The sequence below is a fragment of the Streptomyces sp. NRRL B-1347 genome, assembly GCF_000720325.1.
GTDB lineage: Bacteria > Actinomycetota > Actinomycetes > Streptomycetales > Streptomycetaceae > Streptomyces.
This window is the reverse complement of sequence record NZ_JOJM01000003.1, coordinates 1-230,686: the sequence shown is the minus strand read 5'-3', so window position 1 is coordinate 230,686 and position 230,686 is coordinate 1. Positions and strand designations below refer to the sequence as shown.

At 73.9% G+C, this 230,686-nt stretch carries 173 protein-coding genes and 5 pseudogenes (1 of these 178 cut by a window edge); 102 read left to right on the top strand and 76 right to left on the bottom strand.

The annotated features are described in order from the left end of the window. From IG74_RS0103585 to IG74_RS0103570, 4 genes are all read left to right on the top strand, one after another. Positions 1 to 1,062, top strand: partial view of a glycoside hydrolase family 38 C-terminal domain-containing protein gene (locus IG74_RS0103585; RefSeq protein WP_030669426.1) — the final stretch only. 2,103 nt of this gene lie to the left of the window's left edge; 1,062 of the gene's 3,165 nt are visible here — the last part of the coding sequence; the start codon falls outside the window, past its left edge; the stop codon is at positions 1,060 to 1,062. A gap of 38 nt (positions 1,063 to 1,100) precedes the next feature. Beyond that, complete coding sequence (locus IG74_RS0103580) at positions 1,101 to 2,795, top strand: class I mannose-6-phosphate isomerase (protein WP_030669422.1); 1,695 nt, start codon at positions 1,101 to 1,103, stop codon at positions 2,793 to 2,795. Then, positions 2,792 to 3,652, top strand: a complete 861-nt coding sequence (locus IG74_RS0103575; protein WP_030669419.1) for an ROK family protein — start codon at positions 2,792 to 2,794, stop codon at positions 3,650 to 3,652. Before IG74_RS0103580 ends, IG74_RS0103575 begins: the two co-directional genes overlap by 4 nt. A gap of 154 nt (positions 3,653 to 3,806) precedes the next feature. Then, positions 3,807 to 4,757, top strand: a complete 951-nt coding sequence (locus tag IG74_RS0103570) for a LacI family DNA-binding transcriptional regulator (RefSeq protein ID WP_234334218.1) — start codon at positions 3,807 to 3,809, stop codon at positions 4,755 to 4,757. A 462-nt stretch (positions 4,758 to 5,219) separates the two neighbouring features. Here IG74_RS0103570 and IG74_RS0103565 read toward each other — a convergent pair whose 3' ends face one another. Both IG74_RS0103565 and IG74_RS0103560 read right to left on the bottom strand, forming a co-directional pair. Beyond that, positions 5,220 to 5,912: a B3/4 domain-containing protein gene (locus tag IG74_RS0103565; protein ID WP_030669413.1), complete on the bottom strand. Its 693-nt coding sequence runs from the start codon at positions 5,910 to 5,912 to the stop codon at positions 5,220 to 5,222. Between the two features lie 67 nt (positions 5,913 to 5,979). Further along, positions 5,980 to 6,582: a LysE family translocator gene (locus tag IG74_RS0103560; protein WP_030669409.1), complete on the bottom strand. Its 603-nt coding sequence runs from the start codon at positions 6,580 to 6,582 to the stop codon at positions 5,980 to 5,982. A gap of 67 nt (positions 6,583 to 6,649) precedes the next feature. On the opposite strand from IG74_RS0103560, the gene IG74_RS0103555 reads away from it, so the two are divergent. Further along, complete coding sequence (locus tag IG74_RS0103555; protein ID WP_420709851.1) at positions 6,650 to 8,155, top strand: PLP-dependent aminotransferase family protein; 1,506 nt, start codon at positions 6,650 to 6,652, stop codon at positions 8,153 to 8,155. Here the strand turns inward: IG74_RS0103555 and IG74_RS0103550 are convergent. Then, entirely contained in the window at positions 8,115 to 9,077 is a 963-nt protein-coding gene (locus IG74_RS0103550) for an NAD(P)-dependent oxidoreductase (protein ID WP_051854500.1), read from the bottom strand. The two genes, IG74_RS0103555 and IG74_RS0103550, sit on opposite strands and share 41 nt — an antisense overlap. Before the next feature lie 71 nt (positions 9,078 to 9,148). Here IG74_RS0103550 and IG74_RS0103545 point away from each other — a divergent pair, with 71 nt between their 5' ends. Then, positions 9,149 to 9,742: a TetR/AcrR family transcriptional regulator gene (locus IG74_RS0103545; RefSeq protein ID WP_234334193.1), complete on the top strand. Its 594-nt coding sequence runs from the start codon at positions 9,149 to 9,151 to the stop codon at positions 9,740 to 9,742. Positions 9,743 to 9,751: 9 nt separating this feature from the next. On the opposite strand, the gene IG74_RS0103540 is transcribed toward IG74_RS0103545, so the two are convergent. Both IG74_RS0103540 and IG74_RS47625 read right to left on the bottom strand, forming a co-directional pair. After that, the gene (locus tag IG74_RS0103540) at positions 9,752 to 10,981 is read right to left on the bottom strand and encodes an MAB_1171c family putative transporter (protein WP_030669397.1); all 1,230 of its coding nucleotides are present in this window, start codon (positions 10,979 to 10,981) and stop codon (positions 9,752 to 9,754) included. Continuing rightward, entirely contained in the window at positions 10,981 to 11,670 is a 690-nt protein-coding gene (locus IG74_RS47625; protein WP_030669393.1) for a hypothetical protein, read from the bottom strand. The genes IG74_RS0103540 and IG74_RS47625 overlap by 1 nt, the downstream gene beginning before the upstream one ends. A gap of 520 nt (positions 11,671 to 12,190) precedes the next feature. Between IG74_RS47625 and IG74_RS47620 the strand changes: the two genes are divergently transcribed. Next, positions 12,191 to 12,874 carry a helix-turn-helix transcriptional regulator gene (locus IG74_RS47620; protein ID WP_051854499.1) on the top strand — a complete coding sequence of 228 codons (684 nt, stop codon included), beginning with the start codon at positions 12,191 to 12,193 and terminating at the stop codon, positions 12,872 to 12,874. 736 nt (positions 12,875 to 13,610) lie between these two features. Beyond that, on the top strand, positions 13,611 to 14,063 hold the full coding sequence (locus IG74_RS0103525) for an NUDIX domain-containing protein (RefSeq protein WP_030669386.1): 453 nt from the start codon (positions 13,611 to 13,613) through the stop codon (positions 14,061 to 14,063). 565 nt (positions 14,064 to 14,628) lie between these two features. Here the strand turns inward: IG74_RS0103525 and IG74_RS0103520 are convergent. Next, a complete protein-coding gene (locus IG74_RS0103520) occupies positions 14,629 to 15,618 on the bottom strand; it encodes an MBL fold metallo-hydrolase (RefSeq protein ID WP_037824343.1) in 990 nt (329 codons plus the stop codon). A gap of 2 nt (positions 15,619 to 15,620) precedes the next feature. Beyond that, positions 15,621 to 16,508 carry a helix-turn-helix domain-containing protein gene (locus IG74_RS0103515; protein ID WP_030669380.1) on the bottom strand — a complete coding sequence of 296 codons (888 nt, stop codon included), beginning with the start codon at positions 16,506 to 16,508 and terminating at the stop codon, positions 15,621 to 15,623. 167 nt (positions 16,509 to 16,675) lie between these two features. Between IG74_RS0103515 and IG74_RS0103510 the strand changes: the two genes are divergently transcribed. The 5 genes and pseudogenes from IG74_RS0103510 (at position 16,676) to IG74_RS0103490 (ending at position 20,740) form a co-directional block, all read left to right on the top strand. Then, complete coding sequence (locus IG74_RS0103510) at positions 16,676 to 17,494, top strand: helix-turn-helix domain-containing protein (RefSeq protein ID WP_037824340.1); 819 nt, start codon at positions 16,676 to 16,678, stop codon at positions 17,492 to 17,494. A 75-nt stretch (positions 17,495 to 17,569) separates the two neighbouring features. Then, positions 17,570 to 18,274 (top strand): 3-oxoacyl-ACP reductase FabG, encoded by a 705-nt coding sequence (gene fabG, locus IG74_RS0103505; RefSeq protein WP_030669375.1) that lies wholly within the window; start codon positions 17,570 to 17,572, stop codon positions 18,272 to 18,274. Positions 18,275 to 18,526: 252 nt separating this feature from the next. Further along, positions 18,527 to 19,483, top strand: a complete 957-nt coding sequence (locus IG74_RS0103500) for a helix-turn-helix transcriptional regulator (RefSeq protein ID WP_030669372.1) — start codon at positions 18,527 to 18,529, stop codon at positions 19,481 to 19,483. Positions 19,484 to 19,523: 40 nt separating this feature from the next. After that, positions 19,524 to 20,216 (top strand): annotated as a pseudogene (locus IG74_RS0103495) (dioxygenase); the annotation flags it as partial. Positions 20,217 to 20,344: 128 nt separating this feature from the next. Beyond that, positions 20,345 to 20,740, top strand: a complete 396-nt coding sequence (locus IG74_RS0103490; RefSeq protein ID WP_158857410.1) for a hypothetical protein — start codon at positions 20,345 to 20,347, stop codon at positions 20,738 to 20,740. 72 nt (positions 20,741 to 20,812) lie between these two features. On the opposite strand, the gene IG74_RS0103485 is transcribed toward IG74_RS0103490, so the two are convergent. Further along, positions 20,813 to 21,790, bottom strand: coding sequence for an MsnO8 family LLM class oxidoreductase (locus IG74_RS0103485; RefSeq protein ID WP_030669363.1), 978 nt, complete (start codon positions 21,788 to 21,790; stop codon positions 20,813 to 20,815). A gap of 267 nt (positions 21,791 to 22,057) precedes the next feature. On the opposite strand from IG74_RS0103485, the gene IG74_RS0103480 reads away from it, so the two are divergent. The 3 genes from IG74_RS0103480 (at position 22,058) to IG74_RS0103475 (ending at position 23,796) form a co-directional block, all read left to right on the top strand. After that, entirely contained in the window at positions 22,058 to 22,327 is a 270-nt protein-coding gene (locus tag IG74_RS0103480) for a hypothetical protein (RefSeq protein ID WP_030669360.1), read from the top strand. After that, the gene (locus tag IG74_RS54610; RefSeq protein ID WP_078868545.1) at positions 22,300 to 22,584 is read left to right on the top strand and encodes a PQQ-binding-like beta-propeller repeat protein; all 285 of its coding nucleotides are present in this window, start codon (positions 22,300 to 22,302) and stop codon (positions 22,582 to 22,584) included. The genes IG74_RS0103480 and IG74_RS54610 overlap by 28 nt, the downstream gene beginning before the upstream one ends. 288 nt (positions 22,585 to 22,872) lie before the next feature. Beyond that, positions 22,873 to 23,796 carry a glycoside hydrolase family 16 protein gene (locus IG74_RS0103475; RefSeq protein WP_030669357.1) on the top strand — a complete coding sequence of 308 codons (924 nt, stop codon included), beginning with the start codon at positions 22,873 to 22,875 and terminating at the stop codon, positions 23,794 to 23,796. A 39-nt stretch (positions 23,797 to 23,835) separates the two neighbouring features. Here IG74_RS0103475 and IG74_RS47615 read toward each other — a convergent pair whose 3' ends face one another. Beyond that, on the bottom strand, positions 23,836 to 25,989 hold the full coding sequence (locus IG74_RS47615; protein WP_051854498.1) for an FG-GAP repeat domain-containing protein: 2,154 nt from the start codon (positions 25,987 to 25,989) through the stop codon (positions 23,836 to 23,838). Positions 25,990 to 26,058: 69 nt separating this feature from the next. After that, positions 26,059 to 27,021 carry a LysR family transcriptional regulator gene (locus tag IG74_RS0103465; RefSeq protein ID WP_030669354.1) on the bottom strand — a complete coding sequence of 321 codons (963 nt, stop codon included), beginning with the start codon at positions 27,019 to 27,021 and terminating at the stop codon, positions 26,059 to 26,061. Positions 27,022 to 27,114: 93 nt separating this feature from the next. Here IG74_RS0103465 and IG74_RS0103460 point away from each other — a divergent pair, with 93 nt between their 5' ends. After that, positions 27,115 to 28,185: a DMT family transporter gene (locus tag IG74_RS0103460; protein WP_078868585.1), complete on the top strand. Its 1,071-nt coding sequence runs from the start codon at positions 27,115 to 27,117 to the stop codon at positions 28,183 to 28,185. On the opposite strand, the gene IG74_RS0103455 is transcribed toward IG74_RS0103460, so the two are convergent. Beyond that, on the bottom strand, positions 28,170 to 28,394 hold the full coding sequence (locus tag IG74_RS0103455; protein ID WP_051854497.1) for a hypothetical protein: 225 nt from the start codon (positions 28,392 to 28,394) through the stop codon (positions 28,170 to 28,172). The two genes, IG74_RS0103460 and IG74_RS0103455, sit on opposite strands and share 16 nt — an antisense overlap. Positions 28,395 to 28,604: 210 nt before the next feature. Between IG74_RS0103455 and IG74_RS0103450 the strand changes: the two genes are divergently transcribed. Both IG74_RS0103450 and IG74_RS0103445 read left to right on the top strand, forming a co-directional pair. After that, a complete protein-coding gene (locus IG74_RS0103450) occupies positions 28,605 to 29,873 on the top strand; it encodes an SGNH/GDSL hydrolase family protein (RefSeq protein WP_078868543.1) in 1,269 nt (422 codons plus the stop codon). Between the two features lie 97 nt (positions 29,874 to 29,970). Beyond that, the gene (locus IG74_RS0103445; protein WP_030669342.1) at positions 29,971 to 30,531 is read left to right on the top strand and encodes a GNAT family N-acetyltransferase; all 561 of its coding nucleotides are present in this window, start codon (positions 29,971 to 29,973) and stop codon (positions 30,529 to 30,531) included. A gap of 42 nt (positions 30,532 to 30,573) precedes the next feature. Here IG74_RS0103445 and IG74_RS51870 read toward each other — a convergent pair whose 3' ends face one another. Then, a complete protein-coding gene (locus IG74_RS51870) occupies positions 30,574 to 31,101 on the bottom strand; it encodes a luciferase family protein (protein ID WP_158857406.1) in 528 nt (175 codons plus the stop codon). A gap of 315 nt (positions 31,102 to 31,416) precedes the next feature. Between IG74_RS51870 and IG74_RS0103435 the strand changes: the two genes are divergently transcribed. Then, positions 31,417 to 32,850, top strand: a complete 1,434-nt coding sequence (locus IG74_RS0103435) for a PepSY-associated TM helix domain-containing protein (RefSeq protein ID WP_030669337.1) — start codon at positions 31,417 to 31,419, stop codon at positions 32,848 to 32,850. 33 nt (positions 32,851 to 32,883) lie between these two features. Here the strand turns inward: IG74_RS0103435 and IG74_RS0103430 are convergent, their stop codons facing one another. Next, a complete protein-coding gene (locus IG74_RS0103430; protein WP_030669335.1) occupies positions 32,884 to 33,669 on the bottom strand; it encodes an SDR family NAD(P)-dependent oxidoreductase in 786 nt (261 codons plus the stop codon). A gap of 87 nt (positions 33,670 to 33,756) precedes the next feature. Here IG74_RS0103430 and IG74_RS0103425 point away from each other — a divergent pair, with 87 nt between their 5' ends. Further along, the gene (locus IG74_RS0103425; RefSeq protein WP_030669333.1) at positions 33,757 to 34,617 is read left to right on the top strand and encodes a helix-turn-helix transcriptional regulator; all 861 of its coding nucleotides are present in this window, start codon (positions 33,757 to 33,759) and stop codon (positions 34,615 to 34,617) included. 33 nt (positions 34,618 to 34,650) lie between these two features. Here IG74_RS0103425 and IG74_RS45475 read toward each other — a convergent pair. Further along, positions 34,651 to 35,228, bottom strand: a pseudogene (locus IG74_RS45475) (chitinase). A gap of 113 nt (positions 35,229 to 35,341) precedes the next feature. On the opposite strand from IG74_RS45475, the gene IG74_RS0103415 reads away from it, so the two are divergent. Next, positions 35,342 to 36,850, top strand: a complete 1,509-nt coding sequence (locus IG74_RS0103415; RefSeq protein WP_234334192.1) for an amidase — start codon at positions 35,342 to 35,344, stop codon at positions 36,848 to 36,850. Between the two features lie 87 nt (positions 36,851 to 36,937). On the opposite strand, the gene IG74_RS0103410 is transcribed toward IG74_RS0103415, so the two are convergent. The 4 genes from IG74_RS0103410 to IG74_RS0103395 form a co-directional block, all read right to left on the bottom strand. Further along, positions 36,938 to 37,693, bottom strand: coding sequence for a hypothetical protein (locus tag IG74_RS0103410; RefSeq protein WP_030669328.1), 756 nt, complete (start codon positions 37,691 to 37,693; stop codon positions 36,938 to 36,940). 164 nt (positions 37,694 to 37,857) lie between these two features. Next, a complete protein-coding gene (locus tag IG74_RS0103405; protein WP_030669325.1) occupies positions 37,858 to 39,405 on the bottom strand; it encodes an FAD-dependent oxidoreductase in 1,548 nt (515 codons plus the stop codon). 80 nt (positions 39,406 to 39,485) lie between these two features. Then, positions 39,486 to 39,641 carry a DUF6131 family protein gene (locus IG74_RS52665; RefSeq protein WP_199818770.1) on the bottom strand — a complete coding sequence of 52 codons (156 nt, stop codon included), beginning with the start codon at positions 39,639 to 39,641 and terminating at the stop codon, positions 39,486 to 39,488. Positions 39,642 to 39,861: 220 nt separating this feature from the next. Continuing rightward, positions 39,862 to 41,028 (bottom strand): lactate 2-monooxygenase, encoded by a 1,167-nt coding sequence (locus IG74_RS0103395; RefSeq protein ID WP_030669322.1) that lies wholly within the window; start codon positions 41,026 to 41,028, stop codon positions 39,862 to 39,864. Positions 41,029 to 41,355: 327 nt separating this feature from the next. On the opposite strand from IG74_RS0103395, the gene IG74_RS0103390 reads away from it, so the two are divergent. Continuing rightward, a complete protein-coding gene (locus IG74_RS0103390; protein ID WP_037824335.1) occupies positions 41,356 to 43,026 on the top strand; it encodes an ABC-F family ATP-binding cassette domain-containing protein in 1,671 nt (556 codons plus the stop codon). 69 nt (positions 43,027 to 43,095) lie between these two features. On the opposite strand, the gene IG74_RS0103385 is transcribed toward IG74_RS0103390, so the two are convergent. Continuing rightward, the gene (locus IG74_RS0103385) at positions 43,096 to 44,415 is read right to left on the bottom strand and encodes a YhgE/Pip domain-containing protein (RefSeq protein ID WP_030669315.1); all 1,320 of its coding nucleotides are present in this window, start codon (positions 44,413 to 44,415) and stop codon (positions 43,096 to 43,098) included. A 136-nt stretch (positions 44,416 to 44,551) separates the two neighbouring features. Between IG74_RS0103385 and IG74_RS0103380 the strand changes: the two genes are divergently transcribed. Together IG74_RS0103380 and IG74_RS0103375 are read left to right on the top strand one after the other, a co-directional pair. Continuing rightward, on the top strand, positions 44,552 to 45,214 hold the full coding sequence (locus tag IG74_RS0103380) for a MerR family transcriptional regulator (RefSeq protein WP_030669312.1): 663 nt from the start codon (positions 44,552 to 44,554) through the stop codon (positions 45,212 to 45,214). Between the two features lie 95 nt (positions 45,215 to 45,309). Beyond that, positions 45,310 to 45,669 (top strand): DUF6204 family protein, encoded by a 360-nt coding sequence (locus IG74_RS0103375; RefSeq protein ID WP_030669309.1) that lies wholly within the window; start codon positions 45,310 to 45,312, stop codon positions 45,667 to 45,669. A gap of 37 nt (positions 45,670 to 45,706) precedes the next feature. Here IG74_RS0103375 and IG74_RS0103370 read toward each other — a convergent pair whose 3' ends face one another. Beyond that, the gene (locus tag IG74_RS0103370; RefSeq protein ID WP_078868542.1) at positions 45,707 to 46,678 is read right to left on the bottom strand and encodes a DMT family transporter; all 972 of its coding nucleotides are present in this window, start codon (positions 46,676 to 46,678) and stop codon (positions 45,707 to 45,709) included. Positions 46,679 to 46,747: 69 nt separating this feature from the next. Between IG74_RS0103370 and IG74_RS0103365 the strand changes: the two genes are divergently transcribed. Next, a complete protein-coding gene (locus tag IG74_RS0103365) occupies positions 46,748 to 47,287 on the top strand; it encodes a MarR family winged helix-turn-helix transcriptional regulator (protein WP_030669304.1) in 540 nt (179 codons plus the stop codon). Between the two features lie 33 nt (positions 47,288 to 47,320). On the opposite strand, the gene IG74_RS0103360 is transcribed toward IG74_RS0103365, so the two are convergent. Together IG74_RS0103360 and IG74_RS0103355 are read right to left on the bottom strand one after the other, a co-directional pair. Continuing rightward, positions 47,321 to 47,974 carry a helix-turn-helix transcriptional regulator gene (locus IG74_RS0103360; protein ID WP_030669301.1) on the bottom strand — a complete coding sequence of 218 codons (654 nt, stop codon included), beginning with the start codon at positions 47,972 to 47,974 and terminating at the stop codon, positions 47,321 to 47,323. A 243-nt stretch (positions 47,975 to 48,217) separates the two neighbouring features. Further along, entirely contained in the window at positions 48,218 to 49,132 is a 915-nt protein-coding gene (locus tag IG74_RS0103355) for a 4-hydroxy-tetrahydrodipicolinate synthase family protein (RefSeq protein WP_030669297.1), read from the bottom strand. Between the two features lie 71 nt (positions 49,133 to 49,203). On the opposite strand from IG74_RS0103355, the gene IG74_RS0103350 reads away from it, so the two are divergent. From IG74_RS0103350 to IG74_RS0103340, 3 genes are all read left to right on the top strand, one after another. After that, on the top strand, positions 49,204 to 50,157 hold the full coding sequence (locus IG74_RS0103350; RefSeq protein WP_030669293.1) for a LysR family transcriptional regulator: 954 nt from the start codon (positions 49,204 to 49,206) through the stop codon (positions 50,155 to 50,157). Between the two features lie 114 nt (positions 50,158 to 50,271). Then, the gene (locus IG74_RS0103345) at positions 50,272 to 52,245 is read left to right on the top strand and encodes a hypothetical protein (protein WP_030669290.1); all 1,974 of its coding nucleotides are present in this window, start codon (positions 50,272 to 50,274) and stop codon (positions 52,243 to 52,245) included. A gap of 76 nt (positions 52,246 to 52,321) precedes the next feature. After that, a complete protein-coding gene (locus IG74_RS0103340) occupies positions 52,322 to 53,422 on the top strand; it encodes a YncE family protein (RefSeq protein ID WP_158857405.1) in 1,101 nt (366 codons plus the stop codon). A 34-nt stretch (positions 53,423 to 53,456) separates the two neighbouring features. On the opposite strand, the gene IG74_RS0103335 is transcribed toward IG74_RS0103340, so the two are convergent. The 3 genes from IG74_RS0103335 to IG74_RS51865 form a co-directional block, all read right to left on the bottom strand. Beyond that, positions 53,457 to 53,906: a MarR family winged helix-turn-helix transcriptional regulator gene (locus IG74_RS0103335; protein ID WP_051854495.1), complete on the bottom strand. Its 450-nt coding sequence runs from the start codon at positions 53,904 to 53,906 to the stop codon at positions 53,457 to 53,459. Next, positions 53,906 to 55,348, bottom strand: a complete 1,443-nt coding sequence (locus IG74_RS0103330) for an MFS transporter (protein WP_030669281.1) — start codon at positions 55,346 to 55,348, stop codon at positions 53,906 to 53,908. Before IG74_RS0103330 ends, IG74_RS0103335 begins: the two co-directional genes overlap by 1 nt. Before the next feature lie 93 nt (positions 55,349 to 55,441). Next, complete coding sequence (locus IG74_RS51865; protein ID WP_158857403.1) at positions 55,442 to 55,687, bottom strand: hypothetical protein; 246 nt, start codon at positions 55,685 to 55,687, stop codon at positions 55,442 to 55,444. 41 nt (positions 55,688 to 55,728) lie between these two features. On the opposite strand from IG74_RS51865, the gene IG74_RS51860 reads away from it, so the two are divergent. Next, positions 55,729 to 55,896, top strand: coding sequence for a hypothetical protein (locus IG74_RS51860; RefSeq protein ID WP_158857401.1), 168 nt, complete (start codon positions 55,729 to 55,731; stop codon positions 55,894 to 55,896). Positions 55,897 to 55,912: 16 nt separating this feature from the next. Here the strand turns inward: IG74_RS51860 and IG74_RS0103320 are convergent, their stop codons facing one another. Further along, positions 55,913 to 56,608 carry a TetR/AcrR family transcriptional regulator C-terminal domain-containing protein gene (locus IG74_RS0103320; protein ID WP_030669277.1) on the bottom strand — a complete coding sequence of 232 codons (696 nt, stop codon included), beginning with the start codon at positions 56,606 to 56,608 and terminating at the stop codon, positions 55,913 to 55,915. Positions 56,609 to 56,712: 104 nt separating this feature from the next. Between IG74_RS0103320 and IG74_RS0103315 the strand changes: the two genes are divergently transcribed. Beyond that, positions 56,713 to 58,089, top strand: a complete 1,377-nt coding sequence (locus tag IG74_RS0103315; protein WP_030669274.1) for a serine hydrolase domain-containing protein — start codon at positions 56,713 to 56,715, stop codon at positions 58,087 to 58,089. Between the two features lie 66 nt (positions 58,090 to 58,155). Continuing rightward, positions 58,156 to 59,013: a class I SAM-dependent methyltransferase gene (locus IG74_RS0103310; protein ID WP_030669270.1), complete on the top strand. Its 858-nt coding sequence runs from the start codon at positions 58,156 to 58,158 to the stop codon at positions 59,011 to 59,013. A gap of 16 nt (positions 59,014 to 59,029) precedes the next feature. On the opposite strand, the gene IG74_RS0103305 is transcribed toward IG74_RS0103310, so the two are convergent. Beyond that, positions 59,030 to 59,374 (bottom strand): MerR family transcriptional regulator, encoded by a 345-nt coding sequence (locus IG74_RS0103305; protein ID WP_030669257.1) that lies wholly within the window; start codon positions 59,372 to 59,374, stop codon positions 59,030 to 59,032. Between the two features lie 105 nt (positions 59,375 to 59,479). On the opposite strand from IG74_RS0103305, the gene IG74_RS0103300 reads away from it, so the two are divergent. Further along, complete coding sequence (locus IG74_RS0103300) at positions 59,480 to 60,283, top strand: aminotransferase class IV family protein (protein WP_030669254.1); 804 nt, start codon at positions 59,480 to 59,482, stop codon at positions 60,281 to 60,283. Here the strand turns inward: IG74_RS0103300 and IG74_RS45470 are convergent. Beyond that, positions 60,280 to 61,377, bottom strand: coding sequence for a DUF2332 domain-containing protein (locus IG74_RS45470; RefSeq protein ID WP_030669242.1), 1,098 nt, complete (start codon positions 61,375 to 61,377; stop codon positions 60,280 to 60,282). The two genes, IG74_RS0103300 and IG74_RS45470, sit on opposite strands and share 4 nt — an antisense overlap. A 107-nt stretch (positions 61,378 to 61,484) precedes the next feature. Here IG74_RS45470 and IG74_RS0103290 point away from each other — a divergent pair, with 107 nt between their 5' ends. Beyond that, positions 61,485 to 61,856: a hypothetical protein gene (locus IG74_RS0103290; RefSeq protein ID WP_030669241.1), complete on the top strand. Its 372-nt coding sequence runs from the start codon at positions 61,485 to 61,487 to the stop codon at positions 61,854 to 61,856. A gap of 62 nt (positions 61,857 to 61,918) precedes the next feature. Here the strand turns inward: IG74_RS0103290 and IG74_RS0103285 are convergent, their stop codons facing one another. From IG74_RS0103285 to aceA, 3 genes are all read right to left on the bottom strand, one after another. Beyond that, on the bottom strand, positions 61,919 to 62,788 hold the full coding sequence (locus IG74_RS0103285; RefSeq protein ID WP_030669240.1) for a 3-hydroxybutyryl-CoA dehydrogenase: 870 nt from the start codon (positions 62,786 to 62,788) through the stop codon (positions 61,919 to 61,921). Next, positions 62,785 to 64,380 carry a malate synthase A gene (aceB, locus tag IG74_RS0103280; RefSeq protein ID WP_030669238.1) on the bottom strand — a complete coding sequence of 532 codons (1,596 nt, stop codon included), beginning with the start codon at positions 64,378 to 64,380 and terminating at the stop codon, positions 62,785 to 62,787. The genes IG74_RS0103285 and aceB overlap by 4 nt, the downstream gene beginning before the upstream one ends. A gap of 81 nt (positions 64,381 to 64,461) precedes the next feature. Continuing rightward, positions 64,462 to 65,742, bottom strand: coding sequence for an isocitrate lyase (aceA, locus tag IG74_RS0103275; RefSeq protein ID WP_030669236.1), 1,281 nt, complete (start codon positions 65,740 to 65,742; stop codon positions 64,462 to 64,464). Positions 65,743 to 66,205: 463 nt separating this feature from the next. Here aceA and IG74_RS0103270 point away from each other — a divergent pair, with 463 nt between their 5' ends. Continuing rightward, positions 66,206 to 67,609 carry a short-chain fatty acyl-CoA regulator family protein gene (locus tag IG74_RS0103270; RefSeq protein ID WP_030669234.1) on the top strand — a complete coding sequence of 468 codons (1,404 nt, stop codon included), beginning with the start codon at positions 66,206 to 66,208 and terminating at the stop codon, positions 67,607 to 67,609. Positions 67,610 to 67,642: 33 nt separating this feature from the next. Here IG74_RS0103270 and IG74_RS0103265 read toward each other — a convergent pair whose 3' ends face one another. Then, a complete protein-coding gene (locus tag IG74_RS0103265; protein WP_030669232.1) occupies positions 67,643 to 68,014 on the bottom strand; it encodes a MerR family transcriptional regulator in 372 nt (123 codons plus the stop codon). 116 nt (positions 68,015 to 68,130) lie between these two features. Here IG74_RS0103265 and IG74_RS0103260 point away from each other — a divergent pair, with 116 nt between their 5' ends. Then, positions 68,131 to 69,186: an alkene reductase gene (locus IG74_RS0103260; RefSeq protein WP_030669230.1), complete on the top strand. Its 1,056-nt coding sequence runs from the start codon at positions 68,131 to 68,133 to the stop codon at positions 69,184 to 69,186. 201 nt (positions 69,187 to 69,387) lie between these two features. Further along, positions 69,388 to 70,257 carry an MBL fold metallo-hydrolase gene (locus IG74_RS0103255; RefSeq protein ID WP_030669228.1) on the top strand — a complete coding sequence of 290 codons (870 nt, stop codon included), beginning with the start codon at positions 69,388 to 69,390 and terminating at the stop codon, positions 70,255 to 70,257. A 28-nt stretch (positions 70,258 to 70,285) separates the two neighbouring features. Here the strand turns inward: IG74_RS0103255 and IG74_RS0103250 are convergent, their stop codons facing one another. Further along, complete coding sequence (locus IG74_RS0103250; protein ID WP_030669226.1) at positions 70,286 to 71,734, bottom strand: amidase; 1,449 nt, start codon at positions 71,732 to 71,734, stop codon at positions 70,286 to 70,288. Between the two features lie 128 nt (positions 71,735 to 71,862). On the opposite strand from IG74_RS0103250, the gene IG74_RS0103245 reads away from it, so the two are divergent. Beyond that, positions 71,863 to 72,450 carry a TetR/AcrR family transcriptional regulator gene (locus IG74_RS0103245; protein WP_030669224.1) on the top strand — a complete coding sequence of 196 codons (588 nt, stop codon included), beginning with the start codon at positions 71,863 to 71,865 and terminating at the stop codon, positions 72,448 to 72,450. A 30-nt stretch (positions 72,451 to 72,480) separates the two neighbouring features. Here the strand turns inward: IG74_RS0103245 and IG74_RS0103240 are convergent, their stop codons facing one another. Further along, positions 72,481 to 73,353 (bottom strand): LysR family transcriptional regulator, encoded by an 873-nt coding sequence (locus IG74_RS0103240; RefSeq protein WP_030669221.1) that lies wholly within the window; start codon positions 73,351 to 73,353, stop codon positions 72,481 to 72,483. Between the two features lie 155 nt (positions 73,354 to 73,508). On the opposite strand from IG74_RS0103240, the gene IG74_RS0103235 reads away from it, so the two are divergent. After that, the gene (locus IG74_RS0103235; protein WP_030669218.1) at positions 73,509 to 73,898 is read left to right on the top strand and encodes a VOC family protein; all 390 of its coding nucleotides are present in this window, start codon (positions 73,509 to 73,511) and stop codon (positions 73,896 to 73,898) included. Positions 73,899 to 74,073: 175 nt separating this feature from the next. Next, entirely contained in the window at positions 74,074 to 74,688 is a 615-nt protein-coding gene (locus IG74_RS0103230; RefSeq protein ID WP_030669215.1) for a hypothetical protein, read from the top strand. A 60-nt stretch (positions 74,689 to 74,748) separates the two neighbouring features. Here IG74_RS0103230 and IG74_RS0103225 read toward each other — a convergent pair whose 3' ends face one another. Further along, the gene (locus tag IG74_RS0103225) at positions 74,749 to 75,705 is read right to left on the bottom strand and encodes an AraC family transcriptional regulator (protein ID WP_030669212.1); all 957 of its coding nucleotides are present in this window, start codon (positions 75,703 to 75,705) and stop codon (positions 74,749 to 74,751) included. Between the two features lie 284 nt (positions 75,706 to 75,989). Between IG74_RS0103225 and IG74_RS0103220 the strand changes: the two genes are divergently transcribed. Then, on the top strand, positions 75,990 to 76,367 hold the full coding sequence (locus IG74_RS0103220) for an ANTAR domain-containing protein (RefSeq protein WP_051854494.1): 378 nt from the start codon (positions 75,990 to 75,992) through the stop codon (positions 76,365 to 76,367). Between the two features lie 58 nt (positions 76,368 to 76,425). Here the strand turns inward: IG74_RS0103220 and IG74_RS0103215 are convergent, their stop codons facing one another. Continuing rightward, positions 76,426 to 76,947, bottom strand: coding sequence for an SRPBCC family protein (locus IG74_RS0103215; RefSeq protein WP_051854493.1), 522 nt, complete (start codon positions 76,945 to 76,947; stop codon positions 76,426 to 76,428). A 23-nt stretch (positions 76,948 to 76,970) separates the two neighbouring features. Further along, positions 76,971 to 77,282 (bottom strand): DUF5133 domain-containing protein, encoded by a 312-nt coding sequence (locus tag IG74_RS47610; protein ID WP_234334191.1) that lies wholly within the window; start codon positions 77,280 to 77,282, stop codon positions 76,971 to 76,973. Positions 77,283 to 77,488: 206 nt separating this feature from the next. On the opposite strand from IG74_RS47610, the gene IG74_RS0103205 reads away from it, so the two are divergent. Further along, positions 77,489 to 78,049, top strand: a complete 561-nt coding sequence (locus IG74_RS0103205; protein WP_030669200.1) for a Dps family protein — start codon at positions 77,489 to 77,491, stop codon at positions 78,047 to 78,049. 79 nt (positions 78,050 to 78,128) lie between these two features. Further along, complete coding sequence (locus tag IG74_RS0103200; protein WP_030669196.1) at positions 78,129 to 78,680, top strand: type 1 glutamine amidotransferase domain-containing protein; 552 nt, start codon at positions 78,129 to 78,131, stop codon at positions 78,678 to 78,680. Positions 78,681 to 78,710: 30 nt separating this feature from the next. Here IG74_RS0103200 and IG74_RS0103195 read toward each other — a convergent pair whose 3' ends face one another. Further along, positions 78,711 to 79,757: a hypothetical protein gene (locus tag IG74_RS0103195; protein WP_030669193.1), complete on the bottom strand. Its 1,047-nt coding sequence runs from the start codon at positions 79,755 to 79,757 to the stop codon at positions 78,711 to 78,713. 230 nt (positions 79,758 to 79,987) lie between these two features. Beyond that, positions 79,988 to 80,914 (bottom strand): PIG-L deacetylase family protein, encoded by a 927-nt coding sequence (locus IG74_RS0103190; RefSeq protein ID WP_030669189.1) that lies wholly within the window; start codon positions 80,912 to 80,914, stop codon positions 79,988 to 79,990. Between the two features lie 200 nt (positions 80,915 to 81,114). Here IG74_RS0103190 and IG74_RS0103185 point away from each other — a divergent pair, with 200 nt between their 5' ends. Genes IG74_RS0103185 through IG74_RS0103175 form a run of 3 tightly spaced genes read left to right on the top strand, consistent with a single transcriptional unit; the run spans position 81,115 to position 83,162 of the window. Continuing rightward, positions 81,115 to 81,774: a HEAT repeat domain-containing protein gene (locus tag IG74_RS0103185; RefSeq protein WP_030669186.1), complete on the top strand. Its 660-nt coding sequence runs from the start codon at positions 81,115 to 81,117 to the stop codon at positions 81,772 to 81,774. Positions 81,775 to 81,789: 15 nt separating this feature from the next. Then, positions 81,790 to 82,875, top strand: coding sequence for a MerR family transcriptional regulator (locus tag IG74_RS0103180; protein ID WP_051854492.1), 1,086 nt, complete (start codon positions 81,790 to 81,792; stop codon positions 82,873 to 82,875). 56 nt (positions 82,876 to 82,931) lie between these two features. Beyond that, positions 82,932 to 83,162, top strand: a complete 231-nt coding sequence (locus IG74_RS0103175) for a hypothetical protein (protein ID WP_158857399.1) — start codon at positions 82,932 to 82,934, stop codon at positions 83,160 to 83,162. A 10-nt stretch (positions 83,163 to 83,172) separates the two neighbouring features. Here IG74_RS0103175 and IG74_RS0103170 read toward each other — a convergent pair whose 3' ends face one another. Continuing rightward, complete coding sequence (locus IG74_RS0103170) at positions 83,173 to 83,952, bottom strand: class I SAM-dependent methyltransferase (protein ID WP_030669178.1); 780 nt, start codon at positions 83,950 to 83,952, stop codon at positions 83,173 to 83,175. A 512-nt stretch (positions 83,953 to 84,464) separates the two neighbouring features. Between IG74_RS0103170 and IG74_RS0103165 the strand changes: the two genes are divergently transcribed. After that, on the top strand, positions 84,465 to 85,043 hold the full coding sequence (locus tag IG74_RS0103165; RefSeq protein WP_030669175.1) for a hypothetical protein: 579 nt from the start codon (positions 84,465 to 84,467) through the stop codon (positions 85,041 to 85,043). A 23-nt stretch (positions 85,044 to 85,066) separates the two neighbouring features. Here the strand turns inward: IG74_RS0103165 and IG74_RS0103160 are convergent, their stop codons facing one another. Further along, positions 85,067 to 86,227 carry a serine hydrolase domain-containing protein gene (locus IG74_RS0103160; RefSeq protein WP_051854491.1) on the bottom strand — a complete coding sequence of 387 codons (1,161 nt, stop codon included), beginning with the start codon at positions 86,225 to 86,227 and terminating at the stop codon, positions 85,067 to 85,069. A 172-nt stretch (positions 86,228 to 86,399) separates the two neighbouring features. Continuing rightward, positions 86,400 to 87,200, bottom strand: coding sequence for an NAD(P)H-dependent oxidoreductase (locus IG74_RS0103155; RefSeq protein WP_030669170.1), 801 nt, complete (start codon positions 87,198 to 87,200; stop codon positions 86,400 to 86,402). A 98-nt stretch (positions 87,201 to 87,298) separates the two neighbouring features. Here IG74_RS0103155 and IG74_RS0103150 point away from each other — a divergent pair, with 98 nt between their 5' ends. Next, on the top strand, positions 87,299 to 88,219 hold the full coding sequence (locus IG74_RS0103150; RefSeq protein WP_030669167.1) for a helix-turn-helix domain-containing protein: 921 nt from the start codon (positions 87,299 to 87,301) through the stop codon (positions 88,217 to 88,219). Here the strand turns inward: IG74_RS0103150 and IG74_RS0103145 are convergent. Then, positions 88,195 to 89,439: a styrene monooxygenase/indole monooxygenase family protein gene (locus IG74_RS0103145; protein WP_030669165.1), complete on the bottom strand. Its 1,245-nt coding sequence runs from the start codon at positions 89,437 to 89,439 to the stop codon at positions 88,195 to 88,197. The genes IG74_RS0103150 and IG74_RS0103145 overlap by 25 nt on opposite strands. A 112-nt stretch (positions 89,440 to 89,551) precedes the next feature. On the opposite strand from IG74_RS0103145, the gene IG74_RS0103140 reads away from it, so the two are divergent. Further along, positions 89,552 to 90,100: a YciI family protein gene (locus IG74_RS0103140; RefSeq protein WP_030669162.1), complete on the top strand. Its 549-nt coding sequence runs from the start codon at positions 89,552 to 89,554 to the stop codon at positions 90,098 to 90,100. A 27-nt stretch (positions 90,101 to 90,127) separates the two neighbouring features. Here IG74_RS0103140 and IG74_RS0103135 read toward each other — a convergent pair whose 3' ends face one another. The 6 genes from IG74_RS0103135 to IG74_RS0103110 all read right to left on the bottom strand — a co-directional run bounded on the left by IG74_RS0103135 (position 90,128) and on the right by IG74_RS0103110 (position 94,859). Beyond that, positions 90,128 to 90,697, bottom strand: a complete 570-nt coding sequence (locus IG74_RS0103135) for a DUF4291 domain-containing protein (RefSeq protein WP_030669160.1) — start codon at positions 90,695 to 90,697, stop codon at positions 90,128 to 90,130. A 79-nt stretch (positions 90,698 to 90,776) separates the two neighbouring features. Beyond that, complete coding sequence (locus tag IG74_RS0103130) at positions 90,777 to 91,385, bottom strand: nitroreductase family protein (RefSeq protein WP_051854490.1); 609 nt, start codon at positions 91,383 to 91,385, stop codon at positions 90,777 to 90,779. Positions 91,386 to 91,490: 105 nt separating this feature from the next. Then, positions 91,491 to 92,567, bottom strand: a complete 1,077-nt coding sequence (locus tag IG74_RS0103125) for a Leu/Phe/Val dehydrogenase (RefSeq protein ID WP_030669155.1) — start codon at positions 92,565 to 92,567, stop codon at positions 91,491 to 91,493. A gap of 84 nt (positions 92,568 to 92,651) precedes the next feature. Beyond that, the gene (locus IG74_RS0103120; protein ID WP_030669153.1) at positions 92,652 to 93,446 is read right to left on the bottom strand and encodes a hypothetical protein; all 795 of its coding nucleotides are present in this window, start codon (positions 93,444 to 93,446) and stop codon (positions 92,652 to 92,654) included. 78 nt (positions 93,447 to 93,524) lie between these two features. Beyond that, positions 93,525 to 94,262 (bottom strand): Phenylacetic acid catabolic protein, encoded by a 738-nt coding sequence (locus IG74_RS0103115; protein WP_030669151.1) that lies wholly within the window; start codon positions 94,260 to 94,262, stop codon positions 93,525 to 93,527. Between the two features lie 183 nt (positions 94,263 to 94,445). Beyond that, positions 94,446 to 94,859, bottom strand: a complete 414-nt coding sequence (locus IG74_RS0103110) for a PaaI family thioesterase (protein ID WP_030669149.1) — start codon at positions 94,857 to 94,859, stop codon at positions 94,446 to 94,448. Positions 94,860 to 94,883: 24 nt separating this feature from the next. On the opposite strand from IG74_RS0103110, the gene IG74_RS47605 reads away from it, so the two are divergent. After that, complete coding sequence (locus IG74_RS47605; protein WP_051854489.1) at positions 94,884 to 95,504, top strand: TetR/AcrR family transcriptional regulator; 621 nt, start codon at positions 94,884 to 94,886, stop codon at positions 95,502 to 95,504. Here IG74_RS47605 and IG74_RS0103100 read toward each other — a convergent pair. Then, positions 95,471 to 96,175: a response regulator transcription factor gene (locus IG74_RS0103100; protein WP_030669144.1), complete on the bottom strand. Its 705-nt coding sequence runs from the start codon at positions 96,173 to 96,175 to the stop codon at positions 95,471 to 95,473. The genes IG74_RS47605 and IG74_RS0103100 overlap by 34 nt on opposite strands. A 765-nt stretch (positions 96,176 to 96,940) precedes the next feature. Between IG74_RS0103100 and IG74_RS50765 the strand changes: the two genes are divergently transcribed. Next, a complete protein-coding gene (locus IG74_RS50765; protein WP_158857397.1) occupies positions 96,941 to 97,795 on the top strand; it encodes a hypothetical protein in 855 nt (284 codons plus the stop codon). On the opposite strand, the gene IG74_RS0103090 is transcribed toward IG74_RS50765, so the two are convergent. Beyond that, positions 97,792 to 98,445, bottom strand: a complete 654-nt coding sequence (locus tag IG74_RS0103090) for a DNA alkylation repair protein (protein ID WP_051854564.1) — start codon at positions 98,443 to 98,445, stop codon at positions 97,792 to 97,794. The genes IG74_RS50765 and IG74_RS0103090 overlap by 4 nt on opposite strands. 287 nt (positions 98,446 to 98,732) lie before the next feature. Between IG74_RS0103090 and IG74_RS0103085 the strand changes: the two genes are divergently transcribed. Next, entirely contained in the window at positions 98,733 to 99,380 is a 648-nt protein-coding gene (locus IG74_RS0103085; protein ID WP_030669134.1) for a hypothetical protein, read from the top strand. A 205-nt stretch (positions 99,381 to 99,585) separates the two neighbouring features. Further along, positions 99,586 to 100,008, top strand: coding sequence for a DUF6299 family protein (locus IG74_RS0103080; protein ID WP_030669131.1), 423 nt, complete (start codon positions 99,586 to 99,588; stop codon positions 100,006 to 100,008). Positions 100,009 to 100,066: 58 nt separating this feature from the next. Here IG74_RS0103080 and IG74_RS0103075 read toward each other — a convergent pair whose 3' ends face one another. From IG74_RS0103075 to IG74_RS0103060, 4 genes are all read right to left on the bottom strand, one after another. Continuing rightward, entirely contained in the window at positions 100,067 to 101,260 is a 1,194-nt protein-coding gene (locus IG74_RS0103075; RefSeq protein ID WP_051854488.1) for an aromatic ring-hydroxylating oxygenase subunit alpha, read from the bottom strand. A 600-nt stretch (positions 101,261 to 101,860) separates the two neighbouring features. Further along, positions 101,861 to 102,547: a GAF and ANTAR domain-containing protein gene (locus tag IG74_RS0103070; protein WP_030669127.1), complete on the bottom strand. Its 687-nt coding sequence runs from the start codon at positions 102,545 to 102,547 to the stop codon at positions 101,861 to 101,863. Positions 102,548 to 102,692: 145 nt separating this feature from the next. Continuing rightward, entirely contained in the window at positions 102,693 to 103,163 is a 471-nt protein-coding gene (locus IG74_RS0103065) for a GNAT family N-acetyltransferase (protein ID WP_030669124.1), read from the bottom strand. A 68-nt stretch (positions 103,164 to 103,231) separates the two neighbouring features. Beyond that, positions 103,232 to 104,068, bottom strand: coding sequence for an alpha/beta fold hydrolase (locus tag IG74_RS0103060; protein ID WP_030669121.1), 837 nt, complete (start codon positions 104,066 to 104,068; stop codon positions 103,232 to 103,234). Between the two features lie 116 nt (positions 104,069 to 104,184). On the opposite strand from IG74_RS0103060, the gene IG74_RS0103055 reads away from it, so the two are divergent. From IG74_RS0103055 to IG74_RS0103030, 5 genes are all read left to right on the top strand, one after another. Further along, positions 104,185 to 104,730: a DUF1707 SHOCT-like domain-containing protein gene (locus IG74_RS0103055; RefSeq protein ID WP_030669118.1), complete on the top strand. Its 546-nt coding sequence runs from the start codon at positions 104,185 to 104,187 to the stop codon at positions 104,728 to 104,730. Positions 104,731 to 104,892: 162 nt separating this feature from the next. After that, positions 104,893 to 110,364: a sacsin N-terminal ATP-binding-like domain-containing protein gene (locus IG74_RS45450; RefSeq protein ID WP_037824325.1), complete on the top strand. Its 5,472-nt coding sequence runs from the start codon at positions 104,893 to 104,895 to the stop codon at positions 110,362 to 110,364. Between the two features lie 172 nt (positions 110,365 to 110,536). Next, positions 110,537 to 111,256 carry an NADPH-dependent F420 reductase gene (locus IG74_RS0103040; RefSeq protein WP_030669115.1) on the top strand — a complete coding sequence of 240 codons (720 nt, stop codon included), beginning with the start codon at positions 110,537 to 110,539 and terminating at the stop codon, positions 111,254 to 111,256. Positions 111,257 to 111,291: 35 nt separating this feature from the next. Beyond that, the gene (locus tag IG74_RS0103035) at positions 111,292 to 111,708 is read left to right on the top strand and encodes a VOC family protein (RefSeq protein ID WP_051854487.1); all 417 of its coding nucleotides are present in this window, start codon (positions 111,292 to 111,294) and stop codon (positions 111,706 to 111,708) included. A 44-nt stretch (positions 111,709 to 111,752) separates the two neighbouring features. Next, positions 111,753 to 112,949, top strand: coding sequence for a winged helix DNA-binding domain-containing protein (locus tag IG74_RS0103030; RefSeq protein ID WP_030669109.1), 1,197 nt, complete (start codon positions 111,753 to 111,755; stop codon positions 112,947 to 112,949). A gap of 19 nt (positions 112,950 to 112,968) precedes the next feature. On the opposite strand, the gene IG74_RS47600 is transcribed toward IG74_RS0103030, so the two are convergent. After that, on the bottom strand, positions 112,969 to 113,379 hold the full coding sequence (locus IG74_RS47600) for a hypothetical protein (RefSeq protein ID WP_158857395.1): 411 nt from the start codon (positions 113,377 to 113,379) through the stop codon (positions 112,969 to 112,971). 288 nt (positions 113,380 to 113,667) lie between these two features. On the opposite strand from IG74_RS47600, the gene IG74_RS47595 reads away from it, so the two are divergent. The 5 genes from IG74_RS47595 (at position 113,668) to IG74_RS0103000 (ending at position 116,084) form a co-directional block, all read left to right on the top strand. After that, a complete protein-coding gene (locus IG74_RS47595; RefSeq protein WP_051854485.1) occupies positions 113,668 to 114,024 on the top strand; it encodes a DUF6191 domain-containing protein in 357 nt (118 codons plus the stop codon). Beyond that, positions 114,021 to 114,626: a DUF3995 domain-containing protein gene (locus IG74_RS0103015; protein WP_063761203.1), complete on the top strand. Its 606-nt coding sequence runs from the start codon at positions 114,021 to 114,023 to the stop codon at positions 114,624 to 114,626. The genes IG74_RS47595 and IG74_RS0103015 overlap by 4 nt, the downstream gene beginning before the upstream one ends. Next, on the top strand, positions 114,553 to 115,197 hold the full coding sequence (locus IG74_RS0103010) for a GNAT family N-acetyltransferase (RefSeq protein WP_030669089.1): 645 nt from the start codon (positions 114,553 to 114,555) through the stop codon (positions 115,195 to 115,197). Before IG74_RS0103015 ends, IG74_RS0103010 begins: the two co-directional genes overlap by 74 nt. Positions 115,198 to 115,552: 355 nt before the next feature. Next, on the top strand, positions 115,553 to 115,735 hold the full coding sequence (locus IG74_RS0103005; RefSeq protein WP_030669087.1) for a hypothetical protein: 183 nt from the start codon (positions 115,553 to 115,555) through the stop codon (positions 115,733 to 115,735). A gap of 85 nt (positions 115,736 to 115,820) precedes the next feature. After that, positions 115,821 to 116,084 (top strand): hypothetical protein, encoded by a 264-nt coding sequence (locus IG74_RS0103000; protein ID WP_150509205.1) that lies wholly within the window; start codon positions 115,821 to 115,823, stop codon positions 116,082 to 116,084. 48 nt (positions 116,085 to 116,132) lie between these two features. Here IG74_RS0103000 and IG74_RS0102995 read toward each other — a convergent pair whose 3' ends face one another. Next, positions 116,133 to 116,540 carry a RidA family protein gene (locus IG74_RS0102995; protein WP_030669082.1) on the bottom strand — a complete coding sequence of 136 codons (408 nt, stop codon included), beginning with the start codon at positions 116,538 to 116,540 and terminating at the stop codon, positions 116,133 to 116,135. Between the two features lie 212 nt (positions 116,541 to 116,752). Then, positions 116,753 to 117,175 (bottom strand): enoyl-CoA hydratase-related protein, encoded by a 423-nt coding sequence (locus tag IG74_RS0102990; protein ID WP_051854484.1) that lies wholly within the window; start codon positions 117,173 to 117,175, stop codon positions 116,753 to 116,755. A 20-nt stretch (positions 117,176 to 117,195) separates the two neighbouring features. Between IG74_RS0102990 and IG74_RS54135 the strand changes: the two are divergent. Beyond that, positions 117,196 to 117,609: pseudogene (locus IG74_RS54135) on the top strand (winged helix-turn-helix transcriptional regulator); the annotation flags it as partial. Positions 117,610 to 117,625: 16 nt separating this feature from the next. On the opposite strand, the gene IG74_RS0102980 reads toward IG74_RS54135, so the two are convergent. Continuing rightward, complete coding sequence (locus tag IG74_RS0102980; protein WP_030669073.1) at positions 117,626 to 118,099, bottom strand: carboxymuconolactone decarboxylase family protein; 474 nt, start codon at positions 118,097 to 118,099, stop codon at positions 117,626 to 117,628. Positions 118,100 to 118,364: 265 nt separating this feature from the next. On the opposite strand from IG74_RS0102980, the gene IG74_RS0102975 reads away from it, so the two are divergent. Next, a complete protein-coding gene (locus IG74_RS0102975; protein ID WP_030669070.1) occupies positions 118,365 to 119,105 on the top strand; it encodes an SDR family oxidoreductase in 741 nt (246 codons plus the stop codon). Positions 119,106 to 119,130: 25 nt separating this feature from the next. Here IG74_RS0102975 and IG74_RS0102970 read toward each other — a convergent pair whose 3' ends face one another. Then, on the bottom strand, positions 119,131 to 120,045 hold the full coding sequence (locus IG74_RS0102970; protein WP_030669067.1) for a sigma factor: 915 nt from the start codon (positions 120,043 to 120,045) through the stop codon (positions 119,131 to 119,133). A gap of 448 nt (positions 120,046 to 120,493) precedes the next feature. Between IG74_RS0102970 and cseB the strand changes: the two genes are divergently transcribed. The 4 genes from cseB to IG74_RS0102950 all read left to right on the top strand — a co-directional run bounded on the left by cseB (position 120,494) and on the right by IG74_RS0102950 (position 126,045). Next, positions 120,494 to 121,159, top strand: coding sequence for a two-component system response regulator CseB (gene cseB, locus IG74_RS0102965; protein WP_234334216.1), 666 nt, complete (start codon positions 120,494 to 120,496; stop codon positions 121,157 to 121,159). Between the two features lie 2 nt (positions 121,160 to 121,161). Next, the gene (locus IG74_RS0102960; RefSeq protein WP_051854483.1) at positions 121,162 to 122,433 is read left to right on the top strand and encodes a sensor histidine kinase; all 1,272 of its coding nucleotides are present in this window, start codon (positions 121,162 to 121,164) and stop codon (positions 122,431 to 122,433) included. Between the two features lie 129 nt (positions 122,434 to 122,562). Further along, on the top strand, positions 122,563 to 123,351 hold the full coding sequence (locus tag IG74_RS0102955) for an ABC transporter ATP-binding protein (protein ID WP_030669059.1): 789 nt from the start codon (positions 122,563 to 122,565) through the stop codon (positions 123,349 to 123,351). 129 nt (positions 123,352 to 123,480) lie between these two features. After that, positions 123,481 to 126,045, top strand: a complete 2,565-nt coding sequence (locus tag IG74_RS0102950) for an ABC transporter permease (protein ID WP_030669056.1) — start codon at positions 123,481 to 123,483, stop codon at positions 126,043 to 126,045. A gap of 73 nt (positions 126,046 to 126,118) precedes the next feature. Here the strand turns inward: IG74_RS0102950 and IG74_RS0102945 are convergent, their stop codons facing one another. After that, the gene (locus tag IG74_RS0102945; protein WP_078868537.1) at positions 126,119 to 127,405 is read right to left on the bottom strand and encodes a serine hydrolase domain-containing protein; all 1,287 of its coding nucleotides are present in this window, start codon (positions 127,403 to 127,405) and stop codon (positions 126,119 to 126,121) included. A gap of 208 nt (positions 127,406 to 127,613) precedes the next feature. After that, positions 127,614 to 127,850, bottom strand: coding sequence for a hypothetical protein (locus tag IG74_RS0102940; protein ID WP_030669052.1), 237 nt, complete (start codon positions 127,848 to 127,850; stop codon positions 127,614 to 127,616). 191 nt (positions 127,851 to 128,041) lie between these two features. Between IG74_RS0102940 and IG74_RS0102935 the strand changes: the two genes are divergently transcribed. From IG74_RS0102935 to IG74_RS52660, 6 genes and pseudogenes are all read left to right on the top strand, one after another. Next, entirely contained in the window at positions 128,042 to 128,260 is a 219-nt protein-coding gene (locus IG74_RS0102935; RefSeq protein WP_158857393.1) for a hypothetical protein, read from the top strand. Further along, positions 128,261 to 128,824 (top strand): RNA polymerase sigma factor, encoded by a 564-nt coding sequence (locus IG74_RS47590; RefSeq protein ID WP_051854481.1) that lies wholly within the window; start codon positions 128,261 to 128,263, stop codon positions 128,822 to 128,824. Next, a pseudogene (locus IG74_RS0102925) lies at positions 128,821 to 129,414 on the top strand (sigma-70 family RNA polymerase sigma factor); the annotation flags it as partial. The gene IG74_RS47590 and the pseudogene IG74_RS0102925, both read left to right, overlap by 4 nt. Positions 129,415 to 129,869: 455 nt before the next feature. Beyond that, the gene (locus IG74_RS50760; protein WP_030669041.1) at positions 129,870 to 130,085 is read left to right on the top strand and encodes a hypothetical protein; all 216 of its coding nucleotides are present in this window, start codon (positions 129,870 to 129,872) and stop codon (positions 130,083 to 130,085) included. Positions 130,086 to 130,117: 32 nt separating this feature from the next. Then, entirely contained in the window at positions 130,118 to 130,873 is a 756-nt protein-coding gene (locus IG74_RS47585; protein ID WP_030669038.1) for a helix-turn-helix domain-containing protein, read from the top strand. 93 nt (positions 130,874 to 130,966) lie between these two features. Next, entirely contained in the window at positions 130,967 to 131,140 is a 174-nt protein-coding gene (locus tag IG74_RS52660; RefSeq protein WP_199818769.1) for a hypothetical protein, read from the top strand. Between the two features lie 212 nt (positions 131,141 to 131,352). On the opposite strand, the gene IG74_RS0102905 is transcribed toward IG74_RS52660, so the two are convergent. Next, on the bottom strand, positions 131,353 to 132,582 hold the full coding sequence (locus IG74_RS0102905; RefSeq protein ID WP_078868535.1) for a sodium/calcium exchanger protein: 1,230 nt from the start codon (positions 132,580 to 132,582) through the stop codon (positions 131,353 to 131,355). A 94-nt stretch (positions 132,583 to 132,676) separates the two neighbouring features. Between IG74_RS0102905 and IG74_RS0102900 the strand changes: the two genes are divergently transcribed. Continuing rightward, positions 132,677 to 133,579 carry a helix-turn-helix domain-containing protein gene (locus tag IG74_RS0102900; RefSeq protein WP_030669033.1) on the top strand — a complete coding sequence of 301 codons (903 nt, stop codon included), beginning with the start codon at positions 132,677 to 132,679 and terminating at the stop codon, positions 133,577 to 133,579. A gap of 18 nt (positions 133,580 to 133,597) precedes the next feature. On the opposite strand, the gene IG74_RS0102895 is transcribed toward IG74_RS0102900, so the two are convergent. After that, positions 133,598 to 134,638 carry a zinc-dependent alcohol dehydrogenase family protein gene (locus IG74_RS0102895; protein WP_051854479.1) on the bottom strand — a complete coding sequence of 347 codons (1,041 nt, stop codon included), beginning with the start codon at positions 134,636 to 134,638 and terminating at the stop codon, positions 133,598 to 133,600. A 252-nt stretch (positions 134,639 to 134,890) separates the two neighbouring features. On the opposite strand from IG74_RS0102895, the gene IG74_RS0102890 reads away from it, so the two are divergent. Together IG74_RS0102890 and IG74_RS0102885 are read left to right on the top strand one after the other, a co-directional pair. Further along, positions 134,891 to 135,721 (top strand): hypothetical protein, encoded by an 831-nt coding sequence (locus tag IG74_RS0102890; protein WP_030669028.1) that lies wholly within the window; start codon positions 134,891 to 134,893, stop codon positions 135,719 to 135,721. A 22-nt stretch (positions 135,722 to 135,743) separates the two neighbouring features. Beyond that, a complete protein-coding gene (locus IG74_RS0102885; protein WP_199818768.1) occupies positions 135,744 to 136,571 on the top strand; it encodes a hypothetical protein in 828 nt (275 codons plus the stop codon). Here IG74_RS0102885 and IG74_RS0102880 read toward each other — a convergent pair. After that, positions 136,529 to 138,577, bottom strand: a complete 2,049-nt coding sequence (locus tag IG74_RS0102880; RefSeq protein WP_063761202.1) for an alkyl/aryl-sulfatase — start codon at positions 138,575 to 138,577, stop codon at positions 136,529 to 136,531. The two genes, IG74_RS0102885 and IG74_RS0102880, sit on opposite strands and share 43 nt — an antisense overlap. Before the next feature lie 354 nt (positions 138,578 to 138,931). On the opposite strand from IG74_RS0102880, the gene IG74_RS0102875 reads away from it, so the two are divergent. Continuing rightward, the gene (locus tag IG74_RS0102875; RefSeq protein ID WP_030669010.1) at positions 138,932 to 139,534 is read left to right on the top strand and encodes a TetR/AcrR family transcriptional regulator; all 603 of its coding nucleotides are present in this window, start codon (positions 138,932 to 138,934) and stop codon (positions 139,532 to 139,534) included. Continuing rightward, positions 139,531 to 140,367 carry an alpha/beta fold hydrolase gene (locus tag IG74_RS0102870; protein WP_030669006.1) on the top strand — a complete coding sequence of 279 codons (837 nt, stop codon included), beginning with the start codon at positions 139,531 to 139,533 and terminating at the stop codon, positions 140,365 to 140,367. The genes IG74_RS0102875 and IG74_RS0102870 overlap by 4 nt, the downstream gene beginning before the upstream one ends. A 34-nt stretch (positions 140,368 to 140,401) precedes the next feature. On the opposite strand, the gene IG74_RS0102865 is transcribed toward IG74_RS0102870, so the two are convergent. Further along, the gene (locus IG74_RS0102865) at positions 140,402 to 141,886 is read right to left on the bottom strand and encodes an aminotransferase class I/II-fold pyridoxal phosphate-dependent enzyme (RefSeq protein WP_051854478.1); all 1,485 of its coding nucleotides are present in this window, start codon (positions 141,884 to 141,886) and stop codon (positions 140,402 to 140,404) included. Between the two features lie 382 nt (positions 141,887 to 142,268). Here IG74_RS0102865 and IG74_RS0102860 point away from each other — a divergent pair, with 382 nt between their 5' ends. After that, positions 142,269 to 143,162 carry an aminoglycoside phosphotransferase family protein gene (locus IG74_RS0102860; RefSeq protein ID WP_030669000.1) on the top strand — a complete coding sequence of 298 codons (894 nt, stop codon included), beginning with the start codon at positions 142,269 to 142,271 and terminating at the stop codon, positions 143,160 to 143,162. Positions 143,163 to 143,174: 12 nt separating this feature from the next. Here IG74_RS0102860 and IG74_RS0102855 read toward each other — a convergent pair whose 3' ends face one another. Beyond that, positions 143,175 to 143,828: a TetR/AcrR family transcriptional regulator gene (locus tag IG74_RS0102855; RefSeq protein ID WP_030668997.1), complete on the bottom strand. Its 654-nt coding sequence runs from the start codon at positions 143,826 to 143,828 to the stop codon at positions 143,175 to 143,177. Between the two features lie 239 nt (positions 143,829 to 144,067). Between IG74_RS0102855 and IG74_RS0102850 the strand changes: the two genes are divergently transcribed. The 3 genes from IG74_RS0102850 to IG74_RS0102840 all read left to right on the top strand — a co-directional run bounded on the left by IG74_RS0102850 (position 144,068) and on the right by IG74_RS0102840 (position 146,504). Further along, positions 144,068 to 144,439: a hypothetical protein gene (locus IG74_RS0102850; protein ID WP_030668994.1), complete on the top strand. Its 372-nt coding sequence runs from the start codon at positions 144,068 to 144,070 to the stop codon at positions 144,437 to 144,439. Positions 144,440 to 144,963: 524 nt separating this feature from the next. After that, complete coding sequence (locus IG74_RS0102845; protein ID WP_030668989.1) at positions 144,964 to 145,740, top strand: oxidoreductase; 777 nt, start codon at positions 144,964 to 144,966, stop codon at positions 145,738 to 145,740. Positions 145,741 to 145,772: 32 nt separating this feature from the next. Next, entirely contained in the window at positions 145,773 to 146,504 is a 732-nt protein-coding gene (locus IG74_RS0102840) for an SDR family NAD(P)-dependent oxidoreductase (protein ID WP_030668986.1), read from the top strand. Between the two features lie 339 nt (positions 146,505 to 146,843). On the opposite strand, the gene IG74_RS0102835 is transcribed toward IG74_RS0102840, so the two are convergent. Both IG74_RS0102835 and IG74_RS0102830 read right to left on the bottom strand, forming a co-directional pair. Next, positions 146,844 to 149,138, bottom strand: coding sequence for an ATP-binding protein (locus tag IG74_RS0102835; RefSeq protein ID WP_030668983.1), 2,295 nt, complete (start codon positions 149,136 to 149,138; stop codon positions 146,844 to 146,846). 171 nt (positions 149,139 to 149,309) lie between these two features. After that, positions 149,310 to 150,068 carry an NIPSNAP family protein gene (locus tag IG74_RS0102830; RefSeq protein ID WP_030668979.1) on the bottom strand — a complete coding sequence of 253 codons (759 nt, stop codon included), beginning with the start codon at positions 150,066 to 150,068 and terminating at the stop codon, positions 149,310 to 149,312. Between the two features lie 145 nt (positions 150,069 to 150,213). On the opposite strand from IG74_RS0102830, the gene IG74_RS0102825 reads away from it, so the two are divergent. Continuing rightward, positions 150,214 to 151,197: a helix-turn-helix transcriptional regulator gene (locus IG74_RS0102825; protein WP_030668976.1), complete on the top strand. Its 984-nt coding sequence runs from the start codon at positions 150,214 to 150,216 to the stop codon at positions 151,195 to 151,197. A gap of 5 nt (positions 151,198 to 151,202) precedes the next feature. On the opposite strand, the gene IG74_RS0102820 is transcribed toward IG74_RS0102825, so the two are convergent. Both IG74_RS0102820 and IG74_RS0102815 read right to left on the bottom strand, forming a co-directional pair. Next, positions 151,203 to 152,105, bottom strand: a complete 903-nt coding sequence (locus IG74_RS0102820; protein ID WP_030668973.1) for a serine hydrolase — start codon at positions 152,103 to 152,105, stop codon at positions 151,203 to 151,205. Next, a complete protein-coding gene (locus tag IG74_RS0102815) occupies positions 152,102 to 153,130 on the bottom strand; it encodes a LysR family transcriptional regulator (RefSeq protein WP_234334189.1) in 1,029 nt (342 codons plus the stop codon). Before IG74_RS0102815 ends, IG74_RS0102820 begins: the two co-directional genes overlap by 4 nt. A 163-nt stretch (positions 153,131 to 153,293) precedes the next feature. Between IG74_RS0102815 and bla the strand changes: the two genes are divergently transcribed. The 4 genes from bla (at position 153,294) to IG74_RS0102795 (ending at position 157,739) form a co-directional block, all read left to right on the top strand. After that, complete coding sequence (gene bla / locus IG74_RS0102810; RefSeq protein WP_030668968.1) at positions 153,294 to 154,235, top strand: class A beta-lactamase; 942 nt, start codon at positions 153,294 to 153,296, stop codon at positions 154,233 to 154,235. 20 nt (positions 154,236 to 154,255) lie between these two features. After that, entirely contained in the window at positions 154,256 to 155,896 is a 1,641-nt protein-coding gene (locus IG74_RS0102805; protein WP_030668965.1) for a penicillin-binding transpeptidase domain-containing protein, read from the top strand. A gap of 146 nt (positions 155,897 to 156,042) precedes the next feature. Continuing rightward, a complete protein-coding gene (locus IG74_RS0102800; protein WP_030668963.1) occupies positions 156,043 to 156,981 on the top strand; it encodes a daunorubicin resistance protein DrrA family ABC transporter ATP-binding protein in 939 nt (312 codons plus the stop codon). Then, positions 156,978 to 157,739, top strand: coding sequence for an ABC transporter permease (locus tag IG74_RS0102795; RefSeq protein ID WP_030668960.1), 762 nt, complete (start codon positions 156,978 to 156,980; stop codon positions 157,737 to 157,739). The genes IG74_RS0102800 and IG74_RS0102795 overlap by 4 nt, the downstream gene beginning before the upstream one ends. On the opposite strand, the gene IG74_RS0102790 is transcribed toward IG74_RS0102795, so the two are convergent. The 3 genes and pseudogenes from IG74_RS0102790 to IG74_RS45435 all read right to left on the bottom strand — a co-directional run. Then, the gene (locus tag IG74_RS0102790) at positions 157,723 to 160,956 is read right to left on the bottom strand and encodes a BTAD domain-containing putative transcriptional regulator (RefSeq protein WP_030668958.1); all 3,234 of its coding nucleotides are present in this window, start codon (positions 160,954 to 160,956) and stop codon (positions 157,723 to 157,725) included. The two genes, IG74_RS0102795 and IG74_RS0102790, sit on opposite strands and share 17 nt — an antisense overlap. Before the next feature lie 79 nt (positions 160,957 to 161,035). Further along, the gene (locus IG74_RS52655; protein WP_051854477.1) at positions 161,036 to 161,623 is read right to left on the bottom strand and encodes a hypothetical protein; all 588 of its coding nucleotides are present in this window, start codon (positions 161,621 to 161,623) and stop codon (positions 161,036 to 161,038) included. A 118-nt stretch (positions 161,624 to 161,741) separates the two neighbouring features. Then, positions 161,742 to 162,029: pseudogene (locus IG74_RS45435) on the bottom strand (fructosamine kinase family protein); the annotation flags it as partial. Positions 162,030 to 162,385: 356 nt separating this feature from the next. Between IG74_RS45435 and IG74_RS45430 the strand changes: the two are divergent. The 9 genes from IG74_RS45430 (at position 162,386) to IG74_RS0102730 (ending at position 172,113) form a co-directional block, all read left to right on the top strand. Then, positions 162,386 to 163,636: a hypothetical protein gene (locus tag IG74_RS45430; protein ID WP_037824322.1), complete on the top strand. Its 1,251-nt coding sequence runs from the start codon at positions 162,386 to 162,388 to the stop codon at positions 163,634 to 163,636. Positions 163,637 to 163,841: 205 nt separating this feature from the next. Further along, positions 163,842 to 164,663 carry a 2,3-dihydro-2,3-dihydroxybenzoate dehydrogenase gene (locus tag IG74_RS0102770; RefSeq protein ID WP_030668949.1) on the top strand — a complete coding sequence of 274 codons (822 nt, stop codon included), beginning with the start codon at positions 163,842 to 163,844 and terminating at the stop codon, positions 164,661 to 164,663. A gap of 132 nt (positions 164,664 to 164,795) precedes the next feature. Next, entirely contained in the window at positions 164,796 to 166,058 is a 1,263-nt protein-coding gene (dhbC, locus tag IG74_RS0102760; protein WP_078868531.1) for an isochorismate synthase DhbC, read from the top strand. Further along, complete coding sequence (locus IG74_RS0102755; protein ID WP_051854476.1) at positions 166,055 to 167,713, top strand: (2,3-dihydroxybenzoyl)adenylate synthase; 1,659 nt, start codon at positions 166,055 to 166,057, stop codon at positions 167,711 to 167,713. The genes dhbC and IG74_RS0102755 overlap by 4 nt, the downstream gene beginning before the upstream one ends. Positions 167,714 to 167,772: 59 nt before the next feature. Beyond that, positions 167,773 to 168,405 carry an isochorismatase family protein gene (locus tag IG74_RS0102750; RefSeq protein ID WP_030668942.1) on the top strand — a complete coding sequence of 211 codons (633 nt, stop codon included), beginning with the start codon at positions 167,773 to 167,775 and terminating at the stop codon, positions 168,403 to 168,405. A 62-nt stretch (positions 168,406 to 168,467) separates the two neighbouring features. Then, a complete protein-coding gene (locus IG74_RS0102745; protein WP_030668938.1) occupies positions 168,468 to 169,031 on the top strand; it encodes a 3'-5' exonuclease in 564 nt (187 codons plus the stop codon). Positions 169,032 to 169,230: 199 nt separating this feature from the next. Continuing rightward, positions 169,231 to 170,133: a glycoside hydrolase family 19 protein gene (locus tag IG74_RS0102740; RefSeq protein WP_030668934.1), complete on the top strand. Its 903-nt coding sequence runs from the start codon at positions 169,231 to 169,233 to the stop codon at positions 170,131 to 170,133. A 131-nt stretch (positions 170,134 to 170,264) separates the two neighbouring features. Then, complete coding sequence (locus IG74_RS45425; protein ID WP_324607484.1) at positions 170,265 to 171,575, top strand: glycosyltransferase; 1,311 nt, start codon at positions 170,265 to 170,267, stop codon at positions 171,573 to 171,575. Positions 171,576 to 171,645: 70 nt separating this feature from the next. Next, positions 171,646 to 172,113 (top strand): MarR family winged helix-turn-helix transcriptional regulator, encoded by a 468-nt coding sequence (locus IG74_RS0102730; RefSeq protein WP_030668931.1) that lies wholly within the window; start codon positions 171,646 to 171,648, stop codon positions 172,111 to 172,113. Between the two features lie 60 nt (positions 172,114 to 172,173). Here the strand turns inward: IG74_RS0102730 and IG74_RS0102725 are convergent, their stop codons facing one another. Then, a complete protein-coding gene (locus IG74_RS0102725) occupies positions 172,174 to 173,556 on the bottom strand; it encodes an amidase (protein WP_078868529.1) in 1,383 nt (460 codons plus the stop codon). A gap of 110 nt (positions 173,557 to 173,666) precedes the next feature. Beyond that, complete coding sequence (locus IG74_RS0102720) at positions 173,667 to 174,422, bottom strand: thioesterase II family protein (protein WP_037824320.1); 756 nt, start codon at positions 174,420 to 174,422, stop codon at positions 173,667 to 173,669. Between the two features lie 455 nt (positions 174,423 to 174,877). Between IG74_RS0102720 and IG74_RS45420 the strand changes: the two genes are divergently transcribed. The 4 genes from IG74_RS45420 to IG74_RS0102700 form a co-directional block, all read left to right on the top strand. Further along, positions 174,878 to 189,184 carry an SDR family NAD(P)-dependent oxidoreductase gene (locus tag IG74_RS45420; RefSeq protein WP_158857389.1) on the top strand — a complete coding sequence of 4,769 codons (14,307 nt, stop codon included), beginning with the start codon at positions 174,878 to 174,880 and terminating at the stop codon, positions 189,182 to 189,184. Continuing rightward, a complete protein-coding gene (locus IG74_RS50745; protein WP_030668919.1) occupies positions 189,181 to 211,314 on the top strand; it encodes a non-ribosomal peptide synthetase in 22,134 nt (7,377 codons plus the stop codon). Before IG74_RS45420 ends, IG74_RS50745 begins: the two co-directional genes overlap by 4 nt. An 86-nt stretch (positions 211,315 to 211,400) precedes the next feature. Then, complete coding sequence (locus tag IG74_RS52650) at positions 211,401 to 225,476, top strand: SDR family NAD(P)-dependent oxidoreductase (RefSeq protein ID WP_037824318.1); 14,076 nt, start codon at positions 211,401 to 211,403, stop codon at positions 225,474 to 225,476. Beyond that, a partial coding sequence (locus IG74_RS0102700; RefSeq protein ID WP_158857387.1) for a non-ribosomal peptide synthetase occupies positions 225,473 to 230,686 on the top strand: 5,214 nt, incomplete at its 3' end. The genes IG74_RS52650 and IG74_RS0102700, both read left to right, overlap by 4 nt.

Below are 230,686 nucleotides of genomic sequence, written 5' to 3'. Positions count from 1 at the left end.
TGCGTGGCCTCCGTCGTCGACAAGGCGACCGGCCGCGAACTCGTCCGCGCGGACGCGATCGTCGGCTTCAACGGGTACGTCCACGACAGCTACACCACCGCCGGAGCCTTCAACCACAACTCCAGCCGCACCACCGCCTCCGAGCGCCTGGAACACCTGGGGCGGCGCGCCGTCGCCCCGCCCGCCGCGCTCATCGACCGCCGCTCCACCGCGACCGCGGAGTCGATCACGTACGAGACCCGCCCCGCGGGCGCCAACCGCCTCCGGGTCACGCTCACGCTGCCGCGCGGCGTCCCCCGGCTCGACGTCGAGAACCGCCTGGACAAGGACCGGACCCTCGGCAAGGAGAGCGCCTACTTCGCCTTCCCCTTCGCCTTCGACCGGCCCGTCGTCCGCATGGAGGCCTCCGGCGGCACCACCGGCACGGGCCTGCCGGTGGTGCCGGGCTCGGCGCGGCACATGCGGGCCGTGCGCCGCTGGATCACGCTCGCCGACGACGGGCTCGCGGTCGCCTGGTCCACGCAGGACGCGCCGCTGGTGCAGTTCGGCAACATCGCGCTGCCGTACGCGCCGTTCCCCAAGACGCTCGGGCACGACGAGCCCGCCACCGTCTTCTCCTGGATCCACAACAACCTGTGGGACACCAACTTCCCCAGCGAGCAGGGCTTCGAGACCACCTTCCGCTACAGCGTCGCCTGCGGTCCGACGGCGACCGGGCTCGGGACCCGGACGGCGGCGGCGTGGAGCAGGCCGCTGCGGGCGGTGCGGGCCCGGGGCGCCACGGGGGTCGCCCCGGCCTCGCACTGCTTCATCACCCTGGACGACCCGCGCGTGCGCCTGGTCGGCGCCACCACGCCCCGGGCGGGCGAGGCGCTGCTGCGGCTCCAGTCCTTCGCCGAGGAACGGGTGGCGTGCCGGGTGCGGATCGGCTTCCCGGCGCGCGCCGCCCACCGAGCGGGCTACCTGGGCGGCAGGGGACCCGAACTGCCCCTGGAGGACGGGGAGGTGAGCGTCGACGTGCCCGCCCTCGGTACGGCGGCGGTGCTGTTCGTGCGCCAGTGAGAGCTGGCACGTCGCTGTCACAGCGGTAAGGAGACTGTGTGTACCGGCTCGACCCGCGTTACGGCCCCGCGCCCGGGGCCGTGATGGCCACCGGCTGGCCCGCCGTGGCCGCACGACTGCCGAGGCGTCCGCGGACGGTGGCCGTGGAGGGGCCCCCGTCCGTGGACTTCGACCACCTCGCCGCCCGCATCGCCGAGCAACTCGCCGCACCCGTACGGACCGTGGACGTGCGCGCGCACTACGCGCCGCCGCACGCCGTCCGCGAGCGCACCGAGGACGGCACCGGCGACCCCTACTACTGCAGACTCGCCGACAACCCCCTCAGCGACCTCTTCGACGAACTGCCCGGCACGGACGGGCCGCCCGGGGACCTCCTCCTCGTGTACGGCCCCGGCGCGGCGCTCGTCCCCCACGACGTCCTGTGGTACGCCGACGTGCCCAAACGGCACGCGGAGGCCGCCGTCGCCGCGGGCACGGGCCACAACCTGGGCCTTCCGTACGAACCCGGCGACCTCAGACGGCTCTTCTACATCGACTGGCCCGTGCTCGACCGGCACCGCGACGCCCTCGCCCCGCGCCTCGACGCCTGGCTCGACGTCCAGGACCCCGACCGGCCCGTCTACCTCGACGGCGAAGGCCTGCGCGCCACCCTCGCCGACCTCGCCCGCAGACCGGTGCGCACCCGCCCGTACTTCAACTCCACGCCCTGGGGCGGCCATTGGGCGCAGCGGCGGCTCGGCTTCGACGCGGGTGCCCGCAACACGGCACTCGGCTACGAACTCATCGCCCCCGAGTCCGGCGTCCTCATCGGGACCGGCCCCGGCCTCCAGGCCGAAGTGCCCTTCCAGCTCCTGTGCGCCCTGCACCCGCAGGAGCTGCTCGGCGCCGACGCGCACGCCCGCTTCGGCACCTCCTTCCCGATCCGCTTCGACTACCTGGACACCGTCGACGGCGGCAATCTGTCCGTGCACTGCCACCCCCGCGAGCAGTACATGCGGGAGCGGTTCGGCTGGCCGTACACCCAGCACGAGTCGTACTACATGACGGTCGGCGGACCCGGCGCGCGCGTCTTCCTCGGCCTGCGCGAGGACGCCGACGCCGACCTGTTCCGCAAGGAGGTCGAGGAGGCCGCCCAGGACGGCGTGCCCATGGACCCCGAGGACCACGTCCTCACCTTCCCCGCCGAGCAGGGCCGCCTCTTCCTCATCCCCGCGGGCACCCCGCACGCCAGCGGCGCGGGCAACCTCGTCCTGGAGATCAGCGCCACGCCGTACCTGTACAGCCTGCGCTTCTACGACTGGCTGCGCCCCGACGCCGACGGCAGACCGCGCGCGCTGCCCTACGAACACGGCCTCGCGAACCTGGACACCGCGCGGCGCGGCGAGGCCGTCGCCCGCGACCTGGTGCAGGAGCCGCGCGTCCTGCGCTCGGGCCCGGGCTGGCGCGAGGAGGTCATCGGCGCCCTGGACGAGATGTTCTACGAAGTGCGGCGTCTCACCCTGGACGCCGACGCCGAGGCCACCGACGACACCGCCGGACGCTTCCACGTCCTGAACGTCGTGGACGGCGCGGGCGTGGAACTCCGCACGGCCGCGGGCGACCGGCATCCGCTGTCGTACGCGGAGACCCTGACGGTCCCCGCGGCCGTCGGCCCGTACCGCATCACCGCGCGCGGCGGCCCCGCGCGGGTCGTCAAGGCACTGGTCCGCGCGGCCGCCGCGGGCCGCTCATGAGAGCCGTCCTGGAGCTGGGCGGCACCCATGTGACGGCCGCCCTCGTCGGCACCGCCCGCATCGTCCGCCGGGTGCGCCGCGCCCTGAACGCGCGCGGCAGCGCCGAACACGTCCTCGGCGCCGTGGTGCGCTGCGCCACCGACCTCGACGCGCCGGCGGGCGAGCTGTGGGGCATCGCCGTGCCGGGCCCCTTCGACTACGACAAGGGCGTCGCCCGCTACGAAGGCGTCGGCAAGTTCGACGACCTGTACGGCATCGACGTGGCGTCGGTCCTGCTCGACGGCGTCTGGCCGCGGCCCTCCGGCGTGGCGTTCCTCAACGACGCGCACGCCTTCGCGCTCGGCGAGTGGCACGCGGGCGCCGCGCGCGGCCACCGCAGATGCGTCGGCATCACCCTCGGCACGGGCGTCGGCTCGGCCTTCCTCGCCGACGGCGCCGTACGCCACGACGGCCCCGGCGTGCCGCCGCTCGGCCGCATCGACCTCACCCGGGCCGAGGGCCGCCCGCTGGAGGACACCGTCTCGCGCCGCGCCGTCATCGCCCGCTACGGCGATCGCGACGCGGACGTGCGGGACATCGCCGCCCGCGCCCGCGCGGGCGAACGCCGCGCCGCCCGCGTCCTGTACGAGTCCCTGTGCCCCCTCGGCGCCGTACTCGCACCGTACGTAAGGGAGTTCGGGGCCACGGCGCTTATCGTGGGCGGCGGCATGGCCGCGTCCTGGGACCTCGTCGGCCCGGCGCTTCGCGACGGTTTGGGGGACACCCCGGTCGAGCTGGGCGCGGCCGCGCTCGGCGGGGACGCGGCGCTGGTGGGGGCGGCGCTCCACGCGGAGGGCCGGGACACCGTGCCGCGGTAGGGCGCGGCAGGGAACGCCGTGCAGTGGGAAAGGGAGGGACATCGTGCCCGGAACTCCGCATGAGCCCGAGAGCGGGGCGGGCGCGCCCAGGAGCGGCAGGCCGAGCGGCAAGGCCACCCTGCGGGACGTCGCCGAGCGGGCCGGGGTCAGCGCGATGACCGCCTCGCGGGTGCTGCGCGACGACCCCCGGGTCCACCCGGCCACCCGCGACCGGGTCCGCGCGGCCGCCGCCGCGCTCGGCTACCGGCCCAACGAACTGGCCCGCCGGCTGCGCCTGGGCCGCGGCACCGGCCTGGTCGGCCTGGTGGTCACCAACCTCGCCAACCCCTTCTACTCCCGGCTCGCCCTCGGCGTCGACTCCGTGCTCGCCCCCGACGGCCTCAAGACCGTCATAGGCAACACCGGGCAGGACCTGGACGCCGAACGGGACCTGGTCGCCGACCTGGTGGCCCGCCGCGTGGACGGCATCATCGCCGTGCCCGTGGGCAACGACCAGCGCCACCTCGCCGCCGCGGCCGCCGAGGGCGTCCCCGTGGTGCTCGCCAGCCGCCCGCCCGAGGGCTTCGCCGCGGACTGCGTCCTCGTCGACGACTTCGGCGGCGCCCGCGACGCCACCGCGCGCCTGATCGCGCGCGGCCACCGCCGCATCGGCTTCCTCGGCTCGCCCCCGACCGTCTACACCGGCACCGAGCGCCTGCGCGGCTACCGCTCCGCCCTCGCCGAAGCGGGCCTGCCCGCCGACGAGCGGTACGTCCGCCAGGGCCAGACCCAGCCCCACCAGGCCGAGCGCGCGGCCACCGAACTCCTCGGCCTGCCCGACCCGCCCACGGCCCTGTTCTGCTCCAACAACCGCAACACCATAGGGGCGTTCCGGGCCCTCCGCGCGACCCGCTCCGCCACCGCCCTCGCGGGCTTCGACGACTTCGAACTCGCCGACGCCCTCGGCCTGCCCCTCACCCTGGTCACCTACGACAGCGACGAACTCGGCCGCGCAGCAGGCCGCCTCCTCCGCAACCACACCCGCGACCACCCCCCCGAGCCCACCCCACCCCCGAGCCCCCAACGCCTGGTACTCACCACCGAACTGGTCGAGTACGGCGCCTGACCGGAAGACCAGCACCCACTTCCCCCTACGGACCGCGTGCCCACACATCTGAGGGCACCATGGGCCGCATGCCTCAATGGACCATCAACCGACGTGGTCGGGCGTCACAGCACTCGCCGCCCCATCTCGGTGAAGTACTCCCGCATCACGTCGGGGTTGGGCCGAGGCCTCCTTCTCGCTGTGGAGGACGCCACGGCAAGGCGGACCACTGGTACGCCAAGGCTCTTTCCTGGACCGCGTGGTGCGCCTGGCTCCGGTGGCGGATGTCGTGCGCGAGCCGTGTATGATTTGATTACAACGTCGGTGCGCAGCACCGGAGTCGCGCGTCTGTGGTCCAAGGAAAGACGCCCATCATCCGATGGGAAATGTAGGTGCAAGGCCTGCCGGGCGCTCCATGAAACATAGGCCCCTCACCACCAAGGTGAGGGGCCTATGTCGTGTGCGGCGGCCGTTCAAGGGTGCTCAGCAGGCGAACACCGGCGCCTCCGCGCTCAGCACCGCCGTCCTCGGCTCGGCCGACCACGTCGTGCGGAGCTCGTCGGCGAGGGTGGACACCAGCTTCGGCACGTCCTGTGCCGCGGTGTCGTGGAGGGCCTCCGTGATGATCAGGACGTCGGACGTGGTGGCCCGGACGGCCGAGTGGCCGCTCTGCCGGTTGGTCCAGCGGCGGGCGTGGGCCCGGCGTGCGCCGTCGGCGAAGACGACCTCGCCCGCGTCGGGCCGCTCGAGGCCGCCGGAGAACGTCTCGTAGGCCTCGTCCCCGTCGGCGTACCGGACTTCGAGGTCCCCGCTGATGCGGGACAGGTCGAAGACGCCGACCGGGATGCCGTACGCGAGGGACACGGCGTTGCAGAGGTCGATGAGGGGGTGGATGCGCGGCAGCGAGCCCTCCTTGCGGAAGCGCCGCAGCAGGGACTCGGAGGCGCAGCGGTACTGGGTGGGCTTGAGCCCGAGCGTGGCGAACGCCCGCCGCCAGGCCTGGACTTCGGGGAACTGGCTCTCCGGGGCGGCGGCGAGGCGCTCGGCCGCCGCCGCGCCGTACCGGGCGACCGGCGCGTCGACCGGGACGTCCGGGGTGAGGCCGCGGGCGAGGAGCACGCCGGGAACCAGGGCCGGGAAGTCCCGCCACAGGGCGGGCGCATGCTGGAAGTGCACGGTGTTTCCGATCGGTGAGGGCCGTTGGGGAATGAGTTGGGGAACCAGCGGGGGTGACAAGCAGCTGTCAGGAGAGCGCGAGCTTCGCGCCCAGCGCGGCGAACGCGCCCGCGAAGACGCGCCGCAGCCACGTCACCACCGCGGGCCGCGCGATGACGTGATCGCGCATCGCCGCCGCGAACCGCCCGTAGGCGGCGAACACGACGAACGTCAGGAGCATGAAGTACCCGCTGAGTTCGACCATCCGAAGCGCCGCGTGCGGATGGCCCGCGGGCACGAACTGCGGCAGGAACGCGAAGAAGAACAGGGTGAGCTTGGGGTTCAGGAGGTTGAGCAGCACGGCGTCGACGATCACCCGGGCCGAGGAGCGCGGCGCGCCGTCGTCCTGGTCCGCGGTGAGCGCGCTCTGGTCGCGGAGCGTCTTCCACGCCATGTAGAGGAGGTACGCGACGCCGAGGTACTTGAGGGTCTGGAACGCGAGGGCGCTGGTGTGGAACAGCGCGGCCAGCCCCGTGATCGCCGCCAGCATGTGCGGAACGATGCCCAAGGTGCAGCCGACGGCCGCGACGACACTGGCGCGCGGGCCCCGCGAGAGCCCCGCGGAGACGGTGTAGAGAACCCCGGTGCCCGGCGTCACGGTCATCACGAGCGTGGTGAGCAGAAATTCCATGGCTTGACTCTGCCGTCACAATGGATCGGTGAACAGGTCCAATGGATCTCCCTCCGACAGGTCCAAAATGCGCGACTCCACCATGGTCGGCGGGCCCGCGGCGCCCGGCGGGCCAGCGGCGCCCTCCGCCTCCGACTTCCTCCAGCTGAACACCGCCGAGGCCCCGCGCGGCGGCATGGCGGACTGGCTGGCCCGGCAGGTCCGGCGCGCGGTCGCCGACGGCCTGCTGCCGGTCGGCAGCAGGCTGCCCGCGACCCGGGTGCTCGCCGCCGAACTCGGCGTCTCCCGCGGTGTGATCACGGAGGCGTACCGCAGGCTGACGGAGGACGGGCACGTCGCCGGGCGGGGGAGGGGCGGCACCGTGGTCGTGGCCGCGCCCCTGGCCCCGCGGACCGGGCCCCGCGAGGCGGAGCGTGCCGTACCGGCAGCCGGAGACCCGCTGTTCAGGACTCCTCCCGGCACCGACGTCTTCGACGCGCTGCGCGCCGCGCCCGCCCGGATCGACCTGTCGCCGGGCCTGCCCGACCTCGCCGCGTTCCCGCGCGCCGCCTGGCTGCGCGCCGAGCGGTCCGTGCTCGCCGGACTCGTCCCCGCGGACTTCGGCTACGGCGACCCGCGCGGCGCCCCGCCCCTGCGCCGCGCCGTCGCCCGCTGGCTGGCCCGCAACCGCGGCATCGCGGCGGACCCGGACGAGGTCCTCGTCGTCGCGGGCACCGCCCAGGCGCTCGGGCTGCTGGCCACCGTGCTCCAGGCGGCAGGGATCTCCCGCGTCGCGGTGGAGGACCCCTGCTCGCTCGGGCTCCGCCAGCACCTGCGCGTGTCCGGCATGGAGGCGCCGCCCGTGCCCGTGGACGCCGACGGCATCCGCGTGGACGCGCTGCGGGCCACCGGCGCCCCGGCCGTCCTGCTGACCCCGGCCCACCAGTTCCCCACCGGCGTGGTCCTCGACGGCGTACGGCGGCGCGAACTCGCGGAGTGGACCCGCGACGGCGGACTGATCATCGAGGACGACTACGACGCCGAGCACCGCTACGACCGCCCGCCCGTCCCTGCCCTGCGGTCCACCCTCCCCGACCGCGTCGCGTACGCGGGCAGCGTCTCCAAGCTCCTCGCGCCCGCCCTGCGCGTGGGCTGGCTGCTCGCGCCCCGCGCGCACCACGCCGCGCTCGTGGACGCCAAGCGCTTCGCGGACCTGGGCAACGCGGCGCTCCCGCAGCTGGTCCTCGCCCGGCTGATGGAGTCCGGGGACCTGGAGCGCCATCTGCGGCTCCTGCGCAGGCGGCACCGCGCACGGCGCGACGCCATGATCGCGGCCATCGCGGCACATCTGCCGGGCGCCGTCGTGCACGGCGCCGCCGCGGGCCTGCACCTGATGGTGACCTTCCCGGACGGGGCCGGTGACCGCGCCGACACGGACCTCGCCGCGGCGGCCCTGGAGCGCGGCGTGAAGGTGCAGCCCCTGTCCTGGCACGCCCAGCGCCCGCAGCGCCCCGGCCTCGTCCTCGGCTACGCGGCGAGCACGCCGACGGACATCAGCGAGGGCGTGGCGCTGATCGGGAGCCTGCTCCGCTGACCTGCTCGGTCCGTGCCTCGACGGCACGCAGGACGGCCACCATGTCGGCCTCCCCGTGGCCGAGCGCCACCGTGTCCGCGAACAGCGCGTGGCAGACGTCGAGGAGCGGCGAAGCCACTCCGGCCGCGCGGGCGGCGGCCGCGACGAGCTGGTTGTTCATCAGGACGTCCCGGGCCGCCGCCTGGACGCCGAAGTCGCGGGCCAGCAGCTTGGGCGCCTTCATCCGAGAGACGCCGCTGGCCATCGGCCCGGCGTCCAGGACCTCCAGGAACTGCCGGGCGTCCAGACCGTGCCGCTCGGCGAAGTGGAAGGACTCGGCGAGCCCGGTGACCGTGGTGATCAGGAAGAGGTTCACCGCGAGCTTCGTCACCAGCGCGTTCGGGACGGGACCGCACGTGAACTCCTCGTGGCACAGGGGCTGAAGGAGCGGGCGCACCTCCGCCACGGCCGCCGGCTCCCCGGCGAGCATCGCCACGAGGCGCCCGGCCTCGGCGGGCTCGCGGGAGCCGGACACCGGGGCTTCCACATACCGCCCGCCCGCCGCCTGGATGTCGGCCTCCAGACCCTGGGAGTACTCGGGCGACGTCGTGCCCATGTGTACGACCGTCCGGTCGGCGACGCGCGCGGCGAAGTCCGGTGTGCCCCGGCCGAGGGTGGCGTCGATCGCGTCGCCGTTCGCGAGCATCAGGATCACGACGGGCGCCTTCCGGAAGACCTCGGCGGCGTCCGCCGCGACGTGCGCCCCGGCGGCGCGCAGCGGCTCGCACTTCGCCGCGGTGCGGCTCCACACGATCAACTCGGCGCCGGAGCCGGCGAGGCGGAGCGCCATGGGCTGCCCCATGACGCCGAGTCCGATGAATCCCACGTCCACGCGCGCACCCCCGTACTCCGGCCCCGCGGCCCCGGTTATGACAGCTGTCATAGGTATGACGGCTGTCATAGTAGTACGCGCGGGGGGAGGTCGGCAGACGGTGCGTGAGGTGGAGGACGGCGATGGGGTCCGAGCGAGGACCGCGTGAGCGGATGGTGTTCAGCGCGGCGCAGCTGATGCGCGGCGGTGGCGTCGCCGCCGCCGGGATGCGGGACGTGGTCGCGCGCGCGGAGGCGCCGCGGGGCTCGCTCCAGCACTACTTCCCCGGCGGCAAGGAGCAGTTGGTCAACGAGGCCGTGGCATGGAGCGGCGACTACGCGGCTAAGCGGGTGGGGCGGTTCGTCGCCGGACTCCCCGAGCCCTCGCCCAGCGGCCTGTTCGCCGCGATGGTCCGCCAGTGGACCGACGAGCTGGAGTCCGCCCCGGCCGCCACCGGCTGCCCGGTCGCCGCGGCCGTGGTCGACCGCGGGGGCTCCACGGAGTCCACCCGGACCGCCGCCGCGGCCGCGTTCGGCCGCTGGACCCGGTCGGTGGCCGGGGCGCTCACGGACATGGGCGTGCCCGCGGGGCGCGCCGAGCCGCTCGCGACCCTCATGATCAGCACCCTGGAGGGCGCCCTGCTCATCGCCCGTGCCGAACGCGACGCGCGGGCCCTGACGTCGGCGGTCGCCGAGCTCGGGCCGCTCCTCGACGCGGCGGTCACCGAACGGACGTAGCGCCGCGCCCTACGGATGCCCGGTGCCGCACATCGCCCGGGCGTCCGGGCACAGCAGCGCCAGGGCCTCCAGGACGACCGGATGGTCGAGGTGCCGGGCGACCAGGACGAGATGGGCGCGTTCCCCGGCCGCGGGCACGTCCTCGCCCGGCAGTCCGGCGAAGTCGGAGTCGGCGGGGGCGGGCGGCCGTCCCGCGCCGCGCCGCCTGGCGGCGTACAGGATCGTGGCGGCCGCCTGCGCCGCGACGACGTCGACGCCGGGGTACGCGCCCCGGCGGGCCAGCCGGCTCACGGCGTGGGCGGGCGCGGCGGTCATCCACGGCCTGAGGGCGCGGGCCCCGTCGCGGATCTCGACCAGCCTGCGGGACAGGGCGATGCGCGTGTCCAAGGCGCCCCACGCGAGGCCGGGCGTGAGTACGAGCCGGGGGTCGGCGCGCACCACGGTCTGCCACAGCGGCCGCAGCGCGGAGTGGTCGCGGCGCTCCTGGCGGCGGGCGTGCACCGAGAGGCGCACGAGGCTGTGGTGGGCGACGAGCGCGCTGGCCGCGGTGGTCAGCCACGCGCCCTCGGCGAGCGCGTCCAGACCGCGGCCGCGCGCGGCGCCCGCCATGGCCACGAGGAGGCAGACGGCGTGCACCAGGTCCAGGGCCACGGCCACCGCGAAGCCCCGTACGGACCGGTCGAGTTCGGGTGTGAGCCCGGGGGCGCCGAGGGCCAGGAGCGAACGGCACTTGAGCACGGTCGCGGTCACGGCCGCGGACAGGGCGATGAAGTACAGCACGTGCAGCGCCACGACCTGCGGCACCCGCGCGTGGTCGGTGGCCAGGAGCAAGGGGTGGGCGGGGCCGTCGAAGTCCGTCAGGGCGAACAGGGCGGCCAGGACGACGAGCGTGCCCCCGTACAGCGGCACCCAGGCCGCCACCGTGCGCCGCAGCGGAGGCCCCGCGCGGTCCGGCGGATGCCACAGATGGGCCAGGAGATGGGCGTGGCCGACGCGCAGCAGGGCCGCGAAGTCGATGAGCAGGGCGGCCAGATGAGGAACTCCGGTGAGGTCCCCGACGGCCTGGTACACGGCGGGCGTGACGAGCAGGAAGAGCGCCGCCGAGTGGAACAGGGACGACGCGGTGAGCTTGAGGACCAGGGCCGGCTCGCGCCGGGCCGCGACCGCCTTGACGGTGCCGAGGGCCAGGCTGGCGGCGGCGACGGTGAGGCTGACCGAGGTCAGCAGGGCGTGCCACATCAGACGTCGGCGCGCCGATGGGCGAAGGACGAGGTCAGGGAGCCGGTGTAGCTGACCGCCGGATCGAGGCAGAGCATTAACAGGCCCACGGTGGCGAACACTTCGGCGGCCCACTCTTCGTCTTCTTCGTGTTCCTCGTGTTCCTCGCACTCGGCGGGGGCCGTGGAGTCCGCGCGCCCGCGCGTCCCGGCGCGCAGCCGGGCGGGCCGGAAGAGGACCTCCTCGACCACGTCGGGAGGCAGGGAGGGCATCTGCTCGCTCAGCGTGCCGAGATCGAGCAGGCCGCCGGCCGCGACGGCCTCCGGGCCGGGGGCGGGGGACCTGCCGCACAGCAGGTGGTAGAGCTCGTGCAGCAGGACGTGCAGCCCCTGCCGCTCACTGGTGTGGGAGGTGACGACGATGGTGTCCTCGCTGTCGCCGCGCACGCAGAAGCCGCTGACGTGCGGGGGCAGGGGCACCCGCAGCACGGTGAGGGATCTGCGGCGCAGCCGGACGACGGCCTGCAGGAGCTCCTGGAGCCCCTGGCCGGGCCGCAGTCCGAGGTCGACGTGGATGATGCGGACGGCTCGCCGCCGCGCGCGGACCCAGGCGCGGCGCCTGCGCACGGCGCCGAGGATGAGGGCCGGGGCGTCGGTGACACGGGCCCGGCCGGTGTGGCGCCAGGATGCGGGGGCGCCCGCGAACAGCACGGTTCAGCACTCCCGGATCGGCCGTGCGGGCGGCGGCACCTGCCCGGCTCCGGGCCCCGGCGCGGTTCTTCGCGCTCGCGTCGCGAGACACGGACGCGGCGCCCGTGCGCTGGCGGTTCTCATAGGCCCTTCACACTCCCCGTTCCGCCCCAGTGACAGACGTGTGCCCCTGACCTGCGCTGGGACATTATCAGGCTGATTTCGCACGGCGTCGTCGGCGTGCGCGGCGACAGCGCGTGTGTGTCGATTTCCTTAGGAGTGGGGGTGAGTTGAGTAGGAAGTGCGGTGGTGGGTATTCGCGGCGCGGTGGCGCGCGCCGGGCGTCCTTTTGTACGGCTGGCAGGACACGGAGACAGCACGAAACGGCAGTTACTGCCGCTCGACTGCCACTTTTGACCGAAAGTCGAACGCTTTACGGCCGGTTATGGTGTCAACAATTGAAGACGGTGCTGGCCGGGGATGGTTCGGGCGGATACTCTCAGGGCGCCCAACGAGTTCCGTGGCCCATGGAGACCTTCAGGTGAACGCAGCCGACCGCCAAGCGGCGCCCGGACACGTGATCGCCCGTCTCCTCGACGACGTCGACGCCTACGCCGCGCGCCTGGGGACCACCCGCGGCCGCCTGCTGGATCTCGCGCTCGTCTCCCGCGCGACGGGGATCGAACCCGACCGCGTACGTGCCCTGTTGAACGGCGAACCTCCCGAGGAGGAGCCGCGCGAGAAGTACGCGCGGGAGACGTTCCGGAAGGCGCTCTTCCAGCAGCGGCTGCGGTTCCTGCAGCGGACCCGGCTCAAGGAGACGCCGGCGGGCAGGGAGCCGTACGGCCTCAGGGAGATCTCGCGCGCGACCGGCATCTCCGCTCAGCACGTGTCGAACCTCCTGAACGGCGAGCGGGGCGCGAACCACGACCACGCCGCCCGCCTCGAACTGTTCTTCCGGGTACCGGAGGGCTTCTGCTCCCGCACCGAAGGCGCCGCGCTGGTCGCCTACTTACACCGCATGGTGCACGAGGACCTGCCCAAGCTGGCGACGCACGCCGTGCTCCAGGAGCTCGGCGCCCGCTCGGTGGCCCTGCGCAGCACGGCGGACGGGGCCAAGATCGACACGCTGCGGGACCTGCTGCCCGCCCTGGACGAGCTGGTCAGGGCGATCCAGGCGCGCAAGCCCGGCGACGGTCCCGGCGCGGGCGAAGGGTCCGCGTAGGCCCCGGTGACGGGCCTCGCGGACCCGGGCGGGGCCGTGTGGGCCGCGGGCGCTACGCGCGTTGTCGTGCGGCGGCGGCCGTCGGGCGGCTCTCCGTGGTGACTTGCCTCAGTCGCCGACGCCATGACATGCGTCGTTCTCAATCGTTGACACCGCCTGTGATAGTGCATCAGGATCTGTCTACGCCAGAGCCGGGGGCAGGTTGGCTCTGACGGGGAAGGAAACCTGCCCGGATGTTCCATTCGTCCGTATGGCCGTTGTCGGGCTTCTCCCGTGGGGGCGGGAGCGACCGGTAGGCGGCCGGCGGTCCTGCTCATGCCCCGATCGGCGGCGACGCCGCTCCGCGGTGGGTGCGGGTGCCCACCCGACATCGCGGAGTCAACCACCCGGGGACTGGTTGGCCCCTGCGAATGGAACGAGCGTTCTATCAGGTGATGCCAGGGGCCGCCGCGGCCCGAACCGGACCGCGGTGGTACAGGGGAGGAGCGATGGTCTGGTGGCGGTACCGCGTACCACCTGCGCGCTCCTTGGCAGTGTGGTCTTGGAGACGGCCGCGGTTATGGTTCCCTCCGGGGCGCGGGGGCGCCTTGGCCCGGAGAGCCACACCGCTGCCGGGTGGTGCGTGCGACGTCCGTGCGCGTACCCGCTGGGTGGAGTTGGGGACTCCGCTCGCCGAGCTGCCCGTTCCTGATGAGCCGGTGCTCAGATCATGACGGGGCTAATTCAGGAAGATGCCATGGATGCTACTGCTACGACCCTGGCCGCATCGGCCGGGGCGATCATCGCCGATGAGCACGGTGATGTGCTGATGGTGAAGCCGTTGTACACGGCGTACTGGAATCTGCCCGGGGGGCATCTCGAGGGAGGGGAGGACCCGAGCGCCGCGTGCGCTCGTGAGATCCGCGCGGAGCTGGGCCTGGACGTGACGGTGGGTGACCTGCTCGTGGTCGCCTGGGTCGACTCCGGTGGGCCCATGCCCCGCGTTTGCTACATCTTCGACGCGGGTGCGGTGGACGCCGAACAGCGGCGAGCCCTCACCCTGAGCGACGACGGGGACGTGTGCTACCGCTTCGCCTCGCCCGAGCGCATCGACGCGTCGATGGTCTCGCCGTTCGTCAAGCCGATGTGGGAGGCCGCACTGACCGCCCGCAAGGAGAAGCGACTGGTCTGCCTCGAAGTCGAGGTGTGAGCCACCGCTGCTGCACGGCAGCCGGTTGAACGACGCCCGTACGGGGTGCGCCACCCCGGTGCCAGGGAGAGGCCCGAGCCGACCGGATCCTGTCCCGGCACCGACGCCGGCACACCACGCGCCCCGTACCCGGTCCCGCGACCCGTGGGCCGGGGCGGCATCTTCGTCCAGTCAGTGGTGCGGCCCGTCGAGGGGCCGGTGAACCAGCGCTCGGCCTGACAGACCCCGTCCCCTTCCGATTCCGACCGGGAGGGGACGGGGCACGTACGCACGAATGCCGCCGCCGGGGGATCGGCGGCGGCATTCTCACGCAGGGCCGAAGGTGCACCTCCGCTCCTGCTCGCACCGAGCGTGGGGGAGAACCGTTGCCCGGTGCGTGCCGGTCGGCGTCCGCTGGAACCTGTAGCGGCGTGCCGACAGGTGCACCCCATCCCGCATCGCGCCGCCGCGCAACACCAAGGCCCCGTCGGACGGCCGCACGTTTCACTTGGCGAAAGGGAAGGCCCCCGAATTCCGGGAGCCGGAATCCAGAGGCCTTCCCGCGGTACGTCCGCGCCGTGCGGCGTCAGCCCACCGAGGCGGGGGACAGGGCCTGGTCGCCGCTGTCCCGCTGCCAGGCGATCCGCGAGCAGTCGGTCATCAGCGCCAGGATGTCGGGCTCCCCGTCGGCCGCGTTCAGGTGCCGGAACTCCGACGCCAGGGTGATCACCATGCGCTCGGGCAGATGTAGATCCGGATAGCGGTCCTCCGCGATGAGGTGGCGCGCGGCCTCGGTCGGCGTGAGGCCGCGCGCGTGCAGGGAGCGCGCCTGGTCGGCCAGGTCCCGCAGATAGGCGATGTGCTCCCGCAGGCCGTCCTGGTCGAGCACCGGACCGTGGCCCGGGACGACGAGGTCGGGGTTCCAGCCGAGCACGCGCTCGCAGGCGAGCACCACCCGCTCCAGCGGACCCGCCCAGTGGCACACGTGGTCACCCGCGAACACCACGTCACCGGCGAAGACGACGCGCTCCTTCGGCAGGTGCACGACCATGTCGCCGACGGTGTGCGCCGGGCCCACGTCGTGCAGCTCCACCGCCATGTCACCGATGTGGAGGTCGAGGCGGCCCTCGAAGGTCCGCGTCGGCTCCTGCACGGTGATGCCGCGGAAGTCGAACCGGCCGAAGTGGCGCCGGAAGTACCAGCCGAGCGGCTCGCCCGGATCCGTGTCCTCCACCAGGAAGCGCAACTGCTCGGGCGACGGCTCGAAGCACTGGTGCTCCAGGGTGCGCCGGGTGGAGACGATCTCCGCGCCGGTCACCCGCTGGTTGCCCCAGCCGTGGTCGCCGTTGCCGTGCGTGGTGAACACGGTGCTGATCCCGGTGCCGGGACCGGCCGCCTCCCGCGCCGCGGCGAGGAAGTCGTCGGTGCGGTCCAGGGTGTACGGCGTGTCCACCAGGGCGGCTTCCCCGGCGGCCGTGAGCAGGCCGCAGTTGGCGAGACCCCAGGCGCCTGCGGCGTCGGGGGACCACACGTGGACGCCGGTGGCCAGGGGGACGAGACGCGGATCAGATTCCATGGTCATGCATTCTCACCCGGCGAGCCGGGGGCGAAGACCAGGAAGAAGAAGCGGGACCCGGGGGACTTGAGCGGCTGGGCGGTGCACATCGTCACCGAGCCGAGCACCGACGGCTCGTGCCGGGGGCAGCAGCGGCTGGCGTCCTCCCGGTCGACGCCGAGTGAGGCTATTCCGGCGTGCCGCATGGGGCGCGCGTCCCCGTCGGGGTGGACGTAGGCCACGTCGTGCCGACGGTAGATCGGGCCCGCGACGGGGTCGTCGTTGACCTCCTCGTCGATCTGCTGGAGGTCCTTGTTGTGCGGGTGCGCGGCGATCGCGGTGCGCAGCTGGGCCGTCACCTTGATCGCCCAGTTCTCCTCCCAGTCGACGAGGTGGCACTCCCGCGCGGTCTCGCACAACAGCATCCACCGCATCAGGTTCCGCTCGGGCAGCTGCGGAGTCGTCCCCTGCACCTGCGGGAACATCCGGATGAAATCGTCGTTGCACGCCAGTACGTTCCAGGCCACGTCGTTGATGTAACACGGCTGGCCCTTGACCCGATTCACGGCGGTCAGCCACGCGGGACCGACGTGCGTGCCCGCCATCGGGTCCATCGGGAAGGGCGGTTCATATCCGAGCGCGTAGACGTACAGCGCGGTGCGTTCGGGCTCTTCCATCCGCAGCACCGTGGCCACGTTGTCGAGGAAATCGGCCGACGGCTGCGCCATCTCGCCGCGCTCCAGGAGCGCGTAGGTCCGCTCGGAGACGAACAGCTCCTGCGCCACCCTGGCCTGCGAGAGTCCGTGCAGGCGCCGGCCGCGCCCGGTGCGGCGCGGCGAGCCCAGCTCGGTGGGGCTGATCTGGCTGCGCTTGAACTGCAGCAATTGCTGCAGCGCCTCCTTGTTGTTCAATTTCCAACCTTTCTCCGCGCTGTGCGGGGTGGTCGCTCGCACCGTTCCGTAGGAAACATTTTCATCGGAAGTTGAACTTCCTGAAAAACGCGGACCGGAAGAATCAAGGCCTGGTGATCCTCCCGGTCCGGCCGCGAGAATGGCGTCAGGACCTGAACAGGCGGGGCATGGCGACGAGCCGTGCCGGTGAGGAGGGGTGCGCGGTGCTGCGACCGGTGGCCGCCACAGCGGTGCGAGAGCGCGCCGGCAGTGCGGTGGCCCGCACGCTCGCCGTGCTCCGCGCCCTGCGGGAACTGGGCCCGGGAGCGCATCCGTTGGCGGTCGTCGCGGCCCGCGCGGAGCTGCCCGCACCCACCGCCCACCGCTATGTGCGGGCCCTCGCCAGGGAAGGGGCCGTCGAGCAGCGCGGTCCTCGGGGCCACTACGCGCTGACGGAGACACCGCACCGATCCACCCACCTCGTCGATGAGGTCACGGATACTAAAGTCGGTCAGACCTCGCCTGCGTTGCGTGCTGAACTCGTCACTCTACAGTCACGTACCGGGCAAGTGTCGCTCCTGTACGCTCCGTTGCTGGTGGGTGCCGCACTGCGGTTCTGCATCGACCGGGCGGTCGGTGCGCACGCCGCGGCGCTCGAGGCGGCGCCGCGGTCGGCGCTGCGGCGGCTGTGGAGCGCGCCCCTGGACGCCGACGCCGCGGGCCTGGCCATCCTGGCCTGTCTCGACGGGGCGCCGCCGCCGGGCGTGCCGCTCGACCGCATCCGTGAGCAAGGTCACGCGGTGGGGCCCTCGCCGCTGCCGGAGTGGGAGTCGATAGCCGCTCCCGTGTGGCGCGGCTCCGTGCCGGCGGGCGCCGTGGCGCTCGTCGCCCCGCGGCGGCAGCTGCGCGGCGCGGTCGCCCGCACCCGCTGTGTCCATGCGGTGATGGACACGGCAGCCTCCATGAGCGGCCTGCTCACCCGGACCCGGGTCCGGCACGCGGGCTGACCGGCGGACGGCCAGCGCCCCGCGCGACGCCGACGCCCACCGCAGATCCCCCCACCCCGACCAGAGAGGCTCTCAGTGTCCCGCTCCGTACTGATCACCGGCGGCAGCCGCGGCATCGGCCTGGCCATCGCCCGCGCGATGCAGGCCGCCGGTGACCGCGTCGCCGTCACCCACCGCACCGGCGAGCCCCCCGAGGGCCTGCTCGGGGTGCGCTGCGACGTCACGGACGCCGACCACGTCGACCTCGCCTTCCAGCGGGTCGAGGAGGAGCAGGGTCCTGTCGAGGTCCTGGTGGCCTGCGCGGGCGTGGCCAACGACAAGCTCCTCATGCGGATGACGGAGGAGGACTTCACCTCCGTCCTCGACACGAACCTCACCGGCGTCTTCCGCGTCGCGAAGCGGGCCACCCGCGGCATGCTCCGCGCCCGCAGCGGCCGGATCGTGGTGATCTCCTCGGCCGTGGGCCTGCGCGGCGAGGCGGGCCAGGCCAACTACGCCGCGTCCAAGGCGGGCCTCGTGGGCTTCGCCCGCTCCCTGGCCCGCGAGCTGGGCTCGCGCTCCATCACCGTGAACGTGGTGGCGCCGGGCCTGACCGAGACCGCCATGAGCGAGGCCCTCACCGAGGAGCAGCGCGCGGCCCTGGTCCAGCAGATCCCGCTGGGCCGCCTCGCCCGCCCCGAGGAGGTGGCCGCCGCGGTGGCGTTCGTCGCCTCGCCCGAAGCCGCGTACATCACCGGGGCCGTGATCCCGGTCGACGGCGGCGCGGGCATGGGGCACTGAGACCCCGCGCGGTCCGCGCGACGGCTACTGATTCCGTCGCGCCGACCGCGCGGACACGGGCGGCTGCTTGCGGCCACGACCGGTACGGGGGTACGGCCGTGGCCGCGGCAGTCAAGCTCGTTCAGGCACAACTTGGCCTGAGATGCGTGGGAGCCGCTCCGCCTCACGTGTCATCGTGGACCCATCGATTGGTCTGGACCTGACAAGGCCCGTGTGACCGCGGCGGGACGCGTCAGGGTGAGGAGCGTACGCATGCGCGGGACCACCATCTTGCCCGGGGGCAGAGCGAACGGCAGCGAACCGGAGAGGGGAGGACTGCCGGTCCACCGGCTCGAGGTGCCACAGCCGAACGCGCTGCCTTTCGCCATCGGGACCTTCGACACCATCGGCCCCATGTCGCGCGCCTCCTTCCCGCACCGGCACACCTTCCACGAGATCGTGTACGTCACCGGCGGCACCGGCAGCCACGTCGTCGACCTGGCCCGGTTCACGCTGCGCCCGCCCCACCTGTGCTTCATCGCACCGGGTCAGGTGCACTACTGGGACGGCGTCCGGGACCTCGAAGGCCGCCTGATCCTGTTCACCGACGACTTCCTCCTGGAGAACCCGCGGGACCAGGAGACCCTGCGCAGACTCGGCCGCCGCTCCTGGCTCGGACTCTCCGAAGCGGACGCCGCCTGGGCGCACCGCCTGGTGGCCGACCTGGATCACGAGTACCGCACCGGGGCCGAGGACTTCCCCAGCGTGCTGCAGGCGCTGCTGCACGTCCTCGTGGTGCGCGCCGCGCGCCTCCTCGCCCCGGAACGGGCCGCGGGCCGGGCGACGCCCGCCGGTCCCGCCTCGGTCGCCGCCGACTTCGTCACGCTCATGGACACGGCCGAAACCCCGCTGTGGTCGGTGCGCGAATGCGCCACCCGGCTCGGCGTCTCCGTGAGCTACCTCAACGAGTCGGTGAAGACCGCCATGGGGCGCACCCCCGGCGAGCTCCTGCGCCAGGCCCGTGCCCACGAGGCCAAGCGGCTCCTCGTCCGCACCGAGCTGACGGTGCGCCAGGTCGCGGACCGGGTCGGATTCACCGATCCCGCCTACTTCTGCCGGTTCTTCCGCCGCGAGACCGGGACGAGTCCCGGCGACTTCCGTCGCGGCGGTGGTGATATTCACCACGACCACCGCATTCCGTCCATCGCCCGGGCCCGGCCCTCCGCATAGCTTCATAGCCGATCCGATCCCCCCACCCCCAGGAGGAGCGATGGACGGCGAGACCCACGTGAACGGGCACGACGCGGACGGCACCCCCGTGGACGGCGACGGTGCGGGCACCCCGCGCCCGGGCCCCAGCCGCAAGACGGTGCTGCGGGCGGCCCTGGCCGCGGGCATCGCGGTGCCGGTGGCGATGGCGGCGGCCCCCGCCCTGGCCCGCGACAAGGCGGGCAGCAGCGCGCCCCTGGAACTGACCCCGTCCTGCGACGACGGCGACGACCCGACCCCGCCGCAGACCGAGGGACCGTACTTCAAGCCCAACTCCCCGCGGCGGTCGTCCCTCATCGAGGCCGGCACCCAGGGCATACGCCTGACCGTCACCGGCTACGTCTTCGGCCTCAAGTGCAAGCCGCTGGCCAACGTGCTCCTCGACTTCTGGCAGGCCGACCGCAGGGGCGCGTACGACAACGTCGGCTACCGGATGCGCGGGCACCAGTTCACCAACGCGCAGGGGGCCTTCGCCCTCACCACGGTCTTCCCCGGCCTGTACCCGGGCCGCACCCGCCACATCCACGTGAAGCTCCAGGCCCCGGGGCGCCCGGTCCTCACGACCCAGCTCTACTTCCCCAACGAGCCCCGCAACAACACCGACCCCATCTTCGACTCCCGGCTGCTCATGAACGTACGGGACGTCGGCAACACCAAGGAGGCCGAGTTCGACTTCGTCCTGAACGTGCCGCAGTAGTCACCGTGGAGGGCCCCTGATCCCCCGTCAGGGTGGACCGGCGCGCGGGAGCGCCGGTCCCGCCCGCCGTCACTGCCAAGATCGTCACGCCTTTTCGGCAGCTGACGACTTCAGAGAGGTGGCACGTGAACGGTATGGGTGCGAAGGTGCGGTGGCTGGCACGGACGGTGACGACGTTCGTCTGCCTGGGGGCGGCCGTGACAGCCGCCGCGCCGTCGGCGTTCGCCGGGGCGTCGGGGTGCAACCAGCGGACCTGCATCCGCGTGGACGGCAGCGGTCTGCGCGTGGAGACGGTGCAGGCCGCGACCACGTGGAACGGTGACTTCACCGGCCACTTCCACATCTGGGGCGGTGGCATCGACCAGAACAGCGCCACGGGCTTCTGGGGCTACCACCAGAAGTTCACGGTGCCCGTCCACCGGGACCTGCCCAACGGCGCCGTACTGTGCGCCGAGGGCTGGGAGCACGTGGGCGGCCGCATGGAGTCCCGTGGCCGCGCCTGTGCGGAGGTCCACTTCTGATGAACTCCGGCGGCGGGACCCGGGCGCCCCGGGTCCCGCCGCCGGTCCGCGCGGGCCTCCACGGCGGCAGACCTACTCCGCCTTCGCGCGCAGCTCCCCTATCAGTTCGAAGGAGCGCAGGCGGGCGGCCGGGTCGAAGACCGGGGTGACCAGCATCAGCTCGTCGGCGCCCGTGGCCTCGGCGATGCGGTTGAGCTGCGGGGCGATGGACTCCTTGGTGCCGCGGGCCTGCTGGGCGACGAACGCCGCCACGGCCGCGCCGTCCCGCTCGCCGAGCTCGTGCGCGGCCGCGGCGGCGGGGGTGGGGAAGGCCGTCTCGGAGAGGCCGTTGAGCAGCCCCGCCTTGATGACGTCCATGGGCCGCGCGAGCTCGGCGGCCTCCTCCTCCGTGTCGGCGCACACGGCCTCGACGCACACGAGGACCCGCGGTGCCGCGCTCCAGCGGGACGGGCGGAAGGCGGCCCGGTAGCGCTCCAGGGCGCGCAGGGTGTTGTCGGGGCGGATGTGGTGGGCGAAGGCGATCGGAAGGCCCAGCGCCGCGGCGAGTTCGGCCCCGGCGTCGCTCGAGGCCAGCAGCCACGGCTCGGGCAGCTCACCGAAGTGCACCTCGCCCAGGAAGCCGAGGATCGCCTCGACGTCCGCGCGGTACTCCCCGTCGGTGGCGGGCCCGGCGCCCCGGCGCAGCGCGCGGGCCGTGGGCTCGTGGAAGGTGCCGGGGCCCCGGCCGATGCCGAGGTCGACCCGGCCGGGGTGCAGGGCCGCCAGGGTGGCGAACTGCTCGGCGACGGTGAGCGGGGCGTGGTTGGGGGCGAGCACGCCGCCCGAGCCGACCCGCATCGCGGCGGTGGTCGCGGCGGTGTCCGCGGCGAGCAGCACGGGCGGGAAGGCGCCGATGGCGGGGGAGTGGTGGTGCTCGGCGAACCAGAGCCGGTGATAGCCGAGGCGCGCCAACTCCCCGGCGACGGACTGGCAGTTGCGCAGCGCGTCGGCGGGCGTGGCGCCTTCCTCGACGATGGAGACCTCGAGGGCGGAGAGGGGCAGATCGATCATGACGTCACGATAGGCCAGGGCGCGCGCGGCCGGAGGGGGAGCCCGCGCCCGGGGCCTTCGGGCACGTCGGCCGCGCACCGGGGCCACGGCGATCGGCGGGAGGGGCCGCGGGCAGGAGGTGGCCCCCGGCTCGCCGGTGCGGACGAAGCGCGCGGCGACACCGGTGACGCAACCGCTCCGCTCCTGTTCGGGCACGTGGCCCGTGTTGCGGACCGAGTGGAAGGCCCCTGGCGCTGCGATGTCAGTGCCGGATGCGAGGCTCGGGGCATGGACGAGGTGATACGGCGTCGCCGTGTGTACGGCGCGGACCACGACGCACCGGACCCCGGCCCGCAGCCGGGCCACGACTACCGGGAGCTCGTGGGCGGCCCGCTCGACGGCCTGCTCCTCGACGTCACCGGATGGACCGAGGGGCAGCTCGCCGAGGGCGCGCTGCTCGACACCGAGATCGGCCGGTACGGCCCTGGCGGGCGCGCCGAGTACGGACCCCGGTCCGGCTCGCGGCAGCTGTGGGACTGGCGCGGGGACACGCCGTGAGTCGCGCGAGCAGTGATGAGCAGGGCGTCTACGCCGTCGGTGTGACCGGAGGACGGCGACGATGGAGGTCCGGCACCGGCGGCCGGTTGCGGACGAGACCGGCCGTGGTGGAGGGGGTGAGGTACGTCAGCGGTGTCGACGGCGGCCTGTACGCGCTGCGTACGAGCAGCGGCTCGGCGCGCCGGAGCCCGTCCCCCCAGCCGGTCCCTCCGGTCGTCGCCCGTCGCGGCGGACGGGGTGGTCCACATCGGCAATGACGAGCACTAAGGTGCACGCCGTCACCGCCCAGTACCGGCCCCGCGGGCCGGGCGGAGCCGTGTCACCGGCGCACATTCGTGTACTCGGCACCGGAGTTCCGCAGGTGTCCGCACCGGACAGCCGCGTGTATGCCACACCTGAAATCGGCGGGGAAACAAGCGGTGAAACGAGCCGTCTCTGGGGATGGCGCTCTCCCTCCCGTCCGGCAAGGATGCACTCCTCCCCGGCGCACCACCGCCACCACCGCGCCGGAGCCGCACCCCGCGCACGGGAGGAAGCGCACCGCCATGGGGACACACGCAGCACCGCACCGGCGCCGCAGGCCCGCGCTGTTCGCCGCCGTGGGCGTCACCTTGCTGGCCGGACTGCTCGGCCTGCCGCGCGCGGACGGAGCGCCCCGGTCCGCCGACGCCTGCCGCACCGCGGGCGCCTCGCTGCCGCGCGGCGACTGCGGCCCCTACTGGCAGGTCCTGGCGGAGGACTTCAACGGCGACCGGGTGCCGCTCGGCTCCTTCCGCGACTGCGACCACCACGTCGACACCTCCGCCGCCTACTGCGGCGGGCTCAGGGGCGCGTACCGGAACAACTGGTGGGCGTACCCGACCGGTTGGCGCGACACGGCCAACGAGCGGCAGCGCGGCCGGAGCGTGGCGGGCGTCTACCACCCGGAGGACACCGTGAGCGTCGGCCCCGCCGCGGACGGCGACGGCCGGATGCGCATCCGGATGTGGCGCCCGGCCGACGGCGGTCCTGTGCACTCCGCCGCGGTGGTTCCGCGCGCCGTCATGCAGATGAAGTACGGGAAGTTCAGCGCCCGCATCAAGGTGACCAAGGCCGCCCCCGGCTACAAGTCGGCGTGGCTGCACTACGGCGGCGGCTGCGAGATGGACCACCCCGAGGGCGAGTGGACGGGCTCCCTGACCGCCTTCCACCACCCCTGCGGCGGCGGCGAGCAGGGCACGTTCCACGGCGCCGACGACTGGACGCAGTGGCACACCGTGTCGACCGAGTGGACCCCCGGCCAGGTCCGCTTCTTCGTCGACGGCCGCCAGGTGGGCCGCGACACCCGGAACGTGCCGGACCGCCCGCTGTCCTGGGTGCTCCAGAACGAGAGCGCCCTGGAGGGGCCTTCGGCGGCGCCCGGCAGCAGCGCGCAGCTGGAGATCACCTGGGTCGCCGCGTACGCGTACGGCTGGAAGGGAGCCCGGTAGCGGGCCCGGCGACCCAGGCGGTCCCGAAGAGGCGCGGTCCTAGCCGATCGACGCCCACTGCTTCCAGTACGGCGCCTCGCCGAGCCGGGTGCGGTCGGCGAAGGTGCCACGGCCGGAACCGGCGTTCAGCCACAGCCGGTTGGACGTGTCGCGGGCGACCAGGTCGTGCTTGCCGTCGCCGTTGACGTCACCGGCGCCGATGACGTCCTTGTAGGAGGCGCCCCAGTCCTTGAAGACCCGGACGCGGTCCTTGAGGCGCCCGGCGCGGGTGCCGTCGTAGCGCCACAGCTCACCGGACCTGTCGAGGGCGAGGACGTCGCCGATGCCGTCGCCGTTGAGGTCGCCCGCGCCGATGACCCGCTGGTAGCCGGTCCACGACGAGCGGATCTTCACCCGCGGGGCGAAGCCGTCCCGGCCGTCGTGCGCGTACAGGTAGACGTGTCCGGTGGCCTTGTCGCGGGCCAGCAGGTCCGGGCGGCCGTCGCCGGTCTGGTCGCCCGCGGCGAGCAGCGTGTCGTACTTGCTCCAGTCGCGCGCGAGCTTCTTGTACGGCGACTCGGGCAGTGGCATGCCGTCGCAGACCGGGGTGTAGAGCCGGGTCTCGCCGCCGGGCATCCGCGCGACGACGTCGTTGCAGCGGTCGCCGTCGACGTCGCCGAAGGGCACGAGGCGGGTCTTCTCCGGCCAGGTGCGCAGTTGGAAGGGGCGCGCCGAGCCGTCCTGCGTGAACAGGTTGAGCGCGCCGGTGGTGGAGATGCCGATCAGGTCCGCCTTGGCGTCGTCGGCGAAGTCGTGCCACTTGGGCAGGGCGCGCTTGCCCGTGGTGGCGGTGAACGTCCGCCGGTCGCGGCCCTCGGCCTCGGTCCACACCGCCACCGGGCGGCCCTGGCCGTCGGCGGTCACGCGGCCGGCGCCGGAGCGGCCGTCCGTGGGGGTGCTGAGGATCCGCGGCTTGGAGATGCCGTGGTCGCCGACCGTCTGCGTGACGAAGTCGACGCGCACCACGGAGCCGGAGGCGAAGCGCTTGCGCGCGTACGTGACGACAAGGGCGCCGGTCGCGGTCCGCGCGCTGCTCACGGAGTCGTCCGCCACGTAGCGGTCGAGCAGGCGCGACTCGGTCCACCGGCCGGTGGCGGCGCGCAGCGTCGCCACGTGGGGGCCCCAGCCGCCGCGGCCGACGGCGGTGACGTCGCCGTTCGGGGCCGTGTGCAGCTCGGCGGGGCGGGTGGCGTCGGCGCCGACCCCGGCGGAGTGGGCGGCGCCCCAGTCCGCGCCCGCGGGCTTGCGGGCGTACGAGCCGTTGGACAGCAGGTGGAAGCCGCCCTTCGGGTGGGCGGCGAGGGTGATCTGGCCGGGCCGCTCGCCGAGCTGCGGCAGGTCGCGCGGCGCGCTCCAGGCGCCGGAACCCGCGGCCTTCTCCAGGTACTTGTAGTGCCACTTGTACGCGGTCGGGTCGGGGTCGACGCCGTCGCCGTCGTAGAAGCTGTTGCCGCCCCAGACGACCCCGATGCCACCGTCGTCGGCGACGGCGAGGCGCAGGTCGCGCAGCCGGTAGTCGTAGGTGTGGTCCGGCCGCTCGATCGGCTCGGGCAGCTGGTCGAGGGTGACAGGCGCGGTCCACTCCTTGCCGGGGCCCGACTGCTCCGCGACCGTCAGACGGCGGTCGCCGTCCATCCAGGCGAGGGCCGTCCGGCCCGCGGCGTTGGCCGCCACGACGGGGGCGTGCGCGGGGCCGCCGGTCGGCACGGTCTCGGCCGGGCCGAAGGCGGTGGCGTCCGGGCCGAGCCGGGCGACGCGCAGCCCGCCGGGGCCACCGTCACCGGGCTCCTCCCACGTCAGGAGCGAAATCGCGCCGTCGTCGGTCCGGTGGAGGGAGGCCTTCTCGGCGGGCCCGGCGGGCTGCCAGGCCGCGCTGCCCGCGGGCCTGAGAGCGACCACGCTCTTGCCGTCCTGCGTGAACAGGGCGACGAGCGTGCCGCCGCGGTTCGCCTTCAGGTCGTGGACCTGGGTGACGCCGGGCAGCTCCGTGGGCGCCGTCCACGGGCCCACGGACCCGCGCGGAGCGGCCTCGGCGGCCTGGGGTGCCTTCGGCGCGGACTGCGGTTCGGCCGCGTGCGCGCTCGGCGCGGCGACGGCGAGCGCGAGCACGGGTGCGAGCGCGCTTCCCAGAAGCGCGCGCGTCTGCATCGTCATGGAAAAGTTCCCCCCCGGGATTGCCACCATGAAAGTAGCGGCAGCGTATATCAGCCAAGATCGTGCTGCTTACGGGGATTCGCTCGCCTCTGCCGGGCCGTGCCGCTGGCCCGTGTGGGCAGCCCGCGAGGCGTCGCGGTCCCGGACGGTCGCGGCGGCGCGGCGCAGCGCGGCGAGCACCGTGCGGACGGCGCCGCGCGCCGCGCGTTCGGGCCGGTGGAGCACGTCGATGTGGCGCCGGGCGTGGACGCCGCTGAGCGGCCGGAGGGTGAGGGCCGGGTGCGGGCGCGTGGTCCAGCGGGGCATCAGGGCCAGGCCGCCGCCCGCGGCGACGGCCTCGGCGACCACCGTGAACTCGTTGACGCGGTGCACGATGTCGAGCCGCCGGTTCGCGGCGGTCGCGATGGCGTCGATGGTGGCGAGCAGCGGGAAGCCGTCGTGCACCGTGATCCACGGCTGGTCGGCCACGTCGTGCGGGGTCAGACGGCGCTTGGCGGCGAGCGGATGGTCCACCGGCAGGGCCACGTCCAGGGGTTCGCGCAGCAGCGTGGTGACGGTGACCGAGCGCGGCCACGGCGGCGCCGGGGCCAGGCGGTGGGCGAGCACGAGGTCGTAGTCCCGGGTGAGCAGCGGGAAGCGGTCCTGTGCCACGTCCTCGTCGGCGAGGGCGAGCCGGGGGTGTCCGGGCCCCGCGAGCGCGCGGAGCAGCAGCGGGAAGAACGCCCCGGCCGCGCTGTGGAAGGCGGCCACGGACACCGGCCCGTCCGGCTCGTTGAGGAACGCGTCGATGGTGTGCCGGGCGTGGGCGAGCGCGCTCTCCACGCCGACCGCGGCGTCGGCGAGCGCCTGCCCGGCGTCGGTGAGGACGAGTCGGCGCCCGTCGCGCTCCGTGAGGGGCACGGGGATCGCCCGCTGGAGCAGCCGCAGCTGCTGGGACACCGCCGACGGCGTCATGAGGAGCGCCTCGGCGGCCGCGGTGACACTGCCCAGTTCGCCGAGTTCCCGCAGGATCCGTAGCTGCCGCTCGTTCATCGGCACATCGTAGAGAACGATGTAGCGATACTTCACTGTCATTGAAGAAGCACGCTCTTGGCTTCAACATCATGAGCGGGCAGCGTGAGCGGGGTGTCCCCGAACCTTGGTTTCCCGGCCCGCCGCGCCGACGCCGTCCTGCTGCTCGTCGCCGTCGTGTGGGGCTCCAGCTATCTGGCCGCGAAGACGGCCGTCGACGTGCTGCCCGTCATGGTGGTGCTGTGCGCGCGGTACGTGCTGTCGGCGGCCGTCTGCCTCCCGCTGGTCACCCTGCGGCGCCGGGACCGGCGCTTCACCCGGGACGAGCTGACGGCGGGCGGGCTCCTCGGGCTCACCCAGGCGGCCGTCCTGGTCCTGGAGACGTACGGCGTCGCGCACACGAGCGCCGCCAACGCGGGCCTGATCATCAGCCTCACCATCGTGCTCACGCCGCTCCTCGACCGCCCGTCCGGCGCGGGGCGGCTGCCGCCGCGCTTCTTCGCCGCGGCCGGTGTGTGCCTGGTGGCCGTGGCGCTGCTGATGTCCGGCAGTGGCTTCCACGGGCTGCGCGGCGGCGATCTGCTGATGCTGGCGGCCGCGCTGGTGCGGGCGGCGCACGTGGCCCTCGTGGGGCGTCTCACGGCGGGCCGCGCGGTGCGGCCGCTGCACCTCACCACCGTCCAGACCGTCGTCGGCTCCGCGGTGTTCGCGGTGCCCGCCGCGAGCGGCCTGCCGACGCTGGGCTCGGCGGACGCCGCCGTGTGGGGGCAGCTGGTGTATCTCGCCCTGTTCTGCAGCGTGTTCGCCTTCCTCGCGCAGACCTGGGCGGTGCAGCGCAGTTCGGCGAGCCGGGCCAGCCTGCTCCTTGGCACCGAGCCGGTGTGGGCCGTCGGGGTCGGCATCGGCCTCGGCGGGGAGCGCTTCACGGTGTTCGCCGCCCTGGGCGCGGCGCTGATGGTCGGGGGCACGTACTGGGGGCAGGCCGTGGAGCGGGCCCACAGGACCACCGCCTCGACGGGCACCTCCGGAGAACGGGGCACCGGGGCCGCCCGAGAACGCGAAGGCCGGACGGCTTCCGTGCCGTCCGGCCCAGACGCGCGGCGCGTCACCCAGCGCGAAGCGTCAGTTGGTGCGAGGTGTCAGTGGGGAGAGACGTCGGGGGAGAGACGTCAGTCCCACTTGTAGCCGTCCCCGAAGTTCAGGGTGTGCTCCAGGACGTCCTCCATCGGGTCGTCGATCTGGCCGGTGTTGATCAGCGCCACCACCGGCGCGTTGTGCGAGTCGCGGTGCGTCTCGTCGGCGTGTGCCACGCCGGCCGACATGACGACCGGTCCGACGGCCACCGCGGCCACCAGCGCCCAGCGGGACAGCTTCCTCACCCGACTGCCGTTCACAACCTGCTCCTTGCCTCAGCTGGCCGGTGGGACCCACCCGGCCTGGCGGACCGGCTGTTCCGGCCCTCTCGTCGTACCCAACAGCCGAACGGATCAAGGAGTCACTGACGATCATACGAACGGGTTGTGTGGAGGACGTTTTAACTTCCCTTGGCTGGTTGGCTTCCCCTGGCTGGAAATTTCCCCTCGCCTCTTCCGGTTCAGTCGATCATGAACACAGCGACACCGGCTCCGAAGACCTCCCGCTCCACCTCGCACCCGCACGCCTCGCAGACGGCCTGGACCGCGGCCTTCCGCTCCGCGGTCCTCAGCCCCTACGAGTCCATCGAGCTCTTCGAGCGCCGTGGCTTCACCGACCGGACCGTCCGTCAGGTCATCCGGCTCGCCGGCGGCGGCAGCGCCCTGCGCATCCGGCTGAGCAACCAGTACGGCAAGACCCCCCTGCGCATCGCGGGCGCCCGCCTGGCGCGGCGCACCCGGCACAGCGCCGTCGACACCGCGACGGACACCCCCGTGCTGTTCGACGGCGCCGCCGAGGTCGTCGTCGAGCCCGGCGCGGAGGTCGTCAGCGACGCCGTCGAGCGCCCGGTGCACGCGGGCGAGGAGTGGGCGCTGAGCCTGTACCTGCCCGAGGAGACCGGCCTGAGCACCTACGCGGCCGTGCCCAACACCACCGGCTACGCCGTCCCCGGGAACGCCCTGACCACCGCGTCGCTCGACAGCGCCGACGGCCTGGAACTCCTCGTGACCCGGCACTACGTCACCGGCGCCGACGTCCTCGCCCCGGCCGGGACGCCCGTCACCGTGGCGTTCGGCGACTCCTGGTTCGAGGGCTTCGGCAGCACGCCCGACACCGACCGCCGCCTCCCCGACCTGCTCAACGCGCGCCTTCCCGAAGGCGCGGGCTGGGTGGTCAACCAGGGCCTGTCCGCCAACCGCCTGCTCACCGACGAGGTCGGCGACAGCGCCCTGAACCGCCTTGAGCGCGACGTGCTCTCCGTGCCCGGCGTCACCCGCGTCCTGGTCCACCTCGGCGTGAACGACCTCGGCACGCCGGGTCAGCTGGCCTACCCCGAGCCCGCGGCCCCGCCCTCCGCCGACGAGCTCATCGCGGGCCTGACGACCCTCGCCGACCGGCTGCACGCGGCCGGGCTCACCGCGATCGCCACCACCATCGGCCCCTACAAGGGCACGATCTTCGACGGCTACGACAGCCCGGCGGGCCAGGCCGTCGCCCACCAGGTCAACGCCTGGATTCGCGGCGCGGACAGCCCCTTCGACGGCTACGCCGACACCGCGGCCGCCGTCGCCGACCCGCGGGACCCGGAGCGCATCCACCCGGACCTGGACAGCGGCGACGGCCTCCACGTCAACGACGCGGGCTACCGGGTCATGGCGGACGCGGTGGACCTCGCGCTCCTCACGGCACCGGCAACGGCAACGGCAACGACACCGGCACTTGCCGAGTCGCGCGGCTAGACCGCGCGTTCGCGAGCGGTCGCGGCCCGTCGTGGCAGTCGCGGCGGTCGTGAGAAGATCCCCGCGCTGTGTGCGGTCCTAGGAGCAGAAGGTGACGATGTACGCGATATCCCTGGGTGACGACGGTGCGGAGCTGCGGCCGCTGGAGCCGTGGCAGGCCGAGGAGTTCCTGGCCCACGTGGACCGGGGGCGGGAGTTCATCGGGCGGCACAACGGCCTGCCGGACATCATCACCGACCTGGCGTCGAGCCGGGCCTACCTCCAGGCGTACGCGGACAAGGCCGCCGCCGACGCCGGGCGGATCTGCGGCATCCACTGGGACGGCAGGCTCGTCGGCGCCGTCATCCTGCGCCGGATGGACGTCGTGCAGGGCACCGCGGAGGCGGGCTGCTGGCTGGAGCCGGAGGCGGCGGGCCGGGGCCTGGTGACCCGCGCGGCACGCGCCCTCATCGACTGGGCCGTGGAGGAGCGCGGCATCCACCGCGTGGAGTGGTGGGTCTCGGCGGGCAACGCGCCGAGCATCGCCGTGGCGAAGCGGCTCGGCATGACGCGCGACGGCGTGCTCAAGGAGAGCTACCTGTACCGGGGCGTGCGGCACGACGAAGAGATCTGGTCGGTCCTCGCGTCCGTGTGGCGAGCGGAGAAGGAGAACGCGTAGCGACACGCGGGGCGGTGCCTGGCGGGTCAATTCCCGTGCGGCTCAGTGCCCGTGCGGGATGAGCCGCCCGAACGCCTTCCACGTCGCCCGCAGGCCGCGGCGGCCCGTCGCGGCCTGCGGCGGCGCCGCCGCCGTGGGTGCGGCGCGGGCCACGGTCCTGTCCCGGGCCTCCCAGTCGCACGGAGGAGAGGGGCAGTCGGCCGGCCGGCCCTGCTGCGCCTCGCCACGGATCAGCGCGAGCGCGTCGTCGTGCGCCTTGAGGCCGACGCTGACGAGGGTGAGCAGGAGCGCGACGTCCATGTCGCAGTCGAGCAGCACCGTGATCCACGACGCCCCCGGCCGCACCCGGATCGCCGAGCTGTGCGCCAGCTGCGGCCGCAGCCGGTCGACGGCCGCGCGCGTGAGGCACACGTCCGCGGCGTCGTCGGAGTGGAAGTGGACCAGTTCGTAGCCCGCCGTACCGGGTGGGCCCGGTGTGCCGAAACAGCGCCCCACCGCGCATCGGGGAGAGCCGCTCACGAGGTTCGGCCATGACTCCAACTGGGTCATGGCACGTTGCGCCGCCGTCATGCGCCCCATCGTCGCGTGGATTTCACCCTGCGAACTACCCCTGTTCACAAGCCGCTTCATTTCGCGGGGGCGTCCAGGCGGTCGCGTCTGAGGTCAGCAAGGGTATGGGTGCGCCCCGGTGCCGCGGAAGGGGGAAAGGCATGTCACCCGCGCGTGCCGATGACGTGCGGTGTTGTCGTACCGCAGGACCTCCATGTGAGTGTCATAGATCACATAGGCATTCGGGAACTCGCTCATCGCCGCGCTCGACCCATGGACCGGTCCGGTCACCACCGGAGCACCACGTACCACTGACCGGCACCAGGAGAGCACGACATGTCCGCCGCACCCCCTGCCCCCGCCCCGCCCGACGGGCGGCCCGCCGCCGCGGCGGAGCCCGCCGCCCGGCGGTCCGCCTGGTCCTCGCTGCGCCCGCTGGTGCTGCGGCTGCACTTCTACGCCGGGGTGCTCATCGCCCCCTTCCTGCTCGTCGCCGCCGCGACGGGCTTCCTGTACGCGGCCTCGTACACGGCGGAGAAGGTCGTGTACGCCGACCAGCTGACGGTGCCCGTGGGGGACCGGGAGCTGCCGATCGAGCGGCAGGTCGCCGCGGCCCGCAAGGCCCACCCCGAGGGGACGGTCGCCGCGGTGCGCCCGTCGGCTGAGGACGGTGCGACGACCCGCGTGCTGCTCTCCGGGGTGCCGGGCGTCGCCGAGGACCGCACCCTCGCCGTCTTCGTGAACCCGTACAACGGCGAGGTGCGCGGCGCCGAGGAGAGCTACGGCTCCGACGGCGCGCTGCCCCTGCGCACCTGGATCTCCGGGCTCCACCGCGATCTGCGGCTGGGCGAGTCGGGCCGTCTGTACAGCGAACTCGCCGCGAGCTGGCTGTGGGTGATCGCGGGCGGCGGCCTCGTGCTGTGGTTCGCGCGCCGCAGGGCCCGGCGCAAGCTGCGCGGCACGACCGGCCGTCGGCGCCTGCTGTCGCTGCACGGCTCGATGGGCGTGTGGGCGGCCGGCGGCCTCTTCTTCCTCTCCGCCACGGGCCTGACCTGGTCGACGTACGCGGGTGAGAGCATCGGCGACCTGCGTGAGGCCCTCGGCCAGACGACGCCCACGGTGTCGGCGAGCGCGGCCGGAGCCGGGGCCGGGGAGCACGCCGGACACGGCGGCGGCTCCGGCGGAACCGGCGGGTCGGGCGGCGCGGACGACATCGGCCTCGACGCCGTCCTCACGGCGGCCCGCGCCAAGGGCCTCACGAACCCGGTGGAGATCGTCCCGCCCGCCGACGACTCCTCCGCGTACGTCGTCAAGCAGATCGAGCGCACCTGGCCCGGCAAGGCGGACTCCGCCGCGATCGACCCCCGTACCGGCGAGGTCACCGACGTCCTGCGGTTCGACGACTTCCCGGTCCTCGCCAAGCTGACCCGCTGGGGCATCGACGCGCACTCCGGCACCCTCTTCGGCCTCGCGAACCAGATCCTGCTCGGCGCCCTCGCGCTCGCCCTGGTCCTGCTGATCGTGTGGGGCTACCGGATGTGGTGGCTGCGCGGCAGCGGCGGCGCGTTCGGCCGCCCGCTGCCGCGCGGCGCCTGGCAGCACGTCCCGGCGTACGTCCTGGTCCCGTTGATGGCGGGGATCGCCGTGCTCGGCTACTTCGTGCCGCTGCTCGGCATCCCGCTGGCCGCGTTCCTGGCGCTCGACGTCCTGCTGGGCGAGATCGCCTACCGGCGCGGCAAGCGCGACCACTCCGGTCAGCGGGCGGCGTAGGACCGCGACCGGTCGGCCCGGGCGGGCGGCGGCTCAGGCCCGCATGCCGCCGTCCACCCGCAGGACCGTGCCGGTGACGTAGGAGGAGCGGTCGCTGAGGAGCCAGGCGGCGGCCTCGGCGACCTCGTGCGGATCGGCGCCGCGGCGCAGCGGGGTCAGGGAGTTGAGCTGCTCGATCGTGCCGGGGGACTGCGCCTCCCACTCCAGGAGCATCTCGGTGAGCGTGGTGCCGGGCGCGATGGCGTTGACGCGGATGCCCTCGGGCCCGTACGTGGCGGCCGCCGACGCGGTGAGGCTGTTGAGGGCCCCCTTCGTCGCCCCGTACACCGGCAGCTCCGGGTTGGCCATCAGGCTGCCGACGCTGGAGGTGTTGACGATGGCGCCGCGCCCCGCGGTGGCGCGGATGGCGGCGATCTCGGCGTTCATGGCCACCCACGGGCCCTTGAGGTTCACGGCGCAGACCTGGTCGAAGTCGGCCTCCGGGAGCTGCTCCATCGGGCCGGGCCGCTGACCCGCCGCCCCGTTGTTGAAGGCCGCGTCGAGCCTGCCGTACAGCTCCACGCACCGGTCGACGGCGGCGCGGACGCTCGCGGGGTCCGCCAGGTCGCACACCACGTGCTCCGCGGTGCCTCCGGCCGCCCGGATCTCCTCGGTCACGGCCTTGAGCTCGGTCTCCGTACGGGCCGCGAGGAGCACGCGGGCGCCCTCACGGGCGAAGAGGCGGGCGGCCGCGGCGCCGATGCCGCGACCGGCGCCGGTGACGAAGGCGACCTTGTCGGTGAGCAGGCCGGTGGTGGAAGTGGTCGGTGTGTTGTTCATGCCGACGAGCCTGGGCCCGGCCGCCCCGCGCATCCAGGCACTGCCAGTGCCTGGATGCGCACCTCGACGTCCGTCCACACTGGACGTGTGGATCAACGTGAACGACGAGAGCTCGGCGACTTCCTGCGCAGCAGGCGGGAGCGCATCACCCCCGCCGACGTGGGGCTGCCCGCGGGGCCGCGCCGCCGCACCCCGGGGCTGCGCCGCGAGGAGGTGGCGCAGCTTGCGTTCATCTCGGCCGAGTACTACGCGCGCCTTGAGCAGGCCCGCGCCCCGCATCCGTCGCGTGAGGTGCTCGCGCAGCTCACCCGCGCGCTGCGGCTGACGGACGCCGAGCGCGATCACCTCCTGCGGCTCGCGGGGGCGCCGCCGGAGCAGCCGCCGGGCCCCTCGCGTGAGGTGCGGCCGAGCATCGTCGACCTGCTGCGGCGGATGCCGGACGCCGCGGCGGTCGTGCTCTCCGCGACGTACGAGGTCCTCGCCTGGAACGACCTCGCGGCCGCGCTGATGGAGGACTTCTCCGCGCTCCCGCGCCGCGACCGCAACCTCGTGCGGCGCGCCTACCTCGGTCCGCACCGGGACGGCCGGCGGCTGTACGGCATCTCGGACGCGGACGACTTCGCGGGGACCGCGGCCCGGCAGCTGCGCGCCGCCGCGGCCCGCTACCCCGCTGACGCGGAGGTGTCGGCCCTGGTCGGGGAACTCCTCGCGGGCAGCGCGGAGTTCGCCCGGGTCTGGGCCTCGCACGACGTGGCGGACCGGCCCGCGTTCTGCGGGGCCTTCGCGCATCCCCTCGTCGGTCCGGTCCCGGTCCGCGGTGACGTCCTGGACCTCAGCGACCGGGACCAGCGGGTGCTCGTCTACAGCGCCGAGCCCGGCTCGCCGTCGGAGGAGGCCCTGCGGCTGCTCTCGGTGATCGGCACGCAGCGCATGGGCGTGCCCGGCTGACCCCTCTCCCGCCGGGCACGCCGGGGGCGGGGCTCAGCAGCTGAGGTTGCCGCCGGGGTCGACGCCGAGGAGCTGCGTGAACTTCTTGTAGTGGTCGATGCGGCTCTGGACCTGGCCCGGATTGCCGCCGTCGCACTCCAGAGAGCCGTTGATGGCCCGGATGGTCTCGCCGAACCCGGCGCCGTTGACCATGGCGTTGTGCGGGGTCATGGTGCCGGGGCCCTGCTGGGTGTTCCAGTACCACAGGCCGGTCTTCCAGGCGACGGCCGCGTTGTTCTGCACCAGGTCGGGCTGGTGCAGCAGGTCGATGCCGAGGGCGTCGCCCGCCGCCTTGTAGTTGAAGTTCCAGCTGAGCTGGATGGGGCCGCGGCCTCCCGCTTGCGCACGGTGTCGCTGCCGGTCTGGGCGAAACCGGGATAGGCGCTGAGCGCCGCCGTGAGCCCGCTGTACGTATAGAACGGATTCCGGTTCGGGAACATCTGCTGGAACTGGGCCTCGCTGACGACGAAGGCGGCGGCCGCCTTCGTGTCCGGGGCCTTCTCGGCGGAGAAGGGGGAGGCGAAGGTCAACAGCGCTGCGGCCGAGGCCGCGGCGGTCAGCGTACCGACCATGCTGACCGTCGTGTTCGCGTCAAGGGTGTGGCGCGATGCGATCCCCGTTGTTACCGGGCCTGTTCGGCCCCGTTGCCGCCCGCGGGGCGCACGATCTAACCTCCCGGGGATCTATGACGCCAAGTCAGGTGGGGTGCGCGGTGGACTACGAGGACTACGTGAAGTACGACGCGGTCGGGCTCGCCGAGCTGGTGGCGCGGGGTGACGCGTCACCGGCCGAGCTGCTCGAAGCGGCCCTGGCGCGCGCCGAGGCCGTCAACGGCAAGATCAACGCGATCGTCCGCCCGATGCCGAGCATCGCGCGCGAGCGGGCCGCGGGCGACCTCGCCGGCCCCTTCGCCGGAGTCCCCTTCCTGATCAAGGACTTGATGCAGGACTACGCGGGGCGGCCGACGGGGCGCGGCTCCCGCGCGGCCCAGGGGCTCGTCGCGGCGCGCCACAGCGAGGCCGTGCGGCGGTGGCTGGACGCCGGGCTCGTCGTCTTCGGGCAGACGAACACGCCCGAGTTCGGCATCAAGAGCATCACCGAGCCCGTGGCCAACGGCGCGACGCGCAACCCCTGGGACCTCGGCCGCACGCCGGGCGGTTCGTCCGGTGGCTCCGCGGCCGCCGTCGCCGTGGGCATCGTCCCGGCCGCGGGCGCCAACGACGGCGGCGGCTCGATCCGCATACCCGCCGCGTGCTGCGGCCTCTTCGGCCTCAAGCCGGGGCGCGGCCTGGTGCCCGCGGGCCCCGCGTACGGGGAGCTGCTCGCGGGCGCGGCGAGCGACGGCGTCGTCTCCCGCACGGTGCGCGACAGCGCGGCCCTGCTCGACGTCCTCACCGCGCACCCCGACCCGGGCGGCCCGTACCTCGCGGCCCGCCCCGACGAGCCGTACGCCGAACTGGCCATGCGCACCCCGCGGAAGCTGCGCGTCGGGGTGAGCACCCGCTCGCCGATCGGCACCCCGGTGGCCCGCGAGGCGGTCGAAGCCGTCGACGTGGCGGTCAAGCTCCTGACGGGCCTCGGCCACGAGGTGGAGGAGGCCGAGCCCGCCATCGACGGGCTGCGCATGGCCGACGACTTCATGACCATGTACGCGGTGGAGAACGCGGCGACGCTGGCGGAGCTGAAGCACAGGACGGGCGCGGGCGACGATCTCTTCGAGATCGACACCCACCTCATCGCGGCCGCGGGCCGCGCGGTCGGCGCCGTCGAGCACTCCGTGCGGCACGCGCGCTGGAACACCTACGCCCGTCAACTGGCCGCGTTCCACGAGACGTACGACGTGCTGCTCACGCCGACGCTCGCGCGGCCGCCGGTGCGGATCGGCGAACTCGACACGCCCTGGCTGACCCGGCAGGTCGGCAAGGCGCTGCTCAAGGCGGGCGTGGCGGGCCGGCTCAGCAAGACCAGGCTGTGGAAGCAGGCCGTCGTCGAGAACCTCGCGCCCAACCCGTTCACGCAGCTCGCCAACATCACGGGCCGCCCCGCGATGTCGGTCCCGCTGTACCGCACGCCCGAAGGGCTGCCCCTGGGCGTGCAGTTCGGCGGGCCGCTCGGCAGCGAGGGCCTGCTGCTCGCCCTCGCCGGACAACTGGAAGCGGCCGCCCCCTGGGCTCAGGAGCGGCCGACCCTGTGACGCGGCGCGGCGGGCGCGCGTCGTGCCACGCGCGCCCGCCGCTCACCGAGTGCCGGTGACGCTCACCGAGCGTCTACGACGTGGCGATCAACGCACGTCGACGGCGTCACCGGCGGCCTTGACGGCCCCGGTGGTGGAGTTGCCCACGAAGGCGTAGCGGTACGAGCCGTCGACCGAGGCCTTGACCGTCGTCTTCAGGTTGCCCTTGGTGTCGGTCTTGACGGTCTTCACCGCGGTGTAGGCGGTGGCGCCCTTCTTCTTGAACTCCAGGGCCACCGGCTGGCCGGCGTAGCCGACGTACTTGTGGGTCTCCCAGCTGGCGCGGGTCAGCGCACCCGTGACGGTCAGGGTCTTGCCCTTCTTGATCGGCTCGGGCGCGGCGTTGGCCGTCAGCTTGGCCTCGCGCTGGAGCTTGAACTTCCCGGCCTTCTCCGCGTAGATGCTGTCGGTGTCGGAGACGAGCAGGGGGTTGACGTACCACTGGCCCGCGGGCTTGTTGTCGAAGAAGTCGACGTCGGGGTCGATCGTGAACGTCCCCGTGCAGGTCGCCTTCGTGCCCTCGGTGGTGCACTTGGGGGTGGTCTGCGGCTGCGCCACGTTCGAGTCCGGGCCGAACAGGGTGATGTCGGACTCGGTGATCGCGGAGTCGGTGTCCGCCGTCACCGTGACCTTGAAGGTCTTGCCGGCGGTGGTGCCGAGCACGATCGGCTTGTCGTCGTTGACCGTGACCTTCGTGATCGTGATGCCCTCGGGCGCGGCGGCCGAGGCGCCGGGGGCGGTGAAGCCGACGGCCGCCACGGTGAGCGCGGAGCCGAGCACGGCGATACGAGCGCGGTGTTGCATGGGTGTCCCCCCACAGATGATGCCGGGACGCGCGTGCTTCCCGGCGACAGATGTGAACGAGGTGACCTTACGGTCTTCACCGCATCTTCATCACCGTGGTGATCGCCACGTGCGCGGCGTACAACCTTTCGCGGGGGACGGCGTGAGCGGGGCCGGGCGTCCCGTCAGTCCGGCGGCTCCGGTGTCTCGTGCGGTGCGAGCGGCCGGGTGGCGGGGCCGTGCAGGACGGATCCGTCGGTGTCGAAGCGGGAACCGTGGCAGGGGCATTCCCAGGCCTGTTCGGCGTCGTTGAAGTGCACGAGGCAGCCGAGGTGGGTGCAGCGCGCGGAGAGCGCGCTGACCTGTCCGCTCGCGTCGCGGTGGACGGCGCACCGGCGGCCGTCCAGGCGTACCACGGCTCCGCTGCCGGGCGGGATGTCGCTGACCGAGTCGACGTGGCCGGTGCGCAGCCGGTCGCCGACGAAGTGCTTGGCCACAGCCGCTTGATGGGCGGCGAGCCGGGCCGCGTCGCGGATCGGCGGCAGTCGGCGCGGGTCGTACAGCTCGGTCCAGGCGGGCCGCGGCCCGCCGGTGATGTGGGCCGTGAGCAGCCGGCCCGCCATGACGCCGTTGCTCATGCCCCAGCCGCCGAATCCGGTGGCGACGTAGACGTGTTGGGTGCCGGGGTGGGCGTGGCCGACGTACGGCAGGTGGTCGAGCGAGTCGTTGTCCTGCGCCGCCCAGCGGTAGCCGATGTCCGCGCGGGCGAAGTGCGGCACGTGCGCGCGGGCCCAGGCGTCGAGGCGGGCGTAGCGCTCCCGGACGGCGCCCGTCCCCGGCGTGAAGGACTCCCCGGTGACGATGACGAGGCGCCGCTCGTCGTCGTACGGCGCGCTGCGCAGCGAACGGACTCCGTCCTCCGGCGTGAGGTACATGCCTGTGGGGGCGGCGGCCGACGGCACCGGCGCCGCGAGCACCAGTTCGCGGCGGGGGGTGAGCCGGGTGAAGAGCAGGGTGCGGTCGAAGACCGGGTAGTGCGTGGCGATGACCACGTCACGCGTCCGCACGGTGACTCCGGCCTCGGTGGTGAGGCGGCACCGGTGGCCGTCGTGGAGCCCGGTGACCCGGGCGCGCTCGAAGACGCGTCCCCCTGCCCCGGTGAGGTGCTCGGCCAGGGCGAGGAGGAACTTCCGCGGATGGAATTGGAGTTGGCCTTCGACGCGGACCGCGCCCGCGATGTCGAAGGGGAGCTCGGTGTCGGTCACGAAGGAGGCGTCGAGCCCGGCCCGCCGTGCCGCCGCGGCCTCTTCCCGGACCTCGGGGACGCGTTCCGGGTCCCGGAGGTAGGTGAAGGCGGGGGCGCGCTCCAGGTCCGCGTCGATGCCGAGGTCCGCGCACAGCTTCGCGGTGCGCTCCACCGCGTCCTGCTGGGAGAGGGCGTAGAGGCGGGCCTGCTCGGCGCCGTGCTCGGCCTCGAGCCGTGCGTAGAGCAGCCCGTGGGCGGCGCTGAGCTTGGCCGTCGTGCAGCCGCTCACGCCCGCGGCGATCCGGTCCGCCTCCAGGACGACCACGTCGAGACCGGAGCGGGCGAGCTCCCAGGCCGTGGACAGGCCCGTGATGCCGCCGCCGACGACCGCGACGTCGGCCGTCAGGTCCGCGTCGGGGGTCGGGCGGCGGGTTCCGGGTGCGGTGGCGAGCCAGTACGACTCGTCGACGACCGCGGTGCGCTCCATGCGAGTTCCCCTCTTCGGGACCGGTGCGGATGCCGCCGCGGTCACGGGGACGCGCGGCGGCCGTGACCGTGCGGCGCGCCTTACCAGTAGTGCCGCCGTCCGCCCACCGCGTGTCCGACGGCGCCGAGCAGCCAGAGGACGGCGCCGACGGCGACGAGGATGACGCCGATGGTCCAGAGGATCGAGATGCCGGCCACCAGGCCGATGACGAGCAGGACGAGGCCGATTGCGATCATTGGGTCCTCCAATGTCCGTATATATCCAGTATGCGCCCCTGGTGAAGTGCCGTAGCGGCCGGTTCGTGGGGCGGCGTGCCGGCCGGGGTGTCAGCGGGGGCGTCCGGCGGCAGGGGCGCCGGACGTGGAGCCGCCCTGCTCGACGCGACCGCGCGGTGTCGTCGTCGAGGCGGCGTGAGAATCCCAGTACCCCGCTTCCCCGGCTCGACACGCAGCCGTGTCACGCCACGCGGCGCAGCGCGTCCGGCGTGAGGTCGCCGAGCGTCGGGTAGCCGTCGACGGCCATGATCAGGTCGGTCTCGGCGAGGAGCGAGCGGAGCACGTGGACGATGCCGTCGGCGCCGCCGAGGGCGAGCCCGTACGCGTACGGACGGCCGACGCCGACGGCGGTGGCGCCCAGCGCGAGCGCCTTGACGATGTCCGCGCCGCTGCGGACGCCGGAGTCGAAGAGGACCGGAAGGCCGTCGGCGGCCGCCACCACGCCGGGCAGCGCGTCGAGGGCGGGAAGCCCGCCGTTGGCCTGCCTGCCGCCGTGGTTGGAGCAGTAGACGGCGTCCGCGCCGCCGTCCTTGGCCCGGCGCACGTCGTCGGGGTGGCACAGGCCCTTGAGGATCAGCGGCAGGTCCGTCAGCGAGCGCAGCCAGGGCAGGTCCGCCCAGGTGAGCGGATTGCCGAAGACGCGCACCCAGTTGAGGACGGCGTCCTGCGGGGCCTCCTCGGGCGGGCGCTTGAGCTGGGCGCGGAAGACCGGGTCCGAGAAGTAGTTGGCGAGGCAGTGGCCGCGCAGCTGGGGGAAGTTGCTGGTGCCCAGGTCGCGCGGGCGCCAGCCGGTGACCCAGGTGTCCAGCGTGACCACGATGCCCTTGAACCCGGCCGACTCCGCACGGCACACGAGGCTCTCCGCCAGGTCCCGGTCGGTGGGGGTGTAGAGCTGGAAGAACCCGGGCGTGTCCCCGAGTTCGGCGGCGACGTCCTCCATCGGGTCGACGGACAGCGTGGAGGCGATCATCGGCACGCCGGTACGGGCCGACGCCCGCGCGGTGGCCACGTCACCGTGCCCGTCCTGCGCGCACAGGCCGATCACGCCGATGGGCGCCATGAGGGCGGGGGAGGGCAGGGTCATGCCGAACAGCTCGACGGACAAGTCGCGCTCGGCGGCACCGACGAACATGCGCGGGACGAGCCCCCAGCGCTCGAACGCGGTGACGTTGACGCGCTGGGTGCGCTCGTCCCCCGCGCCGCCCGCGACGTACGACCACACCGAGGGCGGGAGCGCGGCCTCCGCTCCGGCCTCCCACTCCGCGAAGCCCATCGGAAGGGGCGGGAGGACCCCGCCGAGCCCGTTGAGGTAGATCTCGTTCTGGTACGAACCGTACGGCTGCCCCATGTGCCTGCCTCTCCTCCTGCGGTCGCCGCCTGGGTACGGCGATCCAGCGACCAGGGTGCGGCGCGGTGCGCCCCGCACGCCACAGCCGTTCCCCGCCGGCTCCGGCACACGCCGCGGGCGCCGCGCCGTGAGCGGCGGAAATTCGGATGATCCGGCGCGCCGTCGTTGTTACCGTGGCCGACATGGCACGAGGCATCTGGTCGCAGAAGGTCCGCTCCGCCCGCTGACGGCGGCGCCCCCTTCCTGCTGAATCCGCGCTCGCCGTCCCGGTTCCCGCCGGGCGGCCACTTCCCGCTGCCCGGCTCCCCTGCGAGCTGCGGAGCACCCTTGAACCTCACGCCCACCCCCGAAGCCACGTCCCTGCCCGTCGAGGCGGGCGGCAGCGCACACGTCCGCGCCGAGGACGTCACCGTCACCCGCGGCTCCCGGCGCGTCCTGAACGACGTCTCGGTCACCGTCTCCGCCCGCGCGCGGGTCGCCGTCGTCGGCGAGAACGGCCGGGGCAAGACGACGCTGCTGCACGTCCTCGCCGGCCTCGTCGCACCCGACGGGGGCACCGTGCACCGGGCCGGCACCATCGGCCTGGCCCGCCAGGAACTCGCCGTACCCGACGGCGCGACCGTGGGCGCCCTCACCTCCGAGGCCCTCACCGCCTCGCTCGCGGCCCTGGCCGCCCTGGACGGGGCGACCCTCGCCCTGGCCGCAGGCGACCCCGGCGCCGACGACCGCTACGCCGCCGCGCTCGACACGGCCACCCGACTCGACGCCTGGGACGCCGAGCGGCGCGTCGACGTCGCCCTGGAGGCGCTCGGCGCCTGCGCCGACCGCGAGCGAACCCTGGCGACGCTCTCGGTCGGACAGCGCTACCGGGTCCGGCTCGCCTGTCTGCTCGGCGCGCACCACGACGTCCTGCTGCTCGACGAGCCGACCAACCACCTCGACGCCGATGGCCTGGACTTCCTGACCCGCAGGCTGCGCGAGCACGACGGCGGCCTCGCCGTCGTCAGCCACGACCGGGCGCTGCTGCGCGACGTCGCCGACCGCTTCCTCGACCTCGACCCGACCCGCGACGGCAGGCCCCGCCTGTACGCCGGTGGCTACGACGCCTGGCAGGACGCGCGGCGCCGGGACCGGGAGCGCTGGGAACAGGACCACGAGGAGCAGCTGGCCGAGCACCGCCGGCTGAAGGACGCGGTGTCGAAGGCCCGCGACCGGCTCTCCACCGGCTGGCGGCCCGAGAAGGGGACCGGCAAGCACCAGCGCCAGTCCCGCGCACCGGGTGTCGTACAGGCCCTGAAGCGGCAGCAGGACGCCCTGGAGGCGCACCGGATCGACGTGCCGGAGCCACCGGTGGCGCTGCGCTGGCCGGACCCGGGCGTCCGGCCGAGGGCGCCGCAGCTGCGGGCGCACGGCGTCGCGGTCGACGGCCGACTCGCGGGGCCGGTCGACCTCAGCGTCGACGGCGGCGACCGGCTGCTCGTCACCGGGCCGAACGGGGCCGGGAAGTCCACGTTGCTCGCGGTGCTCGGCGGCGCGCTCGCGCCCACGGACGGCGCCGTCCGGACGGCGCGTGGCGCCCGGGTCGTCCGGGTCACCCAGGAGACCGCGGGGCAGGACCCCGCGCTCACCGCCCGCGAGGCGTACGCCCTGCACGTGGGGCGGCTCGTGGCGGGCGGGGCCCTCCGCGACGCCGAAGCGGTCCCGCTCGGAGCCCTCGGCCTGCTGGACTCCGAGGCGCTGCGCACCCCGGTGGGGCGGATGTCGCAGGGCCAGCGGCGGCGTCTGGACCTGGCCCTCGCGCTGGCCGGGCGGCCCGGCCTGATCCTGCTCGACGAGCCGACGAACCACCTGTCGTCGGCGCTGGTCGACGAGTTGACCGAGGCGATCCGCGGCACGAGCGCGGCCGTCGTCGTCGCCACGCACGACCGGCAGTTGCTGCGGGACCTCGCGGACTGGCCGCGGCTTGAGGTCGGGACAGCCGGGGAGGGCGGGGAATGACGGCGGCCGGGCCGCAACGGTGGATGCCGTTGCGGCCCGGCCGCGGGCGAGGTCTCGTCGGAGCGCGCGTCAGGCCGACGCGGGCTCCGGCGCGGCCTCGGCGGTCGCGGTGGCCTCGGCGGGCCGGGGGACCCGGTGCAGGCCCTTGCGGTCGTAGAGGCGGGTCATGCCGAAGCCGAACAGCAGCGAGACGACCAGGGCGATGCCCATGGAGGCCCAGGCGCGGGTCAGTCCCGCGTCGCCCTGGGCGCCGAAGTACAGGATGGCGCGCAGGCCCCCGGTGAGCTGGCGCAGCGGCTCGAACTCGGCGAGCGCGCGGAAGAACCCGGGCAGCGCCTCCAGCGGCACGGTGGCGCCGGAGGACGGGACGGCCATGGCGACGAAGACGATGGTGGACAGCAGCATGCCGGGGGTGCCGAAGACGGCGAGCAGCGCCAGGGCGCTCAGTCCGACGACGGCGATGGTGCCCACGGAGTAGAGCCAGAGCAGGCCGAGGTGGGACGCGTCCATGCCGAGGACGCCGACCGTGGCGAGCTCGACGAGGGAGCCCATGACCACCGAAAGGCCCAGCATCAGGACCGAGTTGACGGCAAGGGTGCGCACCCGGCTGGTGTGGCGCAGCGGGTTGCGCTGACGGAACGGGCCGAAGTCGGAGTGCAGATAGCCGAGCGCCGTGTCGACCTGGGAGTGGATCACGTTGGCGGCGAGCATGCCCGAGACCAGGAGGACCAGGGCGTAGTAGAACGCGCTCAGGCCCATCGCGCTGTGCGTCTCAAGCGGGTGGCCGTCGGCGACCTGGACGGTCACGGGGTCGGTGAGCATCAGCTGCGCGGCGGGGGCGAGCGGCGCCTTCTGCTTCTGCTCGCTCGCGCGGCTGAGCAGCTCCTTGCCGAGCTGGGCGGAGGCGCCGTGGGCGGCCTTCTGCGTGGCCTGGCTCGCCATGGACGAGCCGAAGCTGCCGGCCGCCTGGTTGGTCAGCACCTTCAGGGTCGGCGCGGCGGGGTCCTTCTGCTGCGCTGCGGTGAGCCCGCCGACCGTGGCGCTGAAGTCCTGCGGCACGACGAGGGCGCCGTAGAGCTTGCCCTGGCCGAGGCGCTCGTCGGCCTCGGCCTGGCTGAGGACCTGCCAGTCGATGCTGTCGTTGTCCGCCGCGGCCTTCTTGATGCCGGAGACGACCTGGTCGCCGATGTTGACGTGCTTGTCACCCGTGCCCGCGCCGCGGTCGTTGTTGACCAGCGCGACGGGGAGGTCGCGCAGATTGCCCTTGGGGTTCACGTTGCCGCCCACATAGAGCAGGGCGAACAAGGTGGAGACCACCGCGACGATGATGCCCGTGCCGATCCACAGCCGGGGGCTGCGGAGCGCGGACGAGGGCTGAGGGGAAGGCATGGACGCTCCAAAGCGATGACGCTACGTGACTAGATACTTAAGGTATCCAGCTCTAGATAGTGACAGTATCGAGTTGGTGGTGTCCAATTGCCGTGAGGGGCTGCCGGGACGCGGCCCCCGTCGTCGAGGAAGCCGCGTGAAGATCTCCGAGCTCAGCCAGAAGACCGGCGTACCGGTCGCCAGCATCAAGTACTTCCGGCGCCAGGGGCTGCTCCCCGCGGGCCGCGCGACGGCCGCCACGCTCGCCGAGTACGGCGACGAGCACGTGCAGCGGCTGCGTCTGATCAAGGCGCTGACGACGCTCGGCGGTCTGTCCATCGCCGCGACCCGGGACGTCCTCGCGGCGGTCGACCAGGCCGATAGCACCGACGGCACCCTCAAGGCGATCAGCTACGCCCTTCCGGTGCCCGTCGCACAGGCCCCGGCCGGTGACGCGGGGCGGGAGACAGAGGACGAAGCGGCCGCGGCGGCGGACGCGGCGGACCTGATCGCGGCCATGGACTGGCAGGTCCCCGATGACTCTCCGCACGTCCAGGGCCTGACGACGGTGCTGCGGGAGCTCAGGCGCCTCGACGCCAACTACCGCCTCGACCGCCTGGCCGCGTACGGCGATCTTGCCCGGTCGATCGCCCGCCTCGACCTCGAACGTGCGGCGGACTTCGACGACTCGCCCGCGCTCGCCGAGCAGGCGGTGATCGTCCTCGCCCTCTCCGGTCCCGTACTCGAACTCCTGCGGCGGCTCGCCCAGGAGGACCAGGTGCGCCGTCGGATGGAGGCGGGGGAGTCCGGCGACGCGTGACCGCCGGGAGTGCCTCGGTCGCGCGGGGCCCGTGGGCCGGTGACGCCGCGAAAACGCGGTGGAGTCCCTCCGCTCTCGCTGGTTAGGGTCGCCGGATGACCACTCGTACCTTCCGCGTCACCGTGCGCGGCGTCTTCGACGCGCTCACGCCCGACCAGCGGGCCGAGCTCCTGGCCCGGGCCGCCGAGCACGACGTGCTGCGGGCCGCCTTCACCCCCGAGGGGCACCTCAGCTACGACATCGCCGCGCGGCCCGCCTTCACCTTCCGCTTCCGGGCGGAGGGGGAGGAAGAGGAGGACATCCTGGAGGCGACCGAGCGCGCTGAAGAGGCGGCGAAGGCGTGGCTGACACAGCGCGGCTACGGCTACAAGAGCCTCCGCTCCCAGGCCGAGGACCTCTCGCAGGCGCCGCTCGGCAAGCGGCAGCGCAGGGCCGCCGCCCAGAAGAGCGCCTGACCCGCCCTTCCCGGCCACGGAAGCTCCGGCGCGGCCCTCACCTGGGGCCGCACGGGGAAGCCTCCCGCGCGGGATCCCCGCCGGAGACGGGATCCCCGTCGGGGGAGGGCCCCTGGGCGGGCTCCTCATCGGTGACGGCACGCGCGCGTGCCTGGTCGCCGCCGCGCCGTGCGGGCCTGCCGAGCGCGACCCCCGCCAACACCAGCGCGAGGCCGCACAGTTGCTGCCCGGTCAGCACCTCCGCGGCGACCACCGTGCCGAGCAGCACACCCGTGAACGGGTTGAGCAGTCCGATCAGACCCACCGTCCCCGCGGGCAGACGGCGGAGGCCCGTGAACCAGGCGGCGAAGGCCAGCGCGGTGGCGACCAGGGCGACATAGGCGAACGCGAGGGCCTCCGACGGGGAGGGCGCGGTGGGCGGGCCCTCCGCGACAGCGGCGGCCGGGAGCAGGAAGAGGCCTCCGGCGGTGAGCTGCCAGGCGGTCGAGGCGAGCACGTCGACGTCCCAGCTCCAGCGTTTGGCCAGGATGTAGCCGAAGGACGACATCAGCATGGCGACGGCCGAGGCCACGACGCCCGGCACGCTCACCCCTTCCACTCCCGTGAGCAGCATCAGGCACACTCCCGCGAGGCCGACGACCGCGCCCGCCAGGTGCCTGGCGCTGGGGCGTTCGGACACCAGGAGCCAGGCGATCAGCATCATCGTCAGCGGGGCCACGGCCATGACCGTGGAGGCGACGCTCGTCGGCAGGAGCTGCGAGGCGACGTAGACGAGGACGAAGAACACGCTCACGTTCAGCAGGCCGAGCACCGCGGAGCGCCACCACCACGCGCCGCGTGGCCGCTGTCGGCGCACGGCGAGGAGCAGCAGCCCGGCGGGCAGCGCACGCAGTGCGGCTCCCCACAGCGGTCGGTCCGCGGGCAGGTAGGCGTGCGTGACGAAGTAGTTGGTGCCCCAGGCCACCGGGGCGACCGCGGTCAGTGCCACCCATCGCGCATTACCTTCCATGGAAGATAATATAGCTTCCCGGGAAGCTAGCATGTGCGCATGGACGAGGTACGTAGGGACGAGGTGCGTATGGGCGAGGTGGGCAGGGAAGGCCCGCAGTCACTGGACCGCGTGGCCCGCATCCAGGCGGACTGGCGCCGCGAGCGGCCCGACGTCGACGTCTCCCCGCAGGCAGTGATCGGCCGGCTGCACCGCCTGGCAGGGCTGCTCACCGAGCGGCTCTGCCTCGTCTATGGGCACTACGGCCTCGGCGAGGGCGAGTTCGACGTGCTGTGCGCGCTGCGCCGTGCCGGAGCGCCGTACGAGCGGGCGCCCGGCGAGCTGGCCGCGCACACCATGGTCACCACCGGCGCGATGACGAAGCGCATCGACCGGCTGGAGCGAGCCGGACTCGTCACCCGGCGCCGCTCCGGCGACGACCAGCGCGGACGGATCGTCGCCCTCACCGAGCCCGGACGCGAGCTGATCGACGAGGCGTTCACCGACCACATGCGCAGCGAGCGCCAGCTGGTGGATCTCCTGACCCCCGCCGAAGCCGCCTCGCTCGAAGCAGTCCTGACGACGTGGCTCTCCCGGATGGAGCGGCCGCACGCGCGTGGCGGTGACTGAGCCGGCCGCCGGGCCGGGAACTCCGTCGCGGCCTCAGATGTAGCCCGCGCGCAACGCGTACGCCACCGCGTGGGTCCGGTTGCGCAGCTGGAGGCGCGAGGTCAGGTTCTGCAGGTCGTTCTTCACCGTGCGTTCGGAGTACGCGAGTTTGGCGGCGACCTCGGCGGTGTCGAAGCCCTCCGCCACCAGCCGGAGGATGTCGACCTCCCGCGGCGTCATCTCCGCGGAGGTCGGCCCCGCCGGAGCGGGTGCGCGGCTCTGGCACCGCCCCATCTGGGTGATGAGCCTGCCCAACAGGTCGGACGGCAAGTCACCGTGGCCCCGGTGGGCCGCGAGGACGGCCCGCAGCAGCCGCGCCGGAGTGGCCTCGTGCCGCCGCACGATCGAGGTGACGCCGCATCCCGCGACGTTCAGCACGTCCGCCCCGCGCATCCGGTCCACCACCAGAACCACCCGCACGTTCTCGGCGTGGACGAGTCTGCGCAGGCTCGCCAGCGTCGTCCCGTCCACGGTGCCGACGACGAGAAGGGCGACCCGGCCGCGGCCCTGCCGCTCGTCGTCCGCCACGGTGATCCCCGCACACTGCCGGAGCTGGCTCACCACCCCGGCCTGCGAGATCGGATCCGATGCGTGCACGGTCACCGGCACCGGCTGCGTCGTGAGAACGCTCTCAACGGTCTGCTGCATGGGCTAGAGCACCTCCATCATCCACGGTGGTCCAGAGGCTCGACGGCGACGGGCACGCAGGCCCGCCGCTCGTTCCTCCGCCCTCAGGTAAGCAGCTGCCGTTGATCCGGACCAAGCGGCGCCACGTGTCGTTCAGTACCGGGCACGTGTCGTCGAGCACCAGGTTGGCGCCCGCCGCTCGCGTCCCGCTGACGTTCCGCTGACGTCCTGAGGCGTGGGCGAGGAGTGTTCCCCGGTGTGGTGTCAGGCCGGTGACGCCTGGAGCGCGTGACGGTCGGCCAGCAGCGCCGCCCGGCGGACCGCGTCAGGGGACGCGGGCAGCAGCGGCAACCGGACGGCAGGGCTGGGAATGCGCTCCTGAGCGTGCAGCACGCCCTTGATCACGGTCGGGTTCGGTTCGGCGAACAGGGCGGCGGAGAAGCGGGCGAGGTCGGCCCCGAGCCTGCGGGCGGGCGCGGCGGAACCGCGCCGCCACAGCGAGATGAGTTCGGCGTAGTCGGCGGTGCGGAGGTTGGCCGACGCGAGGATGCCGCCGTGCGCGCCCGCCGCGACGAGCGGGGAGATGACGACGTCGTCGCCGCCGAGCACGGCGAAGCCCGGCACGGGATCGGCGAGCAGCTCCACCGTGGTCGCGTCGATCGCACCGGTCGCGTGCTTCACCCCGACGACCCCCGGCAGCCGGCCGAGCGCGGCGAGCGCGTCCGCGCTGAGCGGTTGCCCGCTGCGGTACGGGATGTCGTACACGACGAGCGGTACGCCGCCGCCTTCGGCGAGGGCGGTGAAGTGCGCCAGCGTCCCGGCCTCGCCGGGCCGGACGTAGGGCGGCGCGGGCACCAGCGCCGCGGCCACGTCACCGGTGGCCGCGAGCTCGCGCAGCGAGGTGATGGCCGCCGCGGTGTCACCGGTGCCGACCCCGACGATCAGCGGGGCGCCGTGGGCCCGGCAGGCGGCGGCGCAGACGCGCACCACGGTCCGCTTCTCCGCCGCCGTCAGCGTGGCCGACTCCGCGGTCGTGCCGAGGGCGACGAGCCCGGAGGCACCGGCCGAGAGCGCCTCGTCGGCGAGGCGGGCGAGCGCGTCGGGGGCCAGGCGCAGGTCGTCGGTGAAGGGAGTCACCAAGGGGACGTACAGGCCGTTGAAGTTCGGTTCGGGCTTCATGGCCCCACCCTGACCCACACCGACCCAGTAGATCCATTTCTGATTTCTATCCCTATGCCTAAGCTGAACTTATGCTTGATGTACGCCGTCTCCACCTGCTGCGCGAACTGGACCGGCGGGGCACCATCGCCGCCGTGGCCGAGGCGCTGACCTTCACCGCGTCCGCCGTCTCCCAGCAACTGGGCGTGCTGGAACGCGAGGCGGGCGTGCCCCTGCTGGAACGCAGCGGCAGGCGGGTGGTGCTCACCCCCGCGGGCCGGACCCTCGTCACCCACGCCGACGCCGTCCTGCAACGCCTCGAACTGGCCGTCTCCGAGCTGGCCAGCGCCCGCGAGGGCGTCGGCGGGCCGCTGCGCATCGGGACCTTCCCCTCCGGCGGGCACACCATCGTGCCCGCGGCGCTCGCCGAGCTTGCCCGCCACCACCCCGCGCTGGAACCGATGGTGCGGGAGATCGACTCCGCGCGCGTCTCCGACGGCCTGCGGGCCGGTGAACTCGACGTGGCCCTCGTCCACGACTACGACTTCGTACCGGCGTCACCGGACTCCACGGTCGACGAGATCCCCCTGGTGGACGAGCCGATGTACCTCGTCATGGGCGACGCCCGCGCCACGGCCCGGGGCACCGGCCGCGGCGCGACGCTCGCGGAGCTGCTCGGGCCCTGTGCCGAGGTCCCGTGGATCACCGCGCGGGACGGCACCACCGGACACGCCATGGCCGTGCGCGCCTGCCAGGCGGCCGGGTTCCAGCCGAGGATCCGCCACCAGGTCAACGACTTCCGTACGGTCCTCGCCCTGGCCGCCGCCGGGCAGGGAGCCGGATTCGTCCCGGAGACGGCCACGGCACACGGCCCCGCGGGCGTGCTGCTGACCGAACTCCCGCTGTTCCGCAGGTCGAAGGTCGCCTTCCGCGCGGGCGGCGGCAGCCATCCGGCGATCGCCGCGTTCGTGGCCGCGGCGCGAGCGGCGGTGGGCCGCCGGGCCGATGCCACGCACCCCGGCGGACCGCAGCCGACTGCTCCGTGATCACCTACTGAGCCCCGCCCCCCAGGTGAACGCCGTGGTGACCATCCCAAGATTCACTCGTTGGAAGGGGGGTGACAACCGCTCGGCTACAGCCGTTGGAAGGCTTTGTGATCAATGTCCTCAGCACGGCGACGTACGGCGGCACCACCCTCCAGGGGCACCCTGGAACGGACCGAGGCCGCACTGGTCGACCGGTACGCACACCTGGTGCGCCTGGCCTACCTCACCCTCCCGCCCGAACTCGGCAGGCACCGCAAGGTACTTGCCGCACAGGCGCTGGTGCAGCGCGCGCTGCCGCACCTGCCGCGCGTACCCGCGGGCGGGCTCCTGCCCCGGCAGCGCACTGACGGCACGGCCGCCGAAGAGGACTGGCTGCGCGCCCGCGTCCTGCGGTCGGCGCTCGCCTACGACCGGCGCCCGCGTGGCTGGCCCGCACGCGTGCCACCGCCGCGCGCACTCCGCCCCCGCCTCCCGGTGGTATGGGGGCTGCGGCTCTCCCCGCACGCGGGCGGCGCCGAGGAGATCGCGCTCAGCCGGGCGCTCGCCCAAGCCCCGCCCGCCGCGCGCGCCGTCCTCGCGCTGCGCTGCGTCGACGACATGCCGGACGAGCGCGTACGCGAACTGCTCCTGGCCGCGGGGGAGGAGGACCCGGACGCGGCCCTGGCCGCCGCCGAGGACCTGCGCGCACCCGCGGGAGCCGACGCGCGGACCCTGCTGCGGTCCGCGGAGTTCGACGCCTGCTCCGTCCGCACCCGGCCCACCGACCTGCTGCGCCGCAGGCGCCGCGTACGGCTCGCGGGTCTCGTCGCGGCGGTGACGGCGTGCGGCACGGTCCTCACCGTCTCCTCCTCGCCGACGGGCCCGCCCGACGACCCGCAGGCACGCCCGGTACGGGCGGCGCAGGTCACCCCCGCCCAGCTCGTCCGCACCGCCTCCGAAAGCTGGGCCGACACCGCCCGCGTCGACTTCACCGCCTGGCCCGCCAGGGGCGGGCGCACGGACGACGGCGCGCTGCTCGCCCGGGCCCTGGACACCTGGGCCGCGCCACCTCCCGGCACCCCGGTGACGAGGGCGAGGGCCACCGACCTGGTGCCGCCCACGCGCGGTGCCCAACTGCTGTACGCGGGCGACGTCGACGGCCGGGCCGTGGTCCTGCTCCACGACAGCGACCGCGTCGTGCGGTACAGCGAACCCCTCACCTCCTCCGGCCGCCCGGCCCTGGAGGTCGCCCGCACCGACGACGCCGGAGTCACCACCGCAGCCGCCCTCGTCGTCGCACGCCACGACGGAACCGTGCGCTATCTCACCGCGCCCTGGATCGCCGACGCGCAGACCCGGGACCTGCTGCGCCCCGACACCCCCGGCCGCCCCCTGCCCACCACGAAGGACGGCGTCACGGACCCCGTCGCCGCGCCCGCGTCCGGCGGCGCCTGCGCAGGCTTGCCGGTGCTCCAACTCCGGTCGTCCGTACGGATCGTGGAGAAGCACGCCTTCCTCGTCACCGACCTCGGCGGACTCGCCCCCGCCCACCTCACCTACACCCCGTCCCCGCACACCGGCGCCCCCGCGCGGCAGCCGCGCGAGGCCACGGGCCCCGCCGCGCTCGCGGCCTGGGCCCGCACTGCGTGCGACCTGCGCGGGCTGCGCGACCACGGCGTCCGCGCGGTGAACCTGTGGGACTTCGCGGAGCAGGACCTGCCCGAGCGCGGCGGCCGCGCCGTCTGGTCCTGCACCCGTGCCGCCACATGGGCCGGGCCCGGCGACATCCAGGTGCACCTGCGCCCGCCCGCGCGCTCCGCCACAAGCCCCGCCCGCCTCGTGGCCCGCGACCGGTCCACCGCCGCCTGCAGCCGCTTCGGCCAGCACATCGTGGCGAGGACCGACTGGACGACGGCCTCCGGGCGCCGCTATCTGCTGGCGGCGGGCAGCAGGGACATCCGTGAGCTCACCGTCACCGGAGACGCCCGCGCCACCGAGAACGGCACCACCCTCGCCGTCCGCGCCCCCGAGGACGCGACCCTCTCCGTACGCGGCCGCACCAAGGACGGCGCGAACCTGCGGGCGGTGGGCGGACCCCGGAAACCCTAGGGTGTCCGACCGGGCGTGTCGGCGTAGCCTGGCCCCGCCATCGCGAGGACGCGGTGTGTCCGTGGGGGAGGGTGACATGAAGTCCCTTGGTTCCAGAGCCCGTTGGCTTGCCTCGCTGTTGGCCGCCGGGGTGCTGATGTGCACCGGCGGAGGCGTCGCCGTCGCGCACCCGGACCCGGTCCCGGGCGTCGAGCACCTGATTCCCCTGCCGACGGCCACGTCCGCGCGTGCGCCGCTGGTCAGCGCGGACGGCACCACGGCGTACGTCGGCGCGAACGAGGCCACCGGCACCAAGCTGTACGTCGTCGACACCCAGACCGGGGAGATCGCCGCGGAGGTGCCCACGAGCACCGGACGGTGGGCCGGGCCCATGGTGTTCGGCGCCCGCGGCAGGCTCATCTACCTGGTCACCGAAGGCACCCTCAACGTGTTCGACACGGCCAGCGACACCCTGCGCGCCAGCATCCCCGTCCCCGACCAGCCGCGGCCCCCGGGCACCCGGCCGGGGTCGCTCTCGCGCATGGCCATCAGCCCGGACGGGACGACGGTCTACCTGGACCAGAGCGGGCCGCACGACAACGGCCCGAGCGCGGGCCCCTCCCGGCTCCTCGTGTTCTCCACGGCGCGGCGCGCGTTCACCGCCACCGTGCCGCTGCCCGGCGAGAGCCCGCGCGACATCGTCGTACGGCCGAACGGCAGGGACGCATACGTCAGCGGCGACGCCGGCCTGGTCCACCTGGACACCTCGACGGGCGTCCCGAAGGTGGTGCGCACCATCGCGGCCACCGGCTTCGCCGACGAACTGGCGCTCACCCCCGACGGCCGCCGCCTGTACGCGCTGAGCAAGCCGGACGGTCGCGCCGCCGTGGTCGACCTCACCCGTGACCGCGTCCGGACCACCATCGACTTCCGGTCGGACTTCTCACCCGTCCTGAGCCCGGCCGTGAGCCGGGACGGCACCCGCTTCCACGTGCTCGTGGACGACCACAGGACCGCGCCGAAGGTGCTGTCCTACGACACGGCCACCCACACCCAGGTCACCGACGAGACGGTCACCGGCTTCGCGGTGGAACGGGCGTCGGGCCTGACCGTGGGCCCCGACGGCGAGACGCTGTACATCACCGGCACCAACTACGCCGACGACCCCGGCGTGTACCTCCAGATCGTCGCCTTCTGAGCGGGCCCGCCGGGGAACGCCCCGCCGGGGATGCTCAGTCCAGGAGCTTCGCCACGATGCGGTCGAGCGCCTCGATGTCCTCGCGGGGCAGGGCGAGCAAGTCGTCGGGCGGGGTGGTGAGGATGGAGATGGCGAGGTCGGCCTTCGCCTGCCCGTCGTCGGTGAGGTGGACCAGCTTGGAGCGGCGGTCGGTGGGGTTGGTGATGCGCTCGGCCAGGCCCCGCCGCACCAGGTCGTCGACGATGACCGTGGTGTAGGGCGGGTCCGAGCCCATCCGCTCGGCCAGTTCGCGCAGGCTGATCGGGCCCGGGGCGAGGCGGCGCAGCGCCCGGACGCGGCTGAAGCTCATGCCGAGGGCCTCGGAGACGGCCTTGCGGAGCTGGTAGCGCTCCAGCAGGAGCGTGTTCAGCCCCTGCCAGGCACGGGCTGCCGCCCTGGCGATGTCGTCGTCCCCCGCGGGGGCCTTGTCGGCGTGGTGCTCCATCAGACGTTCAGTGGCTCCTTGCTCTCCTCCGCGGCGAACTGCCGCGCTGTGCGCCGCGCCGTCGCCCGGCCCCAGCGGCCGGTAGTGAGCGTACCCATGATCAGCACGGCGGCACCGCAGCCGGCGACGATCCACCACGCGGTCCGGCCCGCGTCGATGAAGGACGCCGTGTCCGTGCGGGCCGCACCGGCCATGAGGGCGCCGATGACGGCCACCCCGAAGGTCTGGCCGATCTGCCGGCTGGTGGAGGCCACGGCCGCCGCGACCCCCGCCTGCTCGCGGGGCATCCCCGACACCGCGGTGTTGGTGATGGGCGCGTTGACCAGGCCGAAGCCCGTACCGAAGAGCAGATACGCGACGACGAGCACGGCCACCGGAAGACGCTCGGAGTAGGTGAGCGCCTGGAGCACGGCGCTCGCGCACAGCGCCGCCCCCGCGAGCAGCAGCGGAGTGCGCGGCCCCCGCGAGGCCACGAGGCGGCCTGACACCGGCGCGGCCAGCATCGCCATGACCGCCATGGGCAGCATGAAGAGCCCGGCGTGCAGGGCGTCGTACTGCCGCACGTTCTGCAGGTACAAGGAGCTGACGAACAGGAAGCCGCCGAGGGCGGCGAACGTGACCACCGCGATCGCGATGGCTCCCGAGAACGGTGCGGAGCGGAAGAAGCGCAGGTCGATGAGGGGGTCGCTGCGCCGCGGCTCGTACCAGAGCAGACCGAGGAGCGCGCACAGCGCCGCGGCCGCGCAGCCGACGACGAGGGGCGAGGCCCAGCCGAGGTGGGGCGACTCGATGATCGCGTACGTGAGCGCGGCGAGGAGCACGGCGATGAGGACCTGGCCGAACGGATCCGCCCGGCGGGCCCGCGACGCCCGTGACTCCGGGACGTACCGCCGGGTCAGGGACAGCGCGGCCAGGCCGATCGGCACGTTGAGCCAGAAGATCGACCGCCAGCCGATCGACTCCACCAGGGCTCCGCCGACGATCGGCCCCGCGGCCATGCTGACGCCCACGACGGCGCTCCACACGCCGATGGCGCGGGCGCGCTGCCGGGCGTCGGTGAAGGTGTTGGTGATGATCGACATGGCGACGGGGTTCAGCATCGAGCCGCCGACGGCCTGGAGGATCCGCGCGACGACGAGCCAGCCGAGCCCGGGGGCGAGGCTGCACAGCAGGGACGCCGCGGTGAAGACGACGAGCCCCACCTGGAAGACCCGGCGGCGGCCGACGCGGTCGGCGGTCGACCCGGAGAACATCAACAGGCTTGCGAGGACCAGGGTGTAGGCGTCGACCGTCCACTGCAGGCCGGACACCGAAGTGTGCAGGTCCCGCTGGACGGAGGGCAGGGCGACGTTCAGGATCGTGTTGTCGAGGCTGACGATCAGCAGGCTCATGCAGCAGATGGCGAGCACGAGCCAGGGCCGTCGAGGGATGGCGTCCGGCATGACGGAGCTCCGATTTACTTGTGTTAGTGAAATCATTGTGAGCATACAAGTAAATGGGCGGGGCTGTCGCGCGGCCGTCCCGGCGCGGTGGTGTCACGTCGGACCTGCTGCGGCCATCTCCACGAGGCCCGCGCGCAGTTGGAGCGGCTCCTCGCCCTGCCGGTGGGGGAGTGCCTCGCCCGCGCCCGTGCCCAGTGGGGCTTCGGCGTCCGGTGCCTGGAGGACGCCACCCGCTTCGGCCGGGCGGAGCAGCGGCTCGCCGCGACGCGCGCGTACTGCGACTACCAGCTGTCGCTGGTCGCCCTGGGTCGGGACCGGCCCGTACGCGCCGCACGGCACGCGCGCCCCTCTGGCGCGCGGTCGGACATAGTCAGCGGGGCATGCCCGAACTCCGCCAGGTCCGCGAGCGGTGCTGGCGGACCGTACGCACCGCCATCGGCAACGAGACCTTCGAGCAGCACTTCCGCCGCGGCACGCGCGCGGAGCCGACGGCGGTGCTCGCACTGGCCGTGGAGGGCCGCCCGACCGGCGGCGGGGGCACCGGCTGAGAGCCGGACCCCCGCGCTACTCCGCCTGGAGCGAACGCTCCGCGGAGAGCCGGGCCTCGAAGCCGTCGAGGATGGCCCGCAGGCCGAACGCGAAGCTGTCGTCGGGCGCTGCGGCGTACTGCTCGGCGGAGACCGTGCCGAGGCGGGCGCGCAGCCGCGGGTACGCCTCGGCGACCTCGGCGGCCTGGGTCATGGCGTCGGCCATCAACTGCTCGGCGTTCGCCCCGTTCTTGCCGAGGCGGCGCTTGAGGGAGACCTCCGCGGCGGGGCCGAGCGCGCTGCCGAGGACGAAGATGAACACCGTGGCGGCGGCCCGGTCCGCGTCGGCGGGGCTGAAGCCCGCCTTCTCGTAGACGGCGAGGCTGAGGTCGTCGAAGCGCGCCTGGCCGGGGCCGTGCATGAGGTGGCTGCCGAACGCCTGGCCGAGCCAGGGGTGCCGGGTGAGCATCGCGTGCATGGCGGTGGCCTGGGCGGCGGCGGCCGTGCGCCAGTCCGTGGCGTCGAGGTCGGGCAGCTCGACCTCCAGCCAGACCGCGTCGCTGGCGAGCCGGACCAGCTCGTCCTTGGTCTTGATGTGCCAGTAGACGGCGGTGGCGGCCGAGCCGAGCCGTCCGGCCAGGCTGCGCATGTTCAGGCCGTCCAGGCCCTCGTCGTCCAGCAGCTCGATGGCCGCACGGACGATCCGGTCTGCGGTGAGCGTGTCTCGCGGCATGGCCACCACCCTACTTGCACTTAGTTCATGCCTGCCCTTGCACTTAGTTCAAGTGGCGGTCTACGCTGCACTCGTACTTAGTTCAAGTGCTCGAAGGGGGAGCGATGTCGCAGCAGCAGCTGGCGGAAGCCGTCGAGGCGCGGGCCACGGAGTTCGGGGTGCCCGGGGTGTCCGTCGGGGTCCTGGTGGACGGCGAGGAGATCTTCGCCTCGCACGGGGTGACGAGCCTCGGCAACCCGACGCCGGTCGACGAGAAGACGCTGTTCCACCTGGCGTCGGTGTCCAAGACGTTCACCGCGACCGCGCTGATGCGCCTGGTCGCCGAGGGGAAGGTCGACCTGGACGCGCCGGTGCGGCGCTACGTCCCCGAGCTGCGGCTCGCCGACGAGGACGCGGCGCGCCGGATCACCGTCCTGAACCTGCTCAACCACACCGCGGGCCTGGACTGGAACCTCATCGACGACGGCCGGGGCGACCGCTCCCTGGCCGGGCTCGTGGCGAAGCTGCACGAACTGCCCCTGATCGCGCCGCCCGGCACCCGCGCCTCGTACAGCCAGGCCGGGTACAACCTGGTCGGGCGGATCATCGAGAAGGTCACGGACCTTCCCTTCGAGCAGGCCGTGGCCTCGCTCGTGCTGGATCCCGTCGGCCTCTCGGACACCGTGTACGGCCTGGCCGAGGTGATGGTCCGCAAGTTCGCGGTCGGCTACAACCGCGACGACGACGGCGCGCTGCGGCCCGCCCGGCCGTGGGGAGCCTTCAAAGAGGGCGCCCGGGCCGACAACCCCGGCGGCGGCATCGCCTCGTCGGCGAGCGACCTGCTGCGCTGGGCCCGGTTCCAACTCGGCGACGGCGAGGGCGTGTTGCCCGCCGATGCGCTGCACCGGATGCGGGAGCGGACGGTCGAGCTGCGCTCCAGCTCGCTCGGCGACGGCTTCGGCATCTGCTGGTTCCTGCACGACCTGGACGGCGTCCAGGCGATCGGGCACGGCGGCTCGGGCACCGGGCAGTTCGCCGAGCTGCTCATCGTGCCGGAGCGGAACTTCGCGGTGGTCGCCCTGTCGAACCTCGGCCCGGACGGCTACACCTGCAACCAGTCCGTGGTGAAGTGGGCCCTGGAGCACTACCTCGGCGTCGTCGAGAAGGAGCCGGAGCCGGTCCCGTACGACGAGACGCTGGCCCGGCAGGTCACCGGCCGCTACGACATCGACGCCATGAACGTCGACGTCGCCACCGACGGCACCCGCCTCACCCTGGCCGTCGAGATCAAGCCGGAGATCCGCGAGGCCTCGGACGAGGAGATGCCCCCCGGCTACCCGCCCGCGGCCATCGCCTTCCTCCCCGGCGACGGCGACGAATACGTCGTCCTGGAAGGCGGCCTCAAGGGCGAGCGCGGCTACTTCTCCCGCGACCCCCACGACACGATCACCGGCATCGACCTCGGCGGCCGCCTCTTCAACCGGGTGCGACAGGAGCCCTGACCGGCGGACGGCTGTGGGGCCTCCGGGCCCCGGCCGGGAACCGAACCCAGAAGGAGAAGGCGCACCATGACAGCCGAGCAGACCGGGACGCCGGACAACACCGCGGTGCGCACGGCCCTCTGGCGGGCGCTGCACCTTGAGGCCGACGCGCCGCCGCACGTGGTGAAGGACGAGGTCGGCCTGCGGCTCGCGGCCCCCGACGACGGCTGGCGCGAGCGGCCGGACATGGACCCGCGGACCACCCGCGGCTTCCGCGCGGCCATCGTCGCCCGCGCCCGCTTCGTCGAGGACCTCGTCGCCGAGCAGGCCGACCGCGGCGTCACCCAGTACGTCATCCTCGGGGCAGGCCTGGACACCTTCGCCCAGCGCGAGCCGGAACTCGCCTCGCGGCTGCACGTCTTCGAGGTCGACAAGCCCGGCACCCAGGCCTGGAAGCGCCGCCGCCTGGCCGAACTCGGCTACGGCATCCCCGACCGGCTGCACCTGGTGCCCGTCGACTTCGAGTCCGGCGAGTCCTGGCCCGAACGCCTCGCCGCCGCCGGGTTCGACCCCGGGCGACCTGCGGTCGTCGTCTCCACCGGCGTCAGCATGTACCTCACGAAGGACACCACCACCGCCACCCTGCGCGAGATCGCCGGGCTCGCCCCCGGCTCCACGCTCGCCATGACCTTCATGCTGCCGACCGAGCTCGTCGACGCGTCCGACCGGCCCGGCCTGGCGGCGAGCGCGGCGGGCGCGCGGGCGTCCGGCACGCCGTTCATCAGCTTCTACGCCCCGCAGGACCTGCTCGAACTGGCCTGTCAGGTCGGCTTCAGGGACGCCCGGCACATCTCCGGCGGCGCCCTCGCCGAGCGCTACTTCGCGGGCCGCGCCGACGGCCTCCGCCCGTCGACCGGAGAGGACCTCCTGCTGGCCACCACCTGACCCGCGGGGGCGGGGCTCAGGGCTGCTCCAAATAGCCCGCGAGCGCACCACGGCTGCGCCGGAGGTCGTCGATGCGCTCGTCCATGACCGCCAACTCCCGGTCCAGGAGCGCCCGCAGATCCGCGCACCAGTCGAACCCTGGCTGCTCGCCCCGGGTGCAGGGCAGCACCACGCGGATCACCTCGGTGGTCAGACCCGCGTCGAGCAGGGCCCGCACCTTGCGGACGGTCACGACCGCGTCCTCGGCGTACTCGCGATAGCCGTTGGAGCCGCGCTCCACCTCAAGGAGGCCCTGGGCCTCGTAGTACCGCAACAGCCTCGTGCTGACCCCGGTACGCCGGGACAACTCCCCGATCAGCATCCGCTCCCGCCCTGTCCGCCTTGACCTTGTCACCGATGTGAAGGCTTAACGTCACCCCGTGACCAGGCATTCCACGCCTGGCGATCCACGTCACGGGAGCACGGCATGACCTCGTTCGTCACCCACCTCGACGGCCGCCCGGCCACCGCCGAAGAGCTGGCGCCGCTCGCCTTCGCGGGCTTCGCCCACTTCACCGCCGCGCAGGTGCGCGCCGGCCGGGTGCGCGGACTCGACCTCCACCTGCGGCGACTGCGGCTCGCCTCCGAGCAGCTCTTCGGCCGCGCGCTGCCCGACGACCGGGTGCGCGCCCTGCTGCGGACGGCGATCGAGGCCGGTCCCGATAACCACTCGCTGACGGCGACGCTGTACTCGCGGGCGGGCGAGTTCACCGCCGCCGGGCCGGACGCGGAGCCCGCCGTCCTCGTCCGCACGGGACCGGCGTCCTCCGGCCCCGCAGACCCGCTGTCCCTCGCCGCCGTCGAGCACGAGCGGGACCTCCCCGCCGTGAAGCACGTGGGCGAGGTCGCCAAGACGCACCTCCTGCGGCAGGCCGTCGCCGAGGGCTTCGACGACGCCGCCTTCGTCGACCGCAGGGGCCGGCTCAGCGAGGCGACCATCTGGAACCTGGCCTTCTGGGACGGCTCCGCCGTGGTCTGGCCCGTCGCCGACGTCCTCACGGGCACCACCATGAGCATCGTCCGCCGCCAACTGGAGCGCCTCGGCGTCCCGCAGCACGAGCGGGAGGTCACCCCCGCCGACCTGCCGTCGCTGTCCGGGGCCGTCGTCATGAACTCCTGGACCCCCGGCGTCCCGGTCCATCGCATCGGCTCCACCCCGCTCCCCGAGGCCCCGGACTTCCTGGACCTGCTGCACAAGGCGTACGAGGCGGAGCCGCTGGTGCGTCCCTAGGGAGCCGCCAGCCAGGACAGCAGGCGCCCCCGCGACCAGCAGCGGCCCAGGGCCTCGGCGTGGAGGGTCGAGTGGCGGAACACGGTCAGGCCGATGACGCTGTGGCCGGAGGCGGGGCGGTCGCCGAGGGTCGGGGCCGCCGGTGCGACTCCGACCCCTTCCACCGACACCCACGCCACCGCCCGGCCGACCGCCGCCGCGTGCAGGCGGTGGAGGAAGCGCAGGCGGCTCTCCACCGGGAAGTCCGACAGCGCCCACGTCGTGGTGACGACGGGGAGGGCACCGGCGGGCACCGCGGCGACGGCCTCGGGCAGCACGTCGACGGCGTCGCCGCGCAGCAGCAGCGGAGGAGCCGTCGCCGCCAACGCCATCTCCGCCGCGAGCCGGGCGATCCGCTCCGGCTGATCCGGCCCCAGGCAGGCACGCAACCAGCGGGCGTCATCCGCGTCGGTCACGTCGAACGGATCGAGGTCGACGCCGACGCGGGCGACCACCTCGGGCATCGCCGAGGCGGGGACCGGCCGGCCGCCCACGACGGACGGCGACAGCTGCACGGGAGACGACGGGTCGCCCAGCGAGGTGCCGTCGCTGTACGTGATGCCCACGCGATCGACGTTGAGATTGAGCCCGGCCGAACAGCCCACGTCGATCAGGCCGACCGCGTCCGCGCCCGCCCGGCGCGCCGCCTCCGCGACGGCCGGGTACAGCACGCCGCAGCGCCCGGCCTCGTCGGTCCGCGTCCGTCGGCGTACGGCGGTGGCCACGACGGCGTCGGTCATGTGCAGCAGCGTGTCGATCGCCGCGCGGGCGGCGGCGTCGGCGTCCGCCGCGGCATAGGCCGCGGCCAGCGCCGGAGCGCGTCCGGCGAGGGCGAGGTCGTACAGCGCGGCGAGGATCACCCGGGGGTGCCGCTTGCGCGCCGGTGCCTCCCCGATGGCGCGCAGCGCCGCGTCGGACTCGCTCAGGGCGAGGGCGACGCGCTCGTACAGCGGCGACGTCCCGGCGGCCTCGACCTCGCCGAAGCGCCGGTACGTCCGGGCGAGCGTGCGGGCCTTCCCTCCGGGAACGGCGCTTCCTGCGGTCGGTCCTGGCATCCCGCGACAGTAGCTGCCGAAGCCGCTCGTAGGGGGACCGGGTGCCGCCGCGTCCGATGACGTCGGCACCCGGGCGCGTTCCGGGAGGCGCCTGGTATGACTGGTGCATGCAGGAAGAGACCGCGCGGTCCGCGATCGACACGTTCATCTCCGCGTTCAACGCCTCGAACGACAGTTACGTGACCACGCTGCTGGCCCAGGCCCTGACCTCGGACGTGGTGTTCTGGGGGCCGTTGGGCCGCAGCGAGGGGATCGAGGCGGTCGAGCGGTTCGTCCTCGACATCCGGAGGCACCCGGCGGGCACCGGCACGATGGTGCGCTGCTCGGCGGTGGACATGCCGGACGAATGGGCGCGATACCAGTGGGTGTTCACCACACCCGACGAGGGCCCACGGCTCGCGGGCACGGACGTCGTCCACCTCCGCCGCAGCCTCATCGACCAGATCATCGTCTTCGCGGGCGAGATCAAGCCGACCTAGGGAGGTCTCCGCCCGAGCGGAGACCTCCGCCTGAGCGGCCGCGCCGACCGTGCGGGCCCTCCTCAGCCCCGCTCGTGGACGTGGAAGCCGCGGCCGGACTTCCGGCCGAGGAGGCCCGCCTCCACCATGCGCTGGAGCAGCGGCGGCGGCGCGTACAGCGGCTCGCGGAACTCGTCGTAGAGGGACTCCGCGATCGAGGCCACGGTGTCCAGGCCGATCAGGTCCGCGAGCTTCAGCGGGCCCATGGGGTGGGCGCAGCCCAGCTCCATGCCCGCGTCGATGTCCGCGGCCGTGGCGAAGCCGGACTCCGCCATCCGCACCGCGGCCAGCAGATAGGGGATGAGCAGCGCGTTGACGACGAAGCCCGCCCGGTCCTTGGAGCGGATCACCGTCTTGCCGAGCGCGCGGGCCGCGAAGTCCTCGGCCGCGGCGACCGTCGCGGCGGAGGTGTGCAGCGAGGTCACGACCTCCACCAGCGGCAGCACGGGTACGGGGTTGAAGAAGTGCAGGCCCACGACCCGGTCCGCACGAGCGGTCGCCATGCCGAGCCGCGTGACCGGCAGGGACGAGGTGTTGGTGGCGAGGACGGCGGCCGGATCCTCGACGATCTTGTCGAGGGCGGCGAAGACCTCGGTCTTGGCGTCCGGGTTCTCCACGACGGCCTCGACGACCAGCTGCCGGTCGGCCAGGTCCTCCAGGCTGCCGGTGAACACCGTGCGGTCGAGCGCGTCACGCGCCGCCGTGCGCTCCAGCTTGCCGCGCCGCACCGCGCGGTCGAGCGACGCCGCGACCCGGTCCCGGGCGGCGCGGGCCGCGACCGCGTCCACCTCGCAGACCACCGTGTCCAGGCCCGCCCGCGCGCACACCTCGGCGATGCCCGCCCCCATCTGCCCGCCGCCGACCACGCCGACGCGCCGGACGCCCCCGCTCACGCCCCGGCCCCCGTCCGCCGCACCAGGTGCCGCGCGTACGCGTCCGGAGTGAAGAACTGCGGCAACTCGACGGACAGCGCGGTCCGTTCGAAGAGCGCGCGGACCTCGTCGAGGGGAGCCCACGGGTACGCGCCGCCGAGCGCGGCGACCTCGTCGTCGAGGAGCCGGAGCACCGTCTCCTTGTCGATCACCTGGTGCCGCAGCCACTGCCAGACCTGCGTCCGGGCGAGCTCGGCGGTGGCCGTGTCCTCCATGAGGCCGTACAGGGCGACGGCGCCCCGGCCGCGCAGCCAGGCGGCGAAGTACCGCAGCGCCACAGCGATGTTGGTGCGCACGCCCTCCGGCGTGGGCGGTCCGCTGACGCGCCGCACCGAGAGCAGGTCGGCGGCGGTGACCGCCACGTCGTCTCGCGTGCGGTCGATCTGGTGCGGCCGCTCGCCGAGGACGCCGTCGAACACCGCGCGGCACGTGGACACGAGCCCGGGGTGGGCGACCCGGGAGCCGTCGAAGCCGCCCTCGGCCTCCCGCTCCTTGTCGAGGCGCACGGTGGCGAGGGCCGCCTCCCGGGCGGCCGGATCCCGGTCCGGCACCTGGGCCGCCATGCCGCCGACGGCGTGGGCGCCCCGCCGGTGACAGGTGCGCACCAGGAGATCGGTGTACGCCCGCAGGAACGGGGCGGTCATGGTGACCTCGGCGCGGTCGGGCAGCAGGAAGTCGGGGCGGTGGCCGAACGTCTTGATCAGGCTGAACAGATGGTCCGAGCGGCCCGCGTTGAGCCCGGCCGCGTGCTCGCGCAGTTCGTAGAGGATCTCCTCCATCTCGAACGCGGCGGTGATCGTCTCGATCAGGACGGTGGCGCGGACCGTCCCCCGGGGGATGCCGAGGAGTTCCTGGGCGAGCAGGAACACGTCGTTCCACAGCCGGGCCTCGTAGCGGTTCTCCAGCTTGGGCAGGGAGAAGTACGGGCCGTGGCCCGCGTCGAGCTGCGGCCGCGCGCAGTGGAAGAAGTACAGGCCGAAGTCGACGAGCGCGGCGGGCACGGACCGGCCCGCGTACTCCAGGTGCGCCTCGTCCAGGTGCAGGCCGCGCGGCCGGACCACGAGGGTGGCGGGCCGCCCGGCGAGCCGGTACTCCTTGCCGTCGTCGGCCGTGGCGAAGCCGATGCGCCGCTCGACCACGTCACGCAGGACGAGCTGGCCGCCGACGATGTTGTCCCAGGTGGGGGATGTGGCGTCCGCGAAGTCCGCTGTCCACACCCGCGCACCGGAGTTGAGGGCGTCGACGGCCGCGCGGCGTTCGGGCGGGCCGGTGATCTCGACGCGGCGGTCGGTGAGGCCCGGGGCGGGCGGTGCCACGCGCCACGTCGGGTCGGCGCGGACGGCGGTGGTGGCCAGGGGGAAGTCGAGCGGGGAGCCGCCGGCCAGGCGCAGGGCCTGGCGGCGGCGCTCCTTGAGCAGCTCCTGCCGCCGCTGGCCGAACGCGGCGGCGAGGCGGCCGACGAAGTCCAGTGCGGCGGGCGTGAGGATCTCGTCGTGGCGCTCGCCGAAGGGCGCGCGGACGCGGACGTCATGGGTGAGGGTGCTGGTGGTCATTGGACTCTCCGGTACTGGACGGACTCTCCCGAGCCGAGCTGCGGACCGGCGCCGGGCGCCCGGCGCCGGTCCGCGGGGCGCCTAGTGGAATTGCTCCTCCTCGGTGGAGCCCGCGAGCGCGGTGGTGGAGGAGGCCGGATTGACGGCGGTGGAGACCAGGTCGAAGTAGCCGGTGCCGACCTCGCGCTGGTGCCGGACCGCGGTGAAGCCGTGCTCCTGGGCGGCGAACTCCCGCTCCTGGAGGTCCACGTACGCCGTCATGCCGTGCTCGGCGTAGCCGCGGGCGAGGTCGAACATCCCGTGGTTGAGGGAGTGGAACCCGGCCAGGGTGATGAACTGGAACCGGTAGCCCATCGCGCCCAGCTCGCGCTGGAACTTGGCGATCTGGTCGTCGTCGAGCGCGGCCTTCCAGTTGAAGGACGGCGAGCAGTTGTACGCCAGCATCTGGTCCGGGTGGCGGGCGTGGACGGCCTCGGCGAACTCGCGGGCCTGGGCCAGGTCGGGCGTTCCGGTCTCGACCCAGAGGAGATCGGCGTACGGGGCGTAGGCCAGGCCGCGGGCGATGACGGCCGCCATGCCGTTGCGGACGCGGTAGAAGCCCTCCGCGGTGCGCTCGCCGGTGACGAACTCGGCGTCGCGCTCGTCGACGTCGCTGGTGAGCAGATTGGCGGCGAGCGCGTCCGTGCGGGCGACGACGAGCGTCGGGACGTCGGCGATGTCGGCGGCGAGGCGTGCCGCGTTGAGGGTGCGGACGTGCTGGGCGGTGGGCACGAGGACCTTCCCGCCAAGGTGGCCGCACTTCTTCTCGGAGGCGAGCTGGTCCTCGTAGTGGATGCCCGCGGCACCGGCGGCGATCATCGCCTTGGTCAGCTCGAAGGCGTTGAGCGGACCGCCGAAGCCCGCCTCGGCGTCGGCGACGACCGGCGCGAGCCAGTCCACGGAGGTGTCGCCCTCGGAGGTGGCGATCTGGTCGGCGCGCAGCAGCGCGTTGTTGATCCGGCGCACCACCTGGGGAACGGAGTTGGCGGGGTACAGGCTCTGGTCCGGGTAGGTGTGACCGGCCTGGTTGGCGTCGGCGGCGACCTGCCAGCCGGACAGGTAGATCGCCTGGAGCCCGGCCTTGACCTGCTGCACGGCCTGCCCGCCGGTCAGCGCGCCGAGCGCGTGCACGTAGTCGCGCTCGTGGAGCTGGCGCCACAGCCGCTCGGCGCCGCGCCGGGCCAGGGTGTGCTCCTCGCGCACGCTGCCGGAGAGCCGGATCACGTCCTCGGCGCTGTACGTGCGCTCGATGCCCCGCCACCTCGGGTCGGTGGCCCAGCGCCGCGCGAGCTCCTCGGCCGCCTGCGTCCTCGCCTCTGCCATGACTGTCACCGTCTCCTCGGTTGTGGCGTCTGCCAACTCCGTCGCGCACTCGGCCCGGGATTGGCACTGCGTGTCTCATCAAGCACGTTCGGAAGGCGCGGCCCGCCGTCACCCCGGTGGGGCGAAGGTGAGCAACGCTGCCGGTACGAGCCGCCGCCGATATCGGGAACTCCGCTGTCAGGGCGGTGAATTGAGTCCCGGTGCCGGGCGGCGCCTGCCGGGTCCGGCGGGCCGCACTGAGACTCTGGCACTGGCACTGAGTGCCATCAATGATGGAGGCGTGCCAAGTTCTGCGCATCTTCCCGCTCCGGATTGCCAAGCTTGCGAAGGGTGCGACGGGCGCCGTTTCGCCTACGCTGGCCCGGACCCCGGACCCCGGACCCCGGACCCCGGACCCCGGACCCCGGACCCCGGACCAGGCCGGGGCTCGATCCCATCCGTCCCGGACACGGAGGAGCGCGCGGTGAGCAAGACCTACGCGGGAGCACGACTGCGCAGGCTCCGCGAGGAGCGCCGCCTCAGCCAGGCGGAACTCGCGCGCGTCCTGGGCATCTCGCCGAGCTATCTGAACCAGATGGAGCACGACTCCCGGCCGCTGACCGTCCCCGTCCTGCTCCGGGTCACCGAGACCTTCGGCGTCGACCCGGGCTTCTTCTCCGAGCGCGACACGACCCGCCTGGTCGCGGATCTGCGCGAGGCGCTGACCGCGGAGATCGGCGCGTCCCGGGTCTCCACCTCCGACCTCGCCGAACTCGCCACCCGCATGCCGGAGGTGGCGCGGGTGCTCCTCGACCTCGGCCGCCGCAACCAGCTCCTGTCCGAGCGCGTCGCCGGGGCCGCCGAAGGGCGCGCCGCCGCCGAGGCGCCCCGCTCGCCCCACGAGGAGATCCGCGACTTCTTCTACCGCCGCCAGAACTACCTGCACGACACCGACCTCGCCGCCGAGCGCCTCGCCGAGGAGATCGGCATCCGGCCCGGCGAGGTCCTGCGAGCCCTGGCGGCCCGACTCTCCGACACCCACGGCGTTCGCCTGTCGGCCGGGGCCGGCGGCCATCTGCACCACTACGACGCGGCGACCCGGACCCTCCACCTCTCCACCCGGCTGCGGCCCGGCCAGCGCGCCTTCCGCATGGCCACCCAGCTCGCCCTGCTCGAATACGGCGACGGACTCGACGGGCAGGCCGCCGACGACTTCACGCCCGGCTCACCCGCCCACACCCTGGCCCGGATCGGCATCGCCCACTACTTCGCCGCCGCCGTGATCCTGCCGTACGCCGCCTTCCACGAGGCGGCCGAGGAGGCCCGCTACGACATCGAACGCCTCACCGACCGCTACGGCCTCGGCTACGAGACCGTCTGCCACCGCCTGAGCACCCTGCAGCGGCCCCGGCTCCGCGGCGTCCCGTTCTCCTTCGTCCGCGTCGACCGCGCGGGCAACATGTCCAAGCGCCAGTCCGCCACCGCCTTCCACTTCTCCCGGGCCGGCGGCACCTGCCCGCTGTGGAACGTCTACGAGGCCTTCGCCGCGCCCGGCCGCATCCACGTCCAGGTCGCCGAAATGCCCGACGGGCAGCGCTACTTGTGGACCGCCAGGGCGATCACCCGGCACCGCGGCGGCTGGGGCGAGCCCGGCAGGACGTACGCCATCGGCCTCGGCTGCGAGATCCGCCACGCCCACCGGGTCGTCTACTCCGAAGGGCTCGACCTCGAAAGCGACACCGCGGTCACCCCCATCGGCATGGGCTGCCGCGTCTGCGAACGCCTCGACTGCCCCCAGCGCGCGGCACCCCCGCTCGGCCGCTCCCTGCGCATCGACCAGCACAGCAGCACGTTCGTCCCCTATCCGGTGGCCGACGAGCAGCGCTGAACGCCCCGTCCGTACACACTTCCTGACGAGGCGTCAAGACACTTTGCAGGCCTGTCCCGTGTGCAGTGCGGTGGTCGCCGTGGTGATGATGTCGTCGAGGCGGTTCCGGGTGTCCTTGAGGTCGTCGATCCGGCGGTCGATGCGGTCGCGCTCGCCCGCGAGCCAGGTGATGAGCTCCGGCGTCGCCTCGCCCGTGGCCACGCACGGCAGGAGTTCGCGGATCGACCTGCTCGGCAGGCCCGCGCGGTACAGCTGCTGGATCCGCTGGACGCGGTCCACGGCGCGGGCCCCGTAGTGCCGTTGACCGCTCGGGCTGCGCTCGGCAGCGAGCAGGCCCTGCTCCTCGTAGTACCGCAGTGACCGCACGCTCACCCCGGTGCGGGTCGCGAGTTCGCCGATGCGCATGCCGCCTCCCCTGTGGCCTCTCTCACCTTGCCCCTGACGTCCATGTCAGGTTTTAGCGTAGCCGACGAACGGGCCGGGAGCCCCGGCCCGCCCATCCGCTACCGGGAGGCACCACCATGACCAGCCTTTTCGAGGGATTGCGCCTCGGTGAACTCGCCCTGCCGAACCGGGTCGTGATGGCCCCCATGACCCGGGCGAGGGCAGGGACGGACGGGCTGCCGACGGCGTCGACCGCCACCCACTACGCGCGGCGCGCCACCGCCGGACTCATCGTCAGCGAAGGCGTCCAGCCGAGCCTGGTCGGCCAGTCCAACCCGAACACCCCCGGCCTGTACAACGACGCGCAGGTCACCGCCTGGCGGCCGGTCACCTCCGCGGTGCACACCAACGGCGGCCGCATCTTCGCCCAGATCATGCACGGCGGCCGCGTGGGGCACCCGGAGGTCGCCGGGCAGCGGCCCGTGGGCCCCTCGGCGGTCGCGCTGCGCGGCGAGGTGTTCGCCGGCGCCGACTTCGGCCGCCTGCCCGCGCCCGTGCCGCGCGCCCTGTCGACGAAGGAGGTCGGGGGAGAGGTGGCGGTGTACGCGGACGCGGCACGCCGCGCCGTGTCCGCGGGCTTCGACGGCGTCGAACTGCACGGCGCGAACGGCTACTTGATCCAGCAGTTCCTCTCTTCCAACGCCAATCTCCGCACCGACGCCTACGGCGGCTCCGTCGCGGGCCGCATCCGGTTCGCCGTCGAGGCCGCGGAGGCGACCGCCGACGCCGTCGGCGCCGAGCGCGTCGGCATCCGCCTCTCCCCCGGCGGCCAGGTCTGGGACATCGTCGAGGACGACGTGCCGGACCTGTACGCCGCGCTGTTCGACGCTCTCGCCCCGCTCGGCCTGGCCTACGTCCACGTCCTGGTGACCGCGTCCGATGACGTCCTCATGGAGCTGCGCAAGCGCTGGCCCACCGCTTTCATCGTGAACCCCGGCGGCCAGATCGGCGAGACGGTGGGCGACCTGGCGCAGGGCGAGCACTGGCTGTCCCGGGGCGCGGACCTGGTCAGCTACGGCCGCGCCTACCTGGGCAACCCCGACCTGGTCGAGCGCTTCCGCACCGGCGCCCCGCTGCGCACGGTCGAGCGGGACCTGTGGTTCCAGGGAGGGGACTCGGGCTACCTCGACTGACGACCCCGACGCGCCCCGGCACAGCGGAAAGGCCTGTCCGCTGTGGAGCGATTCCTCCGCATTTGTCGACCCGCGAGAGCGCCGCCTGCCGGGAAACACAAGGTCGGCATGGCCTACCGATTCCGTCCCCGCGCGGGATATTCCTGGAACAGCCCCGGACGGAACCTCTCCCCGGGCCCTCTTCCGCAAAGGAGCCCTGCCGTGGACGGATGGTACGTGGACGACCGCTGCACCAACTGCGATGTCGCGCGGCAGTTCGCACCCGGCCTCATCGACGAGGCCGGAGGCAAGTCGCGGATCCTGCGGCCGCCGCGCGACGAGGCGGAGAACCGGCGCTTACACGCCGCCGTCTTCGCCTGCCCCACCCGGTCGATCCGCCCGGCGTCCGGGCGGCCGGACCGGGCGCTCGACCCCTTCCCGCTGCCGCTCGACGACAACGTCCTGATCTGCGGCCACAACTCGCCCCGCACCGCGGGCGCCAACTCCTATCTGCTGCGGCGGCCGTCCGGCACCGCCATGATGGTCGACACCCCCCGCTGGAGCCGTGACCTGGCCCGGCGCTGCACGGCCTCGGGGCCCGTCACCGACGTCCTGCTCACCCACCGCGACCACGCCGCGCACGGCCGCCGCTACGCCGACCACTTCGGCGCCCGGCTGTGGATCCACGAGGGCGACCTCGACGCGGCCCCGGACGCGGACCAGGTGATCCGCGGCCTCGAACCCGTGGAGATCGGCCCGGGCGTCACCGCCCATCCGCTGCCCGGTCACACCCGGGGCAGCGTGCTCTACCTCGCCGACGACCGGTACTGCTTCAGCGGCGACAGCGTCTACTGGTCCCGTACGACGGGTGACCTGGAGGTCGCGGAGAGCGTGACCTGGTACTCCATCGAGGAGTTGGCGGCCTCCCTGGCCCGGACGGCCGGACGCCTGCGGTTCGAGTGGGTGCTGCCGGGGCACGGGGACCGCCGCCGCCTCGACGCCGACGAGATGTCCCGGCGGCTGCACCTGCTCACCGAGCGCGTACGCCTGCTGCGGCCGCAGCCGGTCGACTTCACGGCCGTCCGCTGGTGAGCACGGTCGGTCCGGCCGCGGACGCGTGTCAGCGGCCCGGGTGGTTCCCCGCCCACACCGCGGGGGTGCGGTCCGACCAGGGGCTCGCCTGTTCCAGCTGACCGGCGAGCCGGAAGAGGAGCCCTTCGCGCCCGTACCCGGCGGCGAACTGCATGCCGACCGGGAGCCCCGTCCCTGGGTCGGCCGTCACCGGTACGGACATGGCGGGCGTGCCCGCGACGTTGAACGGCATGGTGAACGGCGAGCGTTCGTTGAGGCGCTCCATCCAGCCGAGGCCGTCCAGCGCCTCCGCGCCCTCGGCGAAGGTCCCCAGCGGCGCGGGAAGCTCCGGCAGGGTCGGCGTGAGCAGCACGTCGTACGCGTCGAAGTACCGTCCCAGGCTGCGGGCGACCTGGTTGCGCACCGCGAAGGCGGCGGCGAACTGAGGGCCGCTGACCCGCTGCCCGTAGAGGTAGCCGGCGAGGGTCACCGGTTCGAGGGTCGAGGAGTCGACGGGCCTGCCGAGCGCGGCGGCGAGCCCGTCGACCAGGACCGTGAGATTCGCCGTGACCACACGGGCGTTGGCCAGGACGAACTCCTCCCAGCTCGCCCCGAGCCCGACCTCGGCCTCCGCGACCTCGTGCCCGAGCGACTCCAGCAGCAGCACGGTGCGGGAGACGGCGTCGGCCACCGGCGCGGTGGTGCGGCGGCCGCCCCACGCGTGCGCGAGGACGCCGATCCGCAGCACGCCCGGGGGACGGGCCACTTCCTCCGTGTAGGGCCGGGACGGCTCCGCCGCGAAGTAGGGGTCCCCCGGCTCCGGGCCGCGGATCTGGTCGAGCAGGGCCGCGCTGTCGCGCACGGTGCGGCTGACGCCGCCGTGCACGACCAGGCCGTTGAACATCTCGTCGGCGTCCGGGCCCATGGAGACCCGGCCGCGGGTGGGCTTGAGGCCGAAGAGGCCGTTGTGGGCGGCGGGTATGCGCAGCGATCCCGCCGCGTCGGTGGCGTGCGCGATCGGCACCACGCCCGCGGCGACGGCCGCGCCCGCGCCCCCGCTGGAGCCGCCCGCGCTCAGCTCCGGGTCCCAGGGGTTGCGGGTCGCGCCGTACAGCACCGGTTCGGTCGCGATGCTGTACGCCAGCTCCGGCGTCGTGCTCCTCCCGAACGTCACGAGCCCCGCACGGCGGAAGCGCCGCATGAGCGAGGAGTCGGCCCCGGCGACGTGGCCGGCCGCGAGGCGGCTGCCCAGCTCCATCCGCCGCCCGGCCATGGGGACTCCGAGGTCCTTGATCAGGAAGGGCACCCCGGCCAGCGGCGCGCCCGGGCGGGGCTCGTCATCGGTCGGCCACATCTCCACGACGGCGTTGATCCGCGGGTTGACCGCTGCGGCGGCCTCGCGCGCGGCCGCCTCCAGTTCGGCGGGGGTGACCTCGCCCGCGGCCACGAGCTCCGCGAGCCCGACCGCGTCGTGGTCCACGTACTCGGCAACTCTCATCTGTCGCTCCCAGCGCAAAGGAAAATACCGTTGAGTACCGCGCGATACCGATCGGTATCGTCTGGCACTGGTTGGTACCGTAGCAGCAGGCGAGGACCTCGCCGCCGATCGGACGTCACGGAGCAGTCATGGCATCGACCGTCAGCAGGCCGGGCAGGGTGGCGAAACTGCCGCCGCGCGAGCGCATCCTCGACGCGGCGGAGGAGCTCTTCCAGAGCGAGGGGATCCTGCGGGTGGGCGTACAGGCGATCGCCGAGCGGGCCGGGACCACCAAGATGGCCATCTACCGGCACTTCGAGACCAAGGACGCGCTGGTCGCGGAGTGGCTGCGGATCCTCGCCGCCGACTACCGGGCGGCCTTCGACCGGGTCGGGGCCGAGTACCCGGACCGGCCGCGGGAGCAGATCCTGGGCCTGGCCCGCTTCATCGCCGAGGGCCTGCCGACGCTCTCGTACCGGGGCTGCCCGTTCGTCAACTCCCTCGCGGAGCTGCCCGACCGCGCCCATCCCGCGCGGCAGGTGATCGAGCAGCACAAGGCCCACCAGATGCGCAGGCTGCTCGGCATGTGCGCGGCGGCCGGGCTCGCCGACCCCGAACAGGCCGCGGCGGAGATCACCTTCGTACTCGAAGGCGCGCAGGTCGCCACGCAGAACGGCAGCGTCGACCGGGCCGGTGACCGGCTGCTGAGGATCGTCGAGGGAATCCTCGACCGGTAGCCGGTGTGCCGCGCTGACGCGGTCGGCCCCTCAGTCCGCGATGTCCAGCAGGGCGAGGAAGGCGGACGCGGCGGGCGGCGGGGTGGCGCGGCTCCAGACGAGGCGCTCCACCCGTACCGGTCCGTCGGTGATCGGCACGCTCCGCAGGCCGTGGAGTTCGGTCGCGAACGACGCGGGCAGCAGGGCGACGCCGAGGCCCTGGCGGACCATGCGGGACATCAGCTCGACCCCTGACACCTCGAAGGCCACTTCGCGCCGCAGCCCGGCCGCCGCGAAGGCCCGATCGGACTGGGCGCGGGCGGCGCTGCCCTCGGCGAAGTCGACGAACGCCTGGTCGGCGAGGAGGCGGAGGTCCACCTGCCGGTGCGCGGCCAGCGGATGGTCCGGGGCGACCACGGCGACGTGCTGCCCGTGGGCGAGCTCCCGGTCGTGGACGCCCTGCGTCCGGAAGCCGGGCTGCACACCGATGAACGCCGCGTCCAACTGCCCCTCGCGTACCCGTTCGACGAGCTGCTCGCTGGAACCGGCGCGCAGGCTGATGCGCACCTGCGGGTAGCGCCTGCGGTAGTCCCGCAGCACCGCGGGGAGGTCCACCGCCGTCACCGTGGGAATCGCCCCCACGGTCAGCCTGCCCCGCACCTCGCCGGTGGCCGCCGCCACCTCCGCGCGGGCCCGCTCGGCCGCGTCCAGGGCCTGCCGCGCGGCGGGCAGGAACGCCTCGCCCGCGGCGGTGAGGCGCACCCGGCGGCTGGTCCGCTCGAAGAGCCGGGCGCCCAGTTCCTTCTCCAGGCGCGCCACTTGGTGGCTGAGCGCGGACTGGACGACGTGGCACCGCTCGGCGGCGCGGGTGAAGCTGGCGGTCTCCGCCACCGCGAGGACGTAGCGCATCTGCTGGAGGTCCATGGATCCATCGTGGATCACGATCGATACCCATGAAAAGTATGTGTTGGACTGATGAGTGGGTGCTGGGTGATCATGAAGTCAGCGGCGGACCACAGTGGTCGGCGACCGGTCGGTGACCGGCGCCCAGGCGCGCCCCCGACCTCGCGGAGACTGCCATGCGCGTGATCGCCCTCGACCACATCGTCCTCAACGTCGCCGACGTCGAGCGTTCGCTCGCCTTCTACACCGGCCCGCTGGGTCTCGAACCGGTACGGGTGGAGGAGTGGCGGGCCGGCAAGGTCTCCTTCCCGTCCGTGCGGGTCAGCGCCTCCACCATCATCGACCTCTTCCCGGCCTCCGACACGGAGTCGCGGGGGAGCAACGTCGACCACATCTGCCTGGCGGTCGAGCCCCTCGACTGGCAGGAGGTCATCGACTCCGGCCAGTTCACCGTCCTCGACGGCCCCGGCAAGCGCTTCGGCGCCCGCGGCACCGGGCTCTCCCTCTACGTGCAGGACCCGGACGGCAACACCGTGGAACTGCGCTGGTACGAGCAGGACGCCTGAGCCAGGGCCCCACCCGCGCCCGGCGACCGGCGCCCGAACTCCTGTTTCCGATCGGTGACATACGCGACGAGGCTGTGACGATCAGCCGTGCAACGTCCCGCGGCCGCGGTGGGTCGAACGGGGTGGAAGTGCCGACCGGCACGGAACCAGCAGGAGTTGGGGGAGACAAGTGAGCATGCGTAACCGAGGTGCCCTGGCCGCGACGACGGTCGGCTTGTGCGTGGCGGCCACGGCCGCGGCCGTCGCGGCGCCCGCCGCCGCGGCCCCGGCCGGTGGCGGGGAACCGCGTTTCCTCAGCGCCCGTGAGCTGCCGCCGCACCCGACGTCGGCGTGGCACGCCGGGCGGGTGACCGCGGGCCAGCCCGAAGCCCTGCCGGTGTGCGTGGGCGAGGCGCTGCCGTCGACGTCGGTGCACCGCACCTTCTGGACCGACCTCGACACCAACGCCGTACAGGTGACCGTGGTGGAGCGGAGCACCCAGCGGGCCAAGGAGTTCGCCGGGCTCCTGCGCAAGAAGCTCGACGGCTGCGCCGCACGCCTGGAGCGGGAGCACCCGGACGTCGATGCCAAGCAGAAGTACTACGGCAAGCTGGACGTCGAGGAGGGCGCCCACGTCTACGGCCTGCACACCAAGTGGAACTGGGGGGCCTCGGACGCCAACCTGTTCGCGGTCGGCCGTGACGGGCGCACCGTGACGCTCGTCCGCTGGGGCCAGCTGGGCAAGCTGTCGGACGCGCCGGTCAGCGGCTTCAAGGCCACGACCAGGACGGCCGTGAACAAGCTCTACTGATCCCCGCCTCCACGGCCCCCGTCGGCGACCCGCCGACGGGGGCCGACGCGTGCGACGCCGTCAGGTGCGCAGGGTGCGCGACGGACTGGTGCCGTACACCGACCGGTAGAGCGCGGCGAAGCGGCCCGGGTGGGCGAAGCCCCAGCGCGCGGCGATGCCCGCGACGGTGGCGTCGCCCCGCGGCGGGGCGTTCAGCAGGTCGCGGTGCGCGTGCGCGAGCCGGGCCCGGCGCAGATGGGCCAGCGGCGTCGTGTCGAGGTGACGGCGGAAGGCGTACTGAAGGGTGCGGATCGTCACGTGGGCAGCGGCGGCGATGTCGGCGACGGTGATGGGCCGGTCCGCGTGGTCGTCGATGTAGGCGACGGCGCGCCGCAGGGTGGTGGAGTGGGCGTCGGTGCGGTCCTGGGCGGTGGGGTCGGTGCGCGCGGTGTTGGGGAACGCGGCGAGGACGCTCGCGGCCAGGAGCTGACTGCTGGCCGACACGATGAGGGGCTGCGCCGCGACGGCCGGGTCGGCCAGGACGTGGTCGCGCAGATGAACGATCGCCTTCTTGAGGTAGTCGGCGGCGCCGGGGGACGAGGGTCTGTGCCGGGTCAGCCGCACGGGCTCGTGGAGGGGCCTTCCCGCGGTGGCCGCGACCTGGTCGAGCAGCCCGGGGTCGAGCATCGTGATGTTGTAGCGGGCGCTGCAGATGCGTCCCGCGTACGGCAGGTCATGGGGGGCGAACATCACGACGTCGCCGGGGCCGAAGTCGTCCCGGACGCCGTGGAAGGCGTGGTCCTGGATGGTGCCTTCGTGCACGACGCACAGGCAGATCCTGCCCAGCGGGGTCACGGAGTAGGACATGTCGAAGTCGAGGTCCAGCTCGTCCACGCTGATCGCCGGGGTGCTGTCGCGGTGGATGCGCGCGTGGCTGGACTCGGGTGTTCCGCTGCCGATGCGCATCTTGGCGTAGGCGCGGCAGAGGAAGTCCTCCGTCACTTCTAGGTCGTCGCTCTCGAACGTCAGCGAACTCACGGCGTCACCTCCTGGTGGGGGAGCGGGCGGGGACGGGCGGCCGCGCTCCCTGTCGGTCGTCGCCCGTCGGCCGCGCTCGGGCGAGAGGGGCACGCGGTGAGACCGGGCTGCTCAGCCGACGTTACGTGCCCCGCGGGGGGTCCGAAGGCCATGCCGCCGTGCTCATTGCGCTTTCTGGACAGCCGGGGCGGCAAGTGTTCGCTGTGCGCGCTCTCACCGGCGGCGATCGAGGGCAGGCGGGACAGTGACCGTCATGGCCGTCTCACCAGGGAGTTCCCCTCACGATGCCTGAAGACGAAGAACACGCCGGCCGGGTCGTCGCTCTCCAGGAGGAGATCGCGCAGCTCCAGCGCGCGGTTGTCTCGCACGCGGTCGTGGATCAGGCCATCGGTGTCGTGGTGGCCTGTAGCGGAGTGCGCCCGGAGACCGCCTGGGAACTGCTGCGGGAGGTCTCCCAGAACACCAACACCAAGCTGCGGGAGATCGCGGAGCACGTCGTGCGGTGGCCCCGCTGTGGAGGGCTGCCCGAGGACGTGGGCCGCGCGATGGCCGCGGCGGTCAGACGCCGGGAGCCGACCGGGAGGCGCGTCGGGCTGCGCCAAGAACTGCGGGAGGAGCTACGGGAAGGGGCGCGGGAGACCAGCGCGTGCGTTCCGCGCTGAGTCGCCGGGGGGTGGTGCGGGCGCCGCCCAGGGTGGCGGCGCCGTGGGGGAGGCGAGGTCAGAGGGGCGAGCCGGAGTCACCCTGCGGGATCGAGCCGGATGTGCCCGGCGGAGTCGAGCCGGATTCGCCCGGCCGGATGCGGCCGCGCCAGGCGCCGCTCGCACCGGTGTGCTCGACACGGTCCTTGAACCGGCGCAGATCGCCCTTCACGCGCCGCTCGATCACGCCCAGCGCGTCCGCGCCCTTCTCCGCGACGCCGGTGGGCTCGATGTCCATGACCAGCTCCACCCGGGTCCGCGCCGCGTCGAGCTGCCGGAAGCGGACGGAGCCCTGCTGGCGGGTGTCGCCGCCGATGGTCCGCCAGGTGATCCGGTCGTCCGGGAACTGGTCGACGATCTCCGTGTCGAACTCGCGGCGTATGCCGCCGATGCTCGTGGTCCAGTGGTTGTGCACGTCGTCGATCTGCCGGACCTCGTCGACGCCTTCCATGAACGTCGGGAACTCCTCGAACTGCGTCCATTGGTCGTACGCCGTGCGGATCGGTACCTGTACGTCCACGGTTTCCTTGATGGTGCTCATACGTCCTCCTCTGCTTCTGTCAATCAACTGGCCGGGGTCGGAGCCGGGGTCGGAGTCGGAGCCGTCCGGCGCGCGGCGGGCACCCCCGGTGCCTCGGCGGGAACCGATGCGGCACGCCCCCGCCCCTCGCCGCCTCCGGGCACCGCGAGCAGCGTGTCGGCGACGTCGAGCGCGTCGTCGACCCTGTTCACCCCGGTCAGTACGCAGAGCGTGTAGCTCACGTCCGCCAGCGCGCGCCGGGTCGCCTCGGTCGGCGGCGCCGCGATGCGCAGCTCGGCGTAGCGGGCGAGCAGGACTCTCAGTGCCTTGGGATCCGGCATCAACACGGTGTCCACCCCTTCTTCTGATGTGCCCCGCGTCTGCCCCGTCGGCATCGCTATATGTGGCCTTTAAGCTATTTCACACGTTATGCCGTGCCGCTCGGGGGAAGGCGTGCCAGAGGGGGACGACGCGTCGGTCGTCCCAGTACCCGTTGTTCCGGCATCGATGCCGCGGCCCGCGCCGGGGCGTCGAGACCCGACCCTTGTGAGGAGAGCGCACCATGACCCGTACCACCACTCCGCGCTACACCGTCCCCGGCATCAGCGTCGAGGACGGCGGCAAGCTCATAGCGGCGCTCGGCATGCGTCTGCACGCGCTGAACGATCTGCACCTCACGCTCAAGCACGTGCACTGGAACGTCGTCGGCCCGCACTTCATCGCCGTGCACGAGATGCTGGACCCGCAGGTCGACCGCGTCCGCGCCATGGCCGACGACGTCGCCGAGCGCATCTCGGCCCTCGGCGGCGTGCCGCAGGGCACCCCGGGCACCCTGGTGTCCGAGCGCACCTGGGACGACTACAGCATCGGCCGGGCCGACGCCATCGCCCACCTGGGCGCGCTCGACCTCGTGTACACCGGTGTGATCGAGGCCTACCGCGCCGCCATCGACGAGGTCGGCAAGCTCGACCCGGCCACCGAGGACATCCTCATCGAACAGGTGCGGGACCTGGACCAGTTCCAGTGGTTCGTCCGGGCCCATCTGGAGAGCGCCCAGGGCACCCTCGCCACCGGTGGAAAGGCCACGGAGCGCGAGGCCGCGGAAGCCGCCCGGAACGGCTGACCGCACCACGAGGACCACGAAGACCACGCGTACGAGAACTCGCAGCAGCACATCACCCCTTACCAGGAGAGGAGCCGCCGTGCGCATCGCCTTTCTCACCGCGCCCGAAGGCGTGGAGCAGATCGAACTGACCGAGCCGTGGCGAGCCGTCGAGGCCGCCGGGGCCGAGCCCGTCCTGCTGTCGACCGAGCCCGGCCGCGTCCAGGGATTCGACCACCTCGACAAGGCCGACTCCTTCCCGGTCGACCAGGTCGTGGCCGAGGCGTCCGCCGCCGGCTTCGAGGCCCTGGTCCTGCCCGGCGGCGTCGCCAACCCCGACGCCCTGCGCATGGACGAGCGGGCGGTGGGGTTCGTCAAGGACTTCTTCACCGCGGGCAAGCCGGTCGCGGCGATCTGCCACGCCCCGTGGACGCTCGTCGAGGCCGACGTGGTGCGCGGCCGCACCCTCACCTCCTGGCCCAGCCTGCGCACCGACATCCGCAACGCGGGCGGTACGTGGGTCGACCAGGAGGTGCAGGTGTGCACCGCGGGCCCCAACGTCCTCGTCACCAGCCGCAAGCCGGACGACCTCCCGGCCTTCTGCCGCGCTCTGACGGACGCCCTGGGCAAGACCGGCGGCCCGGCGGGGTGAGACCCGGCGCCCGGGTACGACCGGACCTCGTCAGCGCGCTTGCTGGAAGGACCAGAGCGCGTTGTCGGATCCGCGGTGCGGGACCAGGACGCGGTTGTCGTGGAACCTCGCGGGGACGGGCAGGCCGGGCAGGTTGCCGCCGAGGCGGTCGACCTGGGTGAACGCGTCCTCGTTGGGCTGCTGCTGCTCGGTGACGTACAGGCTGCGGTCGGAGGCGACGACGAAGACCTCCAGGCGGCCGTCCATGGCGAGGATCGCCCTCGGCGTCTCCACGATCTTCCCCGACAGCGGCTGGGGAGTCTTCCAACTGGTGTATCCGGGCTGGTGGACCGCGTGGTAGCCGGTGGTGTCCTGGCGCCAGAAGACGCGGATGCGCTGGTCGGCGTCGGTGACGGCGAAGGGGCTCCCGACGACGCCGGCGTTCTGGTCCGAGATGCGGAAGTAGGCGCTCCAGCTGGTGGTGGCGTCGGCGGCCTTCTGGGCGATGCCCCAGACCTCGTCGGCGGCGCCGTGGACGAAGACCTCCAGGCGGCCCTCGCCGTTGCGCGCGACGGTGGGGGCCAGGTGCTTGTTGGCGACGGTGTCCCCGGCGAGGCTGTCGGGCTGGTTGAAGCCCGCGTAGCTCACCTGGGTCTGGTCGACGTGCCACAGGGCGCCGTCGGTGCCGTTGTAGAAGACGGAGATCCGGCCGTCCGCGTTGAGCGCGGCCGCCGGGTCGCTGGCCGAGCCCGAAGCGATCTTCGCCGGGCTGCCCCAGCCGCCGTTGACGACTTGCTGGCGCAGGTGCCAGATGCTGTGGTCCGGGCCCCGCCAGAAGACGTGGATGTGCCCGTTGGGGCTGCGCAGGGCGACGGGGCTGCCGTCGACCGTACCGGCGGTGTTGGGGAACTGGTGCCAGTCCTTGTTCCAGCTCCAGTCGAAGTTCTGCCACTTGTGGTAGAGGTCGCTGCCGCCGCCACGGACGAAGAACTCAAGCCGGTCGTCGGCGTTGGGGGCCATGCCGGGGTCGTCGACGATGCCCCCGCCCAGGCCGAAGTCGTCCTTCCAGGTGTAGCCGGGCGTAGTTGAAGGTGCCACGAGAACTCCCTGCGCAGAAGCCGGTCGGAGTCGTGCCGTGGTGGACGGTAGCTGCGGTGGGCCCCATCCCGGATCACCTCTGCGGAAGAATGTCTGATTAGTAACCCCATTCCGGATACCCACCCCAACGTGGTGCCTGCCCAGGAGGGCTGACGCACGGCCGCGAGGGGCGCGAAACCGGTCCGGACCCCGGCGTCGGCCGTCGCGTTCACGCTGCGCGCGGTGGCCGCTCACTTCCCCCGGCCGGGCTTGTAGCCGGACGGCAGGCCGTACACGAACTCCCGCGGGTCGCTGTACGCCTCCTCCAGCATGGTGGGCACGCTGTGGTAGCCCGTGGTGTAGAGGTTCCGCTTCGGGTCCCATGTGTTGTACGCGAGGATCGCGGCCCGCTTCTTCGCCATGTGCGAGGACGGGATGTGGAGCACGTAGTCCGCGCCGCGGTCGCGCTGGTCGCGGCTGAACGCCTCGTACGTGTAGATGTGGTTGAAGCGGACGTCCTTCAGCTCGCCGTTCTTGATCAGCCAGTACGCGGCGTCGCTGCACGCCTTGTGCGTGGCGTTCGTGGGCCACGCCGGGTTGGTCGTGTCCAGCCACCCCGCGGTGAACTTGTGCGAGGCGCCCGGGTACTTCTGGGCGAGTGCGCGTACCTTGCCCATGATCTGCTTGACGAAGGCGTCGTACTCGCTGTCGGTGCCGTAGGCGGTGTCGGAGAGCTTGAAGTTGATGACCTTGTCGACGCCCAGGGCCTTGGCGGACAGGAGGAACTCGGACGTACGGGCCGAGACCACCTCGGGCGTCGCCCCCTTCTCCTGCCACCCCAGCTCGTGGTAGTGCCCGGGGGCCGAGCACTTGTCGCCCAGGAAGCACGGCGTCCGGTTGAGGTACTCCGCGATGCCGCCGTTCTCACCCTTGGACACGAGCACCAGGTAGACCGGCCGTCCCGCGGCCTTGTGCTCCAGTATGGAGCCGGCCATCCCGATGGCCTCGTCGTCCTGGTGCGGCGAGTAGAAGATCGCGGGGGCCGTCGCCGCCGAGGCGCCCGTGGCGCCCAGGGACCCTTGGAACGCCACGCCCGCGGCCGTCAGACCGGCGGCGGTGAGCACCGACCTCCGGGAGAGACCGGTCGGGGCGGTACCACGGTGGTGGGGGACGGTCATGCGGTCACTCCTGCTTTCGACGTACTGCGCGCTCGCCCCGGTCACGTACGGAATACGGGGCGGGCGCGGCTGCTGTGTGCGTCACCACGGTCACAGAGGGCACTTGCGTCTCGCTGACGTCTCGCTGACACCCGCTTGACCTTGACCTTGACCTTGACACGGTGACAAGGCCTTCACTGCTTGCCGAGGAGGTGGTCCCGATGACCATGACGGGGCAGGACGAGGATGCGATGCGGGTGCTTCAGGGGCTGGCGGACGACCGCTCGTCCGTGCGGCTGCGGGCGGCTCTGGCGGTCGGCACGACGCCCGACCCGCGCTTCGTCGACACGCTCGTCGAGCGGTGCGCCATCGAGCCGGAGTTCTTCGTCCGCGACATGCTGACCTGGGCACTCACCCGCCACCCGGTGTCCGTGACGCTCCCCGAGCTGCTGCGTGAGGTCCGCTCGGAGGGTACGCAGGCACGGAGCCAGGCGCTGCACACCCTGTCCAAGATCGGCGACCGGCAGGCGTGGCCGGCGATCACACGGGCGCTCCTGTGCGACGCCGACGACGAGGTGGCGCGGAGCGCCTGGCGGACCGCGGTCGTGCTCGTGCCGCCCGGCGAGGAGCCCGCCCTGGCCGAGGTCCTCGCGACGCAGCTCGGCCGCGGCGGGCGGGAGACGCAGCTGAGCCTCAGTCGGGCGCTGGTCGCGCTGGGTGACGTCGCGCTGCCGGTGCTGCGCCCCGCGATGACGGCCCCTGACCTGGGTGTACGTACGCACGCGCTCGCCACCGAGCGGCTTCTGCGCGACCCGGACGCCGGCTTCGAGTTCGCGATCGACGAGGCGAAGCGCATCCTGGCCCTCGGCGGTTCCGGCTAGGAAGGACGACAGCACGTGTTGATCGGTGAGGTGGCGCGACGCTCCGGGGTCAGTGCCCGCATGCTCAGGCACTACGAGTCGCTGGGCCTGGTACGGCCCTCGGGCCGTACGGGCTCCGGCTACCGGGAGTACTCCGGCGACGACATCCGGCGGATCTTCCACATCGAGAGCCTGCGGTCGCTGGGCCTTTCCCTGCGGGAGATCGGGCGCGCGCTCGACGACCCCGGCTTCACGCCCTCGACGCTCGTCGACGACCTCATCCGCCGGACGCGCGAACGCCTCGCGGCCGAGACCGAACTGCTCACGCGGCTCCGCCGGATCGACGCCGCGGAACCCGCGGCCTGGGAGGACGTCCTCCAGGTCGTCGTCCTCCTCCAGGCGCTCGGGTCGAAGAGCGCCGACGCGCGCCAGCGCGCTGCCCTCGCCACGGCCGACGAGGTCCCGGTACCGGTGGAGGCGCTGGTCGAGGCGGCGCTGAGCGAGACGGACACCAACGTCGCCGGAGCCCTGCGGTGGGCCCTGGCACGGTCGGGCGACGGCGGCCCGGCCCTGCTCGCGGAGGGCCTCGGCGCACCGGCGGCCGCGGTGCGGGAACGTGCCGTCCAGGCCCTCGCCGAGATGCCGGGCGACGAGGCCGCCGCACAGCTGCGGGACGCCCTCGCGCACCCCGACGCCACGGTCCGCGGGCACGCGGCGCTGGCGCTCGGGGCCCGCGGAGAGGCCGACGCGATCCCGACGCTCATCGACATGATCGTGGAGGGCAGGAACGACACCGACGCGGCCGACGCGCTGAGCGTCCTCGCGAGCGACGCCGCGGCGGCGGACCGGATCGCGACCGGGCTCGTCGACCGCCTCGCCCCCGACACCGCGGGAGCACCCGCCCACGCCGCGGGAGCACCCGCGCACACCCCGGGAGCACCCGCACGCGGACGGCTGACCCAGGCCCTCGCGGACATCCCGGGGCCCACGGCGTCACGCGCCCTGGTGGAGCTGTCGCACGACGGGGACCGTGCCGTCGCGCTGACTGCGGCCTACCTCCTCCAGCTGCGCGAGGCACGGTTGGACCAGTCGGAGCAGCACGCGGGCTCGCCGTGTGAGTGACCGTCACCCGTACCGGTCGGGCCCGTTGACGGGTCATGGCCCTGTACACCGTTGAGATGCCCGGCCCCGACGAGCTGTTCCCGCAGCCGGGCGCGCACGATCCCGTGCCGCCGCAGCGGCGGATCCACGAGGCTCTGGCGGAGCTGGGCGTCGGCCCGTCCGGCGACCGGCTCGGCAGCCGGGTCGTCGTCGAGCTGGAGCTGCGTCAAGTCACCTTCCTGGCCGGGTTGCTCGAACGGACCCACCGGGCAGGTGCCTGCTTCGAGCCCGCCGACACCCCGGCCTGAACGGGACGCCTCACAGCCGCCGGACACGCAGCACGCCGGTCCGCATCGGCAGGGTGAACTCGCCGTGCGCGGTCTCCGGCCGCCCGTCGAGGAAACCGCGGATCCGGCCGAGGGCGGCCTGTCGCTCCCGCTCCGGCATGACCAGCATGCCCGCGCGCGTCGCGAGGGTCGAGACGAGGGATTCGGCGGTGCGGTCCTGCCCGTGCGGGAACTCGGCCTGCTCCGGGCCGCCGAACCGCGCGGGCGCGTCCGTCTTCGGCAGGTGCATGTCGGCCGTCTCGGCGCGCCAGCCGGCGGGCGTGTCGCGCGGGCCGATGGCCGCGCTCCCACTGACCCGGGCGAGCCCGGCGACCCACTCGACCCCGTCGTCAAGGACGTTCCACAGCCCCGCCAGGATGCCGCCCGGCGCGAGGACCCTGGCGATCTCGGGGCCCGCGACGGCCATGTCGAACCAGTGCATGGCGTTGCCCGCCAGCACGGCGTCGACGGACGCGTCCGGCAGCGGGATCGACTCGGCGCTGCCCGGCAGGGCACGGACGGCCGGCAGCGAGCGGCGCAGCTCGGTCAGCATCGCCGCGTCGGGCTCGACCGCGGTGACGTCGGCACCCAGCGCGGCCAGGGTGGCGGTCAGCTTGCCCGTTCCGGCGCCGAGGTCGAGCACGCGCGGGCCGGGCGCGGACCCGAGCGCCCATCGCACCGCGTCCTGCGCGTAGTCCGGCCGGTGCTCGGCGTACGCGACCGCAGCCGCGCCGAACGACGAGGAGTGACGTAACCGCTCGTTGTGATCCATGCGGTGACGCTATCGGCGCCGCCGACGATCGACCACCCCGCCTCTCCACTCCCGCGACGGCCACCCGACAGCGCCGGGGGGCCGGTCGCGACGGGCCGAGACCGCCGTCGGCATCGCGTCGAAGGCTCCCTGCCCGCTCGAACGGCCCAGCGCGCCGTGCGCCTTTCGGCCGTCGGCGAGGACGCTGGGGTCATGAGCGCACAGGAGCCCGGCCCCCGGCCCGCGGAACTCCGGCTCGCCCTGGCCATGCGGGGCGGAGTGAGCCTCGCCGTGTGGATGGGCGGGTCCTGCTGCGAGGCCGCCGCCCTGCGCAGGAAGAGCGGGGTCTACGGCCAGCTGCTGAGCCGGTGCGGGTACACGGACGTCACCGTCGACGTGCTGGCCGGGACGAGCGCGGGCGGCCTCAACGGCGTGCTGCTCTCCTGCCACCTGCTCTACCGCCGTCGGCTCGGCCAGCGGGTCGGGGCGCAGCGGCCCCAGGAGCACTTCGGCGGCTGGTCAGGACCTTCTTCATGTCCCCGCGCGCCCTGCGCAAGCAGCGAGGCGACGGCAACCCGTCCGTGGTCCCGACCGAGACGCCCGCGGTCCCCTTCGACACCGCCTTCCGGGAGTTCCGCCGCATCGGCGAGGAGAGCGTGCCCGCACTGCTCCGCGCGCGGGACCCCCGGCGGGCGGCGGTCCGCCTCGGCCTGCTCGCCTGGCCTGCGCTCCAGCCCAGCGGGAACCGGTGGAAGGCGTCCCTGGCGAGGGGCGTGATGTGGGTGCTCAAGCCGTTCGTCTGGCTTCCGGCCGTCCTCGTACTCGACGAGAATCCGGGCCATGTCACCAGCGACGTGACTGAGGTGACGCGGCAGCTGATCGTGGGTGGCACGATGCTGGCCGCCGCGTCCGCCCTCCTCTGGGCCGGTGTTCAGGGCCGGGGGCACGCACTGTGGCTGCCGCTCGTCGCGGTGGCGGCGGGCGGGGCCGGCTTCCTCCTGCAGGCATGGGCCGACGGAAGGGGCGACTGGCCTGTGGTCCTCATCCTCTTCACCGTCCTGACCACGGTGTCGGTCACCTTCAACTGGCTCCGGCCCAAGGCGAAGTCATGACAGCGCGCGGCACACCGGGCGCCTCAGCGCGACGTCTTGCAGTACTCGGCGTCGACGATCTTGGGCATGTGCGAACCGTCCCAGTCGCCGTTGTAGTTGTAGGCGAGCTGGTGGCGGCCGTCCTCCGTGGTCACGGCCATGGACAGCCAGCCGATCATGCCGCCGCCGTGACCCCACAGCGTCGTGCCGCAGCTCGTCCTGAGCCGCGTGATGCCGAGCCCGTACCTCGTGCCCGAGGAACTGGGGGTGGCGACGGTGGTCTTCATCGCCTTCAACTGCTTCGGCGGCAGGAGCTTGCCGCGCAGCAGGGCGCCGTAGAACCGCGTCAGGTCGCCCGCGGTGGAGATGATGTCGCCGTCGGCCCAGCCCTGCGACCCGTTCATCTCGGTGATGTCGTCGATCCGGTCGGGCGCCGACCTGAACAGCTTGGAGTAGCCGCGGCTGCTCGGCCGCGGCAGGTGGACGCTGTTGCCGGGGTTGGAGGTGTGCTTCAGACCCAGCGGCTTGATGATGCGGTCGCGGACCTCGCGCTCGTACGTCCTGCCGGAGACCTTCTCGACGATCAGCCCGGCCAGGATGTAGTTGGTGTTGGAGTACGAGTGCTTGGCGCCGGGCTCGAACAGCGGCTCGTGGGAGAGCGCCACACGCACGTGCTTCCGGGGCGGCAGGGTGTCGTAGCGGTGCTTGAGGTAGCCGTCGCCTTCCATGTACGTCCGGCTGTACTCGGGGTCGTCCAGGTAGTCGAACAGGCCGCTGGTGTGGTTGAGCAGCCGCCGGACGGTGATCTTGCGGCCGTCGTTGCCGTTGCCGCGCACGAGGCCGGGGAGGTGGCGCTCCACGGTGTCGTCGAGGTCGAGTCTCCCCTCGGACTCCAGTTGGAGCAGGACGGTCGCCACGAACGTCTTGGTGATGCTGCCGACGCGGAACTTGTCGTTCTTGCCGCGCGGCGCGCCCGACGTCAGGTCGCCGACGCCCGAGGCCGCCTTCCACACGCCGTCGCCGTCGCGGGCCTGGGCGGTGATGCCGGGGATGCCCGCCTTCACCGCCGCGTCCAGCGCGCGCTGCGTGGCCCGGTGCCCCGAGCCCGTGTCCGCCGCCCCTGCGGGCGCCACGAAGGCGGTGGCTGCGAGGGCGGCCGCCGCGATTCCCACCACGCCGGCCTTCGTGCTCTTCCGTAACGCCATTTCCGTACTCCTCACGGTCGTCTGCGCAGGGCCGTACTCCGACGGCCCGGGAGGCAACCGCGGTGTGCCACTGACCGTGGTGCGGAAGGGCCGCTCGTGTACCGAGACCGCGGACAGTGCCGGAGGGGTTGAGTGGAAACCGGTGAACGGTCCGGTGCGCGGCGGGTGCGGCCTACCGGCCGGTCCGCGGGCGCACGTGCAGGTCGAGGCCGCTGGTGCCCGCAGCCTCGACACCGGGAAGGAGCCGCATGTCGTGGTCGTAGTCGCCGCCGACCAGCGTGCGGTACGGGACCGGCTCGTCCGTGAAGAGCCCGTCGAGGCGCTGCCCGTACGCCCGGCGCACCGCGGCGAACTGCTCGTCGGACATGGCGTTCGAGCCGTGCACCGCGAACGGGTCGAGCGGCTGGACGCCGGTGAACCAGAACAGACCGTGCTGCAGCGGGTGCAGGACGTCTTCGAGGCGGCCGTGGATGCCCCGGTCGGAGAACGAGGTCTCGCGGGCCCCGGCCGTCACCGACAGCAGGGCGCGCCGGCCGGCGAGGGGGCCCTCGCTGTAGGGCGGCGCCACCTTGGGGCCGTAGGCGAACCCGGCGGTGAACACCCGGTCGATCCAGCCCTTGAGGATCGCGGGCGCCGAGAACCACCACATCGGGAACTGCAGGATCACCGCGTCCGACCACAGCAGCTTCTCCTGCTCGGCCGCGACGTCCGCGGACAGGCGGCCCGCGAGCGTGGCCTCCTCGGAGACGTCCATGACGTGCAGGCGCTCGTCCGGGCCGTGCTCCGGGAAGTCGTCGGCGTCGACGGTCGCCTTCCACTTCATCGCGTACAGGTCCGACACCCGCACCTCGTGGCCCGCGGCCCGCAGGTGCTCCACCGCGAAGGAGGTGAGCGACGCGTTGAGGGACCGGGACTCCGGGTGGGCGCTGACGACGAGGATCTTCTTGGGCCGCTGCGCGGTGATCGTGTTCATGCCCCTACGTTCGTACGGACCGCCGCGGGCAGCCAGCACCCTGTTCAACCGGTGGATCGCTGATCCTGGTACTGGCAGGGCCACGCATACTGGAGCGCATGAGCGGCGTGAACCAGATCGAGCGCGTGAGCACCACGGGCACCGGCGGCGAACCGGCGGACCACCGGACGGACCTGGTCGGTGACCCCGGGCGGGCCCTCGGCGGCTTCCTGCGGGCCCGGCGAGGGCGCGTCGCGCCGGAGCACGTCGGCCTCACCGGCGGGCGGCGGCGGCGCGTGCGGGGCCTTCGCCGCGAGGAGCTGGCCCAGCTCGCGGGCATCAGTGTGGACTACTACGTCCGCCTCGAACAGGGCCGCGCCACCCAGCCGTCCCCCGAGGTGCTCGACGCGCTCGCCCGCGCCCTCGGGCTCGACGCGGCCGAGCGCACCCACCTCGTCACCCTGGCCGACGCCCGGCGCGGCCCCGCGCCCAGCATCCGGGCCAGCCCCCTGCTGCGCGGCGTCCTCGACTCCCTCGCGCGCTTCCCGGCCTTCGCGACCAACCCCCGCCTGGACGTGGTCGCCTGGAACGCGCTGGGCGCCGAACTGCTCGGCGGGCTCGCCGAACCGGGCCGTCGCGACCCGAACAACGCGCGGTTCCTCTTCTTCGACCCCGCGTCCCGCGACGTCTTCCCCGACTGGGAGCCGCGGGCCGCGGAGGCCGTCGGCCAGCTGCGCGCCGCCGCGGGGCGCTACCCCGACGACGCGGGACTGGTTGCGCTCATCGCCGAACTGGCCGCGCGCAGCGACGACTTCCGGCGCATCTGGGACAGCGGCGAGGTCGTCATGTGCCGGGCGGGCCGCAAGCGGCTGCGGCACCCGGTGGCCGGCCTCGTCACCCTGGACTTCGAGCCGCTGCACGTACCGGCGGCTCCCGAGGAGACGGGCATCGTGGTGCACGTGTTCAGCGCCGGGGACGACCCGGATGCTGCGGCCGCCCTGACCCGGCTCGGGGACTACGTGTCGAGCCGGTCGAGGTAGGCCTGCGCGCCGGACGGATCCATCAGCCAGTCGCGGTAAGTGAGCGGATCGGCGTACCCGTTGGCGAAGCGGTGGGCGGTCTCGGGGTGGTCGAAGGCGGCCCCGACGGCGCGTCGCACGTGCTCGGGCTGCGGGTCCCGCAGCATCAGGTCGGTGAAGGCGTGCGTGTGCCGGGCGTTCTCCCAGTACGCGGCGAACGTCTCCCGCATCCACGGCTCGTCGAACGGCCGCCCGCCCCGCTCGACGATGGCGGTGAGGTAACCGGCCGCCGCCCGCGCCGCGTTGTTGGAGCCCTGCCCGGTGATGGGGTCGTGCACGGCGAGCACGTCCGCCATGCCGAGGACGCACAGGTCACCGTCCACGCGGGCCACCGGGTGGCGCACCACCGGGGTGACCGCGCCGTACAGGGCGGCACCCGGGTCGGTCGGCTCGGCCCCGCGGAACCGCTCGTACTCCCAGGGCGCGTACGTCCGCAGCAGGTCGAGCGCCCGCCGCAGCCCGGCGGCCGGTTCCGGCCGGTCGCTCCAGCAGTCGTAGGCGCCGCCCCACCGGCCCTCGAACAGCAGGATGTCGCAGGGCCCGCCGACCGTGAGCGCCCGCAGCATGATCACGTCACCGGTCGGCGGCACCCCCGTGTTGCGTACGTACGCGGCGGCCGGGTCGTCGGCGTCGTGGCTGCCGCCGCTCACGTAGAAGCAGGCGAGGGAGCGCTGCGGCCGGTCGAAGACGGACCGGGCGTCGTCGCGGCCGAAGAGCGCGGACAGCTCGCTCCGGCCGGTGGCGAGTACGGTCAGCTCGTGCGCGGCGGCGAGCGCGGCCACCTCGGCGGGGCCCGCGGAGCGGTACTCGACGCGCCCGCCGCGCTCCTCGAACAGCTCCAGCCAGGCCGCGAGCTTCACGCGCTGGTCCACGGAGCGCACTTCGGCGTCGAAGGGTGCGCTGAACCGGCGCACGGGAGCGTCCGGTTGGCCCTCCGGGTCCCAGTTGCTCAGCTCGAAGCCGGGCATCACGGGCGCGCTGTCGTCCCAGAAGGCCAGGCCCGCCGCCCGCTCGATCGCCAGCGTGGGCCCGAACATGAGCTGGGTCGACGTGACCCGCCCGCCGCGCACCTCGTCCGGCCGCCGCTCGGCGACGAGCGTGACGTCGTACCCGGCCCCGAGGAGCCCGAGGCCGAGCTGCAGCCCGGCCTGCCCCGCTCCCACGATCGCGATCCTGCGCACCTGTTCCTCCTGCCCTCCGGCCCGATCGGCCCGACACGGCTCAGTCGTACCCGTGGGAGTATCCGGGAAAGCCGGTTGAGAAGCGGCGAGCGGTGGGGGAGTGTCTGCGACCATGGAATTCTTCTGCTACCACCGTGACAGGACCGGCTCCCGCGCCCTGCGCGAACGGCTCGTCGAGGAGCACTGGTCCTACATGGACCGGTACGAGAAGGAACTGATCGCCCGCGGCCCGACCTTCGCGAGCGACGGCGAGACGCCCAGCGGCAGCGTCCACATCGTCGACCTGCCCGACCCCGCCGCCGCGCGCGCCTTCGCCTTCGACGAGCCCAACCACCAGGCCGGCGTGTACCGCGACGTCCTGCTGCGCCGCTGGCGCAACCTGCTGGGCCGCACGATGTGGGACTACCCCGGCGGCCCCACCGGCGGCAACCGCTACCTGGTCATCGGCCTGGGCCCCGCCCCCGCGCCGGTCCCCGCCACCGCGCCCGCGCACGACGACCTGATCGCCTTCGGCCCGCTGCTCTCCGACGACGCCACCGCCTGGCTCGGCACGGCGGCCCTCGTCCGGTCCCCGGACCCGGAGACGGCTCGGGAGGTCCTGGATCCGGGGCGGTACGCGGACGTCGAAGTGCACGACTGGGAGTTCGGGGGACGCCGTTAGGGCTTCCCGGGGGCTTCCCAGGGATTCCTAGGGCTTCCGTGGGCAAAGGCGGTCCTCCAGCGTCCGGGGCAGTGGGTAGACCCGCTCCGCGGGGAACAGCCGCTGGGCCTTGGCGGCGTGCCCGCTCTGCACGAGCGCGGCGGCCTTGCGGACCTGCGGCGTCACGTCGGTGAGACCGACGGTCCACTCGTCGGTGAACGTGCGGATCAGCTGGCGGCCGATGCCGACCTGGATGCTGTAGTGGTTCAGCGCCGCTCCGCGCGCCGAGCGCTCCGGGTCCCACTGGACGTGCACGCTCGCCTTCGCCACGGCCGCCGGGTCCGAGGTCGTCAGGACGGCCTGGGAGAGGGCCTCCTCCCAGCCCTCCCGGCTGATCCGCACGGCCAGAACGCGCTCCTGACCCGATTTGCGGGCCCAGTTGCTGCGGTGCATCAGCCACAGGAACGAGGGCTTGATCCACGTCATCCGGTGGAACGAGAACGGCGCGACGAAGCGGCCCGCCCGCAGCGCCGCGTCGGCGATGGCGGGCGAGTACGCCTGGTAGACGACGATCGTGCGGGCGTCGTGGTCGGCACGGATCTGATAGAGGGATGACATGCGCCGCACCCTGCCAGCCGCGCAGTTGGTGCGGCGAGTCATTTTCTGCCGACTGCCGCCTATGGGACGGGGCTGCCGCCTACGGGACGGGGCTGGTGAGGCCCCGCGCCTCGTGCATCCGCCCCGGGACGGTCTCAGGAGGCGGCGTGAACCGGGAGACGCGGTGGCCGACCGCGACCGGGGTGCGCGGGACGGTGCGGCGGGTGGGGTCCGGGGTGCCCACGTAGAGCCAGCCGATGATGCGTTCGTGGGGTGCGAGGCGCAGCAGGAGGCGGGCTCCCGCGGAGTCGACCGACGGGCCGGTGCGCCACATGCTGCCGAAGCCGCGGTCGTGGAGGAGGAGCATCAGGGAGTTGACCATCGCGCTGCTGGCGGCCAGTTGCTCCCAGTCCGGCACGCGGTGGTTGCGCTGGGGGACGAGGACCAGGGTGGCGAGGAGCGGGGCGCGCAGGGGTTTGCGCGCCTCGCGCCGGACCGCCTCCGCGTCGGCGGCGCCGGACGCGAGGGCCGCGCCGAGGGCCGTCCGGCTGTCGCCGCGTACGAGGATCCACCGCCAGGGGCGGAGGTGGCCGTGATCGGGCGCGGTCGCGGCCCAGCCGAGCAGATCGACGAACTCCTCGTCGCTCGGGGCGGGGTCGATCAGTCGGTGCTGGCTGCGGCGCGTGCGTATCGCGGCTTCCAACTCCATCAGCGGTCGCTCCTCATCGCGGTTCGGCGTCCCTTCGTCGGTGGCGGTGGCGGTGGCGGTGGCGGTGGCGGGGCCCCGGGCCGTGCCTGCCGTACGGGCGGCGGCTCAGGCGCACCGCGGCGGCAGCCAGAACGACCGCACCGTCCGCACCGCCGCGAGCCGGTCCCTGGCCATGCTGATCGCGGCGGCGGCCGTGCTGATGCGCAGGTGCTGGGACCGGTTGAAGATCTCGCCGAGCCGCTCCGGGATGAGTTCGGCGCGCTGTCTGACCCGGTTCATGTCGTGGCCCGCGGGGTGCAGTTCGTCGACCACCTGGATCAGACCGAGGGCGTTGATGACGAAGTCCGGCGCGTAGAGGATGCCGCGTGCCGCGAGCCGGTCCGCGACCGTCGGCGCGGTGAGCTGGTTGTTGGCCCCGCCCGCGACGATCCGGCAGCGGAGCCGGTCCACGAGGTCGGCGTCGATGACGTTGCCGATCGCGTTGGGGCTGAGGACGTCCACGTCGAGCAGGTAGAGCTTCTCCCGGCTGACGACCTCCGCCCCGCACGCTCGGGCCACCCGTTCGGCCTTCTCCTGGTCGACGTCGGCCACCCAGAGGCGGGCGCCGTCCTCCGCCAGGAGCGTGGCGAGCCGGGCCCCCACCTTGCCGACGCCGTCGATGGCGACGTGGCGGCCCTCCAGGCTCTCGCTGTCGTCGAGGTGCCGCAGACACGCCCGGATGCCGAGGCTCACGCCGTACGCGGTCATCGCGCCGGACTCGCCGGAGCCGCCCTCCTCGGCGTCGAGGCCGCGGATCCACTGGGACTCCTTCCGCATCACCCGGAGGTCGGCGGTGGTGATGCCCATGTCGCAGGCGGCGATGAACCGGCCGGAAAGGCTCTCGACAGCCTGCCCGAACGCGCGGAGCAGCGGCTCCGACTTCTCCACGCCCGCGCCCCCGAAGACGACGGCCTTTCCGCCCCCGATGTCGAGTCCCGCGCAGGCCGCTTTGTACGTCATGGCGCGGGAGAGGCGCAACGCGTCGCTGATCGCCTGGTCCTCGTCGCGGTAGGGAAGAAAGCGGACGCCGCCGAGCGCGGGGCCCAGCAGCGTCGAATGAATGGCGATGACGCATCTGAGCCCGCCGGGGCCCGTACTGAAAAGCACCTGCTCGTGGCCGTCGATTTCGTCGAATACGCTCATGACCCACCCCAGAATCCCGTCCAGTGACGGCCGGACCGGCGGCCCCGCCGTCAGGCGTGAACCGCCGGCCCGTCCGGCAGCGAATTATTCGGCCGGCTGCACTCCGGACGAGAGCAGCGCGGCGTCCAGGACGTCCCACAACGCGCACAGTGATTCCAGGAAGTCCTCCACGCCCTGGGCGATCTGGTCGCTGTTCGATGCGTCCATGACGGAGGAGACGGCCTGGATCACATTCGCTTCGTGCTGCTGCTCGGCACCGGAGTCGCCCCAGTGCTCCGCCATGTAGTGCATTTCCGGCTCTTCGAGATCGGTCTTGTAGTGACCGGAGTCGATGAGGGCGCGCTTCTCGCCGGGGATCAGGGACTGGTTGGAGATGATCTCCAGCGCGAGCGCCGTGCCCAGATTGCGGACCGTGGTGTCGGCGTCGGTGGAGAACCGGCGCTCGAACACCGCGATGGCGGCCGCCGCCTGCGCGGTCAGACCGGTCTCCCGGTCGTACCCGGGCAGCGTGGCCAGCAGCCGGTCCGACGAGGTCTTGAGCCAGGCCTCGACCCGCTCGGTGTCGTACACGTCGTCGAAGACCGGGGCGCCGGTGCGGTTGACGATGTGGCCCGCCATGGTCGCGAGTTCGGGGCCGTGTCCGGACTCGCTGTCGACGATCTCCTCGATGAGGACGGCCTGCTCGTCCCAGCCGATGCCGCGCAGGGCGGTCGGGAAGTCGCCGCCGGGGCGGGTGGAGGCGCAGAACGACTGCACCTGGTGGAAGAGCGCGCCCGAGACCTCGGCGGACGGGGGCCGCGCGGCCCAGTGGTCGTAGAGGGGGTGGTGGAAGACGCGGTGCGTCTTGATCCGGTCGATCAGCGTGTCGGTCGTCGTCATCGATTCCTACTCCGGTGAGGTGGACGGGGCCCCGGGGGGAAGCGGTTCACGCCGGGGGAGGGAGCGGGCCGACGCCGCTCAGGCGAACTGCAGCTGGGAGGGGTCGATCTTGGGTACGGAGAAGCCGATCTTCTCGATGTGCTGCGCGATCGCGGTCTTGTAGAGCTCGCGCAGCTCGCCGTTGTCGTGCCGGCGCAGCCCCCACTTCACGGCGAGGCGGCCGCGGCGGGAGTCGGGCCGCCCGAACATGTCGAGCGCCATCGGGTAGAACTTGTCGAGCGCTTTCTGCGCCCGGTCGCGGGACTGGCCGCCCGCGTCGTACGCCTCCTGCATCAGGCGCTTTCCGTAGCCGAAGTGCCGGGCCTCCTCCTTGAGGATCGCGTCGGCCTCGACGCGCAGCGGCCCGTACGTGCTCGTGGTCATTTCCTTGATCTGGAAGTGGCCTTCGAGCTCGCAGAGGAAGCTGAACGCGGCGCGCTCCTCCCACACGGTGATCTGTGTGGTCATGCTCTCGGCGGGGAAGTAACGCCGGTCCGCCACGGCCTGGTTCACCATGTGCGAGGTGTCGATGCCGAGCGGCGTCAGGAGTTTGGCGAAGCGCCGGAAATGGTCCACCTCTTCCATGCCGAACTTGAGGCACACATAGCGTTCGTCGGCATTGGGTGCGAGGGGGTAGAACGAATCGACGTAGGTGTCGCCTGCACTCAGCTCGCCCTCGCCATTGGCGAGCATCTGATGCGTCAGTACCTCGTGGTATTCCTCGGGGAGTTCACCGACACTCTCCAGGTTTACAGTCTCCGAAAAGACGTCTCCCATACGAATCTCCTCCGGGTAGCCGAGAAATGGAGACTATCCGGCCGACTCGCGAGGTCGACAGGCCACGATGGGGCCATATCGGCAGGGCTCGATGGGGGTATTCCGATGGCTCTTTGGTGGTACGCGTCGGTGGTGCGCGGGGTGCGGCATTCCGCGACCCGGCTCCGCGCCGGGCGCCCGGCCTCAGGCTCCGGCCCGCTGCGGCGGCCGGATGTAGGTGAGGGTGTGGTGGGAGACGAGCTTGCCCGCGGTGTCGGTCGTCTCGGCGGTGCCGTAGACGATGAGGCGGCCGGGCCTGACGATGGTGGACTCGCAGAGCAGATCGGTGCGGGCCGGGCCGAGGAAGCTCGTCGTCATCTGCTGGGTGACGGACGGATCGTCCGCGCCGAAGAGCGACATGATCGCGATCCAGCAGGTCACGTCGGCGAGCGTCATGGCGCAGCCGCCCTGCAGGACGCCGCCGGGGCGGAAGAGCTCGGGGCGCTGCGGCAGCGAGACCTTGGCGTGCCCCTTGGTGACGGCTTCCACCTTGAATCCCCACCAGGGGCCGAAGGGGCTGTTATCGAGGACAGCTTGGGCCGCGTCGACATCCATCATCGAAGGAACATAGCATCGTTCGGTATGTCGCCGCGCAGATCCAACGCAGAGCGGACCGAGGCCACCCGGGCCCAACTCATCCGTACCGCACGCCAGTTGTTCGGTGAGCACGGGTACTCCGCGACGACCATCGCGGAGATCGCCGGGGGCGCGGGGCTCACGACCGGTGCGCTCTACCACCACTGGCCGGGCAAGGAGGCGCTGCTCGTGGACGTGGTGCACGACATCCACCGGGAGCTCGCCGTGCGGGTCCGGGCCGCCGGGGCGGACCGTGGCGCCGAGGGCGAGCCGGTGCCTCTTCTCCTGCGGTCCGGCCTGGAGTTCCTCGGGTTCTGCGCCGACCCTGCCGTCGCCCGGCTGCTCCTGCTCGACGCGCCCGCGGTCCTCGGCTACGAGCGCTGGCGCCGGATCGACGAGCAGTGGTGGCTGTCGTCGACGGTCCGCCTCGTGGAGCGGGCGCGCTCCGCGCGCGGAGCGTCCGGCCTCGGCGCGGCGGACGCGGGCGCCGCCGGATCCCGACGGCTCGCGCTCGCGCTGCTCGGCGCCCTGACGTATCTCGGCCATGAGGTCGCGATGACGGGCGCCGCGACGGTCGCCGACGCGGGGCGGACCTATGAGGTGCTGCTCAGATCGCTCCTCTGCTGACCCCGGGCGGTGCGGCCGTGCGCCGTCAACTCCCGCGGGCCGAGGCGGGAAACGAGGAGTGCCGCTTCCACCCGGCTGGAGGCCGATAACTTGTTCATCGCACGATGGACGTGTTTCTTCACCGTGTTCTCGGCGATATGCAGGGCCGACCCGATCTGTTTGTTCGTCATGCCGCCGGCCAGGAGATGCAGTACGTCGCTCTCCCGTGAGGTGAGGGTCGACATCGCTCCCGAGGTCACCGGCGCCGTCGTCGGAAAGCCGTCGCTGATATCGCGGATCCGTTCGCGCGGGAAGAGATATGCGGCGCAGCCGCGGTCGACCAGGGCGATCACGCTTGCGAATTCCTCCTGCAGGATCTCAAGGGCCATGAATCCGGCGACCTTGGCCCGTAACGCGTCCTGGACGGTGACGGCGGAGTCGTGGCACCACAGGACGATGATCGAGACGTGGGCGCCGATGAGCTGGGCGAGGCGGCGCAGGCTGTCCCCGGAGAGTTTGCGGAGATTGAGCAGGACGACATCGGGGTCCAGGCAGTCGACGGCGGTCAGGACGCCGGCCACGTCCTGGGTCACGCCGATCACGTCGAGTCCGGGAGCCTCCCTGCTCATCGCCACGAGGCCGGATCGGGTCACGATGCGGTCATCGGCGATCAGCAGTCGAATCTGAGCCATGTGCGGCGTCCTTTTCCCCCGTATGACCGTCTGGGACCTCTGTGGAGGCCGGGCGTCAGATACGGCCACAAGATCGAGTAAGGTCAGCTGGTGCCGACCTGCCCATGAGTCGCAATTGCCGTTGTTTTCGGTGAGAAAAGCGGCAATGCGGGCCATTTCCATGAACCGTCGGCATAGCGCAGTTCTTCACGGCATCGGGGCGATCAATGCTGAACCGGTGCTGAGCAAGTGCGAAGCGCCACAGCGAAGGACTGAGCGCGGGTTGTCCGCCTCGCGCCTCGCGCTGATCTGAGTTTTCGTGCCGGTATCCCGCCGTGCGGGCCGCTCCGGCTTCGCCATGGCCAACGGGGAAAATCGGCCATGCGCGTGAGCGCCGCCGTCGCACCCGAGATGCCACCCCTCGGTCGGACGTCAGGCTCACGGCGAGCGTACAACACGGTCACCTTCATGGGGAGATAAGAAGGAGATATTCCGTATTTGGCGATGGAGAGTGGCACCCGGCTCGAATCGGTCATTCCGTCCCCGGGTGCGGCACTCGACCGAGGGGGCGCGATACGGACGACCTCGGCGCGGGGGAGCGGCCGTTCACCCCGTTCGGCAGGGAATCCGGGGAAGCGCGGTACGCCCGTCGCGCACGGCCCTACCGTGTAGACCTCTCGCCGGTGGGGGCGCGTCGGCGTGCCGGGGCGGTGCGGAAGGGGCTGGGCCGTGCGTGACCAAGAGTTCTCTCCGAGGCCCGTGAGGCCGCGCCGCCGGGCGGTGGCGGTGGCTGTGACGGTCGGCCTGGTGCTGGGCGGAGCCGGGGGACTGGGCGCACATGTGCTGTGGCCCGGAGACACCGACGACTCCGGTGGCTCCAGCGGCTCCGGCGGCTCCCGTGGCGACGGCCGGGCGAAGCCGTCGGCGGTCGCCACGGCCGGTCCCAGGGCCGAGCCCGTCCGGGCCGCGATGGTGGCCCAGCGGCAGGTCGGCGTCGGCGTCGTCGCACGCAAGGGCGGCGACCCCGACTTCTTCACCGGCCAGGCCCGCCTCGACCTGCGCGACGGCACCACCGTCCGGGCCGCGACCCACGTCCTGTACGACATGGGCGAGGGTCATCCCTGGTACCCGCCGGAGATCGTGCTGATCGGCAACCGCGCCGTCATCACTCCCCACCAGGAGATGACCGGCCCCGAGTACGGCCCGCAGGGCTCGTACCGCACCGAGTCCGACGCGACCGCCGCGGCAGCCGACGACATCGCGGTGCGCAACGCCCTGGAGGCCCGGTGGCTGGCCCAGCCCGCGCATCTCGTGGCGCTCCTCGACGGCGCCACCGAACTGAGCACGCGGCGGGCGGGCGGCGTCCGCACCCTCACCGGCAGCACGCCGTTGCGCACGCTCGCCGCGGATCCGGCCGTCGGCCGCCTCTACCGCCCGTACGCGGCCGACGGCCGTGACGGCGCCGTCCGCTTCACGCTCGTGGTGACCTCGCGCGATCTGCCCGAGTCCCTGCGGACCGAGGTGCCCTCGGGGTCCGGTGCCGACGCCTTCCGCGTGGAGTACCGGGACTGGGCGAAGGGCGGGGCGATCACCGCGCGGCCCGGTCCCACCCCGGCGCCCCAGTGGACCGCCGCCGACTAGGCGCCGGCGGGGCCCTGCTGCCGTCGCACCATCTCGGCGATCCAGACGGGCGCGAACGGCGAGGTGCAGCCCGGTGGCGTCGGGTAGTCCTTGAGCACTTCCAGGCGCTCACCGATGGCGATCGCGCGGGTGCGGTGCTCGGGGTGCTCGATGCCGATCCGGGCCAGGCAGTGGTTCATCGCCCACTGCAGGCGCTCGGGGGCGTCCTTCATCTCCGCCTCGACGGTGTCGAGGAGCCCCGCGAGGTCGAGGCCCTCGGGCCGCTTCGCCACGCGTTCGGTGGTCAGCGCCCAGCCGGCGCTCGCGACCACGGGGTCGGGATCGGCGGACCAGGCCAGGCGCAGCTCTTCGGCGTGCGGGCTCTTCTTCACCACGTAGTTCACGAGCCAGTCGTGCACCTTGGGCGTGCGCGCCGCGCGCAGCATCGAGTCCAGCTCGTCGCGTGCGAACGCCTTCGGGCGGCAGATCAGGAGCGCGAGCAGCCGCGCCGCGGTGTCCTCCGTGGCCCAGAGTCGGGACGCGAGTTCCTGCTGGGTCTTGAGTCGCTTGGCGAGGGCGCGGAGCTTGCTGAGGTTCACGCCGTGATCGTCGCCGTGCCTCTCGTTCACCGCGCGCGTCTTCGGGTCGTCGAGTGCGGCGAGTTCGGCCATCACCTCGGCGACCGTCGCCCCGGTCGGTGTCGTCCCGCCCACCTCGGCCTCCCGTCCCTCACGTGTGGCCTTCAGGCTATGCCGGTAGGCGGCGGGCGGCCCCGCGGCGGCCGCCACACGCGGCCGAATCCGCACCTTTCACACCGCCCGCCGACGGTGCAGGGTGGTCCCCGGCAGTCGCCGTCACCAGTTGACCTCACTTCGGTCACATGCACTTCACACTCAGTGGTGTGGCTTCAGCACGTCCACGTGTCACCCCCGTCCGCGACCAGACCTGGGAGTGAGCCATGAGAACGTCGGTGCCCCGCGCCGGACTCAAGGCGCTGGCCTGCGCCGTCGCAGCGGCGACGATGCTGGTGGCGGGTGCGGCGAGCGCCTCGGCCGGAAGCGAGCAGACCGCGCCCGAGATGGGCGTCCAGTTCTACCCCGACGGTGACCCCGGACAGTGCTCAGGGCCGCAGCAGCAGTGGACGGCCGCCCCGGACTGGACGACCCCGATCCGCTTCGACACCGACAGCCGCGGGGGCGGCTGCCAGCTGTCCTTCGGCATCCACGACGCGTCCAACGTCCTGTCCGGCCTGTCCGCCAGCTACTCCTGGCAGGTGGAGCCGGGCTCGGACGCGGGCCAGTGCGGCAACCAGGGGACGTACGCCCTGCCCATCACCCGGTTCCGGGCCACCGGTCCGAACATCCGCGTCGACACCGACGGCCGCGGGGGCTGGTGCAACCTCACCTTCGCCCTCGCCGGACGCACCGACATCGCGCTCGACGTGCAGTACTGGGCCGACGGCGACGGCGGTCAGTGCCCCGGCCACCTGCCGCGCGGCCAGTACCGCTCGGCGACCGAGGGCAAGCCCGTGACGGTGAGCGTCGACGCCGACAACCGCCCCGGCGGCTGCCAGCTGGAGCTCCGTCTGCGCCGCACCGACTGGTAGGCCGCGAGCGGGTGACCTGAGCCTCCGTGCGGGCGCGTTCGCCACCCCCCCGGCCGAACGCGCCCCCACGGACCCCCCGTCCCCGCGGATCCGTCCCCCGGGCCCGCAACTCGTCCCCGAACGAGTGAGGTTGCGAGCCACCCATGGTGCCTTCCGGTATGCCTGGCGGCGGCAATACCGCCCCTCACCTCCCGAAAGGCCAGCCATGCGCGTCCGCCTCGCCCTCGGTGCCGCCGCGAACACCCTGCTCATCGCGGGCCTCGCCGCCGCCGCTCCCGCCCACGCGGGCCGGTTCGACGACCTGACCGTCAACGGCACCGGCACGGTCGCCGCCGACGGCACCATCGAGCTCTCCGGTACGTACCGCTGTCTGCCCGACGGCACCCCCGGCCCGGTGTTCGTCAGCAGCACCCTCGTCCAGGGCGACGAGTCCACCGGCATCGGCGGCACCGCCGCGGTCTGCGACGGCCAGGTCCGCGAGTGGACCAACACCAGCAAGGGCACCGGTTCCCGCTACGAGCCCGGTGCGGCCACCGTGCGGGCCCACCTGATGAAGCTGTCCACGAAGAGCGGCCTGCCGATGCCGCAGCCGCTCGCCCACGAGGAGGCCCGGGTCGAGCTGAACTGACCGGCGTCATGACCGCGGCCCGGCTCCACGGGGGAGCCGGGCCGCCGCCACGACGTGGCTACTGCCTTCCGCCCGCCAGCCGGTCGGCCAAGTAGCGCTGGAACTGCCACAGCGGGCGCTCCAGGTGGGAGAACCGTCCGCCGGACGGGGCCGGTTCGGTGGTCAGGCCGCGCTGTACGCCGCGGATGGCCACCAGGTCCTCCTCCTGGATGAGCTCAAGCTGCTGCCGCGACGCGGCCACGTACGCCTCGTAGTCCGGCTGGTCGACGGCGTCGGCCGGGACGAGGACGGTCACGAGCGCGTCATGGGTGGTCGGCCCGGTGGGGATCCAGCGCACATACGTGACGCTGTCCGGCACGAGCGCGAGGGTCAGGTTCGGGAAGACGCCCACGACCGTCATCCCGGACAGCTGCCGCGCGCCGAGGCCGGGGATGAGCGTGCCGACCGGCGGGGCGCCGTCCGCGTCCGGCTCCAGGGGCGGATCGGCGGCGAACGGCGTGAACATGCTGAAGCCGCGCCCGTCGCACTCCTCGACGACGGTGTCCTTGCCGGGCAGGACCGGCTCCAGGGTGGCCGCGTGCGTGCCCATGTGGTGGTAGTTCTCCGAGGCGTTCTCGAAGGCCACCTTCCAGTTCGCCGGGACGTTCTCCCAGCGTGCCGTGAACGCGACGACGAGATCCGCGAGGCGGTACGGCGCGAGCGCGGCGTCGAGCCGGGTGAGCTGCGGGCCCAGCGCCGGTGCGGCGGGGTCGGCACTGACCATGAGCAGCCCGTTCCACACCTCCAGGCGGTGGCGGGGCAGCCGGCACGCGGCGCGGTCGAAGTCGACCTGGCTCATCAGGGGCGCACCGGCCAGCTGCCCAGCGTACTCGCCGTTCAGCCGGTACGTCCACGTGTGGTACGGGCAGGTGAGCCGCTTCAGCGTGCCCTGCTCGGGCGTGGTCTCGGGCGGCAGCACGTCCATGAAGCGGTGGCGGCACACCCGCGAGAGCGCGTGCAGGCCGCCGCTCTCGTCCCGCGTGATCACCAGGGGTTCGCCGAGGACGTCCGTACGCAGGTAGTCACCGGGCCCGGCGACCTGGCTGACGTGGCCGACGCACAGCCAGTCGCCGCGGAAGACGCGCTCCTGCTCGAGGTCGTGGAAGGGCTCGCTGGTGTAGGCCCGGGCCGGGAGCGTCTCGCCGCGCTCCAGCGGAAGCGTCGCGACGCGGGCCACTTCGTCGAGGAGGGAGGGAAGTCCGTCGTGCAGCATGAGGGGTCACCGCCTTGTCTGGGGGATCACTTTCATGCTCGGCCGACGGTCGGGGCGTCGGATCGGCGCCGGGGACGACATTCGGGTACGTCCTTCGAATGACCGGCCCGTCGCCGCCGCGGGCAGCGAGACGGAGACCGGGCTCGTCAGGGGAGTACGACGACGGCGCCGACCAGCGGCGGCCCCGTTCGCCGCGCCGCCCGGAGCCGCTCCGGAACGGCCGAGGGCCGGTCGGCCCCTGTCGCCTCCGGGCGCGGTGGAGTAGACCGGAGGCATAGCGCGGTGTGCGACCGAGGCCGGCAGCACCGCCCGAGGCCACGGCTCCCTCGAGGCCTCCGACGGCTGTTGCCCGGGGGCGTCCCGGACGGAGGCGATGCCGACGGGACGGCGGTCGTCACCGGGGGTGGTGGCGGCCGCGTGCGTCCGCAGGCGCACTCGACCTGCGGACGCACTCCTCCACGGGTACCCAGGGGGCGTGGATTCCCTGCTGGGGTCGGTACCCGGAGGCTCCTCGCCCGCTGCGGGTACCCGGCGCCGCGACGGCCATGCCGCGCCGTCGTCGATCCGTGTACGAGCGGGCGAGCCGGGCACGGCGGAGCGTCACAGGCCGCCCTTCTCGCAGACGCGGCGGGCGACGTCGCGGAGCTTGACGTTGTTCTCCTGGGAATAGCGGCGCAGCACGGCGAAGGCCTGGTCCTCGGTGAGGCGGTGGCTTCCCATGAGGATGCCCATGGCCTCGCCGATGAGGTGGCGGGTGGCGACGGCCTGCTCCATCTGCGCGTGGGTGCGGGCGCTGGAGAAGGCGACCGCGGCGTGCGAGGCGAACAGCCAGCCGGCCAGCTCGCTGGCCTCGGTGAAGGCGCCGACCCTGCGGGAGTAGAGGTTCAGCGCGCCGAGTTCCGCGTCCTCGGTGAACAGCAGGAAGCCCATCATGCTGCCCACGCCGAGCCGGTGGGCCCGCGGGGCGTAGGCGGGCCAGCGCGGCTGCTCCCGGCTGAGGTCGGCGATGCGGAAGACCCGGGCGCCCAGGGAGCTGCGGGCGGCGTCGAAGCAGGGGCCTTCCCGCACCCGCTCCTGGAGTTGGTCGCTGTCGACGACCAGTTGGTCGGTGGCGGCGAGCGTCTGCACGCCTCTGCCGTGCAGGACGAGGACGCCCGCCGCGTCGCAGCCCTCCACCAGTTCGGTCGCCGACGCGGTGACACGCCGCAGGGTCGCGTCCACCGACGCCTGCGCCAGGAGGTCCCGCGCCATCGACGCCATCTGCTGTGCGAACCGGGCCCAGTCCATGCCACCCTCCGCGTCTCGGCCACGTTCCGGATGAACGCGTACCCGGCTTTTCCGCACGGTCACCGGTGCGCGGGCGTGGGGTGTGCGACACCGGCGGCCGGTGGTGCCGGAGCCGCGCGGGCCGTCCCGCCGGGGCGAGGCCGCGTCACGGCCGCCAGTAGAGGGCGGGGTCGGGGTGGTCGGTGAACCCGAGGGCGCGGTACAGGGGCTCGCCGTCGTGGGAGGTGTGCAGATCGACACGGGCGGCCCCCTGCTCGCGGAACCAGTCGAGCAGGCCGTGCATGATCGCGCGGCTGTGGCCGCGCCGCCGGTGCGCGGGGTCGGTGACCACGCCGACGACGAGCCCGATCCGGCCGTTGCGCAGATGCGGGCCCGGCAGCCGCTGCTCGATGGTGCCGATGCCGCAGGCGGCGAGCCCGTCGCCGCCGTCCACGACCAGGACGCGCACGGCGTCCGAGCCCAGCTGCGCCTTGAGGACCGTGGCGAGCTCGTGCCGCCACCCCTCGTCCCCCGACGCGGGGTTGAAGAACTCGCCACCGAGGTCCTCGAACAGCAGCGCCCGCAGGCGCACGAGCTCCGGGACGTCGTCCTGCACTGCCTGACGTATACGCGACATGTAATGACCCTATGGCGCCAGTAACTCTTACGGCAAGGGATGGTGCCGCTGCCGGGGCCGGCGGTGGATCAGTCCAGGAACGACGTCACCGCGGTCACGAAGCGCTGGGGGTCGTCGAGCCACGGGTGGTGTCCGGCGCCCGGCTGCGTCACCAGCTCGGCGCGCGGGAACAGGGCGGCGAATTCGGCCACGGCGGGCGGCGGGGAGTTGAGGTCGACCTCCCCGGCGAGCAGCAGGACCGGCGCGGTGAAGCGGGCGAGCGCCGCGCGGGTCTCGGCCGGGCTGAAGGCGCCCTCCGCGCCGAAGGCCCGGACGACCTCGCTGTTCTTCTGCTCCGCGTCGGCGGCCTGGAGGGCCTGCGCGACCTCGTCCCAACGGCCGTGCAGGAAGGGGGCGACGGCCTCCCAGGAACCGTCCGTCGCGCGGCCCGCCGTGATCGCTTCCAGGGCCGCGTACGCCTCCGGGAACCAGGGCTCGTCGGCGCGCAGCCGCGCGGTCCTGCGGCGTACGTCCGCGCTGATCTCGATGCCGACGGCCAGGACGCTCGGCGTGACGAGGGTGAGGGTGCCGACGCGGTCCGGGTGTTCGCCCGCGTACTGGACCGCCACGTTCGCGCCCGCGCAGTGCGCGAGCAGGTCCATGCTCTCCAGGCCGAGGTGCTCGCGCAGCGCCTCGACGTCGGCGACGAGCCGGTCGGAGCGGCAGGTGCCGAGGTCCGCCGGGATCTCGGAGCGGCCCGTTCCGCGCAGGTCGAGCATGATCAGACGGCGGTGCGCGGACAGGCCGCCGAGGTCGCCGAGGTAGACGGAGTCGCGCATGCCGCCGGGCAGGCAGACCAGCGGTGTTCCGTCGCCGGACACGTGGTACGCGATCTTGGTTCCGTCGTACGAGGAGAACGTAGGCATGGTCGTGACCTTGTCACCGGCGCGCGCACCGGGCAAGCGGATGCGGGGCCGGGCGGAGAAGATCCCGGTGCCCGGTGCGGCGTCGCCGTCAACTGGCCCGGCACTACAGTGAAGTGGTGCCCACCTTCCCGGACGACCCGGCCACACTGATCGGCGACGACGACCGCGAAACGGCCGCGCGGCGCCTGCAGGAGGCGTACGCAGGCGGATACCTCTCGCACGAGGAGATGGACGCCCGCCTCCACCGCGCGCTCTCCGCCACGACGCGGGAGGAGCTCGCGTCGGCGCTGGCCTCGCTGCCGGAGCCGCAGGAGGAGGACCCGGCCACGATCGCCGCCGCCGGTGGACGGATCGTCCGGCGCGGCGCGTGGCGCGTACCGCGCACCCTCAAGGTGCAGTCCGCGTACGGAAGGGTGCGGCTCGACCTGTCCCGGGCGGTCATCGAGCACGCGGTGGTGGACATCGAGCTGCAGCTCGGAACCGGCAGGGCCCGGATCACGGTGCCGCACGACGCGATCGTCGACGTCGAGCGGCTGCACGCCGGATGGAAGGACGTGCTCTACAAGGTCCCGCGCCGCACCTCCGGCCCCGCCGGGCCGACGATCCGGATCAGCGGGGCCATGGGGTTCGGACGGCTGAAGGTCCGCCACGCACGCCGTTGAGCCCCGGACGGGCCCTGAGGCGAGGTCTCGGTTCGACAGGGCGAGCAGGTCCGTGGACGTGATGTCCGGGTCGAGCGGCGCGACCACGCGGACCTCGGCCACGGGCGTCCGCGCGCCTCGCTACCGTGGCGCCGAGCATCCGGACAGGCCCTTGGGGGGACCGTGACTGACCATGCGTATGGGGCCCAACTGCGGGACTACGCGCTCAAGGTGCTGCACGAGTGGCAGCTGGCCCCGACCTGGCAGCCCGGTCTGCAACTGCGCGCCGCGTCGTTGAGCAACGCCCGCGACTACGCGGGCCGCTTCCTCCTGGAGCTGCTGCAGAACGCCCACGACGCGCACCCCAAGGACCGCGGCGACGGCCGGGTGCACGTGCTGCTCGACGAGGACGAAGGGGAGGCGGGCACGCTCTACGTCGCCAACGGCGGCACCCCGTTCACCTGGTCCAGGGTGGAGGCCGTGTGCAAGTTCGCCCGCAGCGACAAGGCGATCGGCGAGGGCATCGGCAACAAGGGAGTGGGCTTCCGCAGCGTCCTGCAGATCACCGGGGCGCCGGAGATCTACAGCGCCGCTTCGGCGGGGCGGGGGCCCGGCCCGCTGGACGGCTACTGCTTCCGCTTCGCCCGGCGCGACGACCTCGCGGAACTGCTCCAGAACGAGGCCACGGCACGCAAGGCACAGGACGAACTCCCGCCGTTCCAGGTCCCGTTCCCCGTCACGGACGTGCCCGGCGGCTGCGCCGAGCTCGCCGCACTCGGGTACGTCACCGTGGTACGGCTTCCGCTGCGCGGCCCGGCCGCCCTCGACGAGGTGCGGCTGCGTCTGCGGGAACTCGCCGAGGCCAAGGCGCCGGTCATGCTGTTCCTCGACCGGATCGCCCGGCTGACGCTGGAGTGGCGGGCCGACGGCGAGGTGCGGCGGGTCCATGAACTCGCCCGCACCGAGGAGCCGTTCGCCGCCCCGACGGGGGAGGCCGCAGAAGCCGGGCCTCCCGGCCGCACCGAAGTCACCCTCGCCCAGGTCGACCTGGACGGCACCGGGGAGTTCCTCGTCGCCCGCGGTGAAGTGGCACCGGAGCGGCTGCGACGCACCCTCGCCGAGGCGACCGGCCTCGGTCTCCTCGACGACGCCTGGCTGAAGTGGAGCGAACCCGCCGTCATCGAGGTCGCCGTCCCGCTCGCCGCGGGCAAGGCGCGCCGCGGCCAGACCTACACCTTCCTGCCCCTGGGCGACGGCGCGTCCGCGCCCCTCGCGGCCCACGTCAACGCGCCGTTCTTCACCAAGATGGACCGGACCGGCCTCGACGCCGAACACCCGCTGAACGCCATGCTGTTCGACGCGCTCGCCGAGACCTGCCTCGCCGCGGCCGAGCGCCTGCGCGCCGCCCCTGCCCCAGACCTTCGCCGCCTCGCCGTGGACCTGGTGAGCTGGGAGACCGGCAGGCGCAAGGCCGCCCTCCTGGTCACGGCGGCCCGGCACGTGCACGGCCGCGAACTGGCCGACGTACCGCTCGTACCCGTGCTCGCCGCCGACGGCGCGCCCCCGCACACCGCCTGGGCCGCGCCCCGGCACGCCGTCCTGTGGCCGGAGCACGACCTGGCCGTCCTCACCGCGCGGCGCGCCCACGACGCCGGCGCGGTGGTCGCGGACCCGGGCGTCGGCGGCGAGCGGCTCAAGCGCCTCGCCTCCGTCTGCAAGGCGCTCGGCTGCCCCTGGGAGCCCGCTCCGGAAGCGCTCGCCGAACACGTGGAGCGCATGATCGCCACGCTCCCGCTGCCCGGGCCCGGCGACACGGTCGAGCTCTGGGACGACGCGTACGACGACATGGCGGCCCTCTTCCAGGACGACGGCACCGTCCTGCGCGGGCGGCGGCTGCTCCTGGCCGACGACGGGACGCTGCGGCACGCCAACGGTGACGTACGGGCCGAGGGCCGCAGCGGGCGGCGGGCCCGCCGCGAGGCGTTCTTCCAGCCCGTGCGCGGCGACCTCGGCGGCGACGGCGACACCCTGTCGGTCCCCGCCCTGCTCGGTAAGCGGCTCTTCTCCCTGCACCCCGGCCTGACCTGGACCGACAGGGCCCGGCACCGCCGCCAGCCCGCCCGCTTCTTCCTCGAACACGCCGGTCTGGTACGCCCCTTCGACGTGCGGGGCCTCCTCGAACACGTGCGCCGCGCCCTCGCCGAGAGCAAGGACCGCAAGCTGCGCGACCAGACGCTCCGCTTCGTCTTCCGGCTGTGGCGCGCACGGCGCACGACGAGCGGAATGGCCCTCGGCAGTCTCGGCCTCTACCTGCCCTCGGCCGACGGGACGCCGATCCGCGCGGGCGAGGCCGTCTTCGGCCGGGGCTGGGACGGCACCTGCGGGGACGACCTCGTCGTCGTGGTGGAGGCCGGCCAGGAGGCGTCCCCCAGCCTCAAGCGGATCGCCAGGCGGCTGACCGCCCCGCCGGAGGCGTTCCTCAGGCGCGGCGAAAGCGCCCAGGAGTGGCGGGAGTTCCTCATCGAAGCGGGCGTGAGCGAGGGCCTCACCCCGGTGTACGCCGCCAAGGCCGTACGCCGCGAGTACGGCCAGGACCTCGTCACGTCCCGACTGGTGCGCATGGCGAGCGTGCCTCCGGGCGTGGCCGCGCAGTGGGAGCCGCACGTCGCCCGCCCCTCGTCCGGCGCCTGGTACCCGCAGACGCCCTACGTCGGCAGCCCCGCGTTCTGGCTGCCGGGGCAGGACGTCGTCGGGCGGCTCGGCGAGAGCGCCCGCCTGGCGTACGCGCGACTCGTCCTGCGCGGCCTCGCCGACTGGCAGGACCGGTACTTCACCAGCACGTGGACCAGCGCGGGCAGCCGCAGGGACGACCGGGAGCGGGTGCGGACCCCGCTGGCCGCCTTCCTCCGGGAGCAGCCGTGGCTGCCGGTGCGCGGACGCGGCAGGACCGTGCGGTTCGTGCGCCCCGCCGACGCCTGGTACTGCCCGCCGGGACTCGACGAGGAGCCGCTGTACGCGCCGGGCGTCGACCGCCGCGTACGCCCCCTCGTCGAGCCGCAGCAGACCGGCGCGCGGCTGCGCACCCTGGGCCTGCCGACCTGGGACGACCCCCGGGACAGCGCCCGCCTCGTCGCCGCGCTCGGCGGGCTCGTCGCCGACGGCGAGGTCGGCGGCGACGACCGGCCCGCCGCGCAGCGCGCCAACGAACGCGCCTGGAAGCACCTCGTCCAGCAGGCGTACGGCGAACTGCCGGACGACGCGCGCGTCCTCGCCGAGGCGGGGGAGCGACTGGTCGCGGTACGGCTCTCCGACCTCGGCGAGCCGTCCCCCGAAGGCGACGGGCCGTCCCCCGAAGCCGACGAGCCGTCCGCCGTGACCGACGAGCCGTCCGCCGTGACCGACGGTCAGGACTCCGATGCCGAGAGGCCGGATTCCGAAGTCGCCGGTCAGGACTCCGTGTTGTACGTCAGCGGCGAGCGCGAGAGCCTCACCGCGCGGCTCGTACGGGAGATGGGGCGGCCCCTGCTCGTCGTGCCCGGCGTCGCCGCGGCGGCCGCCGCACGGCTCGGCCGCGGCCGCCCGGACGCCGTCCGGCACGTCGACGACGCCACGTTCTCCGTGACCGTGGACGGCGAAGTCGTGAACGCCGCGGCCCTCGGCGAGCCCCTGGTCGACGAGCTGCCCTGGCTCACCCTCGCGGTCGGCGTGCTCGCCGACCACGTGGCGGACGGCCCCCGGCCGAGCGACGCCGAACTGGCCGAGCTGACCGCCGCGGTCCGCCGCGTCCGCGTGCACCGCTACCGCACCTGGGAGATCGCCCTCGACGGCAGCCCCGTCACCATGCCGGACCGGCTCGGCGGCGTCCTGCCCCTGCCCGACCCCAAGCACCCGCTGCTCCTCACCCGGGACGCCGGGCCGGGCTGGGCCGAGACGGCCCGGCTCGCACCCGCCCTCGCCGATCTGCTCGGGCGCCGCGACTTCGGCATCCGGCTGCGCCTCGCCGCCCTCCACCTCGCCTCCTGCCACGCCGACCCGCGCACGCCCGCCGCCGACGAGCTCGCCGAGGCCCTCGGCGTCACGCGCCCTCAGCTCGACGGGACGAGCCGCCGCATCGACGGGGCCATCGGCGGGGTCCTGGAGCGCTGCCTGCCCCTCCTCGTGCACCTGCTCGGTTCCACCGCGGCGCAGGCCCTGGCCGTGCCGCCGCCCCGTGACATCAGGGAGTTCCAGACCGCGCTCGACGGCTGCGCCGACGAACTGCCGCTGCCGCCCGATGAGTTCGTCTGCCTGGCCCGCACGGCCCGCGACCTGGACGAGCTGCGGCTCCTGCTGGACGTCGACTTCGCCGCGCTGAACGACACGCTGCGCGCCCTGCCGCGCACCGACCCCGTCAGCCACGCCGAGGCCCACGAGGAGGCGGTGCGCGGACATCTGGACCTGCACCGCAAGACCCTCGTGAACCGGTTGCGCTGGGCCGCCCTTGCCGCCTTCGACGCGCGCGAGCCCCTGCCCGACTGGCCGACGCTGCGCACCCTGGAGTGGATCACGGCCCCGGAGGCATGGGCGTACACCGTGGACACCGCCGAAACGCCGCTGATCGAAGCCCACGTAGAGGAGCGGCTCGCGGCGCGCATCGGGGCGCCCGCTCCCCGCGAGGGCGACCACCTGCCTCCCCTCGACCAGGTCCGCAGCGGCAACCGCCGCGCGGTCGTCGGCGCCGTCGCGGACCTCGCCGCCCTGGTCGAGGCGGCCGGGCACCCGCTGCCCGGACCCCTGGCCGGAGCGGACCCGGCCGAGGCCGTCACCGACCGGCTCGACGAGGCCGGAGCCCTGGACTTCCGCCTCCTCGCGCCGGACGACGTCGTCGGCTGGCTCGCCGCGCTCGGCCACTGGCCGGACGGCATGCCCGCGACCGTCGCCCTCGACGCCCACGGGCTCACCCCGGCCGCCCTGGACCGGGTGCGGCACGCGGCGGAACACGAGCGCCGTCGGCGGGAGCGCAGCCGCCGCACCCTCTCCGTCGGCGGCAGGGACTTCGACCTGCGCGCTGACGACCTCACCGACCTGACCGCCGCGCTCCAGCACGCCCTGGACCGGGACGCGATCCCCGGCCTCGGCGGCGGCCGCGTCGCCTTCACCCGGCCCCAGGAGCTGCCCCCGGCGCGCCGCCCGTCCGGCGGCGGCCGCCGCGGCGTCTCCGGCCGCAACGGCGGCGCGGACGCCGGGCTCTCCCCGGCCCAGCGCGATGCCATCGGCTACATGGGGGAGTGGTACGCGTACCACTGGCTGTGCCGGGGCTACCCCGAGGCCGCGGACGAGACGAGCTGGGTGTCCACGAACCGCCGACGGCTCTTCCCCGGCCCCGCGGGCGACGACGGCCTCGGCTACGACTTCGCAGTCGGCTCCGGCCCACGGCCCTTGATGTTCGAGGTGAAGGCGACCCAGGGCGACGGCGGCCGGCTGGAGCTCGGCGAGAGCGAGGTCCGCGCGGCCCAGCGGCACGCGGGCAACGACCGCTGGCGCCTCCTCGTGGTCACCTGCGTCCGGGAGCCGGAGCGGGTGAGCGTCCGCATGCTCCCGAACCCCTTCGGCAGGCGCGGCCGCGGCCGCTACCGGGAAGAGGGCGGCGCACTGCGCTTCTCGTACCGCTGGTGACTGCCCGCATCTGTTGGTACAGATGTACTGGATCTGAGATGACGCGATCAGGCCGGAATTGCAGGGGTGTAATGTCCGTATTGCACCTTCAGGGGGATCGTTGTACGGTACGTTTGTACCACTCAGTCGGGGGCTCGCCCCCAGGGCCCCGCCCGCAGTGAAAGGCTCCGTCATGAAGATCGCAGTTCTCGGTACCGGCGGCGGTGCCCGTGAGCACACCGCCAAGCTCGTCGAGCTCGGCCACGAGGTGTTCGTCGGCACCCGCGACCCGGAGGTCACCCTGGCCCGCACCGAGCCCGACATGATGGGCAACGCGCCCTACGGCCAGTGGCTCGCCGACCACCCCGGTGTCACCCTGCTGAGCTTCGGCGACGCCGCCGCGGCCGCCGACGAGGTCGTCATCAACGGCATCGACGGGCACAACGCCGTCGCCGCCCTGACGGGCATCGCCACAAGCCTGAGCGGCAAGACCCTCATCGACTACGCCGTGCCGTTCGTCTACCAGCACGAGGCCGAGCACCCCTGGCCCACGCCCTGGGGCGTCATGCCGAAGCTCGACCCCTGCGACACCGACAGCCTCGGCGAGCGGATCCAGCGCGCCCTGCCGGAGGTGAAGGTCGTCAAGAGCTTCGTCACCCAGGAGCAGTCCACCGTCGTCAACCCGAAGGCCATCGGCGACGGCGACCACACCATGTTCGTCGCCTCCGACCACGACGACGCCAAGCGGACCGTCACCGAACTGCTCACGTCCTACGGCTGGACCGACATCCTCGACCTCGGCCCGCTCGTCTGCTCCCGCGGCATGGAGATGTACGCCCACATGCACTCCGCCATCGCCTTCGGCCTCGGCCAGCAGTTCGGCGGCCACTTCGGCGTCAAGGTCGTGCGCTGAGCGGCCCGCCGCCGACGCCATCGGAAGGACGCACCATGACGAGCACCGACACTACGAACACCGACAGCACGAGCACCCCGTTGGCGGGCAAGGTCATCTGCCAGGCCCTGTGGGCCGAGGACGGCCGAGAGCTCGCCGACTTCTACGCCGCCGCCCTCGGCACCGAGGTCAGCGACACGTTCCCCGACGAGCACGGCACGGACGTCGCCTTCGCGTTCCACGTGGGCACGCTCATGTACCTCTTCTACACGAGCGCGTCGTACACGGCCCCCAACTGGCCCGAGGATCCGCTGCCCTTCCACATGGACCTCGTCTTCGACGACGTGCGGGCGGCGGAGCGGCACCTCCTGGAAAGGGGCGCGACCAAGCCCGACTTCCAGCCCGGCGGCGACCACTGGACCGTCCTCCTCGACCCGTCGGGCCAGCCGTTCTGCATCCACGGCGCCCACTGAACCCGGCCGCCCCGCCCGATCGACCACGAGCCCCGGGATCCCGCATGACCACCCTGCCCGGCGTCACCGCCGCCGACCGCCGCTCCCGCCTGGCCCGGCGGCACCTCCTCACCGCCGCCACCAGGGCCGCATCGGCCCAGGAGGTCGCGCACGCCCTGACCGGCCTGCACGCCACCGACCCGGCGACGGTCTTCCTCGCCGCGGCCGCCCGCATGCGGGCCCCCACGGTCGCCGCCATCGACGCCGCGCTCTACGACGTGCCCGCGGGGCCGGGCGCGGAGCCGGACCTCGCACGCGTACGGTGCATGCGCCGCACCATGTTCGTGGTCCCGGCCGCACTCGCCCCGGCCCTCTGGCACGCGACCGTCAAGAGCAACGACCCGCACCGCGCCGACGCCACGGCGAAACTGCGCGAGACCCTCGGCTGGGACGAGCGGCGCTACGCCGACGTGGAACGAGCCCTCCTCGACGCCCTCGCGGCGCGCGGCGAGGCCTCCGCCGCCGAACTGGCCGCCGACGTACCGGACTTGCGCGAGCAGTTCGTCGTCAACCCCGGGAAGTCCTACGCGTCACGGCAGCGGGCCAGTTCGCCGGTGCTCGGCGTGCTGGCCGCCGAGGGGCGGGTGCGGCGCTCCCGGCCGGTCGGCTCCTGGACCTCCGCGCAGTTCCGCTGGGCACCGGCGCGGCCGCTGCCGCCGCTGCCCGCCGCCGAGGCCAGGGCCGAGCTGGCCCGCCGCTATCTGGCGGCCTTCGGGCCGGTCACCGTCGACGACCTGAAGTGGTGGACGGGCTGGACGCTCACGGCCGCGCGCGCCGCGCTCGCGGCCACCGCCGCGCAGGCCGTCGACATCGACGAGGGCACGGGCTATGTGCTGCCCGACGACGTGGACCCGCTCCCGGCCGCCGCGCCGGAAGCCGCACTGCTGCCCGGCCTCGACCCCACGGCGATGGGCTGGCGCCACCGCGACTGGTACCTCGACCCGGCGCACACCCCCGAACTCTTCGACCGCAACGGCAACATCGGCCCCACGGTCTGGTGGGACGGCCGCGTCATCGGCGCCTGGTCCCAGGCGCCCGACGGACACGTGCGCCACCACCTCCTCGACGACCCGGGCCGCGAGGCCCGCACGGCCGTCGAGGAGGCGATCGGCCGACTGACCGCCTTCCTCGACGGAACGCGCGTCACCCCGTGCTACCGCACCCCTCTCGAACGCCGCCTCAGCGGCGGGCGGAGCCGCTGACCGTTGACCGCTGGCCGCGTCAGGCCGTGAAGGTGTTCAGTCTCGCGCCGGTCACCGGAGCCTCCGGCTTGAAGGCGTAGTCGAACTTGTACGTCGTCTCGTGCGAGCTCGTGAAGTGCGGGCACACCAGCGGGCCGATCTTCCCGCCCTTCGCGCCCATCTCGATCCACCAGCCCGCGCAGCGCCCGTCCGGCTTGCCCCAGCCGCTGCCGGGCAGCAGGTCCTCGACCCAGCCGGTGACCCGCGTGGTGCCGTCGCTCTGCGGACACAGCGATATCTCACCGCGCCCGAAGGACTTGGTGTCGGCGACGGTGACGCACGCCGACCCGGCGGCCGGCGCGGCCTGGGCGGTGGGGGCGGACAGCAGTGCCAGGGCGCCGACCGCCACGGTCGCGCCGGTCATGGCCAGGGTGCGGGCAGAGCGTCTCATGGTCGTTCCTTCTCTCCTGAAGCGGCCCGGAGGCCGTCGGTACAGCGGCATTGATGGAATCGCTCGGGGGTGGCCGGCAGCCCGGCGATGATCATGATCACGTGCGGAGCGCCCCGCGTCCAGCCTTGACCGGGGAGTTCGTCCCGCACGGCACTCCGCCCCGCGGCGGATCTCCCTGACGGCGCCTCCGCCGCGCGGGGGAGGCGGATCGTGCGCGGGCCCGATCCCCGCGTGCCGAAGGGACCGGCACAGTGACCCCATGGCAATCAGTACGACGAGGGACCGTCCATGACGATCTGGCTCATGTCGTTCCCGGCGTTCGCGTGTCTCCTGGTCCTGTTCGCCCTGCTGGAGAGCGCCTGGCGGTGGTTCACGGGCCTCGGCCTGATCCCCTGGCTGCACCGGCGCGGCGGGCGGTCGTTGTCGAACATCGCCTTCGACGAGTTCACGGCGGTCGTGAACGGCAACAAGACGGCGGAGCTGGAGCAGCGGCGGGTGGAACTGCTCCAGCGGGACGACGAGGACGAGGGCGCGCCGCCGCGCTCCAGCGTCGACCTGGCCCAGGGCACCGCGTTCATCGTGGTGCCACAGGAGGCGGACGGTCCGGGCGCTGACGAGCGCGCTGCCCGTGCGGGCCGACGGTGAGACACCGGCCGGAGGGAACCGGCACAGTCCCGGCCACGCTGTGGGGGCGTGTCGCGTGCTGGTGGGCGGCCGCGTTCGCCGGGCTGCACTTCTACTGGGCCGTCGGCGGCGAGGTGGGCCTGAGCGTCTCCGCGGGGCCGCTGGCCGCCGAGCGCCCGCTGTGGTTCGTCGTGGCCGGTCTCTGGGGTGTCGGCGCGCTCTGCGTCCTCGGCGCCCTGCTGGCACGGCTGCTCGCCCGGCCCGGCCTCGAAGGATTTCCCGCGCTCCTTGCCAGGTGGCTGGGGTGGGGCGTCAGCGCCCTCCTGCTGGCCCGCGGCATCGGTGTCGAGGTGCTGCTGCTGACCGGCACGGCACACCTGGACAGTTCCGTGAGCGCGGGGCAGAGGGCCTGGACGCTGGCCCTCTGGAACCCCTGGTTCATCGCCGGGGGGCTGGCCTTCGGGCTCGCCGCCCTTCGCTCCCGCGTGCCTGCCGCCCGGGACGGGGGCCACGAACTGGCGCGCACCGTAAGGGAGTTAGCCTCGCCCCATGCACTGGGACGAGAAGCGGCTCCTGGCGGCGGAGGTCGACGCGATCCACGGCCTCGTGCCCGGCTCCGGTGACCCGCCGACGGTCCGCGACCCCACGGTGCTCGCCGTGTGGGCCTGGTCGCCGCGGGCACGGCTGCTCGCGCTCGGGTCCGGCGTGCCGGGCGAGGGCCGTGCCGGAGCGGCGGTCATCGAGGGCGGGCCGAGCTGGGTCTTCCCGGCATGCGTCGCCGTGCCGCCCGCCCCGCTGCCCGTCGTCGTGTCCACCGCCGAAGGGCGCCGCGCGGCACAGCGGTTGATCCGCCCCGGCACCTGGCGGCCCGGCGAGTGGGGCGAACTGATCGGCGGCCGCCTCGGGGAGTGGGCCATGGCCGTCCGCGGCAGGGAACCGGTGTCGATCTGCCACACGCCCGCGGCCGGTGCCACCGCCGCCGAGGCGGGCATCTGGACGCGCCCGGACTTCCGCGGCCGCGGCCTCGCCCCCGCCTGCGTCGCGGCCTGGTCCCACCGCGAACGCCGGAACAAGGAAGTGCTCTTCTACAGCACGACCGACACCAACCACGCCTCCCAGTCCGTCGCCCGCCGTCTGGGCCTGCGCCGCCTCGGCTGGATCTGGACCGCACGACAGGGGGGAGCGGCCGCGTGAACGGTGCCGGGGCCGAGGGGTGTACCCCATGAGGTGCGGTCCGGGTGCCGGGCGTACTCCCGGCGTTGCGGCGGGGCACGGGGCGGCCGGGCCGACGATCCGGCCACGGGGCTGACGGTTCGTCACAGTGCTTTTGTCCGAGACTGGTTGTGCCGTTCCCCTTGCGAGCCTTGTGGGTGATGGACACGTCCTCGCGCCGACGGGACAGTAGCGACTCGCCGGCAACTCCTTACGCCTCTTCGCGTCCTGGCGCCGCGTGCTCCGCGCCCCGGGGTCCCCGGCGCCGGGCGCGAAGGGGTTCCACGGGAGTTCCGCACACCACAGAGATGCGTCGGACCACGGAAAGGGGAGCAGTGTGAGCGGCAGCCACGTAGGGGAGCCCGCGCCGCAGGTGGCCGGAGCGGGCCAGGACGAACCCGCGGGCCCGGGCGTGGCCCCGCCCAGCGCCCTGTCGGAGGGCGCGGACCAGGCCCCGGAGGCCGGTGCGGGCTCCCTGGCCCCCGCGGTGCTCGAAGCCGCGGACGACGAGGCGGTGTGACCTCGGCGGCCGGACGCGGGGAGCGGCAGGACCACAGCACGGGACCACGGGAACTGACGGACCACCAGCAGCGGAAAGAGGGGACATGAGCACGGTTATCCGGCGGGTGTTCAACGGCAATGGACGCGGCAGCTTCGTACAGCCCATCAACTCGCCCGTCGCCTTCAAAGGCAGCACCATCGTCGCTTCCATCACCGAAGTCGACGCCAACGGCGACTCCTTCGTCGGCAGCGCGCGCATGACGGTGCACAACGTGGCTCCGAGGGACGGCCAGTACGTCATCTGGGTCAACATCGAGTGGCCGGATCCTCTGAGGTACCGACTCAACGTCCTTGTCAGCAACGACTAGCGCGGGCCGTGGCCCCGGCTCGGGGGACGGGGCCACGGCACCACCGGTTCAGTCGACGACGGCCGTGGCCTCGACCTCGACGAGGTGGTCGGGCACATCGAGGGCCGCCACGCCGAGGAGCGTGGCGGGCGCCACCGGGGTCACCCCCAGCTTCGCGGCGGCCCGGGCGATCCCCTCCAGCAGGAGGGGCATCTTCTCGGGCGTCCAGTCGACGACGTGGACGGTCAGTTTCGCCACGTCGCCGAAGGAGCCGCCGGCCGCGGCCAGGGCGGTGCCCACGTTGAGGTAGCACTGCTCGACCTGGGCCGCGAGGTCGCCCTCGCCGACCGTCGCCCCCTCGGCGTTCCAGGCGACCTGCCCCGAGACGAAGACCAGCTTCGATCCCGACGCGATCGACACCTGCCGGTAGGCGTCGACCTCCGGCAGTCCGGCGGGGTTGACGAGAGTGATGGCCATGCTGTGCCTCCGAAACCAGGACGCGGGTGCTCTCCCGCGGTTACTCAGGAACCGTAGGAGAGCGGCTGCTGGCAGGGAAGGACGCACTTTTTGGTGACTGGAGCACCTCAAGGTGACCCAGCAGGTCGGGCGGGCGCGCCACGGGCCGGAGGGTGCCGTGAGCCCGGCGTGCGACGGCAGCGGCCGCCCGCCTCCGGACGTCCGACGGCTGATCAGCTGCCGGTGAAGACGGCGTCGCGCCGCTCGGCGAAGGACCGCAGCCCCTCGGCCCCGTCGGCGGTCGCGATGAGCCGCGCGACGTCGGGGCGCAGCCGCTCGACGGCGCTCTCGTCGCCGTGCTCACGCGCCCGGTGCGCGGACTCCAGGGTCGTACGCACTCCCAGGGGCGCCGACTTCGCCGCGATGAGGGCCGAGATCCCGGCGGCCCGCTCGCGGGCGGCGGGGCCGTCCGCCACGACCTCCTGTACCAGGCCGATGCGGTGGGCCTCCGAGGCGTCGAATTCCTCGCCGGTGAGGAGCCACCGCATGGCATTGCCCCAGCCCGCCTGCCGGGGAAGGCGGAAGGTGGCCCCGCCGAAGGGGTAGATGCCCCGGCGGATCTCCAGCTGGGCGAAGCGCGCGTCGCGGGCCGCCACGCGGAGTCTTCTACGGGGAGACGCGCTTCGACGGCTTCATCGGGACGCTGGGCATCGCCCGCAACACCCTCACCGACCGGCTCCGGCGCCTGGAGGGCGCGGGCCTCCTGGAGCGCCGCGCCTACCAGAGCGACCCCGTCCGGCACGAGTACCTGCTGACGGACAAGGGCCGCGACTTCTTCGGCGTGCTCGCCGCGATCAACGCCTGGGGCGACCGGTGGCAGTCGGGTGAGGAGGGGCCGCCCACGGTCCTGCGCCACACCGCCTGCGGCCACGACACCCGGGCCCGCGTCGTCTGCTCGTCCTGCGCCGAGCCCCTCCGCCACGAGGACGTGGCCGTGCGCACCGGACCCGGCTTCCCGTCCCGGCTGCTCGACGACCCGGCCGTGCGGGCCCGCTTTCCGGCCGGGGACGGTCCGGAGGCCGGGTCCTGAGCGTGCGTCACCCGCCTCAGTGCAGCTGGCCGGGCTCGTAGCCGCCGGCGGGCTGCTGGACGATGACGTTCCCCCGGTTGAAGGCGTTGATGAGCGCGATGGCGCACACCAGGGCCGCGAGCTGGTCCTCGTCGTAGTGCTTGGCGGCGTTCGCCCAGACCTCGTCGGTGACCCCGCCGGCCGCGTCGGCGATGCGGGTGCCCTGCTCCGCGAGCTCCAGGGCGGCCCGCTCGGCCTCGGTGAACACCGTCGCCTCGCGCCACACCGCCACCAGGTTCAGGCGCGTCGAGGTCTCCCCGGCGTGCGCGGCGTCCTTGGCGTGCATGTCGACGCAGAAGCCGCAGCCGTTGATCTGGCTGACGCGGAGCTTCACCAGCTCCTGAGTGGCGGCGGGGAGGCCCGACTCCGCGAGGGTCCTGTCCGCCGCGACGAGGTGCCGGGCGAACTTGGTCGCGACGGCGTTGGTGAAGAAGTTCAGGCGAGCGGTCATCGTGGGCTCCTGTGTCGTTGGTGCGCTTCCACACCCTTGGACGAGACGGCCCCCGCGGTCTGTGACATCCGTGCGTGTGACGGCCGTCTCACCGCCTGACAGACTCGGGAAGCCGCCGGAATTCCGGCGGCCGTCCTGCGCGGCTGTCACAGATCCGGCCGCTGCCGTGTCTTGTTGGTGTGCGCCCTGGCGCACCGGGTCCGACGGGATGGAGCCCGCACTCCGCCGGACCCGTGCGAGCCGAACACAGCGAACGGAGACAGTGATGAAGATCGTGGTCATCGGCGGTACGGGACTCATCGGTTCCCAGGTGGTCACGCTGCTGCGCGACCGTGCTCACGAGGTCGTGGCGGCCGCCCCCTCCACGGGCGTCGACACCCTGACCGGCGACGGCCTGGCCCCGGCGCTCAAGGGCGCGGACGTGGTCGTGGACGTGTCGAACTCCCCGTCCTTCGAGGCCGAGGCGGCCCTCGACTTCTTCACACGCGCGGCGCGGAACGTGTCCGCCGCGGAGCGCGACGCGGGCGTCCGCCACCACGTCACGCTCTCCATCGTCGGCGTCGACCAGGTGCCCGACTACGGCTACTACCGGGCCAAGGTCGCCCAGGAGGAAGCCGTGCGCGCCAGTGGCGTGCCGTACAGCATCGTGCGCGCCACCCAGTTCTTCGAGTTCGTCGGCCCGGTCCTTGACATGTCCACCCAGGGCGGCGCCGTGCGCCTGCCCTCGCTCCGGCTGCGCCCGATCGCCTCCGCCGACGTCGCCGCGGCCGTGGCCGACGCGGCGCAGGGCGCGCCGTCGAACGGCGTGCGCGACATCGCGGGCCCCGAGGTCCACCGCCTCGACCGGCTCGGTGAACTCACCCTGGCGGCGAAGCCCGACGGCCGCTCGGTCGTCACCGACGAGACCGCCAGCTTGTTCGCGGGCTTCCCCGACGGGGTGCTCACCGGCGACGACACGGTGCCCACCGCCGCCACCCGCTACGCGGACTGGCTCCGGCGGAACTGATCGCCGCGAGTTCCGCCCCCGGGAGCTACGGCCGGCTGGTGCGCGCGCGTGCCGACCGCTCGTACGCCCGCAGCTTGTCGGGCGCCAGGATCCAGTAGAGCCCGTCGATTCCGTCCGGGCCCACCGTGACGCTCATCAGGGCCACGGCGGCCGCGTCCTGGACGAGCAGCAGACTGGGCAGGCCGTTGGCCTCGGCCAGGACGTACTCGGCCCGGGGGAAGTACTTCTTGGCGAAGACGCTCATCCGCGCCACGCGCGCGGCACCCACGACTTCGAGCCGTGCCACGCCCCGCATGCCGTTGCCGTCCGAGTAGGAGACGACGTCGGCCGACAGGACGTCCTCCAGGGCGGCGACGTCACCGTCGCGCGCGGCGGCGACGAAGGCTTCGAGCAGCCGCCGGTGCTGCGCCGCCTCGACGGGCTCGCGGCGTTCGGCGGCCAGGTGCTTGCGCGCCCGGCTGACGACCTGCCGCGTATTGGCCTGGCTGAGCCGCAGCATGCCCGCGATGTCGTCGTACGCGTAGTCGAACGCCTCCCGCAGCACATAGGCCGCCCGCTCCACGGGGTTGAGCTTCTGCAGGACCAGCAGCACCGCCAGTTCGACGGCCTCGCCGCGCTCCGCGCCGAGCTGCGGGTCCACGCTGGTGTCCACGGGCTCCGGCAGCCAGGGCCCCACATAGGCCTCGCGGCGCATCCGCGCCGACTGGGCCACGTTGATCGCGAGCCGTGTGGTGATCTTCGCGAGGAACGCCCCGGCGTCGAGGACGATGCCCCGGTCGGCGCCCTGCCAGCGCACCCACACGTCCTGGACCACGTCCTCGGCCTCGGACACGCTGCCCAGGACGCGATACGCGATGCCGAAGAGGCGGGGCCGCAGCCGCTGGAACGCGTCCGCCGCCTCGTCCAGCGAGTCGTAGGTGAGCGCCCGGCGCTCGTCCATCGTGCCTCCGCAGGTGTCGACCGCCGTGCCCCTCGCCCGGACGCACCGCCGGCGCGAGGCCGGCCCGCTCACGGCGATCCTACGGTGATCACGCGGGCGGGATCCGGGCGCCCGGCTCTGTATCCGCCAGGTATCAGGGAGCGCTTGATCGCCCATCGAATCCGGGCGCGGAACAGGGCCCGACAAGAGCCGGTTCCGGCGGTCCTGACCTGCGGATTCGTAAGGAGGAGCAGCTATGGGCGGGGTGCTGTGCGGGCCGCTGCGGCGCGGTCGCCGTGCCCGGTGTCTGCCGTATCGTTCCTTTCAGGTCACCGGCAGGCAGACGCGGCCGGGACCGCCGTCGCCCCCCCCGCCCACGAACAGGAGCCAGCCGCCCGTGTCCTCGTCCGCCCCGGCCGGTGCCGCTCCGCCCGCTGTCCGCGTGCTGCTCGTGGAGGACGACGACCTGATGCGCCGGTCCTTCGCCGTCGCCCTGGAGCGCTACGGCTACGGGGTGAGGGTCGCGGCCGACGGCCTCACCGGTCTCGAACTCTTCCGCGACGAGAGCTTCGACCTGCTGATCCTGGACGTGCTGCTGCCCGGCCTCGACGGGATCGGCCTGTGCCGCAGGGTCCGCGAGACCAGCCTGGTGCCCGTCCTGATGATGTCCGCCCGCGGCGACGGACTCGACGTCGTCGCCGGATTGGAGGCCGGGGCGGACGACTACGTGGTCAAGCCCGTGGACACGTACGTACTCGTCGCCCGCATCCGCTCGCTGCTGCGGCGGGCGACCTACGCGCCCGTCCCGGGACCCGGGAGCACCGCGGCCGAAGCGCCGTCGTCGCAGGGGCGGGCGCTGGTGTTCGGCGACCTGACCATCGACACCGAGGGCATGGAGGTGTCCGTCGCCGGGCGTCCGGTGGCGCTCACCCCGACCGAACTGAAGCTGCTCCTGGAGTTCGCCGCGCGCCCGGGCGTCGTCCTGGAGCGGCACACCCTGCTGCGGGACGTGTGGGAGTACGGCTGGGACGGCGACAGCCGGGTCGTGGACCTGTGCGTGCAGCGGCTGCGCAGGAAGCTGGGCCGGGACCGCATCGAGACAGTCCGCGGCTTCGGCTACAAGCTCCGGCGCTGACCGTGCGTCCGCGCCTCCGGCCCCGGCGGGGCCGCACCTCCCTGCGCTGGAAGATCGCCGCCCTGGCCGCCGCCACCGCCTGCCTGGTCGTGGCCGCGGTGGGCGTACTCGTCCACGTGTGGACCGAGCGGGACATCCGCGACCGGGCCGACGCGCGGGCCCTCAACACGGTCTACTCGGCCATGGACGTCTACCGGCGCACCGGCACCCTCGCGGACGGCGCCGAGCTCGACCCCGCCGGGCTGCCCGCGCCCCTGCGCCACCCGGCCGACGGCGACCGGCACACCGCCCGCGACGGCAGCGTCGAGGGCAACCTGGGCCCGAGCGTCTGGGCCGCCCAGCGCACGGCGGGACCGGGCAGCCCGGTGCTCGCCGTGCGGATCAACATGAGCCCGGAGCTCCACACCCTGCGGCGGCTCGACGTCACCATGACGTTCGCCTCCCTGATCGCGCTCGCGGCGGCCGCGCCCCTCGCGGTCTACGGCGCCGGGCTGCTCGCCCGCCGGCTGCGGCGGGTGTCCGAGACCGCGGGCCGCATCTCGGCCGGGGACCTCGACGCGCGCACCGGACCCACCGAGGGCCGCGACGAGGTGGCCGAGATCGCCGCCACCGTCGACCGCATGGCCGACTCCCTCGGCAGCCGCCTGCGCACCGAGCGGCAGTTCACCGCGGACGTGGCCCACGAGCTGCGCACCCCCGTCGGCGGCCTCCTGGCCGCCGCCGACCTGCTGCCGCCGGGCGAGACGGAGGACCTGCTCCGGGCCCGCGTACGCGATCTGCGCGGCCTGGTCGAGGACCTCCTGGAGATCTCCCGCCTCGACGCCGGGGCCGAACGGCCCGTCCACGCCCGGGTGCCGCTCGGCGCCGTCGTCGCCGAGGCCGTGACGCGCACCGGCTTCGCCACCGAGGTCACAAACGTCACCGGAGCCGACGCCCGCGGCACGGCGGGCGACCCGACCGTGGAGACCGACCCCCGCCGTCTGGAGCGCATCGTCGGCAACCTCGTCAGCAACGCCCACCGCCACGGGGCCACCCCCGTGCGCGTCACCGTCGAGGGCCGCACGGTCGTCGTCCGCGACCACGGCCCCGGCTTCCCCGACGACGTGCTGCGCCACGGGCCGCGCCGCTTCCACACGGGCGCCGCCGAGCGCGGCTCGGGCCACGGCCTCGGCCTGACCATCGCCCTGGGACAGGCCCGCCTCCTCGGCGCCGAACTGCGCCTGGACAACGCCCCGGACGGCGGCGCCGTCGCGACCCTGCGCCTGCCGGACTGACCGCCGCGACCGGCCCCTGCACAACCGATACACACCGAAGCGAGCGCCGATACACGCCGGCCCAGGCCCCGATACATCCCCCGGACACCCTTCGAAGTGCACCCGCCCGCACCCGAAGAGGAGCCCCCGTTGACCGCCGACGCCCTTGCCCCGTACGTGCCCCGCCCGACGCCGGGGATCGCGGCCGCCACCACCGACCTGTCGAAGGTCCACGGCCGCGGCGACACCCGGGTCGTCGCCCTCGACCGGGTCAGCGTCGCCTTCCGCGAGGGCGAGTTCACCGCGATCATGGGGCCCTCCGGCTGCGGCAAGTCCACCCTGCTGCACTGCGCCGCCGGGCTCGACACGCCCACCTCCGGCTCCGTGCGCGTCGGCACCACCGAACTGGGCACGCTGGACGACCGCCGCCTGACCCAGCTGCGGCGCGACCGGATCGGCTTCGTCTTCCAGGCGTTCAACCTGCTGCCGACGCTGACCGCCCTGGAGAACATCACGCTGCCGCTGAGCATCGCGGGACGCCGCCCCGACCGGCAGTGGCTCGACCGCGTCGTCTCCATGGTCGGCCTCTCCCAGCGCCTCGACCACCGGCCCGCCCAGCTGTCCGGCGGGCAGCAGCAGCGCGTCGCGGTCGCCCGCGCCCTGGTCTCGCGGCCCGCGGTCGTCTTCGCCGACGAGCCCACCGGCAACCTCGACTCCCGCGCCGGGGCCGAGGTCCTCGGCTTCCTGCGCGACTCGGTGCGCGACCTCGGCCAGACCGTGGTCATGGTCACCCACGACCCCGTCGCCGCGGGCTTCGCCGACCGCGTGGTCTTCCTCGCCGACGGCCGCCTGGTCGACGAGATGACCCGGCCGACACCGGACCGGGTCATGGACCTGATGCTGCGCACGTCCGGCGACGGCGCCGCCCGCACCGGCTGACCCGGCCCCGCCCCCAGGACCGAACCCGCCCTCCGCTCGCGGCCGCTGGACCCACGCCTCCCGCTCGCGGCCGTCGAGCTCACGCCTCCCGCTCGCAGCCGTCGAGCGCACGCCCTCCGGAAGTCACCCATGTTGAGAACAGCCCTGCGCGGCATCCTGGCGCACAAGGCCCGTCAGCTCATGACCGTCCTCGCGGTCTGCCTGAGCGTCGCCTTCGTCAGCGGCGCCCTCGTCTTCGCGGACTCCACCGCCGCCGCCCACCGTGCCGCCGCGTCGAAGGACTTCGCGGGCATCGCGGTCACCGTGACCCCGAAGACCGACCCGTCCCGGGCCGCCGCGCACCGCGACGCCACCGCGCTCGACGACGCCCTCGCGCGCAGACTGGCGGGCGTACCCGGTGTCGCCGCGGTGCGCCCGGCCGCCGACGGCTCCGCCACCCTGAACGCGGCGGACGGCACCCCCCTGCGGGCCGGAAAGGCCTGGGCGAACCTGGGCGCCGCCTACCTGCCCGGCGCGGACGGCAAGGACAGCCGCCACCCCCTGGCCGAAGGCCGCGCCCCCAGGAACAGCGGTGAACTCGCCGTCGACCGCGGCACCGCCGACGCCGGACACCTCCGCGTCGGCGACACGGTCACCCTGGCCACCGACGGGCCCGTCATGGCCAAGCGGCTCGTCGGCATCGTCACCACCGACGACACCCGGGTCACCGCGGGCGGCACCCTCGCCCTGTTCGACAAGGCCACCGCCCAGAGGCTGTTCGCGTCCCCGGGCCACTACACCGGCATCGACCTGTCGGCCGCGCCCGGCACCGCCGCGCCCGACCTCGCCCGGCGCGTCGGCGACGTACTTCCCGCGGACCGCGCCGAGGCCGTCACCGGCACCGCCCGGGCCGACCAGCAGGCCGTCCTCGTCGACACCCTGACCCGGGGCTACGCGAAACTTCCGCTGGTTCTTGCCGGAGTCTCCCTGTTCGTCGGCTCGTTCCTCGTCGTCAACACCTTCACCATGCTCGTGGCGCGGCGCACCCGGGAGATCGCCCTGCTGCGGGCGATCGGCGCCTCGCGCCGCCAAGTGGCCCGCTCCGTCCTCCTGGAGGCGCTCCTGGTCGGCCTCGTCGCGTCCGCGGCCGGCTTCCTGCTCGGCCTCGGCGTCGCCTCGCTGCTGCCCGCCGTCCTCGCCACCGGCGGGGACCGGCTGCCGCACGGCCCGCTGGTGATCGGCCCGGACGCCGTCGTCGCGGCGCTCGGCCTGGGCGTCGGCGTCACCGTGCTCGCCGCGTGGCTGCCGTCCCGCAGGGCGGCGAGGGTCGCGCCGATCGAGGCGCTGCGCTCGGCCGAACAGCCGCCGTCCGCCGCCCGGTCCCGGACCCGGGGCGTGGCGGGCCTCGTGCTCATCGTCCTCGGCGCCGCTTGGCTGGTGTCGCTCACGGGAGCGCAGGACGCGTCGGAGGACAACCTGCGGAGCGCGCTGCTCGGCTGCGCCCTCCTCGGCGTCGGCCTGACCGCCCTCGCGCCGCTGCTCGCCGCGCCCGTGATCCGCCTCGCCGGACGGCTCACCGGCCGCCTCGGCGTCATCGGCACGCTCGCGCGGGAGAACGCGCTGCGCGACCCGCGGCGCACCGCGGCCACCGCCGCGACGCTGATGGTCAGCACCGCGCTGGTCGCCGGGCTCGCCACCGTCGCCCACTCCACCGGCCAGGCCCTCGACCGGCAGGCCGCGGCCGGGCTCGGCGCCGACTACGTGGTCGGCTCCCGCACCTCCACGACCGGCATCGACCCGGCCGCCGTACGGCGCGTGGCCGAGGCGCCCGGGGTGCGGACCGCGTCCGCCGTGACGGACTCGACCCTGTTCGTCGGCGGCGGTGTCCGGGAGATCTCCGGCGTCGACCCGCGCACCGTGAACGCCGTCATGAAGCTCCGGTTCGTCAGCGGCTCCGGCAAGGACCTCGGCCCCGGCCGGATCGCCGTCTCCGCCACCCTCGCCCGGGAGCAGGGGGTGAAAGCGGGCAGCCGGCTCGCCGTCCGCATGGGGCAGAGCCAGCAGGTCAAGCGGTACACCGTCGCGGGTGTCTACCGGGACAACCCCGTCGCCCGCGACGCGCTCGGCGCCCGCGCCGAGGTGGCACGGCACAGCCTCGTCCCCGGCTCCGTCCAGCGGATCCTCGTCCGCACCGACGGCGGCACGGTCTCCAAGACCACCGAGCAGCGCCTGCGCACCGCCGTGGGCAACAGCCCGCTCGTCACGGTGCACGACCGGCGGCAACTCGTCCACGAGGCCGCGGGCACCATGGCCGACCTGCTGGACGTGATGTACGGAATGCTGGCCATCGGCGTCGTCATCGGCGCGCTCGGCATCGTGAACACCCTGGCCATGTCGGTCACCGAACGCACCCGCGAGATCGGCGCGCTGCGTGCCCTCGGCATGGACCGCGCGGGGGTCCGGCGGATGATCCGCGTCGAGGCGGTGACCGTCGCCGCGTTCGGCACCGCACTCGGCCTCGCGGGCGGCCTGTTCGCCGCCTGGGCGGTCGGCTCACTCGCCAACGGCGCCCTGGAGCAGTACTCCTTGCGGCTGCCGTGGGGGACGCTGCTCCTCGTCTGCCTGCTGTCCCTGACGACCGGCGCGCTCGCGGCCACCGCCCCGGCCCGCCGCGCGGCCGCCCTGAGCCCGCTGGAAGCCGTCGCGGAGGCGTGACCCGCGGCTTCCGGCCGACCGGGCCCGCAGGCGGGGACGCACCCCGCCCGCGGGCCGCTCACCTGGTGAGGCGTCAGATGCGGCTGTCCTCGACGACCGGCACCCACGGAGTGCGCAGCTCGGGGCGGCCGGTGTTCACGTCCGCCGAGCGCGGGGCGCGCTGCGAGCTCTTCGCGGCCGGGGACGGCTTGCTGCCGCAGAAGGCCGGTTCGAGGGTGTTCGTGAGGCCCTGCGTCACCGAGCTGTTGTTGGAGGCGTTGGCGAAGACCACCACGGTGCGGTCGCCCGCGCGCGTGGAGAAGGACTGGGTCTGGTAGCCCTGCACGATGCCGCCGTGGCCGTAGACCTTGCCGCAGGACAGGGCGATCTCGCGCAGACCGAGGCCGTAGCTGACGTTCGCCGTCGGCGTGGGCAGCACGGTCGTCATCTCGCCCCGCGACTTGTCGGAGATCAGCTCGCCGGAGTCCCCCGAGAGGAGCGCGGTGAGGAAGCGGTCCATGTCGGCGGCCGAGGAGATGACGGCGCCCGCGCTGCCGACCCAGGAGCCGTTCTGCTTGGTGGAGTCGAGCAGCGGCTTGGTGCGGTCGTCGTTGGTCAGGTAGCCGGTGACGTGCGACCCGGAGATGGTCTTCTTCGGGACCACGTACGAGGTCTTCTTCAGGCCCAGCGGCTTGATGATCTCCTTGCGGAGCACGTTCGCGTACGTGTCGCCCGTGAGGTGCTCGATCGCCATGCCCAGCAGGACGTAGTTGGTGTTCGAGTACGAGTACTTGGTGCCGGGCGTGCTCTGCGGGCCGCGCTTGACCGAGCGCGCCACGAGGTCGGCAGGCTTGTACACGGTGTTGCGGATGCGCTTCTCGAACGCGTCGGTGGTCTCCTCGCCGGGCTGCTCGAGGAGCTCGTTGGTGTGGTCGTAGATGCCCGAGCGGTGCTGCATCACCTGGCGGACGGTCATGTTCCAGTCGGCGGGCAGGGTGCCGGCCGGGAGGTACTCGCGCACCGGCTTGTCCAGGTCGACGCGGCCCTTGTCGGCGAGGCGCAGCACCAGGGCGGCGGTGAACATCTTGGTGTTGCTGCCGACGCGGAAGCGCCACTCGCCGTTCATGGGAGTGCCGTCGAGGTTCGCCTTGCCGACGGCGACCGTGCGGTCGACGCCCGGGGTGTCGTGGTCCCGGATCACCGCGAACGCGCCGGGCGCGCCCGCCGCGACGGTGCGCTCCAGGGCGGCCTTGACGCCCGCCGCGTCCGGCACCGGCTCCGCGGCGGACTCGGCGGCCGACGCGTGGGCCGTGCCCACCGCCGCCAGCATCACACCGGTCACGGCCACCGTCGCCGTCCGTACGAACCCAGTTCTCACCATGGGAGTTCCCCCAGCCTTGCCTGCGTCTCGAAGTGGTCGGGGCCCGCAGGAGCCCACACGTGATCGAGATCGTATCGGGCCCGGGGGACGGACTGTTTCTGACGCGTCGTGAGGCCGGAGGACGTTGGCGCGGCGTTCAGCCGACGGCGGCCGCCCGGTCGGCGGAAGGCCTCCCCACCGGCTGGGTGAGGAGGCCCGTCGCGGTCCGTCAGCCTTCTTGCAGGCGCGAGCGCAGCAGCTTCTTGCCGAGCTCGGCGCCCTTGCGGCTGTCGGCCTGCGCCTTGCGGAACAACTCCGCGACCTCGGTGTCCTTGGCGCGCTCCGCGTCCTTGACGTACGCCTCGAGCCGCAGGGCGTTGCTCAGGCACGCCTCGACGTACCAGACCAGGTCGTAGTCCTTGTCCCGCGTGCCGGTCACATCACCGGTCCTGGTGCCGCTGGTCATGCTGGACCTCCCTCGTGTCGTGTGCAGGGGCTGGACTCGCAGTGGGAGACCGTCGGGTACCCGGGGAGTCCCGGCGTACACGACCGCGTGCGGGAAGTCCGGGGCTCCGCCTACGCACTTTCGGGGCCGCGCCGCTCTACGGGGTGTCGGGGATTCCCGGCGGCAGGAAGAGCGGAGAGGAGGACGCCACCGTGCTCACAGCGTGGGGGTGGGTGTGTCTGGGAGGCGGCGCGGGTGCCGCGCTGGGGATCGTGGCGCGGGCCCACGCGTACAGGGTCCGCGAAGCGGTCCGGCGTGACACGATGACGGCCGTGCTGCGGAGGCTGTCCCGGGGCGGCGGCTCCGCCGAGGTGACCGAACAGGACGGCGTCTCCTGGACCGTCAGGGTCGCCGACGAGGAGCAGCGGTGAATGCCCGGTCAGCCAGGGCCGCGCGTCGGCGCCGCCGCGTTCGACGCCCTGTACAGGCAGCTCCGGCCGAGGCTGCTCGGCAAGGCCGCCCTCGTGTGCGGGGGAATGCGCGCGCTGGCGCACGACGCCGTGCAGGAGGCGTTCTACGAGTGCTGGCGCCGCATGAACGACCCGCACGCGAAGCCGGTGGAGGCGTGGGGCCCCTGGCTCACCACCACAGTGGTCCGCAAGGCCGTTGACCTGTGCCGCCCGCACGCGCGCAGTGCTCCTCTCGACGACGTCGACCAGCCGGCCCGCACCCCCGGGATGGCGGCGCTCATGGACGTGAAGGAGGGCTACCTCATGGTGTGCCGAGGGATCGCGCGGCTGCCCGAGCGGCAACGCGAGGCGGTGGCCCTCCGTCACATCGCGGGTCTCCCCGCGCGCGAGGTCGCCGAGCTGATGGGCGTCAAGGAGTCGACCGTGCGCGTCCTGCTCAGCCAGGCGCGGCGGACGCTGGCGCCGCTGTCGGCGGAGCTGCGGCGCATGGGCCTGCTCGACGGAGAGGAGGGCGAGGAGCAGTGACGAACCGCCACGACCTGCGTGCCGCCGCCCCCTCGTCGCTGGACGAGCTGTGGCTCTCGTACAAGGCGACCGGCGACGAGCGGCTGTGCGACCAGCTGATCCTGCACTACGCCCCGCTGGTGCCGTACGTGGCGGGCCGCGTGCGCGTCGGCGCGCCGGACCTCGCGGCGCGGGCGGACCTCACCTCCGCGGGGATGCGCGGGCTCATCGACGCGATCGACCGGTTCTCCCCCGACCGCGACGCGAGGTTCGAGACGTACGCGATCACCCGCATCCGCGGGGCGATGCTCGACGAGCTCCGGGCGCTGCCCGGCCGGCCGTCGCCCGCCGACGGCGAGGGGCGCGAAGGGCCATGCCACGAAGACACATCGCAGGACGCGGCAGCCGAGGACCACGAGTCGCGACGGCTGCTGGCCCCGGCCGTCGACGCGCTGCCGGAGCGCGAGAAGACCGTCGTCACCCTGTACTTCTACGAAGGCCTCACGGACGCCGAGATCGGCGCGGTGCTCGGCCTGCCGGACAGCAGGGTCCACCGCATCCGCGCCGCGGCCCTCGCCCGGCTCAGGACCGCACTCGCGGAGGACTCCGCCGACCTGCCCGACGGCCCGGTCCAGCACCTGCTCCGCGCGACCGAACGGGCCCTGTCCCGCACCGAGTCACCGGCACACGTCGAGGAGTCGCTCGCGGCACTGTGGGAGCGGATCGGGTCCGAAGGACCGGCTCGGGCGGCGGACCCCGGAACCGAGTAGGGGCAACGGGCCGCGGGACCCGACGTACCCCTCGGTGCATCAATTCCGCCGCGGTACGTCACCGGCGTTCAGGCAGGCGGCATCCGCGCAGGTCGACCGGTGCGCGGGAGCCGGGGCGGCGGGTGCCGGGCGCGGTGGCGGTCACGCAGGCGGGGCGGGGGTGCATCAACTCCGGCGGGGCCCCGGATCCGGTGCCACCATGCTGCGCGACGGGCGTACGCCGTCGCCCGGTCGGTCCCGCGGCCCTCGTGGCGCGGGGCCCGGAACACCAGCACCCCGAGATCCAGAGGTAGTCCATGGAGAAGTCGCGTCGACGCCTGTCGTGCGTCGTGCCCACGCCCCCGGCCCGGTCAACCGAGCAGACCGTCATCGTCGTCGTGGTGCTCGTCCTCGGCGCCGCCCTCGCGGTCGCCGGGCTGCCCGTCGTCGTGATCGCCGAAGTGCTGGCGGCCGCGGGCCTGGTCGGCGCCCATCTGGCCCGGCGCGCCCCGCTCGCGCCGGACGCGCGGTGACGGGGGCGGCCGTGGGACGCCCGGAGCGGCCGGTGACCACCGTCAACCCGGGCCTGGAGAAGCTGGCGGAGTGGCTGCGCGCACAGCGGCGCGCCGCCGGTCTGACCCACCGGGAGCTGGCGGGCCGCTCCGCCCACGCCTTCTCCGACACCACGTTCTCGCGGGCCACCACCGGCGCCCGGATCCCCCGGCTGCCGGTGGTGGAGGCCTACGCGCGGGCCTGCGGGGCCTCGGTCAAACACGCGCGGAGCCTGTGGCGGGCGGCGCGCTACGCCGAGCACCGGCAGCGCGACCCGCGCGCGGGCGTGCCGAGGCCGGACCGCGTGTACGACAGGGACGCGCTGATCCACGCCTTGCAGCAGCTGTACTACAAGGCCGGGGCGATGCCCATGGACGAGATGGAGCACCGCGCGGGGGACCACGGCGAACTGCCGCACAGCACGGTGCGGCGCATGCTGGCGGGCAAGTCCATGCTCGACCTCCAGCAGCTCTTCGCGTTCCTGCGCGTGTGCGACGTGACGGGCGGCGAGTGGGAGCAGTGGCGCCTGGCCTGGCTGCGCGCTTGGCGCCGCTGCGAGGTGCTGCGCGCCGCCGAGCGCCTGAACCGCACCCTGGCCTCCGCCCACGGCCGCCCGGGCCCGCACGACCGCGCCCGGCCCGCCACGGCGCCGCGACGGGCCGCGGGGACACCGCGCCCGTTCCCTCCGGTGGCCCTCGCCATGCCCCTGTTCCAGCCGACGGCACCGACGGTCCGGCCGTCACCGCGTGCGCTCGCGCGGTCTACGTGAGCCGACGCCGCGCGGCCGCCTCCTTTGGGGCGGCTCGGTCCGGCGAGCGGCCCGCGCGCGATGAGCCGTGCGGCGCGTGCGAGTCTCGGCGCCATGACGATCACATACGAGTGGCGGGGCGGCTTCGACAACGCGGACGTCAACGCGCTGCACGCGGAGGGCTTCGGGCATCGCGTCCTGGACGTCGACTTCGACGACGAACTGCGGCCGTTCTACTTCGAGGCCTGCGGATTCAGGCCCACCCCGGCGGGGCTCATCGCGCTCTGAGCACGGTGTTCCGTACCCGCTCGTTTCCGTGCGCTGCCCTCGGGACCGTGAGGGAGGTGCGCCGAGGTGAGGGCCTCCAGGAACCACGTACACGGGGGCCTGGGGTCCTGGCGGCGCGAGACCGGCCAGGACCCGGCCGCGCGCAGGTGCCGTAGCACCTCGTCGAGCGTCGCGGCCCGCACCCTTTACGGCCCGGTGCCCGCCGCGGTGGCTCACCGGCCGCCGATGGCCCGCAGCGACGGCCCCACGTGCCGCAGCCGCGGCACGAGGAGCACGGCGGCCAGGCCCAGGTAGACGTAGGTCAGGACGAGGCGGGCGCTCTCCGCGGGCAGCAGGAACTGGGCGCCGAAGAGGCCGAACAGGGTCGCCGCCTCCCAGAGCCGGAAGCGCAGGTCCAGCAGGATGACGACGGCCAGCACGGTCTGCGCGGCCGTCAGCGCGACCTCGTCCACCTGGCGCCCGACGAGGGGCATCCCGAAGCCGCCGCCTCCCGCGAGATAGGCGACGGGCAGCAGGCCGACGAGCAGCGTCCACTGGTTGACCTTGCTGGAGAGCAGCGCCCCGAGCCCGTCGTCGGCCCGCAGCCGCCAGGCGAAGACGACCGCGACGATCAGCTCCGGCGCCTCGGTGGCGAGCGGCGCGACCCACTGCACCAGCAGGAACCGGTCGACGCCCAGGGAACTGCCCGCCGAGATCAGCGAGGTGGCGAAGGGCTCGGCGGCGGCGAAGATGACCGCGGCCGCCGCGACGAAGAGCGCGGTGGTCGTCAGTCGGCGCCCGCGCCGGGGAAGCCGGGCCAGACGCGCGGGCACGCCCGTGAACTCCTCGTCGTCGCCGGGGCCCGAGCGGGCGACGCGCCACAGGTAGAAGCCGTACCAGGGGACGATGAGGAGCGGCACGTACCAGGCGATCTGCCGGGTCAGGGGCAGGACGAAGGCGAACACCGCGGCCACGGCCAGGAAGCCGATGTCCACGCGCCGGTGCGCGCCGAGCGTGGTGCTCGCGAGGGCCGGGCGGGCCCCGTTCCTGCGGGCGGCCAGATAGCCCGCGAGGGCGACGAGCGGCCAGCCCACGCCGATCAGGAGCCGGTTGGCGCCGGTCATGTTCGCCGCCGCGTACGCGGCGTTGGCGGGTTCGCTGCCGCCGGTGTACGCGAAGTACAGGTCCACGGCGTACTCCGGCAGTACGGCGATGAAGGCGAGCAGCGCCAGGGCGAGCGCGCCGGAGATGTCGGCGCGCGCGGTCTCCGCGGCCCACATCAGCAGCACGGCGGCGGCGAGCACGCCGAGGCCGAAGACCAGCATGCCCACGACGGGGCCGGGCTCGGCCCCGCTGAGCCGCAGCACGACGGCGGGGGCCGCGGCGATGGCGGCCAGCAGGAGGCGGCCGCGCACGGCGGGGCCCCGGGGCGGGGCGGCGGGGGAGAGCGAGGTCAGGGTCATCGCAGCCTCCGTGGGCGATACGGGGGAGGGGTTCCGGCACCCCTCCACACTCCCCGCGCCCCACCCGGAACACGAGGTATGTTCGGGAGCAGCCATGGTCAAAAACGGACAATCCGCTGCGGAGCCGATCAGTGACATCGGCTACCGGAACCCGCACTGCCCGGCCCTCGGCATCGACGTACGGACCCTCGCCGAGGAGCGCGAGCACGCCCCTGACCAGGGTGGTGGCGGGCCGCAGCGCCTTGACTTCCACCTGCTCGTCCTGGTCACGCGCGGGCACGGCACCCACATGGTCGATTTCGTCGGCCACGCCTGCCGCCCCGGCACCCTGCTGTGGATCAGGCCCGGTCAGGTCCACGCCTACGCCCGTGAGCCGGGGCTCGGCGCCCGCCTCGTGCTGTTCACCCCCGACTTCCCGCCGCCCCTGCGGATCGGACCCCTCCTCGACGACCCCTTCGCGCCCGCGCACTGGCGCGCGCGAGGCCCCGACCTCAGGGACCTCACACGCCTCACCGACCTGCTGGGCACCGCCCACGACGCGTACGAGACGGGGCCGCGCGACCTCGGCACCGATCTGCTGCGCCACACCCTGGCGGCGCTGCTCCTGCGGATCGCGCTGCTCCCGGAGCCGGAGGGGGAGCCCGTCCCGGTCGGCCCCGGCGAACTGTTCGGCCGCTTCCGCACGGCCGTGGAGGAGGGCTTCGCCGCCGAACGCTCGGTGGCGGTGTACGCCGACCGGCTCGCCACCACCCCCAAGACCCTGACGCGGGCCTGCCTCGCCGCGACCGGACGGCCCGCGAAAGCCGTCATCGACGCGCGCGTGGCTCTTGAGGCCAAGCGGCTCCTGGTCCACACCGACCTGAGCGCCGCCGCGATCGGCCGCCGCCTCGGCTTCGACGAGGCGGCGAACTTCGGCAAGTTCTTCCGGCGGACGACGGGGTGGACGCCGGGGGACTTCCGGACGGCGCCCCGGGGTGGGGCCGCGCGCGACGGCTAGGCGCTTCCGCGGGGCCGCTCAGACGGCAGCGTCGTCGCTGTCCGTGTGTGTCCCCACGGTGTGCGTCCCCACGGTCACCACGATCTTGCCCACCTGTCGTCCCGCCTCCAGGTAGCGGTGCGCGTCGGCGATCTCCTCCAGCGGGAAGGTGCGGTCGACCACGGGCTCGAACGCGCCGGTGGCGAGGCCGGAGGCGACGAACGCCTCGGCGCGGCGCAGCCGTTCGGGGTCGGTGGTCACCTCGTGCAGGGTGTAGGTGCGGATGTTCAGGGCGGGCATGCCGAGGTCGAAGCCGGGGTACGGGGTGACCTTGCCGCTCAGCGCCCCGTACAGGAAGAGGGTGCCGCCGGGGGCGACGACCTTCGCCAGGTCGAGCACCCCCGGACCGGCGATGGCGTCGAAGACGAACTCGGCGCCCCGGCCGCCCGTCAGCGCGCGCACCCGCTCGACGACGTCCTCCTCCTCGGTGACGATGACAGCGGCCGCGCCCGCCTTGAGCAGCGCGTCCTTCTTGGCATGCGTACGGGTGGTGGCGATGGGAACGGCCCCGACCCGGCGGGCCGTTCGAATCGCCGCGAGCCCCACGCTGCTGGAGGCCGCGGTCAGCACCACGGTGTCCCCGGCGCGCATCCCGCCGACCTCCACCAGGGCTCCGTACGCCGTCAGATAGGGCATCCACACCGCCGCGCCCGCGACCGCGTCGAGGCCCTCGGGGCGGTGCACCACCGCGGCCGCGGGGACGATCGCGCGCTCGGCGTAGACGGCGTGGTCGTTCATCGAGAACGCGGGCACCACGCTGACCGCGTCACCGATGTGAAACCCCGTCACCCCGGCACCGAAGGCCTCGACCACACCGGCGGCCTCCGCGCCGAGCCGCGCGGGGAACTCCCTGACCGCCTCGATGTAGTGGCCGCCGCGAAACAGCACCTCGGCGCGGTTGAGTCCGATCGCGTCCACGCGGATCAGCAGTTCACCGGGTCCTGGCGCACCCACCTCCACGTCCTCGATCCGCAGCACATCAGCCCCGCCGTACTCGTGGAACCGCACCGTTCTGGCCATCACACGTCGCCCTTCCCCCAGGTGGGACACCGCGCACCGCGGCGCCGTCGATCACTGAAGCGGAAAGTACGACGACTGTCAAACTTCGATGGTTGTCGTACTTCGGTGTCCCCGGGACTTCGACGGCCCTGGGACGACGGTGACCCCCGGGACTTCGATCTCCGCGCGAACGCCCCCGCCGTGCCCGGCCCCCGGCTAGCATCGTCGCGAACGGCGCCGGGCGGCAGGCGGGGGCGGGGGATGCGGGGCGGAATGCGGTATCGGGCCGAGCGGATCGCGTTGGCCGTGATGGCCGGGGCGGGCATCGTCGTCGTGCTCGCCGATCTCCTCGGCTGGCTGGACGAGTTGGCGCCGGGAAGCACCCTGCCCAAGGTCACCCTGCTCATCCTCAGTACCGTCACGCTCTTCCTGCTCCTGGAGTTCGACCGGCTCAAGGTGCTCGACGACGTGCACGCGCAGCTGTCGAAGCTCGACATCGACGCCCTCGCCCAGGAGTTGAGGCAGCGGCACTACGCCGGCGTGGTCCGGGTGCACGAGCGGTTCCCCGACGACAGGTTCGCCACGCTCGTGGACGGCGCGACCCGCGAGGTGACCGTCCTGCAGACGTGGATACCGAACCTCGACGAGTTCGACCGCGCGCTGCGCAAGGCCGTCATGGAGCGGCAGGTGCGGGTGCGCGTCCTGCTCCTGCACCCGTCGTCGCCGGTGGCGGGCCTGCGCAGCGAGGCCCTGCGCACCGTGCGCGACCCCGCCCGCGACGGTGACGTACGGGCCAACATCGAGCAGTGCCTGTCCACGCTCGCCTCGCTGGTCAACGACGCGGGGGACGAGGACCGCGCCCGCCTCGAAGTGCGGGTGTACAACTCGCTGCCGTCGGTCGCCGTCTACAAGGCCGACGAGCACTACTTGGTGAGCTCGTTCCTGCACGGACGGCTCGCGATCCGCTCCACCCAGATGGAGATCGAGGGGTGCGCCACCGTGATGGGCCGGGAGGTGCAGCGGGAGGTGGACACGCTCTGGAGCATCGGCTGTGCCGTGGATCTGAGCGACTGGCGCGGATCCATCGGACGAATCAACCTGTGACCCGGGAAGAGAGAGCACAGCCATGGCGCGACAGAACGGATCGAACCGGCGCGAGGGACGGGACGGGACGGTGAGCGGTCCCGGCGTGCTGGGCGCTCCGGGCGTCGCGGGCGGGCTCGACCGCCTCGACGCCTTCGAGGACGACCTGGTCGAGCGCTTCGACAGGCACCCCGTGCTCGCGAACGTCGCGCAGCTGCCGGACGACGTCTTCGCCGAGGTCCTGCTGCAACGCCGCTTCGTGTCCCTCGCCTTCACCCCGTGCTACGACCTGGCGATCGACCTCCTCGGCGACGAGGTGGGCCTGCGGATCGCGCGGGTCATCCTGCGCGAGGAGTACCCCGACAGCCACGGCCACACCCGCTCGCACCGCGAGGACATGACGGAGGACCTGCGCCAACTGGGCATCCCCCAGCGGACGATCGTCACGTCGAAGCCCTCCGCGACCACCCGGAAGGTCATCCTCGACTCCTTCGAAATGATCGCGGACGCGGGCGCCGAGACGGACGCCGACGTGCGGATGCTGACGCTCCTGCGCTTCTGGGGCGAGATCCTGGTGTCCGTCGAGTACGGACGGCTGTGGGAGCGCATGGGCCCCGTGCTGACCCGCGACGGCGAGAACCGCTCACGCTTCTACTACCCGCACTACTCGCACGACGCGAAGGCCAACCCGCTCGCCCGGGTCTCGCTGCTCTCCACCACCCACGCCGACCGCCTCGGCCGCCGCCTGAGCGAACTGCTCGCCCGCGAGCCGTCGTCCGACGGCTTCAAGGAGATGGAGGAGCGCTCGCTGCGCCTCAAGACGGACTTCTACGACCAGTTCCTGCCCGCCCTCGGGGGGACCGGGGCCTGACGCGGCCCGGCCGGTCCCGCCGACGGGAGCCCGGTGCCCGGGGCCGTGACGTACGCGAACACCCTTGTCGCGTACGGGAGATGATCCGGTGAGCCGAGCGTGATCTCGCCCCTCTCGACGGCCGCGGTGAAGTTCCGCAGGAAGTCCGGTCCTTCGAGGCACAAGCTGTCCAGGGCGGCGCGGGAGAGTGTGATCGTCGCCTGCGGGGTGCCCGCGAGGAGGTCCTTGCCCGGGACGTGGACCAGTACGCCGTTGCGCAGCGTGGTGGTGCACTCCCGCGCGGGGTCGCCGGTGACGCGCCAGCGCAGGACGACGGGGGAGCGCTGCTCGTCGGCGGCCCGCGGTCCGTCGACCCGGCGGGCCACCGCCGCGAAGTACTGCTCGACGCTGAGGCTTCGGACCAGGTCACCGGTCTCCTGGCGGGCGTACTCCCGGACGCCGACGGCGAGTTCGCGGGCGCCGCTGAGGCAGAGGTTGCGCAGGACGCCGTCCGCCGCGCCGTAGCCCAGCTGGCTGAGCGCCTTGGTCTGGAGCCGCCTGGCGGGGCCGCTCCGCTCGGGGCAGCCGAAGATGACGTGGTTGAGCAGCTCGGCGGCCCAGCGCGGGTCGCCCTGCTCGTAGGCCTTGCGCGCCGCGGTGACCACGGCTTCGGGCCCGCCGATCACGTCCACGTACCGGCGGCCCGCCTCGGCCTGCGGATACGGCCACAGCTGGGCCGGGTCGCCGTCGAACCAGCCGAGGTGGCGCTGGTGGACGGCCCTGACGTCCTGGCTCACCGAGCCGTGGCGGCCGCGCGTGTACCAGTGGTCCGCGAGGCAGGCCGGGAGCCGCAGCTCCTCGGCGATCTCCGGGCCGCTCCCGCCCCGGTTGACCAGCCGCAACGTCTGGTCGTTCAGATACGCGTACACGTCTCGCTGGACGCTCAGGAACTCGGTGATCCGCTCCTGGCCCCACACCGGCCAGTGGTGTGCGGCGAGGGCGACGTCGGTGTGCCGGGCGAAGCTCTGCGCGGCCTCGGTGAGGTGGTGCGACCAGGCGCGGGCGTCGCACCCCTGTCCGCCGCGCAGCGGGTGCGCGGCGCCGTGCGTCAGGAACAGGGCTCTGAGCTGCGGGAAGTAGAGGGTCATCGCCGCCGGGGCCGCGGCGTGCGGGGCGCGCTGGGCGACGATCCGGATGCCGCCCACGACCTGCCGGTACAGGCCCGGCCGCCAGGGGATGCCGTCCTCGCCCGACCACCGCTCGCGCGGCACGGGCCCGTTGTCGGCGTCGCCCACGCCGACGGTGGGCGGGACGAGGGTCACCTCGCCGGTGGAGAGGGTCAGGCCGAGCCCCGAACCGGCCTGCGCGTACGGGTTCTTGTCGAGCCGCGGCGCGTACGTGTGCGCGGCACGGCGGGCCAGGGCCGGGCCCGCGCCCACGTGCTCCCCGGCCACCTGGTCCAGGAAGCCTTCGGGTGCGATGACGGGGATGTCGGGCACCTCGCCGCCGCGCTCGTCGAAGAGGCCGCGGACGCCGCCGAAGTGGTCCACGTCGCTGTGGGTGTAGACGACGCCGATGACGGGCTTACGGCTCCCGGTGGTCTCGCGGTACAGCTTGAGGGCGTGCTGCGCGGTCTCGTAGCTGGCGAGCGGGTCGAGCACGAGGATCCCCGCGGCGCTCTCGACGATCGTCATGTTGGAGAGGTCGTAGCCGCGCACCTGGTAGAGGGTGTGCTCGGGCGTACGCGCCACAAGGAAGAGACCGGCCATGGCGGCGAGTCGGCCCTGTCGCCACAGGCGCGCGTCGACCGAGGGCGGAGGCGTGTCGCTGCGGTGCAGGAACGTGTAGCCCGCGAAGTCCCACACCGGCTCGCCGCCGGGCGCGCGGGACGGGACGGCGGGCAGGGGCGGGATCGCCAGGTGGCCGCGCGTGGCGTCCTCGAATTCGTCCGTGCCGGGCGGGACGCGCTCCGCCGCCTTGCGGTTCGCTTCCGCGACGGACGAGGACACCTCGACGGGCTGGGGCATGCGGCTGCCTCCTGGGGGTTGGGGGTGAGGGCGGGTCGCGCGTAAGCGGCGTGCGCGCGAGGCGCGTTCCGTACGCGAAGGACGCTAGTCAGACCCCTGAACGGTGAGCAAGGGGATGGTTGCTGAGAGTGAGGGGGCGGGGGTGGTCCTGGCCGGAAGGTGCCCCGTCGGCAAGGCCCGGCGCGGCCCGTCGCCGCCCTTCGGGATCGGCTCAACCCGAGGGGCGGAGGCGGGCTTTCCGGGAGTCGCCCCGGCCTCGCGGCCCGGCGGGCGGTGGTCCTAAAACGGGGCCTTCGCTTGCGCGCCTAGGAGCCCTAGGTTAAAACTAGGGCCCCTAGGAAAGCGGGAGGGCGCATGGTGCGGGCCGGGCTGACACCGGAGTCGGTGACGAGGGCGGGTGCGGAGCTCGCGGACGAGGTCGGCCTCGACCGCGTGACGATGTCGCAGGTCGCGCGGCGGCTCGGGGTGAAGGACGCGAGCCTCTACTCGCACGTCCGCAACCTGGAGGACCTGCGCGGCCGCATCGCGCTCCTCGCGGCGGACGAGAAGACCATCCGCATCGCGGAGGCGACCGCCGGGCTCTCCGGCAAGGACGCCCTTGTCGCGTTCGCCGATGCCTGGCGGGACTACGCCCACGCGCACCCCGGCCGCTACACGGCGACGCAGACCCCCATCCCCATCGACCCCGCACTCGCCGCCGATGCCCCCGGGCCGCGGCGCGCGGTCGAGCTGACGTACGGCATACTCCGCGGCTACGGCCTCGCCGAACCCGATCTGACCGACGCGGTCCGCGTGCTGCGCAGCACCTTCCACGGCTTCGTCGCCCTGGAGGCCGCGGGCGGGTTCGCGCACCGCCGCCCGCCGCAGCAGAGCTGGGTCCGCGCCCTCGACGCCCTGCACACCCTCCTGGAGCACTGGCCCCCGTCCCGAGAATCCCGAGAAGGAGACCCCCGATGACCGGACCGACCACCGGCAGCCTGCGCGTGCACGGCGCCACCCTGCACTACGAAGTGCGCGGCCGGGGCCCGCTCCTGCTGCTCATACCCGGAGGAGCGGGCGGCGCGGCCGCCTTCGACGGCTTCGCGGACGACCTCGCCGCCGACCACACCGTCGCCACCTACGACCCGCGCGGCATCTCCCGCAGCACCCTTGACGACCCCGGGGCCGAACAGCACGTGGCCGAGCACGCCGACGACGCGTACCGGATCCTTGAACTCCTCTCGCCCGACGAGCCCGCGCGCGTCTTCGGCTCCAGCTCGGGCGCGATCGCCGCCGTGCACCTGCTCAGCACCCACCCCGACCGCGTCGAACGCCTCGTGGCGCACGAGCCGCCGCTCGTCGAGGTCCTGCCCGACGCGGCCGAACACCGCGTGCTCGTCGCGCGCGTGCAGGAGGCGTTCCACGCCGAGGGGCTGATGGCGGCGATGACCGTGTTCGCCGCCGGACTCACCGAGGGCGGCGGTGCCGCCGCCCCGCGGACCGCGCCCCGACTGCCGCCCCAGGCCGCGGCGCGGGCCGAGCGGACCATGGCCAACCTGCCGTACTTCGTCACGCGCATCGTGCCCCCCTTCATGTCCCACACCCCGGACATCGACCGGCTGCGGGCCGTGTCGGACTGCCTCGTCCTCGCGGGCGGACAGGACTCGCGCGGCGAGCTGGCCTACCGCCCGGCCGCCCTCCTGGCCGAGCGCCTCGGCACGGACCTGCTGCACTTCCCCGGCGGCCACACCGGACTGACCACGCACCCGCGCGAGTTCGGCGAACTCCTGCGGAAGGCGTTCAGCGCCTGAGTCGTCCCGTCGGCCGCCCCCTGCGCCGGGCGCGTCAGCGGCCGCCGTTCCCCCACGGAGCCAGGAGGTCCGCGATCCTCCCCACCGACGCGATGACTTCGGCGGTGTCGACGGCCGTGTAGCACAGCCGGAAGTAGCCCGGCTCCGCGCACGACAGGAGTTGCCCGGGGAGCAGCTGCACCTGGGCGTACGTGGCGACGTACCAGCGCAGCCACTCCTCCTCGCTGGAGATGTTCGGGAAGAGGATCGGCAGGGCGACCGTCCCCGTCTTCTCGGCCTCCGCGCTCTTCTCGGCGAACGGCTGCGGTACGCGGTCGAGTTGCGGGAAGTGCGGCCCGATCTCCGGCGGGATCACCGTGCCCGCGGGCGGCAGATAGGCGCGCAGGTCGAGCCAGAGGAACTGCGCCGCGTTCTGCCCTTCGCGGTAGCGGTACGGGATGCCGCCGTCATCGAGGGCGCGGCGGGTCTCCTGGAACGCGGTCGTCAGCCAGCTTCGGTACTGCTTCATCAGCTCGAGCGGGTAGCTCTTGCCGTCGCTGGTGGTCTCCAGCATCGTCCCGATGACGAAGTGCTTGAGCGAGTCGAAGGGGCTGAACCAGGAGAGGGAGGTCTGCTTGTCCTTGACGCCCTGCATGGTCCGGTGGACCACCGGCGACTTGGAGATCACGACTCCGGCCTTGAAGCCCGACAGCCCGAAGTCCTTGGCGAACCCCCAGACGACGTGGACCCGGTTCCGCGCCTGCGGGTCGTTCCGGTAGGTGTCCAGCGCCAGGGCGCTGACGAACGCCGGCTCGACCCCCGCGAGCTGGGAGTGTGCGTAGATCTCGTCGGAGATGATGTGCATGCCGGTCTCGGTGAGCGCCCACCGGTAGATGCTCTCCAGCAGGTCCTTGCTGTAGTTGTCGCCCAGCGGGTTGTTGGGGTTGGTGAGGACGAGCAGCTTCGGCGGCTCCGGCTGGGTCCGGTAGGCGCGTTGCAGATCGGCCAGGGTGAGCTCGAAATTCTCCTCGCCCCTCTCCTGGAGGTGCACGGGAACGGTGACCAGTTCGGGCCGTTGCTCGAAACACCAGTTGAAGCCCTGCCAGTAGGGGGCGGGCAGCAGCACCCGGTCGCCGCTCCGCAGGATCCCGCCGTCCCTGAGCGCGAACGCCAGGCACTCCAGGGCGGCCGACGTGCCCGACGTGCCGAAGACGTCCTCGCTCCGCAGGTCCGGGGAGAGCATCGGACGGAGCAGTTCCGCGATGTTGTGGCGGATTTCCGGGCTGCCGTACGAAGGGGTGTACTTGACGTCCTTCTGCTCGAGGACGCCGAGCCCGTCGAAGACGTTGTCCCGCAGCGATGGGTAGACCAGCACGTTCTCCGCCGTGGCGAGGTTGACCACGTCCGGGTACAGCTCCTGGTGGACGGCGAGCCGCTGCTCCGGGTCGGCGGCCCCGGCGAGCAACGCTGTGATCTCCTCGGGGCTCCGGCCCTCGGAGCCCTGCTGCGGTGTCGTGGTGCCCTTCGCGTTCGCGGCCATAGCGGATTCCTCACTCGACAGGTGCGCTTTCCTGGCAAGCCCCCATCTTTCGGGAGGACATGGAGGACGAAAAGGGCGCAAACCGGTCACGTGGCGCGGCGGCACAGGTCTTCTTGTCCTGGCGAGTGGCGACCGCGCGAGGAGCCGACGGCGGTGGAGGGTTGCGCGGGGTGTGCCCGGGCTCAGGGCAAGGCCGGCTGGAAGTGCCGGGTGAGCAGGGCCGGGTGGCGGTGAGGGCCGCGTCGGTCGGTGGCGGGACGTCAACGAGGCCGACCGGGCGCCCGTCGCCGAATTCCGGTTGACGCGCGCGGCCCCGGAGCGTTCGTATGGCCTGCGTTCGCACGCCGCGCGCACGTCGAGGAAACCGCCCCGGAAGGCATCCATGAGCACCCTGCACGCCGACGAGCCGCGCATCGACGCGGTGCTCGTACGACGGCTGATCGGCGCGCAGTTCCCGCAGTGGGCGGGGCTGTCCGTGGAGGCGGTCGACTCGGCCGGTACGTCGAACGTCATGTACCGGCTCGGCGACGACATGGTGGTGCGGCTGCCGCGCCAGCCGGGGTCCGTCGACGAGGAGGCCAAGGAGGACGTGTGGCTGCCGAGGCTCGCCCCGTCGCTCCCGGTGCCCGTGCCCGTGCGGCTGGGGGAGGGGGCACCGGCCGAGGGGTACCCCTGGCGCTGGGCCGTCTACCGCTGGATCGAGGGGGAGAACCCGGTCGTCGGCCGCGTCCCCGAACCCGGCGCGCTCGCCACCGCCCTCGCGGAGTTCGTCGCGGCGCTGCAGGGGATCGACACGGCGGGCGGGCCGCCCTCGTACCGCGGCGAGCCGCTGAAGGAGAGGGACGCGGAGACCCGCGACGCGCTCGCGGCCCTGCGCGGCGTCATCGACACGGACGCGGCGGCCGCAGCGTGGCAGGCCGCCCTGCGCGCCCCCGAGTGGTCCGACCCGCCGGTGTGGATCCACGCGGACCTGCAACCGGGGAACCTGCTGCTCAGTGGGGGGCGGTTGAGCGCCGTCATCGACTTCGAGTGCCTGGGCCTCGGCGATCCCGCCGTCGACCTCATCGTGGCGTGGTACGTGCTGCCCGCCGACGTGCGCGACACCTTCCGGGCCGCGCTGCCGCCGGACGACGCCGCCTGGGCGCGGGGCCGCGGCTGGGCCCTGTCGATCGCGCTGATGGAACTGAGCTACTACCGGGACAGGAACCAGCGGATGGCGACGGTGGCGCGCCACGTCATCGGCGAGGTCCTCGCGGACGCGGCGCGCACCGCCTGAGGCCGGGACGCGTCAAGCCCGGACCGACAGCAGGTCGTCCAGTTCGGCCGCGAAGAACAGGGCCGGGTCGAAGCCCATCCCGGTGAAGTGCCCGGCGAGTTCGAGCGACAGGACGCCGTGCACCCGGGACCAGAAGGACAGCGCCCGGTGGAGGACGGCGGGCGGGGCGGGGTGGTCCCCGGTCCAGTCCCGGTGGCCCTCCAGATGCGTACGGAACGGCGTCGCGGAGCCGTCCGGGGCGAGCGCCGCGCCCGCGTCGAGCAGGGCGGCCATGATCTCGGACGCGATGCCGGTGACGTCCTCCGGCGCGTGGTAGCCGGGGACGGGCGTGCCGTAGATGAGGAAGTACCGCTGGGGGTCCGCCAGGGCCCACTCGCGGATGGTGTGCGCCAGTCCCGCGAGGTCGGCGCCGTCGGCGGCGGCCGCGCGGACGGCGTCGGCGAGGCTTCGGTACGCGTCCCGGATGAGCTCCGTGATCAGCTCGTCGCGGCTGGCGAAGTAGCGGTAGAGCGCGGGGCCGCTCATGCCCATCTGCTTGGCGATCGCGTTGAGAGAGAGGGCGGAGGCCCCCGCCGCGGCGATCTGCTCCCAGGCGTGCTCCTTGACCTCCGCGCGCACCTGGGCGCGATAGCGCTCCCGAGGGGTCTTCGCGCCGGTTGCCGCCATGGCCTGCCGCCTTCCGTCCGTGTTCCGCCCGTGCCCTCTCGGCTACAGCTTCGAGGTTTAGTTAGAAGCTATCACGCAGTCTATTGACCTCTCGCTTCGCGCTGCGTTACAACTTCTAACGAACGTACTGACTTCTATCGACGAGGTGGGGCGGGCCGCGCGGCACGGTCGCGCACCACCGCTCCATCGCTCCACCGCTCCACCGGACAAGCCGAGCTCCACCGGACGAGGGGAATCCCATGACCACCACAGTCGACGCACGGCGCACCACTCCGCACGCCCGCCCGGCCCGGCGCGTCCCCCGCTCGGTGACCGTCTCCGCCTGGGCGGTTCCCGTCATGGTCGTCGGCCAGTTCGCGCTGATCTCGGGCGTCCCGGTCGCGATCGCCCTGGTCGGCGCGGTGCGCCGCGTCCGCGAACCGGCGGCGCGCTGGGCCGCCGCCGCGCTCGCCCTCACCTACGTCGTCCCGCTCGTCGCCTGGCTGGTGCGACCGGACGGCGCGGAGAGCCTGTCGAAGGACATGCACCCCGCCTTCGCCGCCCTGATCGTCGCGGCGTCCGCCGCTCTCGTCGTCGCCCTGCGCCGGGCGCGGACCCGAGGCCTGTCGTGAAGTCGCCGTCAAGTGTCGGAGCCGGGCACGGCTGCTGCACCGACCTGGCCGATGAGCTGTCCGGTCGGTACGACTCGGCCCGGTGCCGCGCAGGTTGACGTGACACGCGTGCTCGTCGGCCATGGCGGCCGCGGTGAAGGGTGAGGGCGGCGCGCGGCGGGATCCGGTCCCCGCCCGGAATCCGTACGCGGCGCCCGGGGCCGTCGAACTCCCAGGCGTGGTACGGGCCCGCCGGATGCTCGCCCGCCGCGCTCCCGCAGTGGCTCGGATCGGCTCCCATGTGACAGCACTGGCTGGGGCGTTCCGCCGCATCACTCCGAAGGTGCCATAGGAGATCCCTATAGCACCTGCTGACATTTCGTCTTTGCCCCTCGTTCCGCTCCCTACGTACCGTGAAACAGCTCGACGAGGCGCTCACCGTGAATTCTTCGAAGAATCACGCTCTGCGTGCTCAGTTGCTCTTTTCATTTGGTCGTTGACCGTCGGGCGAACTCACATGCAAGGACGAAGAGAAGGTGAGTGGCATGACCACAAGGGAAAGCGGATCGGGAACGGGAACGTGGGAACTCGTGGGAAAGCGAGCCCTGGTCACGGGTGGCTCTCGCGGCATCGGGGCGGCCGTCGTGCGTCAACTCCTGGACGCGGGCGCGGAGGTGCTCACGACGGCCAGGTCGGCGTCGGCCGCGGTGCCCGAGGGGGCCGCCTTCGTGGCGGCCGACGTGCGGACGCGGGCCGGTGCCGAGGCCCTCGCCGCGGCCGCGCGGGAGGTGCTCGGCGGGGTGGACGTCCTGGTCCACAACGTGGGCGGGGCCGCACCGCACAAGGGTGCCCTCGCCATCCCCGACGAGGAGTGGCAGGACGCGCTGGACCTGAACTTCCTGGCCTCCGTGCGCCTGGACGCGCTCCTCGCGCCGGAGATGAGGGAACGGCGTTCAGGGGCGATCGTGCACGTCTCGTCGGCCGCGGTGCCCACCGTGGCGCCGCCGTTCCTGCACTACACGACGGCGAAGGCGGCGCTGGAGAACTACAGCCGCGGACTGGCGCAGGAGCTGGCCCCGTTCGGGGTCCGCGTCAACACCGTGGTGCCCGGCCGGACCGCCACCCCCGGCGGCGAGCGGACGCGGGAACAGTGGGCGCGCCTGACCGAGGGGCCGGGCCAGGACACCACTACCCCTCCGCTGGGACGCGAAGGGCGGCCCGACGACATCGCCGACGCGGTGCTCTTCCTCCTTTCCGGCCGGGCCAATTGGCTGACCGGGAGCAGTCTCGTCGTGGACGGCGGCGAATTCCCCAGGGGATAGCGATGATGAGAAACGGCGAAAGGTCACACGGCATGGATTTGCGGGGAAAGACCGCACTGGTCACCGGCGGTACGTCCGGTATCGGCCTGGCGGCCGCTCGACTGCTGGCCCGCGCGGGGGCCGACGTGGTCGTCACCGGCCGCGACGTCCAGCGCGGCGAGAACGCCGTGCACGGCGCGCGGGAGGACGGCGCGCTCTGGTTCGTCCCCGCCGACATGGCGGACCTGGACTCGGTCGCCGGACTGGGGCGCCGGAGCGGTCCGGTCGACATCCTCGTCAACAACGCGGGCGCCTTCCCCACCGGGCTCACCGTCGACCAGAGCGCGGCGGAGTACGAGCGGGTCTTCGACACCAATGTGCGCGGCGCCTACTTCCTGGTCGCCGCGCTCGTGCCGCACATGCTGGAGCAGGGCGAGGGCAGCATCGTCAACGTCACCTCGCTCGCGGCGCACAAGGCCTTCCCCGGCGCCTCGGTCTACAGCGCCTCCAAAGCCGCGCTGGCCTCGCTGACCCGCACCTGGGCGGCGGAGTTCGCCGCCGGCGGCGTACGCGTCAACAGCGTCGCCCCCGGCCCGACCCGCACCGAAGGCGTGCTCGCCGCATGGGGCGAGGAGGGCAACGACGGCGTGGCCGAGAGCCTGGGGCTCCAGCGGACGGCCGAGGCCCAGGAGATCGCCGAGGCGATCTGCTTCCTGGCCTCTCCACGGGCCAGTTACATCACCGGCACCACGATCCACGTCGACGCCGGAGGCGCCGTTCTCTAGCGGCGGCTCGATGGCCAGGCGGCCAGGCGGCCAGGCGGCCCGGCGGCTCGATGGCCCGGCGGCCCGACGGCTCGCCGCGTCCGTGGCCGCGGAAGGAGGCGGTGCGGGGCGCCCGTGCCTGGCAAGGCGTGCATCCGACCCCGCCGGCGCCCGGCACCGCCCTCCCGGCTGGCCCTGTCCACCCTCCCCGGCCGCGGGGCGTCCCGGCATCCGTGACCTGGCGTGTTCCGTATACGTACACGAGGAGTCCGGGCGGTGGGCGCGTCGTGCCGCCGGGCGCAGGGGCATGTCGTCGCGTACGTACGTATGCCTCCTGCGGGGGAGTCCGCGCCCGCCGGGTCAGTCCTCCAGGGCCCCTGGCACCTCGGCGCGCGACGTGAGGTCCAGCTTGGCGAGGATGCGTTCGAGGTGCGTGTCGGCGGTCCGCTTGGAGATGACCAGGTGTTCGGCGATCTCCCGGTTGGACAGGCCCCGCGCGACGAGCGCGGCGACCTCGCGCTCGCGCGGGGTGAGGACGTCGGCGGCGCGGCCCCGGCGGGCGCCGGGCACGTACCGTGCCGCCGCGGGCGCGTCGAGGTCGGCCCGCACCGCCTCCAGGACGTCCGTCCCCGTCAGCCGCGCCCCGAGACCGTGCCAGCGCGCGAACGCCGCTTCGCCGAGCGCGCCGCGCACGGCCCGCTGCACCGCCTCCTGCTCGTCCAGGAGCGAGGGCAGCATGGCCACCGGATCCCCGGTGAGCCGCCGCGCGCTCTCCGCGTACCCCAGCAGCCAGGCGGCGCGGGCGTACCGTTCCTGCCCGGCCGCGAGCCCGGCGAGCCCCAGGCAGCACAGCGCGGCGACCAGGACGTCCCCGACCTCGCTCACGGCGTCCAGGGCCTGCCGCAGCGGCGGGGCGCTCTCGTCGTGCCGCCCGGCCAGCCACAGGACGATGCCCTGCACCATCAGCGTCGATGCGTAGAGCTGCCGGTCCCCGGTGCCCTTGAGGTGCGCGAGCCCGGCCGCGCACAGCTCCAGGGCGCCCTCGACGTCGCCGAGCACGGCCCGCAGGAGCGCGCCCTCGTAGTGGACCACGCCGATGCCGAGCGCGTCCCCGGCCGCCACGATCCGCCGCCGCCCCCGCTCCAGCATGGCCAGGCCCTCCTCGACCTCGCCGCACAGCGCGCGCATCGCCCCCAAGTACGGCTCGGTGAACAGCACCACGCGCGGCTCGCCGCAGCGCACCGCCACAGCGCGCGCCTCCTCGAAGAGGCCGGGCGCCGCCGCGAGATCGCCGCTCCACACGGCGAGGACCCCGGAGAGGAACAGGCCCCAAGCCCGCTCGCCGCAGTCGTCCGGCACCAGATCGAGCCCCTTGTCGATCCAGTACCGCCCCTCCGACAGCGTCCCCGCGGCCCGCCAGAACGGCGCCAACTGCGCCGCCAGCCACAGGCCTTGCGGGGCGCGCTCCGGCGTGGCGAACGCGTACCCCAGGGCCGCGCGGAGATCGGCGACCGCCTCCCGCGCCTCCCGGTAGAGACCGGCCTGCGCCGGGGTCAGGAGCTCGTCCCACAGCCGCTGCCCCAACTCCTGGTAGTGCGCGAAGTGCCGCTCCCGCACGCTCGCGGCGCCGCCCGGGCGACTCGTGCCGTCGGCGAGCCGCTCCCCGCCGTAGGCGCGGATCGTGTCGAGGAGGCGGTACCGTCCCGCGCCGCCGCCCAGGTGCTGCACCACCGACTTGTCGACGAGCCCGACCAGCGCCTCCAGGACGTCAAGGGCCGCCAGTTCGCCGCCCGCGCACACCCGCTCCGCCGTCGCCAGCTCGAAGGGTCCCGCGAACACCGAGAGGCGCGCCCACAGCAGCCGCTCCGAGGGCGCGCACAGCTCGTACGACCAGTCGATCGCCGTACGCAGCGTCTGGTGCCGGGCGAGCTCCGTGCGGCGCCCGCCGGTGAGCACCCCGAACCGCTGGTCGAGGCGCGCCACGAGCTGCGCGAGCGGCACGGCCCGCAGCCGTACGGCGGCCAGTTCGAGAGCGAGGGGAATGCCGTCGAGGCGCTCGACGAGCGCTCCCACCTGCGCCCGGTTGGTGTCGTGGACGGTGAAGTCCGGTACGACGGCGGCCGCGCGCTGCGCGAACAGCTCCAGGGCGTCCTCGGCCGGGAGCGGCGCGAGCGGCAGACACCGCTCGCCCGGCACGTCCAGGGGCTGGCGGCTGGTGGCGAGGACGTGCACGCCCGCGGCCTCCCGCAACAGCACGTCACAGAGCAGCGCGCACGCGTCCACGAGGTGCTCGCAGGTGTCCAGGACGAGCAGCAGGCGGCGCGCCCGCAGATGGGCCACCACCGCGTCGAGCGGCTCCATCCCCGGCTGCTCGGGCAGGTCGAGCACGGCCGCCAGCGTCGCGGGCACGAGCTCCGGGTCGCGCAGGCCCGACAGCTCCGCGAGCCACACCCCGTCGGGGAAGTCCTCCTTGACCTCGGCGGCCACGCGCAGCGCCGTGCGGCTCTTGCCGACGCCGCCGGGCCCCACGAGGGTGACCAGCGGAGCCCGCGCGAACGCCTCCTGGACCAGGGCGAGGTCGTCCGCCCGCCCGACGAAACCCGTCCGCTCCACGGGCAGTTGCCCGCCGCGCCGCTGCGTGAAGCCGAATCCCATACGTGGTCGAACCTTCCGGTCGAGGAGGTGACAGGCCTCCTGGACCGGCCTTCCACCCGCCTTCCACGGTCCCATCCGGGTGTCGTGCTCCGCAGGGCATAGCGGCGCGTCGGTGGTGATCGAGTTGAGTTCGACGCCTTCCAGTTCGAGGGACTCCGGTGTGGGCGGCCCTCAGGCCGCGGTCCCGATGAGCGAGCGGGCCGTGGGCGCGAGCCGCAGCAGGTGCGGGGGAGCCGTCTGCTCCCGCTCGATGCCCGGCAGGATCTCGTCCCGGACGAGCGCCTCGGCTTGTACGGCGGCGAGATGGCGGCGGCAGGCGGCCTCGTCCGCGTACGACGTGATGACGACGGCGGCGTTCTCCCCGGTGCGCACGGGAAGCCGGGCGAAGGTGTTGGGGGCCGTCTCGGTGGTGAGGGCGGCGAGGGGCGCGGGCCCGGTGGCCTCCAGAGCAGGCAGCAGCCCGTCCCGGACCAGCTCGACGCCCGCGTCCCGACCGGGCGGGAAGGACCAGACGGTGGCGGACACGAAGCGGTCCGGCGCGGCCGCGCGGCGCCCGGGGCGGTCCGACGGGCGCAGCGCGAGGCCGCTCCCGCCGCTCTCTCCGGAGAGCGGGCGCAGCAGCAGGACGTCGTCGGAGTCGACCATGGTGGTGTTCGCCCGCGGCCCGTGCTCGGCCCAGACGGGACCCCCGTAGAACGACGTCAGCGCCCGGTGGCGCGTGGCCATGTCGCGGAACCCGCGCAGCCACACGAAGCGGTCCGGGGCGTCCAGGTCGCGGAACTGGCCGAGGACGACCATCCCGGTGTCCTCCTGGGTCTCGACCAGCTCCCGGTCGAACAGCTCGATGAGGTCGTCGCGGCGCCCGGGGCGGAGCGTGTACTGGCGGAACTCGATCACGCAGGGGCGATCGGCGGATTCGGCGTGGGGCATCAGGGCTCCTGGCAGGTGAGCGGGAAGCGGGTGCGGGCCGACGGTAGGGGAGGGGCGTGCCAGGGGCTGTCAGGGTTTCGCGGGAGGATGCGAATGTGTGTCAGCGGGAGGATGCCCGCACGTCTGTCAGCGGGGGGATGCGCGGATGTCTGCGAGTCGACTGCTTTCGGTGCTGCTGTTGTTGCAGTCCCGCGGCCGCATGTCCGCGCGCGGGATCGCCGACGAGCTTCAGGTGTCGGTGCGCACCGCCTACCGCGATCTGACACGGCTCCAGGCCGCCGGGGTCCCGGTGTACGCCGAGCCGGGCCGCGGGGGCGGCTACCAGCTGCTCGACGGCTACCGCACCCGCCTCACCGGCATGAGTGAGGGCGAGGCGCGGGCCCTGTTCCTCGCCGGGCTCCCCGGCCCCGCCGCCGACCTGGGCCTCGGCGACGAGGCGGCGGCCGCACGGCTCAAGCTGCTCGCCGCGCTGCCCGAGGGGCCGCGCGCGGCGGCGGAGCGGACCGCGGCGGTCTTCCACGTGGACGCGCCCAGCTGGTACCGGGAGCCGGAGGAGACGCCGTACCTGCCGCTGTTCGTCGACGCGGTGCTCACCCGGCGCGCGGTGGACGTGCGCTACCGCCGCTGGCGCGCGCCGCAGGAGGTGCGCCACCGGCTGCGCCCCTACGGCCTCGTGCTCAAGTCCGGTGTCTGGTACGTGGTGGCCGCCCGGGCGGAGGGCCGCGTCGCCACCTACCGGGTCACCCAAGTCCTGGACGCCGTACCGGCCGACGAGCGGTTCGAGCGGCCGGAGGACTTCGACCTCGGCGCCCACTGGGCCTCCTACGTCGACGACTTCCAGCGGCGGCGGTACACCGGCACGGCCACCGTGCGGCTCTCCCCGCGGGGGCGTCGGCGGCTGCCGGACAACGTGCCGCCGGAGGTGGTGCGGGCCGTCGACGCCACCGCGCGCGAGGTCGGCGACGAGGGCTGGGTGGAGGCGGACATTCCGATCGAGGGCGTGGAGCACGCCCTCGGCGAGCTGCTGCGGCTCGGCGCCGACGTGGAGGCCGTCGCCCCTGCGGCGCTGCGCGAGGCGATGGCGGCGACCGCGGGCGCGCTCGCCCGGACGTACGGGGTGGTCGGCTGACGCCGCTACAGCTGCCGCAGATGGTCCCGCAGGGCGCGGGCGACCTGGGCCATCAGGGCGTCGGCACCCGGCTGGGCGCCCGCCGGGACCAGGGACTCGGTGAGGGCGGCGATGGCGAAGGCCTGGCCGTCGGCGTGCTCGACCACGCCGACCTCGTGGCGCAGGTTGAGGAGGGTGCCGGTCTTGGAGGACCAGGTCGTCGCGTCGGAGCTGAAGTCCGGGGTGAGCCGGTGCCGGATCAGGTTGTTGCCCATGAGCTCGCGGACGCGCCCGGCCACCTCCGGATGGATCGCCGACGGCGTCCACAGGGCCTGGAGCAGGTCGACGTACGCGCGGGCGCTGCCGGTGTTGGCGCGGGTCGTGTCGAGCTGGGGCAGCCGGTGGCCGCGGCCGCTGGTGCCCGCGTCGATGGCCAGGGCGTGGGCGAGGTGGACCTGCGCGGCGGCGAAGCGCTCGGTGGGGGTGTCGGACAGCTCGCGCGTGTCGTGCCGTACGGAGAAGCCGCGCAGGCCGAGGTCGTCGAGGACGGCGGCGACGCGGGCGGGCGGCGTGAGGTCGAACAGCGCGTCGGCGGCCGCCCCGTCGCTCACGGACGTGCTCAGGTACAGCAGGTCGTCGATCGCGATGCGGGCGGGATGGCGGAAGCGGCTCACGCCGGTGGGGCCCGGCGTGGTGATCCGGCCGGGCTGTACGTCCAGGGCCGTCGCCCCGTCGAGCTCGCCGCGCCGGATGCGCTCCGCCGTGGCGAGGGCGAGCGGGATCTTGACCAGGGACGCGGCGGGCAGCTGCGTGTCGGGTTCGAGGCCGAGTTCGTCCCCGGTGTGGAGGTCGCGTACGAGGAAGCAGCCGTGCAGGCCGCCGTCGCGCAGCTCTTGGCGCAGGTCGCGCAGGAGGGCCTCGGTGTTCACGTCGTCTTCCCTTCCGCGGCGGTCGGCCGGATGCGCGCACGGATCGTCTGGATCTCTGGTGCGGTCGTCCGGCCGCCCGCGGTGTCCGGCCGGACGTCCGCTGTGGCCGTCCCGGTGTCCCTGGCGGCTGCCCGGGTGTCCGCGGGGACCGCCTGGACGTCCGCGCCGAGGCAGCGGCCGATGGCTTCGCCCAGGCGTGCCCGCAGATGCCGCGGGTTGCCGTCCGCCGCGGCGGTCAGGGCGAATCCCCGGCTGAGCGCGAGCTCGCCGATGGGCCGCCAGACCAGGCCGAGCTCCGCGGCCTGCGCGGGCGAGCACAGGAGCAGGTCGTGGCCGCCCAGGGCCTCGGCGGCGGCGCTCGTCAGGTCCGCGGCGGCGACGAGCTGGGCGGGGCGCAGGCCCAGCGCGTCGCGCAGCCGTGTCAGCGGGTCGCGGATGTGCGGCACGTCGTCCTCCGGCTGGATCCAGACGCGGCGGGCCGGCCCTGTCGTGCCGCGGCCGAGCCGCAGCGTCTCCAGATAGACGCGCCGCACGCCGGGGTCCCGTGCGGTGGCGAGGCCGAGGGGCACGGACCACACGGCCTCGTCGGCGGGCACCGCGAGCAGCGCCGCGCGCACCTGCTGGGCGTGGATCAGCTCCCGGCGCTGCGCGGGCGGGGCGACGCGCAGGTCGAGCGTGACGCCGTGCTCGCGCGCCTCGGCGACCAGGCGGGCCAGGGCCGCGGTGGGGCAGATCCCCGGCACCGCGAGCCGCCACGGCTTGCGGTGGGCGGCCTCCGCCTCGCTGAGCAGCACGTCGGCGGCCTGCACGAGCTGCCTGGCCGTCGGCAGCAGGTCCCGGCCGAAGGGGGTGAGGACGGCGCGCCGCGAGGTCCGCTCGAACAGCGGCTCGCCGAAGCGCTCCTCGAGCGCGGCGACGCGGCGGCTGGCCACCGACTGGGACATCCGCGCGGCCGCGGCACCCACGGTGAAACTGCCGCGCTCGCTGACGCTGACGAACGCCCGGCACGCTCCTACGAGATCCACAGCCCGCACCCTATGCCAGAACAGCATGAAACCGCGCGTAAGCGTATTGGACCGCATGGGAGCACGGGGCGAGGGTGGTCCCGGCACTGATCACCACACGTCGGGACGGGGCGTCACGCCCCGTTCCCCGTGCCCCGCCCGCGGGGCTCCCTGGAGGTTGACCATGCAGCACTCCCGCGTCCGGCGCGCCGCCCTCGGCGCTCTCGCCACCCTCGTGCTCGTCCCGCTGGTGGCGTGCGGCCAGGGCGAGGCCACGGCATCGGCGGCCGAGCGGTCGCCCGCAGAGCGGCCGGAGAAGTCCGCGCCGAAGGGGAACCCCGCCTCGTACGCCCGCGCCTTCAAGAAGCTGGAGCGCAAGTTCGACGCGCGGCTCGGTGTGTACGCACTCGACACCGGCACCGGCCGCGAGGTGGCGTACAACGACAGCCGCCGCTTCGCGTACAACTCCACCTTCAAGGCCCTGGCCGCGGCGGAGATCCTGCGCAAGTACGCACCGGACGGGCTTGAGCAGGTGGTGAAGTACTCCAAGGACGATCTGATCGCCAACTCTCCGATCACGGAGAAGCACGTCGACACCGGCATGACCCTGCGCGCGCTGTGCGACGCCGCCGTCCGCTACAGCGACAACACCGCGGCGAACCTGATGTTCGACAAGCTCGGCGGCCCCAAGGGCCTGGACGCCGCCCTCGAGCGGATCGGCGACGACGTGACCCGGATGGATCGCGTCGAGCCGTTCCTGAGCCGGTGGGTGCCGGGCGAGAAGCGGGACACCAGCACGCCGCGCGCCCTGGCGAAGGACCTGCGCGCGTACGTGCTCGGCGACGTCCTCGCCGAGCCCGAGCGCGCCCAGCTCGCCACGTGGCTGAAGACCAACACCACCGGGGACCACGTCATCAAGGCCGGGGTCCCCAAGAACTGGGTGGTCGGAGACAAGACGGGAACCGGCAGCTACTACGGCGCCCGCAACGACATCGCCGTCGTGTGGCGCCCCGACGCGGCTCCCCTCGTCGTGGCGATCCTGTCGCACCGCGGCGACAAGGACGCCGCCCCCGACGACAAGCTGATCGCCGAGGCCGCGTCCGTGGTCGCCGGTTCGCTGTCGTAGCCGCCACCAGGGAGCCGCTGATGAACGACACCGAAGGAACTACCACCTACGGCCGCGGAGCACCTGCCCGCAAGGCCCGCAAGGTCCGGGTGGCCGTCGCGGCGGGCGTGGCCGTCGCCCTCGCCGCCGGTACGGCGTACGCCGCGGAGCTCGGGCCCTTCGCGCCGAAGGAGCCGCAGGCCGCGCCCGAGGCCGGTGCGAAGGCGCGGGCGTTCCTCGCCGACTGGTCGGCGGGCCGTCTGGCGCGGGCGGCCCGGCTGACGTCGAGCCCCGAGCAGGCGGAGCGCGTCCTGCGCAACTTCACCGCCGGGCTCGACATCGGCAAGCCCGCTCTGCGGGCGGGCGAGGCGACGGCGGGCGAGGACGGCACGGTGACGGTCCCCTTCACCGCCAAGATGCCCGTCACCGGCCTCGGCACCTGGACGTACCGTTCCCAACTGCCCCTGCGCGAGCGGGGCGACGGCACCTGGGCCGTGGACTGGAAGCTGTCGGTCGTCCACCCGAGGCTGAGCGACACGCACAAGTTCCGCCTGGAGCGCGAGGACGCCTCCGGCGTCCGGGTCAACGACCGGAGCGGGGCGGCGCTGTCCGGCGACACCCATCCGTCCCTCACCCCCGTCCTGGCCCAGCTGTCCGGCGCCGCCGGGGCCGGGCCCCGCGGCGCGATCCACCGCGTCGACCGGGCCAGCGGCGCGGTCACCGGCACAGAGGCCACCTTCGGCGGCAAGCGCGCCGAGGCTCCGAAGGGCCCGGTCGCCACGACCCTCGACCCCGCCTGGCAGTCCGCCGCCGAGCGGGCCCTCGCGGCGAAGGCCAAGGGCAAGGCCGCCGCGCTCGTCGCCCTGCGGATCGACAACGGCGAGATCCTGGCCGTGGCCAACTCCCCGGCCACCGGCTTCAACCGGGCCTTGTCCGGCACCTACGCACCCGGCTCCACCTTCAAGATCGTCACCACGGGCGCGCTGCTCCTCAAGGACGCCGTCGAGCCCGGCGACACCGTGGACTGCCCCCGCTACCTCACCGTCGGCAAGCAGTTCCACAACGTGGAGAAGTCCGAGCACCGCGGCGCCAGCTTCCGCGAGGACTTCGCCGAGTCCTGCAACACCGCGTTCATCAGCCTGCGGGGCAAGCTCGCCGACGACGGTCTCGGCGACGTCGCCGAGCGGTACTTCGGCATCGGGCAGCGGTGGCGCACGGGCGTGCCGACCTTCGACGGGGCCGTGCCCGCGCCCCGGGACGAGACCGAGAAGGCCGCGGCCATGATCGGGCAGGGCCGCGTCCTCGCCAACCCGCTGGTGATGGCGTCGGTGACGGCCACCGCCGCGTCCGGCACCTTCCACCAGCCCACCCTCACCCGGGGCCAGAAGGACACGACCAGGACCGAGGACCTGCCCCGCGACGTCGTCACCCGGCTGCGGGCCCTGATGCGGACGACCGTCACCGACGGCACCGCACGGGGGCTCGCGGGGCTGCCCGGCGCGGTCGGCGCCAAGACCGGCACCGCCGAGGTCGCCGAAGGCACCCCGAACAACGGCTGGATGGTCGCCCACCGCGGCAACGTCGCCCTCGCCGTCGTCGTCGAGAAGGGCCGCACGGGCGGCGCCTCCGCGGGGCCCGTCGTCAAGGAGGTGCTCGCCGCCGTGGACTCCGATCCTTCCTGACGGCCGTGACGCATGCCCCGAGGCGACAGTCGCGAGGCCCGGCCCGTGGTGAAAGCCGCGACGTCCGCCCCGTCGTGACAGCCGTGTCAGCGCTCGTGTCAGGGAGGTGACAAGGGGGTGACAGGCCCGACCGCGACGGTGGGGGCATGAAGAGTTCGGCAATCGCAGTCTCGGGGCTGCGCAAGACGTACGGCGACAAGGTCGTCCTGGACGGCATCGACTTCGACGTCACCGAGGGATCGGTCTTCTCCATGCTCGGCCCGAACGGGGCGGGCAAGACGACGACGGTGAACGTCCTGGCGACGCTGGCCACCCCCGACGCGGGGACGGTCCGCGTCGCCGGGCACGACGTGGCGACCGCGACCAGGCAGGTGCGCGCTGCCATCGGCGTGACCGGGCAGTTCGCCGCCGTGGACGAGCTGCTCTCGGGCCGCGAGAACCTCCAGCTGATGGCGGACCTGAAGCGGGTGCGCTCCGGCGGCCGGGTGGTCGCGGACCTCCTGGAGCGGTTCGACCTGGTGGAGTCGGCGGACAAGATGGCCGCGACCTACTCCGGTGGCATGCGCCGGAAGCTGGACCTGGCGATGACCCTGGTCGGAAGGCCGCGGATCATCTTCCTCGACGAGCCGACGACGGGCCTCGACCCGCGCAGCAGGCGCACCATGTGGGGCATCGTCCGCGAGCTCGTGGCCGAGGGCACCACCATCTTCCTCACCACCCAGTACCTGGAGGAGGCCGACCAGCTCGCCGACCGGATCGTCGTGCTCGACCACGGCCGTCTGGTCGCCCAGGGCACCCCCGACGAGCTCAAGCGCAAGATCCCCGGCACCCACGTCCGGCTCCGGTTCACCGACCGGCCCGCACTCGACGCGGCGGCGCGGATCCTGCCCGGGGCCGCCAGGGACGAGCAGGAGCTGATCCTCCGCGTGGCCGGCGACGGCGAGTCGAAGTCGCTGCGGGCCCTGCTCGACCGGCTCGACCAGCACGCGGTCAACGCCCAGGAGTTCTCCGTGCACACGCCGGACCTCGACGATGTCTTCCTCGCCCTGACCGGGCGCCCGTCCACGGAGGCGATCTCCCAGTGAGTACTGTCACGACGGCCCTGGCCGATTCGACGATCATGCTGCGCCGCAATCTGAAGCACACTCTGCGCAACCCGCTGGTGCTCTTCAACGCGGTCCTGTTCCCGATCGTGATCATGCTCATGTTCGTCAAGGTCTTCGGCGGCGCCTTCTCCGTCGGCGACGACTACGTCGACTACGCGACGCCGGGCATGCTCGTCATGGCCGTCAGCTACGGCCTGGGGTCCACCGCGGCCGCCGTGCACGACGACATGGCGAAGGGCATCATCAACCGCTTCAAGGCCATGGACGTGTCCCGGGGCGCGGTCCTCACCGGCCAGGTCGTCGTCACCACCGTGCGCTGCCTGGTGGCCAACGCGGCCATCGTCGGCGTGGCCTTCGCCATGGGCTTCGACCCGGCGGCGAGCGCCCTCGACTGGCTCGGCGTGCTCGGTCTCGTCGTCCTGCTCACCTTCGGCGCCAGCTGGCTCACCGTCGCCCTCGGCCTGGCCGCGAAGAGCGCGGAGTCGGCGGGCCTCGCCACCGTGCCGCTGATCATGCTGCCGTTCCTGAGCAGCGCGTTCGTCCCCGCGGACACGATGGGGGCGGGCGTGCGGCAGTTCGCCGAGTACCAGCCCTTCACCCCGATCATCGAGACGCTGCGCGGCCTCCTCGCGGGCGACCCGTCGACCGGCGACGCGCTCGCGGCCGTCGCCTGGTGCCTCGCCCTCGCCCTCGTCGGCTACGCCTGGGCGGTCGCCACGTTCAAGAAGCGAGCGTGACCCCGACAAGGTCGGACCAGTCGGTCCCCGCCCCCTCCCGAGCCGCCTCGGCGAACCGCGCGTCGCCGAGGCGGCTCCGCGCTTCCCGTTCGATCCGCTCCGCGTCCGGGTGGGAGCGGTCCGGCAGCCCGCGCACCTCCGTGCTCGCCGCGAGCAGCCGTGCGGCCTGCTCGTGCTCGTCCCGGCGCAGGGCCAGGTCCGCGACCCCGACGAGCACCTGCGCCACCAGCGGCGCGTGCCCCGATGCGGAGGCCGCCGCGCAGGCCGCCGCGCGGTGCGCACGCGCCTCTTCGAGGTCGTCGGCGAGGTAGGCGAGCAGGTCGTGCGTCACCGCGCGGATGCTCGCCTGCTCCGCCTCGTTGCCCAACACCGCTGCTACGAGGCTCAGTTGCTGCCGTGCCTCGTCGGCCCGGCCGTCCCAGCGGGCGAGTTCCGCCTTCGCGAGGGCCAGCAGGGCGAGGGCGCCGGGCCAGGTCACGCCCTCCGCGCACCGCTGGGCCTCGGCGAGGGCGGCCGCCCCCGCGGTCTCGTCGCCGTGCAGCCAGTACAGCTGCGCCTGCCGCGACCGCAGCCGGATGACGTCCTCCGCGGCGCCGATCTCGGTGACGACCGCGATCGCCTCCTCGTAGTACGCGCACGCGGCGGCGAACTCGCCGCGCACGGCGCTCCGTTCCGCCAGCTCGCTGAGGGCGAACGAGATCCCGAACCGCTCGCCGAGCGCCCGGAACTCGGTGAGCGCCCGCTCCAGGTACGGGTCCGCGTCCTGCCCCTTGTGGCCGAGCACGATGCGCATCTTGCCCAGGTGCAGCCGGGCGAGGGCGCGCACCCAGGGGTCCTCGTCGTCGAGCAGCGCCTCCCACGCGGGCAGGAACGCGCCGGGCTCCCGCAGCATGCGTTCCATCGGGGCGACGAGCCCGATCGCCGGGTGCCGGTGCCGGCCGTCCCCGCCGCCGAGGCTGAACCGGTACGCCTGGTGGATCCACTCCGCGGCCGAGTGCTCGTCGCCGAGGCCCGAGGTCACGAACATCGAGCCCAGGGCGTACGCCGTGGCCCGGAACCCGTCGCTGACCTCGCCGGGCGTCCTGGTGGCCGCCGTGATCAGCTCGATGCCCTCGGTCTTGTGCCCGCTGAGCCACCAGTACCAGCCCGCGCCCGCCGCGAGCCGCATCGCCGCCTGGGCGTCGCCCGCCGCGAGCGCGCCGCGCATCGCCGCGCCGATGTTGTCGTGCTCGGCCCGCAGCACGGCGAGCCACTCCAACTGCTCGGCGCGGCGCAGATGCGGCTCCGCGGTCTCGGCGAGTTCGGTGCAGTACGCCAGGTGCGCGCGGCGCGTCCGCTCCGCCTCACCGGCCTCGGCCAGGCGGTGCCCGGCGTACTCCTTGATCGTGCCGAGCATGCGGTAGCGCCCGTCGCTCTCGGCGCGCACCAGCGACTTCTCCGTCAGCGACGTGAGCAGCTCCAGGACCTGCTCCTGCTCGACGACGGTGACGGCGGCGCCTGCGGCGGCCTCTGCCTCTGCGTCCATGTCTGCGTCTGTGCCTACGGGGTCCGCGCCCGCGCAGACCCGTTCGGCCGCTTCCAGGCTCGCCCCGCCCGTGAACACCGAGAGCCTGCGCAGGACCGCCCGCTCGGGCCCGGTGAGCAGCTCCCAGCTCCAGTCGACGACCGCGCGCAGCGTCTTGTGGCGCGGAAGCGCGGTGCGGCTGCCGCTGGTCAGCAGGCGGAACCGGTCGTCGAGCCGGTGGGCGAGCTGGTCGAAGGACATGGTGCGCAGCCGGGCCGCGGCCAGCTCGATCGCCAGCGGCATCCCGTCGAGGGCCCGGCACACGCGCACCATCGTCGCCAGCGTCGGGGCGTCGACCGCGAGGTCACGGCGCACCGCCCCGGCCCGGTCCCGCAGCAGCCGGACGGCGGGCGAGGACTCGATCGCGCCCGGGTCCGCGTCCTGCTCCGGCAGGGCCAGCGGCTCCACCGGCCACAGCGCCTCGCCGGTGATGCCGAGCGGCTCCCGGCTCGTCGCCAGGATCCGCAGCCGCCTGCACTCCCCGAGCAGTCGGTGGGCGAACACCGCGGCGGATTCGACCACGTGCTCGCAGTTGTCCAGGATCAGCAGCGCGTCCCGCTCGCGGATCGCGGCGACGAGCCGGTCCGTCAGCTCCGCGTTCGGCGACTCGCCGAGCAGGGTGTCCCGCAGGTCGAGCGCGGCGAGCGTCGCCTGTGCCACGTCGCCGTCCGGGCCGACGGCGGCGAGCTCCACCAGCCAGGCCCCGTCCGGCACGTCGTCGAGGAGGGTGCGCGCGGTCTCCGTTGCCAGCCGGGTCTTGCCCGCGCCGCCCGGCCCGATCAGGGTGGTGAGCCGGTGCTCGGCGACGAGTTCGCGGACCGCGGCGACGTCGGCGCCCTTGCCGACGAACGTGGTCAGCTCGGCGCGCAGATTGGTCCTGCGGCCCGCCTCACGCCGCTCCGGCTTCGGCTCGCCGCGCTCCAGCTCGCCCCGCAACAGCGCGACGTGCAGCGCGGCCAGGTCCGGCGAGGGGTCGACGCCGAGCGCGTCGGCCAGGGCCTCCCGCGCGCGCTGGTACGCCTGCAGCGCCTCGCTGTCGCGACCGGCCGCGACCAGGGCGCGCATCAGGGCGGCGACGAGCCGTTCCCGCACCGGGTGCGCGGCCACCAGATCGGTCAGCTCCGTGACCAGCTCCGCGCCGTGCCCGAGGGCGACCTCCGCGTCGACGCGCTCCTCCGTGGCGTTCAGGCGCAGTGCTTCGAGCCGTACGGCGGCGCCGTCGCACGCTTCGCTGTCCTGGAGGCCGACGTCCTGCATGGCGGCCCCGCGCCACAGGCCGAGGGCCTCGCGCAGGAGCCGTACCCGCCGGGAGGTGTCCTCGGCGCGGGCCTGGCCCGCGGCGACGAGGCGTTCGAACCGCACGGCGTCGACGGCGTCGGGCTCGATGCGCAGTCGGTAGCCGTCGGGCTGGCCCTCGATCACGCCGTCCGGGAGCAGCTTCCGCAGCCGGGACACCAGGCGTTGCAGGGCGTTGGTCGCGTCGGCGGGCGGGTGTTCGCCCCAGATCCAGTCGACGAGCGACGCCTTCGGGACCACGCGCCCCGGTGTGAGGGCGAGGGCGACCAACAGCCCGCGCAACCGTGCGCCCGGCACGTCGGCCACGACGCCGTCGTCCGTGCGAACCTCCAGTGGACCCAGCATCCCGATCTGCACCCGGTGATTTTGCCATGCTCACGGCCGGGTGATCGGTGCGAGGGTGCGGGCCGGAGTCCGACCGCCGCTGGTCCGGGCGTTACGAGGCCTTCTCCGGGCCGAGCTGATGGCCTTCGGAGGCTGCCCGGTGCGCGGAGGCGACGATCTCTTGGTCGATGGCCCGCTGCTCGCGGGTGTCGTGGGCGTCAGCGCGGCGCAGGGCCGCCGCGCTGCGGTGCAGTCTGGCCTCGCTGGAGGCGATCAGGGCCTGGGCCCGTGCGATGTGTTCGTAGGACCGTTGCCGCTCGGCGGGCACTACTTCGCGTAGGGCCCGCCCCTGTCGGTCGGCTCTTCCCTCGCGGGCGTCGAGGTCGCGTTCGCGCTCGTCCGCGTCGGCCTCGCGTGCGTCGGCGGCGGCTTCGCGGGCGTTCGCGGCGGCCTCGCGCACGTCGGCGACGCGGTCGCGTTCGTTCGCCTCGGCGTCGCGCAGGTCGGCGGCGGCCTCGCGGGTGTTGGCGGCTTCGTCGCGCACGTCAGCACTGCTTTCGCGTGCCTCCGCCGCGGCGTCGCGTGCGTCGGCGCGGAGTTCGCGCTCGTCCGCCGCGGCTTCTCTCGCGTCGGCGGCGCGCTCCCGTTCGTCGGCGGCCTCCTCACGCTCGCGCAGGAGAACTTCTCGCCGCTCGGACAAGCCTTCGTCTCGGCGCGGCTGATCGGCCGACGCTGCAGTGTCCACACCACCAGTATGCTGCGCCGCGGCCCCGAGGAGAAGCGGACGAGTGATGCCCACGCCCCCCCACGGGTGAGGCTCAGCGCATCAGGGCCGCCCGTGCCGTGGTCAGGGCCCCGTCGGCGTAGCCGCGGCCGAAGAGCACGGTGTGCACGAGGAGCGGGAAGAGCTGGTGCAGGCCGACGCGGTCCCGCCAGCCGTCGGCGAGCGGCGCCGCCCGCTGGTAGCCGTCGAGGATCCGCTCCAGGTGCGGACAGCCGAACAGGTCCAGCATCGCGAGGTCGGTCTCGCGGTGTCCGCCGTGGGCCGCCGGGTCGATCAGCCAGACGTGTCCGTCGGCGCCCCACAGGACGTTGCCGTTCCAGAGGAAGGCCTCGACGAGGGCGTGCCCCGCACCCCGTCGACCGCGAGCCCGACGACCTTCCGCGCGTGGTGCGAGCGGGTGCTGCGCCCGGCCGTGGCCGCCTGAACGCGCGAGCGCGGGCGCTTCCAACGGCCGCGCCCGCCGCCCCCTCGCGCCCCGCTGCGCGCGGGACCCCTCCCGAACCCCGCGCAGGACACTGCGACGGCGCACAGGGACGAGGCACGGGGTCCGACGGCGGACGCCTGCCGGAGGGGGACGGGCATCCGCCCCGGACCCCGTCGCCCGTGTGCGTGCCGACCGACGACGTCGACACAGGACGGGGCGGGCCGATGGCGGTTTCCCGGTTACGGACCGACGCGGTGACGAAGGGCCGGCTCGGCCCGCGCGTCATCGCCGACCTCAAGGCAGGGCTGTGGCCGGTCGACTGCCAGAGCTGCGGCGAGCCGCTCGGGCGGTGGACGGCGGCCGCGCTGGAAGTGGCGGCGGACGACGGCTTCGCCGCCGCCTCGCTGCACCACCCGCGCTGCCGCCGCCCGGGCTGGCAGGACCGGCCGTCCGCCGCGGCCGCCGAGCAGCCGCTCCTGTCGTGGCGGGCGGGCTGCGTGCTGTTGCCCCCGGGCGGCGTGCCGACCTTCTTGGTGAACCCGTCGTACGAGTGCGCGCTGCTGCGCAGGGCCGCGGACAGCGGCTGGCGCGTGGCCACGCTCGACCCCTTCGTCCTGCTGGGGCTCGTCCTTGACTTCCCGTCACGGCGGCCGCCCGTGGTCCCGGCCCTGTCCGCCGCGCTCGACGGGGACCGGATCTCCGTCGACGTACGGTACGACGGCGCCGTCCTGCACGCCTGGCACGACGTCCCGATCGACGCCGAGATCGCCGACGCGGTGCGGGAGTCGGGGGACGTCCTGGTCGCCGTGACGACGCTCCTGGACGTGAGCAAGCCCTTTCCGCTCGACGTGCTGCTCACGCTGGTCGGGGCGCGCAGGGTGGCGCTCGGCCCGGCGCGGCTCACCTCGGTCCGCTCCTCAGGGCCCGCCCAGGCGCTCAGGGGCGACGACTTCTCCGCGGACGTGCACCGCAGATCCTTCGCCGCCGCCTACGGCCTGATCAGCCTGTCCCGACCGCCGCGGGACGCCGACGTCGCGGCCGCGCTTGCGCTGTGCGAGGGCGACGAGCGGCCGGTGCGGCAGCTGCGCGGCCACGCCAAACTGACCGCGCTCTTCCTGGTGAGCCACCTGTACGCGCTCGGCTCGCGGGACGCCGGGCGCACGGCCCGCGGGGGCGGCGGCGTCCACGTCATCGTCCCGGACGCCCACCGAGCCAAGGAGTACGCCGACTTCTTCGCCCCGCTCTTGGAGCGTACGAAGGCGATGACGGTCGCCCGCCTCGGCGCCGAGCCCCTGTCGGCGGAGGGCGCCGCGGCGTACCTGGCGGACATCGTCATTGGTACGGAAGAGGAGTTCGCCGCCTGCTGTGCCGCGTACCGCGACGCGGGCCCGGACTTCGCCCGCCACGCCGGGCGCGGCCAGCTGGCCCTGCTCGTCGAAGGGGCCTGCGCGGATCCGGGGCTCGCGGCGATCACGCGCCGCTATCCCCGGCTGGCCGCCGTGTGACCACCCCTCAGGGCGCCGGGGCGTCCATGAACTTCCCTTGGCGCGTGGGCCTTTCGGCGGAGACTTTTCGGCGTTCCCGCCTATCGCGTCGAGCGGTAGTGAGGTTAGCCTAACCAAATATTGCTCTCGGGTGCGAGGGGATGTTGGGTGATCACTGTGGCTGTATTAGGTTAGGCTTACCTAACCGATACGGGGGGAGTCGCCCATGCCTGACCACATACCCGGCGCCCGCGCCGCGCTAGCCGACAGAACCGCCCTGGTCACCGGGGCGGGTCAGGGCATCGGAGCGGCGGTCGCCGAGGCGCTCGCCGCCGAGGGAGCCCATGTGGTGGCCACCGACCGCACGGCCGACGGCGTCAAGGCGCTGGCCGCCGACTGGGCCGCGGACCCGGCCCGGTGGGGTGGGGGCGCGGGCACCGTCACCGCCGAGGTCATGGACGTCACCGACGCCGCGTCCGTCGAGGCCGTGGTGGCGGCGGCCGAGCGCGCGCACGGCCCGCTCGACATCCTCGTGAACGTGGCCGGAATCCTCCGCCCCGGACCCGCCGCCGAACTCACCGACGCCGACTGGGCGGACACCTTCGCCGTGAACACCAGCGGCGTCCTCCACACCGCACGCGCCGTCACCCCGGGGATGGCCGCGCGCGGCCGGGGCTGCGTCGTCACCGTCGGCTCCAACGCCGCCGGGGTGCCCCGCACCGGCATGGCCGCCTACGCCGCGTCCAAGGCCGCGGCCGCCATGTACACCAAGTGCCTCGGCCTGGAGCTCGCCCGCAGCGGCGTGCGGTGCAACGTCGTCGCCCCCGGCTCCACCGACACCGCCATGCAACGCGCCCTGTGGACCGACGAGGCCGCCCCGCAGCGGGTCATCGACGGCGACCCCGCCACGTACCGCACCGGCATCCCGCTCGGCCGGATCGCGGAACCCCGGGACATCGCGGACGCCGTGGTCTTCCTCGCCTCCGACCGGGCGCGCCACATCACCATGCAGGAGCTCTACGTCGACGGCGGCGCCACGCTCCGCTGACGCGCCGCCGCACCGGCCCCATCGGCCCCCTGTCCCCACCGCCACAACGCCCTCCTTCTTCAACAGCACACCCACGCCCACCGTGTCCGTACGCCCGCACGCCCACGGACCGTGAGAGAAACGGAGACCCTCGTGTCGACGGCACCCGATGTCGCCACGCACGTCCCGGCCCCGGCCGCCCCCACCAGGGCAGCGGACCCGGCCCGCCGGACGGTGGAAGCCGACCCGGCGCATCCCGCCGTGGGGGCCGCCACCGCGCTCCTCGCGGACTACGCGCCAGGTGCCCGCTTCCTCGGCACCCCCACCCGGACCCTGCTCGGACAGGGCGTCCACAGCGAAGTGCCGCACGACGAAAGACCGTTGGCCGCACGCGTCGCGGACACCCTCGCCGCCGCCAGGGAAGCGGGCGCCGACGCGCCCGTCGTCATCGGTGCGGTGCCCTTCGACCAGGGCGCACCGGCGGCGCTCGCCGTGCCCGTCGCCCTGCACACCGCGCCGCCGCTGGCCGCCGACCCGCTCGTCGCCCTGCCCGCCCAGGCACCGGCCGCCGCCGACTGGCGCATCCGCCAGGTGCCCGCGCCCGAGCACTACGGCGCGGCCGTCGGCGCCGCCGTCGACCGCATGTGGCGGGGCGAGTTCAGCAAGGTGGTGCTCGCCCGCACCCTCGAACTCGACACCCCCGACAGCGCGGAGCCGGTCGACATCGCCGCGATGCTCCAGCGCCTGGCCCGCCGCGACCCCACCGGCTACACCTTCGCGCTGCCCACGGGCCCCGAGCGCACCCTCATCGGCGCCAGCCCCGAACTCCTCGTGTCACGGCGCGGCCGGCAGGTCGTCGCCAACCCGCTCGCCGGATCCATCCCGCGCAGCGACGACCTGGCCGAGGACGTGCGCCGCGCGGCGGCCCTGCTGCGGTCCTCCAAGGACCTGCACGAGCACGCCGTCGTCGTCGACGCCGTCCACCAGGCGCTCGCCCCGTACTGCGCCGACATGACCGTCCCCGCCGCGCCCACTCTGATCCGCACCGCCGCCATGTGGCACCTGTCGACCACCGTCACCGGCACCCTCGCGCGGCCGGGGACCTCCGCGCTCGAACTCGCCTGCGCCCTGCACCCCACCCCGGCCGTGTGCGGCACGCCGACCGACACCGCCCGCGAGGTCATCCGCGAGAGCGAGCCCTTCGACCGCGGCTTCTTCACCGGCATGGTCGGCTGGGGCGACGCCTCCGGCGACGGCGAGTGGGTCGTCACCATCCGCTGCGCGGAGGCCGAGCGGAACTCCCTGCGCCTGTACGCGGGCGCGGGCGTCGTCGCCGCGTCCGAGCCGGCGGCGGAGACCGCGGAGACCGCCGCGAAGTTCCGTACGTTCCTCGCCGCCGTGGGGGCCGAGCTGTGACCACCGAGACGCCCCCGACCGCGGGGCCCCGGACGCCCACCTGGCCCGAGGAGTTCGCCGCCCGCTACCGCGCGGCCGGATGGTGGCGCGGCGAGACCTTCGGGACCATGCTGCGCGAGCGCGCCACGGCCCACCCGGACCGGACGGCGATCGTCGACCCCGCCACCGACCGCCGCTGGACGTACGGCGAACTCGACGCGCGCGCCGACCGGCTCGCCGCCGGGATGCTCGCCCGCGGCATCGAGCCCGGCGACCGCGTCGTCGTCCAGCTCCCCAACATCGCCGAGTTCTTCGAGGTGGTCTTCGCCCTCTTCCGGATCGGCGCGCTGCCGGTCTTCGCGCTGCCCGCGCACCGCGAGACGGAGATCGCCTACTTCTGCCGCTTCACCGAGGCCGCCGCCTACGTCATCGCCGCCGAGCACGGGGGCTACGACTACCGCGCCCTGGCCGCGACCGTCCGCGCCGAGGTGCCGACGCTGCGGCACGTGTGGGTCGCCCAGGGCGAACCGGGGGAGTGCACGGCCCTGGACGACGTGCGCGCCGATGGCGAAGGCCCCGCGGAGCTGCCCGCGCCCGCGCCGCAGGACCTGGCCTTCCTCCAGCTGTCCGGCGGCAGCACCGGCGTGCCCAAGCTGATCCCGCGCACCCACGACGACTACATCTACTCCCTGCGCGGCTCCAACGAGCTGTGCGGCGTCGACGAGCACAGCGTCTACCTGTGCGTGCTCCCGGCCGCGCACAACTTCCCGCTGTCGTCGCCCGGAACGCTCGGCGCCCTGTACGCCGGGGCCCGCGTCGTGCTCAGCCCGAGCCCGGACCCCGAGACCGCCTTCTCCCTCATCGCGCGCGAAGGCGTCACGCTCACCGGCCTGGTGCCGCCGCTCGCCCTGCTGTGGACCCAGGCCGCCGCCACCACCGCCCACGACCTGAGCAGCCTCGACGTCCTCCTCGTCGGCGGCGCCAAGTTCAGCGAGGAAGCGGCCCGGCGCGTCCGTCCGGCCCTCGGCTGCACGCTCCAGCAGGTGTTCGGCATGGCCGAGGGCCTGGTCAACTACACCCGCCTGGACGACCCCGAGGAAGTCATCGTCACCACCCAGGGCAGGCCGATCTCCCCCGACGACGAGATCCGCGTCGTCGACGACGCGGACGACGACCTGCCGCCCGGCTCCACCGGACACCTCCTGACCCGCGGCCCGTACACCATCCGCGGCTACTGGAACGCCCCCGAGCACAACGCGCGCTCCTTCACCGCGGACGGCTTCTACCGCACCGGTGACATCGTCCGCCTCACCGACACCGGCCACCTGGTCGTCGAGGGCCGCGCCAAGGACCAGATCAACCGCGGCGGCGAGAAGATCGCGGCCGAGGAGGTCGAGAACCACCTCCTGGCCCACCCCGCCGTCCACGACGCCAACGTCGTCGGCGAGCCCGACCCGTACCTCGGCGAGCGCACCTGCGCCTATGTGATCCTGCGGCCCGGAGCCGAGCCGCTGAAGCCCTTCGCGATGAAGCGCTTCGTGCGCGAGCGGGGCCTCGCCGCGTACAAGGTCCCCGACCGCGTCGAGTTCGTGGACGCCTTCCCGCAGACCGGCGTCGGCAAGATCTCCAAGAAGGACCTCAGAGCGGCGGCCGCCGAACGGCCCGCCACGCCCTGACGGGCCCGGCCCCTCACCTCCGACCCACTGACCCACACCCGGACGGAACGCACCGCACCATGGCCCTGCCCACCATCACGCCCTACCCCATGCCCGTCGCCGCGGACCTGCCCGCCAACCGCGTCGACTGGAAGGTCGACCCGGCCCGCGCCGTGCTCCTCGTGCACGACCTGCAGAACTACTTCCTGTCCGCGTACGACGCCGGGGCCGCGCCGGTGCCCGAACTGCTGCGCAACGTCAGCGCCTTGAAGGAGCGCGCGAACTCCGTCGGCATCCCCGTCGTCTACACCGCGCAGCCCGGCGGCCAGACCCCGGCCGAACGCGGCCTCCAGCAGGACTTCTGGGGCCCGGGCCTGCCGGACGACCCGCAGGCGGCGGCCATCGCGGGACCCGTCGCCCCGGGCCCCGGCGACCAGGTCCTCACGAAGTGGAAGTACAGCGGGTTCGTCCGGACGTCCCTCGCGGACGACCTCCGCGCCCAGGGCCGTGACCAGCTGGTCATCACCGGCGTCTACGCCCACATCGGCGTCCTGATGACGGCGTGCGACGCCTGGATGCGCGACATCCAGGCCTTCGTGGTCGCCGACGCCGTGGCCGACTTCTCCGCCGACGACCACGCCATGGCCCTGCGCTGGGCCGCGGGCCGCTGCGCCGTGGTCACGACCACGGACGAGGTCCTGAAGGGCGCCTGACCACCGACGCGCCCCTGAATTTCAGATGCTTCGCAGGTGCGTCGGTCCCTAGGCTCCCCGCCATGGACAGCAACGGCACCGACCACCTCCTGAACGTCGTGGACGTCGAGGCCACGTGCTGGCCCGGCTCACCGCCGCCCGGCGCGGTCAGCGAGATCATCGAGATCGGCCTGACCGTCGTCGACCTGGCCGCCGGGCGACGCGTCGCCCGGCACCGCGTCCTCGTACGCCCGGAGCGCTCCACGGTCAGCGACTTCTGCACGGAACTGACCGGCCTCAGACAGCACGAGGTCGACGCGGGCGTCCCCTTCACCGACGCCTGCCGACTCCTCGCGGCCGAGCACCGGGCCGGGGTCAGGGCCTGGGCGAGCTGGGGCGACTACGACCGCCGCCAGTTCGCCCGGCAGTGCCGGGCCACCGGCACGCCCTACCCGTTCGGCGCGCGCCACATCAACGCCAAGGCCGTCTTCACGGCCGCGCACGGACTGCGCAAACGCCCCGGCATGGCGCAGGCCCTGCGCATCGCCGGGCTGCCCCTCGAAGGCCGGCACCACCGGGGCGAGGACGATGCCTGGAACATCGCGGCGCTCGTCGTCGGTCTCGTGGGAGCCGGGAGCTGGCCGTGAACCAAGGGAGTGCCAAGGGGAGTTCAAGAATTTCCCACTGGTCTACACCTTGACTGGTATAGACCAAGGCGGGTTGACTGCGCCCCAGTCCGTCTCGGCCCCCCAGCGTGGCTCGCTGCCGCATCGAGGAGTGAAGAGATTGAACGAGCGCAAGCCAAGAAGAGGTGTCACCGCCCGGTTCCGCGAACGCGCGCGGCGGCTGCGGCCGTTGCTCGCGGCCTCGGCGGCCACCGGCGTCGCGGCCCTCCTGGCCACCCTGCTTCCCGCGTCGACCGCGGCCGCCGCCCCGGCCGCGGCCCCCGCCTGCGCCACCGCCTGGGACTCGGGGTCGGTCTACACCAACGGCTCCACCGTGTCGCACGGGAAGCGCAACTGGCAGGCCAAGTGGTGGACCCGGGGCGAGACCCCCGGCACCACCGGCGAGTGGGGAGTCTGGGTGGACAAGGGGGAGTGCGGCACGGGTGGCGGGAACCCCGACCCGGGCGGCTTCGTCGTGAGCCAGGCCCAGTTCGACCAGATGTTCCCGAACAGGAAGCCCTTCTACACCTACCAGGGCCTGGTCGACGCGCTGAAGGCCTACCCGGAGTTCACCAAGACCGGCAGCGACACCGTGCGCAAGCGCGAGGCCGCGGCCTTCCTCGCCAACGTCAGCCACGAGACCGGCGGCCTCGTCCACGTCGTCGAGCAGAACCAGGCGAACTACCCGCACTACTGCGACAAGACCCAGCCCTACGGCTGTCCCGCGGGCAACGACGCGTACTACGGGCGCGGCCCCATCCAGCTGAGCTGGAACTTCAACTACAAGGCCGCGGGTGAGGCGCTCGGCCTCGACCTGCTGAACAACCCCTGGCTGGTCGAGCGCGATCCGTCCGTGGCATGGCAGACCGGCCTGTGGTACTGGAACACCCAGAAGGGCCCGGGCAAGGTGACGGGCCACCAGGCCATCGTCGACGGCCACGGCTTCGGCGAGACCATCCGCAGCATCAACGGCACCCTGGAGTGCAACGGCGGCAATCCGGCCCAAGTGCAGAGCCGGATCAACCGCTACCAGCAGTTCGTCCAGATCCTCGGCACCACCCCGGGCGACAATCTGAGCTGCTGACATCATCCCGAGCCGCCGCGCCCCGCCGGCACGGGGCGCAGCGGCTCGGGCCTGCGGAGAACCAGCGCGATCGCGTCGTTCTCCGCGCGTTCCGGCTCGCGCCGGCTCGTCGTGCACCCATACTGGCCGCCGTGCGGGTTGCGATGATGACAGCGGGCTCCCGGGGCGACGTCGCCCCGTTCACCGGCCTCAGCGCGGGCCTCGTCCGGGCCGGGCACGACGTGACCCTGGTGACGCACGACATGTTCGAGCCCCTGACGCGGGGCTCCGGCGTCCGCTTCCACCCGCTGCCCGTCGACCCGCGGGCGGAGCTGCACTCCGAGCGCGGCCAGGGCCTGCACCGCAGCGGCACCGGCGTGGGCAAGCTGCTGCGGGCCATGTCGATGGGCAGGGCCGTCGTGGGGCAGTTCACCGACAGCCTCATCGAGGTGGCCGAGGACAGCGACGTGCTGGTCCTGGCCGGTGTGGTGGCCCCGCTGGGCTGTTCCGTCGCCGAGGGCCTGAAGCTGCCGAGCGTCGGCGTCAATCTCCAGCCCATGCACGCCACGCGCGCGTTCGCGCCCCCGCTGGCCACCGTGCGCTCGCTCGGCCCGGTGGGCAACCGCCTGGCCGGGTACGCGGTCAGCGCCCTCATCGAGCAGATCTTCACCCGGGCCGCCCGGGAGGCGCGCGAGCGGCTGCGCCTGCCGCCGCTCGGCGTCGGGGCCGCGCGCCGCGCCCGCGAACGGCAGGGCTGGCCGGTCCTGTACGGCTTCAGCCCGCAGGTCGTGGCCCGCCCCGCCGACTGGCGCCCCGGCCTCGACGTGGTCGGCTACTGGTGGCCGCACGACGTCCAGGACCAACTGCCCGCAGAACTCGAGGACTTCCTCGCCGCCGGTCCCGCCCCGGTCTACGTCGGCCTGGGCAGCGCCACCGTCCCCGACCCGGCCCGCCTCTGCGGCCAGGTCGTGAGCGCCCTGCGCGCGGCGGGCCTGCGCGGCGTGATCCAGCGCGGCTGGGCGGGCCTGTCCGCCACCGGCGACGACATGCTCACCATCGACGACGTCCCGCACCGCCTGCTCTTCCCCCGCACCGCCGCCGTCGTGCACCACTGCGGCGCGGGCACGACCGCCGCGGGCCTGCGCGCGGGCGTCCCCGCCGTGCCCGTGCCCGTCCAGTTCGACGAGATGTTCTGGGCCGACCGCCTCACGGCCCTGGGCACGGCCCCGTACCCGCTGCCCCTGCGCAGGCTGACCACCCAGCGCCTCACCGACGCCCTGATCCGGGCGACGGGGGACCCCGGCCACCGGGAGCGCGCGCCTTGTGGCAGGCCGCCTGGCCGCCGAGGACGCCGTCGGTCCTGTACGGGACCTGCTCCAGCGCATCGAGAGCGGCGAGCACGGCGCCCGCGTCCCCTGAGCCGCGCTCCGGAAGATCGTCCGCTTGACCTCAAGCAAACTTGAGGTCATACGTTCTCCCCATGGCCGGCACGGAGTGCGGGCCTCGCACCACAGCAACGGGAGGGGACACACCATGTCGAACCAGCAGATCACTGACGCTCAGCTCGCCGGACAGCCCGCCGCATACGTGACCGGTCTCGCCTACGAGGCGCTCATCGCGTTCACCCGGGCCCGGCAGGAGGAGAAGGGCTACACCCAGCCCCAGTTCTGGCTGCTGCGCAACCTGTCGGAGAACGACCTCTCGCCCGACGGGCAGGGGATGACCGTGCCCCAGCTGCAGGACGCCATGGCCTCCTACATCCGGCCCGAGGACGATCTGGCGGCGGAGGCCGATGTGCTCCTGGAGCGCGGCTGGCTGACCCGGGACGCCGACGGCCGGCTGTGGCTCACCGAGGAGGGGGAGCGGACCCGCGTCGACCTCAAGCGCAACGCCCCCGCGATCCGCGCCGCCCTCCACCAGGGAATCGACGACGCCGACTACGTCACCACGGTGAAGGTGCTCCAGCAGCTGATCCGCAACGCGGGCGGGAAGACCGCCTGACGGGCCGGAGGGGCCGGGCCGCCCGGCCCGGCCCCTCCGGCCCGGTGCGTGCGCGGCAGGTCAGCCGACGTAGACCTGCGGCGTGCGGTCCCGCCACGGGACGGCCTGCTCCAGCTGGGCGGCGACCTGGAGCAGCAGGTCCTCGCGGCCGTGCGCGGCGACCAGCTGCACGCCGATGGGCAGGCCCTCGCGGCTCTGGCCGAGGGGCAGGCTGATCGCCGGGTTCCCCGACACGTTGAACGTGGCGGTGAAGGGCCCGTACGTGAACAGGCGGTTCAGCCACGAGCGCGCCGAGTGCCCGTCGTGGTCGTAGTTGAGGGTCCCGTGCGGCGCGGGCAGCCGGCCGAGCGTGGGCGTCAGGAGCAGGTCGTGCTCCTGGAAGAAGCGGCCGATCGACCGCGTCACCACGTTCTGCGCCTCGGTCGCGGACATCACGTCGAGCAGCGTGAACTCCTCGGTCTCGGAGAGCACGCGCCGCGACACCCCCTCCAGCGTCGCGGGGTCGGGCCTGCGGGGCGTGCCGCGCAGCACGGCGCCGCCGGTGGTGACGACCGTCAGCATCGCGGCCTCGATGACGGTGCTGCCGTCGACGTCCGGTGCGGCCTCGGTCACCGCGTGGCCGATCCACTCCAGGACCTGGCCCGCGGTGACCGCCGCCTCCGCGACCTGGGGGTCCACCGTGCCGCCGGTCCACGGCCGGGTGGTCAGGGCGATCCGCAGCCGCCCGGGGTCGGTGCGGATCGCCTCGGCGTACGGGCGGGCGGGCGGCGGCGCCTGGTACTTGTCGCCGACGGCGGGCGCGCAGACGGCGTCCAGGAGGTGGGCGGTGTCCCGCACGGTGCGCGTGACCGCGAACTCCACCAGCTGCCCGAAAGCGGTTTCACCGCTCATCGGCCCGCACGGCGTGCGCCCCAGGCCCGGCTTCAGGCCGACGAGGCCGCACGAGGAGGCCGGGACGCGGATGGAGCCGCCCGCGTCGTTCGCGTGCGCCAACGGCACCGCGCCCGCCGCGACCAGGGCGGCCGCGCCGCCGCTCGACCCGCCCACGCCGCGCTTCGGGTTCCAGGGGTTGCGGGTCGGGCCGTAGCGCACCGACTCGGTGGCGAAGCTCAGACCGAACTCCGGCGCGGTGCTCTGCCCGAGCGCCACCAGGCCCGCGGCCCGGAACCGGGCCATCAGGTCGTGGTCGACCAGGGCGTACGCGCCCTGGACGGCGCGGCTGCCGATGGTGAACGGCACGCCCTGCGCGAAGGGCCCGCTGTCCTTGATGACGAACGGCACCCCGCCGAAGGGGCCATCGGGCTCATGGGCCAGGGACGGGTCGAACGGCGGCTGCGTCAGCGCGTTGAGCTCCCCGTCGGCCTGCTCAAGGGCGCGCCGCGCACAGGCCTCGACCTCGGCCGCGCTCACCTCGCGCGTCCGGATCAGCTCACGCAGCCCCACCGCGTCGAAGGACGCGTACTCGTCGAGCTCCAGCGCTCCCAGCTCCTCGTTCTGTGTCCTGCGTGCTGCGTACGGTGTGCTGTCCGTTGCTCCCGCGTACCGGGAAGGGGTCAGCGGCCCGGCGCCGTGGCGCCGAGGTGGTCGGTGATCTCCCGCACGACCGACTCGGTGTGATCGCCGAGGAAGAAGTGACCGCCGGGGAAGACGCGCAGCCGGAACGGCGCCACGGTGTGCTGCGCCCAGGCCCTGGCCTCGGCGGCGTCGACCAGCGGGTCGCTGTCACCGGTCAGCGCGAGGACCGGGCAGTTCAGGGGCGGCCCCGGCCGGTAGCGGTAGGTCTCGATGGCGCGGTAGTCACCGCGCATGGCGGGCAGGACCATCGCCAGGACCGCCTCGTCGGCGAGCAGCTCCGCGTCGGTGCCGCTCAGCCGCCGCAGCTCCTCGACGAGCCCCTGGTCGTCGCGCAGGTGCACGTGCTCATCGCGCTGCCGCGACGGCGCCCGGCGCCCGGAGGCGAACAGGCCGTGCAGGATGACACCGCGTGCCTCCAGGCGCCTGGCGACCTCGAAGGCGACCGTGGCGCCCATGCTGTGCCCGAAGAACGTCAGCGGCCGGTCGGCCAAGCCTGCGAGCTCATCGGCGAGCCGGTCCGCGAGGGTGGAAATGTCCGTGATGCACGGTTCTTGGAGGCGGTCCTGCCGACCGGGGTACTGCACGGCCAGCACGTCCGCCGCTGGTGAGAGCGCGGCGGAGAACGGGAAGTAGTACGTCGCCGAGCCGCCCGCGTGCGGGAAGCAGACGACGCGGGCGCCCGTCTCCGGTGCCGGATGGAACCGCCGGACCCAGGCGCTGCCGGTCGCTGCCATCACGGTGCCTCTTCTCCGCGTCGTGCCAGTGGCGCAGGTCAGCCGGGGGGTGTCCGGTCCTGCTGGTGGTGCTCGGGCGCGAGTGGTGCGCGAGCGAGGGCTACCCTAAGCTCCGCGCGCCCCCGATGTGACACCGGAGGGGGTCCGGAGGCGCTGAGGTATATTTCGAGCCACTGCGGCGATCGGCTCGTGACTCCGTCCCCGCAGCTCGCACCCACTGGGTCCGCGGGCCACCATGAATTCCGGACAACCGGAACACGCGACTGCCGTCGAGGCATGGAAATTGGTGCTTGACGGTTGGCCCTTTCGTGACGCAGTGTTGCGGGACAGTCGTCAGTGAGTAGGCGAGTTAGACGGCTGCTCGACGGTGGGAAACGCCGGGCACGGGGGACGGGGCGTACGTACACATGGTTCAGCAGCGCACTGACGTCATTCGGCACGCCCGTCTCTCCGATATGCCTCGGCTTCTCGAACTCGAGGAGTTGTGCTGGGCGGAGCCGCTCCGCGTCTCCGAAGAAGTCATCCGCCGGCGCCTTTTCTCCTATCCCGTCGGTCAGTTCGTCGTCGAGTCCGACGGCGCGGTGCACGCCGTCATCTACTCCCAGCGCATCGGGAGTCCGGACGACGTGTTCTCCGCGACCTTCGACACGGCCGACCGTTTGCACCGCCCCGACGGGCCGGTCGCCCAGGTCCTCTCGCTGAACGTCGACCCGTCGAAGCAGAGCTTCCGTTTCGGCGACATGCTGCTGGAACACCTCCTGACGTGGGCCGATGGCGAGGCGTCCGTGCGGACCGCGGTCGGCGTGACCCGGTGCAGGGACTTCGGCAGGCACCCGGAGGCGGAGCTGGCCGCGTACATCCGCGCGACGAACGTACAGGGCCGCTGCCTGGACACCGTCCTGCGCATGCACCAGCTGCACGGCGCCGAGATCCGCGCGCTCGTCCCGGGATATCGGCCGGGCGATCTGGTCAACGAGGGAAACGGCGTCCTCGTCGTCTACGACCTGTCGGACCGTCAGGAGCGAGTGCGAATTCTCCATAGCGAAGGAGAGAAGTCCGCGGCGGCCTCCATTCCGCCCGGCGGACAACTGGCCGTAGAAATACGGGAGTTCTTCGACGCTATACTCGGCGGCGACTACGAGGGAATCGAACACCCTATAGAAAGCCCTCTCTTCGAGCTGGGATTCGACTCCGCGGGGCTTCTGGATCTTCAGGAAAAGATCGAATCCCGATACGGAATCGGACTCGCCTCCCTCTTCTTCTTCGAGCACAACACCGGCGCCTTGATCGTTTCCTATCTGGAAGATCTCAGGAGCGAGGAAACAAGCCATGCGCCGGACGCCCGGCCGACCGCCGTGGCCGCCGCGCCTGCCACTCCCGCTCCGCCTGCCGCTACCGCCGCCGCTCCGCCTGTCGCTCCCGCCTCGCCCGCTGCGGCCGCTCGGGCCGAGCGCTCCGACGACTCCCGTGACGTGGCGATCATCGGCACCGCGTGCCGTCTGCCCGGCGGCATCGAGGACCGCGCCGGACTGTGGGAGCTGCTCACGTCCGGCCGCAGCGCCGTCGGCACCCTGCCCGAGGGGCGCTGGCAGTGGCCCGACGGCACGGGGCCCGACACCCACCCCGGCATCGACCGCGGCGGATTCGTCACCGACGCCGGGGCCTTCGAGGCGGGCCTGTTCCGCGTCACCCCGTACGAGGCGCGGCACATGGACCCGCAGCAGCGCTGGACCCTCGAACTGGCCTGGTCCTGCCTGGAGGACGCCGGATACGCGCCGGGCGCCGTCGCGGGCACGCGGACGGGCGTCTTCGTCGGCGCCAGCGGCTCGGACTACCAGCGCGTCATGGACACCCGCGGCGTGCCCGTGCGCGCGCACAGCGGCCTGGCGACCTCCATGGCCGTCATCGCCAACCGCGTCTCGTACTTCTTCGACCTGCGCGGCCCGAGCGTCCAGCTCGACACCGCCTGCTCCAGCTCCCTCGTCGCCGTGCACACGGCCCTGCGCGCGCTGCGCGCGGGCGAGTGCGACACGGCCCTGGTCGGCGGCGTCAACGTGCTGTGCCACCCGGCCAACAGCATCGCCTACCACCAGGCGGGCATGCTGTCGCCCGACGGGCAGTGCAAGACCTTCGACGCCTCGGCCAACGGCTATGTGCGCTCCGAGGGCGGCGTCGCCCTGCTCCTCAAGCCGCTCGCCGCCGCGCTCGCCGACGGCGACCCGGTGCACGCCGTCATCAAGGGCAGCGCCACCAACCACGGCGGCCAGGCGGGCGGCCTGACCGTGCCCAGCGCCGCCCTCCAGGCGAGCCTCGTCGAAGCCGCCCTCGCCGACGCGGGCGTCAGCGCGCGCGACATCGGCTACGTGGAGGCCCACGGCACCGGCACCGCCCTCGGCGACCCCATCGAAGTCCAGGGGCTCACCAAGGCGTTCGCCGGAAGCGACGCGCCCTGCGCGCTCGGCTCGGTGAAGACGAACCTGGGCCACCTGGAAGCCGCCGCGGGCATCACCGGACTGCTCAAGACCGTCCTCGCCCTCCAGCACCGGCAGCTGCCCGCCTCGCTGCACTACGAGCGCCCCAACCCGCACATCGACCTGGACGCCTCGCCGTTCTCCGTCGTGACCCGCCTCTCGGACTGGGACCTCGACGGGCGCCCCGCCCGCCGCGCCGGGATCAGCAGCTTCGGCTCGGGCGGCAGCAACGCCCACGTCGTCGTCGAGGAGTTCCCGGCCGCCGCGGAGTCCCCGCGCGCCGGAGCCGCGCCGCACGCGGACGGCCGCGGCGGCGAAGGGCCCTCGATGGTCGTCCTGTCCGCCCGCAGCACCCCCCAACTGCTGCGCCAGGCCCGGCGCCTGCTCGACCACCTGCGGCAGGAGCGCCCGGCCGACGCCGACCTGAGGGACATCGCGTACACCACGCAGGTGGGCCGCGCGGAGCTGCCCGAGCGGCTCGGCCTGCCGGTGACGAGCGTCGCCTCCCTCACCGCGCTCCTCGACGACTTCGTGGCGGGCACCCCGTCGCCCGCCGTCCTGCGCGGCCGCGCCGAGCGGGACGCCGCACCGCAGGCCGCCCCCGGCGCCACGGCCGAGGACGTCCTGGCCGCGTGGGTGCGCGGCGCCGGTGTCGACTGGGAGGCGCACCACGCAGGCGGCGCCCGGCCGCGCCGCGTCCCCCTGCCCACGCACGCCTTCGACCGCGACCACTACTGGGTCGGCGACGAACCCGCCGCCGACCCGTCCCGAGACCGTGCGGACCAGGACCTGCCCGCCGCGCAGGCCGCACCCCGGCACCCCTTGCTCCAGCGCGCGACGCCGGACGCGGACGCCCTCGCCGCCTTCGATTCCACCCTCGCCGCGGAGGACTTCTTCCTGCGCGACCACCGGGTGGCGGGCGAGCCGGTGCTGCCCGCCGTCGCCTCCCTGGAGATGGCCCGCGAGGCCGCGAGCCGTACGCTGCCCGCCGCCGACGGCGCGGAAGTGCTCCGCCTGGAGAACGTGGTGTGGTCGCGGCCCGTCGTCGTACCGGACGGGACGCGGACGGTCCGCACGGTCCTGACGGAGAGCGCGAACGGCCCGGCCACCGGCCAGGGTCCGGCCACCGGGGACGCCCCGGCCTCAGGCGATGCGTCGGCCGCGGGGGACCGCCCGGTCGCCTTCGAGATCCGTGCCGCCGACGTCGTCCACGCGCGTGGAGTGGCCTCGCGCACGCGGACGGCCCCGCCCGAGCCCCTCGACCTCGACGCCCTGAAGTCCCGTACGGGCGCGGCGGTGCTCGACATCGACGACTTCTACGCCACGCTGCGCGCCACCGGGCTCGACTACGGCCCCGCGCACCGGGCGGTGCGCGAGATCCGCCTGGGCGACGGCGAACTCCTCGCCGCGCTCGCCGTGCCCGACGAGGTCGCGGCCACCCTCGACGACTACGTACTGCACCCCAGCGTGCTCGACGGCGCGCTCCAGGCGGCCTTCGCGCCGGACGTCCGGGCGGCGGAAGCGGGCGGCCTCGCGCTGCCCTTCGCCCTCGACCGCGTCGACGTCCACGGAGCGACGCCGAGCGCCGCGTACGCGTGGATCCGCGCGGTGCCGACCGCCTCGCGCCAGGTGCGGCGCTGGGACCTCGACCTCTGCGACGCCCAGGGAAGGATCTTCGCGCGGCTGCGCGGCTACTCCATGCGCAAGACCACGGAGGCCACCGGGGAGCCGGGGGCCACGCACGACGTGACACTGTTCCGCCCGGTATGGCGCGCGGCCGACGCCCCGGCGGACACCGGGGCGCCCGCGCACACGGCGAGGCTCGTGCTCGCCTGCGGCTTCGACGACCGGCTCGACGAACTGCGCGGCCTGGTCCCAGAAGTAACGTTCCTGGAGCCGCCCGAGCAGGCCGCCGCCACTCGGAAGGCCGCCCCGGTGGCGGACGCCGTCGCCGAGCACGCCGTCGAACTGCTCCGCGCGGTACGCGGGCTGCTCATCGGCAAGCCGACCGGATCCGTGCTCCTCCAGGTCCTCACCCACGCCGACGGCGAACAGGCGCTCCACCAGGCGCTTTCCGGGCTGCTGCGCACGGCCCGCCTGGAGCACCCCGCCCTCGTCGGCCAGGTCGTCGCGGTGCCCGCCGACGCCTCGGCGGCACACCTCGCCGAGATCCTGGAGGCGGAGAGCCGCCGCACGGACGACCAGCGCGTCAGCCACGGCGGCGGAACCCGCACGGTCCTCGCCTGGGAACCCCTGGACGAGAGCGCCGCGCCCGAGGCGGCGCCCGTGCCGTGGCGCGCCGGAGGCGTGTACCTCATCACCGGCGGAGCGGGCGGCCTCGGCCGGATCTTCGCCAGGGACATCGCTCGGCGCGCCCCCGGAGCCGCGCTGTGCCTGACCGGCAGGTCCCCGCTCGGCCCGGCGATCGAGGCGGAGCTGGCGGCGCTGCGCGCCGAGGGCGCGCACCCCGAGTACCACGTCCTCGACGTCACCGACGCGCGCGCCACCGAGCGCCTCGTCCGCAAGCTGACGCGACGTCACAAGGCCCTGCACGGTGTCCTGCACGCCGCCGGAGTCCTGCACGACGCCTTCCTCCAGCGCAAGCCCGTCGCGGAGTTCCGCCGCGTCCTCGCTCCCAAGCTGGCCGGCTGCCACGCCGTCGACGAGGCCACCAAGGGCCTCGACCTGGACTTCTTCGCGCTGTTCTCGTCCGTCATGGGCGCGACCGGCAACGTAGGCCAGGGTGACTACGCCGTGGCCAACGCCTTCCTCGACGAGTTCGCACGCCACCGCGCCACCCGCGTCGCCGCGGGCGAGCGCGGCGGGCGGACCCTGTCGGTCGCCTGGCCGCTGTGGCACGGCGGCGGCATGGGCGCCGACGAGGACACCCGCAAGGCCCTGCGGCTGCGCGGCGGCTTCCTGCCGATGGCCACGGACGCCGGGATCGACGCGTTCCACCGCGCCCTGGACAGCGCCGAGCCGCACGTCGTCGTCTGGGCCGGAGAGCGCGCGGCGGGCACGCGCGCGCTCCTGGACGCGGCACCCGCCCCGGAGACGGTCAGGGCCACTCCCGACGCCGGGCGGGCCACGAGCACCGGGCAGGCCACGGGCGCGCCCGACGAGCGGGCCCTGCGCGCCCGCACCCTGGAGTTCGTCAAGGCGGAGCTGTGCCGCCTCACCCAGCTGCCGCCCGGCGAGATCGACGACGCCGAGCCCCTGGGCTCGTACGGCATGGACTCGATCCTGGCGACCGAGCTGACGGCGGGCCTGGAGAAGACGTTCGGCTCGCTGCCGAAGACGCTGCTGTTCGAGTACCACACGCTCGCCGAGCTCGGCGGCTACTTCCTCGGCGGCCACCGGGCCGTCCTGGAGCAGATGTTCGCGGACGGCGGCGCCGAGCGGGCGGAGGCACACCCCGAAGCCGTGGCGCCCGAGCCGCCGCGTGCGGCGGTCACGACGGCCCTCCGCGAGGCTCCCGCAGTGGACGAGCGCGCCGCCGCCCCCACGGCGGAGGACTCCGCCCTGGACATCGCCGTCATCGGCCTGTCCGGCCGCTACCCCGAAGCGCGGGACGTCCGCGAGTTCTGGGACAACCTGCGCGCCGGACGCGACTGCGTCGTCGAGGTCCCCGAGGACCGCTGGGACTGGCGGGAGTACTACGAGCAGGACCGCACCGTGCCCGGCCGCCACTACAGCAAGTGGGGCGGCTTCATCGGCGAGGTGGACCGCTTCGACCCGCTGTTCTTCAACATCGCGCCGCACGAGGCCGACTACCTGGACCCGCAGGAGCGGCTGTTCCTGGAGCACGCCTGGACCGCGATGGAGGACGCCGGGTACACCCGGGAGCGGCTCGGGCGCGCCACCGGGGACGGCGCCGCCGGGCGGGTCGGTGTGTACGCGGGCGTGATGTGGGGCCAGTACCAGCTGCTGTTCCCGGACGCGGGCGCGGGCCGCGGCAACCCGCACGCCCTCGGCAGCAGCTACGCGAGCGTCGCCAACCGCGTCTCCTTCGTGCTGAACCTGCACGGCCCGAGCATGACCGTGGACACCATGTGCTCCAGCTCGCTCACCGCCGTGGAGCTGGCCTGCCGCGACCTGCGCAGCGGCCGCACCCGGCTCGCCTTCGCGGGCGGCGTGAACGTGACCGTGCACCCGAACAAGTACCTGGGCCTGAGCACCGGCCAGTTCATCTCGAGCCAGGGCCACTGCGAGAGCTTCGGCGTCGGCGGCGACGGCTACATACCCGGCGAGGGCGTCGGCGTCGTCCTGCTCAAGCCGCTGCGCGACGCCGAGCGCGACGGCGACCCCGTCTACGGCGTCATCAAGGGCAGCGGCGTGTCCCACGGCGGACGCACCAACGGCTACACGGTCCCCAACCCGCGTGCCCAACAGGCCGCGATCCAGGACGCGTTGAGCGAGTCCGGCGTCGACCCTCGGGTCATCAGCTACGTCGAGGCGCACGGCACGGGCACGAAGCTCGGCGACCCCATCGAGATCACCGGCCTGAGCCAGGCCTTCGCCGCCGCGTCCCCGGACGGCACGGGCACCGGCACCGGCTCCGGCTTGGGCGCCGACGCCCGGTGCTACCTCGGCTCGGCGAAGTCCAACATCGGACACTGCGAGAGCGCCGCGGGCATCGCCGGGCTCACCAAGGTCCTGCTGCAGCTCCAGCACGGCCAGATCGCCCCTTCGCTGCACTCCGCGACGCTCAACCCGCACATCGACTTCTCGCGCACGCCCTTCGTCGTCAACCAGGAACTGCGCGACTGGGAGCGCCCCGTCGTCGACGGACGGCCGCAGCCGCGGATCGCCGGAGTCTCCTCGTTCGGCGCGGGCGGCGCGAACGCGCACCTGATCGTGGCCGAGCACACCGACCGCCGCCCCGCCCCCGCAGGACACGGCCCGCAGCTGTTCCCGCTCTCGGCGAAGGACGACGCACGGCTGCGCGCCTACGCCGAGCGGCTGCTGGACTTCGCGCGGGACAAGGCCCTCGCGCAGGGCAAGGCCGAGGCCGCCGAGGTGACCCCCGCGGACCTCGCGTACACCCTCCAGACCGGGCGCGAGGCCATGGACGAGCGCCTCGGCGTCGTCGCCGACTCCTTCGCCGCGCTCGCCGAGAAGCTGGAGCGCCACCTGGCCGGTGACACCGCCGTCGACGGCGTCTGCCGCGGCAACGCCAAGCGGGGCCGCAAGGCCCTGGCCGTCGTCCCCGCCGAGGAACTCGCCGAGACCGTCGCAACCCTGGCGCGGCGCGGCAAGCTGCCCGAGCTCCTGGAGCTGTGGACGCGCGGCGCCGCCCCCGACTGGCAGTCCCTGCACGCCGACGCGGCCGCCGTGCCGCGCCGGATCAGCGCGCCCACGTACCCGTTCGCGCGCGAACGGCACTGGGTACCGGAGGCCGCCGCACCCGCTTCGCCTCCGCCCGCCGCGTCCGGTACGGCGTCCGGTACGGCGCTCTTCCTCACCAAGCAGTGGCGCCCCGCCCCCTCCGCCCCCGGGCTCTCCGGGCTCTCCGGTGTCCTCGTCCTGCACGACCGCGCCACCCGGCACCTCGCCGAGCGGATCGCAGGACTCGTCGACGGCACCACGCCGGTGGACGCGACGGACCCCGGCGCGGACGGCGTCGTCGACCGGTGTGCCGCGGCATGCTCCGCCCTGGTCGACCTGACCGGGATCGGCGACGACACCGCCCCGGCCGGGGGCATCGACCGGATCGCGGAGGACAGCGCCTCCGGCCGCGCGCTCGCGCTGCTGCGGCGCGTGCTCGACGCGAAGGCGTCGCGGGACGTCCTGCTGCTGTTCGTGACCCAGGGCCTGGAGACCACCCAGGGCCTGGAGACCGCCGACGCCGCCGCGTCCCGCCGCGTCCCGCTCGCGGGGGCCGCGCGTGCCGCGCTCTACCGGCTGCTCCAGAGCGAGTACCGCGGCCTCGCCTCCCGCCACGTCGACCTCGACCCCGCCGTGCGCGACGCCGCCGCGCTCGCGGCCGTCGTCCACGGGGAACTCCTCGACGACGGACGCGCGCCGGAGGTCTGCCACCGCGACGGCACCCGGCTCGCGCCCGTGCTCGCCGAACCCCCGGCGCCCACCGCGGCCCGGCGCACCCCGCCCGCCTTCGCCCCCGACGAGGTCCTGCTGGTGACCGGCGGCACCCGCGGCATCGGTCTGCTGTGCGCCCAGCACTTCGTCGCCCGGCACGGCGTACGACGCCTCGTCCTGACGGGCCGCGAGCCCCTGCCGCCGCGCCACCTGTGGTCGGACCCGGAGGCCTGCCCGCCCGCCGTGCGGGCGAAGACCGACGCCGTCGCCGCCCTGGAGGCGCAAGGCGTCGAGGTGCGGGTGCTCGCGCTGCCGCTGGACGACGCGGACGCGGTGGCGACGGCCGTCACCACCGTCGAGTCGACGCTCGGGCCGATCGCGGGCGTGCTGCACGCGGCGGGCCTCGTCGACACGAGTAACCCGGCGTTCGTCCGCAAGCCGGTGGCCGACATCGCCCGGGTCGTCTCGCCGAAGGTCGACGGCACCGTGCACCTGCTCGCGGCGCTCGACCCGCGCGCCCTGCGCTTCGCAATCCTCTTCTCGTCGGTCTCCGCGGCCCTGCCGAGCCTGGGCGCCGGGCAGAGCGACTACGCCATGGGCAACGCCTTCATGGACTACTTCGCCCAGGCGCGCGCCCACGAACTGCCCGTCACCAGCGTCCAGTGGCCGAGCTGGCGCGAGACCGGCTTCGGCGAGGTCACGAACAAGACCTACACCGACACGGGGCTGCTCAGCATCACCAACGCCGAAGGCCTCGCCTTCCTCGACGAGATCCTCACCGCGCCGCGCGGACCCGTGGTCATGCCGGTCCGGGTCGACGCCGCCCGCTTCGACGCGGCCGCCCTCCTGGACGCGCGCCCGGCCGCCCCGGCGCCCCAGGCCCGTACCGTCGAGGCCCGCCGGGACACCGCCGGGACCGCGCCCCTCAGGGCCCTGCTCACCGGCTTCCTCAGCGACACCTTCAGCGGCGAACTGGGCCTGAAGTCCGGCCAGTTGGACGAGGGGACCTCGTACGCCGACTACGGCGCCGACTCCATCCTGCTCGCGCAGGTCCTCCAGCGGATCCGCCAGCGCCTCGACGTGCCGCTCGACCCGTCGGTCCTCCTGGAGTACCCGACCCTGAGCGAGCTCGTGACCTGGCTGCTCGACACCTATCCCGCCGAGGTCGCCGCGCAGTTCGGCGCCGAGCAGGAGCAGGAGCAGGACCGCGGGGCGGCCGAGCCGGAGGCGCGGCCCGCGCCGACCGCCCGTACCGCGCCGCGCGTCACGGACGAGGCCCCGGACCGCGCGGGCGACCACCGGGTCGCCGTGGTCGGCATGGCCTGCCGCCTGCCCGGCGCGCCCGGGCTCGACGCGTACTGGGAGCTGCTGTCCCAGGGCCGCCGCGCCGTGCGCGAGGTGCCCGCCGACCGCTGGGGGCGGGCCACCGGCTTCCGCGCCGGGCTCGTCGACGACGTGTACGGCTTCGACGCCGGGCACTTCATGCTGCACGCCGAGGACGTCCGCGCCATGGACCCGCAGGCCCTGGTCCTCCTGGAGGAGAGCCTCAAGGCCGTGCACCACGCCGGTTACCGGGCGGCCGACCTGGAGGGCTCGCGCACCGGCGTGTACGTGGGCGCCCGCAGCGGGCAGCGGCCCGACGGCACGCTTGTGGACGGGGCCCGCAACCCCATCATGACCGTGGGCCAGAACTACCTGGCGGCCAACGTCTCCCAGTTCTTCGACTGGCACGGCCCCGCCATGGTCATGGACACCGCCTGCTCGTCCGCGCTCACGGCGATGAAGGTCGCCACCGACGCGCTGGCCGCGGGCTCCGTCGACCTGGCCCTGGTCGCGGGCGTCAGCCTGCTCGCCGACCCCGAGGCGCACGAGCTGTTCCGGCGCCGCGGACTGCTGCGCGAGGACGGCGCGTTCCACATCTTCGACCGCCGCGCGGGCGGCGTCGTCCTCGGCGAGGGCGCGGGCGTGGTGCTGCTCAAGCCGCTGGCCGCCGCCGAGCGCGACGGCGACACCGTGTACGCCGTCGTCGAAGGCCTCGCCGTCAACAACGACGGCCGCACGGCAGGACCCGCCACGCCCAACCTCACCGCCCAGAAGCAGGTGATGCGGGAGGCGCTGCGCCAGGCCGGCTGCCCCCCGCACCAGGTGGGCCACCTGGACGTCAACGGCTCCGGATCCGAACTCACGGACCTCCTGGAGCTGAAGGCCGTCCAGGAGGTGTACGGAGCGGACCGCACCGCGCCCCTGCACGTCGGGTCGATGAAGCCCAACATCGGGCACCCGCTGTGCGCCGAGGGCATCGCCGCCTTCATCAAGGTGGCGCTGATGGTGCACCACCAGCGGACCGTGCCGTTCCTCTCGGGCGAGCAGCCCATGGAGCACTACACGATCGACCCCGCCGTACTCCACCTGCCCCGGCACGCCGAGCCGGTGGACCTGGCGTACGCGGCGGTGAGCAGCTTCGCCGACGGCGGCACGAACGGGCACGTCGTCCTGGGCCGCCCCGATGCGCCCCGCCTCGGCAGGGAACAGCGGGGCCCCGTGCCGCTCCCGGAGCTCGACCGCCGCGACGTGCGCACCGACGCGCCCGTCCGCGCCGGCGAGCCCGAGGCCGCCACCGGGGCACGGGTGTGGACGCGGCGCGTCGACGCCCGCGACGCCGTCGTGGACGGACACCGCGTCTACGGACGGCGGCTGCTGCCCGGCCTCGCCTGGATCGACCTCCTGTACGGCTGCTGCGCCGACCTCGCACCGGACGCGTCCCCCGCCCGGCTCGCGCTGCGCGACCTGTCGATCTACCGGCCGCTCGCCGTGGACGAGGGCGCCGCCGTGGACCTCCGTATCGAGGCGCGCGCCACGGCCGCGGACACCTGGCACATCACTGTCACCGACGCGGCGCGCGGCGAGACCCCGGCACCGTACGTGACGGCCGACGTGCACCTCACGGACGGCGCCACCGCCTTCGACGCGGCAGTTCCTGCCGACGTCCTGCGCACCCGTGGCGAGGGGGCGCGCGACCTCGCCGAGATCTACCGGAGCTTCCGCTCGCAGGAGCTCGTGCACTCGGGCGAGATGAAGGCCGTCGGCTCGGTGCGCACCACGTCCGACGACATCTGGGTGAGCGTGGCCGTCGACGAGTCCGCCGTATCGAGTGGGGCGGTAGAGCGTTCGTTCCACCCGGCATTGATCGACGGCAGCGCGGTGGCGGCCAGCGCCGTCGCCCTGGGCGGCGAGCCGCGGCTCTTCCTGCCCTTGCACTACGCCTCGTTCAGGGCCGCCGCGCCGCTGGGCCGCGCCTGTCACACGCGCGTGCGGCGCAGCGGGATCACCCGTGGGGACGAACTCCTCACCTTCGGAATGGAGTTCTACGACGACCGCGGGCGCAAGCTGGGCGAGCTGACCGGGCTCACCACCAAGGCGGTGCGCGACGCCGGGCACATCGACCCCGCGCGGGCCACCGCGCCGAAGCCCGAGGCCGCGCCGGTGGAAAGGACCGCGCCCGTGGCCGCCGCCGCTCCGGCTGTCGACGCGATGCGGACGCTCGTACAGTCCGTCGTCGCCGGTCGCCTCGGCGTGCCCGAGGACCGGATCGACGCGGACGCGAGCTACTACGCGCTCGGCCTGGACTCCGCGACGCTGCTGCGGATCGCGGCGGAGCTGGGGGAGCGGCTCGGCACGAAACTCGCGCCGACGCTGCTGTTCGAGCACGCCTCGGTGACGGCGCTCGCCGGGCACCTGGCCCGCCACCACGAGCCTGCGGCACCGGCCGAGGCGTCTGGCGTACCCGCGCACGCCGAGGCGCCGCGCCCCGTCGCGGCCCCGGCCGCCACGGAAGCCGCCAGTGCCGTCGGTTCCGTCGGTTCCGTCGGTCAGGACATCGCGATCGTCGGCATCAGCGGCCGGTACCCGAAGGCGCGCGGCCTCGCCGAGTTCTGGGAGAACCTCAAGTCCGGGCGCGACTGCGTCGGCGAGGTGCCCGAGGAGCGCTGGCCGGGCGACACCTTCGACGGCGAGCGCACCCCGTCGGGGCGACCGGTGTCCCGCCTCGGCGGCTTCCTCGACGACCCCGACTGCTTCGACGCGGAGTTCTTCCAGATATCCGACGCCGAGGCGGCCCAACTCGACCCGCAGGAGCGGCTGTTCCTCGAAGTGTGCTGGGAGGCCGTCGAGGACGCCGGATACACGCCCGCGGGCCTCTCCGCGGCCGACGGCGGACGGCGCGGGGCCGTCGGCGTCTTCGCCGGGGTCATGCACCAGGACTACGTCCTGGTGCAGCACGACGCGGCGGACGGCGACCCGGCCGCCCCGCCCGCGCCCCTGGCGCTGAACGCCGCGGCCATCGCCAACCGCGTCTCGCACTTCTGCGACTTCCGCGGCCCGTCCCTCGCGGTCGACTCCGTGTGCGCCTCGTCGCTGAGCGCCGTGCACCTGGCGGTGGAGAGCCTGCGGCGCGGCGAGTGCGACGCCGCCCTCGCGGGCGGCGTGAACCTCTCGCTGCACCCCGCGAAGTACCGCACGTACGGCAGCCTCGACCTGCTGGCGGGCGAGACGCCGTCCCGCTCCTTCGGCGCCGGGGGCGACGGCTACGTGGCCGCGGAGGGCGTCGGAGCCGTGCTCCTGAAGCCCCTCGACCGCGCGCTGGCCGACGGCGACGCCGTGTACGCCGTCATCAAGGGCACCGCCGTCAACCACTCGGGCCGGACCCCCGGCATGCGGGTGCCGTCCGTCGCCGCGCAGGCGGAGCTCATCGAGACCTGCCTGGAGCGCGCCGGGGTCGACGCCGGGACGATCGGCTACCTCGAAGCCCACGGCACGGGCACGGAGATCGGCGACCTCATCGAAGTGCAGGGGCTGCGCCGGGCGTTCGAGAAGCGCACGGACGCCAAGGGCTTCTGCGCCCTCGGCTCGGTCAAGTCCGCCATCGGCCACGCCGAGGCGGCCGCCGGGATCAGCGGGCTCACCAAGGCCGTCCTCCAGCTCCACCACCGGACCCTGACGCCGCTGGTCGGCGGCGCCGGGACCAACCCGTACCTCGACCTCGCCGACTCGCCGTTCCGGCTCCAGACGGACCTCGCGGAGTGGACGGTGGACGCGGGCGGCCCCGGCACGCCGCGCCGCGCCGGAGTGAGCGCGTTCGGCGCCACGGGCACCAACGCCCACGTCGTCGTCGAGGAAGCACCCCCGGTGCGCGACCACGCCCTGAGCGGCGACGCGGCGGGCCCCGTGCTCGTACCGCTGTCGGCGACCGACGGCGACCGGCTGCGCGCCTACGCGGACAAGCTGCTGCGCTTCCTCGACACCAAGGAGGGCGCCGCGCTCGACCCGGCCGACCTGGCCCACACCCTCCAGACCGGGCGCGTCGCCCTGGCCGAGCGCGCGGTGATCCTCGCGCACGACTTGGACGAGGTCCGCGAGGGCCTGGAGGCCGTGGCCAACGGCACCGGGACCGACGGCACCGGGGTCCGGGTGTGGCGCGGGCGCGTGGCGGAGACGCCCGCGGAGGCACGGCTCCTCGACGAGGACGACGTACGCGCGGAACTCGTCGGCCGATGGGCGGCGCGCGGCAAGTGGGCCAAGGTCGCGGAGCTGTGGCTCGGCGGCTACGCCCTCGACTGGCCCGCCCCGCACGGCACGGCGGCCCCGCGCCGCGCGCACCTGCCCACGTACCCGTTCGCCAAGCGGCGTCACTGGATCACGGCACCGGCACCGGCACCGGGAACGGCCGCCACGGCACCCACCGCGCAGGCCCCCGCTGCCGAGAGCGGCACCGTCCACTGGCACTTCGTGCCCGACGGCGCGCAGCCGCCCGCGTCCGCCCACCGGGCCGACCTCCCGGCGGAGGAGAAGGCCCGCGGCTATCTGCGCCAGCTCGTCGCCGCCCGCGTGGGACGTCCCGCACGGGACATCGGCCCGCACGCGGGTCTGATCGACATCGGCCTGACGTCGCTCGGCGCCGTCGGCCTCAGCAAGGACCTGGCGGCGACGGTCGCGCCCGGCTTCGTGCCCAGCGCCCTGTTCGAGTACGGCACCGTCGCCGAACTCGCCGGGTACCTGACGGCCACGTGGCCCGCGGGCCCGGCCCGTCTTGTCGCCACGCGCCCGCAGGCCCCGGAGCCGGACCTGCCGTCCGCCCGGCCGGAGGAACGGCCCACCGCGCCCGACGTCCTGGACGTCCTCGAGTGCCTGCGCAGCGGCGCCCTGCACCTCGACGACGCCATCGCGCTCCTCGACGAAGAGAGTTACGAGAAGTGAAGCACGAGCTCAGCGCCCTCATCGCGGACTACAAGGCGGGCAAGGTCAGCGCCCGTGAGGTCGGCGACCTCCTGCGCGACCTGCGCGAGCAGGCGGGGGAGCCGCAGCCCGCCGGGGCGTTCGCGTACCCGCTCTCCGAGGGCCAGCGCGGACTGTGGGCGCTCCAGCGGGCGTACCCGGACATGGCCGCGTACAACGTGCCGCTGTGCTTCCGCGTCAGCGGCCTGGACGTGGCGGCGTTCCAGGACGCCTGCCGGGCGCTGCTCGTGCGCCACCCCGTGCTCACCACCGTGATCGGCCAGGACGCGGGCGAGCCGACGCAGTCCGTCGACCCCGCCCGCGCGCTCGACTTCGCGCGGATCGACCTGACGGGCACCGCCGACGAGGGCGAGGCGCTCGCCGCCGTGGAGCGCGCGGGCAAGCGGGTGTTCTCCCTGGGCGGGGCGGCCGGGCACGAGGGCGAAGGCCTGTTCCGCGTCCGCGTCTTCGACCGCCCGGCGGGCGAGTCGCTCGTCCTGGTCGTCGTCCACCACATCGTCTTCGACGGCACGTCGGCGACGCTCCTGATGAGCACGCTGTTCGAGGAGTACGAGGCGCGGGTGAGCGGCGTACCGGCGAAGGGCCGCGACCCCGAGGACACCGCGGGCTTCCACGACTTCGTCCGCGAGGAGCGGCGCACCCTGGCCGCGCGCGGCGCCGAGCGCCTTCCCTACTGGCGCAACCGGCTCGCCGCGCCCCTGCCCGTCCTCGACCTGCCCGCGGACCGGCCGCACACGGACCTCGCCGACCGCTTCGCCGGGAAGACGCTCGTGACCGAGGTGCCCGCGGAACTGGCCGCGCGCGTCGCCGAGTTCGCCACCGCGCGGCGGACCTTCGTGTCCACGGCCATGCTCACCGCCTACGCGGCGACCCTGGCGACGTACTCCGACGCCGGTGAAGTCGTCGTCGGCATGCCCGTGAACGAGCGCGAAGGCGACGCCCTCGCCCGGACCGTGGGCCTGATGATCAACATGGTGCCGGTCCGCGTCGCGCTCCCGCCCGACGAGCCCTTCGACCGGCTCGTCACGCGCGCCCAGCGGGACGTCGCCGACGACCTGCTGCACGGCCACCCCTTCCCGGCCCTCGTGCGGGACCTCGCGCAGGACACCCCGGCCGGGCGCTCCCCGGTGTTCCAGACGGCGTTCGTCTTCCAGGACGTCCTCGACGGCATCGCCGACGCCGACCGGCCCTACCGGCTGGTCGAGGAGCTGCACCAGGAAGGGGAGTACGAGCTCTCCGTCGAGGTGTGGCGCAGCGGCGCGGGCTACGCGCTGTACTGGAAGTACCAGCCGGAGCTCTACAGCCGCGCGTTCATCCAGGAGCTGGCGGCCCGCTTCGCCGACGTCCTGGCGGCGGTGTGCGACGAGCCGCACACGACCGTGGCCGCCCTGCGGCAGCGCGGCGCCGAGCGGTGCGTGCAGGACCTCGTCGAGGACACGGCGCGGCGCACCCCGGACGCGGTCGCCGTGGCCGGTCAGGAAGAGGTCCTGACGTACGAGGCGCTCAGCGCCCGCAGTGCCGCGCTCGCCTCCTGCCTGGTGGCGCGGGGCGTGCGCCGCGGCGACCTGGTGTCCGTGCTGCTCGACCGGTCGCCCGACCTCGTCGTGACCCTGCTCGGCATCCTCAAGGCGGGCGCGGCGTACGTCCCGCTCGACCCGGAGCTGCCCGCCGCCCGGCTCACGGACATCGTGACGGACAGCGGCACCCCGCTGATCGTGACCCAGACCCGGCACGAGGCCCGCGCCCGCGGCCTCGCCGAGGGCCGGGGGGCCGCCGCGCCCGCGCTGTTCGTGCTCGACGAGGAGCGGGACGCGCTCGCGGCCGCCCTCGCCCCGGGGCAGCCCGCCGCCGTGCCCGTGACCGCCGACGACCTGGCGTACGTCATCTACACGTCGGGCAGCACCGGCCGCCCCAAGGGCGTGATGATCCCGCACCGGGGCTTCACCAACCTGCTCGGCTCGCTGCGCCGCGAGCCCGGCATGGACGCGACGGACACCCTCTTCGCCGTCACCACCGTCAGCTTCGACATGGCGCAGGTCGAACTGCTGCTGCCGCTGGTGTGCGGGGCCCGCGTCTATGTCTGCGACAGCCCGGCCATCAAGGACGTGGACCGGCTCAAGGAGCGCATCGCCCGGGTGCGGCCCACGGTGATGCAGGCGACCCCGGCGACGTGGAGCATGCTGTTCCACTCGGGCTGGCGCAACCCCGAGGGCGTGCGGATCTTCTGCGGCGGCGAGGCGCTGCCCCGCACGCTCAAGGAGTTCTTCCGCGACACCGGCACCGAGGCCTGGAACCTGTACGGGCCGACCGAGACGACCGTGTACTCCACCGGCGGCCTCGTCCGCCACGACCGGCCGACCACCATCGGCAGGCCGGTCGCCCACACCCGGGTCCACATCCTCGACGAGCACCTGCGCCCGGTGCCCCACGGAGAGACCGGCGAACTGTGCATCGCGGGCAAGGGCCTGGCGAAGGGCTACGTCAACCGGCCCGACCTCACCGCGGAGAAGTTCGTCGACCACGACCTGGTGCCCGGCGGCAAGCTCTACCGCACCGGGGACCTGGCCCGCTGGACCGAGGACGGCGAGATCGACTACCTGGGCCGGAAGGACTTCCAGGTGAAGATCCGCGGCTACCGCATCGAACTGGGCGACATCGAGTACCACTTGGGCCGCCACCAGGACGTCGCCGAGTGCGTCGTCGTCGCGCGCGGCGAGGACGGCGCCAAGCAGCTCGTCGCCTACTACGTGCCGGGCGGCGCGGGCGCCCGCCCCGACGCCTTCAAGGAACACCTGCGCGCGCTGCTGCCCGCGTACATGGTTCCGGACTTCTACGTCCCGCTCGACGCCGTTCCGCTGACGGGCAGCGGCAAGGTGGACCGCACCGCCCTGATGGGGCGCGAGGTGTCCGCCGCCGCGCCCGCCCCGGCTGCCCGCCCCCAGCGGGCCGCGCGGCCCTCCCGTGACGTGGAGCGCGAGGTCCTCGCCTGCTGGCAGGAGGTCCTGAAGGTGCGGGACCTCACCCCGTCCGTCTCCTTCTTCGAGTCCGGCGGCAACTCGCTGTCGGCCGTGGTGCTCGCGGACCTGATCGGCCGCCGGCTCGGGGTGTCGTTCGCGGCGGCCGACCTGTTCAAGTACGCCACCCCGGCCGCTGTCGCCGCGTACGTGCGGGAGCAGGTGCCGGACCAGGCGGAGGCGGCCCAGGAGGCGCCGGAGCCCGTCGCGCCCGCTCCCACGCAGACGCAGACGCAGGCTCCGGAGCCGGAGCCGGAGCGCGTGTCCCTGCCCGACGACGCCGTCGCCGTCGTCGGCATCTCCTGCCGCTTCCCCGACGCCCGCGACCACTGGGAGTTCTGGGAGAACCTCAAGCGCGGCCACGCCTCCGCAGGGCGCTGGAGCGAGGCGGAGCTGCGCGCTGCGGGCGTGCCCGAACGCGTCCTGCGCGACCCGGACTTCGTGCCGCTGCGCTCGGGGCTCGACGGCAAGGACGAGTTCGACGGCGCGTTCTTCCGGCTCTCGCCCCAGCACGTCGAGCTGATGGACCCGCAGTTCCGCCAGGTCCTGCTGCACGCCTGGAAGGCCGTCGAGGACGCGGGCCGCGACCACCGGGAGATCCCCAACACCGGGGTGTACGTCTCCACCGGCAACCACCACTACGGCGCCCCGGACGACACCGCCGAGACGCCCGCCGCGGTCATCGAGGACCCGCGGCAGTACCTGTCGTGGGTGATGAGCCAGAGCGGCACCGTCGCCTCCATGGTCTCCTACCAGCTCGGCTTCGGCGGCCCGAGCATGTCCGTGCACTCCAACTGCTCGTCCTCGCTGAGCGCCCTCGCCCTCGCGGCCCGCGCCGTGCAGACCGGCGAGACGGACTTCGCCCTGGTGGCGGGGGCCTCCGCGAACAGCGTCGACGGGCTCGGCTACGTCCACAAGGCGGGCCTCAACCTCTCCGGCGACGGCCGCGTCAAGGCCTTCGACGCGGACGCCGACGGCATGGCGGGCGGCGAGGGCGTCGTGGCCCTGCTGATCCGCCGCGCTGCCGACGCCGTCGCCGACGGCGACCACATCTACGGACTGCTGCGCGGCATCGCCGTCAACAACGACGGCGGCGACGCCACCGGCTTCTACAGCCCCAGCGTCAACGGCCAGTCCCGGCTGATCCGGCAGGTCCTCGACCGCACCGGCGTCGACCCGCGCACCATCGGCTACGTCGAGGCGCACGGCACCGGCACGAAGCTCGGCGACCCCGTGGAGGTCGCCGCGCTCACCGAGGCGTACCGCGCGTTCACCGACGACACCGGCTACTGCGGCATCGGCTCGGTGAAGACCAACCTCGGCCACCTCGACACCGCGGCCGGACTCGCCGGTGCCGTCAAGGTGCTCCTGAGCCTCTACCACGGGCAGCTCCCGCCCACGCTCCACTACCGCGAGCCCAACCCCCAACTGCGCCTGGACACCTCGCCGTTCCACGTCGTGGACCGGCTGCGCGACTGGCCCGCGGACGGCGGGCCGCGCCGCGCGGCGCAGAGCTCCATCGGCCTGGGCGGCACCAACGCCCACGCCGTCTTCGAGGAGTACGTCCCCGCCGCCCCGGCACGCGCCGACGACGAGGGCGCCCCGCAGCTGGTGCCGCTGTCCGCCCGCACCCGCGACGACCTCGTGCGCGCGGCCGCCGAGCTGCGCCGGCACCTGACCGGGCCGCGCGCCGCCGCGCTGCGCCTGGACGACGTCGCGCACACGCTGCGCACCGGCCGGGTCGCCCTGGCCCACCGCGTGGCGTTCGTCGTGCGCGACCTGGACCGGCTGGCCGCCGAACTGGACGCGTTCGTACGGGACCCGGAAGGCGACGACACCGCGCGCCGCTTCACAGGCCCTGCGGCGGGCTGCGCCACGGCCGACGCCGACGCCACCCGCAAGCACACCGCGCAGCTCGCCCGCAGGCTCGCCGACGGCAAGCTGAAGAAGGCCGCGAAGGCCTGGGCGCGCGGCGCCGAGGCCGACTGGAGCCCGCTCGCCGGGCAGCGGCCCGCCCACCGCGTGAGCCTGCCCGGATACGCCTTCGCGCCGGTGGTCCACCCGTACCCGGTCCGCGCGCCGCGGCCCGCCACCGCCGCGCCCCGCCCGGACGCGGCCCCCGGCACGCCGCTCGCGCACCCGCTGCTGCACGAGAACGTGTCGCGGCTCGACGGACAGCGCTACCGCTCGTCCTTCTCCGGCGCCGAGTTCGTCCTGCACGACCACGTCGTCGACGGCAAGAAGCTGCTGCCCGCCGTCGCGAGCCTGGAGATGGCCTGCACGGCCGTGCGGCAGGCCCTGCCGGAGACGGCCGGGCGGCGCACCGTCCTGAAGAACGTGACGTGGGCGCGCCCCGTCGTCGTGGACGACGGCGGCAGGCAGGTGGAGTTCACCCTCACCCGCGACGAGACGGCCCCCTCCGGGCCGCTGGGCTTCGCCCTCCTGACGGACGGCGACCAGCTGTGCGTCCAGGGCCGCGCCACCATCGACGCGGCCGCGCCGCCGCCCCGCGTCGACCTCGCGGACCTGCGCGACCGGCTGCGCCTGCGGCCCCTCGCGGGCGAGGACGTGTACGCGCACATCGCCCGCGCGGGCGTCGCCTACGGCCCCGGCTTCCGCCTCGTGCACGTGCTGCATCGGGGCGAGCGCGACGGGCGCCGCGAGGTGCTCGCCGAACTGCGGCTGCCCGCGCACCTGCGCGCCACGGCGGACGCGTACGCGCTCCACCCCAGCTTCCTCGACGCCGCCGTGCACGCTTCGCTCGGCCTGGACCCGGCCTTCGACTCCGCCGCGGCCGGGACGGTCGCGGACGGGACGACGCGGGTGCCGTTCGCGCTCGACCGGCTCGACGCGCACGCGCCGTTCGGCGAGACGATGTACGCCTGGGTGCGCCCGGCGGCGAACCGTTCCGCCGCGGCGGAACGCGTCCTCGACATCGACCTCCTCGACCCGGCGGGGCAGGTCTGCGCCACGCTGCGCGGCCTCGCCTACCGCGCCCTGGCCACGCCCGACCGCCGGGAGCCCGAGAGCCGGGAGTCCGAGCGCCGCCCGGAGGCGACTCGCGCCTCCCGGCTGCGCACGCTGCTTCCGGTGTGGGAGCCCCGGCACCCCGCCGAGGCCCCGGCCCCGCAGAGCCCTCGGGGCGCCGTGCTCGTCCTGGACGCCGACCGCAGGCTGCACGCCGAACTGGCGGTGCTCCACCCGGGCCACCAGCGCGTCGACCTGCCTGATGGCGCGTCCGCCGACGACATCGCGGGGCTGATCCGCACCGCCTGCGCGGCCACCGGCGGGCGGATCGCCCGGATCGTCTGGGTCGCCCCCGCCGAGACCCCCGACGGCATGGTCCGGGGCCAGGAGCGCGGCGCGGTCCAGGTCTTCCGCGTCGTCAAGGCTCTACTCGCCCTCGGCCACGGCACGCGCGACCTCGCCTGGTCCCTCTACACGTTCGGCACCCAGGCCGTCCGCGAACCCGACCCGGTCGCGGCCACGCACGCGAGCGTCCACGGCCTGGCGGGCAGCCTCGCCCAGGAGCACACGCGCTGGACGATCGACCTCGTCGACCTGCCGCACCCGGACTCCGGCGACCTCGTCGGCGACCGCCTCGGCGAGGAGCGACGCCTCACCGGGGTGCGCCCCGGCACCACGGTGGCCCTGCGCGGCGGCCGCTGGTTCTCCCACGAACTGCTGCCCACCACCGCCCTGGAACCGGCCACCGGCACCTACCGGCACGGCGGCGTCTACGTCGTCATCGGCGGCGCGGGCGGCATCGGCGAGCTGTGGAGCCGGTACATGGTCGACCGCTACCGCGCGACGATCGTGTGGATCGGGCGGCGCCCCCTGGCCGACGGGGTGGAGCGGCGCCTCGCCGACCTCGCCGAGCGGGCCCGCGCCGCGGGCGCGGCGGCCCCCTCGTACGTTCAGGCCGACGCGCGCGACGACGAGAGCCTGCGGGCCGCGCACGCGCGGATCAAGCGGGACCACCCGCGCGTCGACGGCGTCGTGCACTCCGCGATCGTCCTCGCCGACAAGACCCTCGCGCACATGGACGAGGACCGGTTCCGCGCCGCCCTCGCCGCGAAGGCCGACGTCGGCGTCCGCGTCGCCGACGTGTTCGGGGCCGAGCCGCTGGACTTCCTGCTGTTCTTCTCCTCGGTCGAGAGCTTCGTCCGGGCCCCCGGACAGGCCAACTACGCCGCCGGATGCACCTTCAAGGACGCCCTCGCGCACGCCCTGAACCGGCGCGGCACCACCGTCGCCAAGGCGGTCAACTGGGGGTACTGGGGCGTGGCCGGTGTCGTCAGCGACTCCTTCTACCGCGAGCGGATGGCCGCCGCCGGAGTCGACTCGCTCGACCCCGACGAGGCGTTCACCGCCCTGGAGTCCTTCCTCGCGGGCGAGCACGGCCAGGTCGCCCTGATGCGCACCTTCGGCGACGAGGCGCTGCGCGGCCTCGCCCTGGACGAACACCAGGGCCGCCACCGCCGCGCGCTGCCCTCCGTGCGCGACGCCGTCGTGTCCGCGCACCGCGCGCCGCACGGCGAGGTGGAGCGGCTGCGCCGCTTCCTGCCGCACCCGCGCATGCGCGAACTCACCCTGAACCTGCTGTACGTGACCCTCCGCGACCTCGGCGCCGCGCGCCCGGACGGGGCCGGGCACGGCGTCCTGCCCCGGTACGCGCGCTGGCTGGAGGAGAGCCACCGGCTGTTCGCCGAGGCCGGCCCCGCCCTCGCCGCCCTGGACCTGGACGCCGCCGCCCTGTGGCGCCAGTGGCGGGCCGAGCGCGACGGCTGGCAGACAGGCGCCAACCAGCGCGCGCAGGTCGACCTGGTCGAGTCCTGCCTCCAGGCCCTGCCGGACGTCCTCACCGGCGTCCGCCAGGGCACCGAGATCCTCTTCCCCGGCTCCTCGCTGTCCCGCGTCGAGGGCGTCTACCGGGGCGACCCGGTCGTCGACTACTTCAACGACCGGCTCAGCGTGCTCCTCGCCGACGCCGTGCGCGCCTGGGGCACGGCCGAGCCGGGCCGGCGGCTGCGCGTCCTGGAGGTCGGCGCGGGGACCGGCGCGACCAGCGTCAAGGTCCTGGAGGCCCTCGAACCGTTCGGCGACCGCATCGCCGAGTACCACTACACCGACCTGTCCAAGGCCTTCCTGTTCCGCGCCGAGGAACGCCTCAAGCCCCGCTACCCGCACGTGACCACCGGCATATTCAACGCCGAGCACGCGCCCGGGCCGCAGGGCGTCGACCTCGGCGGCTTCGACGTCGTCGTGGCCACCAACGTCCTGCACGCCACCGCCGACATCTCCCGCACCCTGCGCAACGTCAAGGCGACCCTGCGGGAGGGCGGCCTGCTCCTGCTCAACGAGATGAGCCGCAACACCCTGCTCGCCCACGTCACGTTCGGCCTCGTGGACGGCTGGTGGCTGTACCGGGACGCCGCCCTGCGCATCCCCGGCAGCCCGGTGCTCTCCGCCGAGAGCTGGCGCGAGGTCCTGGAGGACGAAGGGTTCCGCACCGGTGCCCAGCCGGACACCGAGGCCCACGCGCTCGGGCAGATGCTGCTCGTCGCGGAGAGCGACGGACGGTACCGCACGCCGGACGGCCCGAGCGCCGCTCAGGACCAGGCCGCGCCCCGCACCACCGCCCCCGCGTACGAGCCCGTCGCGGCGGCGCCCGGCGCGGACGACGAGGGCGAGCTGCGCGCGCGTACCGCCGACTACTTCGAGCGGCTGCTGCGCGAGGCCCTGCACCTGGCGGACGGGGAGCTCGACCCGGCCAAGGACCTGCACGACTACGGCCTCGACTCCATCCTCGTGTCCGGCATGAACAGCGCCGTGGCCCGGGACTTCGAGGACGTCAGCAGCACCCTGTTCTTCGAACTGCGCACCCTGGACGAGCTCGTGGACCACTTCGTGGAGCGGCGGCGCCCGGAGCTGCGGACGCTCTTCGGCCTCGACCGGGCGGACGCCCGCAGCCCGCAGGCCGACGCCGCCCGGGCCTCCGACGCGTCCCTCGCCGAGAGGGCCGTCGCGTACCTCACCGGCCTCGTCGCCGAGACGCTGAAGCTCGACCCGGAGCGGCTCGACGCGGACGCCGACCTCTTCGACCTCGGCCTCGACTCCATCCTCGTCGTCCAGCTGAACAACACCCTCGGCCGCGACTTCGAGGACCTCGGCAGCACGCTGTTCTTCGACCACTCGACGGTCCGGGACGTGGCCGCGTACTTCGCGACGACGCACGCGGCGCGGCTGGCCGAGGTCCTGGGCACGGCGACCCCCGCGGCACCGCCGACGGAAGCCACCCGTCCGGCACCTCTGACCGCTGCGGTCGAGCCCGCCCCCGCCCCCGCCCCGGCTCCCGAGGTCCGGCCCCGGCCCGAGCCGCACTCCGGCGACATCGCCGTCGTGGGCCTCGCCGGGCGCTACCCGGGCGCCGAGAGCCCCGCCCGCCTGTGGGAGAACCTGGCCCGCGGCGAGAGTGCGACCGCGCCCTACCCGGCCGACCGCTGGTGGTGCGACTGGCAGGACCGGGAGCGCCCCTGGGGCGGCTTCCTCGACGACGTGGCCTCCTTCGACGCCGCGTACTTCGGCATCGACGAGCGCGAGGCCGCGGCCATGGACCCGCAGGAGCGGCTGTTCATCGAGACCGCGCACGGAGCCGTGCAGGACGCGGGCTACACGCCCGCGGCCCTCGCCGGACACGGCCGCGTCGGCGTGTTCGTGGGCGTCATGAACGCCACGTACAACGGGCGCACGGCCTACTCGTCCATCGCCAACCGCACCTCCTACCTCTTCGACTTCCAGGGCCCGAGCGTGGCCGTCGACACGGCCTGCTCCGGGTCGCTCACGGCCCTGCACCTGGCCGTGCAGAGCCTGCTCTCCGGGGACAGCGCCTGCGCGGTGGCGGGCGGCGTCAACCTGCTCCTCGGCACGGACCACTTCGACGTGCTCCAGGAGCACGGCCTGCTGTCGTCAGGGGAGCGGTGCCGCCCCTTCTCCGAGCACGCGGACGGCTTCCTCGCGGCGGAGGGTGTCGGCGCCGTGGTGCTGCGCCCGCTGCGCGACGCGCTGGCCGCGGGCGACCACGTCTACGGCGTGATCAAGGGAAGTGCCGTCAACTCCGGCGGCCGCACCAGCCGTTACAGCATGCCGAGCCTGGACGCGCAGCGCGACGTCGTCACCCACGCCCTGGCCAGGGCCGGGGTCACGCCGGACACGATCAGCTACGTGGAGGCCCACGGCACGGCGACGCCCCTCGGCGACTCCCTGGAGATCTCCGCGCTCAGCCGCGCCTTCGCCGGTGACCGCCCGGGGCAGTACTGCGCGGTCGGCTCGCTCAAGTCCAACCTGGGCCACTGCGAGAGCGCCTCGGGCATCGCGGGCCTCACCAAGGTCCTGATGCAGCTGCGCCACCGCGCGCTCGCGCCCTCGATCAACGCCGAGGACCTCAACACCGGCATCGTCTTCAAGCAGTCGCCGTTCCACGTCCAGCGCGAGCTCGCCCCCTGGAACCCGGTCGACGCCGACGGGCGCCCCCTGCCGCGGCGCGCGGGCATCTCCTGCTTCGGCGCGGGCGGCTCGAACGCACACCTGATCATCGAGGGATACGAGAACATGGCCGACGACGAGGCCCGCACCGCCGATGCGACGGCCGACGAGACCTGCCTGGTCCCGCTGTCGGCGCACACGCCCGAGCAGCTGCGCACGGCGGCCGGGCAGCTGGCCGCGCACCTGGGCGAGGCGGAGCGCGAGCGGCGCCCGGTGCCGCTGCGCGACCTCGCGCACACCCTCCAGACCGGCCGCGACGAACTGCCCGTGCGCCTCGCGCTCGTCGTCCGCTCCACCGCCGAACTCGCCGCAGCGCTCGCCGAGTTCAGCGCACACGGCGTCGCGGGACCCGGCCGGTACGCCGACCTCACCGAATCCGGCACCGGCACCAGCACCGGTGCACGGGTGTCGGCGGTGGGCGGCGCGGCCGGTGACCCGCACGCGGCGGCGCGCGGCTGGCTGGCCGGAGCGAGCGTCGCGTGGGCCGAGCTGTATGCCGGGCGCCCGCCGCGCCGCGTCAGCCTGCCGACGTACCCGTTCGCACGGCGCGAGTACTGGTACGAGACTGCGGGGGAGCGGCTCCAGGCCGGGGAGCGCGCGTCCGGCACCCCGGTAGCGGCACGCCCCGCACCGCACCCCGCACCGCGCCCCGAGGACGGCGCCCACGACGTCCGGGCCTGGCTGCGCGCCGCGCTCGCCGAGGAGCTGGACGGCGTCGCGCCCCACGACGTCGCCACCGACCGCGAGTTCGCCGCGCTCGGCGTCTCGTCGATGGGCCTGGTGCGGCTCTCCCGGCGGGTGCGGAGCGAGCTGCACGCGGACTTCGCGTCGGCCGCGCTCTTCGAGCACCGCACCGTCGACGCCCTGGCCGCCCACCTCGTCGGCGTACTCCCGCAGGTGGTTCACGCCCCCGATGCGGTCGACGCGTTCGTGCCGCACCCGCTGTCCGAGGGGCAGCGGGGCCTGTGGAGCCTCCAGAAGTCCGCACCCGACGCGAGCGTGTACAACGTGCCGCTGTGCTTCCAGGTGTCCGGCCTCGACCTGCCGGCCCTGCGCACCGCCTTCGACCGGGTCCGCACCCGCCACCCGCTGCTTGCGGCCGTCGTACGACGCGACGGCGACCGGCTCGTGTTCGCACGGCCCGAGGCCCCGCGGCCCGCGGTCGCCGAGCACGAGCTGACCGCGACGGACCCGGACGAGGTGCGCGCACGGCTGCGCGCGCACGCCAGGGAGCCGTTCGACCTGGAGAACGGCCCGCTGTGCCGGCTGAGCGTCTTCCACGGCGCTCCGGGCGCGGACGCCCGGGTGCTCCTGAACGCCCACCACCTCGTCCTCGACGGCGCCTCCGCCGTCGTGCTCGTCAAGGACCTGCTGGCCGCCTACCGGAGCGCCGCCGCGGGCGCCGCGCCGGTTCCGGCCGCCGCGGCCGCCCCGTACGCCGAGTTCGTCGCCGACGAGGCCGCTCTCCTGGCCGGGGACGAGGGCGCGGACCGGCTCGCCTTCTGGCGCGAGCAGCTGGCCGCGCTGCCGCCCGTCCCCGCCTTCCCCACGGACCGGCCGCGCTCCGCGCCCGACCAGGGGCGGCACGGCGCCACCGAGGTCCTGCGGCTCCCGGTGGACCTCGGCGACCGCGTCGCCCGGTTCGCCCGCGAGCGGGGCGTCTACCCGTCCGCCGTGTTCCTGGCCGCGCACCAGGTCCTGCTGCGGCAGTACGCCCAGCAGGACGACGTCGTCGTCGGCATGCCGGTCAGCACCCGGCCCGGCGCCCGCTTCGACGGCACCGTCGGCCACTTCGTCACCATGGTGCCGGTCCGGACCCGGATGTCGGGGCGCGGCACGTTCGCCGAGCTGTGTGCGGACGTCCAGGGCACGCTGCTGGACGCCCTCGCGCACGCCTACCCGTTCGGCCCGCTGGTCCGCGAGCTCGGCCTGGGCACGGCCGACGGCTCCGCGCCGGTGTTCCGCCACGCCTTCATGTACCAGGACTGGCACGAGGACGTCACCGCGGGAGCCCCCGGCGTCCGCTACGTCGAGGGCGTCCACCAGGAGGGCGAGTACGAACTCGTCGTCGAGGTCATCGCGCCGCACGCCGCCGAGGACGCGTACACCGTCAAGGCGAAGTACGACCCCGCCCTGTTCGACGCCGCGACGGTGGACCGGCTGCTGCGCCAGTACGCCCACCTCCTGGAGTCGGCCCCGGCCACGGACCCGTTCCGGCGGCTCGACGACTGTTCGGCGGCCTCGCCGCAGGAGCTGCACACCCTCACCGTGGAGTGGAACGACACCGCCGTCACCCAGCCGGACAAGCACGTCCACGAGCTGTTCGCCGAGCAGGCGGCCCGCACCCCCGACGCGATCGCGCTCGTGGCGGGCACCGAGTCCGTGACGTACGCGCGACTGGACGAGCGCACCCGGGAGCTGGCCGCGCGCCTGCGCCGAACCGGCGTGGGACCGGGCCGTCTCGTCGCCGTCCACCTGGAGCGCTCCGTCGACCTCGTCGTCGCGCTGCTCGCCACCCTGCGCGCCGGGGGCGCCTACATCCCCCTCGACCCGGACTACCCGCGCGACCGGATCGCCCACATCCTCGACGACGCAGGGCCCGCCGTCCTGCTCAGCCACACCGCGCTGCGCGGACGCCTCGCGGACCTGGCGGTTCCGGCCGGTCGGCGCCTGCTCGTGCTCGACGACCCGGACGCCGACCCGGCGGCCGCGGAGCCGAGCGGCGCCGCGCCCGGCGCGCAGGACCCGGCCTACGTCATCTACACCTCCGGCAGCACGGGCCTGCCGAAGGGCGTCGTGGTGCCCCACCGCGCGCTCACCAACTTCCTGTGCGCGATGGCGAAGCGGCCGGGCCTCGGCGCGGCCGACCGCGTCCTCGCGGTGACGACGCACAGCTTCGACATCGCCGCCCTGGAGCTCTATCTGCCGCTCGTCACCGGCGCCGAGTGCCACCTCAGCGACCCGGAGACCGCGCGCTCCGGCGACCGGCTCGCCGCGCTCGTCGCGCGGGTGCGGCCCACCGTGATGCAGGCGACCCCCGCCACCTGGACGATGCTGCTGCACGCGGGCTGGACCAACGCCGAAGGCCTGCGCGTGCTGTGCGGCGGCGAGGCACTGTCCGAGTCCCTCGCGGAGCGCCTCACCGCCCTGGGCGGCGAGGTGTGGAACCTGTTCGGGCCCACCGAGACCACCGTGTGGTCCACGGTCGCCCGGGTGGAGGCGGGCCGCCGCGTCACCATCGGGCGCCCCATCGACAACACCCGGATCCACATCCTCGACAAGCGCGGCGCCACGGCCCCGGTCGGCGTGCCCGGCGAGCTGTGCATCGCGGGCGACGGGCTCGCGCTCGGCTACCTCAACAAGCCCGAGCTCACCGCCGAGCGGTTCCCCGCCGACCCCTTCACGCCGGGCGGCAGGCTGTACCGCACGGGCGACCTGGCACGGCGCCGCGCGGACGGCGCCATCGAGTGCCTGGGACGGATCGACTCCCAGGTGAAGGTGCGCGGCTTCCGCGTCGAGCCGGGCGAGATCGAGCACGCCCTCACCCGGCACCCCGCCGTGCGCGAGTGCGCCGTCGTCACCAGGGCCGAGCCCGCGACGGGCGCCACCCAGCTCGTCGCCTACTGGACCGGCGGCAACGCCACCGCGCGCGAGCTGACCGAGCACCTGCGCCGGGCCCTGCCCGCGTACATGGTGCCCGCGTTCGTCCTGCCGGTCGACGCGCTGCCGCAGACCCCGAACGGCAAGGTGGACCGGCTCGCCCTGGCCCGCCGGCCGATCACGCTGCCGGACGCGCCCGCCCCGGAGCGGAGCCCGGCTCCGCCGACCGCCGTCGGCACCGTCCGCGACAGCGACGTGCTCGCCGTGTGGCGGGACGTGCTCGGCGTCGCCGGGCTCCGCCCCACGGACGCCTTCCTGGACGCGGGCGGCAACTCCGTCCTCGCGGTGGTGCTCGCCGACCGCGTCGCCGAGCGCTTCGGCGTGCGCTTCACCTCGGCGGACGTCTTCGGCTGCGTCGACGCGGCCGGTACGGCAGCCCGGCTGCGCGCGGACCTCGGCGCGGCGCACCGGCCGGGCGACGACGCGGCCCCGGCCGCCGACACCCCGTCGGCCGATGGCGCGCCCCGTGCCACGGCCCCGGCCGCGCCGGAGCCGTCCGGCCGGCTCGACGGCGCCGTCGCCGTCATCGGCGTCTCCGTCGGGCTCCCCGGCGCCGACGACCACCGCGCGTTCTGGCGCAACCTCGTCGCGGGCACGGAGAGCGTGGAGCTGTGCACCCCTGACGAGCTGCGCCGCATCGGCGTCGACGAAGGCCTGGTCCAGGACCCGGCGCACGTGCCGGTCCGCGCGAGCATGCGCGGCAAGGGCCTGTTCGACCACGCCTTCTTCCAGGTCTCGGCGCGCGACGCCGAACTCATGGACCCGCAGGCCCGCCAGCTGCTCCAGCACGCCTGGAAGGCCGTCGAGGACGCCGCGTACCTGCCCGCCGACATCGCCGACGCGGCGGTGTACATGTCCACCGCCAACTCCCTCTACCAGGCGCCCGTCACCGGCCCCGGCGCCCGCCGCGACTCGGAGGCCCTCGTCGGCTTCCTCCAGGCGCAGCCCGGCACCGTGCCGACGACCGTGTCGCACCGGCTCGGCCTGCGCGGACCGAGCCTGTTCGTGCACAGCAACTGCTCGTCGGCGCTCGCCGGCCTCGCCCTGGCCTGCCAGGGCATCCAGTCGGGCCAGACCACGCACGCCCTGGTCGGCGGCTGCGCGATGTACGGCGAGGAGACCGTCGGCTACCTCTACGAGGAGGGCATGACGCTGTCGCCCGACGGGCACTGCAAGCCCTTCGCGGCGGACGCCCGCGGCATGGTCGGCGGCGAGGGAGCCGTCGTCGTCCTCCTGAAGGACGCCCGCGCGGCGGTGCGCGACGGCGACCACATCCACGCGCTCGTGCGCGGCGTCGGCATGAACAACGACGGTGCCCGCAAGGCGGGTTACTACGCGCCGAGCCTCACCGGGCAGAGCGAACTGATCGCCTCCGTCCTCGACCGCGCCGGGGTGCGCGCCGAGTCCGTCCGCTACCTGGAGGCCCACGGCACCGGCACCGTCATCGGCGACCCCGTCGAGGTGAACGCCGTGTCCGAGGCGTTCCGGCGCCACACCGGCGCCACCGGCTTCTGCGGCATCGGCTCGGTGAAGGCGAACCTGGGCCACCTCGACGCGGCGGCGGGCCTCGCGGGCCTCGTGAAGTCCGCCCTCGTCCTGAGCCACCGCACGGTGCCGCCGACCATCAACCACGAGGCGCCCAACCCGCAGATCGACTTCGCGAACTCCCCGTTCCACGTGGTGGACCGGCTCACCCCGCTGTCGCCCGCGGACGGCCAGCCGCTGCGCGCCGCCGTCAGCTCCTTCGGCATCGGCGGCACGAACGTCCACGCCGTCCTCGAAGAGGCCCCGCCGCGCGACGGCCTCGGCGCGGACCTCCCCGGGCCGCACCTCGTCCCCCTGTCGGCGAGGACGCCCGACGCCCTGCGGCGGTACGCCCGCGACCTGGCCCGGCACCTCACCGACGAGGCGGCCCCGGTGGCGGATGTCGCCTTCACCTTCCAGGTGGGCCGCACCGCCCTGCCCTGCCGGGCGGCGTTCACGGCCGGGACCACGGCCGAACTCGTCGCGGCCCTTGAGGACTTCGCCGAGCGCGCGCAGCCGAACACGCGGCCGAGCGCGCAGCCGAACACGCAGGCACCCGCCGTCCTCGACGTTCTCGACGACGAGGACCGGCGCGCCCTGCTCGACCAGTGGCTCGCCGAGCGCAGGCTCGACAAGGTGGCCCGCCTGTGGGAGGCGGGCGAGCCCGTCGACTGGCGGCGGCTGTACGCCGACGGGCCGCGCCCGCACCGCCTGAGCCTGCCCGCGTACCCCTTCGAGGAGCAGCACTTCTGGCTGCGCGCCGAGCCCCCGGCACCGGTCGAGGACGCCTCCGTGGCCCCCCGCCTGTTCGCGGAGCACTGGGTGGCGCGCGACGCCGCGGCGGTCGCGGACACCGGCGCCCGGCGCGTGGTCGTGGCCTTCCTGTCCGACCGCGCGGCCCAGGACGCCTACCGGGCCGCGACGCTCCGGCACGCGCCCGGCACCCGCCTGGTCTTCGTCGCCAGGACCGACAGCGGCACCGGCACCGGCACCCCGGAGCCCGCGCCCGGCGACGCCGGGGCCGCGCTGACGGGGTACCGCGTCGACCCCGCCGACGAGCGCGCCCTCGCGCGGACGCTCGTCGCCGTCGCCGAGGCCCACGGCCCGCTCGACGCCCTCCACTACCTGTGGCCCACCGAGCGCGCGGACGGCAGGCCGCCGCTGCGCGAACTCGCCGACGTCGGCGTGCTCGTACGGGCCGTCGCCGCCACCGGCGACACCGTCCCTGACGTCCTCGTCGCGGGCCACTACGACGACGCCGTGGGCCAGGCCGCCCTCGACGCCCTGATCGGCTACGAGCGCTCCCTGTCCGGGCCGCTGCCCGGCACCGCGCTGCGCGTCGTGCTGCACGAGGGCGCCGTGGCCGCGGGCCGCTGGGCCGAGCTGCTCCTGACCGAGCAGCACCAGGAGCAGAAGGCCGCCGCCCTGTACCGGGGCGGGCAGCGCCACGTCTGCGAGGTGCGGAGCCTGCCCGACGCCGCCGCGCACCGCACGGGTGCCCTGCGTGAGGGCGGCACGTACCTGATCACCGGCGCCTTCGGCGGCCTCGGCCGCCGCGTCGCCGGGCACCTGGCCCGCGCCTACCGCGCGAACCTCGTCCTGCTCGGCCGCTCGCCGCTGAGCCCCGCCGACGAGACCTGGGCCGCGGGGCTCGGCGAGCACGGCGGCGCCGTCGTCTGCCGCCGCGCCGACGTCACCGACGAGGACGCCCTCGTCGAGGCGCTCAGCACCCTGCCGCCCGCGCTGCGGGCCATCGACGGCGTCGTGCACGCCGCGGGCACCGCGCAGCGGCTCGCCGTGACGGACGCGACCCGCGACGCCGCCCGGCGCGTCCTCGCCGCCAAGGTGGACGGGACGCTCGCCGTCGAACGGGCCCTCGCCCGCACGAGCGCCGGGCGCTCCGCGGAGTTCATCTGCCTCTTCTCGTCCAGCTCCGCCACCCTCGGCGACTTCGGCAGCTGCGACTACGCGGTCGCCAACCGCTTCCAGTCGGCCTACGCGCGCGCCCTCGCCGAGCGCGGCGAGCGACGGCTGCTCGCCGTCGGCTGGCCGCTGTGGGAGGACGGCGGCATGGGCGCCGCCGCCCAGCGCGCGGCCGACCACGACCACGTCACCGCGTACCTGGCCGCCAGCGGCCAGCGGCCCCTCGGCGCCGACACCGCGCTCGCCGTCCTCGAACGGCTCCTCGCGGAGCGGTCCGGCACCGCCGCGCCCCTGGTCCTGCACGCGCCCGCCGAGCGGGCCATCGCCCTGGCCGAGCGGGCCGTCGCGCCCGCACCGCACCGCCCGCGACCGGCGGCCCCCGCGGCCACCGGCCAGGACCCGGCCCCCGCGCGGGAGCCGGCCGCGGCACACGACCGGCGTCGCGCCGCCCTGGCCGACGCGGTGCGCGAGGTCGTCGCGCACGTCCTGAAGTCCCCCGCGGACCAGCTGGACGACGACAGCGGCTTCCACGACCTGGGCCTGGACTCCATCCGCCTCACCCAGCTCGCCCACCGGCTCGCCGAACGCCTCGGCACGCCGCTCCAGCCGACGGTCCTGTACGACCACCCGTCGGTACGGCGCCTGACCGACCACCTGGCCGACGAACCGGACGTCCAGCTGCCCGAGTCCGCCGAGCCCGTCGTGGCTCCGACGGCCCCGCGCCCCGCCCCCGAAGCCGCCCCCGCCGACCCCGGCACCGACAGCGCCGCCGACGCCGTCGCCGTCATCGGCATGAGCGGCATCTTCCCCGGCTGCCGCGACGTGGACGCCTTCTGGTCCGCGCTCGCCGACGGCAAGGACCTCGTCCGCGAACTGCCGTCCGCCCGCTTCGGCGCACCGGCGACCGGTGACGGGGGCGCGCCGCGGCCCTACCGGTGGATGGGCAGCATCGACTGGGCGGACGAATTCGACGCCGCCTTCTTCGAGATCGCCCCCAAGGAGGCGCGCACGCTCGACCCGCGCCAGCGCCACCTCCTCCAGGAGTGCTGGAAGGCGCTGGAGGACGCCGCCCTCGGCGCCCAGGAGCTGGCGGGCCGCAAGGTCGGCGTGTTCGTCGGCGTGGAACAGGGCGACTACCAGCTCCTCGACGGCTCCGGCGGCAACCTCACCTCGAACCACGACGGCGTCCTCGCCGCGCGCCTTTCGTACTTCCTCGACCTGAAGGGCCCCGTCCTCGCGGTCAACACCTCCTGCTCCTCGGGCCTGGTCGCGCTGCACCAGGCGCGCGCGAGCCTGCTCCAGGGGGAGTGCGACATCGCCGTCGTCGCGGCGGCGAACTTCGTCCTGACCCCGCAGGCGCTCGCCGCCATGGACGACGCGGGCATGCTGTCGGCCTCCGGCCGGTGCGCCACGTTCGACCAGGACGCCGACGGCATGGTCCCCGGCGAGGCCGTCACGGCCCTGGTCCTTCGCCCGCTGGCGGCCGCGGAGGCCGCGGGCGACCCCGTGCACAGCGTGATCACGGCCAGCGGCCTCAACTACGACGGCCGCACCAACGGCATCACCGCGCCCTCGGGCGACGCCCAGCGCGAGCTCCTGGAGTCCGTGTACGAGCGGGGCGGCATCGACCCGGCGGACATCGGCTACGTCGTGACCCACGGCACCGGCACCAAGCTCGGCGACCCGGTCGAGGTGGGCGCCCTGCGCGCGGCCTTCGCCCGGCACACCGACGAGCGCGGGTTCTGCGCCCTCACCTCGACCAAGACCAACGTCGGCCACACCTTCGCCGCCTCCGGCCTGGTCGGCCTGGTCTGTCTGACCGAGGCGCTGCGCCACCGCGCCATCCCGCCCAGCCTGCACTGCGAGCGCGACAACGAGTACATCGACTGGAGCGCCAGCCCCTTCTACGTCAACAAGGCGACGAAGGAGTGGCCCGCCCCGCGCCACGGCCACCGCACCGGCGCGGTCAGCGCGTTCGGGATGAGCGGCACCAACGCCCACGTGGTCGTACGGGAGTACACCGGCCGGCCGGTCACGGCGGCTCCGGCGCAGCCCGCCTACCTCCTGCCGGTCTCCGCCAAGACGGACACGGCCCTGGAGGGGATCGTCGACGCCCTCCTCGACCGGATCGCGAGCGGCGCCCTGACGGACGCCGACCTGCCCCGGCTCAGCGCCACCCTCGGCACCGGCCGCCACCACTTCCGGCACCGGTGCGCCCTGGTCGTGAGCTCCCTCGACGAGGCCGCCGCGCTCTGGCGCGGCTGGCGCCGCGCGCGGACGGCCCCGGCCGACGCGTGCTTCGAGGGCGTCGTGCCCCGCGGCTTCACCGAGCGGGCGCAGGACGCCGACCGGCTCCGGGCCGCGGCCGACAGCGCCCGGGACACCGGGCTCGACCCGGCCGCGCGACGGGCGGCCCTCGCCGAGGTCGCGCGCGGCTACGTCGCGGGCCACACCGTCCCGACCGCCGTAACCCGGCCCGACGGCCGCCCCGTCACGCGGCTGCGGCTGCCCGCGTACCCGTTCGCGCGGAACCGCTACTGGGTGCGCGCCGAGCAGCAGTCCCCGGCTCCGGCCACGGCTGCGGCGCCGGCTCCGGTCAGCCTGACCGCGGCGGAGCCGGTCCCGGCGCCCGCCGACCCGGCCCCCGCCCCGGAGCCGCGCAAGCCCGTCGTCCTGCGGGACTTGGCGGACATACCGCACCGAATCGACACCACCGACTCCTCACCCATTGCCGCGAAGCCGCAGGTGTCCCTGGCGCCCCTGACGGCGTCTGCGCCTGCCCGTCCCGGCACCGCGCCCGAGGCCGCAGAGGCACGGCCCGTCACCCGCGACCACGACGTACTGGAAGACCTCAAGGCGGCGGCCGACCTCGACTTCGGCGGGATGGTCGCCACCCTGAACCGCACCGGCGTGATGGTCGAGCGGCTGATCCCGTACTCCCAGGAGTTCGCCGCGTACGCGGGCGAGAGCGGCGGCGAGGCCCTGGACCTGGGCTGCGCGTACGGCGTGGCGAGCATCGCCGCGCTCGAACGCGGGGCGCGGGTGGTGGCGCTCGACATGGAGCAGAAGCACCTGGACATCCTCGGACAGCGCGTCAACGACGAGGCCCGGGAGCGGCTTTCCCTGCGCCAGGGCATGCTGCCCGACGTCGACTTCGAGGCCGGGCGCTTCACGGCCGTGCACGCCAGCCGCGTGATGCACTTCCTCGCCCCGGACGACTTCCGGCTCACGCTGCGCAAGATGTACGAGTGGCTGGCGCCCGGCGGCAAGGTCTTCCTCAGCTCGGACTCGCCGTACTTCGGCTACTGGGCGTCCAAGGCCGCCGACTACGAGGCGCGCAAGAGCGCGGGCGACCCGTGGCCCGGCTTCATCGACGACGTCGCCGCGCACTTCGAGGCGGCCCACGTCGTCGGCGGTCCGCCGCTGATCAACGCGATCGACCCCGACGTGTTCCGCAGGGAGTGCGAGGCTGCCGGGTTCGTCGTGGAGCGGGCCGGGTTCTTCGGCGCCGTGGGCGTGGACCGGGAGTCGTACGGCGCGCCCGCCCCCGACATGGAGCACGTGGGCGTCATCGCCCGCAAACCGGACGAAAAGGCCACAGTGTCCGATCCCGCGGCCACCTCGGCCGACGGCACCCGCATCCGCTACCGGACGCGCGGCAACGGCTCCACCGCCCTCGTCCTCATCCACGGCCTCGGCTGCGACGCGTCGTACTGGGACCGGCAGCTGGAGCACTTCGCCGACCGCTACACCGTGGTCGCGCCCGACCTCGCCGGGCACGGCGGATCGGGCAGGGCCCGGCGGCGCTGGACCGTGGAGGCGTTCGCCGAGGACGTCGTCGCCGTCGTCGAGCAGGAGGGCCTCGACGACGTGGTCCTCGTCGGGCACTCCCTCGGCGGGCCCGTGATGCTGGCCGCCGAGCGGCTCCTGGGCGGCCGGGTCCGCGGTCTGGTCGGCGTGGACACGCTGCACAACTTCGAGCCCAAGGCGCTCTCCGCCGAGCAGCTCGACCGGTTCGTGCGGACGTTCAGCGAGCAGCCGGTGGAAGCGCGGGAGCTGTTCCTCGACGGCGCGCGCGACGACCTCGTCGCCCTGGTCGCGCGCACCCGCGAGGAGACCGGGGCGGACGTGGTGTCCGCCGCGTTCCGCGAGATGCTCACCTACCTCCAGGACGTGCCCAAGCACTTCGACGTGCCGCTCGTACTGATCAACTCGACGTCCTGGATGCCGACGAACCTGACCGCGGCGCGCCGCTACGGCGTCGAGGTGGAACTGGTCGACGGCGTCGGGCACTTCGTGATGCTCGAGGCGCCCCTCACCTTCAACGCGACCCTGCGCCGCCGTCTGGAGCAGCTCGTTCCTGACGTCGCCGCAGGTCAGGACGGCAGCGGGCGCGGAGCCCGGACGGAAGGGGCCGATTCCTGATGGCCGCGCCACGTATTAAGATCCACGCGAAAAGCGACCTGCATCGGTACCTGCGCGACACGCTGGCCGTCGTCCTTGGAACCGAAGTGGCTCCGAGCCGTGACGACGTGTCCCTCGTGGAGCTGGGTCTCGATTCGTTCGGCTGCGCCCAGTGGCTGCACGAGGTCAACCGAACCCTCGGGCTTTCCCTCACAGTGGCCCAGGTCTGCGGTCACCCCACGTTCCGTACGTTGTCCGCCCTGATCGAGGGCGCCATGGGAGAACAGATGAGTGCCACACCCGCTGGGTCCTCTGCCGCCCGCGGCACGTCCGCGCCCGGGCGCCAGGCCATCGCCGCGCACCTGCGTGAGAGCCTCGCGGCGGAGCTGGAGCTCGTCGCGGCGGACATCGACGACGAGGCGCCCTTCGTGGAGCTGGGCCTCGACTCGATCACCGGTGTCACCTGGACCCGGAAGCTGAACACGCACTTCCAGCTGTCGCTCTCCGCGACCCAGGTCTACAGCCACCCCACGGTCGACGAGCTCGCGGGGCACTTGGCCGAGCTGCTCGGCGGCGGCGCCGACGACGAACCGGTGCAGGCTCCCGGCGATGCTGAGCCCGAGCCCGTTGAGGCGACCCCCGTGGGCCCGGACGCACCGGCATCCGCGCACGCCGCGGAGTCCGCGCTCGCCGCGTGGCTGCGGGCCAGTCTCGCCAAGGAGCTGGAGCTCGTCGCGGCGGACATCGACGACGAGGCGCCCTTCGTGGAGCTGGGGCTCGACTCGATCTCCGGCGTCACCTGGACCCGGTCCCTCAACACGCGCCTGCGGCTCTCGCTGTCCGCGACCACGGTCTACGGGCACCCGACGATCAGCGACCTGGCGCGGTACCTGACGCGGGAGCACGGCGCGGTGGCCCCCGACGCGGGGGAGGGCACACGGCCCGAGGCCGCCTCGGCAGCGGAGCCCGAGCCGCAGCCCGCCGTCGTCGAGCCCGAGCCCGTCGTAGAGCCCGAGCCTGTCCTGGAAGCCGCGCCCGCCGCTGCGCCCGAGCCCGCCGCGGCAGCGGAGCCCGAGCCCGCGCCGCAGCCCGCTGCCCAGGCGTCCCCGGCACCCGCCCCCGGGGCCGGCCTCGTGGACATCGCCGTCATCGGCATCTCCGGCGCGTTCCCCCAGGCGGAGAACGTCGACGCGTTCTGGCAGAACATCCTGGACGGCCGCGACTGCATATCCGAGGTGCCGTCCTCGCGCTGGCCCGTGGAGAAGTTCTACGACGAACGGCCCGGCGTGCCGGGGAAGTCCTCCAGCAAGTGGATGGGCGTCCTGGAGAACGCGGACCGCTTCGACCCGCTCTTCTTCTCCATCTCGCCCGGCGAGGCCGAGGCCATGGACCCGCAGCAGCGCGTCCTGCTCCAGGAGACCTGGCGCTGCGTCGAGGAGGCGGGCTACAGCCCCGACGACCTCTCCGGCACCCAGTGCGGCGTCTTCGTCGGCTGCTCCGTGAACGGCTACGGCGCCACGGCCGACGCGGCCGGGCTCAGCGCGCACCAGAACCTCGGCACCAACAGCGCCATCCTCGCCAGCCGCGTCTCCTACACCCTGAACCTCAAGGGCCCCTGCCTCTCCATCGATACCTCGTGCTCGTCGTCGCTCGTGGCCATCGCCCAGGCCTGCGACAGCCTCTGCCTCGGTGACAGCGACACCGCGCTCGCGGCCGGCGTCTGGGTCATCCCGGGCCCCGGCGTGCACGTGGCCATGAGCCAGCTGCGGGCCCTGTCGCCCGACGGCCGCTGCTACGCCTTCGACGAGCGCGCCAACGGCTTCGTACCGGCCGAGGGCGTGGGCGTCCTGCTCCTGAAGCGGCTCGCGGACGCCCAGGCCGACGGCGACCGGATCCACGCCGTCATCAAGGGCTGGGGCGTGAACCAGGACGGCAGGTCCAACGGCATCACCGCGCCCAGCGCCGAGGCGCAGGCCCGGCTCCAGAAGCACGTGTACGACAAGTTCGGCATCGACCCCGGTGACATCGAGCTCGTCGAGGCGCACGGCACCGGCACCGCCCTGGGCGACCCCGTCGAGATCGACGGCCTCGTCGACAGCTTCACTGCGCGCACCGACCGCCGCGGCCACTGCGCCGTCGGCTCGGTGAAGAGCAACATCGGCCACACCGCGTGCGCCGCCGGAGTGGCCGGCGTCCTCAAGGCCACCCTCGCCCTGGAGCACGCGACGCTGCCGCCGACCGCCCAGTACGAGCGCCTCAACGAGCACATCGACCTGGACGGCACGCCCTTCTACGTCAACACCCGGGCGCGCGAGTGGCGGCGCGCGGACCGGCCGCGCCTGGCCGCCGTCAGCTCCTTCGGCTACAGCGGCACGAACGCCCACGTCGTCCTGGCCGAGGCCCCCGACGCCGCGGCCCCTGCGGCCGAACGCCCCGGCGGCTCCCGTCTGATCGCCCTGTCCGCCCGCACGGCCGGACAGCTCCAGGACCAGGCGCGGCAGCTCGCCGGGCACCTCGAAGCGCACCCCGGCCTGAGCCTGCGCGACGTCAGCCACACCCTGGGGCGGGGCCGCAAGCACTTCCGCCACCGCCTCGCCTTCGTCGTCGACAGCACGGCAGGGGCCGCCGCGCTGCTGCGCACCTGGCTGGAGACCGGCAGCGCGCCGTCCGCGTACGCCGGTGACCACAAGCCCCGGCGCCCGGCGCGGCCCGACGTGCGGGAGGCCAGGGAACTGACGGACCCGGACCGGCTGCGGACGCTCGCCGACGAGTACGCCCGGGGCGCGGCCGTCGCGTTCGAGCTGCTCTTCGCAGCCGACCGGCGCCCGGCCCGGATCTCGCTGCCCACGTACCCGTTCGCCCAGGACTCCTACTGGCTGTCCGGCGAAGCCCCTTCGTCCGACGAGCCTGCCACGGAGGACGACGCTGAGGACAGGGCTGAGGGCGCCGCCGAGAAGCCGGAAGGCCCGGTCGACCTGCTGGCCCTGGAGCCGTGCTGGACACCGCTGCCCACGCCGCCCGCCGCCCCCGACGCCGAACCGGACGACTGGGCCGTGTGGCTCGTCGGCCCCGGCGCCGACGCGGCGGGGCGCGCGCTGCGCACCCGGCTGCCCCGCACCGTGGTGCTGCACACGTCCGAGGTGGCCGCGGACCGTCCGCTGGACGCCGCGTACGCCCGTCTGACCCGGGACGTCCTGGGCGAGCTGCGCACCCGGATCGCCGCCGGTGACCTGCCGGACGGCGGCCTCGCGCAGATCGTCGTCCTGGGGCACGGCGCCCCGGCCGCGCGGGTGCTGACCGGAGTGACCGGGCTGCTGCGCACGGCCGCCCTCGAACACCCGTGGCTGCGGGCCCAGCTCCTGGAGCACCTCGACCCCTTCGACGCCGCCGACGACCGGTCCGTGGCCGCGCTCGCCGAAGCCGTCGGGGCGGGCGCCCGCGCCCACGCCGAACAGCACGTCCGCCAGCAGGGCGGCCTGCGGTACGCCCGGCGGCTCACCGAGGTCGAGGCGCGGCCCGCGCACCGGGCCGCCGCGTCGCCGTGGCGCGACGGCGGCGTGCACCTGATCACCGGCGGCACCGGCGGCCTCGGCCTGCACGTCGCCGGGGAGCTGTCCCGCACCCTGCGCACCGGCACGGTCGTCCTCGTCGGACGCTCCGCCCCCGAGGCCGCGCGGCCGCGCCTCGCCGCCCTCGCCACGCCGGGCGTCACCGTCGAGTACCGGCAGACGGACGTCACCGACCGGCGGGCCGTCGACGCGCTCGTCGCGGACGTCGTCTCCCGCCACGGCGCGCTGCACGGCGTCGTGCACTGCGCCGGAGTGCTCCGCGACGGCTACCTCGCCACCAAGAAGGACGGGGACCTGGCCGCCGTCCTCGCCCCCAAGACCACCGGCCTGGTCAACCTCGACGAGGCCACCGCCGACCAGCCGCTCGACCACCTGGTCGTCTTCTCCTCCACGGCGGCCGCGCTCGGCAGCGCGGGCCAGGGCGACTACGCCGCGGCCAACGCGTTCCTCGACGCCTACATGGAGTACCGCGCCGACCTCGCCGCGCGCGGCCTCAGGTCCGGCCGCGCCGTGTCCGTCGGCTGGCCCCTGTGGGCCGACGGCGGCATGCGGCTCGACGGCGCGTCCCTGGAGCGGCTGCGCGGGATCGGCGTGACGCCCCTGCCCACCGGCGAAGGACTGCGGGCCCTGACCGCAGCCGTCGCGGGCGGCGCCCGGCACACCCTCCTGCTCTGCGGCGACCGCGAGCGGCTGCTCGACCGCCTGGCCGCGCACATCACCACGGAGCGGCAGCCGCTGCCGACGCCCGCCCCGGCCCCGGTCACGGACGCGCGCCCCAGCCGCCAGGAGTGGGAGCGCACGCTGGCCGCCGCCGTCTCCGAGCAGCTCAAGGTCCCCGCCGATGAGATCGACGGGGACGGGAAGTTCGGCGAGTACGGCTTCGACTCCATCAGCCTGACCGAGCTCGTGCAGCGCCTGAACGACGCCCACGGGCTGAGCCTGGCGCCCACCGTGTTCTTCGAGCACACCACCGTGGGCGCGCTCGCGACCCACATCGCCGAGCACGCGCCCGCGACGCCCGCCGAGCCCCTGCCCGCCACGGAGCCGACGCGGCCCGCCCCGGTCGCCGCAGTCGTCGCGCCCGGCCTGGACGCGATCCGACAGGCCGTGATCGCCGAGGTGTCCGGACAGCTGAAGGTCCCCGCCGATGAGATCGAGGGCGACGGGGAGTTCGGCGAGTACGGCTTCGACTCCATCAGCCTGACCGAGCTCGCCGGCCGTCTCGGCGACCGGTTCGGCGTGCGGCTGGCGCCCACGGTGTTCTTCGAGCACCGGACCGTGGACAGCGTGGCGGCACACCTGGCGGAGACGGCCCCCGCGCCGACGGTCCCGGCCGCCGAAGTCCCGTACCAGGAAGAGCCGTTGGGGCACGCCCCGGTCGAGGCGGGCCTCTCCGCCGAGCCCATCGCCGTCATCGGCATGAGCGGCAGCTTCCCGCAGGCACCCGACCTGTCCGCCTTCTGGGACAACCTGTACGCGGGCAAGGACTGCATCACGGAGATCCCCGGGGACCGCTGGGACTGGCGCGCCCTGGCTGAGGACCCGGACGTCCCGCGCGGCAAGAAGCCCGTGCGCTGGGGCGGGTTCCTCGACGGCGTCGACACGTTCGACCCGCTGTTCTTCGGCATCTCGCCCCGCGAGGCCCGCACCATGGACCCGCAGCAGCGGCTGCTGCTCACCCACGCCTGGCAGGCCCTCGAAGACGCCGGGTACGCACCCTCCGGCCTGGCGGGAAGCGACACCGCCGTCCTGATCGGCACCGCGCCGAGCGGCTACGGCAGCCTCGTCATGGGGGAGCGGGCCGGCGAGGACGGGTATGCCGCGACCGGCGTCTCCGGCTCCGTGGGCCCCAACCGCGTCAGCTACCTGCTCGACCTGCACGGCCCCAGCGAGCCCGTGGAGACGGCCTGTTCGAGCTCGCTCGTCGCCCTGCACCGCGGGGTCGAGCTGCTCCGCTCCGGCCGCAGCGGCCTTGCGCTCGTCGGCGGCGTCAACACCATCGTCAGCCCCGACCTGCACATCGGCTACAGCCGCGCGGGCATGCTGTGCGAGGACGGCCGCTGCAAGACGTTCTCCGCACGGGCCAACGGGTACGTGCGCGGCGAGGGCGTCGGCGTCCTGCTCCTCAAGCCGCTGCGCCACGCCCGGCGCGACGGCGACCGGATCCTCGGCGTCATCCGCGGCAGCGCCGTCAACCACGGGGGCCGCGCCCACTCGCTCACCGCGCCCAACCCGCGCGCCCAGGCCGACCTCCTCAAGAGCGCCTACCGCGACGCGGGCGTCGACCCGCGCACCGTCACCTACGTCGAGGCGCACGGCACCGGCACCGAACTCGGCGACCCCGTCGAGCTGAACGGCCTCAAGAGCGCCTTCGGCGAGCTGTACGCGGAGACGGCCGACGCGCCCGGCCGTCTCGACGCACCGGCCCGCTGCGGCCTCGGCTCGGTCAAGAGCAACATCGGCCACCTGGAACTGGCAGCGGGCGTGGCCGGAGTCATCAAGGTGCTGCTCCAGATGCGCCACGCCACCCTGGTCGAGAGCCTGCACTGCGCGGACCTCAACCCGTATCTGGACTTCACGGACAGCCCGTTCGAGGTCGTCCGCGAGCGGCAGCCGTGGCAGCGGCCGCGCGCCGCCGACGGCCGGACGCTCCCGCGCCGGGCGGGCGTCAGCTCCTTCGGCTTCGGCGGCGTCAACGCGCACGTCGTCATCGAGGAATACGTCGACGAGCACGATGAGCACGACGAGGACCACGGGGGACACGCGGCCATGGAAACGCACGCCGACGCGCACACGGGCACCGCGCCCCGGGCCGGGGCACCCGCACCGGCCGCGGCGCTGATCCCCCTGTCCGCGCGCACCGAGGAGCAGCTCGTCGCGCGGGCCCGGGCGCTGCGCGACCACCTCAGGGCCGGGCACGAGGCACGCCTCGCCGACCTCGCGTTCACGCTCCAGGTGGGCCGCGACGCGATGGAGGAGCGGCTCGCGACCCGGGTCACCTCGCTCGCCGACCTGGAGCGCAGGCTGACGTCGTTCGTGGCCGACCCCGGCGCCCACGACGGCTGGCACCGCGGCACGGTGTCCCGCAGGACCGGCGCCGCGCAGGACACCGGGCACCCCCTCGTGGCGGGGGAGTACGACGAAGCCCTCGCCCGGTGGGTGACCGGTCACCCACTGGACTGGCGGAGCCTGTACGCGCCGGGGGCCCGGCCCGTGCGGATCGGCCTGCCGACGTACCCGTTCGCCGAGGAGCGCTACTGGGCGGGGCGCGCCACCGCGCCCACCGCAGGGCCCGCGGCCGCGCGGCCGGACACCGCGCCCGACGCGCACCCGATGCTGCACCAGCCGGTGGACGGCACCCTGTCGGCGTACCACACCGTCTTCGACGGCGCCGAACCCTTCCTGAAGGACCATCAGGTACGCGGCCTGCGCGTCCTGCCCGGCGCCGCGCACCTGGAGATGGCCCGCGCCGCCGTCGCCCGCACCGCGGGAACGGCGGGCCGCGTCCGGCTGAGCGACGTGGTGTGGCTGCGGCCCGCCGCCTGCGCCACGGACGACGGCCTCGACGTGCGCCTCGACCTGAAGCCGACGGGCACGGACGCCTACGCGTACACGCTCCACACCGTCGGCCCCGACGGCGAGCGGACGCTGTCGAGCCAGGGCCGCGCCCGCCTGGCCGACGCGCCCGCCGAGCGCCCGGCGCTCCCGCTCGCGGACCTGCGCGCCGCCTGCGCCGACGCCGCCTTCACCGCCGCCGACGTCTACGGCCTGTACGACCGCGTGGGCATGGAGTACGGCCCGGCGCAGCGCTCGCTCACCGCCCTCGCCGTCGGCACCGACACCGCGGGGCGCCCCCAGGCGCTCGCCGAACTGCGCCTGCCCCGGGCGGCGGAGGCCACCGACGCCTACGGACTGCACCCGAGCATCCTCGACGGCGCCCTCCAGGCCACCATCGGCCTCGGACTCGGCGGCGGCGACGGCGCGGCCCCCGCACGGCCCGCGCTGCCCTTCGCCCTCCAGGAAGCGGACGTCCTGGCCGCCACCCCGGCGACGGCGTACGCCTGGATCCGGTACCAGGACGGCAGCCGCCCCGGCGACACGTCCGCGAAGCTGGACATCACCCTCCTCGACGCCGAGGGACGGGTGTGCGCGGAGCTGACAGGGCTGCTCGCACGGGTGCTGCCCGCCGATGCGGCCCCGAAGGCCACCGAGCCGACCGCGCGCCCCGCCGCACCGGCCGTCGGCACCCCGCTCGCCCCTCTCGCCGAGCGCGCGCTGCCGTACCTGCGCGACCAGCTCGCCACCGCGCTCGAAGTCGCCGCCGAACGCCTCGACGTGGACACGCCGTTGGAGTTCTACGGCATGGACTCCATGATGGCGATGGAGCTCACGCACCACCTGGAGGGCACCTTCGGGGAGCTGTCGAAGACGCTGTTCTTCGAGGTCCGCACCATCCGGGCGCTGAGCGAGCACTTCGCAGAGGCGTACCCGCAGCGGCTGCGCGCCGCCCTCGGCGGCCAGGCCCCGGAGGCTCAGGAGGCCGACACGCAGGCCCCGGCCCAGTCTCCGGCGGGGACCGCCCTCGCGCGGCCGGACACGGGCCACGTCACCGACATCGCGATCGTCGGCGTGAGCGGCCGCTACCCGCTGGCGGAGAACCTCGACGAGTTCTGGCGGAACCTGCGTTCCGGCCGCGACTGCGTCACCGAGGTCCCGGCGGACCGCTGGGACCCCCGCGACCACGAGGGCACGTCCCGGTGGGGCGGGTTCCTCGACGGCGTCGACCGCTTCGACCCGCTGTTCTTCCGCATCTCGCCGCGCGAGGCGGAGTTCCTCGACCCCCAGGAGCGGCTGTTCCTGGAGTGCGTCCACCACACCCTGGAGGACGCCGGGTACACCGGCGAGACCCTGTCCCGGCAGTCCGCCGGACGGCGCGACACTGATGCGGGCCTCGTCGCCACCGGCAAGGTCGGCGTGTTCGTCGGCGTGATGTACGAGGAGTACCAGCTCCACGGCGCCCAGGCGCAGGCGCGTGGCCACCGCGTGGCGCTCTCCGGCAGCCCGTCGTCCATCGCCAACCGGATCTCGTACTTCTACGACTTCCACGGCCCGAGCATGGCCGTGGACACCATGTGCTCCTCCTCGCTGACCGCGATCCACCTCGCCTGCGAGGCGATCAGGAGCGGTCAGTGCGAGGCGGCCGTCGCGGGCGGCGTCAACGTCAGCGTCCACCCGAACAAGTACGTGATGCTGAGCCAGGGCAAGTTCACCTCAAGCGACGGCCGCTGCCGCAGCTTCGGCGAGGGCGGCGACGGCTACGTGCCCGGCGAGGGCGTCGGCGCCGTCCTGCTCAAGCCCCTGGACCGGGCCGTCGCCGACGGCGACCAGATCCACGCGGTCATCAAGGGCACCGCCCTCAACCACGGCGGCAGGACCCACGGCTTCTCGGTGCCCAACCCGGCGGCCCAGGGCGACGTCATCACCCGCGCGCTCGCCCGTGCCGGGGTCGCGCCGCACGAGATGAGCTACCTGGAGGCGCACGGCACCGGCACCTCCCTCGGCGACCCCATCGAACTGACCGGCCTGGTCAAGGCGTTCGGGCGGACGACCGGGGCGACCGCGCCGACCTGCGCGATCGGCTCGGTCAAGTCCAACATCGGCCACTGCGAGAGCGCCGCGGGCATCGCGGGCGTCACCAAGGTGCTGCTCCAGATGCGCCACGGCGAGCTGGTGCCCAGCCTGCACGCGAGCACCCTCAACCCCCATCTGGACTTCGACGGGACGCCGTTCACCGTGCAGCGCGACCTCGCGCCGTGGCACGGGCCGCGCGTCGCGGGCGTCTCCAGCTTCGGTGCGGGCGGCGCCAACGCGCACGTGGTCCTGGCCGCGTACGAGCCCGATGACGCCCCCGCCACCCCCCGGACGCGCCCCGTCGCCGTACCCCTGTCGGCCGCGACCGAGGACCAACTGCTCGAAGCCGCACGGCGGTTGCGGGCCCGCGCGGACGGCCTCACCGAGGACGACCTCGCCGCGCTCGGCTGGACGCTCCAGACCGGCCGCACCGCCCTTGAGGAGCGCCTCGCCTTCACCGCGGACTCCCTGGAGTCCCTCCGGCGCACCCTCGACGCGTTCCTGGCCGACCCCGCCGCCCCGGGCGACTGGGTACGCGACCGGGTCAGGGCCGACCGGGCCCCGGCCGCGGCGGACGGCGAAGCCACCGGACCCCAGGAGTGCGCGGCCCGCTGGGCGCGCGGCGAAGCCGTCGACTGGGACCTGCTGTACGCGGCGGACGGCACGGCACGCCCGCGCCGGCTGAGCCTGCCCGGCTACCCCTTCGCCCGCGAGCGCCACTGGCTCGACCTGGAGACGGTGACGGGCTGCGAGCCCGCCACGCCGGACCACGTCCTCCTGACGCACCCCGTGTGGGAGGCCGAGGAGCCCGCAGACGCGACGGCCACGCCCGCGGCCGAGCGGCACGTCATCCTCGTCGGCCGGTTCGCGCCGGGCGAGGAGCCCGCGCTGACCACGGCCCTGACGGCGGTGCTGCCGGGCGCGGTGCACCACGAGACCGTGGCCCTGGCCGCCGACGCCCCCCTGGACACCGCGTACCTGACGGCGGCACGGCACGTGTTCGCCCGGGCGCGCGCCCTCCTGACGGATGGCGTGCGCGGCGGCGCGCTGCTCCAGGTCGTGCTCGTCGGCGACCGCGGCCAGGAGGCGGCGGGCCGGACCGTGTTCGGCGGTCTGAGCGGTCTGCTGCGGACCGTGGCCCTGGAGAACCCGAGGCTGCGCACCCAGCTCGTGGACTGTCTCGACGGCGCCGCGCCCGCCCTCGTCGCCGAGCGGCTGCGCGCGGAGACGGCCCCCGAGACGGCGCCCGAAGTCCGCTACCGCGCGGGCCGCCGCGAGGTCAGGCGGCTCACGGAGCTGGCTCCGGCGCCGGACGCGGGCGCCGCCCCGTGGCGCGCGGGCGGCGTGTACCTCATCACGGGCGGCACCGGGGCCCTCGGCCTCGTCACGGCCCGGGACATCGCGTCGGCCGCCGCGGGCGCCACCGTCGTACTGACCGGGCGCTCGGCGCTCGACGACGCGCAGCGGGAGGCGCTCGACGGCCTGCGGGCCGCGGGCCTGACCGTGGACCACCAGCGCACCGACGTCACCGACCGCGCCGACGTGGAACGCCTGGTGGCGCACATCGCGCGGACGCACGGGCCGCTGACCGGCGTCGTGCACGCCGCGGGCGTGCTGCGCGACAACTTCGTCGTGAACAAGGCGCCCGAGGAATTCGCGCGCGTCCTCGCGCCGAAGGTCGCGGGTCTCGTCCACCTGGACGAGCTGACCCGGGACCAGCCGCTTGAGCTGTTCCTGTGCTACTCGTCGACGACCGGTGCCCTGGGCAACGCGGGCCAGGCCGACTACGCGGCGGGCAACGCCTTCATGGACGCCTACGCCGCCCACCGGGGCCGCCTCGCGGCCGCCGGAGCGCGCCACGGCCTGACCCTGTCCCTGAACTGGCCCCTGTGGGCCGAGGGCGGCATGGGCGGGGACGCAGCCGTCGCGGACCGGCTGCGGCGGATGGACCTCGTCCCGCTGGACACCGAGAGCGGTCTGCGCGCCCTGCGCACCGGCGTCGCCGCACGCCGCACCGGCCTCGCGGACGGTCAGCTCCTGGTCGTCGCCGGGCGGCGCGACGCGGTCCTGCCGCGGCTGACCGCGCGACCCGGGCGGGCACCGGCGGCCGAGCCGCGCGCCGGTGCCGAGGAGCGGGCCGCCGCGCCGACGCCTCCCGCCACCGCGCCGACGTCCCCCGCCGGGGCGGCGGGCGGCGACCGGGCCCTGCTCGACCGCACCCGCCGCCACCTGCGCGCGCACCTGGCGGCGGGCCTCAAACTCGGCGCCGACCGGCTCGACGCGGAGGTGCCCCTCGAGCGCTACGGCATGGACTCCGTCGTGGCGATGAACCTGATCGCCCAGCTGGAGACGGACTTCGGCTCCCTGCCCAAGACCCTGTTCTTCGAGGTGCAGACGGTCCGCGAGCTCGCCGAGTACTTCGTCGCCGAGCACGGTGACGCGCTGCGCGCGCTGTTCGGCGAGACGGTCGCCGCGGTGCCCGCACCGGAGCCCGCACCGGCCCCGCTCGCCGCCGAGCCCGCGAAGGCCCAGCGCGAGGAGGCGCAGCCCGCCCCGGTACCGTCCGCCCCGGTACCGTCCGCTTCGATCCCGCCCGTCGCGATCCCGCCCGTCGCGATCCCGTCCGTCGCGGTCCCGACCGTTTCGGTCCCGTCCGCACGGGACCCGCGCGACGAGGGCGTCGCCATCATCGGCCTCGCCGGGCGCTACCCGGGCGCCGCCGACCCCGACGCCCTGTGGGGCCTGCTGCGCTCCGGCGCCGACTGCGTCACCGAGGTCCCCGCCGACCGCTGGGACCACGACGCGGTGTTCGACCCCGACCGTGACGCGGTCGGCAAGAGCTACGGCAAGTGGGGCGGCTTCCTCGACGGCGTCGACCAGTTCGACCCGCTGCACTTCGGCATCTCGCCGCGCGAGGCCGAGACCATGGACCCGCAGCAGCGGCTGTTCCTGGAGACGGTGTGGCAGCTCCTGGAACAGAGCGGCGTCACCCAGGAGGCCGTCGAGCGCACGTACGGCCGCCGGGTCGGAGTGTACGTCGGCGCGATGTACCAGATGTACCGGGCCGACACCGCCGACGTGGTGCGCTCCGCCCTGACGTCGGCGGCGTCGTACAACCTCATCGCCAACCGCGTCTCGCACTACTTCGGCCTGGAGGGCCCGAGCCTCGCCGTGGACGGCATGTGCGCGTCCTCGGCGGCGGCCATTCACCTGGCCTGCGCCGATCTGCTGAGCGGCGACAGCGAGCTGGCCATCGCGGGCGGGGTGAACCTGACCGTCCACCCGGACAAGTACCGGGCGCTGTCCCGGGCGGGCCTGCTCGGCAGCCACCGCGGCAGCCGCAGCTTCCGCGACGGCGACGGCTATCTGCCCGCCGAGGCGGTGGGCGCCGTCCTGCTCAAGCCGCTGGCCGCCGCCCGCAGGGACGGCGACACCGTCCTCGCCGTCATCAAGGGCAGCGCCTCGCTGCACGGCGGCCGCGCGGGCCAGTTCATGGCCCCGAGCCGCAGGACGCAGGTGAACGTGGCCCGCAGGGCCCTGGAGAAGGCGGGCTGCGAGCCCGCGTCGATCGGCTACGTGGAGGCCGCGGCCAACGGGTCCGCGCTCGGCGACGCCGTCGAGGCGGGCGCGCTCCGCGAGGTCTTCGGCGACGTCACCGAGCCGATCGCGCTCGGCTCGGTGAAGTCCAACCTGGGCCACCCCGAGGCCGCGTCCGGCATCGCCCAGCTCACCAAGGTCATCCTCCAGCTCCGCCACCGGGAGCTGGCGCCCCGCACCGCGGTCGGCACGCCCAACCCCGAACTCCGCCTGGACGAGGGTCCGTTGCGGCTGTGCGAGACGCTGACGCCCTGGGAGCCGCGCCCCGGCACGCCCCGGCGCGCGCTGCTCAACTCCGTCGGAGCGGGCGGCAGCCACGTCAGCCTCGTCGTGGAGGAGGCGCCGGAGCCCGAGCGCCCGGAGGCCAACCGGCCGCAGCCGACGCGGCCTGAGCTGATCCTGCTGTCCGCCGGTGACCCCGAGCGGCTGCGCACCGCGGCCCGCCTCCTGCACGACTTCGTCGAGCGGAGCGACGCACCGGGCGCGGACGCCGCCGCCTGGCTCGCCGACGTCGCCCACACGCTGCGCGTGGGCAGGGAAGCGCAGGCCGAGCGCCTGGCGTTCGTCACGGACTCCCGCGCGGGCCTGCTGCGCACGCTCGCCGATTTCCTGGCGGACCGGCCCCCGTACGGCCCGCTGTACCGGGGCGACGCGGAGGCGGGGGGCGCCACCCTGGGCGACCTGCTCGCGGGCGGCCACGGCGAGGCGTTCGTCCGCGCGCTCGTGACCGACGGCGAACTCGACCGGCTCGCCGAGCTGTGGGTGCGCGGCGGCCGGATCCCCTGGCGCGCACTGCACACCGGGCAGGGGCGCCGACTCGTACCGCTGCCGACGACGGCGTTCCGGCGCAAGCGGTACTGGGTGGGGCACACGGGTACGCCGACGGCGGCCACAGACACCCCCGCGGCGGCCACAGACATCTCCACGGCGGCCACGGGCACGCTCGCGGCGGCTCCCGCACCCGACGCGGCCACCCCGCACACCGACCAGCACCCCGACCCCGTCGCCGAACCCGACGGCGCCGGGCGCGGCGACGACATCCTGCGCTACCTCGCGGACTACTTCAGCGACGCCCTCGGCTTCGGCCCCGGCGAACTCCCGCTGGACAAGGACCTGCACAGCCTGGGCGCCGACTCCGTCCTGTGGGTGCGCCTGCGGCGCGCGGTGGAGACCGACCTCGGTCTCACCCTCACCACCCGGGAGATCGTCGAACTCACCACCCTGGAGCGCATCGCGGACCGGCTCGCCGCGAAGCGCGGAACCCCGCAGCCACCCGAAGCACCGGACGTACGCGAAGCACGGGCCAAGGCCCTGGAGCAGTTCCGCCAGGGCCACGTCGGACTCGAAGAACTCAAGTCACTCATGAAGGAAGCACCGGGCGCGTGAACGAGGATCAGATTCTGGCGGGCTTCAAGGCGGGCCTCTACACCGCCGAGGACGTGCTCGCGTTCTACGAACGACTCCAGGACTCCGCGCAGGCGGGCGTCACGGACCGGCGTGCCCTCTCCGAGGGCCAGAAGGGGCTGTGGCTGCTCCACAAGCTGCGGCCCGCGTCGGACGTGTACAACGTCCCCGTCTGCTTCCGCACGTCGGCGCCGTTCGACGTCGCGGTCTTCGAGGAGGCCTTCCGGCAGGTGACGTCCCGGCACGCGCTGCTGCACAGCGTGGTCGTCGAGGACGAGGGCACCCCGTACCTGGTGCGGCGCCCCGACGGCGGCGACGCGCCCTTCCGGCACCAGACCGTGCCGCAGGGGCTGCCCGACGACGTCCTGCTCGCCCTGGCGCGCGAGCAGGCCAAGGCGCCCTTCGACCTGCACGAGGAGGGACCGGCCCGGGCCGTCGTGTACACGGCGGGCACGGCCGAGGCGCCGCAGACCCTCGTGCTGCTCGTCCTGCACCACCTGGTGTTCGACGGCGCCTCGACCCCCGTCCTGCTGCGCGACCTGCTCCGCACGTACGACACCCTGCTCCAGGGCGGCACGCCCGAGCCCGCGGCCGCGCGGCACGACGCCTACGACGCGTTCGTGCGCTGGGAGGCGGACTTCCTCGCGGGCCCCGAAGGCGCCCGCCACCGCGCCTTCTGGCAGGACACCCTGGCGGGCGACCTGCCGGTCCTCAGCCTCGGCATCGAGCGCGCCCCCGCGCCCGGCGCCGCCGTGGTGGGCGAGACCGTCGCCCTGCCGCTGCCCCCGGCCCTCGCCGCCCGCGTGCGCGACCTGTGCGCGGCCCGCGGCGCCAAGCCCGCGGTGCTCTTCCTCGCCGTGTACGAACTGCTCCTGCACCGCTACAGCGGCGAGCGCGACCTCATTGTCGGCGTGCCCTCCCTGGGCCGGCCGGACGCGACCTACGACGACGCGGTCGGCTACTTCGTGAACATGCTGCCCGTGCGCCACGGCGTGCGCGGCGACGTGCCGTTCACGGACTTCGTGCGCGACCTGACGCTCGTCATGGCCGACGGCCTCGACCACGCCGCGTACCCGTTCCCGCGCATGGTGCAGGACCTGAACCTGCGCACGGACCCCGACACCTCCCCGGTCTTCCAGGTGTCGTACGTCTTCCAGAACCAGCGCATGATGCACGTCACGGACGGCGACGTGCTCGGCCTCGACCTGGCCCGCTCGCTGCGGTTCGTGGAGGAGATATCCCAGGAGGGGGAGTTCAAGCTCCACCTGGAGGTCGTCGAGCACGCCGCCGACGCCTACATGCTGCACCTCAAGTACGACGCCGCGCGCTTCGACGCGGCGGACGTCGAGCGCTTCCTCGGCCACTACGAGACCCTCCTGAGCGCCCTCGTCGACGCCCCGGAGCAGCTGCTTTCCGAGGCCTCGCACCTGTCGGACGACGAGCTGCGCCGCTTCGACGCGTGGAACGACACCACCCGGCCCTTCTCCGCCGAGCGCAGCCTGCCCGACCTGCTCGCCGACGCCGTCGCCCGCCACGGCGACCGCACCGCCCTCGTGTACGGCGAGCGCTCCCTGACGTACGCCGAACTCGCCGAGCGCACCGACGCCCTGGCCGCCGAGCTGCGCCGCCGCGGCGTCACCGCGGACACCGTCGTCGGCATCTCCATGGAACGCTCCATGGAGATGGTGATCGCCCTGTGGGCGGTCATGAAGGCGGGCGGCGCCTACCTCCCGCTCGAGCCGGACTACCCGGCCGAACGCATCCAGTACATGATCGAGGACTCGGGCGCCGCCCTCGTCCTCGCCCAGTCCGCCTCCGACGTCTCCGCCCTGGCCGGGGCGCGCACGGTGCTCCGCCTGGACACCGAAGGACGGCCGGTCCCCGACGGCGCCCCGCGCGCCCAGGACCCGGCAGCCCCCGCCCGGATCGCCCCCGGCGACCTCGCGTACGTCATCTACACCTCAGGCTCCACCGGCCGCCCCAAGGGCGTCATGGTCGAGCACCGCGCTGCCGTCAACCGCGTCGAGTGGATGCAGAACGAGTACGCGCTGACCCCCGACGACGTCGTGCTCCAGAAGACGCCGTTCAGCTTCGACGTCTCCGTGTGGGAGTTCGTCTGGCCGCTGATCACGGGCGCGCGCCTGGTCGTCGCCGCGCCGGGCGGCCACAAGGACCCCGCGTACCTGGTGTCGCTCATCCGCGCCGCCGAGGTCACCACCGCGCACTTCGTGCCGCCCATGCTGCGCCTCATGCTCGACCACGAGGGCTGGGCGCGCTGCACCTCGCTGCGCCAGGTCTTCTGCAGCGGCGAGGCCCTGCCGCCGGAGCTGCCCGCGCGGCACTACGCCCAGCACCGCGCCCGTCTGCACAACCTGTACGGCCCCACCGAGGCCGCCATCGACGTCACCCACTGGGCCTGCCCGCCCGACACCACGGCGCGCGCGGTGCCGATCGGCCGCCCGATCCAGAACATCCAGCTGCACGTCCTGGACGACCTGGGCCGGCTGCAGGCCGTGGGCTGCGCGGGCGAGCTGCACATCGCAGGCGTCGGCCTGGCCCGCGGCTACCTCAACAACCCCGCTCTGACGCGCGAGCGCTTCGTCCCGAACCCGTTCGCCGCGGACCCGGACGCCCGCATGTACCGCACGGGCGACCTCGTCCGCCGGCTGCCCGACGGCACCCTGGAGTACCTCGGCCGCATCGACAACCAGGTCAAGCTGCGCGGCTTCCGCATCGAGCTCGACGAGATCGAGGACCGCCTCGCCCGCCACCCCGCCGTGCGGGCCTGCGCCGTCCTCGCCCGCGAGGACAGCCCCGGCAGCCCGCGGCTCGTCGGCTACGTCGTCCTCGACGAGGCGCACACGGGGGAGTTCCACGACACCCTGGTGCGCCACCTCGGGCAGTCGCTGCCCGAGTACATGGTCCCGGGCGCCCTGGTCCGCCTCGACGCCCTGCCGCTGACCGCCAACGGCAAGCTCGACCGGAAGGCGCTCCCGGCCCCCGACGCCGACGCGTACGCCGTGGCCGGTGACCGCGTCGCCCCGCGCACGCCCACCGAGCGGACCCTGCTCGCGGTCTGCGCGGGCCTGCTCGGCTTCGACGAGGAGCGCATCGGCGTCCACGACAACTTCTTCGCCCTCGGCGGGCACTCGCTGCTCATCCCGAAGCTGACCGCGCGCCTGCACGACGCGGGGCTCGACTGCGAGCTGCACAGCGTGTTCGCCGCCGCCACGCTCGCCGACCTGGCCGCCGCGATCGACGCGGCGCACGCCAAGGCGGACCCCGGCGCGCGGGACGCGGCGGACGCCGCCCCGGCGCGGACGGCGTTCACCGTCCCGCCGAACGGCATCCCCGAGGACTGCGACCGGCTCACCCCGGACATGCTGCCCCTGGTCTCCCTGACCGAGGACGAGCTGGCGGCGGTCGTCGCCGCCGTGCCCGGCGGCGCGCCCAACGTCCAGGACGTGTACCCGCTGGCGGCCCTCCAGGAAGGCATGCTCTTCCACCACCTCAAGGAGAGCGGCCGCGACCCGTACGTGCTCTCCGGCGTGTTCTCCTTCGAGAGCAGGTCCCACCTGGACGGCTTCGTGCGCGCCCTGCGCGCGGCCGTCGCCCGGCACGACGCGCTGCGCACGGCGATCCTCACCCAGGGCCTGTCCCGGCCCGTCCAGGTCGTGGTGCGCCGCGCGGAGCTCGACCTGGAGGAGTTCGAGGTGCCCGCGGGCCGCGACGCCGAGGGCGAGATCCGCGAACTCCTGGCCCGGCCGCAGGCGATGCGCCTTGACCGCGCCCCGCTGATCCGGCTGCGCGCCACCCGGCAGCCCTCCACCGCCACCTGGTACGCCGCGCTCAACCTGCACCACGTCATCGACGACGCGACCTCGCTGGGCCTGCTGTTCCGCGAGGTCGTCGCCCATATGACGGGCCGCGCGGGGGAGCTGGCCCCGCCCGCTCCGTACCGCGACTTCATCGCCCACGTGCAGCACCGCGCGCGCGAGCTCGACCCGGCGGACTACTTCCGGGACCGGCTCGGCGACGTCACCGAGCCCACCGTGATGTTCGGGCTCCAGGATGTCCACGGCGACGGCCGCAGCGTCCTGGACCTGCGCCGCCCGCTGGCCGCCCGCCTCGGCGAGCGGATCCGGGCCTGCGCGAAGGACCTGCGGATCAGCCCGGCCACGCTCTTCCACGCGGGCTGGGCCCTGGTCGTGGCGGCCTGCGCGGGCCGCGACGACGTGGTCTTCGGCACCGTCATGTCGGGCCGCCTCCAGGGCCCGCGCGGCATCGAGCGCATGCTCGGCAACTTCATCAACACCCTCCCCGTGCGCGTCGACCTGACCGGGGTGAGCGTGCGCGACCTGGTGAGCGCCACCGACCGGACCCTGCGCGACCTGGTGCGCCACGAGCAGACCCCGCTCGCCGTCGCCCACGGCCACAGCGCCGTACCGCCGGAGACGCCGCTGTTCAACGCGATCCTGAACTACCGGCACCTGGAGTCCGACGACCGCATCGACGACAGCGAGCTGGAGCGCGCGGGCGTCAAGTCCCTCGCGGGCGTCATCGAGCGCAGCAACTACCCCATCGCCCTGTCCGTCGACGACCTCGGGCACTCCTTCTCGCTCGACGCGCAGATCGACCGGGCCCAGGACGCCGAGCTGGTCATCGGCTACCTGGAAACCTCCAGGCCGGACGCGGTGGCGGTGGAGTTCGAGGACCGTCGTCTGTCGTACGGGGAGCTGAACGCGCGGGCGAACCGTCTCGCCCGGCATCTGCGCGGTCTGGGCGTGGGCCCGGACGTCCTCGTCGCCCTGTGCCTGCCGCGCAGCGAACACCTCGTGGTGGCCGTGCTCGCGGTGCTCAAGGCGGGCGGCGCGTACGTGCCCGTGGACCCGGCGTCCCCCGCGGACCGGCTCGCGCACATCCTGACGGACAGCGCACCCCGCGTCCTGGTCACGGACGGCGCGCTGCCCGAGGGCCTCGCCGTCCCCGCCATCCCCGTCGTGGACGTGCGCGCGGACGCCGACCAGTGGGCGGCCCGCGCCGCCGACGACCTGTCGGTGCCGGACCTCACGCCGTCCGCCATGGCGTACGTGATCTACACGTCGGGCTCGACGGGCGTGCCCAAGGGTGTGGTCGTCGAACACCGCAATGTGGTGCGGCTGTTCACGTCCACGGACGACTGGTTCCGCTTC

Coding starts and splice junctions, on each gene's coding strand:
- IG74_RS0103430 (WP_030669335.1), bottom strand. CDS start 33,669: ATGAACAACACACCGACCACTTCCACCACCGGCCTGCTCACCGACAAG.
- IG74_RS0103165 (WP_030669175.1), top strand. CDS start 84,465: ATGTCCCCGCGCGCCCTGCGCAAGCAGCGAGGCGACGGCAACCCGTCC.
- IG74_RS0102995 (WP_030669082.1), bottom strand. CDS start 116,540: ATGGCCATCACTCTCGTCAACCCCGCCGGACTGCCGGAGGTCGACGCC.
- IG74_RS0103540 (WP_030669397.1), bottom strand. CDS start 10,981: ATGTGGCACGCCCTGCTGACCTCGGTCAGCCTCACCGTCGCCGCCGCC.
- IG74_RS0103175 (WP_158857399.1), top strand. CDS start 82,932: ATGCCCGGCCCCGACGAGCTGTTCCCGCAGCCGGGCGCGCACGATCCC.
- IG74_RS0103185 (WP_030669186.1), top strand. CDS start 81,115: ATGACCATGACGGGGCAGGACGAGGATGCGATGCGGGTGCTTCAGGGG.
- aceA (WP_030669236.1), bottom strand. CDS start 65,742: ATGGCAGAGGCGAGGACGCAGGCGGCCGAGGAGCTCGCGCGGCGCTGG.
- IG74_RS0103375 (WP_030669309.1), top strand. CDS start 45,310: ATGACCACTCGTACCTTCCGCGTCACCGTGCGCGGCGTCTTCGACGCG.
- IG74_RS0103085 (WP_030669134.1), top strand. CDS start 98,733: ATGAGAACGTCGGTGCCCCGCGCCGGACTCAAGGCGCTGGCCTGCGCC.
- IG74_RS0103140 (WP_030669162.1), top strand. CDS start 89,552: ATGGAATTCTTCTGCTACCACCGTGACAGGACCGGCTCCCGCGCCCTG.
- IG74_RS0103035 (WP_051854487.1), top strand. CDS start 111,292: ATGACGAGCACCGACACTACGAACACCGACAGCACGAGCACCCCGTTG.
- IG74_RS0103080 (WP_030669131.1), top strand. CDS start 99,586: ATGCGCGTCCGCCTCGCCCTCGGTGCCGCCGCGAACACCCTGCTCATC.
- IG74_RS0103115 (WP_030669151.1), bottom strand. CDS start 94,262: ATGGGAGACGTCTTTTCGGAGACTGTAAACCTGGAGAGTGTCGGTGAA.
- IG74_RS0103365 (WP_030669304.1), top strand. CDS start 46,748: ATGGGCGAGGTGGGCAGGGAAGGCCCGCAGTCACTGGACCGCGTGGCC.
- IG74_RS51860 (WP_158857401.1), top strand. CDS start 55,729: ATGCCCGAACTCCGCCAGGTCCGCGAGCGGTGCTGGCGGACCGTACGC.
- IG74_RS0103335 (WP_051854495.1), bottom strand. CDS start 53,906: ATGGAGCACCACGCCGACAAGGCCCCCGCGGGGGACGACGACATCGCC.
- IG74_RS0102770 (WP_030668949.1), top strand. CDS start 163,842: ATGCCTGACCACATACCCGGCGCCCGCGCCGCGCTAGCCGACAGAACC.
- IG74_RS0102940 (WP_030669052.1), bottom strand. CDS start 127,850: ATGACCAGCGGCACCAGGACCGGTGATGTGACCGGCACGCGGGACAAG.
- IG74_RS0103575 (WP_030669419.1), top strand. CDS start 2,792: ATGAGAGCCGTCCTGGAGCTGGGCGGCACCCATGTGACGGCCGCCCTC.
- IG74_RS0103435 (WP_030669337.1), top strand. CDS start 31,417: ATGTCCGCCGCACCCCCTGCCCCCGCCCCGCCCGACGGGCGGCCCGCC.
- IG74_RS0103065 (WP_030669124.1), bottom strand. CDS start 103,163: ATGTCGCGTATACGTCAGGCAGTGCAGGACGACGTCCCGGAGCTCGTG.
- IG74_RS0103250 (WP_030669226.1), bottom strand. CDS start 71,734: ATGAGAGTTGCCGAGTACGTGGACCACGACGCGGTCGGGCTCGCGGAG.
- IG74_RS45470 (WP_030669242.1), bottom strand. CDS start 61,377: ATGCCAGGACCGACCGCAGGAAGCGCCGTTCCCGGAGGGAAGGCCCGC.
- aceB (WP_030669238.1), bottom strand. CDS start 64,380: ATGACCACCAGCACCCTCACCCATGACGTCCGCGTCCGCGCGCCCTTC.
- IG74_RS0103190 (WP_030669189.1), bottom strand. CDS start 80,914: ATGACCGTCCCCCACCACCGTGGTACCGCCCCGACCGGTCTCTCCCGG.
- IG74_RS0103240 (WP_030669221.1), bottom strand. CDS start 73,353: ATGGACCTCCAGCAGATGCGCTACGTCCTCGCGGTGGCGGAGACCGCC.
- IG74_RS0103360 (WP_030669301.1), bottom strand. CDS start 47,974: ATGCAGCAGACCGTTGAGAGCGTTCTCACGACGCAGCCGGTGCCGGTG.
- IG74_RS0102830 (WP_030668979.1), bottom strand. CDS start 150,068: ATGCCCCACGCCGAATCCGCCGATCGCCCCTGCGTGATCGAGTTCCGC.
- IG74_RS0103555 (WP_420709851.1), top strand. CDS start 6,650: ATGCGCGACTCCACCATGGTCGGCGGGCCCGCGGCGCCCGGCGGGCCA.
- IG74_RS0103485 (WP_030669363.1), bottom strand. CDS start 21,790: ATGATCGATCTGCCCCTCTCCGCCCTCGAGGTCTCCATCGTCGAGGAA.
- IG74_RS0103075 (WP_051854488.1), bottom strand. CDS start 101,260: ATGCTGCACGACGGACTTCCCTCCCTCCTCGACGAAGTGGCCCGCGTC.
- IG74_RS0102720 (WP_037824320.1), bottom strand. CDS start 174,422: ATGGCAGCGACCGGCAGCGCCTGGGTCCGGCGGTTCCATCCGGCACCG.
- IG74_RS47590 (WP_051854481.1), top strand. CDS start 128,261: ATGCCCGGTCAGCCAGGGCCGCGCGTCGGCGCCGCCGCGTTCGACGCC.
- IG74_RS0103135 (WP_030669160.1), bottom strand. CDS start 90,697: ATGTCATCCCTCTATCAGATCCGTGCCGACCACGACGCCCGCACGATC.
- IG74_RS0103465 (WP_030669354.1), bottom strand. CDS start 27,021: ATGAACGAGCGGCAGCTACGGATCCTGCGGGAACTCGGCGAACTGGGC.
- IG74_RS0103160 (WP_051854491.1), bottom strand. CDS start 86,227: ATGGCGTTACGGAAGAGCACGAAGGCCGGCGTGGTGGGAATCGCGGCG.
- IG74_RS0103350 (WP_030669293.1), top strand. CDS start 49,204: ATGCTTGATGTACGCCGTCTCCACCTGCTGCGCGAACTGGACCGGCGG.
- IG74_RS0102905 (WP_078868535.1), bottom strand. CDS start 132,582: ATGACCCTGACCTCGCTCTCCCCCGCCGCCCCGCCCCGGGGCCCCGCC.
- IG74_RS0103410 (WP_030669328.1), bottom strand. CDS start 37,693: ATGCAACACCGCGCTCGTATCGCCGTGCTCGGCTCCGCGCTCACCGTG.
- IG74_RS0103480 (WP_030669360.1), top strand. CDS start 22,058: ATGGACGAGGTGATACGGCGTCGCCGTGTGTACGGCGCGGACCACGAC.
- IG74_RS0102900 (WP_030669033.1), top strand. CDS start 132,677: ATGGTCAAAAACGGACAATCCGCTGCGGAGCCGATCAGTGACATCGGC.
- IG74_RS0102875 (WP_030669010.1), top strand. CDS start 138,932: ATGGTGCGGGCCGGGCTGACACCGGAGTCGGTGACGAGGGCGGGTGCG.
- IG74_RS51870 (WP_158857406.1), bottom strand. CDS start 31,101: ATGACGGCGGCGCAACGTGCCATGACCCAGTTGGAGTCATGGCCGAAC.
- IG74_RS0103000 (WP_150509205.1), top strand. CDS start 115,821: ATGAGCACGGTTATCCGGCGGGTGTTCAACGGCAATGGACGCGGCAGC.
- IG74_RS0103500 (WP_030669372.1), top strand. CDS start 18,527: ATGCGCGGGACCACCATCTTGCCCGGGGGCAGAGCGAACGGCAGCGAA.
- IG74_RS0103060 (WP_030669121.1), bottom strand. CDS start 104,068: ATGCCTACGTTCTCCTCGTACGACGGAACCAAGATCGCGTACCACGTG.
- IG74_RS0102800 (WP_030668963.1), top strand. CDS start 156,043: ATGAAGAGTTCGGCAATCGCAGTCTCGGGGCTGCGCAAGACGTACGGC.
- IG74_RS0103235 (WP_030669218.1), top strand. CDS start 73,509: ATGCGCGTGATCGCCCTCGACCACATCGTCCTCAACGTCGCCGACGTC.
- IG74_RS47615 (WP_051854498.1), bottom strand. CDS start 25,989: ATGACGATGCAGACGCGCGCGCTTCTGGGAAGCGCGCTCGCACCCGTG.
- IG74_RS0103560 (WP_030669409.1), bottom strand. CDS start 6,582: ATGGAATTTCTGCTCACCACGCTCGTGATGACCGTGACGCCGGGCACC.
- IG74_RS0103155 (WP_030669170.1), bottom strand. CDS start 87,200: ATGAACACGATCACCGCGCAGCGGCCCAAGAAGATCCTCGTCGTCAGC.
- IG74_RS0103300 (WP_030669254.1), top strand. CDS start 59,480: ATGACCTCGTTCGTCACCCACCTCGACGGCCGCCCGGCCACCGCCGAA.
- IG74_RS0103370 (WP_078868542.1), bottom strand. CDS start 46,678: ATGGAAGGTAATGCGCGATGGGTGGCACTGACCGCGGTCGCCCCGGTG.
- IG74_RS0102895 (WP_051854479.1), bottom strand. CDS start 134,638: ATGGCCAGAACGGTGCGGTTCCACGAGTACGGCGGGGCTGATGTGCTG.
- bla (WP_030668968.1), top strand. CDS start 153,294: ATGCAGCACTCCCGCGTCCGGCGCGCCGCCCTCGGCGCTCTCGCCACC.
- IG74_RS0103305 (WP_030669257.1), bottom strand. CDS start 59,374: ATGCTGATCGGGGAGTTGTCCCGGCGTACCGGGGTCAGCACGAGGCTG.
- IG74_RS0103120 (WP_030669153.1), bottom strand. CDS start 93,446: ATGACGACGACCGACACGCTGATCGACCGGATCAAGACGCACCGCGTC.
- IG74_RS0103040 (WP_030669115.1), top strand. CDS start 110,537: ATGAAGATCGCAGTTCTCGGTACCGGCGGCGGTGCCCGTGAGCACACC.
- IG74_RS0103260 (WP_030669230.1), top strand. CDS start 68,131: ATGACCAGCCTTTTCGAGGGATTGCGCCTCGGTGAACTCGCCCTGCCG.
- IG74_RS0103100 (WP_030669144.1), bottom strand. CDS start 96,175: ATGGCTCAGATTCGACTGCTGATCGCCGATGACCGCATCGTGACCCGA.
- IG74_RS0102970 (WP_030669067.1), bottom strand. CDS start 120,045: ATGGACGAGCGCCGGGCGCTCACCTACGACTCGCTGGACGAGGCGGCG.
- IG74_RS0103090 (WP_051854564.1), bottom strand. CDS start 98,445: ATGGCCGAACTCGCCGCACTCGACGACCCGAAGACGCGCGCGGTGAAC.
- IG74_RS0103330 (WP_030669281.1), bottom strand. CDS start 55,348: ATGCCGGACGCCATCCCTCGACGGCCCTGGCTCGTGCTCGCCATCTGC.
- IG74_RS0103520 (WP_037824343.1), bottom strand. CDS start 15,618: ATGGAATCTGATCCGCGTCTCGTCCCCCTGGCCACCGGCGTCCACGTG.
- IG74_RS0103070 (WP_030669127.1), bottom strand. CDS start 102,547: ATGGACTGGGCCCGGTTCGCACAGCAGATGGCGTCGATGGCGCGGGAC.
- IG74_RS47605 (WP_051854489.1), top strand. CDS start 94,884: ATGTCGCCGCGCAGATCCAACGCAGAGCGGACCGAGGCCACCCGGGCC.
- IG74_RS0102945 (WP_078868537.1), bottom strand. CDS start 127,405: ATGGTGAGAACTGGGTTCGTACGGACGGCGACGGTGGCCGTGACCGGT.
- IG74_RS52665 (WP_199818770.1), bottom strand. CDS start 39,641: ATGATCGCAATCGGCCTCGTCCTGCTCGTCATCGGCCTGGTGGCCGGC.
- IG74_RS0103355 (WP_030669297.1), bottom strand. CDS start 49,132: ATGAAGCCCGAACCGAACTTCAACGGCCTGTACGTCCCCTTGGTGACT.
- IG74_RS0103385 (WP_030669315.1), bottom strand. CDS start 44,415: ATGCCTTCCCCTCAGCCCTCGTCCGCGCTCCGCAGCCCCCGGCTGTGG.
- IG74_RS0103445 (WP_030669342.1), top strand. CDS start 29,971: ATGTACGCGATATCCCTGGGTGACGACGGTGCGGAGCTGCGGCCGCTG.
- IG74_RS0102835 (WP_030668983.1), bottom strand. CDS start 149,138: ATGGGATTCGGCTTCACGCAGCGGCGCGGCGGGCAACTGCCCGTGGAG.
- IG74_RS0103245 (WP_030669224.1), top strand. CDS start 71,863: ATGGCATCGACCGTCAGCAGGCCGGGCAGGGTGGCGAAACTGCCGCCG.
- IG74_RS0102890 (WP_030669028.1), top strand. CDS start 134,891: ATGCGGTATCGGGCCGAGCGGATCGCGTTGGCCGTGATGGCCGGGGCG.
- IG74_RS0102885 (WP_199818768.1), top strand. CDS start 135,744: ATGGCGCGACAGAACGGATCGAACCGGCGCGAGGGACGGGACGGGACG.
- IG74_RS0103550 (WP_051854500.1), bottom strand. CDS start 9,077: ATGACAGCTGTCATAACCGGGGCCGCGGGGCCGGAGTACGGGGGTGCG.
- IG74_RS0103340 (WP_158857405.1), top strand. CDS start 52,322: ATGAAGTCCCTTGGTTCCAGAGCCCGTTGGCTTGCCTCGCTGTTGGCC.
- IG74_RS0102865 (WP_051854478.1), bottom strand. CDS start 141,886: ATGGCCGCGAACGCGAAGGGCACCACGACACCGCAGCAGGGCTCCGAG.
- IG74_RS0103510 (WP_037824340.1), top strand. CDS start 16,676: ATGGCGACGAGCCGTGCCGGTGAGGAGGGGTGCGCGGTGCTGCGACCG.
- IG74_RS0103110 (WP_030669149.1), bottom strand. CDS start 94,859: ATGATGGATGTCGACGCGGCCCAAGCTGTCCTCGATAACAGCCCCTTC.
- IG74_RS0103030 (WP_030669109.1), top strand. CDS start 111,753: ATGACCACCCTGCCCGGCGTCACCGCCGCCGACCGCCGCTCCCGCCTG.
- IG74_RS52660 (WP_199818769.1), top strand. CDS start 130,967: ATGACGATCACATACGAGTGGCGGGGCGGCTTCGACAACGCGGACGTC.
- IG74_RS0103150 (WP_030669167.1), top strand. CDS start 87,299: ATGAGCGGCGTGAACCAGATCGAGCGCGTGAGCACCACGGGCACCGGC.
- IG74_RS45420 (WP_158857389.1), top strand. CDS start 174,878: ATGCCTCGGCTTCTCGAACTCGAGGAGTTGTGCTGGGCGGAGCCGCTC.
- IG74_RS0102750 (WP_030668942.1), top strand. CDS start 167,773: ATGGCCCTGCCCACCATCACGCCCTACCCCATGCCCGTCGCCGCGGAC.
- IG74_RS0102950 (WP_030669056.1), top strand. CDS start 123,481: ATGTTGAGAACAGCCCTGCGCGGCATCCTGGCGCACAAGGCCCGTCAG.
- IG74_RS0103395 (WP_030669322.1), bottom strand. CDS start 41,028: ATGGGGCAGCCGTACGGTTCGTACCAGAACGAGATCTACCTCAACGGG.
- IG74_RS0103230 (WP_030669215.1), top strand. CDS start 74,074: ATGCGTAACCGAGGTGCCCTGGCCGCGACGACGGTCGGCTTGTGCGTG.
- IG74_RS47595 (WP_051854485.1), top strand. CDS start 113,668: ATGACGATCTGGCTCATGTCGTTCCCGGCGTTCGCGTGTCTCCTGGTC.
- IG74_RS0103220 (WP_051854494.1), top strand. CDS start 75,990: ATGCCTGAAGACGAAGAACACGCCGGCCGGGTCGTCGCTCTCCAGGAG.
- IG74_RS0103170 (WP_030669178.1), bottom strand. CDS start 83,952: ATGGATCACAACGAGCGGTTACGTCACTCCTCGTCGTTCGGCGCGGCT.
- IG74_RS0103290 (WP_030669241.1), top strand. CDS start 61,485: ATGCAGGAAGAGACCGCGCGGTCCGCGATCGACACGTTCATCTCCGCG.
- IG74_RS0103475 (WP_030669357.1), top strand. CDS start 22,873: ATGGGGACACACGCAGCACCGCACCGGCGCCGCAGGCCCGCGCTGTTC.
- IG74_RS0102855 (WP_030668997.1), bottom strand. CDS start 143,828: ATGGCGGCAACCGGCGCGAAGACCCCTCGGGAGCGCTATCGCGCCCAG.
- IG74_RS0103415 (WP_234334192.1), top strand. CDS start 35,342: ATGACGCCAAGTCAGGTGGGGTGCGCGGTGGACTACGAGGACTACGTG.
- IG74_RS0102730 (WP_030668931.1), top strand. CDS start 171,646: ATGTCGAACCAGCAGATCACTGACGCTCAGCTCGCCGGACAGCCCGCC.
- IG74_RS47600 (WP_158857395.1), bottom strand. CDS start 113,379: ATGAGACGCTCTGCCCGCACCCTGGCCATGACCGGCGCGACCGTGGCG.
- IG74_RS0103345 (WP_030669290.1), top strand. CDS start 50,272: ATGTCCTCAGCACGGCGACGTACGGCGGCACCACCCTCCAGGGGCACC.
- IG74_RS0103265 (WP_030669232.1), bottom strand. CDS start 68,014: ATGCGCATCGGCGAACTCGCGACCCGCACCGGGGTGAGCGTGCGGTCA.
- IG74_RS0103125 (WP_030669155.1), bottom strand. CDS start 92,567: ATGAGCGTATTCGACGAAATCGACGGCCACGAGCAGGTGCTTTTCAGT.
- IG74_RS0103205 (WP_030669200.1), top strand. CDS start 77,489: ATGACCCGTACCACCACTCCGCGCTACACCGTCCCCGGCATCAGCGTC.
- cseB (WP_234334216.1), top strand. CDS start 120,494: ATGCGCCGGTCCTTCGCCGTCGCCCTGGAGCGCTACGGCTACGGGGTG.
- IG74_RS0103130 (WP_051854490.1), bottom strand. CDS start 91,385: ATGGAGTTGGAAGCCGCGATACGCACGCGCCGCAGCCAGCACCGACTG.
- IG74_RS0102745 (WP_030668938.1), top strand. CDS start 168,468: ATGGACAGCAACGGCACCGACCACCTCCTGAACGTCGTGGACGTCGAG.
- IG74_RS0103525 (WP_030669386.1), top strand. CDS start 13,611: ATGGATGCTACTGCTACGACCCTGGCCGCATCGGCCGGGGCGATCATC.
- IG74_RS0102980 (WP_030669073.1), bottom strand. CDS start 118,099: ATGACCGCTCGCCTGAACTTCTTCACCAACGCCGTCGCGACCAAGTTC.
- IG74_RS0102860 (WP_030669000.1), top strand. CDS start 142,269: ATGAGCACCCTGCACGCCGACGAGCCGCGCATCGACGCGGTGCTCGTA.
- IG74_RS0102850 (WP_030668994.1), top strand. CDS start 144,068: ATGACCACCACAGTCGACGCACGGCGCACCACTCCGCACGCCCGCCCG.
- IG74_RS0102825 (WP_030668976.1), top strand. CDS start 150,214: ATGTCTGCGAGTCGACTGCTTTCGGTGCTGCTGTTGTTGCAGTCCCGC.
- IG74_RS0103320 (WP_030669277.1), bottom strand. CDS start 56,608: ATGCCGCGAGACACGCTCACCGCAGACCGGATCGTCCGTGCGGCCATC.
- IG74_RS0103315 (WP_030669274.1), top strand. CDS start 56,713: ATGTCGCAGCAGCAGCTGGCGGAAGCCGTCGAGGCGCGGGCCACGGAG.
- IG74_RS0102840 (WP_030668986.1), top strand. CDS start 145,773: ATGGATTTGCGGGGAAAGACCGCACTGGTCACCGGCGGTACGTCCGGT.
- IG74_RS0103545 (WP_234334193.1), top strand. CDS start 9,149: ATGGGGTCCGAGCGAGGACCGCGTGAGCGGATGGTGTTCAGCGCGGCG.
- IG74_RS0102805 (WP_030668965.1), top strand. CDS start 154,256: ATGAACGACACCGAAGGAACTACCACCTACGGCCGCGGAGCACCTGCC.
- IG74_RS0103450 (WP_078868543.1), top strand. CDS start 28,605: ATGAACACAGCGACACCGGCTCCGAAGACCTCCCGCTCCACCTCGCAC.
- IG74_RS0103570 (WP_234334218.1), top strand. CDS start 3,807: ATGACCGCCTCGCGGGTGCTGCGCGACGACCCCCGGGTCCACCCGGCC.
- IG74_RS0103405 (WP_030669325.1), bottom strand. CDS start 39,405: ATGGAGCGCACCGCGGTCGTCGACGAGTCGTACTGGCTCGCCACCGCA.
- IG74_RS0102975 (WP_030669070.1), top strand. CDS start 118,365: ATGAAGATCGTGGTCATCGGCGGTACGGGACTCATCGGTTCCCAGGTG.
- IG74_RS0103010 (WP_030669089.1), top strand. CDS start 114,553: ATGCACTGGGACGAGAAGCGGCTCCTGGCGGCGGAGGTCGACGCGATC.
- IG74_RS0102880 (WP_063761202.1), bottom strand. CDS start 138,577: ATGCCCCAGCCCGTCGAGGTGTCCTCGTCCGTCGCGGAAGCGAACCGC.
- IG74_RS0102870 (WP_030669006.1), top strand. CDS start 139,531: ATGACCGGACCGACCACCGGCAGCCTGCGCGTGCACGGCGCCACCCTG.
- IG74_RS50760 (WP_030669041.1), top strand. CDS start 129,870: ATGGAGAAGTCGCGTCGACGCCTGTCGTGCGTCGTGCCCACGCCCCCG.
- IG74_RS0103215 (WP_051854493.1), bottom strand. CDS start 76,947: ATGAGCACCATCAAGGAAACCGTGGACGTACAGGTACCGATCCGCACG.
- IG74_RS0102845 (WP_030668989.1), top strand. CDS start 144,964: ATGACCACAAGGGAAAGCGGATCGGGAACGGGAACGTGGGAACTCGTG.
- IG74_RS0103310 (WP_030669270.1), top strand. CDS start 58,156: ATGACAGCCGAGCAGACCGGGACGCCGGACAACACCGCGGTGCGCACG.